Origin of the sequence: Luteimonas deserti (genome assembly GCF_013425765.1) — a bacterium.
In the GTDB taxonomy this organism is placed as follows: domain Bacteria; phylum Pseudomonadota; class Gammaproteobacteria; order Xanthomonadales; family Xanthomonadaceae; genus Luteimonas; species Luteimonas deserti.
This window is the reverse complement of sequence record NZ_JACCJZ010000017.1, coordinates 230,687-458,220: the sequence shown is the minus strand read 5'-3', so window position 1 is coordinate 458,220 and position 227,534 is coordinate 230,687. Positions and strand designations below refer to the sequence as shown.

Here is a 227,534-nt window from a genome sequence, read left to right as displayed (position 1 = left end):
CGAAGGACACTTCCACCTGCGGCATGCCACGCGGGGCCGGGTCGATGCCGGTGAGGTCGAAGCGGGCCAGCGACTTGTTGAAGCGGGCCTGCTCGCGCTCACCCTGCAGCACGTGCACGGTCACGGCCGACTGGTTGTCGTCGGCGGTGGAGAACGTCTGCGAGGCCTTGGTCGGAATCGTGGTGTTCTTCTCGATGATCTTGGTGAACACGCCGCCCAGGGTCTCGATGCCGAGGCTCAGCGGGGTCACGTCGAGCAGCAGCACGTCCTTGACGTCACCGGCCAGCACGCCGCCCTGGACCGCCGCGCCGATGGCGACCGCCTCGTCGGGATTCACGTCCTTGCGCGGTTCCTTGCCGAAGAACTCGGCCACTGCCGCCTGCACCTTGGGCATGCGGGTCTGGCCACCGACGAGGATCACCTCGTTGATGTCCGATGCACGCAGGCCGGCGTCGTTGAGTGCGATGCGGCAGGGTTCGATCGACTTCTTGATCAGGTCCTCGACCAGCGCCTCGAGCTTGGCGCGCGTGAGCTTGATGTTGAGGTGCTTCGGGCCCGAGGCGTCGGCGGTGACGTACGGCAGGTTCACCTCGGTCTGCTGCGAAGACGAGAGCTCAATCTTCGCGCGCTCGGCGGCGTCCTTCAGACGCTGCAGCGCCAACGGATCCTTGCGCAGGTCGATGCCCTGGTCCTTGTTGAACTCCTCGACGAGGTAGTCGATGACGCGGGCGTCGAAGTCTTCGCCGCCGAGGAAGGTGTCGCCATTGGTGGCCAGCACCTCGAACTGCTTCTCGCCGTCGACTTCCGCGATCTCGATGATCGACACGTCGAAGGTGCCGCCGCCGAGGTCGTACACCGCGATCTTGCGGTCGCCGCCGGACTTGTCGAGACCGTAGGCCAGCGCGGCCGCGGTCGGCTCGTTGATGATGCGCTTCACATCCAGACCCGCGATGCGGCCGGCGTCCTTGGTCGCCTGGCGCTGGGAATCGTTGAAGTACGCAGGCACCGTGATCACGGCTTCGGTGACCTTCTCGCCCAGGTAGTCCTCGGCGGTCTTCTTCATCTTCTCGAGGATGCGCGCCGAGACTTCCTGCGCCGAGAGCTTCCTGCCGTCACTGGTGGACACCCAGGCGTCGCCGTTGTCGTGCTCGAGGATCTTGTACGGCACCAGGCCGATGTCCTTCTGGACCTCGCCATCCTTGAACTTGCGGCCGATCAGGCGCTTGACCGCGAAGAAGGTGTTGTGCGGATTGGTCACGGCCTGGCGCTTGGCCGACGCGCCCACCAGCACCTCGCCGTCCTTGGTGTAGGCGACGACCGACGGCGTGGTGCGATCGCCCTCGCTGTTCTCGATGACCTTGGCCTTGCCGCCGTCCATGATCGCCACGCACGAATTGGTCGTGCCCAGATCGATGCCGATGATCTTTGCCATTGCAGTGTTTCCTCTGGAATGTTGTTCAGGGGACGGCGTGGGCCGTCGATGTCCGTGATCTGGGGACACGCAACACAGCGTTCAAGCGGCGTCGCGCATCGGAACGGGTGGGCCCGTCGCCGCTCAGTCGGCTTTGGCCACGGCCACCATCGCCGGGCGCAGCAGGCGTTCGTTGAGCAGGTAGCCCTTCTGGAACACCTGGGCCACCGCACCCGGCGGCACGCCCGGCACCTCGACGATGCTCATCGCCTGGTGATGCTCGGGGTTGAACGGGTCGCCGGGCGCGGGCGCCAGCGTCGACAGGCCGTTGGCCTCGGTGGCGCGCGCCAGCTCGCGCAGGGTGAGCTCCATGCCCGCGCGCAGCGGGTCGGCATCGGAGGCGTTGGCGAGTCCCGCTTCCAACGCATCGAACACCGGCACCAGCGCCGACAGCAGCCGCTCGTTGGCGAAGCGTCGCGCGGATTCGATCTCGCGCGCGAGACGCTTGCGCTGGTTCTCGAGATCGGCGCGTTCGAGCAGGCCCTGGGCGCGCGCCTGCTCGACTTCCGCTTTCAGCAGCTCGATCTGCTCGGCCAGCTGCGCCTCGACGCTGTCGCTGGCCGCATCCGGCGCGCCCTCGGCCGGGTCGGGGTTGGAGGGCGTGGACTCGTGCTGTTCCTGGGTCATATCGGGTTCCGGGGCGGGCGTCTGGCCGCCGACCCAACCCGCTATGGGGCCGCGGAATCCGGATTCAAGGCGGCACCGAGCAGGCTGGCGGTCGCCTGGACCACGGGAATCACCCGGTCGTAGGCCATCCGGGTCGGGCCGATCACCCCGAGCACGCCGAGCGTGCGTCCACCCGCCGTGTACGGCGCGGTGACCAGTGACATCCCCTCGAGCGGCGCCAGGCCGGTCTCTTCGCCGATGAAGATCCGCACCCCTGGAGCGTGGATCGTCCGCTCGAGCAGTTGCAGGATTTCGCGCTTGCGCGCGAACGCCTCGAACAGTTCGCGCAGGCGGTCGAGATCCGACAGGTCCTGCACGCCGATCAGGCGGTTCTGCCCGGCCAGCACCACGTCGTCGTCGCCGGGAACGAGCGCCTGTTCGGCCAGCTCCACCGTCTGCGACAGCAGCGCTTCCATCTCGTCCCGGGCGCTGCGCAGGTCTTCCACCAGGGCCGCACGGATCTCGGCCAGCGGTCGTCCGGCGCAATGCTGGTTGAGATAATTGGCGACGCGTTCGAGTTCGCCGGCGTCGAAACTGCGCCGGGTCTGGAAGATCCGGTTCTGCACCTCGTGGTCTGCGAAGACGATGATCGCCATCACCCGCTGGCCGTCCAGCGGGACGAAGTCGATATGCCGGAACGCGAGCTGCTCGCGCCGCGGCACCGAAACCACGCCGACGAAATGGGTCATCGCCGAGACCAGCTCCGAAGCGCTGCCGAGCAGCGACTGGTGGCCGCCGCCCGCGCTCAGCTCACCACGCAGGCGGATCAGCTCCTGCTCGCGCAGGGGCTTGACCTGGAGCAGCGAGTCCACGAACACCCGGTATCCCTGATTCGTGGGCACACGCCCCGCGGATGTATGCGGGGAGGCCAGCAGACCGGCGTCCTCGAGATCGGCGAGGATGTTGCGGATGGTCGCGGGACTCACGTCCAGCCCGGCATGGCGCGCCAGCGTCTGCGAGCCCACGGGTTCGCCGTCACGGATGTGCCGCGCGATCAGGGTGCGCAGCAACTGGCGGGCCCGGGCGTCGAGCGGGTGGTCGGCATGGGACGGCATGCACGCGGTATACGGCCCCCACCCGGGCGATGCAAGCACGGTCTCGACGCATGAGACGGCGCAGTGGCATCAAGCGCGGCTACACGCGCGCCCACCACCAAGGCACAATCCCGCCGATGCTGACCCACCTCGCCATCCGCAACTTCGCCGTCGCCACCGCCACCGACCTCGAGTTCGGTCCGGGGCTCACCGTCATCTCGGGCGAGACCGGCGCCGGCAAGTCGCTGCTGGTCGACGCGCTCGGCTTCCTGTCGGGCCAGCGTGCCGACAGCGGCATCGTGCGCCATGGCGCCGAGCGGGCCGAGCTGCATGCCGAATTCACGCTCGGCGACGCCGCGCCTGCGCTGCAATGGCTGCGCGACAACGAGTTCGACGAGGACGCCGCCTGCCAGCTGCGGCGCACGTTGCGCGCCGACGGCGGTTCGCGGGCATGGATCAACGGTCGACCCGCGACCATCGCCCAGTTGGGCGAGCTGGCGGGGCGTCTGGTGGAAATCCATGGTCAACACGAACATCAGGCCCTGCTCGCGCGGGCCAGCCAGCTCGCCCTGCTCGATGCCCAGGCCGGCAATGCGGCCCTGCTCTCGGCCGTGCGCGCAGCCGCCAGCCAATGGCGGGCGTTGCACGAGGAGCGCGAAACCCTGGCCGGCATCGGCGACGTGGCCGAGCGCCGCGACTGGCTGCGGCACCAGCTGTCCGAGCTCGACGGCGAGCCGCTGGACCCGGACGCCATCGACGCCCTGTTCGCATCGCATCGCCGGCATGCGAACGCGGCCGGGCTGATCCAGACCTGCGACTCGGCGCTCGAACGCATGCGCGGCGAAGATGCGCTGGGGCTTCCCCAGGCGCTGCACGCCCTGCGCAGCGAGCTGGGGCGCATGCGCGGTCACGAGCCGAAGCTCGGCGAGGTGGACGCCCTGCTCGACGCTGCGGTCATCCAGCTCGACGAGGCCACGCGCGTGCTGGAACAGGTCCGCGACGACCTCGACATCGATCCCGACCAGCTCGCCGCGTTCGAGCACCGCCTGGCGCGCCTGCACGAGCTGGCGCGCAAGCACCGGGTCACGCCGGAGGGTCTGGCCGATGTGCAGACCCGGCTGACGGCCGAGCTCGAGCAGCTGGAAGGTGCGGACGACCGTCTGCGAGCACTGGACGGCGAAATCAACGCGGCCTTCGACCGCTGGCGGCAGGCGGCCGCCCGGCTCGGCGCGGCCCGGCGCAAGGCCGGCAAGGCGCTGGCCAAGGCCACCACCGGGCTGATCCACGAGCTGGGCATGGGCGGCGGCGTGTTCGATGTCGCATTCGAACCGGTGGACCACCCCCGGCCCGACCCGCTGGGCGCGGAGCGGGTGGAATTCATGGTGTCGGCCAATGCCGGCCAGCCGCCCCGCCCGCTGCGCAAGGTCGCCTCCGGTGGCGAGCTCTCACGTATCTCGCTTGCGATCGAAGTGGCCGCACTCGGCCACGACGCGGTCCCGACGATGGTGTTCGACGAGGTGGACTCGGGCATCGGCGGTGCGGTGGCCGACATCGTCGGACGCAAGCTGCGTGCGCTCGGCGAGAACCGGCAGGTGCTGTGCGTGACCCACCTGCCCCAGGTGGCGGCCAAGGGCCATGCGCACTACCGCGTGCACAAGGCCGCCAGTTCGGGCGCGACGGAAAGCCGGGTGAGCCTGCTCGACGAAGCGGCGCGCGCCGAAGAGCTCGCGAGGATGTTGGGCGGCGTCGAGGTGAGCAGCGAGGCGCGCGCTGCAGCGCGCCGGCTGCTGGCCGACACCTGACACCGGGCTGCGACGCGCCGGTGCCCGCGGCGCGTCAGCGCCGCTTGCGCACGTACAGCACCAGCGAATGTTCCTCGAGCTGGTAGCCGTAGCGTTCGGCGATCTGACGCTGCAGCGCCTCGATCTCTTCACTCTCGAATTCGATGATCTTGCCGGTGTCCACGTCCACCATGTGGTCGTGATGGCCGCCACGATCGAGCTCGTAGACCGCGTGCCCGCCCTCGAAATTGTGCTTGAGCACCAGGCCGGCGGCCTCGAACTGGGTCAGGACGCGATACACGGTCGCCAGGCCGATCTCGTCGCCCTGCTCCAGCAGCTGACGGTAGATGTCTTCGGCGGTGAGGTGCTGGCGCGGCGTGCGCTGCTCGAGCAGTTGCAGGATCCGCATGCGCGGATGGGTGACTTTCAGGCCGGCCTTGCGCAGGTCGAGCGATTCCATCGATGTCTCCAGATCCAGGCCGGTGTTCACTGGCGGTTTAGCGCCACCTGCGCGGGCGCCCCGTCGCGGCGTGCATCAGAGTGTATCATCGGCCCGGTCCCGAAGCCCCACGTAGAGCCCACGTCTCCATGCAGAAACTCCTTCTCGTTCCGGTGCTCGCCTTGCTCACCAGCGGCTGCGCCGTGCTCTACAAGCAACCGATCTACCAGGGCAACCTGATCGAGCAATCGGCGGCCGAGCAGTTGCAGGTCGGCATGGGCAAGCCGCAGGTCGAAGCGCTGCTGGGCACGCCCTCGATCGCCGATCCGTTCCATCACCAGCGTTGGGACTACACGGCCAGCGAACGCGTCGGCCGCAGCGGCCGCACGGATGTGCGCAACTTCACCGTGTTCTTCGAGAACGACCAGGTGGTGCGCTGGGAAGGCGACTACTTCCCCAATCGCGACCAGGCGCTCGCCGAAGAAATGCGCAAGTTCGGCAATCTGCCCCGCGAACGCGGCAACCGCCGCCGCTGAGGCGCAGCTAGCGCAGCGGCCGGAGCGCCGCGCGCCGTCGACGTGCCTCTTTCGGGTCGGCCTCGAGTGCGCGCAGCAGCTCGAGGCGGTCCCCGTCGCGAAGCACCGTGCCGGTGTCGGCGCGCACGCCGAATACGGCGTAGCCGGCAACGTCGTCTCCGATGTCCGGCAGCATCGCCAGTGCCGACTCGACCGTACTGCCGTCCGCGAGCTCCAGCGCGCGGACGACATGACGTCGTGGCCACGCCTGGATCACTTCGATGCGCATGCCGCTCAGCCGTCGACCGGTTCGCGCTCGGCGACGCGAACGAAGTCGTCGACCATCCGGTCGGCGAGGCCATGAAAGCCCAGCGTCAGTGCCGGCAGCATCAGCCGACTGCGCGGTTCGAATTCCAGCAGAAGCGAGACCTTGCATGCGGCCTCGTCGAGCGCGCTGAAGGTCCAACGTCCGTGCAGCGACCTGAACGGACCGTCGCGCAACTGCATATCGATAGTGTGCGGCGGCGACAGGGTATTCTCGGTGGTGAACCACGTGCGCAGCGCGCCGAGACCGAGGTCCAGCCGGGCGACCATGCGCGTGGGACCCGCCTCCTCGATCACCGCCTGGTCGCACCAGGCGAATCGGCGCGGATACGCGGCGACATCATTGACGAGCGCGAACATGCGCTCGGCGGGCTGCCCGACCAGGGCACTACGTTCGATCTTGGGCATGACTCGCCTGGGGGACCTGCTTCGGGGACAATGTGCGGATGAGCAAGAAGAGCGGCAAGGACAAGGATAAGGCAAACAGCACGGGCACCATCGCGCTGAACAAGCGCGCGCGCTACGAATACCATCTCGAGGATCGTTACGAGGCCGGGCTCGCCCTGCAGGGCTGGGAGCTCAAGGCCATCCGTGCCGGCCGCGCCAATATCGGCGAAAGCTACGCGATCATCCGCAACGGCGAGCTGTTCCTGTTCGGTGCGCAGATCACGCCCCTGATCCAGGCCTCGACGCACGTCGTGGCGGACGCGCACCGCACACGCAAGCTGCTGCTCCACCGGCGCGAGATCGACGTCCTCGTCGGTCGTGTCCAGCGCGACGGCTACACCGTGGTGCCCACGGCGCTCTACTGGAAGGGCAACAAGATCAAGGCCGAGATCGCCCTGGCCAAGGGCAAGCAGAAACACGACAAGCGCGACACCGAACGCGACCGCGATTGGGCCCGCGACAAGCAGCGCGTGATGCGGCGGCACAACAAGGACGCCTGAGCGACGGGCTGCGGCCGCGACGCGCACGATTCCGACAATCCGTGTGGCGTGATCCCGCATCGATCGCCGCGGTGCCAGTTGGATGGAATATCCACGGCCGGAGCGCCCGAGGCCGCGGCAAAGCAGTCAGTCGGCAGGCCTCGGCGCTGGCGGCATCGCCAGCGTGAAGCGGAACGTGGCGCCCCGCCCCGGCGCACCCTCGGCTTCGATGCTTCCACCGTGACGCTCGACGATGCGCTTCACCGATGCGAGACCGACGCCGTGTCCGGTGTATTCGTCCTCGCGGTGCAGGCGCTGGAACGGCCGGAACAGTTTCCCGGCGTACTCCGCATCGAATCCTGCGCCGTTGTCCCGCACTTCGAACCAGTCTCCCTCGCGGACGAAGGCGATCCGCGCTTCCGGCGTGCCGGCGGTGAACTTCCAGGCGTTGCCGAGCAGGTTCTCGAGAAGGTTGCGCACGAGCACGGCGTCGCCTTCGGCGCCCAGGCCCGGATCGATGCTCACGTCGACGAGACGCGCCGGGTCGGTCTGGCGGAGTTCGGCGATCACCTCGGACGCCATCCTGCTCAGATCGAGCGGCATGCGCCGGAACTCGCCGCGACTGATCCGGGACATCTTGAGCAATGCGTCGATCAGGGCATCCATGCGCGCTGCGGCGTTGCGCACCCGCGCCAGGTAGTCCTGGCCCTGCACGTCCAGCGTCTGGTGATAACGCTCGGACAGGATTCTGCTGAAGCCGTCGATGCTGCGGAGCGGCGCCCGCAGGTCGTGCGAAACGATGTAGGCGAACGACTCGAGCTCGTGGTTGGCCCGTGTGAGCTCACGCGTGCGCTTCTCGACCCTCGATTCGAGGGTCCGATTGAGGGCCCGGACCTCGGCCTCGGCGCGCACGCGCTCGGTGACGTCCTCCACCTGGACAAGGCGCACGACGTCGCTGAGGGTGTCGCCCGGCAGCAGGGTCGAGGCCAGGTGGACCTCGCGCACGTCGCCATCCTGACGACGCAGGCACCGGTCGCTGCGTTGCACGACGTCGGCCACCGCAGGCAGCGTGCCGGTCGCGCCGGGCGATGCAGCGGGCTCGACGAAATAACCCTCGAACAGCGTCCCGCTCAGCGCCGTCTGACTGAGGCCGGCGATATCCGCCATCGCCGGGTTGGACTCGACGATCGCACCGTTGCGGTCCAGCAGCACCATTCCGATGGCCGAGTAATGCATGGCATTGCGGAAGCGCTGCTCGCTGCGCCGGTACGAGTCGCTGAGTCGCGCTGCGAGCGTTTCGGCGCGCGACTGGGTATGCGCAAGGGTCATCACGACCGCGAACAGCAGCAGAGACGCCGCGATGCCGACGCCCAGAGTGATCCGCAGTTCGTTGATCCCGGGCGACGCAAGCGCCGAGGTCGACTGGAAGTCGTAGCGCCAGGTCCGTCCGTACAGCGTCTGGATCACACTGTGGACGCTCGCGCCCTGGCGCTCGCTGTCGAATCGGCTCGATGCCAGCACCGCCTGCTCGCCGCCATCGGTGATGTCGACGATCCGCAACGCGAGCCCGCTGTCGACCCGGATCCCGGAGGCGCCCAGGAACCCTTCGGTGCGCAACGGCGCATGCACCCAGCCTTCGAGCAACTGCTGGCGTGCGGCCTGCGACACCGGCTGACGCGCAGTGCGGTAGACCGGGGCGAACATGAGCACACCCGCGTCGCCGCGGCGCAGCGTGAGCGGCGCCGTGAGGTGCACGTCGCCGCTGTCACGCGCGGCATCCATCGCGGTGCGGCGGACCGGATCGCTGTACTGGTCGTAGCCGATGACGGTCGGCGAGGCCGCATCCTCCGGCTCGTAATACACGATGGCGCCATAGCGTTCGCGCACACCGCGCGGCTCCAGCATGAAGAGCCCGTCGCCTGCGTCACGGCGCTGCATCTGCAATCGGACGAGGCCCGCGGGATCGAGATACGCGACATAGCCGATTCCCTGCAGTCCGGGAAGCTGACGCCCGAGGTCGAGGCCGTCCACATAGCCGCGCCACTGCCGGCGCGTCGGCGTGTCGGCCGCTGCGCTGTGCAGGGCAACGCCCCCGCGCAGGCTGAGCTCGTACTGCAGCAGGCGCTGGCGGATGGTGTCGGCCAGCTGCTCGGCATCGCTCACGAAGCTGGCTTCGGCCAGGAGCCGCTCGCGCTCGCCGGCGCTTCGCGCATAGAGTGTGACCAGCAGCAGGGCCACCGCGAGCACCAGGAACGCGAGCAGGTGGCCGCGGCGCACGCGGCCGGGCGGAGGAGTCGGAACGGATCGAGAAGCTGCCATTGGCGAAGCATAGCCGGGGAACCCGGATCGACTGTGCCGAGCGCGCTCCGTCCGCTGATGGACGGGCAACAAAAAACCGGACCCGATGATCCGGGTCCGGTTCGTTGATTGGTGGAGGTGGCGGGAATCGAACCCGCGTCCGAAGGCACTCCATCCCCGGTACTACATGCTTAGCTCACCGTTGGATCTCGCCCTGAAGCAGCACGGTGCGCGAAGCGCACTCCAGGACCAGCCTGCTTTGGTTAAGCCGTGACTGACAGGCAGCCATCACAGCCGGTTCCGTGATAATGACCCTACATCCACGAGCACGGGCACAAGTGGGTTCGGGGCTTACGCCTTAAGCGGCGAGAGCGTAGTTGTCGTCGTTGGCAACTAGAGTTTTGCCGCTGGATTTACGAGGAAAGCTGCCCCCTCGGCATGCACCAGGCAATTTCGCGACCCCCGTCGAAGCCATGGCACCCCCGGGAAATCAGAACTTGCGCTGACCCGGGCAGTATAGGAGCGGCAGCGCGCGGCGCAAGGCGCCTGCGGTTTGCGGATGGACGGGATTCATCGGTGCAGCGCATGTCCGATGCGCGCGCCGTGGCATGTCATCGGCTATACGTGTGCATCGCGCGGATGCCGCTGCTAGCATGCGCGCTCCCTTGGGGAGTAGCCGGCTTCCGTATCGCGGAAGCGCCTGCGTCAACACACTCGACCCGTTGCGGCCGTGGTGCAGGCATCCAGTCCAGATTGGCGAGACCAGCGGCTTTCCGGCGCCATGCAGGCGTGATGCGCCGGTCGCATGCCGCCTGTCCGCCTGTCTGGAAGCCGCTCCGCATGTCGTTTTTCTCCATCCTGTTGATCGGCTTCGCGATGTCGACCGATGCGTTCGCAGCGGCCATCGGCAAGGGCGCGGCGATGCACCGCCCCCGGCTGGCCGAGGCACTGCGGGCCGGCGCGATCTTCGGTGTCATCGAAGGTCTCACACCCGTCGTCGGGTGGGCTCTCGGACTGGCGGCCGCGGCCTATGTGACCCGCTGGGACCACTGGATCGCCTTCGTCCTGCTGTCGTTGCTCGGGGCCCGCATGATCCGTGCAGGCATGCGACACGACATCGGCCCGCCCCGGCACGAGGGAGGCCACGGTCTGTGGAGTCTGGTGACGACAGGTTTTGCGACGAGCATCGATGCGATGGCGATCGGCGTGAGCCTGGCCTTTATCGACGTCAACATCGCACTGGTGGCCACGGTCATCGGAATCTGCACGTTCGTCATGGTGACGGCGGGCATCCTGCTCGGCCGCGTTCTCGGCACGATCGCGGGACGGCGGGCGGAAGTGGTCGGCGGCCTCGTGCTGATCGCCGTCGGCAGCCTGATCCTCTACGAGCATCTATCCGGGCGCGGGCCCGTCGCCCTGCTGCAATAGCGAATGTCGCATTCACAGGCGCGCAACGCGGGCGGTCCGAAGCTGCCCGAACCCCCCACTCGAGTGCCTCCGATGAAAAGCCGCCGCGTCTACAGCATCGACTCCGTCCCCTCCGCGCAGAAGGCGATCCGGGATGTTCGCGATGCCGGCATCGAGGACGACGACATCTCCCTGATCGCGCGTTCCGACATCGAACTCGAGCGGGTCCCGGAACACCAGAAGGAAGCGTCGACGGACTTCAAGCATGCCGCGTTGCGCGGTGCGGGAATCGGCGGGGCGACGGGTCTACTCGCCGGCCTTGCGGCGGTGGCGTTCCCACCGCTCGGCCTCACCATTGCAGGCGTCGCCCTCACCACGGTCGGTGGCGCCGCCATCGGCACCTGGGCCTCGGCGTTGGTCGGCGCTTCGCTTCCCGACCCCATCCGTCGCCGGTTCGAGAGCGAGATCGACGCCGGCCGCATTCTGATCGTGGTCGATGCCGAGGACGAGGCGCTGGTACGCGCCGAGACCGCCCTGCGCGAGGCCGGTGCGGTGCATCTTCCCTACGACGAGGCGTCGGCGCTGAGCTGATCGTCCACCTGGCGGAGTGGCGGAGAGAGTGGGATTCGAACCCACGGAAGGTTTGACCCTTCGGCGGTTTTCAAGACCGCTGCCTTAAACCACTCGGCCATCTCTCCGATGTGCATGCATCCCGAGCGAACCACCACCATCGCGGTTGGAGGCCCCCTCGCCCCCTGGCCCGAATGCGGGGGGTTGCCGCGCGTCAGGCCATTGTCGCACGCATGGCCGCGCCGGATATCCGCGGCGGAGGCGGAATCTCGCCTGCCGCCGGCTTGCGATCGCAATTCCGGCAGTCCAGCCTGGATGCCTCGATCAGCGGCGGCAGCTTCTCGGCGAGGAAATCGATGAAGACGCGCACGGCAGGCAACAGCCCACGCCGCGACGCGAAGACCGCATGCGCGATACCCTGCGGCAGATGCCAGTCCGGCAACACGACTTCCAGCTCGCCATTGCGCACCGCTTCGGCGCACAGCGTTTCGGGCAACATGGTGATGCCGAGGCCCTGCTTGGCGAGCGCCATCAGCATCGGGAAGTCGAAACCGGCGACGCGGGGCTTGAGTTCGACGCGTCGCGTCGTGCCATCGTTGGCCTGCAGGTCCCAGCGCTGCTTCACTTCGTCCTCGCCCATGCTCATCGTCGTGTGCTGGGCGAGCTCGTCCGGGTCCTTGGGTCGTCCCATGCGCTCGAGATAGCCGGGACTCGCCACCAGCAATTCCTGGATCTGCCCGAAGCTGCGCATCACCAGGCTGCCGTCGTCGTCGAGCTTCGAACGCACGCGCACCGCGACGTCGAAACCCTCGTTGATCACGTCGACGCGGCGATTGCTCACGTGCAATTGCACCCGGACCTGGGGATAGCGAGCGAGAAATTCGGGCAACAGTTGGGGAATCGACTGCTGGGCGATGCTCACCGGCACGCTGACCCGCACCAGACCGCGTGGCTCGGCGCTGAGGCGGTCGACGACCTCGCGCGCGGCGGTTGCCTCGGCGAGCATCGATTGCGCGTGGCGGAACACGCTCTGGCCGACATCGGTGACCGCGAACCGACGAGTCGACCGCTGCAGCAACCGAACGCCGAGCTCGGTCTCAAGCTGGCTGATGCGGCGGCTGAGTCGCGATTTGGGAATCCCGAGGGCGCGTTCGGCGGCCGCGAAACCGCCGTGTTCGACCACCATCGCGAAATAGTAGAGATCGTTGAGGTCCTGCATGGAACACTCACTGTCGGGACAATGGCCGCTATTCCAGCATGCCTATCCCACGAGTGCAACAAACCGCCAGGCGTGCGAGGCGGCGTCAGCCCACCCGGACCGCGCCTCCCATGTACGGGCGCAGCACGTCGGGGACATCGATGCTCCCGTCGGCATTCTGGTAGTTCTCCATGACAGCGATCAGGGCGCGGCCCACCGCGACACCCGAGCCGTTGAGGGTGTGCACGGGCTCCGGCTTGCCGGTCTCCGGATTGCGCCAGCGGGCCTGCATGCGCCGGGCCTGGAAATCGCCGCAATTGGAGCACGAGGAGATCTCGCGGTAGGTCTGCTGCGACGGCAGCCACACCTCCAGATCGTAGGTGCGTCGCGCTGCGAAGCCCATGTCGCCGGTGCATAGCAGCATGCGCCGGTACGGCAGCCCGAGACGTTCGAGCACGGTCTCCGCCGCGCGGGTCATGCGCTCATGCTCGGCATCGCTCTCCGCGGGCGCGGCGATGGTCACCAGCTCCACCTTCTCGAACTGGTGCTGGCGGATCATGCCGCGTGTGTCGCGCCCGTGGCTGCCTGCCTCGGACCGGAAACACAGCGAATGCGCGCTCATGCGCAGCGGCAGCTGCGCCGCCTCGACGATCGCATCGCGCACCGTGTTGGTCAGCGGCACTTCGGCGGTCGGAATGAGATAACGGGTTTCGTCGCCGAACGGCGTCGCGAACAGATCGTCCTCGAACTTCGGCAGTTGCCCGGTGCCGCGCATGGTCTCGGCATTGACGATCAGGGGGACGCTGGTTTCCTCGTAGCCGTGCTCGCCGGTGTGCAGGTCCAGCATGAACTGGGCGAGCGCGCGGTGCATACGGGCGAGCGGCCCGCGGAGCACGGTGAAGCGGGCACCGCTGAGCTTGGCCGCGGTCTCGGCGTCGAGCCAGCGATTGCGCTCGCCCAGCGCGACATGATCCAGAGGCGCGAAATCGAAGGCACGCGGCGTGCCCCACCGCGCCTGTTCGACATTGCCGCTCTCGTCCCGACCTTCCGGCACGCCGTCATCGGGAAGATTGGGCAGGGCCAGCAGGATGGTGTCGAGTTCATTGCGGATGTCGTCGAGTCGGGCCTCGCCGGCCTTGAGTGCGTCACCGAACCCCGCCACCTCGGCAAGCAGCCCGGTGACGTCCTCGCCCCGCGACTTCGCCTGGCCGATGGCCTTGCTCCGTGTATTGCGCTGGTTCTGCAGCTCCTGGGTGTGCATCTGGATCTGCTTGCGCTCCGCTTCCAGCGCTTCCAGCCGGGCCACCGGAAGCTCGATGCCACGCGTGCGCCGAAGCCGTTGAGCGGTGTCGGCGAGATGGTTGCGCAGGAGGCTGGGATCGAGCATGGCGGGCATCGCACGGCGTGGGAAACGGAGATTATCGCCCGGATCCGGCCGCAGGCGGCGTGGCGTCACATGCAAGAATGCCGCGTCGAACACCGGAGTTCCGCATGCCCGCCCTCGTTTCGCGCCTGCAACGCACCGCCCGCGCACTCGCGCCGGGACCGCGCGCCTGGTGGCTTATCGCGGGCGCGGGCGTGACGGGTGTGCTGCTGTGTCTTCTGCTGCTGAGCGGACGCCGCGCAGCCGCGCCCGAGGATTCGATGCAGCCACTCGCACGCACATCGGCCGGGGAAGGCGCGCCGCTGCCGACCCCGTTGCCTGCGGCCGACATGGAAGCCAATGGCATCGCCTTCCCACCCGCGCCACCCGCGCCACCGCCGCGTTCCCCTGCGCCTGCGCCGGCCCCGCGGAGCGCGCCTCCCCTGACCGACGCAGCGACGCCCGCAGCCGCCGGTGCTGACGCGCGTGCGCCCAGACCCGTATCGACGCCTGCGCCGGACTACCCGCGCGCCGCCCTGCGGCGTGGCGAATCAGGTGAAGTGCTGCTGCGGGTGCATGTCGGGGTGGATGGCCGGACGCGCGGTGTGGATGTCGTGCGCAGCAGTGGATCGGCGCGGCTCGACCGCGCCGCTGTGGCCGCCGTGCGGCGGTGGCGTTTCGAGCCTGCGATGCGGAACGGCTCGGCTGTGGAGGGCGAGGTGCAGGTGCCGGTGGAGTTTGCCCCCGCAGGGCCCTCCGGAGCGCCGTGACATGGTGTGAACGCGGACCGTGGGAGCGTCCCTGCACATTCCTGAATCGGAGACGGCAATGAACGACCCCCTGCAGCAGCGCCCCCACGACGTGCCGCCGACCGAGCCGCCGCCTCGCAAGGGATCGAGCCCGCTCATCTGGATCCTGATCCTGGTCGCCCTGGTCGCGCTGGGCTGGTACGTGCTCAACCAGCGCAGCGCGGAGTCACCGGCGACCGTGCCGCCGGCACCGGTCATCGGCGATGGGACAGCGCCGGTTGTCGAACCCGAGCCGACACGCCCGGCCGTCACGCCGACGACGCGGCCCACCGCGCCGGCAGATCGTGAGGCACGGCCCCTCACCCAGCAGCCTCCCGTCTACCCGCCCGCCGCGGTGCGCACCCGCGAAGAGGGCACGGTGACGCTGCTGGTGCAGGTGGATGCCGAGGGACGTCCGGGTGAGATCACGGTGGAAACCCGAAGCCGGTCGCGCGATCTGGACCGCGCCGCCATCGATGCCGTGCGCGGCTGGACCTTCGAGCCCGCGCTCCGCAATGGCGTCGCCGCGGCGAGCGCCGTGCGGGTGCCGGTGGACTTCAAGCTGGACGACGGATCGGGCACGCCTCCGCGCGCCCGGTGACCCTTCCTGCCGAGCCGGCCTAGGTCTCGGGTGGGCCGGCTCGCCGCGATTCACCGATCTGCAGACCGGCGTGGCGCGCCAGGTCGACGAAGCCGGGGAACGACGTCGCCACATTGGCCGTGTCTTCGATCGTGATGGCGCTGCTGCTGCGCTGGCCCGCGACCGCGAACGCCATCGCGATCCGGTGATCCCCATGACTGTCGACGGCGCCGCCACCGACCCCGGCCGGAGTGCCGCCGATGCAGGCCCCGTCCGGCGTTTCTTCGATCCGGCAGCCGATGGCCTTCAAACCGCCGGCCATCACCGCGATGCGGTCGGATTCCTTCACCCGGAGCTCCGCGGCCCCCCTGACCCGGGTGACGCCCTCCGCGCAGGCCGCCGCGACGAACAGCGCCGGGAACTCGTCGATCATGTCGGGCACGTGGGCCTCCGGCACATCGATGCCGCGCAACGGCGCATGGCGGACGCGCAGGTCGGCCACGGGCTCACCGCCCTCGTGCCCCGGCGCGGACTCCACGATGTCCGCCCCCATTCCCCGCAGCACGTGCAGCAGGCCGGTGCGTCGCGGGTTCATCCCGACGCGGCGCAACACCAGGTCCGAGCCCGGCACGATCGACGCGGCGACCAGGAAGAACGCGGCCGACGAGAAATCCGCCGGCACACGCACGTCGGTCGCGCGCAGCCGATGCCCGCCCCTGAGTCGCGCGATACCGGGCGAGTACTCGATCGGCCAACCGAACGCGGCGAGCATGCGCTCGGTGTAATCGCGCGTCGGGCGGGCTTCGTGCACCACGGTTTCGCCATCGGCGTAAAGCCCCGCCAGCAGCAGGCAGGACTTCACCTGTGCGCTGGCGAGCGCATTGTCGAACTCGATGCCGGTCAGCGGCGCGCCGCCGTGCACGCGCAATGGCGGCACGCCGCCCTCACCGGTGTCGATGCGCGCGCCCATCCTGGCCAGTGGTTCGGTGACGCGCCCCATCGGCCGTCTGGACAGCGACGCATCGCCGACCAGCATGCTGTCGAAGGCCTGGCCCGCGAGCAGGCCGGCGATCAGGCGCATGCCGGTGCCGGCGTTGCCGCAATCGAGCGGACCCTCGGCCGCGCGCAGGCCGTCGATGCCGACGCCGTGCACGATCCGGACGCCTGCGCCGGGTGCCTCGATGGCGACGCCGAGGCGACGGAAGATCGCCTCTGTCGCGCGCGCGTCCTCGCCTTCGAGGAAGCCGTCGATGCGCGAGGTGCCGTCTGCGAGTGCAGCCAGCATGATCGCGCGGTGCGAGACCGACTTGTCGCCGGGGACCCGGACTTCACCGCGCAGCGGCGCACCCGGCGCGGCGATCCAGGACGCCGCGCTCATGGCACGGCCACCGGATAGGAGCCGAGCACGCGGACCTCGCCGGCGAACGCGTCGATTTCGCCGAGTGCGTCCTTGAGCGGCGATTCGTCGACGTGCCCATTGACCTCGATGAAGAACGCGTACTGCCACAGTGCGCCGTGCGCCGGCCGCGACTCGATGCGGTTCATGCTGATGTCGCGACGCGCCAACGGCTCGAGAATGCGGTACAGGGCGCCCGGCTGGTCGCGGATGAAGACCATCAGCGAGGTGCGGTCGTTGCCCGACGGAGGGAATGCGCCGCGGCCGATGACGAGAAAGCGCGTGGTGTTGTCGCTGCGGTCCTCGATCGGCCCGGCGATGACTTTCATTCCGTAGACGTGGGCGGCAGTCTCGCCGGCGATGGCGGCGGCATCGTCGGACTTCTTGGCCCGGCGCACAGCCTCCGCATTGCTCACCACCGCATGCTTCTCGGCCGCGGGCAGGTTCTCGCGCAGCCACGCCTTGCATTGCGCGAGCGACAGACCGTGGGAATAGACCCGCTCGATGTCGCCGATCACCCCGGTGCGCGACAGCAGATACTGGTGGACGCGAAGCTCGACCTCGCCGCAGATCTTCAGCGGAGACGTCAGGAACATGTCGAGGGTCGACTGGATCGTCCCCTGTCCGGAATTCTCGACCGGCACCACCCCGAAATCGGCGTTTCCGGCGGCGACCTCGTCGAAGACCTCCTCGATGCTCGCCAGCGGCAGTCCCCCGGCCGAGTGGCCGAACTGCTTGTGCACGGCCTGCTGGGAGAACGTCCCTTCCGGTCCGAGATAGCCGATCTTCAGCGGCTCCTGCTGGGCGAGACATGCGGACATGATCTCGCGGAACAGCCGGACCAGCTCGCTGTCCGACAGGGGGCCGTCATTGCGGTCGACGACCCGGCGCAGCACCTGCGCTTCGCGTTCGGGACGGTAATAATCGACGGCCGCGGCGAGCTTGCCTTTGGCCTTGCCGACCTGGCGCGCGAACTGCGCGCGCTCGGCGATCAGCGTCTGGATCTGATGGTCGATACCGTCGATCTGCGCGCGCACCGCGTCGAGATCGGGTCTGCCGATGCCTGCGGTGCCGACGGCCTTCACCGCGTCCGCCTTCGCCTTCACGGGCTTCCGTTGCGGTGGGACCACCCGGGTCGTCTTCTTCGAATCAGCCATGGCGCTTCTGGAAGTCCTGCATGTACGCCACGAGGGCGCGGACGCCGTCGACCGGCATCGCGTTGTAGATCGAGGCACGCATGCCGCCGAGCACGCGATGCCCCTTGAGACCGATCAGCCCCGCCTCGCGCGCACCGTCGAGAAACACGGCGTTGTGCGCGTCCTCGGCGAGGAAGAACGGGATGTTCATGCGCGAGCGCACAGCGGGATCGACGTCGTTGCGGTAGAAGCCGCCCGAACCGTCGATCGCACCGTAGAGCAGCGCCGCCTTCTCGTCGCTGCGGCGGTCGAATTCCGGCGTTCCGCCTTCGTCGAGCATCCAGCGGAACACGAGGCCGGCCATGTACCAGTTCCAGGTCGGCGGCGTGTTGAGCATCGAGTCGTGGGCGAGCTGCGAGCCGTAATTGAAGATGTCGGCGCGCGGCTGGCCGGTGCGCTCGAGCAGCTCGCGGCGCACGATGACGACCGAGATGCCGACCGGGCCCAGATTCTTCTGCGCGCCGGCGTAGATCACGCCGTACCGGGTGATGTCGATCGGCTCGGAGGCGATGCTGGAGCTGAAGTCGGCGAAGAGCGGGACATCACCGGTTTCGGGTGCGGGCTCGCCCCAGGCCGGCCGGTATTCGACGCCGTGAATGGTCTCGTTGGCGGTGATGTGCACATAGGCCGCGCCGGGCGTGAGACGCCAGGTATCGCGTGCGGGAATGTTGCGGAACCCGTCGGGCTCGCCGCTCGCGGCGATATTGGCCGTGACCGCGGGCGTCAGCTGCCGGAGTGCGGTCTTGCCCCAATGGCCGGTCACCACGTAATCGACGGTGGCGCCAGGCGCCGCGAAGTTCAGCGGCAACAGGGCCTGCGCCGTCGTCGCGCCGCCGGGGAGGAACAGCACCGCATAGTCGGCCGGCACGCCCAGCAGCGTTCGCAGATCGGCTTCGGCGCGGGCCGCCACCTCCATGAACTCCGGCCCCCGATGGCTCATTTCGACGATCGACGCGCCGGCAGTCCCCCATTCCAGCATGTCGGCCTGCGCCTGTTTCAGCACGCTTTCAGGCAAGGCCGCCGGACCGGGTGCAAAGTTGTAGGCACGGGCCATTCGTCGACTCCACGGAATGCGTTCGGGCGGTCCAGTATGCCGCAGCGCAACAGCGTTGACCCGCATCCAATGGTTGCGCGGGCAACGTATCGTGGGCAGTTCCCAAGCAGGCGTGCCGCGCCGAGGAGTTCGTGATGTCGTTGCGCGATGCCCTGCGAATCCGCGAGTCCGAAGTCACCGATGAGACCGTCTATCGCGACCGGCGCCGGCTGCTCGCACTGATGGCGGCTGCGCCGGCCTTCGGCCTGGCGGGCTGCGCCGAAGCGGAGCCTCCGCCCTCGACGGCCCGGCTCACACCCGAGCAGGCGCGTAGCGGCTTCCGCACCGCGGAAGAACTCACGCGCTACGAGGACATCACCACGTACAACAATTTCTACGAATTCGGTACCGGCAAGAGTGATCCATCACGCGCCGCCAGGACGCTGCGCACGTCGCCGTGGACGGTGGAAGTCGGAGGCGAGTGCGCCAAGCCCGGCCGCGTGTCGTTCGAGGACCTGCTGCGCGGCGTCGTCAGCGAGGAGCGGATCTACCGACTGCGCTGCGTCGAGGGCTGGTCGATGGTGATTCCGTGGACCGGCGTGTCGTTGGCCTCGGTGCTGCGGAAGTTCGAGCCGAACTCCAAAGCCAAGTACGTCGCGTTCACCACGCTGGCCGACCGCGAACAGATGCCGGGGCTGCGCTTCCGCTCGATCAACTGGCCCTATCGGGAGGGCCTGCGCATCGACGAGGCCATGAACCCCCTCGCCTTCCTCGCCACCGGACTCTACGGCAAGCCCCTGCCGCAGCAGAACGGCGCGCCACTGCGTCTCGTGGTGCCGTGGAAGTACGGCTTCAAGAGCATCAAGTCGATCGTCGAGATCCGCTTCGTCGAGCGTATGCCGGCCACCGCCTGGAACCAGCTCCAGCCCTCGGAGTACGGGTTCTTCAGCAACGTCAATCCCGCGGTGGATCATCCGCGCTGGAGCCAGAAGACCGAACGGCGCATCGCCGGCACGGGCAACCGTCTGATCGCCAATCGCATCGACACCCGTCCGTTCAACGGTTACGCCGACCAGGTCGCTTCGCTGTATGCGGGCATGGACCTGCGCCGGTGGTATTGAACGCATCGCCTCCGGCGGCGCCCGGACGTCGCCCGGCGGCGCCGCCGACCGCGCCGGGGGTGATCGCCGCGAAAGTGGTGGTGCACGTCCTGGCGCTCGCGCCGCTGGTCTGGCTGGGGTGGCGCGTGTGGCAGGTCCTGGGGGGTGGGGACATCGATGCCCTGGGCGCCGATCCGATCGTGGCGATCGAACACGAGACGGGCATCGGCGCCCTGCGTTTGCTGCTCATCACACTTGCGGTCACCCCACTCCGGCAGCTCACCGGCGCCGTGGTGCTGCTGCGCTTCCGGCGCATGCTCGGCCTCTACGCATTCGCCTATGCCAGTGTGCACTTCACCGCGTGGCTGGCACTCGATCTGGTCGGTGACATCTCACAGGTCGCGATCGAGATCGCGCGCCGCCCCTTCATCACGGTGGGCTTCCTCGCCTGGCTGCTGCTGGTTCCACTGGCGATCACCTCAACCCGCGGCTGGATGCGCCGGCTGGGCCGGAACTGGGGCCGTCTGCACCGTCTGGTCTACCTGATCGCCGCGCTCGGGGTGCTGCACTTCTGGTGGATCGTCAAATCCGACTGGCGCGAGCCCGCCTTGTATGCGGCGCTGCTCGTAGGCCTGCTGGGATGGCGCGGCTGGCGAGCGCTGGCGCGTCGTCGCGTGTCGTCGCCCGGCCGCGGCGCAGCGCGCGACTAGCCGGCGTCGGGGTCTCGACGCCGTGACGGCGGCCCGTCAGGCCTGACCGAACAGAAGCAGCGCGCTCAACAAGGCCGCCAGCAGCAGTGCGGCCAACAGGAGCCACGGAAGCGGCAGTCCGGCCGTGGCGCGCTGTCGTCCGACGTCCAGCGCCGTTTCATCGGGCACGTCTCCGGCGCCCGGCAGGAGCAGCGCACGGGCCGGGGCCTCGACCACGAAGCGGTGGTGCGCATCGAAGACCAGCTGGTCCCCCGCGAGGAGGACGGCGTCGCGCACCTGCTCGCCGTTGACCTGGCTGCCGTCGGCCGATCCGAGATCGGTCAAGCGGATGGCGCCGCCCGCGCGCTCGATCATCGCGTGCCGTTCGGAGAAGCCGGGATCGTCGATCCGGATGTCGGCGTCGGGCAGCCGGCCCACGAGACGGGGACGCTCCAGCGTGAAGCAGCGGCCGTGATAGCGGCCACCGACACCACGCAGCACGGTGCGGATGTCCGGTTCGGAGGCGTCGAACGCATCGCGCGACGACTGGCCGGCCACGCGCGCCGCGATGCGCTCACCGGCAACGAGACGCAGCTCGTGCCCGTCCACGTACACCGCGTCACCGGTGCGGAGCAGGGCCATGCGACGCACGGAGCGACCGTTGACATGCACGCCGCGAATGCCCTCGCTGACCGTCAGCCACACGCCGCGATGATCCACGCAGAAGCGCACGCTCGGCTCGTCCCCATCCGCCACCGGCGCCAGCCCTCCACCCTCGGGATGCGGCGCAATGCCGTGCACGCCGATCTCGAGCGGCAGGTCGGGAGTGTCGGGCGTGGGAAAACGCAGCTTGGGCACGATCATGCGGCGGCAATCTAGCACGTGCCCATGCATGGCCGGCCGTCACTTGGTCGATGCGCTGCGGCATCGCAGAATGGGTCCCCGACTTCTTCCGGAACCGACCCATGGCCGGCATCGACATCTCCCATTCCCACGCCCTGCCGCCGCAGCGCGCGCGCGCCGCGCTCGACGACGTGGCGGCCAAGCTGGCCCAGCGTTTCGACATGCGCACCGCCTGGGACGGCGACCGTCTCACCTTCAGCCGCTCCGGCGTCGACGGCGCGATCGACATGCAGCCCGGCCTGCTGCACGTCACTGCCAAACTCGGCTTCCTCCTGGCCGCGATGCGTGGTCCGATCGAGGCCGAGATCCGCCGCGTGCTCGACGAAAAGTTCTCCTGATCCGGACGTCGCCACGCCTTCGACTGACGACCGCCGAGACGGCCGCGCCGCTGCCTCGTGTCCCGGCGGCGAACTGCCAACGCGACGATCCGCTCGCCAGGCGGCCTGACGACGCGGCGGTGATGCAGGCATCGCGTCCACACACCCGCGGGCGCGCAGCAGGGCCTCCCGCGACCCCGCTGTTGTGCAGGAATTCGCGCCCGCTCGGGTATCCTGCCGGGCCGACACGCCCAGATGTTCCCGAATGATGTCCCAATGGCTTGTCGCGATCGGGGTGGCGCTGGCCATCGGAACCGGCGCGACCCTGTACTTCCATACCATCCAGCGCCGCCGTGACGAAACCGCAGCCGGGATCGTCGCGCTGTCGGCGATCTCGTGGCGCGGCTTCATCGGCATGGTGTTGCAGGCGCTCCAGCAGCGCGGCTTCGTACACACGCTGGGCACCGGCGAAGCGATCGGCGACACCGATTACGTGCTCGAGCATGCGGATGGGCGCTGGCTGCTTTCGTGCAAGCACGGCGCGACCTTCGTACTCGGGCGCAATGCGGTGCAGGCCCTGTCGAGCGACATGCTGCTCAAGGGCGCGACCGGCGGCCTGCTGGTGACCCAGGGACGGATCGACGACGAGGCGCGTCGCCTGGCCGGGCGCCACCGCATCGAGCTGCTCGACGGCGAGGCCTTGTGGCCCGAACTCCGCGATCTGATGCCGGCCGGGGATCTCGCCGAGATCCACAGCCGGACCGGCACGCAGGCCCGCCGACGCATTCTGCTCGGCTGGTTGCTCGCGCTGCTCGCGGGTGTCGCCACCTACCTCGCCATGCCGGCGCCGCGGGACACCGCACCTCGCGTCACCCCGACGACGGCCGCACCCGCCACGCAGGCAGAGCCCGAGCACATCGCCGAGCCGCCCCGTCTGGCCGTGGAGACCCAGCGCGCCGATCTCGCCAGCGCGGTCGGCACCCTTCCCTGGGTGGACCGTGCGATCTGGGTGAGCGCTTCGACCCTGCAGGTGTTCGTGCCGCGGACGGATGACAAGGCAGCGGTCGACGGCATCTGCGCGCTCGTCCTGCGCCAGCCGGATCTCACCGCCTCGCGAATCCAGCTCACTCCGCCGCCGGGCAGCGCCCAGCAGACCCGGTTCCTGCAGTGCAGGAGCTTCTGACCGGCCCGGGTACACGCTGTCTGCGCCTGTCCGCAGCCGAGGGGTCGACTGCACGTGTTCACGGCGCTTGCCGCGCGATGGCTCCGTACGTAGAATGCGCATCCGATCTCGCCGGCCTGGCGAAGTATCCGGGCGGTTAGCTCAGCGGTAGAGCATTGCCTTCACACGGCAAGGGTCACAGGTTCGATCCCTGTACCGCCCACCAGATCACGTACGTTCCGACAGAACCCCGCCTCGGCGGGGTTTTTGCGTTGGGCCCGAACGGGTGGCCTGGTCCGCCTCGGCGCTCCTGGGACGACCCGCGCGTGTGACGCATGCGGGGGCCTGCACCGAAGCGTCGCGAGAAGCGCTTGCCCACCAGTGTCAATGGCATGCGTGCAGCGCGACACTGACCGCTCAACAAGTGCAGCCTGCGAACGCGCGCCCTGCAGACGCTTCACGTCTGCGCGCGCAGGTGCGGACCACGATGCAATTTGAACCGGAGGGGTCGCCGACGAGCTGGCGAGCTCGGGCCCACCCACTGAAGCGCGCGCTTGCGGACGGAGGCGTCCACGTTCCCCGACTTCAGGGGAGAGCCCCGCCGCCCGGGCTCGAGCAATGAAACAGGCTGCGAACCCGCGGCTCTTCCCGTTCTCGCCCCCATCCACCCTGGAGATACCGATGACCGATCCCAAAGCGAACCTCGTCGACTGGCTGCGCAATGCCCATGCGATGGAGCAGCAGGCCGAACAGATGCTCAAGGCCCAGGCGGGCCGGATCGAACACTATCCGGAGCTGCGCCAACGCATCGAACAGCATCTCGAGGAAACCCGTGGCCAGCAGGCGCTGCTCGAGCGCTGCTTCGAGCGCCTCGGCGAATCGCCCTCGGTCATGAAGGACATGATGGGCAAGGTCGCCGCATTCGGCCAGGCCATCGGCGGCGCGGCCAACTCCGACGAGGTGGTCAAGGGCGCCATCGCCAGTTACGTGTTCGAGTCGCTCGAGATCGCGAGCTACACATCGCTGATCGCGGCCGCCGAGGCTGTCGGCGATACCGAGACCGCGAACGTGGCCCGGCAGATCCTGCCGCAGGAAGAGGCGATGGCGCAGTGGCTTCTCGAGCATATTCCGTCGATCACCGTCCAGTTCATGCAGCGCGACGCCGCGGAGAACACCGAAGCGAAGAAGTGAGCGAGGCCGTCGGGGGGCCGCTGACGCGGTCCCTCGACGGTTTCCGTCTTCGGACGACCCACGACCGCGGACCATCCCTCTAGAATGCGCCGTCCCCGTTCGCCGGAGCCGGTGTGCTGCAATCCGATCGTCTTCCCGCCTGGCTGCACGACTGGCTGGACATCGTCGTCCCCACCGCCCAGATCCTCGGCATCCTGCTGGTGGCCTGGATGCTCGCGCTTGTCGCGCGGCGGCTCATCGAGCGGGTCGGGCACCGCTACACGCTTCCCCCGGAAGCCGCGGTCGGGGCCCGACGGGTCGCATCGTTCCTGATCTATGCAGGCGCGTTCCTGCTCGTACTCGAGCGCCTCGGCGTTTCCGGCACCGTGCTCTGGACCGCCTTCACCGGGTTTGCCGCGGTGGCGGCGGTTGCGTTTTTCGCCGCGTGGAGCGTGCTGTCGAACATCTTCTGCACGATGCTCATCCTCACTACGCGCCCGTTCCGTCTCTACGATCACGTCGAGCTGCTCGAAAGCGGCGAGAAGCCCGGCCTGCGCGGCAAGGTCGTGGACATCAATCTGGTCTACACCACCCTGCGCGAGACCGATGACGGCGAGGGCGCAGGCACGGTACTTCAGATTCCGAACAGCCTGTTCTTCCAGCGTGCGCTGCGCAGATGGCGCGGAGGCGCGCTGCCGCCCACGGGCGCTGCCTACGCACGAAAGGCCGATCCACTGGATGTCTGAGGCACCGCATGGCCGGTGTCCAGGCATCCCGACGCCCGGGCGGTTCGACCCTGCGCACGCGACTGCGGATTCGTGCCTGGAGTGGGATCCGCATATCGCGTTCGTGAAACGACGCGACCGCGGGGAGTCGTGACCACGCCGGTCCGAAGACGCGCGCGCACGCCCGGCAGCCAGCGCCGCCGGCACGCCGACATACCATTCAACGCAGTTGACTGTCCTTGCTGCCGCGCCGGTTGTAGCCGGCACTCGCCGCATCCTCGTCCTGCGCGGACTGGCAGTCGACGCACAGACGCACCCCCGGCACAGCCTTGCGTCTGGCCTCGGGAATCGGAGCCTCACACTCTTCGCAATGGCTCAGGCCAGGGCCGGTGCGCAGGCGGGTACGCGCGCGCCGGATCGCATCTTCGACCGTCGCATCGATCTGGTCCTGTACCGCACCGTCGCCAGCCCATCCGGTCGCCATGGCGGAATCCTCGTGGATCATCTGGAGTGGGGACGCTAGCAAGCCGGGCGTCGCCCGGGGATGAGCGTGGCCGCCCGGCATAATGGCGGATGGCCTCCGTGTCCCCCTCCCCTGCCCCCATCACGCCGCGTCTTGCGATCGTCGGCGGAGGCCCGGCCGGGCTCTACGTCGCCGAACGTGTCCGCGCCGCAGGCGTCGACGTGGATCTGTTCGACGCCAAGGGCTCGGTCGGCCGCAAGTTCCTGATCGCCGGCAAGGGCGGCCTCAACCTCACCCACTCCGAGCCGCGACCGGACTTCGACGCACGCTTCGGCGCGCGCCGGGATGCGATGGCGCGCTGGCTCGACACGTTCGATGCACAGGCCCTGCGTGACTGGGCCGCAGCGCGCGGCGTGCCGACCTTCGTCGGAAGCTCCGGGCGCGTCTTCCCGACCGACCTGAAGGCAGCACCGTTGCTGCGCGGCTGGGTCCGCGCGCTGCGCGATGCGGGCGTGCGCATCCACGTCCACCATCGCTGGACCGGCTGGGACGCCGACGGCCGCCTGCGCTTCGACACCCCGCAGGGCGAACGCCTTCACGGCACGGATGCCACGGTGCTGGCCCTCGGCGGTGCGAGCTGGCCGGAACTCGGCTCGGATGGCGCGTGGGTGCCGATCTTGCGCGCGCAGGGTGTGGAGGTCGCCGCGTTGCGGCCGGCGAACTGCGGCTTCGATATCGGATGGAGCGCGCATCTGGCGCAGCGCCATGCCGGCGCGGCGCTCAAGCCGGTCGTGCTGCACTGGCAGGCCCCGTCCGGCGCGGACCGCGCGCTGCAGGGGGAGTGCGTCCTGACCGCCACCGGCATCGAGGGCAGCGCGATCTACGCGGCGTCGGCGGACCTGCGCGACGTCATCGAGCGCGACGGACACGTCGACATCGCGCTCGACCTTGCGCCGGGCCGCGATCTCGCACGGCTGACCCTCGATCTGGCGCGCCCCCGTGGCCGACGAAGCATCGGTGAACACCTCCGCCGCGCGACCGGACTGGACGCGGCGAAGACCGCGCTGCTGTTCGAGGTGCTCGATCGCGATGCATTTGCCGATCCCCTACGCGTGGCGCCCGTGATCAAGCGCCTGCCCTTGCGGTTGCATGCGCCGCGTCCGATCGACGAAGCCATCAGCAGCGCAGGCGGCGTGCGCCTGGAAGCGGTGGATGAGGGCCTCATGGTGCGCACCCTGCCCGGGACCTTCGTGGCGGGGGAGATGCTGGACTGGGAGGCGCCGACCGGCGGCTACCTGCTCACGGGTTGCTTCGCGAGTGCACGGGCCGCCGCCGACGGCGCGCTGGCCTGGCTGGGCGAGCGCCCGGCCTGAGCGCGTTCATCCGCCGAGGCCACGTCCGGACACGAACTGCCGCGGTGTGCCGTCGTGCGGGTCGTCGAACGCCAGCGCCCGCGCGAGCAGCTGCAGCGGCGGCGCATCCGGTCGGGCGTCCTGGAGGGTCGGATACCAGGGGTCGTGCAGGATCGGTGCACCCAGGACGGCCATGTGCAGGCGCAGCTGATGCTTGCGGCCGGTCACCGGCGTCAGGGCGTAGCGCCAGGTCGCGCCCGCGCGTTCGATCACCTCGACCACGGTCTCGCTGTTCGCGGGTCCGTCCGCCTCGCGCATGCGGAAGAACGGCTCGCCGCGTTCGATCCTGCTGCAGCGGCGATGCGGAAAGTCGATTCCCGTCAACGCGGGCGCGAGAGCCTCGTACCGTTTGACGACGCGACGCTCCTGGAACAACGCGTGGTAAGCGGCGCGGGTGGCCGGATCCGCCGAGAACATCACCAGGCCGGCGGTCGCACGATCCAGACGGTGCAGCGGCACGAGGTGCGGCATCCCGAGTTCACGACGCAGCCGGGCCAGCAGCGTCTGGGTCACGAATCTTCCTGCCGGCATCACCGGCAGCCCGTGCGGCTTGTCAGCCACCACGAGCCGGGCGTCCGCGTAGACGATCCGGGCCTCGTCTTCGATCCGGGGCTCGTCGACGACCTCGCGGTAGTAGCCGATCTCGAGGCCCGCACGATGCGCGGCATGGCGGGCGAGCGGCGCGCCGGTCGCGTCGAGGACGCGTCCGCGGTCGAAACGGGACTGCCACACCGCGCGTGGTACGGCCGGGAACCGGGCGCACAGCGCGTCGAGCACCGTCGCCCACGGCCCCGGCGGAAGTTGCAGGCGACTCGCCGGCACCCCGTCGAGTTCGGGCAGCGGGACGCGGGTCACGTCGATGCAGCGGCAGACGTCATTGCGCCGGAAGACCCATTTCCTCGAGCAGCGCCGGCGCGGGATAGACCTTCGCCATCAGCCAGCGCATATAGCGCATGTCGACGTGGATGGCGCGCTTCATGCGGGGGTCGAACCACCAGCTGGCACTCACCGATTCCCAGTTGCTGTCGAAGTTCAGACCGACCAGCTCGCCGCGCGCGTTGAGTACGGGCGAGCCGGAATTGCCACCGGTGGTATCGAGATTGGTGAGGAAGTTCACAGGTTGCGTGCCCAGCGACGCTTCGGCGGTCCCGGCGAAATCGCCGCGGGCGATGGCGTCGAGCAGGGGTTGCGGCGCGTCGAAGGGGGCCGCTCCGGTGTGCTTCTCGACGATCCCGGCCACCGTGGTCACGGGGGCATAGGTCACCGCGTCGCGTGGCGACAGGGGCTCGACGCGTCCGTAGCTGATGCGCAGGGTCCCGTTCGCATCCGGATACACCGCTCTGCCCTGCCCCGCGCGCCACGCGAACAGGGCGCGCATGTAGGCCGGACGCAGGCGCAGCAGCTCGCCTTCGCGGGCCTTGCGCGCGCCCTCGACCTCGAGCTGCGCGGCCACCAGCGGACGGACCAGGGCCAGCAGTGGATCGTCCTCGAGCGCACGGCCGTCGCGGGCCTCGGCGAAGCGCGACAGGCGCGCCGCCTCGTCACCCAGTGCGCTGGCGGCGTACACCGCGTCGAGAGCCCGTGCCAGCGCGTCGGGCGTACGTCCGAACGCGGCATCGAAGGCCGGCAGACGCTGCGCGTCCGGCAGGCGCTGATAGCGTTCGAGCAACGTCCTCAGCACCGCTTGTTCGGCTGAGGGGGAAAAGCGGCGCTGGACCTGGCGCAACACGCCTTCGATGAGGGCGTGGTCACGCGTCTGGTAGCCGGTCTCGCGCTCGGCGTCGGGCTTGGCCGACTCGACACGCAGCCGCTCGAGCAGCAGCGCCGCGCGCATCAGCTGGGTCTGGCTGGCGACCAGCCCCAGCAGCAGGTCACGCTCCGCGACGGCGTCGCCCTCGGCGAGCACGGCGCGCAGGGCCTCGATCCCGCCCAGCTCGTCGGCCCGCGTCCGGGCGAGCATCGCCGTTTCGTCGTCGGAGCGCTGGCGCACCGCATCGCTGCGCAGCAACCCTTCGAGCTCGCCGGCCGCGCGCTTGCGGTTGTTCTTCAACGACTGCAGCTGGGATGCATAGCGGGTGCGCACGTCGGCGTCGTCGCGCCCCGCCGCTTCGACCGCGGCGATGAGCGCGTCGAACACGGCGACGCGCTGCGGCAGCGTGTGCGTCACCTGCCGCGCGAACTCCCCGGCCGTCCGGTGGCGGAACGTGATGCCCGGATAACCCGCGAGCATCGCGTAGTCGCCTGCATGCAGGCCGGTGGTGGCGACGCGCAGGTGCGCGGGCGGCGCGTAGGGCGCGTTGTCCGGGCTGAAGCCGGCGGGCCGGCCATCCGGAGCGACGTAGGCGCGCAGCAGGGTGAAGTCGCCGGTATGCCGCGGCCACATGAAGTTGTCGATCTCGTCGCCGTAGTTGCCGATGGCGCGCGGCGGCGCGTACACGAGGCGCACGTCGCGCAGCTCGAGCTGGCGGATGCGGTAGAAATCGGTGCCGTAATACATGTTGGCGACGCTGCAGCGCACGTCGCCGGACTGCTCGCACTCGGCGACGATGCGCTTGCTCGCCGTGTCCACCGCATCGAAGTAGGCCCGTCCGGTGCGGCCGCGCGCGCCCGCCAGCACGTCGTCGGTCACCCGGTCGAAGCCCACGGTCACCAGCACGCGGAAGTCGGGATTGGCGGCACGCTCGCCGGCGCGGCCGTCGGCGACGAAGCCCGCCTCGATGATGTCCTGCTCGGGGCGGCTGTTGTACTGGATCACGCCGTAGGCGACGTGGTGGTTGGTGAGCAGCAGCCCGTCTTGCGACACGAACGCCCCCGTGCCGCCGCCGACGCGCACGACGGCGCTCAGGGGCGGCCGGGTGACGTCCGCGAGCCGGCGTGCATCTCCACGGAAACCGGCGCTGCGCATCTCCGCAGCGATCTCGGCAAGCTGCCCGGGCATCCACATGCCTTCGTCGGCATGGGCCGTGGGCGCGATCAGGACGGCGGCGAGCGCGAAGAACAGGCGACGTGAGGGCATGACGGACGGCGCGAAGGACGGCCCGCGACCATAGCCACCCGCGCCCCGCGCGGCAAATGCCGCGCGGCGAGGCAGTTCCATGTGCGGTCTCGCCGCGAGGCACGCGGGCATGCCGGTTTCGCCGGTGAAGTGAACAGCGCGTCAAAGAAGCGCTGTCGTATGGTCACACGAGGATCATTCCGGCACTGCGAGCATGCGCGACATGTTCGATACGCCCGATCCACGTCAACCCCATTCCGAAGTCTTCCTCAGCGCCGCCACACCTCCGGCGCTGCGCCTGCGCGAAGAAGCCTGGGACCTCATCGTCTCCGATGGTCCGGTCATCGCCACGGCGATCCATGACGGCCACCTGCTGCGTCCATCGCTGCAGCCGCTGGTCGCCCTGGACGACACCGCGCGCTGGCGCGAGGAGGATCCGCTCACCAGCCTGCTCACCCAGGTGGGCGACGTGCGCCTGCGGGTGCGTCGCTCGCGTTTCGAGGTGGATCTCAACCGGCCGCGTGCGCAGGCGATCTACACCAGTCCGGAGGCCGCCTGGGGCCTCGAGGTCTGGCGTGCGCCCCTTGACGAGACCGAGCGCGAAGCTTCGCTCGCGCTCTACGACCGCTTCTACGCCATGACCGGCGAACTCATCGACCGGACCGTCGAACGCTGGGGCTGTGCACTGTTGATCGACATCCACAGCTACAACCACCGGCGCGACGGACCCGACGCACCGCCTGCAGCGGCCGCCGACAACCCGGACATCGAACTGGGCATCACCACGCTCGATCCCCGCCGCTGGGGCGACACCGCACGGCGGTTCGCCAACGTGCTGCGCCGGCATCCGGTGCGCAACGCGTTGCCGGACGTGCGCTGCAATGTGCGCTTCCCCACCGGCGGTCATTTTCCCGAATGGGTCTACGCGCACTGGGGCGAGCGCGTGTGCACGATCTCGCCCGAGTACAAGAAGATCTTCATGGACGAGTGGAGCGGACAGGTCGACATTCCGGCCCTGTACGCCTTGCGTGACGGACTGCAACATGCCGTCGACGCGGTCCGCCCGGAATTCCTGTCGTGAGCGAGACCGTGACCCGCGGCGCGCGGCCCCGCGCGCGTCCGCTGCCGCCGGTCGCGGCGCACGTTGACGGGGCACTCGCGCGGCTCGATGCCAAGCTGGACTGGCTCGTGGCCCTGTCGCCGCTGGAAGGCGACGCGCTGTGGCGTGCGTTCGAAGCGACCGGGCGCACCCGCGAGCCGGTCATGCGCTATTCCGACCTGGACGTGGACCTCGCCGGCTTGCGCCACGAGCTCGCAGCGCTCCCGGTCGCGGAGATCGCGCCGACCGCACTGCACGACCTGCTCGCCGAGAAGCAGCACGAACTCGGCCGCATGATCGATCTCGTCCAGCAGCGCGACCGGCCCGGCTTCGTCGACGCCAGCGTCGCGCTGTTCGGTGCGGTCGAGCCCGAGCTACTCGCACTCGCCGAAGCCATTCTCGCCGACGTTCCCGACAGCGACCCGCTGGTCGCCGATGCGGGCATCGACGATGTACGTGCGGCGGTCGACGCCGAGATCGACTGGTACCGGGCGCAGGCGCCGGACTTCCGGATCGACGTGGTCGTGGAGGACGAACTCAACTCGATGCTGATGGTCTCCCACGGCCGGTTCTACATCGACGGCAACATCCGCCTGCCGCGGGCGCGGATCGATCCGCTGATCCAGCACGAGATCGGCACGCACGTGGTGACCCGGCACAACGGGCGGCGCCAGGCCCTGCAACAGCTGGAGGTCGGTCTCGCCGGCTACGACCCCATGCAGGAGGGTCTCGGTGTGCTGTCGGAGTTCCTGGCGGGATTCCTGCCGGGCGAACGCCTGCGGGTGCTCGCCGCGCGTGTGGTCGCGGCCGCCATGGCTGCGGAGGGTGCGCAGTTGCCGGCGATCTTCAACTGCCTGCACCACACCCACCGGCTTCCCACCGACGATGCCTTCGACGTCGCGGTCCGTGCACGGCGCGGGGGCGGCCTGACCAAGGACGCGGTGTACCTGCGTGGTCTGCGCGATCTGTTGCGCTATCTCGAGGCCGGCGGAGAGTTCGATGCGCTGTTTCTCGGCAAGTTCGCCCTTACGCACCTCGAGCAGCTGGACACCCTGCTGGACGACGGCTGGATCGTGCCGCCGGACCTGCTGCCCCGGTACGCCGCCGCGGAAGACTTCGCCGAGCGCCTCGCCGACTGCCGGCGCACCCCGGTCGACCGGCTCTTCCAGACCCATTGCCCCAGGACCCATCCACAATGACCGCACCGCCCGCCCCCATGCGCCTCGGCTTCGTCGTCAACGACGTCGCCACCGAGCAGGACAACTACACCACCATCCGCCTCGCCCGGAAGGCCCGCGCACGTGGGCACGCCGTGGCGCTGATCGGGTTGGCCGACTTCACCTATGACGCCTGCGGAACGGTGCGGGCCTGTGCGCGGATGCCGCATGCGGACGAGTACGCCGACGATGCCGCGCTGCTCGCCGAGATCCAGGGCCCGGATGCCACGATCGAACGCATCTCGGTCGACGAGCTCGACGTGCTCATGCTGCGCAGCGATCCCGCCGACGAGATGGTCGAGCGCCCCTGGGCGCCGTCGAGCGGACTCCTCTTCTCGCAGCTGGTGGCGCTGCGCCAGGCCCTGGTGCTCAACGATCCCGCCCACCTGACCGACGCTTCCAACAAGACCTACTTCCAGCATTTCCCCGAGGAGGTGCGTCCCGTCACCTGCATCAGCCGGGACGCCGCCGAGATCAAGGCCTTCATCAACGCGCGCGAAGGCTACGGCGTGATCAAACCCCTGCAGGGTTCGGGCGGCCAGGGGGTCTTCGTGGTTACGCCCGAGAGCGGCGGCAACCTCAACCAGATGATCGATGCCGTGACCCGCGACGGATACGCGATCGCGCAGGAATACCTGCCGCGGGCCAAGGATGGCGACCTGCGCCTGCTGATGCTCAACGGGCGGCCGCTGGAGGTCGACGGCACCTACGCCTGCATCCGCCGTTACAACGACAGCGGCGATGCGCGGAGCAACATCAGCGCCGGCGGCAAATACGAGATGGCGGTGCCGGACGCGGATGCCCTGCGCCTGGCCGAGCTGGTGGCACCCAAGCTCATCCGGGACGGCATGTATTTCGTCGGCCTGGACATCGTCGGCGACAAGCTCATGGAAGTGAACGTCGACACCCCGGGCGGTATCAACATGGTCGAGGAGCTGACCGGCCTCGATTTCAGCGGGCGGATTCTCGACGATCTCGAGCGCAAGCTGCGCCTGCGCACACACTACGGTCGTACCCTCTCCAACGCCGAGCTGGCGATGCTCTGAGGTGGCGGGTCTGGCGGCGCGGCGATTTGCGCTGCGCCGCCAGGGCCCTCAGTCGGGCGACGGGCCCGCCGGCACCGGCGCATCGGTGCGACGCGAGATGCGGACCGGGATGGATTTCGCCGCCGGCACATGGCTGTCGATCGCATGGTGGGCAACCGGCATCAACGGATTGCATTCGGGATAGTAAGCGGCAATGCAGCCGCGCGGAATCAGATACGGGACCACCCGCAGGCCGCCGACCAGGCGCTCGACACCATCGTCGGCATCGCACACCAGCGCGATCTGCTCGCCATCGGTCAGGCCGGCCTCGGCGATATCGTCCTCGTGCATCAGCACGACGCGCCGCGTGCCCTCGATCCCGCGGAAGCGGTCCCGATACCCGTACACGGTGGTGTTGAACTGGTCGTTGCTGCGGATCGTCAGCAGCCGGTAGCGCCCCTCCGCATCCTCGAAGCCCGTCGCCGAGAGCCGTGCCGGCGCGTGGAACTGGGCCTTGCCGCTGGGCGTCTCCCAGCGGCGCTCGCGCGCCGCGACAGGACGCGGGAATCCGCCCGGTGTATGCAGCCTGGCATTGAAGTCGCGGAACTGGTCGGGATAGGTCTCTTCGATCGCGTCCCGGACGAGCCCGTAATCGTCCACCCAGGCCTGCCAGGGCACACGGGCGTCGTCCGGCCAGAGCGCCTGGGCGATTCCGGCGACGATGGCCGGCTCCGAGCGGAGGTGGTCGCTGGCTGGCGCACTGGTTCCGAACGAGGCGTGGATGCAGGTGGTGCTGTCCTCGATGGTCACGCACTGGTCGCCGCTGCGCTGGTTGTCCTTTTCCAGCCGGCCGAGGCAAGGCAGCAGCAGCGCGGTCCGGCCGCAGACGAGATGGCTGCGGTTGAGCTTGGTGGCGACCTGCACCGTCAGTGCCAGGTCGCGCCATGCCGCTTCCAGGCGGACGGTTTCCGGCGCTGCACGCAGGAAGTTGCCGCCGAGGCCGACGAATGCGCGCACCGAACCGTCGAGCACGCCTTCGACCGTGCCCACCGTGTCCACGCCCTTCTCGCGCGGCGCACTGAACCCGTACTGCGCTTCGAGCCGGTCCAGCGGCACCAGCTCGGGTTTTTCGGAAATGCCCACCGTGCGCTGGCCCTGCACGTTGGAGTGGCCCCGCACCGGACAGATGCCCGCGCCGGGGCGTCCCACGTTCCCCAGCATCAGTGCGAGGTTGCAGAGCATCCGCACGTTGTCGACACCGTGCCGGTGCTGGGTCAGGCCCATTCCGTACACCAGGATGCTGGCTTTCGCTGCCGCGTACACCGCCGCGACGCCTTCCATGTCGGCCCGCGACAGGCCGGATTCGCGCTCGATCTCGCTCCATTCGAAATTGCGCACCGACTGCTCGAAGACGTCGAAGCCCTCGGTATGGTCCTCGATGAAGCCCACGTCGAGCACGCGCTCGCGCGCCGGGTCGGAGCGGGCGGCATCGTCCAGTGCGAACAGCGCCTTGGCGATGCCGTGCATCACCGCGAGATCCCCGCCGGCACGCACCGGAAAATACGCATTGCTGATCCGCGTCGACGCGCCGGTGGCCATCGCCAGCGGTTCCTGCGGATTGGTGAAGCGCTCCCATCCGCGTTCGTAGAGGGGATTGAAGGTGATGATCTGCGCACCCCGGCGCGCGGCCTCCTGCAGGGGATGCAGCATGCGCGGGCTGTTGACGCCCACGTTCTGCCCGAACGAAAGGATGCAATCGCAGTGATCGAAGTCCTCCAGCAGCACGGTGCCCACCGGAACGCCGATGCTGCGCGGCAGTCCGACGGACGTGCTCTCGTGGCACATGTTCGAGCTGTCGGGCAGGTTGTTGTTGCCGTAGAGCCGGGCCAGCAGTGCGTACATGTACGAGGTTTCCAGCGACGCGCGACCCGAGGCGTAGAACACGACGCGCTCGGGCGCGTCGGACAGGGCGCCGAGCTCACGCGCGATCGTTGCGAAGGCCTCGTCCCACGAGATCGGCACATAGCGGTCGAGCGCGGCATCGTGGCGCATCGGCTCGGTCAGCCGTCCCTGCGCTTCGAGATCATGGTCCGGCCATGCGCGCAGCTCCTCGAGCGTGTGCGCCGCGAAGAACCCCGCGTCGGCCGTGCCCTCCTCGAGTTCCCACATGGTCGCCTTGGCGCCGTTCTCGCAGAACTCGAAACGGTGCGGCTCGGCCGGCTTGGCCCAGGAACAACTCACGCACGCGAATCCGTCCACCTTGTTCTGCCGGTGCAACTGCACCACGCCCTCGGCGGTCGGGACGTCCTCACCGGTCGCGTGACGCAGCACCGACTGCATCGAACCCCACCCGCCTGCCGGCCCGTCGTACTGCTTGATCCGGGTGCCCGTCATCGAAGTCCTCCGCGCGAAGTAGCCCCATACGCTAGAAGACGAACCCGCATGGACACGTGAACACTGACCCAACCCTCGGCGCGCGCAGTGCACCCAGGCACGCGCACCACCGTGTACCGCGTCATGCTCTGCGCATGTGGACTGCCCTGCCCGTACGCTGCCCATGGTGCGACGAGCGCTTCGAAGCGCTGGTCGATCCGGGCGAGGCTTCGACCGAATACGTCGAGGACTGCCCGGTGTGCTGCCGGCCGATCAGCATGCAGCTCGATGTCGAAGGCGCGGAGGCGCGCCTGCGCGGCACGCGCGAGGACTGACCTCCCCGTCCGGGTCACTCGATCCGCGGCGCGAGATTCCAGAACGTCCGCACCAGCGGTTCGGCGCGGTCCCACTCCACGGCGGGATCCCGTCGCAGACGGTTCCACCCTTCCCGCAGTCGTGGCTCGCTCTGCTCCCACGAGACATCGCCCAGGTATTCCCGCGACATCTGCCCGTACACCCGGCAAAGCTCGATATCGTTCGCGTTCATGCGTCCCTCCATGGGATGGGCACGTGCCACCGGAATGCCACGCGCGGACTCGATGGACCTGCGACCGAGCTGATCACGGTGGCCTCACGCGGGCACGCCGTCTGTGCGTTAACGCACGCCCGATGGCGGACCGTATGCGCGGTCCCGCACATACGACACCGCATTCAGCCGCGAGAATCCAGGATTGTCCCGGGTGCGTAACCGAACGCCGACGCATGAAGAAGAAAGCCCCTTGGGCTCCCAACAACGGACTTCTGCAGGATCTGCCCGAGGAGATCTGCGATCGACTCGGCGGTGAACTCCAGTTGGTCGAGCTGCCGGCCGGCAAGGTCCTGCACGAGTCCGGTGCGCCGCAGTCGCAGATGTTCTTCCCCCGCGAGGGGATCGTCTCGCTGATGTATGCCCTGGAGAGCGGCGACACCAGCGAGATCGCCATGGTCGGCAACGAGGGCGTGGTCGGGATCGGCCTGATCGCCGGGGCGCGCAGTGTGCCGGTCCGTGCCGTGGTGCAGGTCGGCGGCGAAGCCCTGGCACTGCGTGCGGAGAGTGCCGTGCGCGAATTCCAGCGTGGCGGCGCCTTCCAGGCGATCCTCCTGCGCTACATGCAGGCACTCTTCATGCAGACCGCGATGACCGGCGTGTGCAATCGCCATCACACCGTGGACCGGCAGTTGTCGCGGTGGCTGCTCCTGGTCAACGACCGCATCGGTTCGGCCGAGATCAAGATGACCCAGGAGCAGATCGCGCATCTGCTGGGCGTGCGCCGCGAGGGCATCACCGAGGCCGCGCGCCGGCTGCAGGACGACGGCTGTATCCGCTACAGCCGTGGCCTGATCCAGGTGCTGGATCGTGACTGTCTGTTGACGCGCGCCTGCGAGTGCTATGTCGGGGTGCGCGCCGAATACGACCGGCTGTTGCTTCCCGGCCAGGGCTGAGACGGCCGGCCGGTCGGGACGTGTGCGCCGCTCGAACCGCAGCGGTGCGTCTCAGCCGAGCCCCGCCACCGCCTTGATCTGCGCCCAGGCGGACGCCCCCGGCGCGAGCCCCAGGCGTTTCCAGGCGCGTCGGGTGACCTGGGCGAGGAGACGGGTTCCGCCCGCGTCGAGCTGCACCAGGCACATTGCCGGATGGGATGCGTCCACGACCTGCAGGACCGTGACGGGCAGCTGGTTGCCGATGCTGGTGTCTCTGGCCGGCGCCATTGCCAGGCTGACGTCACCCGTTGCGATCCGGCAGCGCATCACCTGCCCCACCGCCTGCCCCGATGCGGGCACCAGGAGCTGGCCGCCGGCGATGTCGAGCAGCAGAAGGTCGTCCTGAAGCTGCCGGACGACGTGGCCCTCGACCACCACGCCGGCGTGTTCGAGGAATGCCGGCGGCAGATCGGTCCGCGCCAGGGTTGCGCGGAGCGGACCGCTGGCGACGACCGCGCCGTGCTCCAGCAGCACAAGGTGGTCGGCGAGCCGCGCCACCTCATCGATGCTGTGGCTCACATACAGCGCGGGAATCGCCAGTTCGTCGCGCAGCCGTTCCAGGTAGGGCAGGATCTCGCGCTTGCGGGCGTCGTCCAGCGAGGCGAGCGGCTCGTCGAGCAACAGCAGCCGCGGACGTGCCAGCAGGGCCCGGGCGATGCCGACCCGCTGCCGCTCGCCGCCCGACAGATGCGAGGGTCGACGTGCCAGCAGCGGACCCAGCCCGAGCAGCGCCACGATCGCGTCGAACGCGAGTGCGGGCCCGTCCCCGCGCGCGCGCCGGGCGCCGTAGTCGAGATTCCCGCGCACGCTCAGGTGGGGGAACAGCGCGGCATCCTGGAATACGTAGCCGAGCGGACGCCGATGCACGGGGACGAAGAAGCCGCGCGCCGAGTCCTGCCACAGCCGGTCGCCGAGCCGCACCTGGCCTGCGGCGCCGGCTTCCAGCCCGGCGATCGCGCGGAGACAGGTCGTCTTCCCGGAGCCCGAAGGCCCGAACAGCGCGGTCACCCCGGCGCCCGGGAGCAGAAGGTCGACGTCGAGCCGGAATCCGAGCAACGCGAGATCCAGCCGGACCGTCAGGCCATCGCCGGGGACTGTGCTCATCGACGCGCCCGCGTCGGCTGGAACGCATATAGCGCGAGCAGCACGACGAACGCGAAAACCAGCAGCACACCCGAGAGCCAGTGGGCCCGGGCGTAGTCGAAGGCCTGCACGTGGTCGTAGATCTGCACCGAGACCACCCGGGTCTCGCCGGGAATGCTGCCGCCGATCATCAGCACCACCCCGAACTCCCCGATCGTGTGCGCGAAACCGAGGATCGCGCCGGTCACGAAGCCGGGCCGGGCCAGCGGCACCGCGACGGTGAAGAATCGGTCCACCGGACCGGCCCCGAGCGTTGCCGCAGCTTCGAGCGGCGGGTCGCCCACCGCTTCGAAGGCCGTGTGCAGGGGCTGGATGACGAACGGCATCGAATAGATCAACGAGGCGACCACCAGCCCCGGAAACGTGAACGGGAGCAGGCCGAGGCCGAGGGTCTCGGTGACGCGGCCGAGCGGGCCGTCCGGCCCCATCGCGACCAGCAGATAGAACCCGATCACCGTCGGCGGCAGTACCAGTGGCAAGGCCACGACGGCCGCCACCGGACGCTTCCACCACGACCGGGTCCGCGCCAGCCACCACGCCAGCGGCGTGCCGAGCAGGATCAGCAGCACGGTCACCACCGTGGCGAGCTTCAGGGTCAGCAGGATCGCGGTGATGTCGCCGGGCGAAAACATTCTGGTCAGCGCAGCCGGTCGGCGCGTGCGGGAAGTTCGAAGCCGTAACGCGCCATGATCGCCCGCGCGCCAGGCGTCTGCATGTGCCCGGCGAAGGCATGCGCGTGCGGGTTGCGCGCAGCGCGTCGGGTGACGATGAAGCCCTGCTCGAGCGGCGCATGCAGCGAATCCGATATCAGCGCGTATCCGCCCTGTGCCCGCAGCTGCGGGCTCAACGCGAGCGAGAGCGCGATGATGCCGATGGAGGCGTTTCCGGACTGCACGAACTGCGCGGTCTGCGCGATGTTCTCGCCGTAGACCAGCCGGGGTTCGACAGCGCTCCACACCCCCGCCGCCCGCAGGGCTTCCTCTGCACGCATGCCATAGGGCGCGTGGACCGTGCTGGCAATTGCGATGCGGTTGAACTCGGTACGTGGCAGGTCGCGGAGGGTGAGCCCGCGTGCATCATGGCGCACGCTCCACAGGACGATCCGCCCGACCGCATACGGCACGACGTCCGATGCGGCGAGGCCCGCGGCGTGCAACTCGCGCGGAAAGGCGATATCGGCCGAGAAGAACAGGTCGTAGGGTGCGCCCTGCTGGATCTGCGTCTTGAACTGGCCGGACGAGCCATAGGCCACATCGATCCGCGCACCGGGACGGCTGCGCCGGAACTCGGAAAGAACATCGTCCATCGCGAACTTCAGGTCCGCTGCCGCGGCGATGCGCAGGCTCGCGAGCGCCGGCGTCGACACCACGAAGAACAGGGCGATAAACGCCAGGATGCGGGCGCAGCGCATGAGCGGAGCTCCGGACGGGGATCCGCAGGACTCTACCGGGCGCGGTGGCGCGGCGGTACGTCGCGGTGGCCCCAGGCCCCGCCGCCCTGCGGGCGGGTGCACCGTTACGGCCCTGGTCCGTCCGCGTCCAGATGCCATGTGCCGACGGTCTGGTACGCGGACTGGCCGCGCACGCTGTGCACGAGCGCGAGCGTGCGCGCCTGCCAACGGAGCGGCGGAATACCGATCGGCGCGGCCAGCATCGGTGTCACCCGGCCGAGCGTCACGTGCGGGGTGAAGCGGGCATGCCCCGCCTCCGGCAGCCCTTCGCGCCTGCAGGCGTCGTGCAGACGCTGCCGGAATGCGGACAGCGCCGACTCGTGACCCGGGTCGACGAGCGCGACGCACGGCGCCGGTGCACCCCGGAACCCGGCCACGCGATCGAGCTCGAACGCGAACGGGGTCACAGGTAAGAGCCGTTCGACGGCGCGCTCCGCGCCTGCGACCCAGTCCGCGCGTGGGCCTTCGCTTTCGCCGATGTAGTACAGCGTGAGATGCAGCCGATGCGCCGGCGTCGCATGCAGCGGATTGGCGACCTCGATCCGCGCTGCCATGTCCGCCAGCGCGTCGCGCAGCTGCGCATCCGGCATCAGGGCGAAGAACAGGCTGTGGACGGGACGCGGTGGACCGAAGAGATCAGCCGGCATCGACGGAGGCCGAGCCTGGGCCGGTCGCTCCGGGACAGCGCACCCGCGACATTCGGGTATTGCCGGGCCCCTCCACGACCAGTGTGCGGCCATCGTCCTCGAGGCGGAGCCGGCGTGTCTCGCTCCATTGCTGGCCCTCTCCATCGAAGGCCAGCGCAAGCTCGAGCGTTTCCTCGTCGACACGCGAGACGCGCTCGGGCGTGGCCGTGCTTTCGTGAAAGCGCAACGCATGCGGCCCGATCTCGAGCCGGACAGCGCCGGCCTCGACGTCGGCGCAGGCGTCGGCATCCGCGTCCCAGCGCCCGGTCCAGGGGCTGGAAATGGCGTCTGCAACCGTCGGCTCACCGGGAGGCGGCATCGATGCTGGACGCGCGCAGCCGCGCACCGGCGGAGCGCCGTCCACCGACAGCAGTCCGGTCATCGGAAAGCGCGCCCCCGACATGTCGTCCTCGCAGCGCATCCGCCGCACGATCAGCACGACGTCGCCCGTGGCATCCCTGGCCTCGATGCGCCGTCCGTCGGCCGTCATCGCATCGCGTGCACCGGTGAAGCGACGCGGCGCCTGTCCGGGCCCTTCGAGGATGAGGACGTCGCCCTCGAGACGCGCTTGCCAGAACGGCTCGTTCGTCGTGAGCACGACGTCTTCGTCGCGTTCGGCTAACGATCCGGACGCGACATCGTCCAGCAGTGGCTCGGGCTCCCCTCCGCTCGGCGGCGCACACGCGGCGAGCAGCAGGACGGCGACGGCGGCAAGACACGCGTTGAACTTCATAGCGACCTCTTCGAGCGGAGTGACGGCTGCACGGTGCGACGAACGGAGACGGGCGGCTGCAGCGGACCGTCATTGTCCGCCATCCGGGATATACGCCGTAGCGCAGCCGATGCCGGCCGTTCACGCACGCCGATCCAGCATGGATCGATCCTCCGCCACCGAGACGCCATCGTGCATTCGTCCGTCGCCCTGGGCCTCGTCCCTGTCCTCCTCGCACTCACCGCATGCGGAAACGCGCCCCCGGCGCCGGCTGCGCCGCTGGCCACGACGCCGGCCGCCAGCGAGGAGCCGCCGGTCACCGGTTCACTCGCGGCCCGCGAGGCGGCTTCCGAGCCCGATGCCACGGTCGAGTACGACTGCGAAGGACTGCGCATCAACGTGGCGACGGACGCGGATGGAGACCGGGTACGCTTCGTGGTCGACGGGGACACGCTGGAACTGGCCCGCGAGGCGGGACCCAGCGGCCGCCTGTACGTCGCCGCCGAAGGCCATCGCTTCTGGGCCCATCGCGACGACGAGGCGCGGCTGACGTTGCCGGGTCAGCACGAGCGCAACTGCCACCGCGTGTACTGACTCCCGGCGCGCGCCCATCACGCGATACCGCGCAGGCCGACGAGGGCGCATGCCCCGGCGCGGGGTTCAAGATCAATCGTTGGCTATCGGGCGTCCATCGACGTCGGGCTTCGCATGCATGGCGACGTTGAGCTGGTCGATGGTGACGATCCAGTCCGCGTCCTCGAGGCGCTCTTCCCGCAGCAGCTGGGCCTGGGCATCGCTCCAGAATGGCGCTTCCTCAAGCCGCATGTCGTCCGGCAGCGGCGCATGCGTGGCGATGAACGCGCGGATCGAGGCCTCGTCGCTCGGAAGGCCCAGCTGGTCGAACAGTTCGGTGAATGGGTGGAAGGTCGATTCCATAATGTCTCCGGCAGCAGGCGCCGGCTCGACGCCGGGCAAAAAAAACCGTCCGCAGACAATGCGGACGGCATGGCGGGTAACGGACTCGCCCCGTGTGCCTAGCGCACGACCTTCTTCGCGACGGTGAGGCCGATGACGAACAGCACCACCGCGATGATAATCGCCGCCCAGAACAGGAACTGGGCGATGCCCATGGCGGCGCCGGCCATTCCGCTGAAGCCGAGCGCGCCCGCGATCAGGCCGATGACGGCGAAGATGATTGCCCACTTGATCATGTTGTTCTCCGGTTTTCGTTCGACCCGCGGCAGCGGCGTCTTCGGGAACCAGTCTGCGCAGGCGACGGTGCGGCCAGCGTGAATGCAGGCTCCGGATCAGCGCAGCGTGCCGCGAACAGCGCGGCGACGCAGCGCCCATGCCGTGCTTGCGAGCCAGCCCACGATCAACGCGATCACCAGCTTCTGCGCAAGGCCGCGCGGCGCATCGCGCCAGACGGCCAGGATCCACACCGATGAAAAACACACCGTCGCCCAGGGCACGGCCCAGCGCGCCGCAGTGCGCCATTCGGGATCGCACCGGAACCGCCACGCCTGCAGCACCATGCCGGTGGTCGAGAACAGGAACGCGCCCTGCGCGGACACGCCGTGCACGAGTCCTTCGAGCGAACGGTCGACGCCGGGCAGATCCATCCAGGCGTAGGCGGTGGTCGCGAGTGCACCGCCGCCCAGCACGAACATCACCAGGGGCGCCGCGCTGCGCGCCTGGGGCGCCAGGCCGACGCGCAGGCCCCATGCGAGCACCAGCATGCCGAGCGCCAGCCCGACGTAAGCCGCCTGCAGCGCCGGTCCCCAGTCGCCGATCAGATACAGGCTCATCTGGCTGCGCACGGCGTCGAGATCGGGTCGGGCCAGGTGCAGTGCGACGGCCGTTGCCGCAAACGCGGCCAGCGCGCACAGCGCCACATTCGAACAGCGCAGCGCTACGAGCATTCGAGCGGAACGAGGGTGCGGATCTTCCGGCATCGGGGGCGGTCCTGGCGGCGGTGCGCATAGGCTACCCACGTCCTCACGCGCTGGGACGCGTAGGCATGCACGATGCGCGCAATGCCTCCCGAGGTGCCGGATCCATGACGCGCGATCCCCGCGACCGTCACGCCGCAACCCGCCTGCCCGGCCTACGCATCGACAGCTGCAACCTGGCGCTGCGCGACCCGGAGGGCGACGGCTTCCTCGGCGATCGTGCCAGCCAGACGGCGTTTCGCGATCTCCTCGACATCCGGCGTCGACAGCATTTCACCGGGCAGCGCGATCCGTTCGGGCGCACCCCCACCCGGGCCATCTCCAAGGACGAGCTCGATCTCGTCCTGGTCGGCGGAAACGCCGACGCCGCGCACCTGGTGCATGCCACGGTCGAGGACCACGCCGCACGGCTGGCGGAAGTGGTGCGCTGTTTCCTGACGCAACCCGCGTGGCAGGGCGTCAAGCGGATCGTCATCGGCGGCGGCTTCGCGGCCAGCCGCGCAGGGGCGCTGTCGGTGAACCGGGCCGCACGTCTGCTCAAGCTGTCCCGCAGCGGCGTCGATCTGTCGTTGCTGCGCCACGACAGCGACGATGCCGGCCTGCTCGGCTGGGTTCCGCTCGCCCCGGCACGCACGCTCCGCAGCCATGCATTCCTGGCCGTCGATATCGGCGGCACCAACATCCGGTGCGGCATCGTCGCGCCTCGTCTGGAGACGCGCGACGACGGCAGCCGCGCCACGGTGCTCGAGCGCAGCCAGTGGCGTCACGCCGGCGATCGTCCGGACCGCGCGACGACGGTGCTGCGCCTCGCCGCGATGCTCAACGGCCTGATCGCGCATGCACGCACCCGCAGACTGCAGCTGGCACCGTTCGTCGGCATCGCGTGTCCGGGCCGCATCTGCAGCAACGGGCGCATCGCGACAGGCGCGCAGAACCTGCCCGGCGACTGGGAGGACGGCGAATTCCGGCTGGCGACGGCGCTTGCTGAGCATCTCGACAGGATCGGCAGCCGCGCGCCCGTGGTACGGCTGCACAATGATGCCGTGGTCCAGGGACTCAGCGAGCGCCCGCGGATGCTGTCGGTCGCCCGCTGGGGCGTGCTGACCGTCGGCACCGGACTCGGCAATGCGAGTTATACGAACCTGGGTTGCTGAACCGCCTTCGCGAGAGCCGACGACCCCGGTGCTATGCTGCGGCCTCGGGCAACGCCCGTATCCGCGTCCCCCGACCTGAGCCGTCGCCGCGTCGCTTCCCTCCATGCGTGACCGTCCGCTTGCGGGCAACGCTCCGAAGGAAGTGTCGTGCCCGGATATTCCACCCGCATTTCGAACGTCCGCATCGGTGACCACGTCTACCGGCTGCGGACGCTCAGCGATCTCCAGCAATACGCGGACCCGGACGGCGACGGTGCACGTCTGGGAATCTCCTCGGCGCAGTGGTCGCTGTTCGGCCAGGTCTGGCCCTCCGGGCAGGCGCTGGCCACGGTGATGGACGGGATCGACCTCGATGGGCGCCGGATTCTCGAGATCGGCTGCGGCATCGGCCTCTCCAGCCTGGTGCTGCAGCGGCGCGGCGCGGATGTCGTGGCCTCGGACATCCATCCGCTGGCCGACGCGTTCCTGGCCTACAACTCGGCGCTCAATGCGCTCGACGCGGTGCATTACCGGCACATGCGCTGGGACGCGCCGCTCGCGTCCCTCGGTACGTTCGACCTGATCATCGCCAGCGATGTGCTGTACGAGCGCGGCCATGCGGCGAGTCTGGCCGGCGTGGTCGAGCGGCATGCCCGGCCCAGCGCCCAGGTCATGCTCACCGACCCCGGACGCGGCCACAGCGGCACCTTCGGCCGGCTGCTCGCCGACCAGGGGTTCAGCGCCAGCGAGCACCGGCTTCCGGCGATCGAAGGACGCGACGCGGTGTCCGGGCGGCTGCTGCATTACCTCCGCACCGCGAGCGTGGCGTGAGCGTGCCGGCGGATCTGTGCGAGGCCTGCGATGCGGTCTGCTGCCGTCTCACCGTGGTGTTGCAGCCCGACGACGATGTGCCGGCGCGATTTACGGATGTCACCGAGGCGGGCCTGCAGGTCATGGCCCGCGACGACGAGGGCTGGTGCGTGGCGGTGGATGCGGCGCGCATGTGCTGTTCGATCTACGCATCGCGTCCCGAGGTCTGCCGGCGCTTCGCGATGGGTGGTCCCTATTGCCGCGAGATCCGCGCCGAGTACACCGACCGCGGCCTGCGCGGCATTCCCCTCACGATGTACTGAAGGAGCAATCCCCCATGAGCGGAACCCGGAGACCGTCGCAGCAGGCCGGCACCCGTCAGCTGTTCGCCGGCGCACGTACCGCCAGCGAGCGCGCCAGCGCCATGACTAGCGAACGGATCGCGGAGGATATGGCCCGGTTCCGCACGTCCGGCGGACAGGTCGAAGTGCTCGGCACCACCCGCACCCTCACCCGCCTGGATGAAACCGCGCCCCGGGCCCCGGCGCCGGCAGGACCGGGGCGCGGCAAGCGCTGACTGCCGAGACGTCTCGACACCGCGTCGATCCACCGGCGCCGACACTGCGCCTCCCCCTGGAGGACTTCCCATGACGCTCACTCCGCCGATCGAAGCGTTCGACGCCACGCCCTTGCAGGACCGGGTGGTGATGATCACCGGCGGGGCGCAGGGCATCGGCCGCGGGATCGCCCAGGCAGTGCTGGGTGCGGGTGGACGGGTCGCGATCGGAGATCTCGACCGCGATGCGGGTGCGGCCTGTCTCGCGGAGTGGCGGGCGGGCGAGCGCGCCTGGTTCGCGCCGCTGGACGTGTCACGGGAGGCCTCCGTGCGTGGTTTCACGCGCCGCGCACTGGCGCGCTTCGGCCGTCTCGACGGCCTGGTGAACAATGGCGGACCGGCGTCGCCCGAGGTGCCGGAGCTCGCGACGCTGCCGCTGTCGGAGTGGCGCAGATTCATCGACGCGCATCTGACCGGTGCATTCCTGTGCTGCAAGCACGCGCTCCCTGCCCTGCGCGACGCCGGCGGCGCGATCGTCAACATCGCCTCAAGCCGCTCGCTGCACTCCGAGCCGCATACCGAACCCTATGCCGCCGCCAAAGGCGGGCTGGTCGCTCTCACCCATGCACTGGCGATCAGCGAGGGCCCACAGGTGCGCGTGAATGCCATCAGCCCCGGATGGATCGTCGTCGACGACTGGCGCAAACCGGTCGCGCGGCGCACGCCGGCGCTGTCGCGGCAGGACCACCGCCAGCATCCGGTGGGGCGCGCCGGTCGCCCGCAGGACGTCGCTGCGCTCGCGGTGCATCTGCTTTCACCCGCATCGGCGTTCATGACCGGCCAGAACCTCGTCGTCGACGGCGGCATGGCGCGGCGGATGCAGTACGCCTAGTCCAGGCGCGGTGGTCACGCAGCGGGCCGGCGCCTGAACCGCAATCCGCGGACCAGGTGGATTTCATCCGGACCTCCCGCGCGGCGCGACACGATGGCCCCACGTCATCCACGAGGGCCTCGCCATGCATCCGATCCGCACAGTTGCTTCCATCGCCGTCCTTGCGACCCTGGGGCTCGCGTCCGCCCATGCACAGACCTACGGTCCGCAGGACGAAGGGCGCCGGTTCAATGACGGCAGTCGTGTGGTCTGCCAGGACGTCGAAGTCAGGCGCGCCGATTCGGACCCCAACCGGGTCGGTGGTACCGCGGCAGGCGCCGTGATCGGAGGTCTGGTCGGCAATCAGATCGGTAGCGGCAGCGGGCGCAGGATCGCGACGGTCGGCGGCGCGGTTGCCGGTGGCGCGATCGGCCGCAATGTCCAGGGCAACAGCCAGGAAGCGCGTGGCGATCGCATTGTCGAAAGCCGCTGCGAGCGCGTCTATCGCTGAGCCGCGCGCAGCGCATGACCATTGACGCCGCCGCGCAGCCTGTGCGGCGGCGTTGTTTCGACGGGGCCCCAGACCCCGACGCTTCCAACAGGCGGCTTCGCCCCTGCAACGATCAGTCCCGATGAGGTCGATCATTGCAACGCTCGCTCGAATGCAGACTAGGCGCCTCGCCGTCTCGGCCTCATACCGGAGCTCCCATGCCCAATGCATTCCTGGCCATCGCCCGCCGCCGCCGCACGCAGTACGCACTCGGCAAGCAGCTTCCGCTGCCGCAATCCGAGGTCACTGCCCTCATCCAGGAGGCCGTGCGCGAGAGTCCATCGTCGTTCAACTCGCAGAGTTCGCGCGCGGTGATCCTGTTCGGCGCGCACAGTGACCGCTTCTGGTCGTTGGTGAACGATGCGCTGCGCCCGGTGGTGCCGGCCGATGCCTTCGCCCAGACGGAAGCCAAACTCGACGGGTTCTCGGCCGGGGCGGGCACCGTACTGTTCTACGAGGACCAGGACGTGGTGGCCGACCTCCAGACCCGCTTTCCGCTGTATGCCGAGAATTTCCCGGTGTGGTCGGAGCATGCGAGTGCGATCGCCCAGTATTCGGTCTGGACCGCGCTCACCGAGGCGGGCATCGGCGCCAGCCTGCAGCATTACAACCCCCTCCCCGATGCGGCCGTCGCGCGCGAATGGGATCTGCCCGCCAGCTGGCGCCTCCGCGCGCAGATGCCTTTCGGTTCGCACGAAGCGTCGATCGGTGAAAAAAGCTATATCGACGACGCGGTCCGCTTCCGCGTTCATGGGTGAGCCCCGGACGCGGCGCGAACGGAGCGATGGAGCAGCATTCGATTGGAGACGTCGGTAGCGATGCGCTTCGGAGCGCGCCGGCAAAGCAGGCGGCGTTGCAGGGCGGCAGCTGATTGAGGGGACGCGTTTCTCGCCATGACGGCGCCGCCGCGCGGGAATCGGTAGACACGTGGCGGGCAGCACCCGCCGGACGTCTGGTTAGAATCGGGACCCGCCTCGCCTTCCGGAGCTCCCGTGTCCCGACGCCGCCGCACTGCCCCGCTCGCACTCGCGCTCACCGCCGCCCTGCTGCTCGGCGCCTGCGCCTCGGCGCCATCGACGCCGCCGCCGGCCGGCCAGGGAGAGGTGCGGCCTGCGGACGGGGTCTCGGCGTTCTTCGCCCGATACACCGACGACTGGATGCGACGGCAGCCCTCCGCATCTACGGCAAGCCGCTACTTCGACGGCGCCCTGCAAACGGAGCTCGATGCACAGCTCACGCCGCAATCGGCCCAATTCCGCCGCGATACCCTCGCGTTGGCGCAGCGCGGCCTCTCCGAACTCGCGGGCTTCGACCGCGCGCGCATGGGCGATGTGGAGCGTGTGTCGGCCGAGCTGATGGACTGGCAGCTACGCAGCCTTCTCGAAGGCGAGCGCTTCTCGCATTACGAGTTTCCGCTGCAGCAGTTCAGCGGCGCCAACGTCAATCTGCCCAACCTGATGACGGTGGTTCATCCGGTGCGCAGCGTCGGCGACGCGCGCACCTACCTCAGCCGGCTCGGCCAGTTCGAGGCCCGGATGGACGAGGCCACCGCGCGGGCGCGCGAGCTCGCTGCCCGCGACATCCTGCCGCCGCGCTTCATCCTGGATGCGACGATCGCGCAGATGCGCCAGTTCGTCGACGGGCCGGCCGCACGCAATCCGCTGGTCGCCACGTTCGCCGAACGCCTGGCATCGGTGGAGTCGCTCGACCCGGGTGCCCGCGAGACGCTGGTCGCCGAGGCCACGCGGACCGTCGCCGAGCGCGTGTATCCCGCCTGGGCGCGCGCGATCGCCGAACTCGAGTCCCAGCGGTCGCGTGCCGGCGACGACGCCGGCCTGTGGCGCTTCGACGACGGAGCCGAAGCCTACGCCTACCACCTGCGCCGCTTCACGTCGACGCAGCTCAGCGCGGCCGAGATCCATGCGATCGGCCTGCGCGAGGTGGCGAGGATCGAGACCGAGATGGACGCGATCCTGCGGTCGATCGGCCGCGCCGAGGGCAGCGTCGAAACGCGGATCGCGCAACTGCGACGTGACCTCGCCTACAGCAACGACGACACGGGCCGGGCGGCGATCATGGCCGACATCGAAATGATGATGCGCGATGCGGAGCGCCGCGCCGATGCGCTCTTCGACATCCGCCCACGCACCCCCGTGATCGCCCAGCCCTACCCCGAATACCGGTGGGCAAGTGCGGCCGCCAGCTACACGGCGCCGCCCCTCGACGGCTCGCGTCCAGGCGTGTACCAGATGCCCCTGCGCCCCGACCGGCTGACCCGCTTCGGCCTGCGCACGCTGGTCTATCACGAGGCCGTGCCGGGCCACCACTTCCAGATCGCCTTGTCGGTCGAGAACGCCGACCTGCCCAAGTTCCGCCAGACACGGGCGTTCGGCGGCATCTCGGCCTTCAGCGAAGGCTGGGCGTTGTATGCCGAGCGCCTCGCCGCCGAGGAAGGCTGGTACGAAGGCGATCCCGAGGGACGCCTGGGTCAGCTCGACGCCGAGCTCTTCCGGGCGCGACGCCTGGTGGTCGACACCGGTCTGCATGCGATGCGCTGGAACCGGCAGCAGGCCATCGATTACGGGATTCCGCCCTCCGAGGTGGACCGCTACGTCGTGATGCCCGGTCAGGCCACCTCGTACATGATCGGTCAGCTCGAGATCATCCGGCTGCGCGACAAGGCCCGCGATGCCCTCGGCGACCGCTTCGATCCGCGCGCGTTCCACAACCGCGTGTTGCTGACCGGCGTGGTGCCGCTGGAACTGCTCGAGCGCGAGGTCGACGATTTCATCGCAAAGGCGTCGGTCGGCTGAGCGGCATGTCCGGCATTCCGGTACGCAGGTGGGCCATGCCGGCTTTGGCGAGTGCGGCGATCGGTCTGGCCGCGCTGTTGGCCTGGCGCTGGCATGCTGCCGCTGAACAGCAAGCCTTGGCGTCCGACACCGGAGGGGTCACCGGTGCCGCGACGCAAGCTGGGGCGGGACCTGTCGCTTCTGTGCCTGAGGGGCCGTTCGATGCCATGCGACCGCAACTCGAGGCAGCCGCCCACGCCGGGGACGCCGATGCCGCATTCCGATTGGGCCGGACACTCGCGCACTGTATCGACTACACGCCGGTGCCAGGCGGTCGCATGACGGCGATGATTGCAGAGATGGTTGCGGGCGCGGGAAACGCGATCAGGATCGACGGGCGACCGATCGGTGACGATCGCAACATCGATCTGCTGTTGTTCGCACATGCCGAGGCGACCCGCCTGTGTGCAGATACCGACGGGCTTCGCGCGGACCCGCCTGCGGACGGCGCGCTGTACTACGTCACCCTGGCCGCCGAGCGGGGACACCCGGAAGCCATGGCGCTCTATCCGGATGTCGCGTTTCGTGAGTTCAAGAGCCTCTCCGCACTGGTCGATGCTGCCGACGAGGTAGAACGACGACGGAACCGAGCGACGCAGATGCTGTCGGTCGCGGTCCGATCGGGCGAGCCTGCTGCACTCCTGGCGATGTCGAGGGCACACGATGCCGACGGCTGGCTGACGCCCGATCCGGCCCGCGCGCTCGGGTTCTGGCTCGCGTTCTCGGAGACACCCATGCATCGACGCTTCCCCGACAGCCTGACCAGCGAACACGTTCGCAAGCTTGAACAGACGGCATCTGCCGAAGAGCGTGCACATGCGCGTGCGCTTGCTCGTGAACTCCAGCAGCCGGCGGTCGACCCGTCAGAGGCTCCCAGGCAATGACTCCATTTCGATATCAATGGCCTGTCTTTCTCGCAGTTGTGCTGGCTGGATGTAGCTCGCCTGATCGATCGCCACACGTTGAGGCCAGCACAAAACCTGTCTCGACGCCTCACGACCAGGTCCGCGCATTGCGCCAGGACCTGCGCGCAGGGCCGGAGGGTTCCGCCGTCATGGGCCCGCGACGTCACGTCCACGTGGGCGATCAGGACTGGCTGCCGATGACGGACTTCATCCGCGCACATGAAGCCCGCGCGGACGCGGGAGACCCGAAGGCGGCGGCCGCGCTGGGATTACGCCTGGGCGCCTGTCACCGCGTCCTGCGTGACTACGCACCCGAACGTCTGCTACAGGAGTACGAGGACGAGATCGCTTATTCGACACGCGGCGACGATCCGTCCATCAATGAAGTGCGCCGCACCAACATCGAGAACCGTTTTCTCCAGCGTGCCGATCATTACGACGATTGCAGCGTCCTGACACCACATCATCTTGCTCGCGCTGCGCATTGGCTCGAGCAGGCGGCGCGAGCCGGCAATCCCGACGCGCAGCTGCGCTTCGCAGATCTTGGATTGGCCGAATTCGACAGTCGCGAACGCATCGTGCGTGATCCCCGGGAGGCACACCGGCGGCGCGCGCTGGCGAGGTCGTGGCTTCAGGAACGAATCCAGGCCGGAGACGAGCACGCACTCCGCGCCAAGGTGCAAGCGTTGGATGGACGAAGCCTGCTGTTCGAACGCAACGACCGCGAGTTGCGGATCCACGAGTACGCGTTGCAGCTCGCGGTCGCCGAACGCATGGCGCGCTCGGCGCAACCCGCAGGTGTCGCTGAACTCGTGGAAGCGCAACGCCCCGGGCGTCGCGCCGGGCAACAGAACGAGTTCGTCAGACTCTGGGAACAGGGGCCCGGCCGCTATCCCTCCGACGCGTTCCAGGCTGCTGAATGGGCCGAGATCGAGGAAGCCGGGCGGCACATTTATACAATCTATTTCGCGGGCGCAGAAGGTCGCTGAGTCGGAATTGCCGTGCGCACACCACTGGGCGACCGCTTGCAAGGCGGGTCGCGGCCAAGGCACGAGAGATGACGGCTGAAGCGGGATTGCTAGACTGCCCGGCCACCCGCACCGGACCGCACGATGACCCGAGGCAAGTCGGCAGCGCCCGCATCCGAGCCGCGCAGCGCGATCACGCGCCTGCTCAACACCGTCGAGTTCCTCGGCAATCTGCTGCCGCATCCGGTGACGCTGTTCGCGCTGCTGGCGTTGCTGATCGTGCTGTTGTCGGGCGTCTTGGCGGCCTACGGCGTCTCGGTGCCCGACCCTCGGCCCGAAGGTGCGTCCGGGCGCGCCGAGGACGGCATCATCCGCGTGATCAGCCTGCTCGATGCCGAGGGCCTGCGCCGGATCGTCATGGGGCTGGTGACCAACTTCACCTCCTTCGTGCCGCTGGGCACGGTGCTGGTGGCGATGCTGGGGGTGGGCATCGCCGAACGTTCGGGCCTGCTGACCGCCGCGATCAAGGCGCTGGTGCTCGGCGCGCCAAAGAACCTGGTGACCGTGGTGATCGTGTTCGCCGCCGTGCTGTCGAACACGGCCTCGGAGATGGGCTACGTGGTGGTGATTCCGCTGGCGGCGGCGATCTTCCATGCGCTCGGGCGCCATCCGCTCGCGGGCCTGGCGGCCGCGTTCGCCGGTGTGTCCGGCGGCTACAGCGCGAACCTGCTGATCGGCACCGTCGATCCGCTGCTCGCCGGCATCACCCAGGAAGCGGCGCGGTTGATCGACCCGACCTACGAGGTGCACGCGGCGGTCAACTGGTACTTCATGATCGCCAGCACCTTCGTGGTCACGTTTCTCGGCTGGTTCGTGACCACCTACATCGTCGAACCCAAGCTCGGCGCCTTCGATCCGAAGCAGCTCGACCCCGACGCCGAACCGGTGAACATGGATCCGCTGGCCGCGCGCGAGCGTCGCGCGCTGCTGTGGTCGGGCCTGGCGGCCTTGCTGGTCGCGGGTGTGATCGCCGCGCTCACGGTGCCCGCGAACGGCGCGCTGCGCCTGCCCGGCGTCGACGACACCCTGGGCAGCCTGCGCCCGTTCCTCACCGGCATCGTGGTGCTGGTCGCGGTGTTCTTCGCGGTGGCCGGCATCGTCTACGGCGCACTGACCGGGACGATCCGCAACGACCGTGACGTGATCGACGCGATGGCGAAATCGATGGCCACGCTGAGCCTGTACATCGTGCTGGTGTTCTTCGCCGCCCAGTTCGTCGCGTTCTTCAACTGGACCCAGCTCGGCCAGGTGATGGCGGTGCTGGGCTCGAACCTGCTGCAGTCGATCGGCCTGACCGGGCCGCTGGTGTTCCTGGCCTTCATCGCGCTGTGCGGGCTGATCAACCTGTCGCTGGGCTCGGCCTCGGCGCAGTGGGCGGTGACCGCGCCGATCTTCGTGCCGATGCTGATGCTGATCGGCTACAGCCCGGAGGTGATCCAGTCGGCCTACCGCATCGGCGATTCGGTGACCAACCTGATCACGCCGATGATGAGCTACTTCGGCCTGATCATGGCCTTCGCGGCGCGGTACCAGCGCAACCTCGGCGTCGGCACGCTGATCGCGATGATGCTGCCCTACTCGATCGTGTTCTTCATCGGCTGGACCGCGGTGTTCTTCCTGTGGGTCTTCGGCCTGGGCCTGCCGGTCGGGCCCGGCGCGCCGACCTACTACACGCCGGGCTGAGGCCCGGCCTGCGCGAGCCGCCGACGCGCTGACGCCCTGCCGCGCGCCGTGGCAGGCTGGCGACACGCGGCCACGCGGGCCGCCCGCACGGAGACCATGACCACGACCACTGCACGCGCCCGCCTGACGGCACGCACGTCCGGCGCAGACTACCGCGTCGATCTGGACGACGGCGGCGGCCACACCTGGCAGGCCGACGAACCGGCATCCCTCGGTGGCGGCGACACCGCGCCGACACCCGACCACCTCCTGCTCTCGGCGCTCGGCGCGTGCACCGCGATCACGCTACGCATGTACGCCGTGCGCAAGCAGTGGCCGCTGGAGTCGGTGGAGGTCGAGCTCGCCCTCGATCCGGACGGCAAGCCCGCGACGGGCACCGACATCGCCCGCACGATCCACCTCCGCGGCCCGCTCGACGCCGACCAGCGCGAGCGTCTGCTGCAGATCGCCAATGCATGTCCGATCCACCGCCTTCTGACCGGCGAGGTGCGCGTGGCGAGCACGCTGGCCGGCTGATCCACCTGCGTGGTCCGCTCGATGCCGACGGGCGCGAACGGCTGCTGCAGATCGCCAACGCCTGCCCGATCCACCGCACGCTGACCGGCGAGGTGCGCGTCGCGAGCACGCTGGCCGGCCGATCCACCTGCATGGCCCGCTCGATGCCGACCGACGCGAGCGGCTGCTGCAGATCGCCAACGCCTCTCCGATCCACCGCCCCCTGACCGGCGAAGTGCGCGGCGAATACGCTGGCCGATCGATCGAGGCGCGTGCGGAAAACCCCTGCCCCCACAACGCGACAGGGCCGGGATATCCCTGCCCTGTCGCGACTCACCGCTGGCGCCGGATCACCAGATCCGCACGCGGTCCTCCGGCGCCACCCACAGCGCGTCCTGCTCGGTCACGCCGAACGCCTCGTACCAGGCGTTGATGTTGCGCAACGGCGCGAACGCGCGGATGTGCCCCGGCGAGTGCGTGCCGTTGACCAGCTGCTGGCGCAGCGCGTCGTCGCGCCACAGGGTGCGCCACACCTGGCCCCAGCCCATGAACAGACGCTGCTCGCCGGTGAATCCGTCGATCACCGGCGCCGGCTTGCCACCCAGCGAGCGGCGGTAGGCCTCGAGGGCGATGGTCAGGCCACCGAGGTCGCCGATGTTCTCGCCCATCGCCACACGGCCGTTGATGTGCATGCCGGGCAGCTGCGGGAACTCGTAGGCCTCGTACTGCGCGCCCAGCTTGGCCGCCTGGGCCTCGAACTTCGCCGCGTCTTCGGCCGTCCACCAGTCGCGCAGCACGCCTGCACCGTCGGACTTGCGGCCCTGGTCGTCGAAGCCGTGGATGATCTCGTGACCGATCACGCCGCCGATGGCGCCGTAGTTCACCGCCGGATCGGCGTCGGGATCGAAGAACGGCGGCTGCAGGATCGCGGCCGGGAACACGATCTCGTTCTTGACCGAGTTGTAGTAGGCATTGACGGTCTGCGGGGTCATGCCCCACTCGGCCTTGTCGACCTGCTGGCCGATACGTGCACGGCGGAAGTCCCACTCGAACGTCATCGCCCGCTCGGCATTGCCGAACACGTCGCCCGGCTGCACGTCGAGGCCGCTGTAGTCGCGCCACTCGTCCGGATGGCCGATCTTCAGCCCGAAGTTCTCGAGCTTGGCGCGGGCCTCCTTCTTGGTTTCTGGCCCCATCCAGTCGAGTTGATCGAGGCGCGCGCCCATCGCCACTTTCACGTTGGCGACCAGCTCGTCCATCTTGGCCTTGGCGTCGGCGGGAAAATACAGCTCGACGTAGTCGCGGCCGATCGCCTCGCCCATCGCGTTCTCGGCGAACGAGACGCCGCGCTTCCAGCGCTCGCGCTGTTCCGGCTGGCCGGACAGGAACTTGTTGCGGAATTCGAAGTTCGCATCCTCGAACGCCTTCGACAGCAGCGGCGCGGCGTTGTCGGCGGTGTGGAAGGCCTGCCAGGCCTGCAACGTGGCGACATCGGTGTCGGCGTAGATCTGCGCCATCTTCGGAATCGCGGTGTCTTGGCGCACGACGGCGCGCGGCGCCGCGGTCACGCGGGCGGCCTCGAAGAACGTCGCCCACGGGAAGCCGGGCGCCGTGGTGGCGAACGCGGCCAGCTCGACCGGGTTGTAGGTCTTGTCGCGGTCGCGGCTCTCGGCGCGGGTCCAGTGCGCCTCGGCGATCTTCGTCTCCAGTGCGAGGATGGCTTCGGCATTGCCCTTCGGGTTGTCCCAGCCGGCGAGTTCGAGCAGCTGCGCGATGTAGGCCTGGTAGCGCTCGCGCTGCGGCGCGAAGTTCTCGCGCAGGTACATCTCGCGGTCGCCGAGGCCGAGGCCCGACTGGCTCATGTACAGCGTGTAGCGGTCGGGATCGCGCTGGTCGTCGGAGACGCCGACGCCGAAGAAGCTGCGGCCAAAACCGCCGTGGCTCTCGCCCATCAGGCGCGCGAGTGCGTCGTGGTCACCGGCGGCGCGGATCGCCGCGAGCTTCGGCGCCAGCGGCTGCGCGCCGGCGGCTTCGATCGCGGCCTGGTCCATGAAGCCCGCATAGAGCGTGGCGACCTTGGCGCGATCGGCATTCGCGGCGTCGTTGGCCTGGTAGCTCTCGACGAGCCGCCGCACGCGCGCCTCGGACAGGTCGCGCAGGATCAGGAATGCGCCGTAGCTGGACTTGTCCGACGGAATCTCGGTCGTGTCGGCCCAGGTGCCGCTGACGTAGCGGAAGAAGTCCTCGCCCGGGCGGACACTGGTGTCCATGCCGGCGGTGTCGATGCCCCAGGTGCCCATGCGCTGGGCGGCGACCGTGTCACCGCCGCCGGCGCTGCGGCTGTCGTTGATCCGGAACAGCGCCTGCAGGTCGCAGGCGGCATCGAGGCAGGCGTGATCGTCGTGCGCAGCGGCGGTGGCCGAGAAGGCGAGCGCGAGCGTAGTGGCGGCCGATAGCAATGTCTTGTTCAAGATCGATCTCCGGATGGAAGCAGTCGCGGGTGGTCGGCCGGCAGTTTCCGGCGAAACCGATTCCCAAGCATACCGGTCCACGCCCGGATGGGCCCTGTGCCGGAAGTCGGAGGACCCGGCGTCGACCCGGCGCCGCCTCGCGCGGCACCAGGGCGGCCGGCCGTGGTGGATGCGGGCGCCTCATGCATCGAACGCCTCGCGCCGGCCAAGCCGGTCCATCCTCGGCTCCACAGGCCCTGCGCCGGCGATCGAAGACATTGCCTCATCCGGCGCCTCGCGTGTCGCAGCACGGCCCGGCAGCAGGGGATGCGGGCGCGGCCGACGACCAGCGCATCCGCGCGCCATCACGCGCCGCAGCAGGCCCGGATCGTCGTCAGGGCAAGGGCAGGCTGCGGATCGTCTGGGTGAGGCGGTGGGTCGCGCCCGGCGCGAGCTCGACCAGCTCGGCACCCGCGTTCGCGGCCTCCAGGCACAGGAAGCCCCGCCACGCCCCGCCGACGTCGTCCATGCGCGCAGCTCCGGCCTCGCCGGGGTTCCAGACCACGAGGGTGCGGCCGCCGTCGACCTGCAGATCGATCATCCGGTCCGCATCGGGATCGCGGAGGCGGTACCGGCCCGGGGCGTCGGTATAGATGCGGTCGCTGCGGCCTGGATCGCGCGGCTCGTCGAGGACCCAGTCGCCGCGCTGCACATGGGCGGCGTAGCCGTCGTTCTTGTCCAGATAGCGCAGGCCCTCGAGTCCCTGGACCTGCACGCGCGAAACGTCGGAGACCCGGAAATAGGTGTGCATCGCTTGCGAGAACGCGATCTCGTGCGTGCCGCGATTGCGGGTGACCAGGGTCTGCTCAAGCGTATCGCCCACCCGCAGCTCCATCGTGAGATCGAGTTCCAGACCGGCTAGCGGCGGCGGGGCCAGCACGAGGCGGATCGCACCGTCGTCCTCACGCGTCGCGCTCACCACGTGCCAGCGCAGCGTGCGTACGAAGCCGTGCGATGGCAGCGTCTCCGGCTGGCCCTGACGGCCGAAGTACGGCCAGATCACGGGGACGCCGCCGCGGATCGCATGGGGTGGCGGCTTCGCGCCTGGAGACAGCCAGAGCACATCGGTCTGCCCCACCGGCACATACGACAGCAGATGGCCGCCATGCAGGGCCACGGCCGCGGTCGCGGCTGGTGTCTCCACCAGCACCGCGGCGTAGCCGGCGTATTCGCCCAGGCGCACGCCGGGCAGCGAAACGTCGGAGGGGACGACCGGCGTTCGTGCGGATTCGGCCATCCGCTGCCCGTAGTCGGCTGGAAGATCGAAAACGGTGCCGCTGCGCAAGGGGGATCGGGTCATGGCGGTCTCGGACGGAATCGCCTCCGGCGCCGCCGGCCTACCCGCGCATCCGGCAAGAAGGACGGACGCCGTGATCATGGACAGAGCGAAGGCGCGCATCGCGGGCGACCGGAGGGCGGGCCAGCTTAAGCCCAAGTGCGTGCGTTCCCAAGGTCGTCCGGTGCTGCCGCGCAACATGAACCGGCACCGCTCCGGCGCGATTTCATGCAGAGCTCACGCTGGAATGTGATCACGCCTCGGAAAACGGCGCCGCGGATCCCGTCGTGGCTGACAGCGTTGTCGGCGGCGCTTAGCGTCGGTCCTGCGGCCCACTGCCCAACGCACGAAGGAGTACGCCATGGAATGCATCCGCGCGTTTGCGCTCCCGTTTGCAGCCTGTCTCGGTGCGGCGCTATCCGCCGCACCCGCCCACGCCCAGACGCCGGTCTGGGAACAGACCTTCGACGGAAGCTCGATCGACGGCACGGTGTGGACGTTCGACGTCGGCACCGGCTGCCAGATCGGCATCTGCGGCTGGGGCAACAGCGAGCTGCAGTACTACACGAGCCGCCCCGAAAACGCGCGCGTTGAGAACGGCAACCTCGTCATCGAGGCACGCCGCGAGAACTTCGAGGGCAGCCCGTTCACCTCGGCCCGGTTGAAGACCGAAGGGCGTGTGCATTTCAAGTACGGCACGCTGGAAGCGCGCATCCGCACGCCGGAGGTCGGCAACGGCCTGTGGCCGGCGTACTGGATGCTCGGTGCGATCGGCGTCTGGCCCGACCGCGGCGAGATCGACATCATGGAAATCGGCCACGTCGACGGCATCGCCGCCGGCATGGCCAACCGGCGTGTCGGCGGCGCGGTGCACTGGAACTACGGCGGTGGCCATGCCAGCCACGGCGACTTCATGGACTTCCCGGCCGATCTGCACGACGACTACCGCATCTACCGCATGACCTGGGATCCGCAGTTCATCCGGGTCAGCATCGATGGCCAGCAGTACTTCGAGATGGCGATCTCCGACATCGAAGGCGCATCGCTGCACGAGTTCCACCAGCCGCATTTCCTGCTGCTCAACCTCGCGGTCGGCGGCACCTACACCGGCATCTCCGACGCCGGCGGCATCACCGCACCGCTTCCGGGCCGGATGCTGGTCGACTGGATCCGGCTCTACCAAGACCACCCCGACAGCGAACTGCACATCGGCGGCGACAGTGCGGTGCCCGCCGGCCGGTTCGGTGTCTATTCCGAGCAGGCCGGCCTCGCCGGCGCGCTGGATTTCGGTCGCGACGCGGACCTGTTCGTCTGGAACAATCTCGCGCCGATCGCCGCCGCGCCGTTCGAGGGCAACGAGACGATGGCCTTCCGCGCACGCGCGGGCGAGTGGTTCGGGCTCGGCATCCTCACCGACTACCGCAACATGAGCGCCTACGCAGGCGGCACCCTGAAATTCCACATGCGCACCACTACCGCGTCGACCTTCAAGATCGGCATCAACACGTCCTTCGGCGACAGCTGGGTGGACTTCGTCGCCGGTGGCCGGAACTACGGTCTGGTGCGCGACGGGCAGTGGCACGAGGTGGCCATTCCGTTCAGTGCGTTCTACGACCTGGACCTGCACGCGGTCAAACAGATGTTCATGGTCGTCGCCGATCCGCCCGCGCAGGACGTCGAGCTGTTCATCGACAACATCCTCTACCAGAGCCCCTAGGCACACGGGCCAGGCATGGTCGCGCCGTGCCCGGCTCAGAACACCGACAGGCCGGTCATCCGCGTGAAGCGGTGCAGCGCATAGCCACCGAGCAGCGAATTGCCTTTTTCGTCGAGTGCGGGCGACCAGACGCACAGGTTCAGCACGTGCGGGACCACGGCGACGATGCCGCCGCCCACCCCGCTCTTGGCGGGCAGGCCCACGTGGAAAGCGAACTCACCGGCGGCGTCGTAGGTGCCGCAGGTCATCATCACCGCGTTGGTCCGCCGCGCGCGTTCGATGCTGGTCACCTGCTCGCCCGAGGACGGGCATTTGCCCCGGCACGCCAGAAACTGCAGGCTGCGCGCGAGATCGATGCAGTTCATCTTCAATGCGCACTGGAAGTAATAGAAGTCCAATACCGCCTGCACGTCGTTCTTGATATTGCCGAAACTGCGGATGAAATTGGCGAGCGCTACATTGCGATATCCACTCTTGCGCTCGGACTCCCAGATCTCGTCGTCGCGGCCGATGTCCGGATTGCCCGAGCGCTCGCGCATGAAGCCCAGCAACGCGCCTTCGGGATCGTCGTAATGCGAGAGGATCACATCGGCCACCACGATCGCGCCGGCATTGATGAACGGGTTGCGCGGAATTCCGTTCTCGTGCTCGAGCTGGACCAGCGAATTGAACGGATCGCCCGAAGGTTCACGGCCCACTCGCTTCCAGAGATCGTCGCCGGCCTTGTCGAGCGCGAGTGTCAGGGTATGCACCTTCGAGATGCTCTGGATCGAGAATGGCGCGTGCGCCTCGCCCACGGTGTAGATGTCGCCGTTGAGCGTGGCGACCGCCATGCCGAACGTGTCCGGCGGGACCGATGCGAGCGCGGGAATGTAGTCGGCCACCTTGCCCTTGCCCGCGTCGAAGCGCTCGCGGACTTCCGCGTGGATCGTCGACAGGATCTCCTGCAGATCGTGCCGGCTGAGGTCGTGCGGGTTCTGCGGAGGCTTGCGCATCGTCGACTCGGATTTCGGGTTCCGCAGTCTGCGCGCCGGTGGATCAAATCCGTTTCACATGGCGCGGATACGGTCGCTTGACGCCGCACGCGGCAGACTGCACGCCCCCCGCAACGCACGGAGACGACATGGGCATGCTGGTCGACGGCCAATGGCGCAGCGACGACGACGCTCTGGTGGACGACGACGGACGCCTGCAACGGCCATCCTCGGTGTTCCGCAACTGGGTGACCGCCGACGGCGCGCCCGGCCCCACCGGTGACGGCGGGTTCCGCGCCGAGCCCGGCCGCTACCACCTGTACATCGCGCGCGCTTGCCCCTGGGCGCACCGCACCGCGATCTTCCGCGAGCTCAAGGGCCTGCAGGACATGATCGGCCTGTCGGTCACCCACTGGCTGATGGCCGACGACGGCTGGACATTCGCCGAGGGTCCGGGTGTGATCCCCGATCCGATCCAGGGCGCGGACACGGTCTGGCAGCTCTACGTGAAATCCGATCGCGATTACACCGGCCGTGTCACCGTGCCCGTGCTCTGGGACACGCACACCTCGCGCGTGGTCAGCAACGAATCGGCCGATATCATCCGCATGTTCAACAGCGCGTTCGACGCGGTGGGCGCCACACCGGGGGATTTCTATCCCGAGGCGCTGCGCGGCGAGATCGACGCCGTCAACGACCGCGTCTACGACGGCCTCAACAATGGCGTCTACAAGGCCGGCTTCGCCAAGCGCCAGGCTGCCTACGACGAGGCCGTGGCGGGCGTGTTCGACACCCTCGACTGGCTGGAAGCGCGTCTGTCGGCGCACGAATACCTCGTCGGCGACACACTGACCGAAGCGGACTGGCGACTGTTCACGACGCTGCTGCGCTTCGATGCCGTCTACCACGGGCACTTCAAGTGCAACCGGCGGCGGATCGTCGACTATCCCGCGCTCTGGGCCTATACCCGCCGGCTGTACGCACATCCCGCGGTCGCGCCGACGGTCGACATGGACCACATCAAGCGTCACTACTACCAGAGCCACCGCCATATCAATCCGACCGGCATCGTCCCGGAGGGGCCGGCGCTCGATTTCGCGCTCGACGACACGGCGTAGATCGACGCGCGTCCAGCGCGCCCCACGAGCGTCCTCAACCGCCGGTCGAGGCCATGGCGGCCGGCGGCACTTCGTAGAGTTCGAGCGGCAGATCGTCGGGATCGGCGAAGAACGTGAAACGCCGGCCGGTGTACGGATCGACGCGGACCGCTTCGACCTCGATCCCGACCGCGGCCAGGCGCCGGCGCCAGGCCTCGACATCGTCGACCGAGAACGCGAGATGCCGCAGCCCGCGCGCCTCCGGCCACGAAGGCCGGGGCGGCGCACCGGGAAACGAAAACAGCTCGAGCTGCCCGCCGTCGGGCAGCGCCAGATCGAGCTTCCACGAGTCACGGTCGTCGCGGTGGTGCTCGGCCACGACCGCGAGCCCGAGCACGCCGGTGTAGAACGCCTTCGAGGCCGCGTAATCGCCGCAGATCACCGCGACGTGGTGGATGCCGCGCAGCACCGTGTCAGCGCGCGGCCAGTGCGAAACCGATCGCCGCGCGCACCGCCGCGACCTGGGCCGCATCGCATTCGGCCGGTGTGGTCCGCGGACTGTCGGGATAGACCTCGGTCGTGGTGACGAAGGGCGCGTCACTGAAGCCGACGCACAGGCCCAGTTCGTGGACGGGATATTCGATCAGGCCCGGCGCGGTCGCCGGCGTGCCGATCAGCGTGCCGTCCGCATCGGACGGTGCGATATGCGCCACCTGCGCGACCGCCTCCAGGATCGCCTGCTGGAACCCGGGTTGCGGTCGCGCCGTGTCGCCCACCAGATAGAAGCCGTCCGGAATGGCGCCCGGCACGAATTCGACGCCGTCCCGGGCCGCGAGCGCCGGCCGGAACTCGGTCTCGTCGCTGTCGGTGGTTTCGTGCAGGTCGATATGCACGCGCACCCGATGACGCACCGGGCCGAGCCAGTCGATCAGCGCTGCCGCCTCGGCCGACGGACTCCCGGGGCGGAAGGACCGGTTGGGATCGACCGCATCGCGGTTCCAGCGCTGCACACGCTCGAAGGCCCACGGGCTCACGCAGGGCACCACGATCCGCTGGATCCGACCGGCATGCTCGCCGGCATGGTGCTCGGCGAACTCGAGAGCGCCGTGCACACCACTGGTCTCGTATCCGTGCACGCCGCCGGTGACCAGGGCGATCGGCAGGGCCGGGTCAGTCTCCCGGCTGCGCAATGCGAACAGCGGGAACGTCTCCCCGTCGTAGGCCACCTCGCCGTAGCGCAGCACGTCCCATGTCGCGCGCAGACGCTCCACGCGCGGCAGCACGGTCTCCGCGTACACGCGACGCCTCTCGAGACGGCTGCGCCATTGCGCCCGCTCCGCGTCGCCCCAGGGCCGGCCGGGCGTGCCGATCGCGGTGAATGCGGGCGTGGCGACTGGTGAAACGGACATGGCGCACTCCTGGATCCGGGTCCGGGACTGTACACGCGGCCTCGCGCGTACCGTGAGCGCCGGCGGTTCGCGTGTCCTGCTGCTGGCGGCGGGCGTGATCTCAGCCGGCGCGCGCGTGCCAGGCGCGCAACAGCGCGGCCTCGCGCTCGCGCGTCATGCCGGCACGCGGCGCGCGCTGCCGGTCTCCGGGCAGGGCGCGGTACCAGGCGAGCAGATCCGCCACCGTCGTCGCCAACGGACGGAAGGTCAGTCCGGCGGCGATCGCGCGCCGGTTGTCGACCTGGCCGTAGCCTCCGAAGGCGTGGTCCTGCGAGAACCAGATCGGCAGATCGGCGCCGAAGGCCACGCCTTCGGCGTGCAGGAACGCGGCAGGCACATGGGTGTACCGGATCGCCCCGCCCGTGACCGCATGCGCGCCGTGGACCAGGGCATCGGTGCCCAGGCGGAAGTCGGGACCCGTCGCATTGAAGGTACCGCGCGTGCGCGTTTCCGCCAGGCGCACCACCCACTCGCCCAGGTCCCGGCCGTCGACGAACTGCACGGGATCACGGCCGTCGCCGGGCACCAGCATCTCGCCCCCATCCGCGACCCGCAGCGGCCAGTAGCTGAAGCGGTCGGTTTCGTCACGCGGCCCCACGATGTAGCCCGGGCGCACGATGCTGACCTGATCGCCGAACTGCCGCCGGGCCTCCGCCTCGCTGGCCGCCTTCAGTGGACCGAACAGGTTCGCGACATCGGCCTGGAGCGTGGCCGAGGTTTCCGCCATCGGGTCGGCGCCCGTGTACTTCGCAACCGCGGCGTCCTCGTCGATGCCCGCCCGGCTGCCGTCGGCATAGACGGAGATCGACGAGATGAAGATGTAGTGCCCCACGCGGCCGGCGAGCACGCCGCCGGCATCGCGCACCCAGGCCGGCAGCGTGGTGGGATTGTCGATGCACACGTCCCACTCGCGGCCGCGCAGCGCATCCAGCTCGCCCGCGTTGCGGTCGCCCTGCAGCTGCTCCACCGCGCCCGGCCACTCGGGCGTGGGACGCCGGCCGCGGTTGAACACGGTGACCTGGTGCCCCCGTGCCAGCGCGTACGCCACCTGGAACGGGCCGGTGAAACCGGTGCCGCCGAGGATCAGGATGCGCAGCGGACGCGTCGCGCGCGCGACCGGAGGCGAAGCGGCCATCCCGATCGACGGCAGAGCGCCGGCAGTGGTGGCGAGGGCGGCGAGTTTCAGCAGGTCACGACGGCGGGTAGGCATGACGGCTCCAGGCAGGGTGCCTCGCCACGCTGGCGACGGCGTGGCGCGAGTCTGGAAGGCGGGCGCCGTGGCGACACCTGCCGGAAGTCGGGAGGCCGACCGTCACCCGGCCGTCGCCCCCGCCCCTCGATGCGTCGCGCGCGCGACGCAGCCCGGCCCCGCGCGCATGCCTCGAACGCGGCGTGGGCGCTCAGCCGGGTTCGCCCAGATGCGTGCGGAACCAGTCGAGCGTGCGCGTCCAGGCCAGCTTCGCGGCAGCCTCGTCGTAACGCGGGGTCGAATCGTTGTGGAACCCGTGGTGGGTGCCCGGGTAGATGTGGGCCTCGTACGGAGTGCCCGCCGCCTTCAGCGCGGCCTCGTAGGCGGGCCAGCCTTCGTTGATGCGCGGGTCGTTCTCGGCCAGATGCACCAGCAGCGGCGCCCGGATGCGCGGCACGTCGTCCGGCCGTCCCTGGCGTCCGTAGAACGGCACCGCCGCGCCCAGCTCCGGGTACGCCGCAGCGGCGGCGTGCGAGACGCCGCCGCCGTAGCAGAAGCCGGTGATGCCGACGCGATCGGTGGTCAGCGGACTGGCGAGCAGGAACTCGATGGCCGCGAAGAAGTCGTTCATGAGCTTCTCCGGGTCGACGGTCTGCTGCAGCTCGCGGCCCTTCTCGTCGTTGCCGGGATAGCCGCCCACCGAGGACAGGCCGTCGGGCGCCAGCGCGACGAAGCCGGCCTTGGCCACGCGCCGGGCGACGTCCTCGATGTAGGGGTTCAGGCCCCGGTTCTCGTGCACCACGACCACCCCCGGCTGCGGCCGTTCGGCCTTCGCCGGTCGCACCAGGTATCCCCGCACCTCTCCGTGCCCGTTCGGCGACGGATAGCGGATGTACTCGGCCACGATGTCCGGATCGGTGAACTGGATCTGCTGCGCCAGCGCATAGTTCGGCGCCAGCGAGGCCAGCAGCGCGGTCGCGGTGAGGCCGCCGACGGCGAACCGCGCGGCGCGGTCGAGGAAATCGCGCCGGCTGATCCGCCCGTGCACGTAGAAGTCGTAGAGCTCGAGCAGGTCGGGATGGAAATCGCGTGCGGTGAGTCGGGACATGGCGGTGCTCCGGGCCGGCAGTGGAGTCCGAGTGTACGGCGCGGGCCGACTGGCGGATCCGCGACCCGCTGTGCGCACAATAGACGGCATGGACCCCGTGCCCGGACTCGACCTCGCACTGCCGCCGTTCGACCTGCTCGACGACGCCGGCCGCGAACGCCTGCAGGCCAGCGTCGACATCGGGTTCCATGCGGCCGGCACCACGCTGATCACCGCAGGCCAGGCTTCGGCCCACGTCCACGTGATCCTCAAGGGCCTCGTGCACGCCTACCAGACCGAGGGCGGCGGCGAGCGCCGCTTCGCCGACTACGGCCCCGGGGACGTGTTCGGCGCATGGGCGGTCATGGCCGGACGCGCGCGCCTGAGCTATCGCGCCGACGGCGACGTGCTGAGCTTCCTGATTCCGGCCGAGGTGTTCCGCAGCCTGGTCGACGATTACCCGCGCTTCGCCGCCTACTTCAACGAGGGCCTGGCGGTGAAGGGCCAGCTGGCAGGCGACGGACGCGATCGGCGCGAAGCGGGCGAGCTGATGGTCACCCAGGTGGGCGAGGCGCAGCTGGCACCTGCCGAGCACGTCACGGCCACGACCTCGATCGCCGATGCCAGCGCCCGGCTGCGCGCGCGGCGGGTGGACTGCCTGCTGGTCGACGACCCCGTCCACGCGGAACCGGGCATCGTCACCCGGACCGATCTGCTCGAAGCCCTCACCGTCGACGGCCATGCCCTGGACGCGCCGGTCGGCCCGCTGGCCAGCCGCCCGCTCGTATGCGTCGGCACCGGCGAGGTCTTGTTCCAGGCCCTGATCAGCATGACCGAGCGGCATATCGACCGTGTGGTCGTGCGCGCCCGGGACGGCGCGATCACGGGCACGCTCGGTATCGCCGAGGTGCTGTCGCATTTCGCCAGCCATTCGCACCTGGTCAGTCTGCGGCTCGCGCGCGCGACCACGCTCGAGGAGGTCGCCGGGGCGGCATCCGGCATGACCGCGCTGGTGCGCAGCCTGGCCGCCCACGGCGCCCGCATGCCCTACCTCATGGAGCTGGTGAGCGCGCTCAACAGCCGGATCATGGGCCGCATCTTCGAGCTGGTGGTGCCGGCGCCGCAGCGCGAGCGTCTGTGTTTGCTGGTGATGGGCAGCGAGGGGCGACGCGAACAGTTGCTCAAGACCGACCAGGACAATGCCCTGGTGGTCGCCGACGAGGGCGACTGGACGGGCCTCGATACGGCCATGGAGCGCTTCAGCGCCGCACTGGCCGACGTCGGCTATCCGCCCTGCCCCGGGCGCGTCATGGTGAACAACCCGCACTGGCGCATGACCGCCGCGGGCTGGCGGGCGCGGATCGACCACTGGCAGCGGCAGCACGGCGGCGAGGCGGCGCTGGATCTCTCGATCGCGATGGACGCCCGGCCGGTCGCCGGAAACACCGCCTTGTTCGTTCCGATCAAGCAGCGGCTGATGGCCCTGGGCGAGGACGAGATCCTGCTGCACCACCTGGCCGGCGCCACGCTGGCCTTCGAGCCGCCGCTGACCTTCTTCGGTCGCGTGCGCAGCGCAGCCGACGGCACCGACGTCAAGAAGGGCGGAATCTTCCCGGTGGTACACGGCGTGCGCTGCCTGGCCCTGCGTCACGGCATCGAGGCGACAGGCACCGTGGAGCGGTGCGAGGCGCTCGCTGCGCGCGGGGAACTGTCGGCGGCACTGGGCCGCGACCTGCCCCAGGCGCTCAACGTGTTCCAGCGCATGCGGCTCGATGCCCAGCTCGCCGCGCTCGACGCGGGCCGCGTACCCGACAACCGCATCGACACCGAGCGCCTGCGCCGACTGGATCGCGAGCTGCTGCGGGACGCCTTCCACGTGGTGAAGGACTTCCGCGAGCACGTGCGCCGCACGTTCCACCTGACGGAGTGACGGTGGGCCCCCTGCACCGCTGGTGGCTGCGTCGGCAGCATGGCGCAGGCGACTGGGCCCGCCTGTTGCAGCCGGTCGCGCGCGACGAATGGGTGAGCCTCGATCTGGAGACCACGGGGCTCGATCCGCGCCGTGACCATGTCCTCAGCCTCGCCGCGGTCCCGGTACGCGCCGGACGGGTGCAGCTGTCCGAGCGCTTCGAGTGCCGCATCCGCCCCGATCGCGCGTTCGGCATCGAATCGATCCGCCACCATCACATCACCCCGGACGAAGCCGCAGGCGGCATGTCGGTCACGCCCGCCGTGCGTGCATTCCTGATGTGGCTGGGCAGCCGTCGCCTGCTCGGCTATCACCTCGCGTTCGACCTCGCGATGCTGGCGCCGCACGTGCGCGCGGTGACCGGATTCCCGCTGCCCCACCCACACGTCGAACTCGCGTCCGCCTATGCCCGGCGCGCACGACGCGCCCGTCCGGACGTGCCGCCGAACCTCGAACTGCCGCGCATCGCCGAGGAGCTGGGCGTGCCGGTGCTGGGGCGACATACCGCGCTCGGGGACGCGACGACCGTCGCCCTGTGCTGGCTGGCACTCGACGAACGCGCGCGTATCGTGCGATGAGTCCGACACCGCGCTTGGCACGGCGTGGCCCTGCGCGCCGACCCGATCCACATTTGGCTGGCGCCCCGCGGATCTTGCTCCTGCTGAGGCGCAGCGAGCAAAGAGCGTGGCGCTGGATGCGCCGCCGACCTGTTTTTCCTGTCACGGAGTCGCGATGCGCCTGATCCTCCTCGGAGCCACCGGTCTCGTCGGCCGCCACGTACTGCAGCGTGCGCTGGACGACCCGCGCGTCACGCGCGTGGTCGCGCCGGCGCGCCGAGCCCTGCCCGGCCATCCGAAACTCGACGCGCCGCAGGTGGATTTCGACCGGCTGCCCGACGCTGCATGGTGGGCAGCCGATGCGGTGATCTGCACCCTGGGCACGACGATGCGCGCGGCGGGCTCGCGTGCGGCGTTCCGCGCGGTGGATCACGACTATCCGCTGGCCGTCGCGCACTGCGCGCGCCGCCACGGCACGCCGGCCTTCGTGCTGAATTCCGCGATGGCGGCAGATGCGCATTCGCGGTTCTTCTACAACCGCGTCAAGGGCGAGATCGAGGACGCACTGCGTGCGGTCGGTTTCCCCTCGCTCACCCTGGTGCGGCCCGGGCTCATCGGCGGTCAGCGGGACCCGCCGCGCCCCGCCGAAGCCATGGCCGCACGTGCGCTCGGCCTGTTGCACCCCCTGCTGCCGCGACGCTGGCGGATCAGTCCCGCGCCGGTCATCGCCGCCTGCATGCTCGAGGCCGCGATCGCCGGTCGGCCCGGCGTCCACATGGTCGAGGCCGACGCACTGTCGACGCCCGACTGAGGCCGTGTCAGTCGGCGGGCAGCCCGTCGCCGGGCTGCAGCAGCGGCGGCGAGGCGATGAAGGTCTCCGGATACTTGATGCCGGCGCCGGTGTTGAGCGCCACCACGCGCTCGCCGGCGCGGATCCAGCCGGTCTCGCGGAGCTGGCGCGCGGCGGCGAACAGCGCCGCGCCTTCCGGACACACGAAGGTGCCTTCGAGGCGCGCGGCGTCGCGCTGCGCAGCCAGCAGATCGTCGTCATCCACGGCCACGGCGCAGCCTCCGGTCGCATAGAGCGCATCGAGCACCAGGAAATCGCCGAGCGCCTTGGGTACGTTGAGCCCGAACGCCACCGTGCGCGACCCCGCCCAGAATTCGGAGTCCGGTGCCCGGCGGGTCCAGGCATCGACGATCGGCGCGCAGCCGCTCGCCTGCACCGCGACCAGGCGCGGCAGCGGGCGCGCAGGATCGAGCCACCCCAGCGCGCGCAGCTCGTCGAAGGCCTTGCGCAGGCCGATCAGTCCGACGCCGCCGCCCGTGGGATACAGGATGACGTCCGGCAGGCACCAGTCGAACTGCTCGGCGAGTTCGAGCCCCATGGTCTTCTTGCCCTCGATCCGGTAGGGCTCCTTCAGCGTCGAGGCATCGTAGAGTCCGCGCTCGGCCACCGCGTGCGCGACGATCTTGCCCGCGTCGCTGATCAAGCCGTCGACCAGGTACAGCGCCGCGCCCGCGATCGCGACCTCGTTGCGGGTGATCGACGGCGCATCTCGGGGCATGACGATGGTCGCGTGGATGCCGGCGCGCGCGGCATACAGCGCCCAGGCCGCGCCCGCGTTGCCGTTGGTCGGCATCGCCAGGGCGGTGACGCCGAGTTCCCGTGCGCGCGACACGCCCACCGTCGCGCCACGCGCCTTGAAGGACCCCGTCGGCACGATGCCCTCGTCCTTCATCGAGAGCGCGTCGATCCCGAGCGCCCGGCCCAGCCGCGGGAGCGGCAGCACCGGGGTGCCACCCTCGCCGAGCGAGACCACATGCCGTGGATCGCGCACCGGCAGCAGTTCGTGCCAGCGCCACAGGGTGGAGGTTCGCCCGGCCAGCGCCGAGCGTGGCACCGCATCGCGCAGCGCGTCGAGGTCGTAGACCGCGAGCAGCGGCGCGCCGACGGCGCTCAGCTGCTGGATGCGGTCGGCGTCGTAGCGCAGGCCGCTGCGCGGGCAGACCAGGTGGGACAGGAAGCTGAAAGCGGTCATGGGCGGTTCCGTCGATGTGCAGGCGGAGCCTAGCGCCATGCGCACGCCGGGCGTCGGTCCGAGCGACCGTATGGGTCCGGCTGCCACCGGCACCGCGACGACAGCCATGCCCTCGGGGTGTGCTCGCCCTGCGGCATCCCGAGGATCGACGAGAGAACGCGCCCTCCTCGGCACGCCTCGCCGGAGCGACGGACCGCACCGCGTCGCAGCCGGCTGCCGCCGGCACCGCGACGACAGCCATGCCCTCGGGGGTGTGCTCGCCCAGCGGCATTCCGAGGGTGGACGAGAGAACGCGCCCTCCTCGGCACGCCTCTCGCCAGACCTCGCCGGAGCGACGGACCGCGCCGCGTCGCAACCGGCTGCCGCCGGCACCGCGACGACAGCGATGCCCTCGGGGTGCGCTCGCCCCCGTGGCATCCGGAGGATGGACGCGAGAACGCGCCCTCCTCGGCACGCCTCTCGCCAGACCTTGCCGGAGCGACGGACCGCGCCGCGTCGCAATACGCGCGCCGCATGCGCACAGGCATGGCCGATGGTCTATTGCCGGCTGCTCCGGCAGGCCTAGACTGCACTGACCGGCCTGACCACTGACGGCCGCGGAGCGGATCGATGCGCGCCTGCTGGCTTGCCGCCGTGTTGATGATCGCCTTGCAGGGCGTCGCATCTGCTGCGCCCGCCACGACCGACACGCCGCCGCCACCGTCCCGGATCCTGGCGATCCCGCCCGAGCTGCGTCAGGCGTTCCGGCAGGCGGTGAACGACCGCAGCACGGCGCCGCAGGTGCGGCTCGACCTGATGATGCGCTTCCTCTTCGAGGGTGAAGGCGGACTGGGCATGACCTACGACCATGCCGCGACCCACACCGTCGAGGAGGCGTACCGGACGCGCAAGGCCAATTGCCTCACATTCACGCTGCTCTCTCTGGCGCTCGCGCGCGAAGCGGGCCTGGACGCCCAGGCCCAGCAGATCGACGAGGTGCTCTCGTGGCGTCAGGAGAACATGCACCTCGTGCGCTCGAATCACGTCAACACGGGGCTTCGCGTCCAGCAGCGCCGTTATACGATCGACGTGGCCTCGAACGAAATCCTGACGCGCGCGCCACCGCGCGCGATCGGCGACGCGGCCTTGCTGGCGCTGTACTACAGCAACCGGGCGATGGAGCTCGCCATCGAAGGCCACTACACCGCCGCAGTGCCATACATGTCGGCATCGCTCGCACTGGATCCCGACTCCGCACACGGGCTCAACAATGCAGGCGTGGTCGCACTGCGCAGTGGCGATGCGGCCACCGCCGAAGCGCACTACCGCGCCGCGCTCGAACGCGAGCCCGAGCACTGGGGTGCGCTCGCCAACCTGTCGCACCTGTACGAGCGGCTCGGCGACGTCGCACGCGCCCGGCCACTGCGTCAGCGCAGCGACCGTGTCCTCGCACGCGATCCCTTCCATCAATTCATCGTCGGCCACCAGGCCGAGAGCGCGGGCGATCCTGCAACGGCGGCTGCGCGCTACCGTCGCGCGATCCGGTTGCATTCCGGCGAGCATCGCTTTCATTCCGCGCTCGCCCGGACGCTCCTGCAGCAGGGCGACACTGCCGGGGCGATCAAGGCATTGACCGCCGCGCGACGGCTCGCCGACGCGGAGGGTGGTGCCCGGTACCAGGCGAAACTCGACCGGCTCAGAACCGCCGGCGCGACACCCCGGCGGTGACGCGCGCGCGCCGGGAGCCGAAGCACAACGTGAGGCGGGCAGACGCCCAGTGTGGCGCCCCAGGGCGGCAGTTCCCCCGTCGTCGGTCCCATCGACGCGGATCTGGGACGTCCAGTCCCTGACGCCGATACGCAGTGCGAATGCCAGCCCTGCCTGGCTTCTCCGCACGCACCCCCGAGCCGCGTTCCACCGTCGTGCCCACTATGCCGCGTGCCCAGGCGCTGTACGGGGCGTGGCCGCAGCACCGTTGAGCGGCCTGCTGTCCTGAAAACGGGCCAGGCTCACAGAACCATGACCCTCGTATTGCGGTCGCATTTCATTCCTGTTAAGCCTGCTGCAGCGCAGCACATGGGCAACACGCTGGCGCGGAACGGGGGGGAACCGATCCGAATCCGAGGACACGCAGCGCATGGAAGACCGCAACTTGCAGTTCGCACCGACCCGGCTGGCCCGGGCCATCAGCTTCTCGCTCGCACTTGCCACGGCCGGGATGGCGATCCCGGCGTCCGCGCAGACGCCTGCGCCATCGCCGCCGCAGCAGGAGGCCACGTCGCTGGACACGGTCTCGGTGCTCGGCACCCGCAGCCAGCCCCGCTCGGCGGCGTCGTCGGCCGCGCCGATCGACATCCTCGGCGGAGACGAGTTCCGTGCGCAGGGCGCGACCGACGCGCTCGACCAGCTTCGGGTGCTGGTGCCGTCCTTCAACGTCAGCACGATTCCGATCGACGACGCGGCGAGCCTCGTGCGCCCGGCCAACCTGCGCGGGCTGCCACCCGACAACACCCTGGTGCTGGTCAACGGCAAGCGCTTCCACCGCTCGGCGGTCATCACCTTCCTCGGTCACGGCCTGTCCGATGGGGCACAAGGGCCCGACCTTTCGGTGTTTCCGTCGCTGGCGCTGGAACAGGTCGAAGTCCTGCGCGACGGCGCCGCCGCGCAATACGGGTCCGACGCGATCGCCGGCGTGATCAATTTCGGCCTCAAGCAACGCCGCGAGGGCGGCGCGGCGGAAGTGTTCGCCGGCCAGTTTTACGAGGGCGACGGCTTCACCACCCAGTACAGCGCACAGGTCGGCCTGCCGTTGACCGAGCGCGGTTTCGCCACGCTGACCGCGGAATGGCGCAGCGCCGATGCCACCTCGCGCAGCGTGCAGCGCGACGACGCCGCCGAAGCCGCCGCGGCCGGCTACCCCGGCGTCCCCGACCCGGCGCAGATCTGGGGCTCGCCGAAGATCAAGGACGATCTCAAGGTCATCGCCAATCTCGGGATTTCGGCCGAATCGGTCGATCTGTACCTGTTCGGCAATTATGCGAGGCGCGAAGTGGACGGCGGTTTCTACTACCGCACGCCGACCTCACGATCGGGCGTCTACTCCAACGATGGCGGACAGACCCTGCTGGTCGGCGACCTCACGGGCGTCGGCGGATGCCCGGTGATCCCGCTTCGCGACGGGGGCGGAGCGCTGCTGCCCTACGCGGGCGTGGGCGCTGCAGTCGCCGCGCTGCCCTCGAACTGCTTCACGTTTCTCTCGGTGTTCCCCGGGGGCTTCACACCCCGCTTCGGCGGTGAGCTCAAGGACAGTTCGGTCGTCGCCGGCGTCAAGGGCACCTGGGGCGACTGGCACTGGGACGCCAGCGGTACCCACGGGCGCAACCAGGTCGACTTCACCATCCGCAATACCGTCAACGCCTCGCTGGGGCCGAACCAGCCGGACGGCTTCTTCTTCTCGCCCGGGGGCAACGTGCAGACGGAGACCGGCTTCAACCTCGATGTGGGCCGTGATTTCGAGACCGCGTTCACCCGGGGGCCCCTGAGCCTGGCGCTGGGTGCGGAGTGGCGCAAGGAGGCGTTCGAGATCCGTGCAGGCGATGCCGCCTCGACCGGCATCGGCCCCCTGACCGAGCAGGGCTTCGCGCTCGGGTCCAACGGCTTCAACGGCTTCAGCCCGCGCACCGCCGGCAGGTTCGACCGCAGCAATTGGGCGGTCTACGTGGATGCGGAAGCGCGTTTCACGGAGCGCCTGTTGCTGGCCGGCGCGCTGCGCTACGAGGACTTCGATGATTTCGGCGACACCACCAACGGCAAGCTGACCGCGCGCTACGACGCAACGGATGCCTTCGCCTTGCGGGGCGCGATCAGCACCGGGTTCCGTGCGCCGACGCCCGGCCAGGCCAACATCAGCCAGATCACCACTGCCTTCGCCGGGACCGGGCTGGTCGACATCGCCACGCTCCCCCCCACCAATCCGATCGCCGCATTGAAGGGCGCGCAGCCGCTGACGCCGGAAGAGTCGATGAACTACTCCGCGGGGCTGGTGTGGAACAGCGGCGACTGGCTGGTGACCATCGACGGCTATCGGATCGAGGTGGACGACCGCATCGCATTGAGTTCGAGCTTCGAACTGAGCGACGCTGAGCGCGCGGCACTGGTGGCTTCGGGCAACCCGGAGGCGGCCTCGCTGACCTCGGTCACCTATTTCGGTAATGCCTTCGACACCACCACGACGGGCCTCGACGTGGTGACCAGCGTGGAGACCGACCACTTCGGCGGCACCACGACCTATTCCCTGGCCGCCAACTGGAACCGCACCCGCGTGAACCGCTTCAATCCGGATTTCGTCGACGAGGCCCGGGTCTACAAGATCGAGGAGTCCCTTCCGCGAACCAAGGGTTATCTGAGCGTCAACCACCGGCGCGACGTGTTCCACGCCAACCTGCGCCTGGCGTACTACGGGTCCTGGTACGAGGACCACGTCGACAGTGCGGTGATCCGGGTCGAGGACGGCGGCCTGCCGATCTACGACGGCAGCGCGGTGATCGTGGACGCCGAGATCGGCTGGACGTTCGCGTCGGGCCTGTACCTCAGCCTCGGCGCGCAGAACCTCCTGGACAAGGTGCCGGTCGACAATCCCTGGGGCGCATCGGTGGCGGGCGCCGCATACCCCGTGCATTCGCCCTACGGCTTCAACGGCGGCTTCTATTACGCGCGCGTCGGCTGGACGTTCTGAGCCTCCCCGGCCTGCGGGTGGCCGCAGGCCGGGTGAGCGTCACCACCGGGACACCGGCCGGAAACGGGCATCGGGCATGCGTGGCTGCCCGTTTGCCGGCCCGGCGCGCGCATCCGGCGGTCATGCGGAGCCACGCTGACGAGTGGCCGGACGCCCCGGTGTCGTCGACGCGGGTGTGCCTGCCGGCACCGGCCGCCCTGGCCGCAAGCCCGCGCTACGGAGGTCTCGGAGCGACAGCCGGTTTGTGGGCGGGCGTTCAGGTCCGTCTGCGTCGCCGCGCGAAAGCGCGTACCATGGTCCGGCACCGGATCCGCCGCGCATGCACCACGCCGCACCGGTCGCCCCGCGCCCGTCGCGCCGCCCGCTTCGCGGATTCCCCGCTACCAGGCCCTGGCCGCCCCGGCCGGACCGCTGATTCCGTACCGCAGGCGGCCCTGTCCGCATCGGCCCGGTCCAACACCTTCGTGCCCGTCCCGGCCCAGCCGGATGCGGGCGCACCGCACCATCCGCAATGGAACGATTGGAGGCTTCATGTCCACCAGCACCAAGCCCGCAGCACCCCAGAAGGCCCCGCTGCCGACCGCCGAACGCAAGTCCAAGCAGGCCCCGACGCTGAGCCATGACCGCATCGCCGCGGACATTGCCGCATTCCGCAAGGCAGGGGGCAAGGTCGAAGTGCTCGGCAACACCCCGATCCAGCGCCGTGTCACGCCCGCCAGCGGCGCGGCGGTGACACCCGCCGTAGCCGCGCCCGCCGCGGCGACCCGCGCGCGTCGCTGATTCCCCACGCCGCAGAAGGAGACGCCCACTTGGCGAAGATCAATTACGGATTCGAAAAGCGTCAGCGCGAGCTGGCCAAGCAGAAGAAGCAGGACGCGAAAGACGCGCGCAAGCGCGAAGCGCGCGCCGCCAAGGCGCCGGAGCAGGAGCAGGACGACGGCATCGCGTCCGCGCCGGACGCGTCCGAGCCTGTCCCGGCCGCCGCAGACGCCCCCGACACCGCTGCGCCGCGAGTGCACCGGCGCACCACGCCCGGCAGCTGACTCCCGTTCCAACCCGGTCCGCGGCGCCGGTCGCCGCGGCTTGCGTGCCGCGTATCGCGGCACGCGCGCTTTCCATGCTCGCAGCATCCTGCCTGTCGCAGAGGTCGTGCAGACGGGCCTAGCCGGACGCGCCGGTGTTTCCGGCGCGCAGGCTCCACGAGGCCAGTCCGACCGCAAGGAGCCCGATCGCTGCGCCAGGCCACGCGCCCAGCGCCAGCGTGGCGCCCAGGCCCGTATACAGGGCCACGCCGCCCAGCACGATGCGAGCGGTCCCGTGCGCAGCCGGCACGTCCCGCGTGCGCCGCAGTTCGAAGCGGACGACGGCGAGGATCACGGGCGCGACCATCGCCAGGCACAGCGCGATCCAGCAGCCACGACCGAGCCAGAACCCGGGCTCGCCCGGCATTCCTGCATCGATCGGAAGCCCGAGCCGCAGCCCGACCCAGGCGGCCGGCAGCTCCGCGAGCTTGTGCCACAGATACAGCGGCATGCCGAGCGCCCCGAGCACGGCGATCGTCCGCGCAGGTGTGTGCCCTGCCAGCCACCGCCGCGCCGGGCGTTCGAGCAGCAGCACCGCGCCCACCTGAAGCCACATCACCCCGACCAGCGCGATCGTGGGCGGCAGCATGTTGTTGCCTGCCAGCGCCACGCCCACCATCGCGGTCGGGTAGCCGCTGGCCAAGGCGAGGATCAGCCAGACGGCGCCCAGCACCACCAGACCCAGGCCGGCCGCGACGCCGCGGAACCGCCCGCGGCGCCACGCGATTCCGAGCTGTTGCGGTATCAACCAGACCACCAGCATGTTGATCCAGCCGACGCCGGCGGGCCGTGCGGTGACCCGTGCCCCGAGGTCGCGCAGCTCGACGGGCGCGGTCACGCCGCCGCGGATGAGATCCAGCACCGCCGCCAGCGCCACCAGTGCGACGACCGCCCGCAAGCCGTGCCGCGCGTCGAGGCGCAGACACCAGGGGAGCAGCGCCTGCACCGTGAGCAGCATCAGCAGGAACCACAGATGGACGGTCAGCGACGTGTTGAACACCCGCAGCAGGCCGCCATGTCCCACGACGGCGGCGAGCGCGAGGCCGACCAGCACGACGAGATAGGTGACCGTCGGGCGCGCGAGCCCGAGCGCCCGGCCGGCCCACCAGTGGGCCTGGCGCCCGTCCTTGAGGCGTCTTTCGACGCCGTCCGCGCTCACGACTGCCGAAACGAACACGAACAAGGGCACCACCTGGACCAGCCAGGTCAGCAGCCCCGCGGGGTTCCACACTGCGAGCAGATGGTCGGTGCCCACCAGCGCATCGGCGGATACCCGGGGCAGCGTGGCGATCCAGTGCCCCAACACCACCACCAGCAGCGCAAGGGCGCGTAACGCGTCCGGATACGGATCTCTCGTGCTTCGCGTCATCGAGGGCAGGCAGGGCGGCGATCGTGGCCCCCAGCCTAACGGCCGGCGCGCAGTCCCCGCGTGCCCGGCGCACTGGACGATGGGCATGCGGTGCGGCACGTCGCCCCCGCCTCCGGTCGGGCGGGCAATCGCTGACCTCGACCCGGTGCGGCTGATGCCGCCAGCGGCCTGACGCGCGCCCTTGCGTCCGGCACGCATGCTCGTCGGAAACCGATCGGCACGGGTCTGCTCGCGCCAGCGCCCGGCATCGTGCCGCAGATCGACTGTGTCATCCGGTGCATCGGCGCGGGCCGCGCACCGTCCGTCGCCGCAGGGGCGTGTCGATGCGCATCCGGCGAGTCCGCCATGCATGGCAAAGGCGGCGCCCCGGTCCGCGCACGTCCATGGGCATTCCCCGCATTGAAGCCGCGTCGATGCGTTTCCGGCGAGCGTGCCGGGCACCGAGACCCGGCTCGCCGGGTCTCGGGCGGCTGCATGGGCGTTCCCGGCGCCGCGGTAGGCGCGCGCCCGCGGATCGCCTTGTGTGAATTCCCTCACCACGGCGGCACGCGCCCGACATGGGCGCCATCCAGGAGCGCTACCCGCTCGGCCCACCGGATACGTGCCGATCGCCCCGGACAGGACTTCGCGCGCCGAAGCGCGCCGCTGCTCGAAGGACGTGCAGCGTGACCGGGCGGCGCTGCAGTCCCGCGCTGCCGTTCCAGACCGCGAAGCACGGCTCGGCTGCGGCGGCCATGAGCGCGTCAGCGACATCCGGGCGTCCGGGTGCCCCGCCCGCACTGCGCTGTCGCCCGGCGGCGGTCGCCGAGGCCGACCCGTCCCGCGCCGCGTCAGGCGATTACCCGTCCACGCTTCCACTGGCCTGCTCTGCAGGCGTTGCGTCACGCACCGCGGCGATCTCCACCGCGAAATGCAGGGTCCGGCCGGCGAGCGGATGGTTGCCGTCGATGCGCACCTCGGCCTCGTCCGCGCTGACCACGGTGACCATCATCGCGCCGCCCGGGCCCTCGGCGGTGAACTGCATACCGGGCTCGATGGTATCGATGCCCTGGAACGCCTCGCGCGGAACCGACTGGACCATCGACTCGTTGCGCAGGCCGTAGGCCTCTTCCGGACGCACGGTGACGTCGAGCGTATCGCCCGCCTTGCGCCCGGCCAGTGCGTTCTCGAGCCCGGGTACGATGTTGCCGGCGCCGTGCAGGTACTGCAGCGGCTGCGCGTCCGGCGACCTGTCGAGCACGGCGCCGGTATCGTCGGTGAGGGTGTAATGGAAGCTGGCGACACGCGCGGCAGCGATCTCCATGGAGCGTCTCCTTGGACTCGGATCAGGAAAGGATCGCAGCGGGATGCACCGGTCGAACCACGGCGCTCGCATCCACTGCAAGGCCACCTTAGCGGCCGGCCGGGGCTGGCGCAAACCTCGCGACGCCGCAGTTCAGGCGCACGCCATGCGACCGGACCGCTCTACAATGCGCCCCCTTTTCGACCCCGGTAGCGCATGGACATCGTCGTACTCGAAGCGCTGAAGGCCTACATCGATCCGCTGACCGAGGACGAGTACGAGGCGCTGGAACGCAGTCTGCTCAGCGAGGGCTGCCGCGATGCGCTGGTGCTGTGGGGTGATGTGCTCGTCGACGGGCACAACCGCTACGGCATCTGCAGGCAATACGGGCTGCCGTTCGAGACGGTGCAGAACGCCCGGTTCCAGACCATGGACGACGTGCATCTGTGGATGATCGAGCAGCACCTGGGACGGCGCAGCGTGTCGGACTACCAGCGCGGCGTACTCGCGCTTCGCAAGCGCAGCATTCTCGCCGCGCGCAAGCAGGCGCGGCAGTCCGCGGCCGAGCCTGCGGATGCCGCAGTGCCCGCGTCGGGAGACGCGGCCCCGCCCTGGGACGATGCACCGGTGCCGGCCAGCCGGGCCGATCTCGCCCGGGAGGCCCGCCTCAGCAGCAACCAGGTCACGCTGATCGAGCGTATCCATGCCCAGGCGACGCCGGAACTCGTCGATGCCCTGAAGGCCGGGGCGATCTCGATCAGTGGCGCCGCCGCCGTCGCCAGCCTGCCGGAGGACGAGCAACGCAGCGCGGCGCAGGCAGGCAAGGCGGAACTCAGGCTCGCGGCGCGGCGCGCGCGCGAGGCGAAGAAACGGATCCAGGCGCCGGCCGGGGACGCGGGCAGCGAACCGCCCGACCCGAAGGCCCTGCAGCGCCGGATCGATACTCTCGAGCGCGAAAACGCCGAGCTTCGCGGCCAGGTCGAGACCCTGCAGGCCCAGCTGCTGCGTTTGCGCGGCTGATCCGGTTCAGCTGTCGCCGGGGCGCGCGGTCACCGGTCCAGCGGGCGCAGCCGATGCGTGGCGTCGTCGCAGACCACCACCGCGCCGGCATGACCGACCCGGCCCACCACCTCCACCTGCTGGCCGGGTGCCAGCGCCGCGACATCCACCGGCGGTGCGGCGCAGAGGTTCCAGCGTGCAGGCAACTCCACCGGCACTTCGCGTCCGGTGTCGGTGGCGATGCGGATCACCGCGCTGCCGTCGTACATCCACGGATCGGTGTCGATCGAGACGATGCGGCCCTGCAGCGTGCCCGGCTCGCCCTCCGCACCCGGACTGCCGCTTCCGCTGGCGCAGCCGGCGGATGCCAGCGTCAGAAGTCCGGCGGTCACGAAGGCGGATAGCGTCGCAAGGTTCGGCATGGGAGCTCGGTGTGGTGGCTGGACGGGCACTCTGGCATCCGTTGCAGACGACGTCCATGGCGCGCGGTCTGGACGCGGGTCCGGATCAGGTGGCCGATGCATCGCAGACGCCCGCAGGGATCCGCACGCCCGATCGACGCGTACAGCACCCGACCGCCCCGTCATGACGCCTCGCCTGCCCCATGCCCGAAGACGCGACCATCCCTCGAACAACGCCAGCCGGCGGCGTCGCCCTGGTGGTCGGCGCCGGTGGCGGTATCGGCCACGCGCTGGAGCATGCGCTGCGCACGCGCGGCGACTTCCACCAGGTGATCGGGACGCGACGCGATGGTGAGCTGCCGCTCGACCTGACCGATGAAGCCAGCATCGCGCAGGCGGTGGCCGTTGCGACCACGCACGGCGAACTGCGTCTGGTCATCGACGCGACCGGCTTCCTGCATGGCGCCGGCTTCCGTCCGGAAAAGAGCCTGCGCGAACTGGACGCCGTCCACATGGCCCATGCCTTCGCGGTCAACGCCATCGGGCCTGCGCTGCTGATGAAACATGTCCTGCCCCGCTTGCCGCGCACCGGCAGGGCCGTGTTCGTCACGTTGTCGGCGCGGGTCGGTTCGATCGGCGACAACCGGTTGGGCGGATGGCATGCCTACCGCGCCTCGAAGGCCGCCCTCAACCAGCTCGTACGCACCGCCGCGGTGGAACTCGCACGCCGCGCGCCTTCGGCGGTCTGCGTCGCCCTCCACCCGGGCACCGTCGACACGGGGCTGTCGGCGCCCTTCTCACGATCCGGACTGGTCGTGCACACGCCCGAGGCCGCCGCGGTCCACCTGCTGCGGGTGATCGACTGCCTGCAGCCCGCGGATTCGGGCGGATTCTTCGACTGGCGCGGTGAGCCCGTCCCGTGGTGAAGGCACCGGTCGCCCATCCGCTCGAGGTCGACCGCCTGTCCGGCCGCGCGACCCTGTGAACCGTCAGCCTTCGGCGGCCGCCCAGATGGCGTCATCGACCGGAGGCAGCTGTTCCAGCGCGGGTCTCCCGAACAGGTAGCCTTGGAACAGCGCGATACCGAGCGCGCGCAGCGCCCGGTATTCCCCGGGTGTTTCCACGCCTTCGGCGAGTACGGTGCAGCCGACACGCGCCGCGATCCCGACCACGCCTTCGACGATGGCGCGACGCACCGGATCACCGTCGATGCCGCGCACGAGCTTCATGTCGAGCTTGAGCAGATCCGGCTGGAACTCGACCAGGCTGGAGAGGCCGGCGTAGCCGGCGCCGAAATCGTCGATCGCGGTCTGGAAGCCGCGCCCGCGGTAATCCCGGAAGATGCGCGAGACGTGGGCCTGATCGCGGACCTCTTCCGATTCCGCCGCCTCGAACACCAGCCGCTCGGTCGGAAACCCGGCGATCTGCGCCGCGCGCAGCGTCAGCCGGATGCAGGTCTCGGGTTGATAGACCGCGTTGGGGAAGAAATTGATGAACAGCCGCTCGCGCAGGCCGAGCTCTGCCGCGGTCGCGATCGCCCGCACCCGGCACGTCTGGTCGAACCGGTAGAGCTGCTCGGGGCGGACCCGGGCGATGACGTCGCCCGCACCCGCACCGTCTTCACCGCGCACCAGCGCCTCGTAGCCGTAGATCGAACGGTCGCGCGCATCGACGATCGGCTGGAAGGCCATACGCACGATGAAGTCGAGCCGCTGATCGCCCTGGCAGTCCTTGCAGGGCCGAGGCTCGGACACGTCGCCGAAAAACTGGTGCAGGTACATGCTGGCTTCCTCAGGCAACGGCCCGTCTCCCGGGCCGCATGATACGGACGCGGCGTGAGGCCGCCGTCGGCTGATGCAAGAACCCTGCCGGTCGCGTCAACGCGACTTCTGCCCCGCCTCGCGCTCGGGCGATGCGACACCGTCGCCCTTGGCGAGGCTGTCACGGCGATCCCGGTACACCTGCCGACCTCCCATACGAGGCCACCGCCATGACCGACCCCAAGGAACTCGAATCGAAACTCTGGAAAGCGCTCGACAAGGACCGCACGGTCATGCTCGGCGCATCGGGCGTGGAGCCCCGGCCGATGACCGCACTGGCAGAGAACGACCGCGTGCCGCTCTGGTTCTTCACATCGAGCGATACCGAACTGGCCGAATCGCTGGCCGGGAGCGGTGGCCATGCCGCCACCGCCACCTTCGCCAGCAAGGACCATGACCTCTTCGCGACGATGACCGGACACGTGGTCATCGACAACGATCGCGCCGTGATCGACCGGCTGTGGAACCCGCATATCGCGGCGTGGTTCGAGGGTGGCAAGGATGATCCGAAGCTCCGGCTGTTGCGCATGGACACGGCCGACGCCCAGGTCTGGCTCAACGAGAGCAGCCTGCTCGCAGGGGTGAAGGTCCTGCTCGGCATCGACCCGAAGAAGGATCACGAGGACAAGGTGGCGCGCGTGGATCTGCGCTGAGACGTCGCCCCCCCGATCGGGAGCGTGTGCCGCCGATGCGGTGCACGCCCCGACCCTGCCCCGTCCCGCCTGCCTGCCGCCCCGGAATCCCGATGACTCACCACGAACCACCGCCCACCGTCCCCGCCGTCGACCTGCAGCGGTACCTCGGCACCTGGTACGAGCTCGCGCGCCTGCCCATGCGGCACGAGCCTGAGGACTACCGCGACATCACCGCGAGCTACTCGCTCAACGACGACGGCACCGTGCGCGTCGCCAACCGCGCCATCGACGGACGGGGAGAGCCGCAGGAGGCCATCGGCGAGGCAACGCCGGTTGAAGGCAGCCACAACAGCAAGCTCGAGGTGAGCTTTCTGCCTGAAGGCCTGCGCTGGATCCCGTTCACGAAGGGCGACTACTGGATCCTGCGCCTCGATGCGGACTACCGGATCGCACTGGTGGGCAGTCCGGACCGCAAGTATCTCTGGTTGATGGCCCGCGAACCGCATCTGCCCGTGGCCCTCCGCGACGACTACCTCGCCACCGCGCGCGCGCTCGGATACGACCTCGCCGATCTGATCCACACCCCGCAGCCGGGCTTGACCACCGGTTCCGCCTCCGACACTCCCCCACTCCGCAGGTAACCTCCATGGCCCTGATCCATTCCGTTCTCATGGGCGCCGTCGCCGGCATGCGTGCGATGACGCCCTTCGCCGCCGTCGCCAACGCGGCCCGTACCCGCAGTCTCCCCAGGGGAAACGGCGCACCGCCGCTTCTGGGCAGCCGCATCGTCGCGTCGCTGGCCGGCACCCTCGCGGCCGGTGAGCTCGCCGGCGACAAGATGAAGACCGCGCCCGATCGCATCGTTCCTGCCGGCATGCTCGCCCGCATCGCCACCGGGGCGCTTGCCGGCGCCGCGCTCGCGCCTGCACGGCAACGGCCCGTCGCCGCCCTGCTCGGGGCCGGCGCCGCGGTGGGGATGGCCTATCTGACCTTCCGCCTGCGCGTCCGGGCGATGGCACGGTACGGACAGACCACGACCGGCGTGGTCGAGGATGCCATCGCAGTCACGAGTGCCGCGCTGATCGCGCATAGCGCCGCGCAGACGACGCCTGCGCGTCGGAGCACGCGACGCCGACGCTGAGTGGCATGCAGGAGATCCGCGGATCGCGCACGCCGTTGCCCGCGGTCAACGGCGGGCATCTGCCTGGAACGCCCCGCAGGCGCATACTGAGCGCGTCGACTGCGCCGCAGTCCCGTGACGATCGCGAGGGGAGCCGAACATGAGCAAGGGTCTGGACAAGAAAAAGGAATCGAAGAAGAAGCCTGCCAAGACGATGAAGGAAAAAAAGCTGGAGAAGCGCGACAAGAAGAGCACCAAGGCGTTCGCACCGGTCTGAGTCGGGCGCCTCCGCGCGACTCCTCGAAAGCCCGGACGCATCCGGGCTTTTTTTGCGGTCGTCACACGGGGGACTGTTCCACAAAACGGGCGGATGGCCGCATGTCCCGAGGCGCGTCGAGATCATGCGGGCGGCTGATGGAAACGATGCTTCAGGTCGACCCATCCTGGCCGCCCATCTGGCGCGCGGCAGACGGACGGCCAATATGCTCGGGCGCCAGCGTTCGACGCGCTGCCGCCGCACCAAGCGATCGCGTCGCGCCGGAGGCTCGGTACGCACCGCGCAGGCAACAGCGTTTTTCGTGATTCGCGCAAGGTCTCAGGCCTCGCGCTGCATCCGTCGCTCGACCCGGTAATCGATCGGCTTGTAGCTGAAGTTGTTGGACTGGCCTGCCGAGCAGGCCGTCATCGCCACCACGAGCGGCATCTCGGCCCGCAACCGGATGTGGTCGCCGGCGCGGCTGAGCGGCGGCAACACAGCCACTGCACCCGTTTCGGCGTCGAACGTCACGTTCATGAAGATGTTGAAGGCCACCGGAATCCGGTCCGCCGTGATCCCGTAAGGCGCCAATGCAGACGCGAGGTTGCCCTCGCAGCCCGGGCGCCCCTCCTGCTCGCCGTACAGAAGCTCGAACATGCGCTTGGAGCACGGCGTCAGGGTGAAGTCGTGCCGACCGCAGGTGTCTTCGAGGATCGTGAACATCACTCGGCTGCGGTTCGAATAGAGCACATCGCCGGTGCTGAGCCAGAGTTTGGCGGCGTAATCGATCGAGCGTCCGGAGGAGAGGTACTCGGCCATGTCGTCCCGGGCGAAGGCCGTCAGGTCACTGACCTGCTGGCCCATCGGGTCGATCACCACGAGTTCGTCACCTGCCTCGAGTTCCACCGCACGGCCCGAGCATGGGGGAATGCGTGTGTCGACGGATTCGGCCACTACTACACTCATGCACTGCTCCGGACGCGAAAGGGACATGTCCATTCCGGCTCGGCCGCGCGACCACTGTACTGCCGTGTTTCGGCCGCTGCGCCGAAATCGGCCAGGTTGGGATTGATCGAACCCTGAAGCGCGATGTCGCGCTCGCGGGTCGCAGCCTGCATCTTCTGGTAGCGGCCGTCGGCACGCAGGCGTTCGAACTGCCGGTGGGAATTGAACACCAGCGCCGGCGCCTCGAAACGGCGCGCGAGCCGGGATGCCCCCGGATGCAGGCCGATCACGAAGAACGGGTGGCCGGCCAGGCTGAGGCTGAAGCGGGGATCGTCCGGGTCCCGACTGACGTCCCTGGCCCAGCGCGTGCCACGCCGCGCATCCAGATCGTGCAGACGCTGCAGCTGTGACCACAGCAGGGCTTCGAAGCGCTGCTCACCGGTATCGAGTGGGCCCTGAAACAGCGCGACGAACGAGTGCACGGTGCGGTCGTCGGGATCGGTCGCGTCGACCTGCCGCGCGAAACCGGTCAGTGCATCGAGCAGGTGCGCATCGTTGTCGCGATCGCCGAGGCGTCCGAATGCATGGGGCTGGATCGCACCGCGCGCCAGCGCCGCTTTCGAGCCGACGCAGGGAAACTCAGGCGCGTCGACAAAGGCGAGGAACCGGGCGGCGAGTGCATCGCCTCCGGACGCGTCCGCCACGTCGGGTGAAAGCGGTTCGGGGGCCTGGCGATGGGGACATGCGGTCATGTGTGGTCCGACGGGCGTGGGCCCGGTGAGGAGATGCAGCGCACGCTAGCCAAGCGGCCGGCACGGGACCGTGTATGCGCGACATCGCGCCTGTCGCGGATGCCTTGGGTTCAGTGACGTCGCGCCGCCGTCTTCCGGAATCCGTAGTGTCTGCAGTTTCTGCACGAGCGCTCTACGGGCCGGCCCGGATGACACGTGGCGCGGCTCCCCACGCGCCACGGTGTGCGTCGTTCGGGCTTCCGCCTTGTCGGGCAGCGAGATGTCGGCCTTATCGATCAGCAGCCGGCGCTCGCACCTCGACTGACTGCATGCCCGCGAGCGTCCCGATATCCCACGCCCTGTCGCCTGCGACTCCACCAGAAACGCGCATGCGGCCCCGCCTTCGTCACTTCTGTGCAGCACGACTGCATGCCTACGCTGGCAATGCGCATCGCCATGCGCCTCGCAGGGCCAGTGGCCATGCGGTCGCGCCCGCTACACTGCCCGGCTCTCCGCGCTGAAGTGGTCCATGAACGTATCCGTCCGATTGGCCAAGCGTGTCGCCGAACTCGTCCGCTGCTCGCGCAGCGAGGCCGAGCGCTACATCGAGGGCGGCTGGGTGACGGTGGACGGGCGCGTGGTGGACGCTCCGCAGCACCCGGTGGCACCCGGGGCGCACGTGGCCGTGGATCCGGACGCCCGGTTGGAGGCGGCGGAACCGGCGACGATCCTGCTGCACAAGCCGGTCGGTTTCGACACCATCAGCGGCTCGCGCCCGGCAGCGCCGCTGGTCCGTCCCGAAACGCGCTGGGCCGACGATGCATCGGGCGTGCGCCTGCTGCCGCGCCATTTCCAGCGCCTGACGCCGCTGGTGCCGCTGGACGCGGAAGCCAGCGGCCTGATGGTGCTGAGCCAGGATGGACGTGTGTGGCGTCGTCTGACCGAAGACCGCGACGAGATCGAGCAGGAATTCGTGGTCGAGGTCAGCGGCGAAATTGCGCCCTACGGACTGCGCAGGCTCAATCACGGCCTGCAGTACGGCGGCCGCGAACTTCCGCCGTGCAAGGTGAGCTGGCAGAACGAAGTGCGACTCCGGTTCGCCATCAAGGGCGTGCAGGGCGGCCAGTTGCAGGCGATGTGCGAGCAGGTCGGTCTGGGCGTCGTCGCCATCCGACGCATCCGCATCGGCAAGGTGCCGCTGGCCAGAATGCCGGTGGGGACCTGGCGTTATCTGCCCGCGCGCGAGCGGTTCTGAGCTGAGGCGCCGTGCGCGCGCCGCGGATCGTCGTCCGCCCCACCGTCGGCAGAGCGCGCTTTGCATCGACCGTGATGGGCTGACACGCCGGGCGATGGGTCTTGCGGGGCTGGAACGGCTGGGCACACCGTTCGGCTCGGCGTTCTTGCGCGGTGCCGACCCTGGTCTCGCCGATGACGGGCAACCGCGCCCGGCAAAAACTCGACGCGAGCACGCTGGTCGTCTCCTGATGCGGTCTCGGCCTTGCGCAGGATCCTGCTCGCGGCCAGTGCCACGTGTTTTCAGGGGCGTCGTCCGTGGCAGCGCTGATCGGCCTGCAACGCGGTGCCTTGGCTGGCAAGCGGTCCGCACCGCTCGCGCAGGACGATCGGCGTGCCGGTGATTGCCGCTCTGCGCCGGACGCCTCCGACATTCTCGCCCACGGCTGGCACGCGGGCGAGTCGGTCCGTTCGACGGTGCACGCGGTCGCGCCGGGGACCGACAGCCCTGCGCCGCCGCCCGCAAACCCCGACATGCCCTATGGAATCGCTCCGCGATGTGCATCGAGCGGAAAAAGAAGATGCCCGGGCGGTAGACGCCGGCGTGCCGTGGCGCTCATCGGGCGCGCGCATGCGCTGGTCGCCGGAAGCGCGCGGCTAGCGCGAATCGATCCGCCGCACGCCGGTGACATCCCCGAGCCAGAACAGGCGCACGGCGATGTCCTCCTGGCCGTGATCGAGACGGAACACGCCATTGGTGCCCTCGCGACCGTCGGGATCGAAGAACGTCTGCAGCGTGGGGCGCTCGGGAATGGTGCCGCTGACCACGCGCCCATCGTGGAAAGTCACCTCGACCACGGACTCACCGTCGAGCGCCAGCTGCAGCCGTTTGAGACGCTCGATATCGGCGGAATCGGTGTAAACCTGCGGTGCGGTTTCGCTCATCGTGAAGTCCTGTCCGAAAAACACGCACGACCATAGCCACCTGCGAGTGAGTCTCCGGTCATCGACCACGCCCGCGCCCGGCGCGCTTCGGGTGAAGTCCGCGCGGGCGATGGCGTGCACCCTGCACGGGTGGCCGCGCGCCGACCGGCACGACATGGACCACCATCACGCAGGTCGACCTGGGCAGACGGAATCCAGCCATCCCACCACGACCAGCGCCACGGCCTGTCTCCATTGCGAGGGCAGCGCCCCGACGCCGCGAACGGCCAGGCCGTTACCTGTCCCGATAGCGCAACACACGCGGTCCATCACGCGCCGGCCGATTGCCCGGCCGGCCGCCAGGGCGATACGCTCACGGTGCAGTTCAGCGCATGCGGCATCGTCTGCCTGGGCCTCGACACGGGCCGCAGTTCCCGCAGAGCGGAGCATTCCCGGTCCAGATCGCCACAGCCGAGAACCGAGAACGCTCCACCTGTGGGGACGCGACGGTCGGCAACGGCGGCCGGGGGAGCGCATGCGACAGGTGCAAGGATCGCTGGGCGTGTTCTGGCAGATCACGCCGCGCGCTTCTGACCGACGCCATCAGTGATCCGGACCGGCCACCGCACAGCGGGCGTTCCTCGCCATCGTAGACATGCGCCGGCGCGAGATCCCTGCCATCGAAGCGACGCGACGCGGCCGGTAGCCAGGCCGCGCGACACCCTCGGTGAGTCGCGACACGGCGATCGCGGTCCACGGCATGCGTGCGCCCCTCAGGCAGATGCGCACACCGGTCCAAGCGCGCCAGACCTGCCCGCCGCGAAGGCCGGGCCGACGCGGCCTTGACGCGGCACGCATGCACGCGCCCGCCATAGTCCGCCCATGCCCGAAGGCCCGTCGATCGTCATTCTGCGCGAGGCTGCCGGGCATCTCGCCGGCCGCAAGGTGCTGGACGTCACCGGCAACAGCACCCAGGACATCCAACGCCTGCGCAACCGCACGCTGCGCGGGGTGCACAGCTGGGGCAAGCATTTTCTGCTCGCGTTCGACGGATTCAGTGTGCGCATCCATTTCCTGCTGTTCGGCAGCTGGCGCATCAACGAGGCCAAGGACCGCCCCGAACGCCTGGGGCTGCACTTCAGCGGCGGCGAGGTGCTCAACGTCTACGCCTGCTCCGTACGCTTCATCAAGGGCGCCCTGGACGACGCCTACGACTGGAGCGCCGACGTGATGGGCACGGCCTGGAATCCCGCCACGGCGCGGCGGCGTCTGCGCGCCCGCCCGGATGCACTGGTCGCCGATGCCCTGCTCGACCAGGACGTCTTCGCCGGCGTCGGCAACATCATCAAGAACGAAGTGCTGCACCGGATCCGCGTCCATCCCGAGAGCCGCATCGGCGCTTTGCCCGCACGCAAGCTGTCGCAGCTCGTGGACGAGGCGCGCACCTACAGCTTCGATTTCTACGAGTGGAAGCAGGCGTATGTGCTCAAGAAGCACTACCAGGTGCACACCAAGCGCGTCTGTCCGCGGGACGGCACGCCGCTGAGCTACCGCAAACAACTCGGCCTGGCGCAGCGGCGTGCTTTCTGGTGCGAGACCTGCCAGCGACGCTATGGCGCGGACACGAGCGCGGTCGCAGAACCGGCGCGGGCACCCCGCCGCCCCTGAGCCGCGGCATGGGCCATGCGGCGGGCGCCATGCCGCGGTTGAGAGGGCGTTGCTTCGATCGCCGGGTTCCGCGACGCGGGCACGCCGGACTCAATGGTCGTCGTCGAGCTGGCACACCAGCGCGTCGGCGCTCATGGGCCGCCCGGTCAGATAGCCCTGCACCTCGTCGCAGTGCCAGGCGCGCAGCACGTCGAGGGTCGCCTGCGTCTCGACGCCCTCGGCGACGACGCGCAACCCCAGGTCGTGGGCGATGCCGATCATCGCGCGGGCGAGTGCGCGAGCCTCGATGTCGGGGCCCAGGTCGCCGACGAAACTCCGGTCCAGTTTCACCGCGCGGGCCGGCAGCTTGCGTAGATATTCGAAGTTGCTGTAACCGGTGCCGAAATCGTCGATCGCGATGGTCACGCCCATGGCGCGCAGGCCCTCGAGCTGGGCCAGGACATGCTCGGCATTGCGGATCAGCGCGGTCTCGGTGAGTTCCAGCTCCAGCCCGTCCGCAGGCAGGCCGCGTCGCGCGAGGTGGTCCGCCAGGCGCGGCATGAAGTCCGCCTCTTCCAGGTTGCGCGCCGACACGTTCACCGAAACCGGGATGATCGCCCCGTGCGCTCGCCACGCTGCCTGCTGGTCGAGTGCCGCGCCGATGACCCATTCGGTCATCGGGCGGGCAAAGGCGGTCTGCTCGACGAGCGGCACGAACTCGGCCGGCGAAATGTCGCCGAGCACCGGATGCCGCCAGCGCAGCAGCGCCTCGGCGCCGGCGCAGCGCCCACTGTGCAGATCGATGCGTGGCTGGTACACCAGCGACAGCGCGTCCCCGCCCGCCAGCGCGGTCGAGAAGTCGGTGAGCAGGGTCAGGCGCCGGCGGTTGGCGGCGTCGCTGGCCGGGCTGTAGACCGCGCAACCAAGGTCGGCTGCACGTGCATCGCTGGCTGCGCTGATCGCCGTGCGCAGCGCGTCATCCGCGCTCGCACCGCCCACCAGCAGCGGCGAGACGCCGAAGACGGGCGCCATCTGCACCGGGATTCCGTTGCTGACGACGGGCGCGGAGAGGGCGGCCGACAGCGCGTCCATCACCGACGTCCACGTGCCGGCCTGGGCCTCGTCCAGCAGCACGGCATAAGACACGACGTCGACGTGATAGGCCGTGCACCCCTGCCCTGAGCGGTCCTTGACGATGCGGCTGCTGGCCTGCACGAGGCTGTCGATGCAGCCCGTGCCCATGACACCGATGAGCTCCTGCAGGCGTGCGGGATCCAGCAGGCTTACCAGAAGCAGGACGCGCTGGGCCCCCGCATGCGCGCGTGCGAGATCGGCGAGGTCGTCGGCGAACTGGTGACGGTTGGGCAGGCCGCTGAGCGGATCGCGGCGGCCGTAGTCGTGTTCGAGCTCGATCTGCGCCATCACCATCGCGGCCAGATCGCGCAGGGACGCCAGCTCGTCCTCGCTCGCCTCGCGCGGGTGCTGGTCGAGCACGCACATGGCGCCGAGCGTGTGGCCATCCCGGGTGACCAGGGGTGCGCCGGCGTAGAAACGAATGCCCGACCGTGCGAGTACGCTGTCGCGGAACCGCGGATCCTGCTGCAGGTCCGACACCATCAGCACGTCGCCGCGTGCGGTCACTTCGGCGCATGGCGCCAGTTCGCGCGGTATCTCGCGGCCGGCCGTGCCGACATGGGATTTGAACCATTGCCGGTGCGCATCGGTCAACGAAACCGCGGCGATCGGCGCGGCGAACAGGCGGCCGGCCATCCGGGTGATGCGATCGAAGCTCTCGCTCTCCGGAGTATCGAGCAGTGCCAGATCACGCAGGGCTGCGAGCCTGCCGGCTTCCGCGGCGTCCGCGTCGACAGGGGTATCGCAATGCGGAAGCCCGGCGGCCGGTAAGGGATCGGCGACGAAGGTCTGGGACACGGGGAACATCCATGAACGGCGCGGCGTCGCCCCTGGGGCGGATCGCGCACGGGGGCGGTGGTCATCCTATCGGCCGCCCGGCTGGGGTCTTGAGGACAGCGCGCGCGATCGTGCGCGCATTCCCGCCGGTCCGCGATGGTGCAGCGGACGGACGACGCGCACCTCACCACGGGACCGAATTGCATCCGGGGTGCGTTCGTGCGCTCGTGGCGCAAGCCCGCGCGGCGTGCGTCCCCCGCGGGCGAGGCGCGCCATCTCGACCGCGGCAAAGCCGTCGAGCGCCCATGGACGCATCATCCTCCGCCCCGCTGCGAGCGCCGGTAGGCCACGAGCGCATTCGCGTGACCATGTCCCAGTCCGTGTTCGCGTTTCAGGACCGCCACCTGCGCCATGTGCGGCAGGTCCTGCATGCCGGAGAGCAGGTCCAGCCAGTGCGATACCGGCAGGCCGTACGTGGCCTCGATCGACGGGAAGTAGGCGGCTGGTCCGGATACGCGCGGCCCGGTCATCGGCCCGGGCCCGCGGTGATCGCCGCCACGGCTTCGGCGATGGTCGGCGGCGCCGTGGGCCGCGCGTACATGCCGTCCAGATACGCCCGGAGACGGGGCGTCTGCCCGAGCAGGCCGGTCTCCTCGGCCCAGTCGAGAGTGTATGCGGCATTGAAATCCGCCACGCTCAGCCGGTCGCCGGCGATGACTTCGCGGCCCGCGAGATGACGCTCCAGGACATCGAGCATCTCCAGGCACTCCTCCCGTGCGAGCGCGATGTCCGCAGGCAGTCGTCGCTCCGGTGGATAGAGTTCGCCATGGCGGACGATCCGCCACAGGGGCTGCTCGATCTCGGTCGCGAGGAAGAACAGCCAGCGGTACATCTGGGCGCGATCGGCCAGCGACGCCGGGATCAGACCGGCTTCGGGGTGCTTCTCCGCCAGATAGAGCGGAATCGCCGAGGACTCGGTGAGCACCACGTCGCCGTCCACCAGCACCGGCACGCGTGCAGCCGGGTTGAGGTCGATGAACGGTGCACGCCGCGCCTCGCCCTGCATCAGGTCGACACTCCGGCATTCATAGGCGAGCCCGAGCTCGTTGAGGAGCCAGATGACCCGCACGGCGCGGGTGGGTGGTGTTCCGTAGAGGATGATCATGCGGACTCCAGCGGGGGGATGTGTGGAGACGACGAGCGACAGGGCCAGGATTCGACATCGACCGTGCGCAGTCGCGGAAACCGCGCGCGCAGCACGCGGACGCGCTTTCCGCCACACTGCACGCCCGCCGCGCGAGCACGCGCGCCATGTTCCCGAGCCTGTGAAGACACCTGCGAGCCTCCTGACGCTGATCGACGAGGGCGTCATCGACGAAGTGATGCGCCCTCTCAAGAGTGGCAAGGAAGCGGCCGTCTACGTCGTGCGCGCGGGCGACGACGTGCGCTGCGCCAAGGTCTACAAGGACATGGCGCAGCGCAGCTTCCAGAAGCGGGTGCAATACCAGGAAGGCCGTAAATCCCGGGGCAGCCGTGAGGCCCGCGCGGTCGCCACCGGCAGCCGTTACGGCCGCCGGCAGCAGGAAGCGGAATGGAAGAACGCCGAGGTGGAGGCGCTCTACCAGTTGCGCGAAGCCGGCGTCCGCGTGCCGGAACCCTACGGCTTCTTCCACGGGGTGCTGGTGATGGAACTGGTCACCGACGCCGACGGGTTCTCCGCGCCGCGCCTGGGCGAAGTGGAGCTGGAGCCGGCGCGCGCGCGTCGGTTCCACCAGGCGCTGGTGCGCGACGTGGTGCGGATGCTGTGCTGCGGCCTGATCCACGGCGATCTGTCCGCCTACAACGTGCTCGTGGATCCGGAGGGTCCGGTGCTGATCGATTTTCCCCAGGTGGTGAGCGCCACCGGCAACAACGCCGCGCGCACCATGCTGCTGCGCGACGTGAACAACCTCACCGCCACCCTGGGCCGCTGGGCGCCGGACCTGCTCGACACCTGGTACGGCGAGGAGATGTGGGCACTGTTCGAGGCCGGCCAGCTCGCGCCCGACACCCCGTTGACCGGCCACTTCACGCCCGACGAGCACGCGGTCGACCTCGACGGCGTGCGCGATGCCATCAACGATGCACGCGAGCTCGCGCTGATCCGCCAGCAGGGCCGCGAGGCGGCCGACGAGGACTGAGCTCGCGTCCGATGCCCGCGTTTCTCCCACGAGCCCGATGACGACACCACCGCCCCGCCCGCTCCGATCACCCGGCCCCGCCGCCCGGCCCGCGCTGCACCCGCGCAACCGGCACCAGGGGCATTACGACTTCGCACGGCTGGTCCAGGCCTGGCCGACGCTGTCCACGCACCTGGTGACCACGCCCCGCGGCGACACCAGCATCGACTTCGGCGACCCGATGGCGGTGCGCGCCCTGAACCGCGCCATCCTGCGCTGCGACTACCGCATCCAGCATTGGGATCTGCCCGACGGCGCGCTGTGTCCGCCCATCCCCGGGCGCGCGGACTACCTGCATGGCGTGGCCGACCTGCTCGCCGGCTCCGCAGGGGACGCGATCCCGCGCGGGGCGGCAGTGCGGGTGCTCGACGTCGGCGTCGGCGCCAGCTGCATCTATCCCCTGCTCGGCCATGCCGAATACGGCTGGCATTTCGTCGGCAGCGATATCCAGCCCACCTCGCTGCAGGTGGCGGCCGCCATCGTGACCGCCAATGGCCTCGACCGTGCGATCACCCTGCGTCGGCAGCCACACCGCAGCGACATCTTCCGCGGCGTGCTCCTTCCCGATGAGCGTTTCGACGCCACCGTCTGCAACCCGCCGTTCCATGCATCCGCCGACGAGGCGCGGGGCGTGCACCAGCGCAAGCGCCGCCAGCTGGCCGGGCGAAGGCCGGCGCAGGCCGGCCCCGTGGTCGCCGCATCCGCGACGAACTTCGGCGGACATGCGCACGAACTGTGGTGCGCCGGCGGCGAGGCGGAGTTTCTCCGGCGCATGGTGCGCGACAGTGTCGAAGTGCAGGCCCAGGTGCTCTGGTTCACCAGCCTCGTGGCGCGCGCTGAGCACCTCTCCGGCCTGCGTCGGCAGCTGCGCCTGGCAGGCGCCGTCGACGTGCGCGAGGTGGCCATGGCCCAGGGCAGCAAGCAGAGCCGGTTCGTGGCCTGGACGTTTCTGGACGCCGATCGACGCGCGGCGTGGCGGTCGGGTGCACGCTAGCGGCATCGGCACATCCGAGGCCGATGCCGGCAGTGAAGCGAGGGCACGCAGCGCGGCGCGGGCGTCGGCGCTTCATCCAGCTCCCCCCGGGGATAGTCCAAGGGTTCGACACCGGCGATCGATGGGCCGACGCAACGTGACGCGCGGGCTTGCGGGCCACGCGTCCACGTGCCCGGCGGCCGACGTCGATGCACGGGTGGATCGGCCGAACGCCGCCACCGGCACGTCGCAGCAGACGGGCCTCGCCGCACTGCCGCGGGCGTCTCGATGCATCGCAGGCGCATCGGCTACATGTTCCGAGGCCGCGTCGACGATTCCAGCGTCCGGGTCACTGACGCCGAATCGGCGGCCGCCGTGTGCGATGCGCGGGCCGGATCGATGCCGCGGTCCGGTCCGGCGGCGTGGCGCGCGGCGCGTTGGACGATGGCTCAGGCAGGACGCACGCGGAGCGTCAGCCCCTTGAGGAAGTTGCGCAGCACCTGGTCGCCGCAGGGGCGGTAGTTGCGGTGGCCGGCCTGCCGGAACAGGGCGGACAGCTCGGGCTTGGCGATTGGAAAGCCCGCCGCGGCGAACACCGACTGCATGTCGACATCGGTGAGCTCGAACGCGACCCGCAACTTCTTCAACACCGCGTTGTTGGTGATGCGCGGCTCCACCGGTCGCACCGGCCGGTCGCCGTCGCGTCCGCGCCGGTGCACGATCAGCCCGTCGAGCACGTGCGCGAGCATGGCATCGCTGCACGGCAGATACTCCGGATCGTCGTCCTTGAGCAGCATGGCGCGCACGTCGGCCCTGTCCACGATGAAGGCCGGATCGGCCAGGGCCGCAATGTCGGCCAGCTTCTGGTCGCTGAGGTCGAGCATGTAGCGGATGCTGCGCAGAACATCGTTGTTGATCATCGATCCGGGATGCGTACGGGAAGGCGGCAGTCTACCGGGGCGGCTGCGGGACCGGGACCCGTGGACCCCGCGCGCGGACCTGCTTGGCCCGACTGCACGTCGGACCACGCGCCACGCCGCGTCCGCCGATCGCACTGCCCGGAACCGACCGACGCGGGCGGGCACAGGCCCGGCGGATGCACGTTCCTGCCGCCTCTGCGCGACGTCGTCCACCGCGTGGCAGACCGGCCGGCCTGCCGATGGTGGGGTGGCTCGCCGCATGGCCTGGCACGACCGGATGTCGCGAAATGGCAGGCGCTCCCACGTGGTGATCCTGCCTCGCCCGCCCGCTCCGCTGTCGGGCTGTTTCGAGCTTTGATCGGGCGGGCTGCCCCGCGCCGCAGCTTGCTACGTTGCCTTCGAGGCTCTAGCGGCTGTTGCAGATCGCGCGGCACGCGATGGCTTGCATCCAACGCGCGGTCGCACTGTCGCAGCGGGTTCAGCCGACTTTGCAAACGGATGAGGCGACCACGACCCACCGACGATCCTCACGGACGTCGACGTGCACTGTCCGCCCGGAAGTTCTCGCCGAACGGCTTGCGCAGGCGACCCGGCGCTAGGATGCGGCCTGCCGTTCGCCACCCGCAGCGACAACGCAAACTGATCCCGGACATGCGACTGCGGGCACACCCTGGAGGCGTGCCCGCATCGGCCCGGCATCAGTCCTCGCCGGGCGCCGCGAACGTGCCGACCACACGTGCACGGCCGATGACGTGCCCCTGCATCGCCTTGAGCACGCTGTCGCGATCGGCCCCGGGCAGCACGTCGAGCGTGGTGTCCAGCGCGAACAACTGGAAATGGTAATGGTGCACGCCCGTGCCCGGCGGCGGCTTGGGGCCGAAGTATCCGGTGGAGCCGCGACTGTTGCGGCCCTGGCGCAGGCCGTCGGGTTCGGTCAGGCGTGGATGCGTATGCATGGCTTCGGGCAACGAGGTGATCGTGCCGGGAATATTCCAGGCCACCCAGTGCACGAACGGCTTGGGCTGGTCGGCATCGGGATCCTCCATGATCAGCGCGTACGAGCGCGCGCCTTCGACGGCCTGCCAGCTCAGCGGCGGCGAAACCCCCTCGCCGTAATCACTGTAGCGCTCGGGAATCGGCTGTCCATCGGCGAAGGCTGCGGATTGCAGCGACCCCGGTGTACTCGAGCGTGCCCGCGTCTCACGTCGATCCAGGGCCAGCGGCACCCCGTGCCCCTTCAACGCTTGCTGCTCCATCGGGCCGGCCGGAACGGCCGGAGTCCGCGACGCGGCGCGCGGTGACCGCGAGCCGCCGCTGTAGGCGATGCGGTAGATCACGCCGTTGCCGTCGTCGCTGAGCAGCAGCGCGCCGTCGGGCAACACTGCGAGCCCGACCGGACGGGCGAGATGCGCGGTCCCGTCATCGACTAGAAACCCGCTGACGAAGGGCTCGATGCCGGTGGGGCGGCCGCGGTCGAACCGCACGCGCACGATTTCGTAGCCCACGGCCGGCTTCGCGTTCCACGAGCCCCGCATCGCCACGAAGGCATCTCCGCGGTATTCGGCCGGGAAGGAGGCGCCCTGGTAGAACGCCATCTGCATCGGCGCTGCATGGGCGGTGTAGCCCATGACCATCGGCTCGCTCATTTCCCGCCACTGCGCCTTGCTGATGCCGCCGGGCGGCGTGGTCTGCGGATGCAGGCCGCCGTCTGCGAATACGTGCGGCCAACCGTATTGCTTGCCCAGCTCGATCCGGTTGAGTTCTTCCGGGTGCTGGTCGTCACCGAGACTGTCGATGTTGTGGTCCATCCCCCACAGCTCGCCGGTGGTCGGCTGCCAGCCGAAGCCGACGGTATTGCGCAGCCCGCTGGCGAAGATGGTGCGCGAGCTGCCGTCGGGCTCCATGCGCAGCAGGGTCGCGTGTTCCGGATTGGTCTCGTTGCAGGCGTTGCAGGTCGACCCGATGCTCAGATAGAGCTTGCCGTCCGGGCCGAAGGCCATGGTGCGGTTGGGGTGCTGGCCACCGTCGGGCAAGTCGTCGACGAGCAGTTCGGGTTCGCCGAGGCGGCCATCGGCCTGGATCGGCGCGCGCAGCAGTTCCTTCACGGTGACGACATAGAGATGGTCGCCGTGGACGGCGAGTCCGTGCGCCGCAGGCCGATGCAGCACGGGGACCGGCGCACCGTCCGCACGTCCATCGCCATCGGTGTCGTGCAGCAGCAGGACATCGCCCTGCTCGCGCCGCGAGACGTAGACGTGGCCATCGGGATGCATGGCGAGGATCCGCGGGTTCTGCAACCCGGAAGCGAACACCCCGATTTCGAAGCCGTCGGGCATGGTGAGCTCTGCGAGGCGCTCGGGCGTCGGCTCCGCGGGCGCCGGCTTGAACACGGTATTGCGGCTGGCGGTGTCGGTGCCGTCGCCCTGCTGGGCAAGCACGGGACCCGCGGCGACGAGCAGCGCCGAGACTGCGAGGGAGAGCAAGCGGGGTGCGGGTCTGGCAGTCATGGCGTCTGTCCGTGGCTTCGGGCGAAGCCTCGGACGCTAGGTGTCAAGGTGTCGTGCCAACGAGAATCCGCGCCCCACCAGGGCGTTACCCGCGACGTTTTTTCACCGCCGCGCAACGAATGCTCACCCGGCCGCCACGGACTGCGTCGCACAGGCGTCAACGCCTGCGGCGTGCCCGGGCATGATCCCGGCTATTCGCGGACGAAGGTGATGATGCTCCGCGTGTCACCCTTTTCCGCCCAGTTCGGCATCACCCGCCAGGGCGTCAGCACCTCGAGCCGGTCGTCGGCGAGCCTGAACTGCCGGCGCTGTTCGGTACCCACCCAGGCAGGGTTCCAGGCCACGTCCACCGCGGTGATCCAGTCATCCCCTTCGATGCGATACCGGCCGGTGTAGGCGATGAGGGTCTCGAGCAGTCGCGCGAGTTCGCGATCGGTGTCGCCCGGCTCGCGGCCCTCGGCCGTGAGCATGAACCACACGCGCCCCTGCGCGCTGAAGATCACGTAGCCTGACGGACGCTCGCCCATCGGGGGAAAGCGCTCACCCGAGCCCGCTATCTCCACGTCGTAGGCGACCAGTCGCCACGTGCCCACCACCTCGTCGCAGGTCGCGCCCGCGGGTCGGTGCGAATCATCCGGAATGTGCATAGGCGACGCGGTCCCCTCTCGAACGTGACGTGCCACAGCCGCGTCATCCGCGCGATGAGCAGGCCGGCACGTCCATCCTCCGTGCATCGCGGTGAATCCACCGTCGTGCACGGCCACCCTCACGCCGGGACGCGCGGCGCGCATGCACGTCCGGCTCGCGCTCGCCTGCGATCCACGCGGATCCGCTGTCGACCTCCACACGGCTTCCCGGGACAATAGCCGCCCGGCCAAGAGGGCAGCACCGACGGTGAATCACATGCGCACGTTCGTACTGAGGGCACGGGCCGCTCCGACCGACAGCCGGGCGCTGCTGGCTTCGGTGGGCCGGGACGCGCACACGGAGATTCTGGCGCACACGCTGATGAACGCGATCTTCGTCGCGCAATCGCACCGCGACGACGTAGTGGTCTACCTGGTGCTCGAGAGCACGCGTGACTTCTCGCGGACCATCCGGTTCGAGGCGGCCGCGATGCAGGATATCGGCGGATTCGACGAACGCACGTTGCTGGCCGGAATCGCCCGGGCGCTCGACGTCTCCGTCGGCATGGGCAAGGACGAAATCCGGCCTGTAGCTGCGGGTGTCACGGTGCAGACCTCGAGCTTCGAGCGGGTGGTGCAGCACCTCGCCTCGGATCACCAGCTGTTCGTCATGGACCGCAAGGGCGCGCCGATCGGCGAACAGTCCTTCGCGGACGCGCCCTGCTTTCTCCTGACCGACCACATCCCGATGCCGAAGAAAAGCCTGCAAGGACTGGAGCGCCTGGGCGCGCGCAAACTCGCGCTCGGTCCGCGGATGCTGTTCGCATCGCAGTGCGTGGTATTGATCCACCACGCGCTCGACACCGCGGGCTGAGACGTCGAGCGCACACTTGTGCGTTCGATCGGGGGCGCTTCGACGCCGCGCCTAACCACCCCGCTCAGGCGGGCGCGTCGATCCGGCGATACACCGCTTTCGCCAGCTGGTAGATGCCGTAGGCCACGAGTCCCGCGGCGACGGCCATCAGCAGCCAGCCGTGCCCGAGCATCCGCAAGACCTCGGCGGTGTCGGCCGCGTTCTCGGCACGGTATTCGCGTCCGGCGCCGAAGACGAACCAGCCGATGGGAAGAAACACGATGCCGCGTGCCGCCGTGCCGATGCGCCCGACCAGGCGCACCCCCCGCGAGACGTGGGCATGCGCGCTGCCGGTCATGCGCTTGTCGAGGTTCCCGGTCCAGGCGGCATGGATCTGCTGCAGACCATAGAGCATCACACCGATGCCGACCGCCATCACCAGCCAGGTCCCGAATGGCTGTTCCAGCAGCCTGCGGACCCACAGGGTCTGGCCCTCGCCGGAGCCGTCCGGCCGGCCCTGACTGAGGCGCCATGCGGTCAAGGCCAGCGATGTGTAGATCACGCCGCTGAGTGCGTAGAACGCCCGCATGGCCACACGGCGCGCATCGATGCCACCCGGATGTTCGGGATCGATCAGCGCCTGCACCGCGCGCCAGGCGACGTGGCACAGCAGCCCTGCTGCGATCATCAACAACGCGACCCGTCCACCACGCTCGTCGGTCAGGGAGGCGAGCGCGCCCGCCGATCCCTGGGGACTGCCGGCATCCATCGCGGCCTGCAGTGCGATCCAGCCGACGAGCATGAACACGATGCCCTTGGCCGCGTACCCGAGCCTCGCCAGGGGCGGCACCCAGCCGCCAGCCCTGCGCACCATGTGCCCACCTGCATCCGCTCGCTGCATCGCCGCCCCCTGCCTGGTCGGGCGAGTCTCGACACGCGCATGTTGCGCCGGCGTGAACCGGGGGAAAGCCTCCACGGCACCGGAATCTCCGCGGGAACCGCCGTACCTCCACGGTCCGACCCGCACGCGTCCGGGGACGCTGCCTGTTCGATCACGCCCGTCCTGCTAGACCGGTGTCCCACCCGATGGAGTATCTGCATGGCGTATCACCTTCTGCGCGAGGACCCCGACATGCAGGCGGCGGTACGCCGGATCGCATGCGAGCAGGTACGCAAGGCGGTCGACCGGATCGACAGCCGGGACGCGCCGGATACGGTGATCCACGATGTGCGCAAGCGCTGCAAGAAGGTACGTGGACTGCTGCGTCTCGTGCGGCCATCGTTCTCCGGCTACAAGGACGAGAACGCCAGGTTCCGCGACATCGCGGGTCCGCTCGGGCCGCTGCGCGATGCCACGGTCCAGCTCGACACCTTCGAGCAGCTGATCCGGTCCGACGCTCCTGCCGCCATGACGGCGGTGCGCGATGCGCTGCGCATGCGCCGCGACGCCACCGCGCGGCTGGAGGCGCCCGATGCGTTGCTCGCTGCTGCTCGCAGCGCACTGCAGGACGCCCTGCTCCGCATCGACACATGGCGGATCGACGCCCGGGGCTTCGATGCGGTCGCCGACGGCCTGGAAGACAGTTATCGCCGCGGCCGCAAGGCGATGCGCACCGCCGACGAGCAGGGTGATGACGATGCCTTCCACACCTGGCGCAAGCGCGCCAAGGATCACGCCATGCACCTGCGCATCCTGCAGCCGATCTGGCCAGGCCCCATGCGGGCCCAGCGCAACTGCGCGGATGCCCTCGGCGCATTGCTGGGCGACCACCACGATCTCGCCGTCCTCGCCGAGCGAGTGCCGACGCGACCCGACATCGGCCCGGAAGCGGTCGCAGCGCTGGACACCCGCATCCGCGCGCGTCAGCACGCACTCGCCCGGCAGGCGGGCGCGCTCGGCGCCCGCCTCTACGCCGAGCCACCGACCGGGCTGGTCAAGGCCTGGCGCCGTCGCTTCAAGGCCTGGCGACGGGAGTGCGCAACAGACTGAAAGCTCTCGCGAGCGGCGCAGCGAACGCTCGATTCGAGTCTTGCTCCATGGCGTGACGACACGGCTCGAAGCAGGTGATCACAAACGAACGCGCGTTCGATCGACCGCTCCGCGTCCGGTGCACATTGTCCGGCGCACTCGCCCCACCCCCCAGCACCCGCGCACGTCACCTCGAGACGCGACGGATATCGGGCTGGAGGTGCCGAGGCACCGAGGGGCGCACACCCCTACGCTGCAGCGTCATGAACGCAAGAAGCCCGGCACCGTGTCGAACGTCGGAACGTGCGGAGATCGGGGGCTGCGGACGACCCCCCAGCGTAGCGCTCGCTTTCACCCGCCGCCGGGTGACCGACGTAGCGGCGGTGGACATAGGTCTGTTGAGTGCAGCCGGTCGAGACGCGCACCGCGTATCGGGGTGCGTAGCCGCAGCGTTCGAGCACCCTGAGGCCGCCCCCCGATCGGCGCACCGCCTGCTGGGCCGGACAGATCACACGTGGGAATCGGCGGCTCGATGCGCCCGCACCCGTCGACGCGGCGAGACGCAGATCTTCCTGCTCGTCGGGCGGCACAGGCCGGGCGACAGACGTGCCGGGCACGGGCCCGTGGCGCCCTGCGCCGAGGCTGCTCGCCGCACCTGGCGTCCGGACTCACGCGAAGCTGCGTCCGTCGCCCATGCCCGCTAGCATGGGCCGGTTTGCGGCCCCGGCCCGCCGGCTCGCCCGGCGACCCGGCCGCGCGTCACTTGCTCCGGAGCTCCCATGCGCGACACCAGTGTGACCGAACACCACGGCCTGCGCGGCCGCCTGCATACCGTCATCGCCCATCCCCGGGTGCAGACCGGCATCCTCGTACTGATCATCGTCAATGCGATCCTGCTGGGCATGGAGACCTCGCCGCGCATCGTCGCGGCCTACGGCGACCTGATCCGCCTGGCCGACACGGCGATCCTCGCGGTCTTCGTGACCGAGATCGCGATCCGCCTGTTCGTGCACCGCGCCCGGTTCTTCACCGATCCCTGGAGCCTGTTCGATTTCGCGGTGGTCACCATCGCGCTGGTGCCCGCGTCCGGCCCGTTCTCGGTACTGCGTGCGTTGCGGGTGCTGCGCGTGTTGCGCGTGCTGACCATCGTGCCGTCGATGCGCCGCGTGGTGGGCGCCCTGCTCGGCGCGGTGCCGGGCCTGCTGTCGATCGGCATGGTGCTCGTGCTGATCTATTACGTCTGTGCGGTGATCGCCACCAACCTGTTCGGGGCCGCGTTTCCGGACTGGTTCGGCAACATCGGCCGCTCGTTCTACTCGCTGTTCCAGATCATGACTCTGGAGAGCTGGTCGATGGGCATTTCGCGACCGGTGATGCAGGAGTTCCCGTATGCCTGGGCATTCTTCATTCCCTTCATCCTCATCGCCACATTCACCATGCTCAACCTGTTCATCGGCGTCATCGTGGACGCGATGCAGACGGTGTCCGAAGCCGAGCACGCCGACACGCTGGATGCGCTGGACCGCACCCAGGAGCACATCGAAGCTGACGTCCATGCGGAAGTGCGTGCATTGCGCGACGAGATCCGCAGCCTGCGCACCCTGCTTGAAGCGCGCGCCGCACCCTAGGCCATGCCGGGTTGCGCCGCGCCGGGGCTTCACGGTGACTCAAGTGCGTCGTCGTTACGCTGACTCCATCCGTAGATGCAGGAGCGCTTCTTGAATATCCAGTTCAACACCGACAACCACATCGATGGCAACGACGCACTCGAAGCGCGGGTCAACGCGATGCTCGAGCAGCATCTGGGCCGTTTCTACCCGCGTCTGAGCCGGATCGAGGTGTTCCTGTCCGACAGCAACTCCAGCAAGGGCGGGCCGAACGACAAGCGCTGCGCGCTCGAGGCGCGCATGCAGAACGACGATCCGATCGGCGCGAGCCACGACGACCAGGATGTGGAGCGTGCGATCCGCGGTGCCTGCGACAAGCTCAAGAGCCTCCTGGATTCGCGGATCGAGAAGCAACGCGGGTATTGAGGCCTGCACGGCTGCGGGCATGTTCCGTCGCCGACTGCCAGCACGGGCATCGATGAGGCGGTCCGTCCTGACGGACAGGGTTTCCACGCCAGCAGCGACCGTGGCCGGAACAACCCCGGCCCCGGCCACGTCCCTCCCGTGGCGAGCAGTGATGCGTCGGTTTCGGCCATGGGTGCTCGCTGGGCGCTTTTCTCCGCCGCGATACCGGCGCGCCGGCCTGCAGGATGGCCGTCCGGGTTCATCACCACGCCGATGTCATCACCACGCATCGGCCAGGGCGGGCCGACGCATACGGAGCGCTGACCCTTGATCAAGTGGCGGGGTTCAGGCTGCGCGGCATGCGACTGCGGTGGGCGCGGCACGCCGTCGCATTCGTGGCGCCGCACGTGCGCAGCCATGGCGAACGCGGTGGCACTCCATCGCGTGCGCGGCTAGCCTTGCGGTTCACCCGCACGGACGCCATGCCATGAATCTCATCTGCGCAACCACCGCAGGCCTGCTCGCGCTGCTTCTCGCCACCTCTGCAGGTGCAAGCGAGCCCGGACCTGCCGCCATCGACTTCGATGCCGGCCGACCCATCGCGGGCGCACTGAGCTTGAACGGGTCGGAGAGCGGACGCGATGCGCGCAGGACGCCCATCTTCAGCAAATACAGGCCGACGCTCGTGTTCGGTGGGCGCGAGGTGATCTGCACGATCCATCTTGCGCAAGGGGTGCGCACGATCGCCCCGGGCGAAACCGGCGACGTCACCCTGGACTGCCGCAACGCCGTTTCGGTGGCGCCCGGAACGCGTGTGACGGTGCGCGAAGGCGGCAAGAACGTGGGGCATGTCCTGGTACGCGCGCCGGAAACCCCGACGTCCGCTCGCCCCTGAGCCTCCTTCGACGGCGCCGTCGACGTGATACCTGCGATGCGCACGCGGCTGCCCACTGCCGCCGGCGACCCGACGACGCCCGACATCCGCGGTTCCGGCACCGAGTCCCGTGTCCTGCACTGGCGGATGTCCCGTTGCCACCGCGCGACCGTAGCGGGGCTGATGGCGGCGCTGCTCGCCCTCGGGTGCACAGGCGGCGCAGGCGACCGCCTGCGCAATCCCGGCCGCGTCGATCCGGCCCCGCAGGCGTGGGCGGACGCCCTGCGTGCGGTGGTGCAGGTGCGCCGTGGGCATCCGCACGTATCTGCGCGCCCGGCCCCGCCGCCGTTCGAGTACGTCTACCGCCCCCCGCGTTCGCACGATCTGCAGGCGATCCACGAGCGCGTCCTGGAAGCCGATCTGCTGCAGCGCTTGCCGGAGGTGCAGGCGATCGACGGCATGTTCGCGCTGCCGCGCCGCCTGCGCTATGTCACCCAGGAGTGTGGCGAATTCGGCGCGTTCTACCGCCCGGCCGATGCCGAAGTCGTGCTGTGCTACGAGACGCTGCGCACGCTGTACGAGCGCGGCCAGGACCAGCAGCGCGCGAGCCGCCTGGCGGAGGACCATCCCCTGCGTTACACGCGGGCCAATATCCGCTTCATCGTGCTGCACGAAACCGGACATGCGCTCGTGCACCTGCTGGATCTCCCGGTGACCGGACGCCAGGAAGACGCGGTCGACCAGCTCGCGGCAATCCTGATGCTGCGCTTCGCCGGGGTGGAGGAGACGCCCGCCGAGGTGATCGCCAACCTGCGCATGGCCGCCAACTGGATGCTCTCCGACAGCACTGGCGCCTACGATCTGGAGGCGTACGCAGCGGAACACGCGCTGGGCGAGCAGCGGTACTTCAATCTGCAATGCCTGATCTACGGGACCGATCCGGACAGTTTCGCCGGCATGGTGGATACCGGCGACCTCACCGCCCAGCGTGCCCGCGGCTGCGCGCGCGAAACACGACTGATCAGCCGTGCATGGCTGCGGCTGCTGCTGCCGCATCTCGCGCCCGGCTACGAGATCTACGAGGACGAAGCCGCACGCTATCTCGAGCAGTGAGCAGCGCGGTGCGCGGATTCGGCCCTGGCGCCCGGCTCAGTCGTCGCGGGCGAAGCGGATGACCAGGCCCGCGCGATCGTCGGTGGCCCAGATGGCGCCGTCATCGGCGACCGCCAGGCCGACCGGCGACCCCTGGGGCCGCACGCCGCGCTCCAGACCCCAGCCGGGGGTCAGCTCCACCGGCGTGGCGGCGGGACCGGCGCCGTAGGCACGCATGCCCTGGCCATGGACCGGAAAGCGCGGGTGCGCATCGACCGTCGGCACACCCCGGTCATCGACCGCGAAACTCGCGATGCGTCCACCCACCGAGCGATGGCCGTGCCAGCTCATCAGCAGCCGACCCTGCAATGCGGGGAACATGGCCCCCTCGTACCAGAGCATGTCCAACGGTGCGGCATGGGGCGGCAGCAGCAGGGCGGGCGCGGTATGCGTCGCCGCCCGGCACCATCCGGCACGCTCCGGCCAGGCGGGGGTCGCCCGGTCCCGATCGAAACAGTAGGGCCAGCCATAGTGGTGTCCGGCCTCGACGATGTTGAGTTCCTCGAACGGTGACCACCGGGTAGCGAAGTCGTAACTGTTCTCGCCCTGCAGCACCGTGCCCGATGCATGCACCGCGAGGGCCACCGAATTGCGCAGGCCACGCGCGAAGACTTCGTGGTCGGACGACCATCGCCCGCCTCCGGCGTACCGGTACAGCCGAAGACTGGCCGCATCCTCGTCGCCTTCGCTCTGTGCGCAGCGGCCTTCGTCGGTACGCAGCGCCGGCCCCGCGCACTGGTCGCTCGGTGCGCCGACGTTGACCAGCAGATCGCCGCCCGGAAGAAAGACGAACTTGGACAAGGGATGCCGGTGGGCATGCAGGCGGTTGTCGGGAAGTCCGTCGATCACCGTCTGCACGGTCGCGGCCGGCTCCACGGCGCCGGGATCGAATCGCAGGATCCGGCTCATCTCGCCGACGTAGATCGCGCCGTCGGGGCCGCGGGCGATGGCATGCGGCAGGTGCAGGCCATCCAGCACGCGGTCCAGCCGAGCCTTGGTGCCCACGCCCGTCCGGATCCGCCAGACCGCGCCACGCGCGCCTTCCCAGGCGCCGAGGTCGGTCACCAGCCAGGTGTCGGCATCGAGTTGCAGCAGTGACCGCGGCAGGCGCAGCGGCCGCGTCGGGTCCTGCGTCGTGGGGCCGAGCACCAGGCCTGCGCACATGCCGCGCATCGTGCCGATGGCCAGACGCGGGTAGCCGTCGCAAGCGTCTCCAGCCACACGGTGCGGCTCACGCGCGCCGGCGGCGAGCAACGGGACCAGGCAGAGCACGAGCAGGGCTGCAGGGCGCAGGCGAGGCATCCAGCGGTTCCAGGGTTCGGGGCGAGCATGGTGGCCGCATGCGGTGGATCCGTCACCTTGTTTCGCGCCCGACGAGCAGGCCCGTCGCGGCGCGCGACAGGTCAGCTCCGCGAGAGCGAGCGCGCGTCGCATGCCGAGGTGCCGGTCCGTGCCGGCGCGCCAAGGCGCGTCCACGCAGCCTCCGGTCAGGCTGCGGGTGCGCGCGAGCCCCAGACAGCCGCAGGCGACTTGCAGTAGTGCTCGATGAAGGCCTGCTGGGATGGCATCCCGTCCACCGTGCGCCGGATCGGATCGCGGATCGATGCCAGCAGCCGCTGCAGGTCGTCGTCCCCCAGGGCGCGCGCCAGCGGATGATGCTGCCTCGGCTCGATTCCCTGGCCCAGCAGCACATGGGTCCAGGAGTCGACGCGGAACAGTTCGTCCGCGCCTTGCCAGGCGTGGCCGCGCTCGCGCCAGGCGCGCAGTCGCAGCTCGAGCGAAGGCGGCAATGGCATCTCGCGGCATGCGGTCCACATCGGCTCCTCGCGCCGGGTGGCGTGGTAGTGCAGCACGATGAAGTCGCGCACGTGCTCGGCTTCGGCGCGGGCGGCATCGTTGAACAGATCCACGAGCGACGATGCGATGCCTTCGAACGGGAACAGCTGGATCAGACGCACCACCGCACTGATCGCCAGGTGCAGGCTGGTCGATTCCAGCGGCTCGATGAAGCCGCTGGCCAGCCCCAGCGCGATCACGTTCCGGTTCCAGGTCTTGAGCCGGCGGCCGGTGCGGAACGGCACCACCCTCGGCTCCGCCAAAGGCGGGCCCTCGATGTCGCGCAGCAGTTTCGCGTGGGCCTCGTCGTCGGACATGTAGCGGCTGGAATACACCAGTCCATTCCCCACCCGGTGCTGCAGCGGGATCTGCCAGCGCCAACCGGCCTTGTGCGCGATCGCCCGCGTATACGGCACCGGTGAGCCCGACAGCGCGGTCTGCACTGCGACGGCCCGGTCGCTCGGCAGCCAGTGGCTCCAGTCCTCGTAGCCGGTCTGCAACGCCTGCTCGATCAACAGTCCGCGAAAACCGGTGCAGTCGATGAACAGGTCGCCCTCGATGCGTCGGCCATCGTCGAGCACCAGGGCGTCGACATCACCGCTGGTCGCATGCCGGCTCACGGCGCCGATGCGGCCCTCGATACGGACCAGTCCGTGCCGTTCGGCGATACCGCGCAGGAATTGGGCGTAGAGACCGGCGTCGAGGTGGTAGGCATAGTTCACCTGGGGCCGGGTCTGCAGCGAGAAGCGAGCCGCGCGCGAGGCCACCGACTCCAGGCAGAAGTCGCCCAGCTCGGAGGACATGCCGCGGCGCAGGCTGTCGAGCCAGAAATGATGGAAGCCGGCGGCCAGGGTGCCCTGCCCCGTCATTCCGAACGGGTGGATGTAGTGGTGCCCCGGGCGTCGCCAGCCCTCGAACGAGATCGAGAGTTTGAAAGTGCCGGCCACCGCGCGCAGGAAGGCCTGCTCGTCGATCTGCAGGAAGCGGTGGAAGCTGCGAATGGGCGGCACGGTGGACTCGCCCACTCCGATGGTGCCGATCTGGTCCGACTCCACCAGGGTGATGTCGAGGCGATCACGGAACTGGTGCGCGAGCGCGCAGCCCGCGAGCCAGCCTGCAGTTCCGCCGCCTGCGATCACCACCTTGCGAACGGGGCCGCCGGCCCCGGGTGCTGCCTCATTCATCCAGGCGTGCTCCTGATGCGGTTCAGCGGTTGAGACGCGCGATCAGCATGGCGCGCATGCGGCGCGCCAGCGTCTCGTCGATGGGGCCGAGCACGTCGCGTGCCGCTGCAGGAAGATGCGCGCCTGCACGGTCGGCCGGGCCGAAGACGTAGTAGTCGAAGATCCGGGCCCAGGCCTGCTTTTCGCGCTCGGGGAGGTCCCGCACCGTCCACAGCGCATGCTGCAGCGCGAGCAGCGGCGACGCGAGGTAGGCCGGCGACCGACGCCACCAGTAGTTCACCAGCACATTGAACGGTGCGAGTCCCTGCACCTGGTGCCACCACATGCTGGGGATGAAGATCGCGTCGCCCGGTTCCAGCACGGCGGTCTGCGCAGACGCCATCGCATCTCGGAAGCGTGGAAACCTAGACTCGTCCGGGTTCGTGAAATCGACCAGGCTCACGACCTGGCCCCCCGGCGTGGGCTCCAGCGGGCCCGGATAGAGGTTGTCGATCTGCTCGGGCGGAAACAGCGTGAACCTGCGACGGCCGACCGCGCAGACCGCGAGGTTGTCGGGCGCGTCGAAGTGGCACGACGCCACGACGCGGTTGCCGATCCAGATACTGGGCGGTGCGTCGATGCCGAGTCCCGCGAGCGGCAGCGCATTGTGTTCGGAAAAGCCGGGCAGCGCGCCGGCCACCGGCAGTGAGGCGACGTAGTATGTCGGTGGCTGCGGATCGTCGAGATGGTTCGAGATCGCGTCGAGCACCTCGCCGAGCCCGCCGCGGCGCACCTCGAAGTTCAATGCGGTGCAGTCGGCGTTGTAGAACGGGCGCCCTTCGATCTCCGGTGGGCCGAAGGAATACGGCACCGCACGGCCCCCGTCGAAGCCGCGCAGATATGCCATGGCATCGGCGACGGACGCCCCCCCGGCACGCACCAGACCCCAGTCGCGGGCGACCCCCTTGAGCACCGCAGGCTGGCCCTCGGCCGTCAATGCATCCAGCGGGAGTGCACCCGGATCGCAGTCGTCCAGCGTGCGCATGGCGGCGGGCGTCACGTCTCAGCGTCCTCGGGTCGCCACCGGCATGTCCTGCTCGCGCAAACGCCGCTGCTTCTCGGCCATCAGGCGGCGCATGTTGTGCAGCGACGCCAGCACCAGATAGGCCCCTTCCAGATATCCCGCGCGGCTGAGACCTTCGAGCGCCGCGCCGTCCAGCGCGACCAGACGGTCACGGTCGATGCCGTGCAGGCCGGCGACATCGACGCGGTGCCGGTCGTCGAGCTCGACCGCCAGCGACACCGGCTGGATCAGTCCCAGCGCATCGAAAGCGTCGAACATCTGTGCGCCAAAATCGGTCCCGTCACGGATGCCGCGCAGCACGCCGGCGATATGTTCGAGGTAGGGACTGTTGCCGCCCTGAGGAAGAAACACCGGTTCACCCGTCTCTTCAACCACGCGCGGATGCTCGAGGTCGACGTGGATCACCGGCTCCTGCCGCAGCTCGCCGTCGATATGCTGCGTCTGGAAGCCGATGAGGAACGGTCCCTTGGCGACCGCACCCGGCAGATAGCTGGCATTCCAGCGCCCGTCGCGCAGGAACAGGTTCTCCCTCTGCTCGAAACCGAGCAGTGCCACCGACGTCCAAGCCCCCTCCGCGTCCTTCCGGAAGAAGATCGGATACTCGCGCTGGAGCTCCGCGTACTCGCTCGGAAACGCAGGCACCATGCCCACGTCGTCGCCGTATTGCGGCCCGAAGCCCGTGGCCACGCGAAGCGCGGCGTGGGCCACGTTGTTGAGCAGTTCGTAACGGGCCATCGCCCCTCCCTACCGGACGTCGCGGATGCGGCTGCGACCGGCACGATGTTACCGGGTGCGGCGCGTGGACCGGGCACCCGGATGCACCACCGAACCCGAAAGCGCCGATCCCGCTGCACGCCGCAGCGGGATCGCCTTCGCGTCGGACCGGGTACCGGTCGCGATCAGAACCGGTACCGCACACCCAGCATGTAGCGCGGGCTCTGGTCGGCCAGCTTGACGATCTGCTGGTCGGTGCGGGCGTGCCAGCGGACGTCCTCGCCGGTCAGGTTGATCGCCTCGAACCCGAACGACCAGTTCCGGTTCAGCGCGTAGTTCACGCTGAGGTCCCACTGGTCGTAAGCCTCGACGTAGTACGGATTCTTGCTGTTGCCCTGGTTGGCGAGGATCAGATATTCATCACGCCAGTTCCAGGCCAGGCGCACCGTCCAGCCGTACTTCTCGTACATGAAGACCGCGTTGGCGGTGTCGCTGAGGCCGGTGAGCGCGAACTGGTCGACGTTCGGATCGCCCGCGTTGTCGTAGCCGACGTCGCCGTTGACGATCGTGTAGTTGGCGAGGATGCCGAACCCGCTGTCGCCGAAGAAGTACTGGCCGCCCAGCTCCCAGCCGCGCAGCGTGGCCGCGCTCTGGTTGATCGGCTGGCTGACGTTGAACTGGTACAGCGGGTCGTTGGCGTTGCCGTAGACGTCGTAAGCCGCTTCCAGCGCGAGCGCCTGGGCGCCCGTGCCGTCGAACGCGCCGAGACCGGCCGGGTCGTTGCGCAGCAAGGCCAGCGCACTGAACAGCGATGTGTCGTTGCCGGAACACGCCGACGCATTGGCAGCGCCCACCTGCGCCGCGCATGCCGGGCTGAGCAGGAAGGCGAGCGCGGCCTGGGCATCCGGGCCCGAGGTCGGGTCGCGCAGTCCGTAGAGCGGCTCCTGGGTGATGGTGTTGCCGATGAAGTTGTTCACCGACTTGGTCCAGTACGTCACCGACAGGTAACTCGCGTTGGCGAAATACCATTCGAGCGCCAGATCGAGGTTGTCCGACTCCAGCGGCTTGAGGCTCGGGTTCTGCGAGTTGCCCTGAGCGCGGACCGAGGAATCCAGCAGGACCGAGCCGGTCGGCTGCTGGGCCCCCGGGCCTGCATAGAGGTTTCCGTAAGGCGCACGCGCGATGCTCTTGCCGAACGACGCGCGCCCCTTCAACTGGTCGGTGAAATCGAGACTGAAATCGAGATTCGGCAGGATGTAGCTGTAGCTCGAGCGTTCGCTGAAGGGCTGCTTCTCGTCCGACAGCAGGATGCGGAAGTCGTTGTTGGACTGCCACTCGATCGCCTCGGGAATGGCGATGATCGAGGTCGAGGTGATGTCGGTGGTTTCGTAGCGCACGCCGATACGGGTGTTGGTGCGCATGCCGCCGAGCTCACCCTCGAGCGAGAGCTGCATGTACGCCGAATTGGTCTTCTCTTCGACCCGGTTGTCGGCCGAGTTCTGCGGGCTTACGCCCAGGCCCACACCGTACTGACCGGCCGCCCACTGCGCGAGCGCACCGGCGTCGCCGCGCCACGCCGGCCAGCTGCTGAAGGAGTAGTCGTCGAACAGACCCACGATGTTGACCGGCTGCAGGAAGTTCATCAGGCCGCCGGCCACGTCGGAATCGACGTTCGCCACGCTCCAGTCGCCGAGGGCCGAATAGGCCTCGGCCGCCTGCAGACGATGTGTCGTGACCTTGTTGCTGTCGACGCCGAACTGGAAGCGGCCCTGGTCGAAGCTCCACTCGCCGTCGACCCGTCCCTGCTTGATCTCGCTGACCTGGGTCTGCGCATTGACGCGGAGCACCTGACTGCCGATCTCGCCAGCCACGAAGCCCGGGTTGACGACACCGTTGGTGCGCGCGATCGCATCCGCGGTCGAGGGATACCAGGTCTGCGTGCCGACCGGCATGCCGTTGTTGAAGGCGAGTTCCTGCACCCACGAGCCGCCGCAATGCGGGCCCGTGGTGCAGTTGTTGGTGCCCGCGATGCTCATGAAGATCGAGCCGCCGCCGGTGAGCGGATCGTTCGGCCGGCTCTCGGTCTTCGAGTTGTGAGCGTCGAAGCTCAGCCGGAAATCGGTGCTGACGTCCCAGACCGCGTTCAAGCCCAGCGAACCGAGCTTGTACTCCTGCATGCTGCGCTGCTGCTCGAGGCCGAAATCCTTGGTGCCGGCGATCTCGCGGATGTAGGTCGGCGTCGCCACCGCGCCGGACGTGTCGAACTCGATGTTGGTGTAGTCGCTGTTCTGCAACCACATCCCCTGCTCGCCGCGGTTCTCGGTGATCTCGTTCGTCGAGTAGGTGTAGTCCAACGTCAGCGTGACGCTGTCGGTCGGCGCGAACTGCACGACGGCCTGGCCATTGATGCGCTCGCGTTCGAATTCGGAAAACGCGTAACGCAGGTCATTGGGGCGCGCGTACAGCTCGCCGATGGCCGGCGCGTTGACCACCGCCGGATTGCCCGGCATCGAGCCCGTCCACGGCTGGATGTTCCAGTAGTTGTTGGTGGCCTGCACCGAGCCGCCCTGGCGCTTCTGGTAACTGGTGCTCAGTCCCACGCCGAAGGTCTTGTCGGGATTGGTGTAGCTGAAGATGCCGGACAGTTCGGGCGTCAGATCGTTCTCGAACGGCTGGCTGCGGTCGGAAACGACCTTGGCACCCGCACTGGCGACGACGCCCGAATGGTTGAACGGTCGGTCGGTGAGGATGTTGATCGTCGCGCCGATACCGCCGCTGGGCACGTGGGCCTGGCTGGTCTTGTAGACCTCGATCCCGCTGATGGACTCGGCCGCGAGCTGCGCGAAATTGAAAGCGCGCGTGCCGCCATCCACACCACCGATCGCCACCTGGCCGGCGGCACCGAAGGCGTCGGCGCCGGGCACCTGACGTCCATTGAGCGTGACCATGTTGAACTGAGGACCGAAACCGCGCGCCGTGACCTGCGCGCCCTCGCCATCGCGTCGCTCGATCGAGATGCCGGTAATGCGCTGCAGGGATTCGGCGAGATTGGTATCCGGGAACTTGCCGATGTCCTCGGCGCTGATCGCATCGACCACGCCCGCGGCTTCGCGCTTCGTCTCCATCGACTGGTTGAGGCTGCTGCGCAACGCGGTGACGGTGACCGTATCGAGATTGGTCGCCGCCTGGCTCGACGACGGGGCAGACTCGGACGCAGGCCGGGCAGTCTGCTGCGGCTCCTGCGCGAATGCGGGATTGAGAATCAGCACCCCCCCGACGAAGGTGAACATCGCACGCGATTTCAAACGCTTCAACTTACGATTCATGTGGCCTTTCCCTCAGCACCAGGATTGCAACGACCGTGAGCACGTCGCCCCCGGCACCCTTTTTTCACGCATGTCCGCTCGCGAACCGATGACACGATCCGAGTCGCTATCGACCTCTCACATCCGCAGGATCGTCTGCGCCGCATATGCAAATACTCGATGCGGCCTTTGCTTCCCCTCGCGTCGCACTTCATGTCACAAGGTGCGCCGCCCCTTCCGGCACTCCTTATCGAGCGTTGTCGCATCTCTAGTAGAGCCAGCAGCCGCATCCACCGTGATAGCGCTAACACATCGTTGACGCAGATTTATTACGCGCTGAGGATTTTGTCACCGTGCAGCGCAACAAAGTGATCGGACATTCGCAGCTGCTGCTCACGCGCTCAACTGGTGACACCGGTGACATGCGCTGAGTTACATGCCTTACTGCTCAATTTGCAATCTCGAGCCCCCGCCCGCCAACTGCCTCCTCCTGGTCGTACGGTACGTCTCCCCGCGCGGGATGAGATCACCCAACCACTAGGACCGGCATCGCATGGGTACATCAAAGCGGCCTGCGTAGCCCTGTTCGCAGGCACCCGGCCGAGTAAACATGAGGAGTCAGCGCCGACGGTGAATGAAGAGCGGACACGAGCGACGCGATCGTCCGACGGAACCAACCAGATTGACGACATCTTTGCCGGAATACCGCCGTGTTGCGCAGCATGCAGGCAGCGACGTACTCGTGCACACGCTGCGCAGTGCCCGACGCGCGGCGCTCACGCCGTCGCACCTCAGGCTCCGTACGCAGCAAGGACTGGGAGAGCTCTTCGAGAGGCAGTTTTTTTGCGCCGGCGCACCACAAAACGCAGCGTTCGTGATGCACACGGTCTCTCGACGAAGTCGGGCTCCCGGATTTTGACGTCCCGTTCGCAGCACGGAACCCGTCGGCTTACGTAAGTCGTGCCCCATGCCGCGGCGGAAGTTTCACCACGATCGCGGCGCTCAGCTATCGAAATCGACGCCGATGATCCGGCAGACCTCTTCCTGGTTGTAGCCGTGAAAGCGGCGGCCCCGCGTGGTGTGGGTGCGGGCGAACAGGGCGCCGTTCGCCTGGGTGCGCTCGCGCTTTTCCTGCAGCAGCCACTTCGCGTAGTCGTGGCTGAGATTGCGTTCCCGGGTCGGGTCGCGTTGCATCCGGGCCATCAGTCGCATCCTCGGTATCGAAGTGCTGCGCGTGCGCAGCGACGGCACAGGATACGTGGCCATCGAAGAGCGGCGTCCTGGCGGGGCACACGCTCCTCCGGACGGCGTCGCCTCCGGCCGCACCGTTCTTGCGGTCTCCGTCGGTGGACGTGTCGAGTGCTTGACGAAAGCGCCGTAGACGCCGGTTCGATTCCGAAGTCGGCTGCTCGCAGCGTCGCCCGGTATTGCCCCGTTGCCTCAGGCAGACATTTGTCGGCGGAGTACGGAGCGTCGCGCCCGCGACGGCGGATGGGGTCCTGCAAGCTTTCTGAACCCCCTGCTGGAAATGGGCCTCGCCGGACATGGTCTTCCACACGGTTCGGGGGGCTCAGAACACAAGTCCTCTCGCCCTGGATTTCCGCGGCCGGCGTGTCCGATAACAGACAAGATGAATACGAATCGAGAGTCATGTTATAACTTAACGTCACCTTCACCTTATTGAGCTTCAGATGAACCTCGTCTCGCCCGCTGTCCTCCGATCGCCTCGCCGTGGCACACGCGCCCTCGTGGTCGCGCCCCTGTTCGCCGCGATGCTGCCTGCCCTGGCACAGACTTCGCCGGCCAGTGATCTGGACACCATCCGGGTCACGGGTGCACGTGGAAGCTACGCCGCGGAATCGGTGAGCATCGGCGGCAAGGAGCCGGTGTCCATCCTCGATGTGCCCAATACGGTCAGCGTGATCACGCAACAGCGGATCCTCGACCAGAACCTGGTCACGATGACCGATGCCCTTGCCCAGGTGCCGGGTGTCTACGTCACCACCTGGGACGGACTGATCGGGCAGATCCGCTCGCGCGGCTATCTGCTCGATGTGTCGTACGACGGCATTCCGGCCTGGAACAGCGGCCAGGCACAGGAATTCGATCTCGTCGTCTACGAGCAGGTGGAAGTCCTGCGCGGTCCAGCCGGCATCTTCAAGGGCTCGGGCCAGCCGAGCGGCACGGCGAACTTCATCCGCAAGCGTGCGCCGGGCGTCTTCGGCGCGACCGGCGCGGTCTCGGCGGGCTCCTGGAACAATTACCGCGTCGAGGCCGATGTCGGCGCGCCTCTGGGGTTCGACGGCCGCCTGCGTGGTCGCTTCGCCGGCTCCTACCAGGAGCGCGACTTCTTCGTCGACCGCTCGCACCAGGAGAAGGTGGTCGCCTACGGCGTGCTGGATTTCGACATCAGCGACCGGACGCTCGCCTCGGCGATGGTCACCTACCAGGATGACCGCGGCGACGCGATGAGCATGGGACTGGCCAACTACAACCTGCCCGGCCATCCGCTGCACAACCGGTTCCTCGACGTGCCGCGCTCCACCAACCAGTACCCGGACTGGAACCTCAATGTCTACGAGACCATCGAGTACGCCGCCGACCTGCGTCACCAGTTCGCCAACCGCTGGGTCGTGCGGGCCAAGGTCACCTACCGCGACCAGCAGAAGGTCTTCACCGACGGCTACCCGACGCCTGGCGTTGGGCTGAATCCGGTCACCGGGCGCTTCCCGAGCTACAACCGGCGCACCAACGACGGCACTACCGAGCGCACCGGCACCGACCTCTACGCGTCCGGTCCGCTCGCACTCTTCGGGCGCGAGCACACGCTGACGGTGGGCCACAGCTACGAGCTGTACGAGAACGTCAACACCGGCATTTCCAATGTCCCCTACACCGGCACGCCGCCGGGATCTGGCGTTGTACTGGAGGACGCCGCGTCGGTGCCACGCCCGAACTTCGTGGCCAACAACGGCGGGCACACGCGCACCATCCAGCGGGGCGTGTACGGGCAGGGCCGCTTCGAGATCGTCGACGGCCTCACCGCCGTACTCGGTGCGCGGGTCAGCGATTTCAATTCCAAGTTCCGCACGATCGCGCCCAACCCCAATCCCACGGCATTCGCCAACCGCGGGCGCGAGTCCGGGGTGGTCACGCCGTACGGCGGCCTCGTCTATTACGTGCAGCCGAACGTCAGCCTCTACGGCAGCTACTCGGACATCTTCATTCCGCAGACCTCGCTGCAGTACGACGGTGGCGCCGGAACGGCGCTCGACCCGCGCGTGGGCAAGCAGTTCGAGGTCGGGGTCAAGGGCACCTTCTTCGATTCCGGCCTCAATGCCTCGCTGGCGGCGTTCCGCACCCGCGACGTGAACCGTCCGTTCGCCGACCCCGCCCATCCCGGCTTCTTCATTCCTCTGGGCGAAGTGGAAGTGCGCGGTGTCGATCTCGAGATCAACGGCAGTCCGACGCAGGGCATCGATCTCTCGTTCGGCTACACGTTCCTGGAAACGGAGCACATCCAGAACCAGAACGCGAACCTGATCGGCCAGCCGATCGACACCTGGGAGCCGGAACACACCGTCAAGGCCTTCGCCAAGTACACGCCGGGCGCTCCCGGCTGGGACCGCGGGTGGATCGCCGCGGGCCTGCAGGCGCAGAGCCTGTTCGTGGGCGGAGGTGTCAAAGGCGTGCGCGAGCAGCCGTCCTATGCGCTGCTGAGCCTGCATGGCGGCTATGCACTCTCGCCGACGCTGGCGATCTCCGCCTCCTTCAACAACCTGCTGGACAAGGTGTACTACGCGCGGGTGGGCGGGCCGAACACGTACAACACCTTCGGCGAGCCGCGGAACGTCACCCTCACCCTGCGGGCGCGCTACTGATGTCGACCCGTCACCTGCTGGCCATCGCCGGCACCCAGACCCGGCTGCACTGGCGCGACCGCCGCCTGGTCTGGGTCAGTGCCCTGGTGGTGCTGGTGATGCTGACCAGTCTGCTGACCGGGCATGGGCGCTTCAGCCGGCTCGGGCTCGAGCGCAGCGCCGCCGAGCTCGAAGCGGCGCGGATCTGGAACGACCAGGGTCCCACCAATCCACACGGGGCCGCGCATTTCGGACGTGACGTCTACGCACCGGTTTCACCACTGGCCGCGCTCGATCCCGGACTGACCGACCAACTGGGCGTGTCGGTCCGGCTCGAGGGACACTCGCAGAATCCGGCGCGGGACCGGCCGACCGAGTCCGGAGCCGCGGCCTCGCGCTTCGGCGGCTTCAGTGCGGCGTGGGCGCTCAAGGTGCTCGCACCGCTGGTGATCATCCTGGCCGGGTTCTCCACGTTCGCAGGCGAGCGTTCGCGCGAGCTGCTGATGCAGGAGCTGGCCGCCGGCGTGCCGGCGCGCACCCTCATGACGGGGCAGCTGCTCGCGCTCGGCGGCTGGGCGCTCGCCCTCGTCGCGGTGTTCACCGGCGCCGGCCTCGTGCTGCTCGCCCGGGGCAACGCCGACATGCAGGACTACCTCTCGGCCGTGAGCATCGGTGCCGGATTTCTCGCCTATCTGCTGTTGTTCGTCGGCCTGACCCTGGCAGCCTCCGCACATTTCCGCACCGCGCGCGGAGCGCTGGTGGCCCTGCTCTGCTTCTGGGCGTTCTCAACCCTGATCGCGCCGCGGCTGGTGCCGGCGCTGGCCGAGCACCGGCATCCGACGCCCAGCGCACCCGCGTTCGAGAAGGCGGTCACCGATGAAGCCCGCAACGGCATCAGCGGCCACGACCCGGCCGACCAGCGTCTGGATGCCTTCCGCGAAGCGACACTTCTCCGCTACGGGGTGAGTCGCGTGGAAGATCTGCCGGTGAACTTCGCAGGTCTGGCGCTGGAGTTCGGCGAGCGCAACTCCACCGAGACCTACAACCGCCATTACGCCGACCTGTTCGACCGTTACGCGGGCCAGGCACGCGTGCAGCGTGTCGCCGCCGTGCTCGCCCCGGAGCTGGCGATCGCCCCGCTGTCGATGGCGTTCGCCGGCACGGACACCGACGCGCACCTGGCCTTCCTGCGCCAGGCCGAGGACTACCGCTACCGGCTGATCCAGACCCTCAATGCCGATGTCGCCCGGCATCTTCCCCAGGGCGATGGTCCATACCTGACCGATGTCGGCGCCCTCACCGCGAGCCTGGTCTTCGCGCCGGAACGGCGGGCGCTCGGCGCGATCTGGCGCAGCCAGGCGGTCAATGCGGCGATCCTGCTGGCCTGGGCCCTGGCCGCACTGGCGCTGGCCAGCTACGCCGGCGCGCGACTGGGGCGACCTCGATGAGCGGCATCCTGCCGATCCTGGGCCAGGAACTGCGGCTGGCCGCGCGCGACCGCGCCTTGCCCTGGCTGCTGCTCGCCTTCGCGCTGACCGCCTTCTACGGCGCCTGGACCGGCGCCCAATGGCGCGCCGAGCGCGCGGCCACGGTGGCCGGTGTCGTGGCCGAGATCGACGAGATCATGGAGACGCGGCGCGAGCAGTTCGCCAAGGCCGCGCCGGGCGAGCAGCCGTTCGCCGCCCAGCCGCAGGGCGTGCCGTTCCGGCCGGTGCTCGAACCCGGGCCGCTGGGCGCGCTGTCGATCGGCCAGGCGGAGGCCTATCCCTATGCCGGCCGCATGCTGCCGCTCAGCGACGACACCATCTTCGATGCGTTCCGGGTGCACGTGGACAACCCGGCGATGAAGGCCGCCGGCCGTTTCGATCTGGCCTTCGTCATCGTCGCGCTGATGCCCTTGCTGCTCCTCGCCGCGACCTACGACGTCTGGGTGCGGGAGCGCGAACGCGGCCCCGGTGCGATGGCGCTGTCGCAGCCTCTGCTGCCGCGCACGCTGCTGCTCGCCAAGCTGCTGGCGCGCGGCCTGCTGGTGCTCGCGCCGATGGCCCTGCTTGCTTGCGCGGCGCTGGCCTGGGTCTCGGGTCCGCATCCCACCGGCCTGGCGATGACCCTGCTGACGATCGTGGGTTATGGCCTCTTCTGGCTCGCACTGGCGCTGATGGTGAACGTGCTGGTGCGGCGCACCGCCGCAGCCGCGGTCGCCTGCGGTGTGCTGTGGCTGCTCGTGGTCGCCCTTGGGCCGGCGCTGGCATTGGCCGTGGTGGACATCGTCCGTCCCGCCCCCTCGGCGATCGCACAGGGCAATGCGCTGCGCGCGGTCTATCTCGAACATCGCGCGGAGGTACGGGGCCGTCCCCCCCTGGTCGAACCGGTTCCGCCGCCGCGCCTGCCGCAGCGGCTGCGTGTGTTCGTGGACGACGCGCTGCGGCTGGAAGCGCGCAAGGCGCCGATCCGCGCACCGTACGAAGCCGCACTTGCCGATCGCCGCGCCCATATCGACGCGATCCGCTTCGTGCTGCCCTCGGTGGCCGCCCAGGACGCACTGGACCGCATCGCCGGATCCGACGCCGATCGCGCGGTGGATTTCCGGGCGCAGGTGCTGGCCTTCCGCGGCGAGACCCGCGCATGGCTGGCCGGGCGACTCGACGCCGACGCCCCGATCACGCTCGACGACTATGCCCGCGTGCCGCAGTTCGCATTCCGCGAACCGGACCAGCGCACGCCGTTGCTGTGGGACTGGGCCGTTCTTCTGGCCGGCACGCTGCTGATCGCCGGCGCCACCCTGTGGCGGCTCGGCCGCCGCCATCCGCTCGAGACATGAGGTCCCCATGCTGAAGTCAGACGCACTCACCAAACGCTTCGGCGACCGTACCGCGCTGGACGGCCTGGACCTCGAAATCCAGGCCGGCGAGGTCTACTGCCTGCTCGGTGCCAACGGCGCCGGCAAGAGCACGACCATCAAGCTGTTTCTCGGCTTCCTGAAGCCGACGTCGGGACGCGCCCTCGTGGATGGCATCGACGTGGTGCTCGACCCGCTCGGCGCACGCCGGCGCCTGCTCTACATTCCCGAACTGGTCGCGCTGCACGACGAGCTGACCGGCTTCGAGAACCTGCGCTACTTCGCAACGCTCGCCGGTATCGAAGACGCTTCACCTTCGCGTCTCAGGGCGTGCCTGGCAGACGCCGGCCTGCAGGCCGCAGCGGTCGACCGCCGGGCCGCGACCTACTCCAAGGGCATGCGTCAGAAAGTCGGCGTGGCGCTCGCGATCGCCAAGGAGGCGCGCGTACTGCTGCTGGACGAACCGACCTCGGGCCTCGATCCACAGGCGTCGGCCGAGTTCCACGATCTGGTCGCGCGTCGCCGCGACGCCGGTGCTGCGGTGCTCATGGCCACCCACGACCTGTTCCGCGCGCGGCAGGTCGCCGACCGGATCGGCATCATGCGCGCCGGCCGGCTCGTGCGCAGCCTCGAGGCGGGCGTGCTCAGCGCCCAGCAGCTCGAGTCGGCGTACCTGGAGGCGATGGCCGCCGAGACCGCGCAGGTCGCCTGACGCGAACGCTCTCGCGCGGTACGGGGCGGCCCGGCCGCGCGCTACCCCGGGCCGGTGCCGCCGGATCGACCGTCGATGCCTGCGTCCATTCACCTTCGGCGCCGCACGCGGCGCGGCTTCGCGCCCGGCCTTGCGGCAGGTCGGAGGTCCGGAGCCGCGCCCGGAGCCCGTCAGGCGTACAGGGCCTCGTATCCGGTGCGATCGACCTGGCTCAGCCCGAGTGCTTCGAACTGCTGCCACATGCCCTGCCAGCGCGCCGCATCGCGCCGCACCGGGCCGACGAGTCGCGGGCAGGTATCGGCCACAATCGCATCCATCAGCGCCGTCGGTTCGGTGCGGCTGTAGCGGTACCACAGGGCGGCCGCCTCCGCGGGATCGTCGCGGCACAGGCGCGCGCCCTGCCCGACCAGTCGCGTCACGGTGTCCACCACATCCGGATGCTCGGCCATGAAGCGCTGCGAGGTGAAGAGTTCCAGCGCCGAGAAGTTGTGCATGCCGACGTCGTGCGTGGCGATGAACCGGGTATCCATTCCTGCCAGTCGCGCTTCCACGCCTTCGAAATTGGCGAAGCACAGCCATGCCCCGTCGTACCCGGCGCGCAGGTTGGCCAGATGTTCGAAGCCGGCGCTCTCGATGCGCACCTGTGTGGCGCCGAATGACGCTCCCTGGGCCGTGCACCAGCGCGAAAGGATCTCGACGGCGATCGCATCGGTGACGCCGCCGGCCACCGGCGACGCAAGGCGCACCGCGCCGCCCGCGAGCAGACGTGCGCCGGCCTCGCGTTTCAGCAGGATTCCGCCCTCGGTCTCGAAGAAACAGCCCAATGCGCGCAAGCCGGGCCGGTGCGCATCGATCATGTGCAGCGGCTCGTTGCAGGCGAAGGCGATCTCGCCCTCGACCACCGCGGCCAGCCCGTCGTAGTGATCGTCCGGCACCAGCAGTTCGAGTTCGATTCCGGCGTCGCGATACCAGCCGCGCTCGATGCCGGCGATCAGCGGCAGGTGGTCGGGATTGAGGAACCACTCGAGGGAGAGCTGCAGCTTCATCGGGACGGCTCGGCACTGCGACGGCCGGACAGACTAGTCGACGGGCGGCACACGGTACAGCCGCACGGTCGCTACAGGTGTGCCCACACCACGCCGGGGCGCATGCCCAGCGCAACCGCCACTTCGCACCCACGCTCCGTTGCGTCGACGCCGCGCTCAGCGCGCGGGCAACGCATCCGCGCTCGGCCCGATATCCGCCGACGCGCCGGGCCGGGCGTCGCCGGGCAATGGCGCGCCTGCCTGCGGACCGACGGCCGCCACCGCATCGTTCACTTCGGCCGCACTGCGCTCGGCCGCGTTGTTGAGCACCACGATACTGATGCGCCGGTTGATCGGATTGCCTTCGTCGGTCTTGTCGAACGGCACCGAGGATGCCAGGCCCACGACCCGCGAGAGTTTGCCGTCCTGCAGGCCGCCGGTCACGAGCGCCCGCCGCGCCGCGTTGGCACGCTGGGTGGAGAGCTCCCAGTTGCTGAGACCGCTGACGCCTGTATAGGGCGTGTTGTCGGTGTGCCCGGAGATCGCGATGCGGTTCTCGACCTGGTTGAAGTAGGTCGCCAGCTCGACGAGGATCTGGGTGGTGTAATCCTTGAGGTTCGGCGAGCCGAGGTCGAACATCGGCCGGTTGTGTGTGTCGACGATCTGGATGCGCAGGCCTTCGGGGGTGATGTCGATCAGCAGCTGGTCCTTGAACGGCGCCAGCGCCTGACTGCTGGCCACCGCCTTCTCCAGTGCGCGCTGCAGGGCCTCGAGCCGCTCGCGGTCGGCCAGGTCGCGCGCCGCCTGCGCGACTTCGTCCGCGCCCTGGGCAGGGCCGGCGCCGGGCGGGTTGCGGATGTGGTCGAACATCTTGATCGGCACGTCGCCGGCGCCGCCCGGCCCGTTCGAACCGGCCGCCATCGACGAAGCCGTTCCGGCAACGGCGCTCGGATTCTTGAAGTAGTCCGCGATCCCGCCCAGCTGTTCCTGCGGCATGGTCGCCACCAGCCACATGACCATGAAGAACGCCATCATCGCGGTCACGAAGTCCGCATAGGCCACTTTCCAGGCGCCGCCGTGATGGCCGCCGCCGTGCTTCTTCTTGCGGACGACGATGATGGGTTGCAGGACGTCACTCATGGCGCACCCGGATCAGCCCTTGGCGGCCTTGAGGTCGGCCTCGAGGTCCTGGAAGCTCGGGCGCACGTCGGAGAACAGCAGCTTGCGCGCGAACTCGATGGCCACCGAGGGGGCATAGCCGCGCAGCGACGCCACCAGCGCCATCTTGACCACTTCGAAGGCCTTGCCCTCCTCGTGCGCCCGGCTCTCCATCGCACTGGCGATCGGGCCGACAAAGCCGTAGGCGATGAAGATGCCGAGGAAGGTGCCGACCAGTGCCGACGCCACCTTGGCGCCGATCTCGGCAGGCGGCGCGCTGCCGACGATGGACATCGTCAGGATGATGCCCAGCACCGCCGCGACGATACCGAAGCCCGGCAGCGCATCGGCCACCTTCTGCACGGAGTGCGAGGGCTCGAGCGCCTCCTGGTGATGGGTCTCCAGCTCGTATTCCAGCAACGATTCCAGCTCGTGCGGGTTCATGTTGCCGCCCACCATCAGCCGCAGGCAGTCGGTAATGAAGGTGAGCATGTGGTGATCGCCCGACACCTTGGGATACTTCTGGAAGATCGGGCTCTTGTCGGGGTTCTCGATGTGGTCCTCGATCGACATGGTGCCGTCGCGTCGCATCTTCACCAGCATCTCGTAGATCAGCTTGAGCAGATCCACGTAGTCGGCGCGCCGGTACTTCGGCCCCTTGAGCAGCGCGATCATGCTCTGCATCGCGCTCTTCATCACCTTGACCGGTGTGGCGATCACGTAGGCGCCCAGCGCGCAGCCGCAGATCACAATGATCTCGTTCACGTGCCACAGCGACAGCAGATTGCCGCCCACCATCGTGAAGCCGCCCACCATGCTGGCGATGACGACGACGGCGCCGATGATCAGATACATGTGCCTTGGATCCGGAATGCTGGACGGTCAAGCCTGTATCGGCGGCCCGGCCCGGCGCTTGAGGCCGGACCCGTCACTCGCACTCCCTTTGTTGGACCCCGGGTGCAGCGCCGCGGGTGACAAGGGGGGCTTGCCTACGGCACGGACCGCCAGATCTCCTCTGGGGAGGCGGTGCGCCAAGGACGGCGATGCAGTCGGAAAGGGGCGCGGACAGCACTGCATGAACCAGCACAAAAATACCGCCAGACGCATGCTCGCGGCCGGCCGGTCGAAGTGCGCATGTGTCGCAGTGCCGCCTGCGTCCGGACGTGACGCCCTGGCAGCCCGACTGCCGTCGACGCCCCCCCGCCGCCGGATCAAACGGGTGTGCAGGTTCGAGGTCGCGACCAGCCGCCGGACGTCGATCGCGACGATCGACGCAACGAGCGCGACCACGCGCCACCTCGGCCGGATGCGTGACCGCGGCGTACGTCGGACGAACGCGATCGCTGGTCGACACGAAGACCGACGAGCAGCGGGATGCGGACCCAAGGAATCCGCCCTGTGCACGCGAAAGCAGTCCGTCGTCGATGCGGTTGGCGATACCCGGCGTGGTCGACGCCGAAGGCCCGAGGGCCCACTGGCGACAAGGCACACCTCGGTCCGCGCGACGCGGGCGTGGATACGGGCTGCGAGGCATGGGCGGCAAGCCCGCGGTCAAGTGCCCGCTCGGACCGGACGCGATGTCGCGTGCCGGCATGACGGTGCCCGGCGCAGTCGACCCAACGTCATGTGTGGCCTGCCGGCGGATCACGCGCCGGACAGCGAGGGACTCAGGCGATGGAACCAGTCCTGCTCACGAGGATCCATCCACCCGTTTCAAGGCATCGGCCCTGTGCGCCGCCTTGGCGCCGGTCTTGTCGCTGACCACCAGATACTGCGGCGACTCGGGGGACGCGGCGACGTGATGCCCTTTGATGGTGGTGTCGGACGTCAGCTTCCGCTCCACCTTGCCCCGGGTCTTGCCTTGCGACGTCTCCCACTCCACGTGGCTGCCTTTCCTCAGACGTGTGGCCATTGCGCTTCTCGCTGCGATCGGGTTGAAAACACAGCCTGAGGGCGCCCGGATCGAAGGATGGTGAACACGTGCGGAACCGGCCGGATCGTGCGCACGACGCATCCAGTGCCCGAAGCGCTCGGACATCCGCGTCCGGCAGCCGGCTTGGAACATGGAACACGATGCTGGCGACGCGCGGGCATCGCGTCGCCGAGGAGTGGACGTCCCAGGCACGACCGGAAACGCGTTCCGACCTCGGGCGCCACCCATTCTCTCGTCGCACTGGGCGACGCAGAGCCCACTCGCCGCTCACCATGCTCAGCGATCCCTCAGCCAGCCCGTGATCGCGTAGCGGCCGACGGGTGCATACGGTGGAACATGCGTCACCATGTGCCAGCGCGGGACAGCGAACAGGTTGAGGGTGTTGAACTGCGGCATCAGACCCAAGGTGGTATTGCCCGCATCGTCGAGGAACTGCAGGGCACCGCCGAAGTCCGGGCGCCAATCGCGCGTCATGCCGAGTACGTAGGCGATCCGCCAGCCCTCGCTGCTCTTGGCATCGCTATGGCGATGCAGGAAACAGTCGGGCGCGTAGAGCGAGGCCTGCGCATCGCACTTGACCAGTTCCGGCATTCCCGAGACCGCCCGGATCAACGACAGCCACTGCGGTCCGTTGATGTACTCGAGAAACGCATGCAGCAGCGGTACTTCGTTGGGCCATTGCTGCAGGTAGGCGTCGAGGATCGGATAATTGAGATACCGATACTGGAACCCCTGACCGGCCTCGCTGCGGATCTGCCGCTCGATGTCAGCCATCGCCCCGGGTTGGATCCTGGCGAGGTGAGCGCTATCGAGATATTGGGGACTGCCATCGAGCTCATAGGCGAGGCCCCAGGGCACTTCGGTCTCCAGGCAGGCATGCAGTCTTTGCGCAGTGCCGGCGTCGAAGACGTCCGGGATCTGCACGATGCGCTGCTGCGCGAAACGACGGGCCGCTTGGCCGATGTCGAGTTGCCGGTTGAGGATGAACGCTGGACTGGCAGGCTGCATATGCGTGTGGGCAGGAATCGACGGAGTCCGACATCGCATTCTACGTAACGATGCCGGTTGTCGATGACACTTCGGCCGAGCCGGCCATCGATCGCCGCGTGCGGCAGTGCGGCCTCGGGATCCGACGGTCGACGCCGGTACTCGCACAGCTGGCCCAGGACGTGGCACGTATCAGGCTGCCGCAGCTGGCACGATCGACGCGTCGGGCGGATCGCCGGCATCCTGCGGCTTCGATCCCGCCTGCGCGGGAGTCGCTTGCGCGCTGCTTCGGAACAGGCCCTTGCAAGCGCTGCGGTCAGGCGTCACGTCGGCCATCCGTGCCGAGGCATGGATGCATGCTGCGATCCCACGCCAGGCACCAGTTCACGCTGACATCGAAGTTTCATCGCCCCATGTCAGGCTGGCCTGCCGGAGCGACGCATCCGTTTTCCACATGTGCCGATGACCCAGCGCAAGTTCGACCCCGCACGCGACGGGCTTGACGAGGATCCCCCGCGCAGCCCGATCCCGCGATCCGACTTCCATTCCGTGATGCGTCAAGCCTTCTCGCGCCGCGCGCTCCTCAAGGGCGGGCTGGGCGCGGCGGTGATCGGACTCTTCGGCCTGCCGCTGAGCGGAGGCGCCGTGCGGGCGGCGCGTCCGGCGGCGTCGCCGAGCACGCTGCTGGGCTTCGAGTGCGTTCCCACCAGCGCGGCGGATGCGGTCTCGGTGCCGCCTGGCTATCGCGTGCAGGTGTTCCTGCCCTGGGGTGAACCGATCTGCGGCACCTACCCTGACTTCGACCGGCACGGTGGCAACAGTGCCTCGGAGCAGGCCGAGCAGATGGGCATGCACCACGACGGCATGCATTTCTTCCCCGCCGAGGACGCCACGGGCCGCCCGCGTTCAGACGCGGGCTTGCTGGTGATGAATCACGAGTACGTCGACTGGCTGTTCCTGCATCCGCGCGGACCGACGCTGACCGCGCCGCGCCCGGCCGACGAGGTGCTGAAGGAAATGAACGCGCACGGCGTGAGCGTGTGCAGCGTACGCCGCGGCGAAGACGGGGAGTGGACACTGGTCCGTGACGTACGCAACCGGCGCATCACCGCCTGCACGCCGATGACGGTCACCGGGCCGGCGCGCGGGCACAGGCTGATGCGCACCGCCTACAGCCCCGAAGGTACGCGCGCACGCGGCACCATGAACAACTGTTCGCACGGCGTGACCCCGTGGGGCACCTATCTCACCTGCGAGGAAAACTGGAACCATTATTTCGGTTATCGCGATGCCGCGGCGCGCCCCGCGCTGGACCGCTACAGCGTCAGCCATGCGCCGGGACGCTTCGGCTGGTACAGCACGCGCGGCTGGGAGACCGTGCCCTCCGAAGCGGATCCGGACGCGCTCTTCGCCCGTTTCGACGCCACCGCGCAGGGCCCGCGGGCGGAGACCGACTACCGCAACGAACCCCACACCTTCGGCTGGATCGTCGAGATCGATCCCAACGACCCGCACAGCACCCCGGTCAAGCGCACCGCGCTCGGACGCTTCGCGCACGAGGGCATCGTGTTCCAGCCGCCCGTGGAGGGCCGGCCGCTGGTGGCGTATTCCGGCGACGATGCCACCTTCGAGTACATCTACAAGTACGTCAGCCGTCATCCCTACCGCGCAGTGGACGCGGGCGGGCATCTGCTCGACGACGGCACGCTGTACGTGGCGCGGTTCGAGCCCGACGGACGTGGACGCTGGCTCGCGCTGCGCCATGGCGAGAACGGACTCACTGCTGAGAACGGGTTTGCCGACCAGGGCGAGGTGCTGATCCACGCGCGGCTGGCGGCGGATCATGTCGGCGCGACGGCGATGGACCGCCCCGAATGGGGCGCGGTGCACCCGCAATCGCGCGAGGTCTACTTCACCCTCACCAACAACACGTCGCGCACGGCCGGACAGGGCGATCCCGCCAATCCGCGCGGGCCGAACCCGTTCGGGCACATCGTGCGCTGGCGCGAGGATGCCGCGCTGCCGGCGTCGGCCGACGATCCGGCGGTCGAAGGCTTCGCCTGGGACATCTTCGCCTTCGCGGGCGACGAGCGCAGCGGTTCGGTCGCCGGGAAACCGCTCGACGCGGGCAACATCTTCGCTGCGCCCGACGGGCTCTGGTTCGACGGCGACGGCCGGCTGTGGATCCAGTGCGACGTGTCGGCCGAGGTCGTCAACCAAGGGCCTCACGCGCGCTTCGGCAACAACCAGATGCTCTGCGCCGACCCGGCGACAGGCGATCTGCGCCGGTTCCTCGTTGGGCCGGTGGGCCAGGAAATCACCGGCGTGGTCGGCACGCCCGATGGCCGCACGCTGTTCGTCAACGTGCAGCATCCGGGCGAGACGACGTCACTCGACGCGTTCAGGCAGGGGCGCTACACCTCGCACTGGCCCGACGGTGCGCCGCATCGTCCACGCTCCGCGTGCCTGGTCATCACCCGGGAAGACGGCGGTGTGATCGGCGGCGGGACGCCGCCCGACCCTGCTGCGTAGACCTACAGGACAAGCAGGGCCACGCCAAGCGTGGCCATCACCAGACCGGCGACCTGCAGCGCAACCCCGCGCGGTGTCAGATAACGATGCGAGCGCCACACCGGTGCGGCCAGCGGAATCGCTGTGCCGGGCAGGCGGAAGCGTGTCCAGGCCACGGTGACCAGGATCAGACCGTTGAAGATCAGCGCGGCCTGCACAAGCCGGGTTTCGAGCAACAGGTCCATCACGGTCTCCGGGCGGGGCGCGGTTCAATCGTACGCGCGGTCGAACGATCCGGGCGCGGAGACCCTCTCCACGCACCGGCCCGGAGACGATAACCGAATGCGAAACGTGGCCTCGCGGGTCATCCAGTTCACGGGTGCGGCGCGACGCGGCGGGCGTGTCCGCAGGGGCGGCCTGATCGGGACAAGCGGGAGCTTGCCGCCAAGCGGGGCCAAGCACCGGCGCAGGGCGGTCCGGACGTGGCGGCGGTGGCACACTATGCACGACGCCGCACCTCCGGACCACCGGTCGCTAACCGGCCACGCGCACCCGCTCATTGCCCTGCCGCACCGACGCGAACACCGCATCGAGCACCCGCATGTCCCGCAGCCCCTCCTCGCCCGGAGCACGCGGCGACCGGCCCTCGAGAATGGCGAGCGCGTCCTGGTCCATCTGCTCGGCCTGCATGCGCGGACGCTCTCCGAGTTGTGCGGGAAAACGCGTCCCGTCGCTGGCGCGGCCCACGTTGCCGTCGTAGGACTGGAACGGCGACAACTCGTACCAGCCGCGTTCGCAGTCGACGTGCAGCGTGTTGAGGTTGCGACCGAAACTGGTGACGCATCGGGCGATGACGTCGTCGGGAAACTCCAGCGTGAAGCGCATGGTCTCGTCGACGCCTGCGAAGATGTCGCGGCGCGCGGTCTCGTCCCAGGCACGCACCGCCACCGGCTCGAGGCCGGTGCTGTAACGCGCGGCGTTCACGCAGTACACGCCCATGTCGTACATCGCGCCGCCGCCGCACGCCGGGTCGAGGCGCCAGGCATCGTCCGCGCCCTGGCGCCAGCCGAACCAGCCCGCGTCGGCCCGCAGCTGCACGATGCGCCCGAACGGACGCTCCTGCGCCATCGCCATGAAGCGCCGCGTATTGGGCTCGTGCTGCATGCGGTAGCCGATGGCGAGCTGCACCTTGTTGTCGCGGCAAGCGCGGACCATCGACTCGGCCTCGCCTGCATCCATCGCCATCGGCTTCTCGCACCAGACGTGCTTGCCCGCGTTCGCCGCGGCCAGGGTCAGCGGCTTGTGCAGATGGTTGGGTGTGACGATGTAGACCACGTCGATGTCGGGATTGTCGGCGATGCGGTGCATGTCGTCGTAGCTGTAGACGCCGCTATCCGGAATGCCGTACTCCGCCTGCCACGCGGGCACCTTGTCCGGCGAGCCGGTCACGATGCCGGCCAGCCGGCAGTGCCGGGTCAGCTGCAGTGCGGGCGCCAGGAGGTCCCGGCTGTAGCCGCCCAGGCCGACGAGCGCGACGCCGAGCCGGCGAGCCTGCGGGCTCACCGCGAAGCCCTTGGGAAGCGCGGTGGCCGCGCCGGCGAGCACCAACGCCTGCAGTGCGCGGCGACGTGAAAAACCGTCCGGTCGGCGGGTGTGCATGTCGTCTCCATGGCGGAGGGGGAGCGCCCGATGCTAGCAGCGCGCGTGTGGGCCGCGAGACGGGGAATGCGGCTACGCCCTTGCCCACGACGCGCCGCCCGTGTCCTGTCTCGCATCACGTGACAGCAAAGCGGATCCGGTCTAGGGCGTCACGCCTCCGCGCCGTCCGCGGCGGGGCGCCCGCCGCCGCAGACCGCGCCCGGCCGGACGGCGCCATGCGCACGGACGGTGCAGCCGGCCTGCGCCGTGACCGGATACCGCAACGGCTATGCTGCGGCTCCGCTTCCCGACGAAGTCCCCATGACCCGACGCCCGCTGCGCCACGTCGCCCTGCTGCTCGCCGCCCTGCTGTTGGGCGCCTGCGGGAGTCCGCCGCCCTACACCGGCGGCGATGTCGCGGAGTTGCAGCGTATCGACGTGACGCGCGGCGAGGGTCCCGCCGCCCGCAGCGGGGATGACGTCGCCGTGCACTACACCGGCTGGCTCTACGACGAGAACGCCCCCGACAAGCGCGGCACGCAGTTCGACAGCTCGCTGGAGCGCGGACAGCCGTTCGTATTCCGGCTCGGCGCCGGCCGCGTCATCCGCGGCTGGGACGAAGGCGTGGCCGGCATGCAGGCAGGAGGTACGCGCATCCTGCACATCCCGGCGTGGCTCGGTTACGGCGCGGGCGGAGCGGGTCAGGTGATCCCGCCCGGTGCGTCGCTGGTGTTCGAAGTCGAGCTGGTCGAAATCCAGAAGTAGGCGCGCGCGGACGCCGTTGGAGGTCGCCCCGATCCGCAGTCGCGTGACCCGGCAACGCGCGTCCGCCGGACACGGGCTCCGGGACGTGGCCGGGACGATCCGCGACGGATCGTCCCGGGGCGCGCAGCGTCACTCCGGACCGTAGAGCGCGGCGGCCGCCTCGCGCATGAAGATGGCCAGCGTGACCGGTCCGACTCCCGGAAATGCGAGCAGGCGCCGCTCGAAGCCGGCGCGACCGGACGCGGCGTCGGCGATCCCGGTGATGCGTCCGTCGTAGTCGTCGATCAAGGTCCGGCACACCTGCGCGAGTCGTGGCGCGGTGGATTCGTCATAGCGCCGGTAGCCGCCTTCACCGAGCATCCGCACCAGCCTGGCGTGACTGCACGCGCCGAGCTTGCGCGGCGTGTCGCAGCCGTGGACGACCACGATGATCCGCCAGGTCTTCGCCGCGATGGCCTGCGAGATGCGCTTGCCGAACAGGAAGCTCGCGAGGAACCACTTGAACAGCGAGAGTTCGTCGCCGGGGTGGACCTCGAAGCCGAGATCACGTGGCGACAACGGGCGACGCATGCGGGTTCTCCTGGGTTCGCATCGGAGCGTGCGGTGGCAGGGGCCGGCCACTCTGCGCCTCGCCCGGTGACCACCTTGCCAACGGCACGACGCGCGCGGGATCAGCCCACGTATGCGGCGAGTTCCTCCGGCGTGCCGGATGGAAACGCGTGCCTGCAGAATTCGAGAAACGCGGCGACCCGTGCGCTCAGCAGGCGCCGCGACGGGTAGAGCATCCACAGTTCGATGTCGGGACCGGCCACCTCGCCCCACAGGACCAGCCGTCCGACCGCGAGATCGCGGGTGACCAGCGACACCGGCAGCCTGGCCACGCCGGCGCCGGCGCGGACCGCGTCACGCACCATGATCATCGAGGACAGGCCGAGGACCGGTTCCACCGCGAGCGCCGTCGCCTCCGGGCCGGACCCCAAGGTCCACGTTCCCGCCGGGCCCGCGGCACCGCGCGTGACCGCAGGCACCGTCCGCCCGTCCGCGGGACGCGGCAGGTCGGGCCCGGCGACCACGACCAGGCGATCGCGGAGCAGGATGCGTCCGATCAGGCTCTCGTCGGGATCGGGATTGATGCGGATCACGAGGTCGTAGCCCTCCTCGACCATGTCGACCGCGCGATCCTCGGTAGTGACCTCCAGCTGCACTTCGGGGTGACGCATCGCGAAGCGCGCCGCCAATGCGCCCATCGCGACCTGCGAGAACAGCAGCGGCACGCTGATGCGCAGGCGCCCGCGCGGCACGCTGCCCCCCGAGGCGATCTCGGCGGCGGTCTCCTCGAGCTCGGTGAGCAAGACCGCCGTGCGCGCGTGCAGCGCGCGGCCCTCCTCGGTGAGCTTGAGGACATGGGCGCCGCGCTCGAACAGCCGCAGGCCGAGGCCCGCCTCCAGTTCCGCGACCCGGCGCGACAGCGTGGCCTTCGGGCGCTCCGCCGCCCGCGCCGCCCGGCCGAAGCCGCCATGACGCGCCACGAGATTGAAGTCGGCCAGGGCGAGCAGGTCCATGTGTTCCACCAGAGAGACGGGAGGTCCAGATATTAGGGCTATCGGGTCGCGAGCGGATCACCAATCATCGCTCCACCCCAACCGCAAGGAGCTTTCCCATGACCATTCTCGTCACCGGTGCCACCGGCAATGTCGGCCGCCAGGTCGTCGACCAGCTGGCGCGTCGCGGCGCCGATGTCCGCGCCCTCGTCCGCGATTCCGCCAAGGCGACGTTCCCCGACGGCGTCACCGTCGTGCAGGGCGACCTGCTCGACGTGGACGCGCTGCGCTCGGCCTTCGACGGCGTCTCCACCCTCTTCCTGCTCAACGCCGTGGTGCCCGACGAGTTCACCCAGGCCCTCGTCGCACTGAACCTGGCGCGGGCCGCAGGCGTCGAACGCGTCGTCTACCTGTCGGTGATCCACAGCGACGTGTACGTCAACGTGCCGCATTTCGCCGGCAAATTCGCTGTGGAGCGGATGCTCGACCAGATGGGCTTCGGCGCCACCGTGCTGCGCCCGGCCTACTACATGGACAACGACGTCAGCATCCGCGACGTGGTGGTGCAGCACGGCGTGTACCCGATGCCGATCGGCGACCGGGGGCTGGCGATGGTCCACACCCGCGACATCGCCGAGGTCGCGGCACTGGAACTGCTCCGGCGCGCGTCGGCCGGGCCGCTTCCCTTCGAGGTGATCAACCTCGTCGGCCCCGACATCCTCACCGGCGCGGACGTGGCGGCGATCTGGAGCGAGGTGCTCGGACGTGCCGTCGCCTACGGCGGCGACGACACCGCGGCCTTCGAGCAGACCATGCGCCACGTCATGCCCGGCTGGATGGCCTACGACATGCGCCTGATGAGCGAACGCTTCCTCACCGACGGCATGCGCCCCGAGGCGGGCGACGTGGCGCGGTTGACCTCGCTGCTGGGGCGCCCGCTGTCCTCCTACCGCGCGTTCGCGTCCGAGCTGGCCGGACGGTCCGCGTGATCGCGGGCCGCCCCATCCGAAGGAGACCGACATGATCCATTCCACCGCCACCGCCGCCGTCAACCCGCCCGGCGACGTGCAGCTCAGCCGCGACCAGCTCTGGCAGGCGCTCGTCCTCAAAGCCCGCGACGCCCGCCTGTTCCTGCCGCCCGGCCTGTGCACACGCTGCGACGTGGTCGAGGAGAGCGCCACCCACATCGTCCGCGAAGCCACGATCGCAGGCCAGGACCTGCGCGAGCTCATCAGCTTCGAACCCGGGCACAAGGTGACGTTCTTCCAGGCCGCCGGGCCCCGCGAGGGCGCCATCATCAACGAGCTGTTCGAGGACGAGGCCGGCGCCCTGCACTTGCGCTACACCGGCTACCTCGGCCTTCGCGGCAAACGGCCCGGTGGGCCCGAACAGGCCGCGATGGACGGCGAACAGGGCTTCCGCGCGGCGCTGCACTCGACGCTGGCGCGCACACGGGAACTGCTCGCGACCGGGCGGCTCTGACCCGGCTCGCCCCGAGCGTCAAACGCGGCCTGACCGACTTCGGCAGGCCGCCACGCCGGTCCTGCCGATGCCTGCCGCGCAGCGTCGCCCGTTCGTCTCCCTGGAGTCCCCGTCATGACCCGTCCCGATTTCCGCTCCGTCACATCTGATCGCGCGACCGCTCCGCTCGGTGATCGCCGCGTGAAACGCATCGGTTACGGCGCCATGCAACACGCCGGCCCCGGCGTGATGGGCCCGCCCGAGGATCCGGCCGCCGCCATGGCCCTGCTGCGCGAAGCGGTCGAGCTGGGCGTGGACCACATCGACACCAGCGATGCCTACGGCCCCCACGCGAACAACCGTCTCGTCCGCGAGGCGCTGCATCCCGATGCGGAGTCCCTGGCCATCGTGACCAAGGTCGGCGCGATCCGCGGCGTCGACGGTGCCTGGCTGACGGCGCAATCATCCGAGGACATCCGCCAGGTGCACGACAACCTGCGCCTGGAGGTGCTGGATGTCGTCAATCTGCGCAGCATGTTCGATGTCGCACGCCGGTCGACGGTGCGCTGGAGGCGCCGCTGACGGCGCTTGCCGAGCTGCAGCAGCGGGGCCTCGTCCGCCACGTCGGGCTGAGCAACGTCACGCGGCGCCAGGTGGAGGACGCCGCGCGAATCTGCGACATCGTCTGTGTCCAGAATCTCTACAACCTCGTGCCTCGCGAAGACGACGCGCTCATCGACCAGACGGCCCGGCGCGGCATCACCTACGTGCCGTTCTCCCCGCTCGTGGATTCACGCCTTTGCAGTCGAAGACGCTGGGTGCGCTGGGCCACGCACTGGGCGTGGCGCCGATGCAGCTTGCCCTCGCCTGGCTGCTGCATCGCTCACCGAACATCCTGGCCATCCCCGGCACCGCGTCGGTCGCGCATCTGAGCCGCCTCCCTCGCACTCCCCGACGCTGTGTCTGCGCAGCTCGACGCCGTCGATCCGGGCGATGTCTGAGCCGGCGCCGCCCGCCGAGCACTATGCGCGCGGCGTCCGCCCGGTCCGCTCGGCCTGCGCATCGGCCTCCCGCGCTTCGGGCGTCTCCGCCTCGGGCGTCGTGGCCGGCGCATCCGACGACACGCCGAACGCGCGCGCCCATACGCTGACGTCCTGCTGCCGATCGGCTTCGGTCTGATCCGAGTCCGCGACGGGCCTCGCCTGCTTCTCGTCCTGCATGCTCATATGTGTCTCCCACTCCACCGACGGTTGCTCGGTGTATCCGGTCTGGACGTTCTAGCGAGGCGGGCGTGGCGCGAACGTGAGCCCCGGTGATCGCACGGCAGTCGATCCGGAGCGTGCACCGTCCGGGGCGGATGTGCGGACCCGTGTCGCCGCGGGTGGCGATGCGGACTCGCCCGGGCCGCACGCGCCCGAACGACGGCCGGCGGTCCCGCATGAGGCCTGCAGCCGGTGGTCTGCGAGCGCGCCGCAGTCCTGCTCATGCCCTGCGCGGGCCGCCGCGCTGCCGCCGGCGAACCGTCACCCGCTGGAGTCCCCGTGTGCCCGCGTCCACACCGGCATGACTAGAATACGGGCGGATGTCGGCACTGCATGCCCGCGCCGTTGCGCATGAGAGCGAAGAGATGAAGCTGGTGTTTCCCAACGGCGAGCATGGCCAGGTCCTGCTGAGCGCAGGCGTCAACCGGATCGGCACGGCTGCCGAGGGCGCGGTGGTGCTTTCGGGGCATGCGCTCAATCCGCTCCACTGCGAAATCCACGTGACCGGCACCGGCGCCAACCTGCAGGTGCCCCAGGGCGGCGGTCCCGTGGCGGTCAACGGCAAGCCGGTGGAACACATCATGGCGCTGCGCAGCGGTGACCAGATCGACATCGGTGCGGTCGTGGCGACGTTCGCGCCGCTCGAACCCGAGCGCGGCACGGCGGCGCCGGACGTCGCACGACATGCCGACGAGGACACCGGTGCCACCCGGGTGCGGGCCGCGTTGCCGAGATTCGTGCTGCGGGGCATCTCCGGGGCCGTGGCCGACAGGGCGTTTCCCGTCGGAGGGCCCGTCGTGATCGGGCGCGCGCCGGAATGCGACATCACGCTCCCGGACGACGAGATCTCGCGCCGGCACGCCCTGGTGAAGCCGGTCGGCGACGGCCTGTCGGTCGAGGATCTCGACTCCTCCAACGGCACCTACATCAACGACAGACGTGTGCAGCACGGCTTCCTGAGCCCGGGTGACGCGCTGCGGCTCGATGCCGTGAGCTTCCTGCTGGTCGCCCCGGAACTGGACATCCCACCCGATGCCGCGCGCGGTACGCGTATCGACGCCGCGCCCGTCGCCCGGGGCGCGGCGCGGCGATGGGTGCCGATCATGCTGGTCGCCGCGGTGGCGCTGGCGATCGCCCTGTTCGCACTGCTGCCTGGCTGATCGCGCCCGCAGGCACGCATGGCGGGCCTGTGCGATCCACTGCGGAAGACTCCGTGACCGCGTGGGGCCGCCCCACGGTCGGCTCGGCGTCGCCGACGGGTTCCGGTCACCGGACCGGGTGAACGCCCTGTCGGCAGTCGACGGGCGCTTGCACGCCAACTTCGCCGCGGCGGACCGGGCGATCCCGGGCATCGCCTAGACGCGCGCAGAGGGCACGGCGATGCCGGACACGCCGCCACATCCACGCGGTATGACCGCACATGTCGCGCGGAGCGGATCACAGCCTGCGCTGCAGCACGTCGAGCGCCTCCTGCAGGCGCGTCCGCGCCTCCGGATCCTGGACCCGCCGGTCGACACAGTCCCGGATGCGCCCCGCATGCCGCCGCATCGCCTGACGGTGCGGGAATTCGGGCGTCGCGTCGGCAAGGGCGGCAAGCGCCCAGCGCAACCGGTCGAGCACGACGACGTTGTCGCCTGCCGCATGCCGGATCTGGTCGAAGGCCTCGTCGAGCAGTTCCGCGAACACCGGATGGCGCGTCTCGACCCAGGCCACCCCCTCACGCTCGCAGCCGTCGAACTGCAGGCGCCGTGTCGCGGCGTGACGCAGCACGGCGGTGCATGCATCGATGCACATCACCGCCGTCGTCGTGTCGTTGATGCCGGGCGACAGTGCCCGCAAGGCCACGTCCACGAGCTGGCGAATGCCGAAGCCGACGTCCTGTTCCAGTGTGCGCTGCGGTCCGATCGACCAGCAGCCGCGGACGGCGTCGCCGAGGCCCGCAGGCGCGGCGGGGGATGCCGACAGCAGCAGATCGTCCTCGAGCAGGTAATCGCCGACCCGCGGGTGCACCTCGAGCCGGACGCCATGCAGGACCGCCAACTCGCCCAGTCGCACGTGGTCGACGAACTGCAGATAGCCGCCCTTCTTCGCCCGGCATGCCGCCTGCCAGCTCGCACCGGCCGGCGAACGCGGCGTGTCGGGAGCGCATGCGAAGCGGTGGGGAAACAGACGGTCGATGGCCTCGAAGGTATCGGCGCGCACCGCATCGATGATCCGCGAGGCCTGGATCGACTGCGCGATGTGGTGGATGAAGAACACCAGCACCCCGATTCCGCCGAATCCGAGCAGCAGGCCGACGAGCACGGCCACCGAGGGAATGAACGCGTCGTCGCCCTCGCCGTGGATGGAGCGCAGCACCACCAGGCAGTAGGCGAAGATGCCGACGAAGATGCCGAGGACGGACTGGTTGGCCCGGTCGGCCATGAAGTTTCGCAGCACCCGTGAGCTGTACTGACTCGAGGCCAGCGAGAGTGCGACCAGGGTGATCGAGAACACCGTGCCGGCCACGGTGATCATCGAGCCGGCGACCGCGTCGAGCATGCTGCGCGAGGCACTCGCCCCGGCGCCGAAGATCCGTGGCCAGCGCTCCAGCGCGCCCGACGCGACAAAGCGCGAGTCCGCCTCGATCGCCATGAACGCCAGCATCACCGCTGCGGTCACGATGAGGGTCGGCAGGAACCAGAAGGTCGCGTGCACGCGGTACCAGAGGCGGAACAGGCGGTCCATGGGCGTGCCGGGCTGCGGGAGACGTGAAGACTAGGCGCGCGCAGGTGAGACGCATGTGTGCCGGGCCCCGCGACGATCGCGGACGGACACGCCGCTGCGGCGGGCACGACGCCGGCAGATTGCGCGGGACGTCAGGCGGCCCGGTTCGTCGCCGGCGCCACGCGCCCGGTCATGCCGGCGGGTCCACCCGGAGCCCCGGCAGTCGGACCCTCCCCTCTTCGCGCGCTGTCGCCACCACGCTGATGGTGCCGTCGGTCTCGAGGACCACCGCATCGATTTCCGTCAGGGCGCCGGAGCCGGCCTGTCGCGCCGCGGCCCGGATTTCCTCCTCCGTGACACGTGCTCGACGCATCGCGTCACCGAGCAGGCGGCCGCGATGCAGCAGCAGGGTGGGCTCCCCGGTGACCGCACGCTTCAGCCACGGCCAGCGCACGCTGGTCCAGGTCACGACGAACTGCAGCGCGACCAGCAGTGCCAGCGCGGTGACGCCTTCGACCAGGCTCACGCCGCTGTCGAGCAGGATCGTCGCGAGCGTCGAGCCGAGCGCGACGGTCACGACGAAGTCGAATGCATTCATCTTGGACAGCGTGCGCTTGCCCGAGAGACGCAGCAATGCGACGAGTGCAAGATAGGCCAGGACACCGATCACGAGCGTGCGTCGCACGTGGTCCCAGCCGTCGAAGATGAGGCCGTCCATCCGAATCTCCTGCGTGGGCATGGCCTGCAGCCTGCACTGCCGCCCGCCTGCGCGGCATGAGCATCGCGCGGGCCCGGCCCGCTGGATGCGCTCGGTGGAGACGAGGCGCCGCGGACGCGGACGTGTCCGGAGGCGTCGGCGCACGCTGCCCCCGTCGGGTCGGCCGGCATCCGCCGGTGACGGGCCACACCGACATTGCACGGAGGCCCGCGGCGTTCCCGCCCCGTGTACGTGCTCAGTCCGACGGGCGTCCGCGTTCACCGCGCGTGGCGGCCGTGAATGCCGGATCGTCCCAGTAGCGTTCGAAATCACGATCGCCGAGGAACTGCGCCGCCGGTTTGCCGAGCCGCGCTGCAGCGGCGACGTGCCGCAACATCCGCGACCGGTCGTCGGTCAGTGCGTAATAGCAGGCCAGGTTGTAGAGCAGCGTGGCATTGGTGTGGGTATCGGGATCGAAGCGGGAGCCGACGAGCCGGGCCAGTACCGTATCCACCAGCGCGGCATCCTGCGGCCGGTGCACCGCGACGGCGAGCGTCTGGCTGGCGATGACGCTGGTGTTGTAGGCGGTGGCCGGGTCGGTCGCGTGCTTCGACGTATGGGGATGCACCTCGGCGAGATAGTGCCGGGCCAGGGTCACCGAGGCGTCGGCGCGTCCACCGGCATTGAGTTCGCCCAACAGGCGCGCATACGCGGCGGTGATGAAGGGTGTCGCCCGCGCGACCATGTCGGGCGCGTGGGCCAGGGCCTCGGCCTGCGCCCGGAAGCGCGCGAGCACCTCCGCACCACCGGCCGGCACGACGTCGGCGGTGCGCTGGAGCTGCTCGATGCGCGTGGGCGGCGCGGGCTGGCCGTCGCGTGGCCGCCAAGGCCGGAACGGCGGACGTCGGCTGTAGGCGAGCCGGACCCGATCGAGCGGGACGACGCTGCCGCCGCGGCGCAGGGACAGCCGCATGTCGTCCACCTCGCCGAACAGGTCCGGCACTTCGAGCAGCAACGTGGCCGGCCCGTCCGCGCGCGGCAGCGCCGCGAACGCGGAACGGGTCGCGGCCGGATCGAGCTCGACCTCCAGCACCGCGTGCGTGTCCCGGCTCCAGGGTGAGCCCCACTCCACCTGCAGCGAGACCGGCAAGGCATGCAGCGCGGGACTGTCGGCGTCGAGCGCGACGGTCGGCCCCACGATCCGGGGCCCAGCGGGTTTGGCACGCCACCAGCGGTGCACCCGATCGCCGGTGTCCAGCACCACGATGCCGGTGACCGCGTCGCGTGGCGTCATCGGCCCTTCGAACGCCGGCCGCCATGCCGGCACCGGATGGGCGGATGGTGCGGATGCTTGCACGGGCGTGCGCGGACGTACCGCATACAGGCCGAAATCGGGCCCGTACAGCGTCCACAGCGCGTCTTCGCCGGGGTGGTTCATGTACCCGCGCATGCGCACCCGCAGCCATGGGCTCGCACCGGGTATGACGATCGACGGATCCCACCAGTCCACCATGTGTTCGAACTCGTAATCGTCCGCATCCCGGCCCACGAACACCTTGAACTGGAGCGCCTCGTCGTCGACGCGCAGACGCACCGACGCATCGCCGAACCAGTAACGCCGCGGCAATGCGCCCGGCAGGTGGGGCGCGACGGCCTTGATCGCACCGCCGACGACGGTTTCCGAGACGTACCCGGCCACGCCGCCCTCGAGGTGGTAATGGCGCCGGTCGAAGGCGACCACGTCCACGCGCGACGGGATGCCTGCGCCACCGCCGTCGAAGGCGCCGGGCCGGACCTCCACCATCAGCGGCGCCGGGGACTCGAATCCATCCAGACACGTATCGGACCATGCGACCGTCTCGTCGGTCGACGAGCGCAGGGTGCAACTGGTATCCACCTGCGCGCGGTGGCGGGTGATATCCATCTTCCAGGCCGCATCGCCCGTCCACAGCCAGGCCCACGCGCGCTCGTCCCGCTTGCCGAAGGCGACCGCTCGCGCCGCGGAAAGTGCCGCGTGCAGTTGCGCGGTGGTGAACGCATTGCCGTCGACCTCGGGACCGTAAGCCTGTCGCGTGCGCTTGCCGGTGTGCACCCAGTCGACGAACCCGTCATCGCCGAAGGCGATCCCGTTGCGATGCATGTCGCCCGGTGCGTCCAGGGTGTCGAGCAGCCTGCCGTCCGCGCTGAACCGCCAGAGGTAGCCGTCGGCGGCGACGATGACCTCGCGTCGCTGCGGCAGGGCGAACATCGCCCGGACCGGGCCGCGGATCTGGCGGCGGATCTCGAAGCTGTCCGAGGTCGCGAGGTTCTCGGACAGCCGCGGAAAGGCCGCGCCCCGGGGCGCGGCGAACAGGGAGGTAAAAAAGGGCATGAGGGCTGCGGACAGAAGGACGGCGGCGAGTGGGCGGGCGGTTCGGCAGGTGGCCGGGAACGGACGTTGCATGGGGCCGAAGCGTCGCAGGTGATCGGGCCGAGCACGGTACACAAAGCCGCGACCGAAGGGGCCGTGCCGGCTCCGCCCCGGACTGGATCCGACGGGGCACGCAATCGCCGGCGTCACCCGGCAGCGTCCATTTCAGCGCAGCGCGGTGTAGAAGAACCAGCCACCCACGGCGACCATGCCCAGCGCCAGCACGCGCCGCACCGGCCGCACCCGATCCGGCCTGGTGACGATGCGCCGCAAGCGCGCCGCACCCAACACCAGGCCGAGATGCACCAGCGTCGCCACGCCTACGCTGATCGCGCCGAGCGCGATGATTTCGCGGAACGGCGCATCCGGCCCCGAGAGGAACCGCGGCACCACCGTCAGGAAAAAAACGGCGGCCTTCGCGTTGAGCAGGTTGAGCACGATCCCCGCGCCGGTCAGCTGGAGCAGGGTGCGACCCTGGGCCGCCTCCATCGCTCCGCCGGCGTCCCGCCACCCCCGCCACGCGAGCCACAGCATCATCAGCCCCGCGCCGATACCGATCCAGGCACCGACGACCGGGACCTTGACCAGCAAGGCGCTGAGCCCGATTCCGGACAGTGCGGCATTGAGTGCCAGGCCGATCGCGATGCCCGCGGTCGCCATCAGGCCGGCTCGCCTGCCCTCGGCCAGCGTCAGCGACACCAGCCAGGCCATGTTGGGCCCGGGCGTGATCTCCACGAGCAACACCGCCAGTGCAAAGCCCCATCCGTCCACCGCGCGCCCCGCGTCCGTCGATACCGCCGGACCAAGCCTAACGGGCGCGAGGGCGGCCCGCGCCTGCGGATTACGGACTGCGGCCTGGATCCGCCCGGGCGTGACTTGCGCGGTGCCGTCCGCGCACGACCGGGCGACGGCCGTTCGAGCCCGTCGCCACCTGTCCGGTCCGGGCAGGCCGCTGCAGCGGCCGACGAGCCGCGTTCAGCGCTTGCGGAAGATCACCACGTGCTGCCAGGGCAAGGTGTCGGCCGTGCGCTCCCAATCGAGCGGATGCAGGGCCGCTTCGCGGCGGATCTGGGCTTCGCTCATCTTGTGCAGCGGCTTGATCGGCACACGGTCGTCCTCGGCGCGGTATTCGACGAAGACCAGTCGCCCGCCGGGTCGCAGGGCGCGCACCAGCGCACCGAGCACTTCGTGCGGATACTCCAGCTCGTGGTAGACGTCGACCATCAGTGCGAGATCCACCGACGCTGGCGCCAGGCCGGGGTCGGACGCGCTCGCCTGCACCGGGACGATGTTCTCCAGACCCGGCTGCGCCGCCAGCCGCGCGAGCATCGCCACCATCTGCGGCTGCACGTCCACCGCGTAGACGCGACCAGCGGGGGCGACGCGCGGCGCGATCCGCCGAGCGTGATAGCCGGTTCCCGCGCCCACGTCCGCGACATCCAGACCCGGCCGGAGCGCCAGCTCCTTCAACAGGAGGCTGCCCCGCTCCTCGCGCTCGCGCTCCTCGCGCTCCAGCCAGGCCGCGCCCTGCCACCCCATCACCGCGGAGATCTCACGCCCCTGATAGGTCTTGCCGATGCCGTCGGCGCTCGGGCGCACGGCCCCGTAGACCGGGGCGACTTCGACGCCGGAGCTGGACAGGGCTTGCGACGGCGGGGCCGGCGGGCCGGAACAGGCCGCGCCTGCGCACAGCAACAGCACGGTGGCGGCCAACGTTGTGATCCGATCCACGGCGCATCTTCCCGGCAGCGGCGGAGTGCTGCGATACGGCGAGCCTAATCGCGCAACCTGCGGCGCAGGGTGAGCGGCCGCCCGATGCCCCTATCGCCGGGTACGCCGGGGGTACGCGGCGTGCGGTGGGGGCACGTGACGTGCGGCCGGCCTCGATGGAGCTGCCCACCCGCAAGTCGCCCGCTCGCCGGCGAGCGCCATGCACGGCCCGGGCATGCGGTGGGCCAAGGGGGCACGCCGGTGGCGGTCGAACGACACGGCGCCGGGCGATGGCGTACAGCCAGGCCCACGCCGCTGTGCGGTCAGTAAGGCAGCGCCCTGCGTCCCGTCTGCACGCGCGCCGCCTCCGCCCACCAGAGAAGGTCGTCGGCGAAGCGCGCGAAGCGTCCTTCCAGCGAGGTGCCGGCCTCGCCCAGCAGCCGGCCCTGCGCATCGAGCGTACTGGCGAGCGGCCCCACTTCGACCGTACTCGGGATCACCACCATCCCCATCTCGGACAATGTGCCGTGCCAGGCCAGGTTCGCGCGCGCACCGCCGAGGCGACCGGCCGAATAACTGACGATGCCGGCGGGCCGCCAGAACCACTCCTCGAGAAAGTGATCGGTCAGGTTCTTCAGGCCGGGCTGCACGCCCCAGTTGTACTCGCCGGCGACGAATACGAAGCCGTCCGCTTCGCGGATCCTGCGAGCCAGCGCCGTCATGGCATGGGGCGCCTCGCCTTCGGGATACTCCTTGTACATGCGGTCCAGGATCGGCAGGTCCACCGCTTGCGCATCAATCAGCGCGGCATCGACGCCGCGCGCCCGCAGGCTGCGCACGCAGTAGTCGGCGAGGCGGATGCCCATGCGGTCAGTGCGATAGGACCCGTAGAACACCAGGATGCGCTCGGACATGGTTTCACCTCGGGAAGTCGCGGGACGATCTCGAGGATCATCGCACTGCCGGGCGAAGCTGACGGGGATCCACTCGCGGCGGCGCGCGCGGTAAACGCGTGCGCGTCGCGGACGGCCCGCATGGCCTGCGCCGCGATGTCTCTCGGCCGATGCAGTGCAGCTGCGCGCGCACACCGGCGTGGACGCGGCCACAGGCGATGCGGAGTGGATGGCGGCGCGCGCGTTGCGGCCGCCTGGGCGACAGCTGCACGGTCGTCGCCCCGTCTGCTGTCCGGCTCGCGTCGAACACGAGGAGCCGGTCCGCGGCGATCAGGACGCGCCCCGGTCTCCGTCCGTTTCCGGCTCCAGCCGCAGGCCGAGATGGCGGATCAGGGCCCGGCGCGCGGCCTGCGCATCTGCCCGGGTGGCAAAGCCGTGGCTGCGATAGGTGGCACGTCGACGCGCTTGCCGCCCGGGCCCGGTCATCGCCGAGCGCGGCACCACGACGACCCGCCAGACATCGGGCCCCTCGGAATTGACGACGTGCTCCACGGCGACGTCGGCGACATCGTCCGCCGCCAGTCGGGTTTCCCAGCTGCGCCCCCAGAGCCTGCGTTCGATCACGAGCGCGCGGGCCGGATACGCCCAGGTCCGGGCCTCGCCCAACACGCCGGCAAGCACGAGCAACGTTCCGATGCCGCCTGCGACGACGATGATCGACCCTGCAGGCAGCGACGCCCATCCGAGCGGCCACGCTGCGGGCCCGAGCTCGTGGAGCGGCAGCAGCGCGAGGCTCGCACCCGATGCGATGAACAGAAAACGGGCACCCCAGGGAAGTGCATGGCGCACGGCAGGCAGCGGGGCGCCGGAGACGGGCGCGTCCATCAGCGAGGGCTCATCGCGCAGGTATCCACCCGTGCAGCACCTGCACGTGCGCGGGGCACGCGCGATGCCCCCATCGCATGGCGCTTCGCGGAACGGCCGGCGTTCGCGCGCGCCGCCGCGATGCGCACCCCACGGAGTCGCAGCGCCTCGCCGGATTGCTGCGAGCCTGCAATGCGGTCTGGATGGATCCCGGATCCGCGAGGACCGCACGACCGGGTGCGTGGCGTTTCCACACGCTCGACTGCGCCACCCGGGCCTCCTGTCCGGTCGATCTGCAGGGTGATCGAGGAGGGCCAGGTGGCGCTCGGGGACACCCTGTCGACCCGGCGCACAAGCTGCACGCCAAGTCGAAGCAGCGCTGTCGCACTGGGTCCGCACGCCGGCCTGCGGCCCGTCGACACGCTGACCCAGGATGCGCGAAACGGTCCATCAGCGAAGCCCGGGCGTGCCGCGCCATGTCCGGCGCCGTCGCAAGCGCCCGAGCGAAACGCGAGACACGGAAGCGCCGACCGGTCTCCGCTGCGCGCATCCGGGATCCTCGCGACGCACGCGCGGACGACTGCATCGCCCGATACCCCTGCAGGCGCATCGATGGAATCGCTGCCACGGCGCCGTCTTCCCCCGCAGGATTCAGTCACGGCGAAGACGGCGCGCTGCTCCGGCTGCTTCCTGCAGCACGCGCACGTAATCCTCCTTGGCCTTGGGTGCCTGCGCCGCGACGTTCTCCAGGCCTTCGACGTATGCCGCCACCAGCGCCGGCGCGTTGAACTGGTCGGACAGGTCGGCCATCGACCTGGCGACGGCGTCGTTCAGATGCCAATGCACGTTGACGCCCTTCTGGGCCTCGTTGGCGAGGTCGACCACACGCAGCAGATGCGGCGTCACGAGCCCCACGACAGTCGCTCTCATTCCTTGCACCCTCCATCGGACGTCCGGAAGGCTAACCAAACTCGGGCGGAATTGCCTCTCGGATGCCGGATGTCCCGTGTCCCGCCAACCGCCGCCATGGCGGGCCACGTGGGTGGAAGACAGGTGATGATCGGCCCACCGCCCGAGAGCCGCCCGGCCGGCCGCGCCCTGGCCGGCTGGCACTCCGGACTGCGTTGCACACTCCGACCTGGAGAGCACTGACGATGAAGCGACTTGCTGGCTGGTTGGGACTGGTGGGCGCGGTGCTGCTGGGCGTGGCAGCGGGTGCAGGTGCGATGTATGGCGTCGCTGCACATGCGCCGTACCTGTGGGTGCTCGTGCTGGCCGGCGTTGCAGTGGCGGCCCTGCTCGCCGCTGCCCTGGCACGCTGGCCGGCCCGCTGGGCCCGGCTGCGGCCCCGGCGCGCAGCCGTCTGCGCAGGCCTCGCGGCCATGTTGCCGTTCTTCGGCCTGGTGGCCGCGGTTGCAATGACACCGGAGCGCACACCGATCAAAGGCCTGCAGGATCCGCGGGGGCCTCATGCGCAGCTCCGGGTGGACACCGGCTCGACGCTGGCCACCTGGCGGATCGCGCCCGATGGCGCACGACGCGGAACGCCTGTGGTCTTCCTGCATGGCGGCCCGGGCAGCTATGTGCGCACGCGGGATTTCGAGGTCGGCGCAGGCCTGCGCGACGCCGGTTTCGAAACCGTCTACTTCGACCAGGCCGGCAGCGGCGCCTCGGCCGACCTGCCCATCTTCGACTACTCGATCGCACGCGCGGTGGCCGATGTCGAAGCCCTGCGCAAGGCGCTGCAGGCGGATCGGATGGTGCTGTGGGGCCAGAGTTGGGGCGCATCGCTGGCGGCTGCCTATGTGCTGACGCATCCGGATCGCGTCGCCGGCGTCGTCTTCGAATCCCCCGGTGATTTCCCCGGCGCACCCGCACGTCTCGACTACACCGCGACCGACCAGGCCGTCCCCTTCTCACCCACCCCGCGCGACGCCGTGCTCTACCTGCTGATCAATTACGCCCCACAACTCGCCGACGCCTGGATGCCGCAGGCCGAGCACCACGCCTACAACGATGCGATCGGCGCGGGTCGCGATTTCCGTGGCTATCAGTGCAAGGGCGCGGGTCCGATCGAGCGCCCGGCCTCCAGTGGCGGCAGCAGCCTCTATGCGCACCAGCGTCTGCTCGGAGACCTCGCGGCGCAACCGCTCGTCGCTGCCTCGGCACTGCGCGCACCGGCCCTGGTGATCCGCGGCGAATGCGATTTCATCGATGGGCCCACTGCCCGGCGTTACGTGCAGGCCTTCGGCGCCACCCTCGTGGAACCGCCAGGCGTGGGCCACGGCCTGTTCGGACACGACGGAACACTGTCCGCTCTGCTGGGGACGTTCGCCCGCGAATCACTTGCCGGCGTCCAGTGATCGCGGCTGCACGGCCTCGAACGTCGATGCGTTCGAAGGCATCCGATGGCTGCGCACCGGATCCGCAGCCCGTGACCCGCGCCGATCGTGCACGCCCGCGGAGGCGCATCGTTTCCCGTCGCGAAACGCCGATCTTCCGAGCTTCTGGCACCGGCTTGCGCCGTGTCCGCGAGCTGCCAACCGCCGCGGCGCCACTTCGGGGCCGGCGCGCCCCGCCGCTCACCGCATCCCGATCTCGCCCAGCCAGCGCATCGCATCCTGAGTCCATCGATCGCTGTCCGTCCCCTGCCGGTGCACGCCGAAGGCGTGGCCGCCGGTCTCGTAACGGATCAGCGACACGTCGACACCGACCTCGCGCAGCGCCTGTTCGTAGACGACCGAATAGTCGACCGGATCGACGGGGTCGTCGTTCGCGTGGATCAGCAGGGTGGGCGGCACGGCCGACGAGACCACGATGTCCGAATTGAGCTGCCGCGCGGCCTCCGAGTCGCGGGGGCGCAGGTTCTTGTGCTCCATGGTCATATGGCCGGGATACACCGGAATCGCAAAATCAGGCCGGATGCTCACTGCATCCGCGGCGTCGAAGGCACTGTACGCGCGCGTCGCGAATCCTGTGCTGGTCAGCACCGCCAGATTGCCACCAGCGGAAAACCCCATGACGCCGATGCGGTTCGGCTCGATGCCCCAGGCCTCGGCGTTGTAGCGGACCAACGCCATCGCTCGCTGTGCGTCCTGGAGCGCCATGGGGATGGTCGGCGCCTCGTGTCGCCTCGTGACGGGATTCCAGTTGCAGCCCGTATTGGGCACGCGGTATTTGACGAGAACGCAGGTGATGCCCGCATCGGCCAACCAGCTGCACACGTCCGATCCGTAGAGGCCCAGAGTACTCCTGGGACCAATCGCCAGCGTCTTGTATCCACCGCCCGGGAACACCAGGACTGCCGTGCGCGTCGAAGGGACGGTCGGGCGATAGACCAGAAGGCTCGGGTGGGTCAGCGCCCACGCTTCGTGCGCCAGCGCATCGATCCCCGCCTGAAGTACGGGCGACCGCTCCGGCCACAAGGGAATGTCCCGCCAGTAAGGCATGGAGGGGACGCCCGCGACCGCGTTCACCACCGGCGCACCGCGGACCGGCTCGACGCCGCTTGCGTGCGCGCGTTCCCGCGACCAGACGGCCGACGCCATCAGCGCCAGAAGTCCCAGGACGAGGTATCCGCTACGTTTCATCGATTGCTCTGCCTGTAATCCCGCTGTGAATCCCGAAGGGCCACACCGCCCCCCCCCGCAGAGATCGACGTCGGGCGAGCGAGGACCGCTTTCGATGCGCTGCAATGGACGCACGTTCGCCGCGCCTGGGTTCCGGCCGATGCGCGTCTTTCGGCAATCTTATGCCCGCCGTCGTCCGACGCAGGCGCGGCAGTGGTCCATGGCCGAGGCACATGTCGGCGCGGGCCACGCTCGCATCCCGACTCCCGCCGGCCGCTCCCAGCTTTCGGCACGTGCGGGCGGGGCCTGTGCCGACTAGGGTGCGGGTTCGTCAGGGGGGATCACCGGGTGAGAGCAGGCATCGAACGAGGACATTCTCTGCCCGACGTGACGCTCATGGTGCTCCGCGTGGTCACCGGCGCATTCCTGGTCCACGGCACGCAGGACAACGTGTTGAGCGCCGAGCGCATGCAGGAGTTCATCGGTTTCCTGGCACTCCACGGCTTCCCATGGCCCCAGCTTGCGGCTCCGTTGTCGGTCTACGCGCAATTCGTCTGCGGCGTCCTGCTCGTGCTGGGACTGTTCACCCGGCTGGCCGGTGCAGTCGTTGCAGTCAACTTCGTGGTCGCACTCGCCATGGTGCATTGGCAGCAGGACTTCCGGGGCTGGTGGCCGGCACTCGTCCTGGTGTTGCTTGGACTGCATTTCAGCGCGCTCGGCGCGGGACGTTACGGCATGGATGCCCTGCTCGCGCGGCGTCGTGGCCCACGTTGGAAGCGTGGTTGAGCGCACCGAGGAGGCCCGATCCGGCTCCGTGTGCCACAGGGCGTGTTCTACAGCGGGCGTTGCCTATGTCCGCACCGTACGGCGCCCCGCGTCGAGCGGACAATCCGCTGTGCGTAAACGCCCGGCGTCTGCGGGGCACCGGGGTCGCCGACAAGCGAGGGGGCGCCCACCCTGAAAGGGGGAGACGATGGCGCAAGAACGCTGTCGGTTTTCGGCAATTTTCCGTGTGCATCGAGCGCACGGCCCGCCCCTCGCAGGCATCGTCACGCCCGGTGGACACGGCACCGATGCTGCTCGACACGATCGTGCCGCCCGAGCTATCGCGTCGAGTTCGCAGACGCGTTGATCCGGGGGATGGGCGCGATCGTACCTGTGGACATCGCACCGGGCCTCGTTGCCGCTACACGCTCAGACCATTCTTTACTCTGCTCCGCCCGGACGGACGGTCAAGGCGATCAACCGCGCACCCGCCGCGCGGCGTCATGCTCTCGTCGCTGCGCAGTATCGGACCAGCGCATCGTCCAGACCGGGCATCGCGAACGTGCGCAAGCTGCCGAGGACGCTGTAACGCGGGCGCTGCGCAGGCAGTCTGCGGATCTGATCGTGGCAGGTGTGCAACCCACGGCGTTCCACACCGGCAGCCAGCGCGGCGCGTGCAGCGAATTCGGCCCAGGTGACCGCATCGCCGTTGGTCAGGTGCCAGATGCCGCTCTCGCGATCGATCAGAAGGTCCAGCGATGCGCCGACCAGGTCCGGGACGTAGGTCGGGGACACCGTCATGTCCCCGGCGGCCGTGAACCTCTCGCCGGCACGAAGCGCGCGCAGCGCCAGGGTGACGAAGTTGTACTCGTCCCAGGGACCGAAGAACGCGCTCGTCCTGATCATCAGTGCGTCCGGGTTCTGCTCGAGCACCATCGCCTCGGACCGCGCCTTGCTTCTTCCATAGACGCTCAACGGCGCGACGGGGGTGTCCTCCAGATAGGGCGCCTCCTGCAGACCGTCGAACACCAGGTCGCTCGAGAACGTCACCAGCGCGACGCCGTGCAGGGCGCACAGGCGCGCGAGCGTCGCTGGGCCGAGCGCGTTCTCGCGGAAACACCGCGCTTCGTCCTGCTCCGCCTCGTCGACCCGCACGTAACCGGCGGCGTTGATCACCGCCCACGGGCGGTACAGATCCAGCACGCGACTGACCGAATCCGCGTCCGCGATATCCATCTCGGCGCGGCACAGCAGGTGATGATGGAGATCGCGCTGGGTGCAGGCGCGGGCGAAGGCCTGCCCCAGGGTGCCGGTGGCGCCGACGATCAGGATCGGCGCCGGGGTGTCGGGGGACGTCATGCGATCCTCCGGGGTAGGCACCGTCACACCGGCCGGCTTGCGTGCCAGCCGTTGCGGACGGCGCCACCACCCGTCCCCCGACAGCGCCGGGGTGTCCGGCGTCGCACCCGTGGCGAGGGTCTGTACGAGCGCAGCGATGGCCGTCGGGCGCCGGCGCCCCCCGCGCACATCGAAGGCACCGGATTCGTAGTACCCGCGGCATTCCGTGAGCAGGCAGTTCCAGTCGTAGAAGCCGAGCAGTCCCCAGACGGTCACCGCCCGCACATCGGCGCCCGCGCGTCGGGCCCGCTGCGCGCCCTCCCACACCTCGTTCAACCAACGCAGCTGGTCCTCGCGGGTGGCGTCGATGTGCGCCTCGCTGATGACCAGCGGCAGTCCGTAACGCTCCCACGCTTGGACCAGGAGCGGCGCCACACCCTCGATCGGCGCAGCGAGCGCACGGGCGGCCTCGACATCGACATACCGGTCGCGGCCGTTGCCACCGCAGTGGTCCGCCGGATACCGGTCGATGGCGTCGTCCAGAAAGCGGTCGCTCGTGACGTAGTGGTTGATGCCGATGACATCCGGGCGACGGACGTTGTCGGCGAACCAGGCGATCTCCGCTTCCCCGGCCCCGCACCACTCCCGCAACCAGCACCAGAGTGGATGCTCGCGGTCCACACGACCGCACACGAGATCCCAGGCCAGCCAGCGCAGATGGTTGTTGAAATCGGCCTGGTACCGCAGTGAGGGATTGGCGTAGGTCGTTCCCAGATCGTCGGTCTGCACCAGCCGTGCACGCGGATTGACCGCTTCGATGGCGCGCATCGCGAGCACCACGCCACGGCACTGGTTGAACAGTGCGGTCTTAAAGGTCGCTTCGTCTCGCCCGTGCGGATACCACAGGCCGTACAAGCCGCTGAAGCGCGCGGTGGTGAGCGGCTCGTTGATCGGCGTGTAGTCCTCCACCCATGGATAGCGACGCGCGACCTCGCCCGCATACCGGGCGAGCTTCTCGGGAAACTGGGGATCGATCAGGCTGGTGTCGCGGGGGCCGCTGCCATGGTGGACGAGGCCGACGATCGGACGCAGCCCGAGTTCGCGAAGCCGTGCGAGGTGGGTGTCGGCATCGTCCCACCTGGCGGTTTCGAGTCCGTCGGGCGCGACGCGTTCCCACAGCACCGGGTAGCGGAGCGCTTTCAGACCGAGCGTGGCGAAGCGCTCCAGGTCGTGCACGCCCAGGGTGTCGGGCCGGTCGTCGAGCTGGCTGAAATAGCGCTCGCCGACACGGTTGACGGTGCACTCCACCCCGCCCCACACGTCCATCCGGTCAGTGGCCATGGAGCACTGCCGACGGACGCCGGCTCACCCTTTTGCAATCACGGGGCGCGTCAGCGTCGTGGCACCGGCATCGTCCTCGTCCTGCCCGACGTCGAGCGGAAGGCCCAGCTTCTCCAGCACGTACTGCGACGCCTTGAGTGCGGCGCCGACGCACTGGTCCATGTTGTAGTAGCGGTACTGCGCGAGGCGCCCGACGAACGTCACGCCTGTTTCCTGGAGGGCCAGTGCCTCGTAGCGTTTGAACAGCGCCTCGTTCTCCGGACGCGGGACCGGATAGTAGGGATCGCCTTCGGCCTCCGGAAATTCCCGCACGATCGATGTGCCGGCATGGGCCTGGCCGGTCAGGTGCTTGAACTCGCTGACCCGGGTGTAGTCGTAGTCGTTGGGGAAGTTGACCGTGCCGACCTCCTGGTACTGCGTGGTGTCCGCCAGGTGCTCGTGTTCGAAACGCAGGGAGCGGTAAGGCAAGGCGCCGTAGCAGTTGGCGTAGTACGCGTCGATCGGCCCGGTGTAGACGACGTGGGTCGCCTGCACGCGATCGCGGAACTCGAAGAAGTCGACGTCCAGCTGGACTTCGATACGGGGATGCTCCAGCAGGCGCGAGAACATGGCGGTGTAACCGTCGCGCGGCATCACCTGGTAGGTATCGGTGAAATACCGGTCATCGTGATTGGTGCGGGTCGGGATCCGCGCCGCCACCGACGATGCCAGTTCGGACGGGTCCAATCCCCACTGCTTGCGCGTGTACCCGCGGAAGAACTTCTCATAGAGATCGCGGCCCACGGCATTGACGACCACGTCCTCGCTGGTGCGGATCGGGTCGCGCGGCTCCCGCACGCCATCGAAGAATGCCTGGATCGTCGTCTCGTCCAGTTCCAGGCCATACAGCTGGTTGACGGTGTCGATGTTGATCGGGATCGGCACCAGACGTTCGCCCACCTTGGCCAGCACCCGGTGTTCGTACGCGCGCCACTCGGTGAAGCGGGACAGGTACTGCACGATCCTCTGGCTGTTGGTGTGGAAAATGTGGGGACCATAGGGGTGGATCAGGATGCCGTGCGCATCCAGGCGGTCGTGTGCGTTGCCGCCGATGTGGTCGCGCTTGTCGATGACCAGCACATCCAGTCCGCGGTTGGCGAGCTGCTCCGCGACGACGGCGCCGGAAATGCCGGCGCCGACGATCAGGACATCCGTTTTCATCGCAGGGCGCCCTCGTCCGCGGTCGCCGCTGGGCCGCGCAGGCCGGCGCGCGGCAACCGGGTTGAATACGGTCGGACATCGACGAACCGCCCAGGGCGCCGATGCGACCCGATGAACGGCGAGAGCGCGCGGAACGCACCCGGGAAACCCGCGGGAAACGCCGGAGATGCGGCGGTCCGGCCGGCATCGTCTGGCAAATTGATCGCATCCATCTCGGCGCATCCGGGTCGCAGGGGAACGGCAGGCTGGTGCAAGCCCGGCGAACGTGGCGTGATTCTCCGCGGACGGGACAGGGTGGACCGGGACAGAGCTGCCATCGACCTGCACGCAATACGGGGACAGCCGGCCTGCCCTTGGCCGACCGGGGACATGGCGAGAGCCGGACATCGTAGTCAGGCCGGTTCAGATCGAATCCTGTCGCTTCAGGGGCGGAGTCGTGCATGTCTGTGCCGGAGCAGGCTCGCTTGGTCCAGATCGGCGATGCTCGAGCGGCCCGCAGATCGTCCCGGCCAGCGTGGATGCACGTCGGGGCGGCATATGGAACCGACCACGGACACTGCACCGCTCGCCCACTGCACTGGTTGGGCCGGGCACGCCCGGCATGCCGCGCGCACGGGGTGAAGGCTTGGCGCGAACGGACGAACCCGGCCATGTGCGCAGTTGCACGGTGTCGGGACAGGCAGTGGGTGATCCCGCTACGGCAGACGATCCTTAACGAGCCGGGCCGGCCCGTCATGGCTTCGCCGCAAGGGATCGTCCGAGGTCCGCGCGAGGCCGGAAAAACCCGTCGACCTCTTCCTTCAACTTTCTCCGCCGTTCCGCGCCAGCACCGTGCGCCAGCGCCCGCCGCGTCCGTCGATGGTGTCGTCCCATGCGATCGAGCACCCCGCCTGCGCGAGATGCGCATCCAGCGCAGCCGGTGGCCATCGCACCACCGTGTAGGCACCGACAGCGCCCTGCTCGTGTTCTTCGCCGTCGCCTTCGGGATACATCAGCAGCAGCGGACCGCCGGGGTCCACGGCGGCCGCCAGGGTACGCAGCGCACCGCCCAGTTGCGCGCGCTCGAAATGCTGCAGGACGCAGAGCATCATCGCGCTGCCGTAGCGCACCGTGATCGGGTCGGACAGCAGGTCGAGGCGATCGCAGCGCTTGCCGCGCTCCGCCTGCAGCGCGCAGAACGCCTCGGCCACGTCCGTGCGATGCACCGGGATGCCCAGCGCCTCGAGCGCATCGGCATCCCACCCGGGTCCCGAACCGATCTCCAGCACACGCGCACCCGGCGCAACCTCCGCAGCCAGTCGCCGCAGCGCCTCGGCGCTGGCCGATGGCCTGCCGGCCACCGTGGCCATGTACTCACGTGCGGAACGTTCGTATTCCGCGACCGCGCGCCGATTGTTGATGCGGGACTCTTCGGACATCGAATGTTCTCCAGTGAACCTTGGCAAGCGCCAAGAACGAGGCGGGTCAAGCCCGTATCCGCAGCACACGGCCGTGTACGACCGTCAGACTCGGGCAGGCAGGCCCGGCATCTTCAGCTACCGAAAAATCCAGCTTGACCCTCAATAGCGATGACACCGTCAGCGGCATGCGATCGATCGGGCCCGACGTCCTGCACATTGAAACGCAGGGCGGTGCCCCTCCGGACTTCGCAGGCTAGGATCGACGGCGCGCAGCAGATGCGGCGCGACACCACCGACGCCGGCGGCCCGCGTGCGCACGGCGCCTGGCGACGACGCACAGGCCGCGCCAGCCGAATCGCGCAGGGCGACCCGCATATGTGCCGCGTGTCTATGCGCGCAGCCGTGCTCTTGACTCCCTCTTCGGCGGCGCCCCTCTAGAGTGTCGGAAGTCCCCGGCCATTCGCTGCAGTGCCGAGCGGGTCGACCGGCAGGCCCCGATGTGGCGCGACCGTCGACGCGATGCCCGGCCCGGCGCGCCGGGCGCCCTCGTCCCACCTGAAAGGAGACCTCCGATGCCACATCCCACGCTGGCCGCACCCGGTCACCGCGCATGGCGTTGGCTGCTGCTGAGTCTCGTGACGGTGGCGGCCCTGCTCGGCCTGACGATGCTGGTGCTCGGCATCCGCCTGGTGCTGCTCGGCGGCACGGCGTACTACGCGATCGCCGGCGTGCTGCTGCTCGCCGGAGGCGTGCTGGCCTGGGGCCGGCGCGAAGGCGCGGCGGTGTGGGCGATGGCCGCGGCGGTCGTGCTGACGCTCGGCTGGTCGCTGTGGGAGATCCACGGCAAGGGCTGGCTGCCTGCATGGGGCTTCGACCTCGCGGCGCGCATGGGCGTGGTGGCCGTGCTGGCCGTGGGCGCCGGCGTGGCGCTGCTGTTCTGGCGCACGCCTCCGGGCCACGCATGGCGCAAGGCGTGCATGGCGGGCATCGGCGTGGCCGTGCTGGCCGCGTCGCTGGTCGTCGCGCTGCTCTGGGAACGCACGCAGGACCCGGCGGGCCATGTCCCGACGGCCGGATCCGTACCGCCCGCCACGCAGGACGGCGTGACCACCAGCGAGTGGAGCGCATTCGGCGGCACCAATCTCGGCCTGCGCCATTCGGCCCTCGCGCAGATCCACCTCGGCAACGTGGGCGACCTGCAGGAAGCCTGGACCTTCCGCAGCGGCGACCACGCACCGGCCGGGGAACGCGTGTTCTATTCCTCGCAGAACACCCCGCTGAAAGTGGGCGGTTATCTCTACACCTGCACGCCCAGCAGCCAGGTCTTCGCGCTCGACCCGGCCACCGGCGAGGCGCTGTGGCACTTCGACCCGCAAGTGCCCGCCAAGACGATGGAATCGCTGTTCAGTGCCGCCTGCCGCGCCGTGGCCTACTTCGACACCGGCGAGGCGGGCGCACAGGCCGAGCAGTTCCCGCGCACGCCCGGCGCCGCGGGCCTGGTGAACGCACTGCCGCGCGGCGGCAGCCAGTGCAGTCGCCGCATCTACGTCGCCACACCCGACGGCCGGCTCATCGCACTCGATGCCGCCGGCGGCTTCCCGTGCCCGGGCTTCGGCACCGACGGCGTGGTGGACCTCAACGCCGGCATGGGCCTGCGCGAAGCGGGCTTCTCCTCGAACACCTCGGGCGCGACGGTCGCCGGTGGGCTGCTGCTCGTCGGCCAGCAGGTCAGCGACAACCAGCGCCGCGACGCGCCCTCGGGCGTGGTGCGCGCCTTCGATGCACGCACCGGCGAGCTGCGCTGGGCGTGGGATGCGCTGCGCCCCGACGCCACTGCGCCGCTGGCACCGGGCGAGATCTACCCGCGCGGCACGCCCAACGTGTGGAACGTCATCTCCGCCGACGAATCGCTCGGCCTCGCCTTCCTCGGCACCGGCAACCCCGGCGCCGACCACTGGGGCGGCAACCGCACCGCCGAAGAGGACCGCTTCACCGCGGCGGTCGTCGCCGTCGACCTGCAGACCGGCGCCACCCGCTGGTCGTTCACCACCGTCCTGCACGACCTGTGGGACTACGACATCGGTGCCCAGCCCATGCTGGTGGATGTGCCTATCGACGGCGCCATGCGCCGCGCGGTGCTGCAGGGCACGAAGTCCGGCGACCTGTTCCTGCTCGACGCGGCCACGGGCGAACCGCTGCGCCCGGTGACCCTGCAGCCGGTCCCGCAGACCGCCCCACTGCCCGGCGAGCGGCTCTCGCCGCACCAGCCGCGCTCGACGTTCTATCCCAACCTCGGTGGCCTGCCGGGGCCGGAATCGGAGCGCATCGACGGCCGCCACATCTGGGGCATGACGCCCATCGACGCCGCGCTGTGCCGCATCGGTTTCCACGAGCGGCAGTACGAGGGCATCTTCACCCCGCCCACGATCGACAAGAAGGGCATGGTGCTGCTGCCCGGCACGATCGGCGGCATGAACTGGGGCGGGCTCGGCTTCGACCCGGTGCGGCGCATCGTCATCGCCAACTATTCGCGCCTGCCCAACATCGTCGACATGACGCCGCGGGAGGACGTGATCGACCGCCCGGTCGGCTCGGGCGGCGCGCGGCCCGACCAGGCGCTCGCACCGCAGACCGGCACGCCGTTCGCCGTCAACCGGCCGATGTGGCTCTCCGCGCTCAACGTGCCCTGCCTCGCGCCACCGTGGGGGTTCATCGCCGCGGTCGATATCGACACGGGCGAACTGGTGTGGTCGAAGCCGCTCGGCACCGGCTTCGACGCCGGCCCGCTGAACATCCCCACGCGCCTCCGCATCCCCATGGGCACGCCGAACATCGGCGGGCCGCTCACCACCGCCGGCGGGCTCACCTTCATCGCCGCCGCGCAGGACAACTTCCTGCGCGCCTTCGAAACCGCCACCGGCCGCCTGGTCTGGCAGGCCCGCCTGCCGGCCGGCGGACAGGCCGGCCCGATGACCTACGAGCACGACGGCGTGCAGTACATCGCGATCTCCGCCACCGGCCATGCGCGGCTGGAAACCGGACTGGGCGACTACCTCAAGGTGTTCGCGCTCGACCCGCGCAGCGCGGATCTCACCGGCCTGCCACCGGGCGCGGCGACCCGGGCGCATGGCACGGACCCGGAGGACGAAGGCCCGTAGGGCCGGATCGGGCGCGACTCGCGCGCAGGGGACGGGCCGTCCCCGCCCCGCCTGTCCGCACGTGGCATGCCGGAAGTCGTACTGACGCCCGGCGCATGCCGCGCGCTTCACCCCGCGGCATGCTGCGCGTCCCGCCCCTCAGCGATCGCTCATGCGCACTCGATCCGTCGTCCCCGTCCTGTTGCTGAGCTGCATGGCAGCCGGGGCCGCGCCCGCGTCATACCGGCTGGAGCCCGCGCAGGCCGGCACCGCAACCCGCCTCGGCAGCGGCTGGCTGTCGAGCGAAGCGAACGACTACAACCTGTCGACCGACGCGCGCGAGCGCCTGCTGGTGTTCGGACGTTCCACGACGGCGGACTTCAGCGACGCCCGCATCTGGATCTCCCGCCGCACCCGCGACGGCTGGGCCGACCCGGCCCCCGCGGCATTCAGCGATCCGCGCTGGCGCGACTCCGATCCATGGCTCACGCCCGACGGACGCTGGCTCTACTTCGTCTCCAACCGCCCCGCGCCCGGCCGCGATTCCGCGCGTGACGACCTCGATCTCTGGCGCGCGCGGGTGACGCGCGCCGGTTTCGGTCCGCTCGAACACCTCGCCGCACCGTCGAGCGCCGGCGAGGAACTCGGCCCCGAAGTGCACGGCGGCGCACTCACCTTCAACAGCACGCGCAGCGGCGGCCCGGCGCAGCTGGCGCTCTATCGCGCCCGCCTCGTCAACGGCCAACCCGCCGCGGCCGAAGCCCTGCCCGCCCCCTTCAACGACGGCATCGCCCAGGGCGACCTCACGTTCTCGCCCGATGGCCGCATCGCGCTGTTCTGGAGCATCCGCGGCGACACCCGGGAGCCCGATCTGTTCGCGGTCCATCGCACGGGCACAGGCTGGTCTGCAGCCATCCGCCTGCCCGCGCCGTTCAATGCCCCGGGTATGGATTTCACACCTGCCTTCAGCGCAGACGGCCGCGCGCTGCGCTGGGCCAGCCAGCGCGCCGCCGACGGTGCATCGCCAGGCAACCAGGGACGCGCCGACATCCATGTGATCGACGCGCGGTCACTGCCTCCCCCACCGGCCCCGTGACGCGGCCGGAATGCGCGCTGCCCATGTCTGCGGCCTTCCGCATCACGTGTTGCCAGGCAGCTGACGGGACGGCACCGGTCTCCACGATGGCGGGGGGAAAACGCGACCCGACTTCGCCCACCCCCGCAGCGCACGCCGTTCGCGCCGTCAGAAGAGGCGCATCGCCGGCCGCCCGCGCGTCATCGCATGCCCTTGCACACCAGCGACACCCCGTCGCCGTAATCGAGATCAGCCGGAAGGGCATTGTCCGGCTGCACGTCGATCAACACGCCATGTCCGGGCGGCCAGCCGACGAAGACCGCCTCGATGTCCCCCCGCGCGTCGAACAGGATGCGTTGCTGCAGCGGCCGCGACGTGAGAGCGACGAACTCGGGCGCGAGCGCGACGGCGTACGTGCCGGGCATATCGCCCGGCCCGCCGAAGCCGTGGATCGCGCCGAGCTCGCCGGCGTCGAACTGGCGCTGGACCGCGGCTTTCAACGTCGTGCGATAGGCGGCGTCCGACAACGCGAGCGCGGCGGCCTCGCAGTCGGGGTCTTTCACGCGACCGCATGCGGCCAGCACCATCAGCATGATCACGCACGTCGCTGTCGCGCATGCGTCGCGCGCAGGGGGCTTCGTGGGGACGCGCGACATCAGTCGAGCACCCAGCGGCCCGCGGTGTCCCAGCGGATGAAGATCCGCTCGCCCTTCGACGACGGCGTCCCCTGCGACGGATCGCAGTCGCCATTGCACACGGCCAGCTGCAGCTCTGCAGAGCATTCCCAGCGCCCCGGCGCCGTCTGTGGAAGCCGCCGACAGGATTCCTTGCGCGCGTCGAAGAGCTTTGCCCGGATCAACACCGGCGCGCCCGTCGGGGTGAACGTCGCAGGCAGCCCGCCGGCGTCTTCCAGGCGCTGATACGTTTCGAACGCGAGGCGACGCACGTCCGCGGCCGAAGGCTCGCCGTCGGGCACGGGCACGCCGGGGGTCGAGTTGGCCGGCACGGCAGGCGATACCGCCGGGGTGGGCGAGAACTTCGAGTCGGTCGTCGCGGACACATTGGCTGGATTCGTCATCGAGAACGCGGATGCCCATTGCCTCTCGTAGCCCTCCGGTACCTTAACCAGCAGCCACCCTTGGGTGCTTCGCCCCTCGAGCGTGAGGCCATAGCGCTCCACCCAGGCCAGCGCCATCGCTTCGGACCCGGGCACGCGATGGGGTTGCACCAGCACCCGCCCGGGCAGAAGCGGATAGATCTTGTCTTCGGGGTTCGGCTCGCGGGGGTAGTCCTGCCCGTCCACGCGCAGTACGCCACCGTCATATTCGACCGCATCGTTGCCCGGCGGATCCGCGCCGCCACAACCCGCGAGCAGCGAGAGGCCCAGTGTGAGCGCAGCGAGGCGCCGTACGATCGTCCATCCTATCATTCGTCACCCCGTCGCGCGTTGGCGCCCCCTGTTCAGCATTGTAGGGGAGACGGATGACGTTATGTCGAGGATAGCGCCGGGCCGGGCGAGCCGAGCCGGCTGATTGGCCTCGCAGGGGGGTCGGCCGGACGACGGGTAATCAACCCCGTCGACTGCTGACGACAGCCATGCATTGCCGCCGTTGTCGGACGATGCAAGGGCTCGAGCGTCGTGCACTCGAGCGAATCTGGATTCTAGGGCGCGTTGCCCATCGGCCTCGGGCGCGCCGGAACATACTGAGCCGCCTCCTCCAGACGCGGCCCATCCGGATCGATGTTCACGCACACCCGGTCGCCGCACACCACGGCATCCGAGGCGTAGAACGCCTGCAGCACAGGAACCGCATCCTCGTAACGTTGCACTTCCTCACGCATCGTGCCGAGTTCACGCCGGAAATAGCCCAGTACCAGTGAGGCCACGACGACCACCATGATCAGCGTGGCCAGCGATGCGATCGTCCACGTGCGTGCCGACCGCCCCATCGCGCCGACCTGAGCGCTCAGCGCGGTCACCGCATCGCGAAACTGCTGCAGCTGGGGTTGCAGCGCGCCGTTCGCCTCTCTCGCGATCCGCTCGGCGGCGTCCCCGGTAATCCGCACGACGTCCTGGCGGACCTGATCGCCCGACGCTCGCGATGCATCGGCGTCCTGCTTCAGCGCGTTAAGGATCGCTTCCACATGAGCGGAAATCTCGGCTCGAAGTGCGAGCAGCAGCTTGGTGACCTCGGTGTTGGCTTCGATCGATCTGCGCAGTTCGGCGTGGGCGGCTGCGAGATCGTTGCCCGACGGAGTGGTCATCCCCGACATCCCTCTTCTAACCACCCCGCACGAGCGCGGGCTCCTGATGATGCTCACGCTGCAGGACGATCTGCTGATCGCTCATCGGCTGTGCACTCCGCTCGGCGAGCCGGAGGCCTTCTTCAGACCGGTTGAACTGTTGTCCAAGCCGGTCCAGCGCCTTCGAGTCGCCCGCCTGCAGCGCGGCGTACAGTTGATCGAGCACCGGGTCATCGAACCGCGTCCGGTGTGCCGCCGCGGGCATTGCGGCCTGGCGAGCGGGGTCGACGAACCCCTCAGCCGGCGCTGCGTTGTCGCTGATCACGCGCTGCCACCACTCCCGCTTGGGCAGTGGATGGTGCTGCTCGAGGTTGTGCGGACTGTCCGGCATCGGATCGGGTATGCGCTGCAATTCCCTGATGTTGTCCAAGGGCTTGAGCGCGCCGTCGAAGTTCTTCTGCTGCCACTGACGGCCGAACGGCAACTGGCGCTCCCAGTGCAGACCCGCGTGGTTCAGCGCGCCCCATGTGAAATCGATGCAGCTGTTGGTGGCGCCGTTGTACTGCAGGTCGAAGTAACGCTCATCACCCTTGAGCCCCGCCTCACCGAAGGCCCGCAGCGCTTCGTACTGCGACTTGCTGATTTCCATCGTGCGGCTGTAAGCCGGATTCCGGTAAGCAAGAAATTCATCGCCAACAATCTGACCCGGGCCACGGGTGCCGCTGTTGACAGGTGAAAAGCCGTAGCCGGACTCGTTCTGTCCATCACCGAGGCTGTAATACACATGCCCTGCCGTCGAGCGATGGATCTCGTTGCTCCCCGGATGCTGGATAGGCGTACCCGGAGCGGCTACATAGACGGTGACGGTGTAAATTTTTCCGGGCGATCCGGAGGGAGCTCTCGCATCATTCATGGCATGCATCCTTGCGTGCACTTGGCACGACACGCTCGGTGACTAATCGATCCCGCGATGATGATAATGGGACACAAGCAACTCGTACCGAAGCACGGACAGATATTCTTTCTGTGCCAGCAGCACAGAATGCGCATCCAGATTTTCTACTTCGAGGTGATAGCGGCCTGGGGTCGGCGGAACGATTCTCGCAAAGGCGTGGACATAATAAACCTTGCCGAAGTCGTAATGACCCGAAGCGATCAACGGTCCATTGTCCGTACTGGCTGAAAAATGATGCCTAAACACATCGTCAGGATGAAGGCCCCACGATGCTCGCTTGTCCTTCATGTCCCAGTGTCCATCGCTGAGCACGACCGGACGCCATTCCGTGCCCTCGATGCGCCAGAGCCTGACCCTGACTGGTATCGCCTCGTTGCGTAGATAGTCCCTGACCGTCTGCGCGGCCAGCATCTCCTCATCGGGGCCCCTGCCCTTTCGATCCACTGCCTGAAAGCCCACGAACACGGGCCGAAGGATGCCGTTGTCGCGTGCGTCGGGCAGTTCGAAAGTGACACTCACGCTGCTGCCGGCCTGGTCGAGTGGAAATGGTTCGACCACCGGGAAATTGCCCGGGCGAGGTGCTGGCGTCGATGCCGCGCTCCGGCCCGTGTCTGCACATGAAGTCATGAAGATTGATCCAGTGATCGTGGCAAAGCCGATGAGCACGCGAGCGAGGCCGCCGGGGCGTGCGCGCCGCCTGTCGGGTTGGAGAACGGAGACGTCACCACCTCGTCGATCCACGGGCAAACTCCATCATGCTGTTCTGCGCACACGCTTCCTGCATGAATCGACGCTACTCCGGCCAGGTTACGGAAACAAGCTCTCTGCAAATCTCTGCGTCGGACACGTCCACCCCCTGTGGCTCCGTGAGCCTGCAGAGCCCTCGACCAAGGCAAATGACAATGCCGTCCTGCCGAACGATGCCGACTCTTCAGAGAAAAACCACGTCTGCGTGCAGATCGAGTCAGCACGCTGACGCCATCGTCGGTTCGAATGACTGGTCGCGAGAGGCCGCAATCAGTGCCATCGTCTGGGAGACGGCAACCGAATCACATTGTCTCCCAGGAGAGACCCGCGGAGATCAGCCGTGCCCGAAACCGAAGCACGCCGTCGAAGCTGACCCCCCGCGCGACGACCGATCATCGACCAGCGGTTCATCGGCATCCATGCGTGCCTTCGATCCGGTCGGGAGCAGTCACCTCACATTGTCGAAGTCTCTTTTGTGACGCTCGAATACGCAGGTATCCGACAATGCGGTCTACGGCGAGTGCTGCTTCACCTGCGTTGCGGCGCGTGAACTGCAACTCGTCGTCGACTTCTTCAGCAACATCGCGGCGCCCGGAAAACGGCTCGCACTCACCGCACCGACTCCGACTGCAGCCCGATCGAGGCTGCACTTTCCTCGGATCGCCGTCAGTCGTCTCGTCGCCGCGCGCTCCCGTCCCTTGCTGGGGTAGTGCTTTTCGAGCTCCCCGTAGCTGTGCATCGTTCGACGCGATTTCCGACGCTCGCGGTGATGGAGTACCACGGCATGGCCTGTCTCCTGCGCCCTGCGTAGAGTGGAAATCCAAGACGGCTACGGCGCCGGCGGCTCCGGATCAGCGACCAGCCGCCAGCAGCCCTCATGTGCTTCGAAGGCGTACGAGTTGCCCTCGGACATCCCGTAGTGATACCGCACCTCATACGTTTCGTCGGCACGCTTCACGTCCAGCGGCAAAGGCGCCGGATCGACCTTGCCCCAGGCATCCACATGGTGGAACGCGCCATTCCCGTGGCGCACGTTGAAACCTGCATACACGTCGCCGGGTATCAGCACCGCGCGAGGAACGTCGCCCTCATCGGTCGAGTTCAACTCGGCCACGCGCACCAGCGGGGCGGTGAATGCCACACGGGTGGCCTCGTCAGCGGCGAATGCCGCCAGGAACCCTTCGAATGTGGACGCCGGACATGCGAGCGACGGCGTAGCCGCCACGGGCGACTCCTGCGATGACTTGACCTCCAGCCCCTCGGCGCGCGCCAGGTCGGGTGCGGCCCAGTCACCATAGATGGTCACCCGCAAGAGCTTCGCCTGGCCGATGTGTCCGAAGTGCACGACGCAGTGCCCGTCGCTGCTGCAGGCCTCCGTCTCGGGAAGCACGTTGCACACCTCCGCCCTGCCGCCGACCTTGGTCCAGCACTCGGGGTCGCGGAGAGGAAGCCATCCTGCACCCAGCAGGGCTGCACGCGCGGAGGCATAACCCGCAGGCAACGCGATTTCTGCGGCACGTTCCCGACTTCGTTCGGAATCAGCCGACTCGCTGGCTGCGCGTTGCGCATCGACCGGCAGCGCCACTGTGGAACGCTGCGCACCAGACTCCAGCGCCGGCTGGCATGCCGACAACGCGGGAAGGACCAATAGAAAGATGGATCTGAACTGCAGCATCCGGGCTCACTTGAGGAGGACAGCACTGGCTCATGCTGTGTCTACACAGATTCAAACTCGTTCTGGCCAGCCTGCCGGTAGGACAGCAGTCGCGCAAGTCTGGTTCGGAGCCGGTTTCAGGACTCGACCGGCTGTTCTTGCGTAGGATTTCACCGCGATGCAAACCTGCCGCTCGCCTCCCCGTGCCCGATTCCCGGCAGATTGCTGGCAGCAGGCTGGCCTCGGCTTGGGGAAGCATGTCCTCAGCGGTGTCGAACTGGGTCTGCTCCCACAGATGGGGTCAACTTTACATTCCAAGCCATCCACGGGAATTACCGGCAGAACAGGAAAAGTGACCCTGGCGTCACTATTTTCCAACGCTATTCGCCTTGGCCGCCCGAACAGCAGCTTGGACCGCGCTCAGCGTCTTCTTGCCCGCCGGGTACTCGAACACCTTGCTCTCGGCCAGTGTGCAGACGCGCTCGCCGTTGCTCAATGTGACCTCCATAAAGGCCAGGTGATCCTTCCATGAGCGATAGCGGCGCACCATAAATACGCTGTGCCTGGAGGTGACCGAGCGAATGTGGGTCAAGGGGATCCGCCGGTTGCCCCTGGCGGAGGAAATCACCAGCTCATCGTCATGGATGGATGCAGGACCACATCGCTTGACCCGAGAGTACTCGACGGCGAAGCGCCCCCACAGGGTCAGGATCACTGGAAGCAGCACGGCCATTTCAGCACGTGTCATCCCGGGCAGTGCAAACAGCAGGAGAACACCGCTTGTCACAAAGATGGCCAAGGTGATGAAGCGGTAGAAATAGACGCTTTCGAATTCCATGAAGCTTAGAAACCGTGAGTCCATGCGTGTTCAGTTCCGAAGCTATCGTGTCTATATTTAATGACAGGGTCGTGAGCATGTCACTCCCTGAGTGGCATGCATCGCCGCTGGCGCGGCGGCAACCCGGATGAGGGAACCTGACGCTGTTATTCGAGAACCCTGCCGTTCGCGGGCACGCCTCCCGCGCATGGTCCATCGAAACGAGAGAAGGGAACCTGCCTCCCTTGCTCACGTTCGTTCACTCACGTCGCGTGTCGTCCGACCGGAGCCGCGGGGGCGTCAGGGTGTCAGGTACGGACGGACGTCCAACGCCTGACGCTGCCGATCGGTCGCAAGCAGCTCTTTTAGAATCGCGGTGTGCCCCTGCCCGGCCAACACCAGCACCCGCTGGCCGGGTGTCGCGACACGCTGTACGTTCGCATACATGCGGAAATTGCGGTGCCACCAACTTGCCGAAGCATCAGCGCCGGCGAATCCGCTACCTGCGCCGATATCGTTGGTGATCAGGTAGAGATCGCGATTCTCGCGATCGCGCGTGGGATCGTTCGTCAGCTGCAGCAACTCGGCCAGAGACAACGCGGAATGTTCGCGGTTCTCGCGCGCAGAGAGATCTGCGTAGATCGCATCGAGCGCGCGCTTGCGCTCCGGTGCACGCGCGCCGATGTAGTCGAACATCGGCCCCGAATTCCAATGCACCTCGCCTTCATCGAAGCAGGTCACCTGCTGCAGACCCGCGGCCTGCGCCACGCGGAAGCCGATCTGCTGCGTCTCGTTGACATCCAGCGGAGCCTGCCCAGTGCGCCAGGCGCCATAGGCGCTGTCGTAGTGCCCTTGCCTCGACGGCAGGCATTCCACCAGAACGTGCGTCGGACCGAACGCCGCCAGTCGCAATGCGAGCTGCTCCAGATACGCCTGATTCTCGGACGTCGTCACGTCGACGACGTCCGACTTCACCATGTCGAGGCCTGGATTGGCGAAATGGAACGTCCCCAGCATCATCACCTGCGCCGGCGGCACAGGCTCGGCTGCAGCTCCATGGGCGGTCAGGCACAACATCAGCAAGCCAGCGGCAAGGCGAACGGATCTCATGAGAGGCGGCTCCCGGGATGTCTGCCTGCGACCCAGTATCGCGGCTTCGACCGGCTGACTGTATGTGCTTCCAGAAGATGCGCGCACGTGCCGGAAGTGAGGACGTCTGAAAGCGTCGAGCAGCGTCGCATCGATGTAAAACCGGGGCACGCCAACCCGCTCCCGCTCCCCTGACGCTGTTGAAGCAGAAGTGCGACCGGCCGGGCCGCCGCGAGCGTGGAAAAATGGATCCGGCCCCTGATCCCGTCAGCTCGGCGCGCCCTCCAACAGCGAGTGCCTGAGGCCTCGACGATGTCCGGTCCACGTCCAGGCTAGAGCAAGGCGCTTCGCAGGGAGCCGCGAGGCACATGGACGAGAAAAGTGGCTCAGTGAACCGACCCGGGATTGCCATCGGGAACTCCGCAGGTCACCCGCCATCGTCCGCGGCCAGCACGCGACAATGCGCGGCGGTGGCATCGTCCATGGGGAAACAGCACTCGATATGCAGCTCGTCCAGCGTGATGTCGCGGGGCATGGCGAAGGTGGTGATGGTCGAGAAGAAGCTCAGCTCGATGCCGTCACGGCTCATCACAGTGGTCAGCAGTGGCGACGGCGTCGCGCTCAAGTCACGCAACCGCCAGCGTGCGGGTACGCCGGGATAGGCCAGCATCTCGTGCAGCAGGTCGCGCGCGACCGCGTCCCCGGGCGCGGCGGCGACCTGTTCGTGCAGGTGCCCGATCAGTTCGCCGGCCACTTCCTCCCAGTTTGCAATCGAGGCGCGCAAGTCGGCCGGATCGAAAAACTGCCGCATGATGTTGGCGTGCGCGCTGGCACGCCCGCCGAGCATCAACCGGTTCACACGTTCGGCAGCAGCATTGGCGCGCAACACGTCCCAGCGGCGGTTGATGAGGAATGCCGGATATGGCGACTGCTGGGCGAGGATCGCGTCGATGGCCCGGTCGATGCGCGCGAGCACTGGCGCGTCCAGCGGGCTCTCCGGGAAGTGCGGCGCAAATCCCGCAGCCAGCAGCAGCGCATTGCGCTCGCGCAGCGGCATGTCCAGCGCATCGGCCAGCCGCGCGAGCAGCTCGCGGCCGGGCTTCGACTTCCCGGTCTCGATGCAGCTCAGGTGCCGGGTCGAGGTCTCTGCTGCAAGCGCCAGCTGCAGCTGGCTCAGGTGCCGTGCACGCCGCCACGCCCGCAGCCGCGTGCCTACCGGCCCCGCCGGGGTGTCCGGGTTCCGCTGCGGGTGCGTGCCATCCATGGCGGCAGGATACGGCGCCGGGCGGCCCGGGTTCCATGACCTCGCAGATCATGTCGGCATGACCCGCGCGTCATTGCGACACGGAAGGCACGGACGCAACCTGCGCCATCCCGACGCCAGGAGCCGCACCATGCATTCCCGAGCCGAACTCGCCCGCCGCCTCCACGCCCTGCACCACGGGCCGGCACCGCTGCTGCTCTTCAACGCCTGGGATGCAGGCAGCGCGAAGACCATCGCGAGCTGCGGCGCCGACGCGCTGGCCACCAGCAGCTGGGCGGTGGCCGCCGCACACGGGATGGATGACGGCGAACAGCTGCCGCTGGGCGTGAGCCTCGACGTGATCGCGCGGATCGCCGCGGTCAGCGACCTGCCGCTGACCGTCGACCTGGAACGCGGCTACGGCGACCCGGCGGCGACGGTCACGCGCGCAATCGACGCTGGCGCCGTTGGCTGCAACCTCGAAGACGGCCTGGCATCGGGACTGCGCCCGACGTCGGAGCAAGCCGGGCTGATCGGGCAGGCGCGTGCCGCCGCCGACGCCGCCGACTTGCCCTTTTTCATCAATGCCCGTACCGACCAGTTCCTGCAGCAACCGGCCGATACGCACAACGCAGACATGATCGAAGCGGTAGTGGCCCGCGCGCAGGCCTATGCCGCCGCCGGCGCCGACGGCCTGTTCGTACCCGGACTGGTCCAGCCCGCGCTGATCGAGATGCTCGTCGAGCGCTCCCCACTGCCTGTCAACATCATGGTGATGCCCGGATGCCCGCCGCTGGCGGAGCTCGCACGGCTCGGGGTCGCCCGCGTGAGCCATGGACCCGGGCCCTATCTCGGCGCCATGCGGGCCCTGTCGGCCGCGTTCGAGCAAGCGTGCGCGGCCGGGTCGGAATAGGTCGAAATCGGGTCAGGTTGGACTGCCCGGCGAACGGTGCCAAATTCACTTCTCTCCGAAGCGCAAGTGGCAAAACCAGACAAGTAAACCTGGCATCGTTAGAGTCCACGACTTCCACGACTTCCACGACTTCCACGACTTCCACGACTTCCGCGCGATGGCGGAAACCAAAGCACTGCGCTTCGCAGGCGCGCGACCCGCGCATCGTCCATCAGGACGGGATAAGTAAACCTGGTACCGTCAACTACGCTCCGGTTCGCCTTCAATGATCCGCAAAAATACCACTCTGATCTCTGCTCTTGTTCCTGACTGGCCTACGTATCCGCCTGCGCAGCGTCATCCTAGATAAGTGACCCTGGCACAGTTAGCTTTAGATAAGTGACTCTGGCACAGTTAGCTTTCGCTAGGGTCGCGACCACGTCCCCGCTGGCCTTAGCCGAGACCCATCGTTTCGCGGCAACCGCACCGCGTCTCACCCATCAGGACCAGTGAGCTCAGCACCCTTGTAGCGCTCTCTTTCTACGTCGCTCGCTCAACCTCTCTCAAAGCCACTTTGCTCGGACGCTTGAGGTTGGAGAGTCTGTCCTTCCGCCTGCCGGTTTGCCGTAAGCTCCGCGCCGCGCTGCGCGAACGCCATGCCCTCGTTCGAACGTGCGAATGCGTCCATCGCCCGACGGGTTCCTGCTCCGTCTCCCGCAATCGCAGCAGCCAGCATGTCGTTGAGAAACGGGTTTTCAAAGGTTGCAGCTTTTACGACCACCCGACGTTCTTCCGCAAACGTCGCCTCTCGGGTTCCGGCCTGAGTAGACGCATCTGCGCGCAGCGAGGGCATTCGCGGATCCACGCGCAGTAGCGTCGATCGCTGTCCATTCTCATTAATGGCCAGCTCTGTCGTGCCGTCTGTATTGCGCACGCGAGTGAGGTCCTGTGCGTGGAGGCTGCGCCATTGCCCGCCGATAAAGGCTTGACCCTCACCACTGCGGTTCCAGTGCACGAAATCGTTACCAGACACATAGAAGCCCGGCTGGCGACTACCGCCAGCTTGCCGCTCTGGATTGCCCTCCGCCAATGAAGCGCCCCGGTCGAGCGCCGTGATGAATCGAAGAGACTGCTCGGGTGTGAGGAACAGCGAGCGCACAGTGTCGTACTCAAAGCCCAGATTCGAGTTCGCCGCATTCAACCCACGCGCGGCGATCGGTCCTACCAAGGGATTCTCCAACACATTGGTCCATGCCGTCGCCAGCGGATTGTCAGGACCGGCGCTGCGCAGCGCGTTGAGCACGCTGATACCACGAAGGGTATTGTCCGCACCGCTCTCCAGGTAGTCCGGATTGCCGTTGCGCTGATTGGGCAGAAAGCCGTCGATCGCGGTTTTGACCTCGGCAGGTGACGTCAGCGTGCCCATCTCGATACGATCGAGCAGCCCAGGCCATCGCCCTTGCCCGGCTTGGTTCTGCAGCTTCATGAACATGCCAGCAAGTTTGGCTTGATCATGACCTGTGGCTTCCCGGTACAGATCCGTGCGCTGAAGCCGCTCCAATGCGGAGTCGCGGTTGCCAACGACCGCGTCAATTGCGGTCACCCGGTTGACGTGCTCGGTATCCAGGCCATGCACAAACGCGCGGCCGTCATCGGAGGCCAGGAAGCGGTTGATCGACGTGCGGTCGATGTCAATCGCATTCGTCGCGCGCATTTCCCGCCCGGTGCGCTGCAGGGATACAAGCGTCGCGTCGTACTGATTCGGGGCAAGCTCAAGTGCGGCCCGATCGGGCTGCATTGCTGCCCACCTCTGATAGCCATTCAGCAAGTCACGCGCGACCTCCGGATGCTGCCCCAGATCGATCTGTAATGTGCCGAACGAGTAGCCGCTATTCGCAACCGGCTCCATGCGCCCGCCGGCCCCGACGTTGCCGGCGAAGCTGAGACGATAGGCAACGTCGCGCCCACCGATGCTGCCCTCCGATGTAACGCCCACCGCAAAATAAGCAGCCGCTCGCAGCTCGTTTTCGGTAAGCGGGTTGGAATTCGTCACGACCACCTCCTTGTGAATGTCACGGGTCCGTCGCGAGGCACGTCTGCAACCACGGCTGGGCTTCCAACCTCGCAATATCTGCTCGAGCCGCAGTTGAAGCTACATAGTCGGCGAAACAGCTACCGCTCGCGCTTGCGATGTCGCTGAGCCTGCCATTGCAGAGTTCCAGCGGCCGATCAGTCGTCTGCCAGCCCTCTCCGCATTCGGTGTCGGTCTCCGAGCCCGGTCGACCGCAAACGCGAGTGCGCCGTGCCCGAGTTGCCGAGATGACGCGTGCGGCCAACCTGCCCTCGTATGCTTGGCCGGACGCCCAATACGACCATGTGCCGCAGATACGTTCGCCGCGCTGCACCAGCACATAGCGGCTGCACTCGTCGGGCGACGCCGCGCCCTCACAGGACGCCCAGGCGCCCCCGAACAATCCGTCGTCCGATGAAGGCGAAGTACCCGGCACAGACGACAGCCCTGTGTGCGCGCTGTCCACGCCGGTGCGTGCCACGTTCTCGCCGTGTCCGGCGCCTGGCCCAGCACACGCTGCGAGGCCAAAGAAGGCCACCAACACATACGCGCGCATCCACATGCTCCATCCGGTGGAATGCAGACACTACGCCGTGGTCTCTGCGGCGACAACCGGGGAAACGGGAGGAAGCAGGTCAGGGTTGCTCCCTTCAAGCGGGCTGCATTCCGTTTCCGCAGAAACTGAGAGCCTGGGGACGGAACGCCTTTCGCGCGGCGGTCGAAGCCAAAACGCAGCGCTTCGCGGGAACCTGCCCGGCGAATCGCCCCGCCAGCGGCAAACGGTGCCAGGTTCACTTCTCCGAAGGCCAAGCGGGGCTACGCGGACGCGGCCGCTCGCCAAACACTGATCGCTGCCAGCCTGAGGCCAGTCGATGCCTGTCGCCATGGGTCGCACGCCGAGATTCGATCTGCCAGGTATCCCGCAGCACATCGTGCAGCGCGGGAACAACCGCCTGCCATGCTACCTGGATGACCATGACCGGCTGGAGTATCTGCATCTGCTGCGGGAAGCATTGACCGCGACGGGCGTGCGGCTGCACGCCTACTTGCTGACGGACAACCACGTGCATCTGCTGGCGACGCCCACTGCCCCGGGCGATCTGAGCCGGATGATGCAGAAATTCGGCCGGCAGTACGCAGGCCTGTTCAACGCGCGGCACCGGCGCACCGGCACACTGTGGGAAGGCCGTTACAAAGCCTGTCTGGTCGGCGACGAGCGCTATCTGCTCACCTGCCAGCGCTACATCGAACTCAACCCCGTGCGCGCCCGCATCACCGACGATCCCCTGGCCTGGCGCTGGTCCAGCTGCGCCGCACATCTGGGACAGCGCGGCGGTTCGATGCTGACGCCCCACCCTGCCTGGCTCGCGCTCGATGCCGATCCTGTCAGGCGATCCCACATCTGGCGCGGCCTGCTGGACGAAGCAATGACCGAGGAACAGCTCGACGAGATCCGGACGTATCTGCAACAACAACGTGCCTGGGGCCGCGACGACTTCCGCGCGATGGTCGAAGCCAGAACCCGACGCTTCGCGGGCACACGCCAGCGCATCGACCGTTAAAGCGGGATAAGCGACCTGGAACCGTTAGCTTTACCCGGGGCAGTCCAATCTGCCCCCGTTTGCTCCGCACGCCGCGCCCGCCCCGCCGTCCTTCCGGTCGATCGCGTGACCATGCGAGGTGGGCGCGTGGGAAGAGGGCGAAATGAGGACTGTATAGACCGTATACACTGCGGCATTCGCCGCCGGGGCCCTCCGCCATGTCCGTGATCTTCCCGTCCCAGTTCGAGGCGAGTAACGAGCCCGCTGTCGGCCTTCGCGCGCTGTCGGAGGCCGACCAGGCGGTGCTCGACGCGATTCCCGCTGCGGTCTATGTCTGCGACGCCGATGGTGCGCTCGTGCGCTTCAACCGCGAGGCTGTCCGGCTGTGGGGGCGCGAGCCAAGGCTGGGCGACACCTGCGAGCGCTACTGCGGGGCGCAGCGCCTGTACCTGGTCGACGGTACTTCGCTACCGCACGACCGCACGCCGATGGCGCGGGCGGTGCACACGGGCGAGTCGTGCCATGGCGCCGAAGTGGTGGTCGAGCGCCCGGACGGTTCGCGCAGGACCCTCATGGTCGACATCGAGGCATTGCGCGACGGGAGCGGGCGCATTTCGGGCGCGGTCAACTGCTTCCGGGACATCACCGATTACAAGCGCGCGCACGAAGACAAGCAGCGCTATCAGCACGACCTGGAGGATTTCTTCGAGAACAGCGCGGTCGGCCTTCACCTGGTGGCGGGCGATGGCACCATCCTGCGCGCCAACCAGGCCGAGCTGGACATGCTCGGCTACACGCCAGAGGAATACATCGGCCGTCAGATCATCGATTTCCACGTCGACCGCGACGTGATCGACCAGATCCTGGAAGACCTGTTGGCCGGACGCAGCATCGAAAAACGCTTCGCGCGCCTCCGCGCCCGTGACGGCTCCATCCGGTACGTCCAGATCACCTCCAACGCGCGATACGCAGATGGCGATTTCGTCAACACCCGCTGCTTCACCGTCGACGTGACCGAGCAGCACGCCGCGCACGAGGCGCTGCGGCAGCGCGAACACCAGCTGCGGCAGATCCTCAATGCGCTGCCGGCGGCGATCTACATGACCGACAACGAAGGCAGGATCACCTTCTACAACGATGCGGCGGTGGAATTTTCCGGCCGCGAACCGACGCTGGGCAGCGACGAATGGTGCGTGAGCTGGCGCCTGTACACGGCCGATGGCGCGCCGTTGCCGCACGACGAGTGCCCGATGGCGGTGGCGGTTCGCGAGCAGCGCGAGATCCGCGGGATGGAAGCCATTGCAGAGCGGCCGGACGGCTCGCGCTTCCCGTTCATCCCGTACCCGACGCCGCTACGCGACGAACATGGCGCGATGGTGGGCGCGATCAATATGCTGGTCGACATCACCGACCGCAAACGCGCGGAGGAAGATCAGCAGACGTTGATCCACGAACTGAACCACAGGGTGAAGAACACCCTGGCCCTGGTACAGGCGCTCGCGCTGCAGACCTATCGCGGCTCGCCCGAACCGCACGAGTTCATCGACAAGTTCCAGGGCCGGATGCTTGCGCTGAGCAAGGCGCACGACCTGCTGACCCGCCGCAACTGGACCGGTCTGCCGATCAGCGAGCTGTGCGGGATCGAACTCGATGTGTACCAGGTGGCCGGGCGGGAACGGATCCGCCATGGCGGTCCCCAGGTCACGTTGTCTCCGCGGGTCGCGCTGGTCCTGTGCATGGTGCTGCACGAACTCGCGACCAATGCGATCAAGTACGGCGCCCTGTCGTGCGAGAACGGGCATGTCGCCCTGCAATGGTCAGTGGATAACGACGCGCCTGAAGCCCGGTTGCGCCTGTCCTGGCAGGAAACCGGTGGCAGCCCAGTGGTGAAGCCGACCACGGCCGGCTTTGGCACCCGTTTCATCGAACGCAGCGTCGCCAAAGACCTTGGCGGCCAGGTGGAATTGGCATTCGAGCCGGCCGGACTCCATTGCGCCATGCAGTTCCCACTCAGCTGAGGATTTCCGATGCCCTCGAACCAGGCCTTGCGCGTACTGATCGTCGAAGACGAAAGCCTGCTGGCGATGACGGTCGAAGACGCGCTGATCAGAGTCGGCTGGAGCGTCCCCGCCGCCGCAGCTTCGGTGCCTGAGGCACTGAGCGCCGTGGAGCGAGGCGGCTTCGACATCGCCCTGCTCGACATCAACCTCGGCGGACAGAAAGTGTTTCCGGTGGCCGACGCGCTGCTTGCGCGCGGCGTACCGCTGGTATTTGCAAGTGCCTATGGGGGCGAGGGCCTGCGCGAAGACCTGCGCCACCTTCCGATAATCGCGAAACCGTTCTCGCACAGCGAACTGGTGACAACGCTGCGCGAGGCGATGGAACGCGGCGCATTGCCCAGCCCGGAAGACGCAGAGGTAAGTTGACGCACCCCGGGCAGGGTGCTGCAGGCGCTGTCGACCATCGTTACGACTTCGGGACCACCGGCAATTTGGTTGACGCCGGCCGCGATCAGCGCCCGGGCTGCCGGGACGGCCTGGCCGCGTGACTTCGACGGCGACCGGAATGCGCCGCCGGCGGATTGCGGAGGCATGGCCGGCCTCGATCACCTCCTCGACGCCCTGGCCGACCCCGCCGACCCAAGCCCTCGGACATGTTCGAATGGGTGCACGACTACGTGCAGAAGGGTGCCAGGTTCACTTTTCTGACACACCCGTCCAGCAAACCGTCCCTCAAAGCGGGATAAGGGAATCTGGCACCGTTATTCCCGGGAGAAGTGAATTTGGCACCGTTATTCCGCAAGGCGAAAACAAACGCTTCGCAGGAACTCGCGAAGCCCAACGGCCGAGGAAGGGATAACTGAACCTGACCTGGTATTTGCCACCGTCACCCGCCATCACTGCGCCACGCTCACCACCTCGCGGATCGCCGCGACGACCGCCTCCGGGTCCTCGCGGTGCAGGTTGTGCCCCGTGGCGAAGTAGCGATGCGTGCCCTGCGAGAAGCCCGCGAACAGCGCCGCATGCTGCACCTTCCACAGCGCCTTGCCCCTGGCGGTCTCCTCGAACACGAACGGCTCGGCGGCGACCTGGGTCGTGGTCAGCAGCGCGACCGGCACGTCCGGCATGGCATGCGGCGCCGCCGCGGCGGGCGCATCGAGCTGTGCGACGAGCGTGCGGTACTCCGCACCGAGCGCGGGCGGCAGCATCGCGAGCAGCGCCGTGTCGTCGGCCTGCACGCGGGCGGCATCGGCCTGCCGAAATGCATGCCGCTGGCCCATGGTTGCCGGGTCGACCAGCACCAGGCCCTGCACGCGCTCGGGATAGCGGCGTGCGAACTCGGTGACGAGCAGGCCTCCATAGGAATGGCCGACCACAACGATCTTCGTGTCAGGTGCCAGCGTGTCGACAACAGCCACCAGGTCGGCCACATGGGCGGCGATGCTCTTCTCGGTGCCATCGGCGCCCGAGGGCCCGATGCCAGCGCGTGAATAGGCGATGCAGCGGCAGTCGGCGCCTAGGCCCTCGATCACGGGCTTCCAGACGCCCGCGCCCTGGCCAAAGCCGGACTCGAAGACCACCGTCACCGGCCCTTGACCCTGCTGCTGCGCCTGCAGGACATATGACCCGCGGCTCACCGGCACGTCCACCGCATGTGCCGCCCCACCAGCCCACATCGCCGCCGCCAAGGCCCATGCCCCCATCACCCGCCATCCACTCGCCATGCTCTGCTCCCCGTTTGATTTCCGCGGCCCGATGCGGGCCGCAGCTGGAACCCCGTGACCGGCCTGGGGCCGCCACCCGCCGCCGCCCGACTCGGAGGTCGTGTGGGTAGTGTAGTGAAGTAGGACACCCAGCCTCCGTGCCAAAGGTCATGAGTGAAGGCTGGAGGAGAGCAATGCCGGCGGACGGTGCCGGCCAACGTTGCCAGGTTCACTTCTCCGAAGCTCAGGCGGGGCAACGCGGACGTAGCTGCTCGCCAAAGACTGATCGCTGCCAGCCCAACGCCAGTCGATCCTTGTCGGCATGGGTCGCATGCCGAGATTCGATTTGCCGGGTATCCCGCAGCACATCGTGCAGCGCGGGAACAACCGCCTGCCGTGATTTCTCGATGACCGCCACAGACTGGACTATCTCCATCTGCTGCGGGAAGCATTGACCACAACAGGCGTGCAGTTGCACGCCTGCGTTCTGATGGACAATCACGTGCATCTGCTGGCGACGCCTGCCGCGTGCGGCGACCTGAGCCGGATGATGCAGAAGTTGGGCCGGCAGTACGCAGGTCTGTTCAACGCACGGCATCAGCGCACCGGCACGCTGTGGGAAGGCCGATACAAAGCCTGCCTGATCGGCGACGAGCGCTACCTGCTGGCCTGCCAGCGCTATATCGAGCTCAACCCGGTGCGTGCCCGTATCACCGAGGATCCGCTGGCATACCGCTGGTCCAGCTGCGCTGCACATCTGGGACAGCGCAGCGGCTCGATGCTGGCGCCCCACCCCGCGTGGCTCGCGCTCGACGCTGATCCTGGGGAGCGATCCAGGATATGGCGCGACCTGTTGGACGAGGCACTCACGGAGGAACAACTCTCCGAGATCCGGGCGTACCTCCAACAACAACGCGCCTGGGGCCGGGACGCTTTCCGCGCGATGGTCGAAGCCAAGATCCGCTGCTTTGCGGGGACGCGACCTGCGCATCGCCCATCAAAGCGGGGTGAGTGAACCTGGCACCCTTACTTCCGTTATTCGCACTCACCCGATATCGGACAAGGTGGGCACGGACACCAGCGCGCCCAGCCGGTACGCTCAGGCAGCGACCACGTTCATGCCATCGTAGTCGGCGATCTCGAACTGCTCGGCGATGGCGTAAAGCGCTTCAACCCTCGCCTGCAGCGATTCCGGGGTGTGCTGCTCCAGCTTGTCCACCTGCAGGTAGAAGAACGGATCCTCTTCGTCGACCGGCTCGGTGACGCCGACCACCGTATAGCCCAGCGACTCCATGTGCTGCGCCACCGGAAGCAGCGCATCGCCATCTTCGTCGACGAAGAAGAACGACCAGCGGCAGAACTCGTCGATGCTCCAGTTCTTGCCCGCCTCGATGTTCTTCTGCCGCGTGTCGGAGAAGAACGCCTGTATCATTTCCACTGTAATCATGAAACAGGGCACCGCATGCTGGCGCCTGGATCTGGCGCAGGGCGAGTATCGGGCATCGGCTGCCGCCTGCCTACCGGGGACGTAACGGGTAACGGGGTCCACTTACGGGCTCGTAACCGGTTCAGGCTCACCGCCCCTGCAAGCCCGGCAAACGAGGCTGACTCGCGACCGCGCGGGTAAGTGAACCTGACCCCGTTAGCCCCTAGTTAAATGAACCTGACACCGATACTCCCGTGGGGCAGCGACCGCTTCAGAAAGGAGATCGAGGCGCTTACAGGACGCGCTCTTGAAGTGCGATCTGCAAGGCGACCGCGAGCGTCGCGGTCGTCAGTTGGAAATGGAACCTGACCCCTTTTTTCCTCACTATTCGCTTTTGTCAGCCGTTGCAACCGATAGAGTCAGGATCAATGGTGATATTCAGCTCATCTGGGCGGGGGGACGTCAGGTGGGCACCGACCAGGCTGGCAAGTGTTGCCAGTGCGTTGCCATCCTTATCGCACCACGTTGCGTCGGTTGTTCCTGTGATCATCTGCACCATTGTCCAACCAGTCCGATCTGAAACCGAGACGATCTCCTGGTGACTGTCACCATCCAACATCAGTTTTGCTCTTTCAGCAGGACCATAGTCGACAAGGAAGCGCTCGGTGTAGATGGATCTGGTCGTTCTTGTAGTCCCTACCGGAATGGATTCACTACCTCGATCGTCACAATCAATCGCACCAGGCACGTAGGACGGCTTGCATCGCACCCCGGTCGGACGTGTCCCGTATATGGTGCGATCGCTTTCGTACGATCTGGAGTCAGAGTTGCTATCGACCACAAACACATAGTCGAACTGCTCTCTGATCGAATCTATCAACGGCTCGACGCGACCGTGACCCGCAACTCGAAACTGCGCTAGCGGATACTTTCTCTGCATCGCGATATGAATTGCCTCAGCAATCGCATAGGTCCGAGGGTCTGGCGAGGATTCGCGGGTTGTTACAAGCATTCGCATAACTGCAGGATCGCTGGACGCGAGAATTTGAGCTTGATCGTAGTGCGCAATATTTCGCCGTCGAGTGATGCTCGCACCGAACTCACTCTCTTCCATGCTAGCCAGTGCATCGTAGTTCGGGTTGCTCCGAACGTCACCGGTCGTGCCGCATGATGCCAAGCTCACAGCAGCAAGCAGAGCCAAAATAGGGAAACGTGTCATATCAAGTGCTTTTAATGACGCCGCGAGACGTCGGGCAAGTAAACTGCAGATCTCGCATATATGAACGCGAGAAGGAGATCACAGCTGCGGCCAAGCCAGTCATTCAACTGGAGCGAGATGCTCGTGCCCCAAAGGGGTCTACTGTTCAACTAGGCCGCGGATATCGTGTATCCAAATACGCGCCCGCCCAACAGGGAGCCTCAGCAGTGCTGGCCTTCTCCCAGAAAAGTGAACCTGCACCGCTATGGTGCCGTTTGAGCTACGTCATCCTACATAAGTGAACCTGACCCCGTTATTCAACCTGACCCCGTTATTCCGCAGTTAGCAGCAGAAAGCCAGCTAACGCCGCGACCCAAAGAATTAGCATCCACCACCTTGAATGCAGGGTATAAAGCACGACCACCGCAACAGCAGCGATAGCGCTCATGTCAGGCCGTCCACCCATAGAGAACTCAGGACTTTTTCGATGCTGGGCCTTAAAGCGCAACAAATCAATTGGCTCGTGATTAATAGCGCAAGACTGCTTTAAGGCCTCGTACTCTCTTTGCAAATCCAAAATGTTCACAGCCCCGATATCACCCTTAATTAAAATCCCAACTTTCCTGCTAAAAGAGTTAAGGTCTTCGGCGTTCTTGTAGAGAACGTATGACTTTTTTCCGAAGTCTGCCGCACCGTCTATAAGGCTCACCACCAGAACGATAATCGCCAAAAACGCAGAGAATATTGCGAGCCCCCCTTCAGTCGAGGACAATGCATGACTCGTTGAGATAAGAGGAACGACCACACCCACGCCTGAAAGAAGCGCAACAGTGATCACAGAAAACTGAGATCGAGCGGAAATTCTGCGAACAGCGTTGTAACGCGCACCTGCAGTAATCCATGCTTGTGTTTGCATAGTTGAAAGCGCATCACCAGGCATAACGACCTCCAAAGACGTGTGGGCTGGCTCAGCATTTCCGTCGTAATCCTTTCCGCAAGGGACTGCCGAAAAGGTCCAAAAGGATGCCAAAAATCAGCACATATAATCACAACCGCTCGCAAGTGCGCGAGGTACGTAACGTAAGCCAGCCCACACCAAACCAAGCTTAGTATATTGTCTCTTCATCAGCAAGCATTTGCCCAATCTGATTATCTCGATAGGCCTCATACCTCCTGATTATTTCTTCCTCGGACAATTTTTCACCGGGCCCGACCCTTCCCCGGAAAGAAAGAAATCTGATCATCTCCGCGGGAGTTATTATCAAATCGTAGTTCCTTACGTAGCCGCCGTAAGGCCTGTGCCGCATCTCGAAGTAAGCCCTGCTGAATCTCTTAAGCTTCAATTCCGGAAACATATCGCCGAACGCCACGGAGACCATGCCTTTAACAGCGTGATCGATTCTATGCAGCGCGCTCAAATCATTAATCTCCGAAAAATATGCGACCCAGCCGTACTTGCGATCTCCGCTTATCGCCCCAGAAATTCTTTCGTTCAACTCCGCCATGAACACATCTCGATAAGACTCCCGAGTCAGATATGGTCGCCTCTCGAGCACACGACTTGAATTGTGCCTGTAATCTGACAGCTTTGCTGCGATGGAATGTAGCAGCCGCTCGATAGTAGACGACCTGACCGTTATTGACGGAAGTTGGAATATGTAACCGAGATATGAGAAAGAGCTTACAAGCGGCAAGTGATGACTTTTCTTGTCTCCCAACTTGTGGACAGAAAGAGAGCGAGCTCGAACGCGCGCTGCAAATGAGCGTTGTGCTTTTGCGGCGTCTTCCTTGGATCCGACAATCAATACGTCATCTACAAACCGATAGTATTTGACAGGCATCGCCTGCATTGCTTCGTCAACTTCGGCGAGATAGATCGAAGCCAGCGCGTTTGATATCGCCAGACCCTGAGCGACCCCGCTTGCGTCCAAGTACTTTTTCTTGTCCGCCGATCGATAGGTCAACGGAACTGTAGGCGTTTGAATGGCTCGATCTATCAGCCCCGCCGCCGGCGTGCCGCCAAGGCGTGAGTCAATAATCTTCTTAAGCCTAACTCTATTAATTGAATCGTAAAATTTCTTAATATCGCAACCAGCAGTCCAAGTTTCATTAAGCGAAACTGTTGCCAGATCGGAAACTATCTTTCTAACGTAAGGGCCAGCAAGTGGGCTACGGGATTCTCTTGGAAAAGCGATCCTTATTATTTTATTGAGTTGCGAGAGCACTATTCGATCGCGTATCGACGGTATAGAGATTCGTCTCGGAACACTCTTCGAATCTTTAATTTTCAATTTCTCTAGATACGGGGGTAAATCGATATCGACCAGATAAGCACTTCTCAGAAATATTGATTACTTCATCTTCAATCCGATCGACCATCGACCGACCATTTCGACGGTCAAGCCCTCTCGTTACCGAATCACGATGGCGGCGATTATATTCTTCCAGTAACTGGTCTGAACCAAAGAGAATTTCAAAGGCAACGTCAAGTTCCACTTTTGCAGAAATCATTATTTCTTCCTGAAATTATGACGCCCTACATATTCCTTCTGTACTCCCCACCCACGTCATACAACGCATGGCTGATCTGCCCCAGGCTATGCGTCTTCACCGCCTCCATCAGCGCTTCGAACACATTGCGCCGCTCCCGCGCCGCGTTCTGAAGATACGCTAGACCATGCCCGTCGTGGACCATCGGCGCCTGTTCGTCGGCATCGGCCTGATGCGCATGTGAGGTCTCGCCTTTCGGAGCCAGGGCATTGCGCCCCTGCTGCCAGGCGAGCACGTTCTCGATCTGCTGGCCCTTCTCTTCGTCGGTGCTGCGGATCAGTTCGATCTCGGTGGCGATCTCGCCGGCGTGTTCCTTGGGCAGGAACATGTTCACGCCCACCAGGGGCAACGAGCCGTCGTGCTTCTTGTGCTCGTAGTACATCGACTCTTCCTGGATCTTGCCGCGCTGGTACATGGTGTCCATGGCGCCCAGCACGCCGCCGCGCTCGCTGATGGCTTCGAACTCCTTGTAGACGGCCTCTTCCACGATATCGGTGAGGTAGTCGACGGCGAAGCTGCCCTGCCAGGGGTTCTCGATGAAGTTGAGCCCCATTTCCTTGTTGATGATCATCTGGATGGCGACGGCGCGGCGCACGCTTTCTTCCGTGGGCGTGGTGATGGCTTCGTCGTAGGCGTTGGTGTGCAGGCTGTTGCAGTTGTCGAACAGGGCGTAGAGCGCCTGCAAGGTGGTGCGGATGTCGTTGAACTGGATCTCCTGCGCGTGCAGGGACCGGCCGCTGGTCTGGATGTGGTACTTCATCATCTGGCTGCGTTCGTTGGCGCCGTAGCGCTCGCGCATGGCGCGGGCCCAGATGCGGCGGGCGACGCGGCCGATGACGGTGTACTCCGGGTCCATGCCGTTGGAGAAGAAGAACGACAGATTGGGCGCGAAATCGTCCACGCGCATGCCGCGCGCGAGGTAGTACTCGACGATGGTGAAACCGTTGCTCAGGGTGAAGGCGAGCTGGCTGATCGGGTTCGCGCCGGCTTCGGCGATGTGATAGCCGGAGATGCTGACCGAGTAGAAATTGCGGACCTTGCGGTCCACGAAGTACTGCTGGATGTCGCCCATCATCCGCAGCGCGAACTCGGTGCTGAAGATGCAGGTGTTCTGGGCCTGGTCTTCTTTGAGGATGTCGGCCTGCACGGTGCCGCGCACGGTGGCGAGGGTGCGTGCCTTGATCTCGGCGTAGGTGTCGGCGTCCACCATCTGGTCGCCGGAGACGCCCAGCAGGCCGAGGCCCAGTCCGTCGTTGGTCGGCGGCAGTTCGCCGTGGTAGCGCGGGCGCTCGCGCCCTTCGAAGAGTTTGGCGAGCTTGGCTTCGGCCTCGTTCCAGCGCGCGGCGTCTGCCTTGAGGTACTTCTCCACCTGCTGGTCGATGGCGCAGTTCATGAACATCGCCAGGATCATCGGCGCGGGGCCGTTAATCGTCATGGAGACGGACGTGGTGGGCGCACACAGGTCGAAGCCGGAATAGAGCTTCTTCATGTCGTCGAGCGTGGGGATGTTGACGCCCGAGTTGCCGATCTTGCCGTAGATGTCCGGGCGCGGCGCCGGGTCTTCGCCGTACAGGGTGACGCTGTCGAAGGCGGTGGACAGGCGCGCGGCCGGCTGGCCGACGGACAGGTAATGGAAGCGGCGGTTGGTGCGCTCGGGCGTGCCCTCGCCCGCGAACATGCGGATCGGGTCTTCGCCGGTGCGGCGGTACGGGTACACGCCGCCGGTGTAGGGATAGCTGCCCGGCAGGTTTTCCTTGCCGAGGAAGGTCAGCAGCTCGCCCCAGCTTTTGTAGGTGGGCGCGGCGATCTTGGGGATCTTCTGGTGGCTCAGCGAGTCGCGGTAGTTGTCGACCTTGATCGACTTGTCGCGCACCTGGTACTCGGTGAATTCGTCGGTGATGGATTTCAGGCGCTGCGGCCATTCGCGCAGGAGCTTGAGCGATTCGCTGCTGAGGGCCTGGATGGCGTCGTTGTAGCGCTGGCGCAGGGTGAGGAGGGAGCGGTCGACATTCGAAGGTGCTGAGACGCCGGCCTGTACGGGTTCGGCCGGCACGGCTGGGGACGGACTGTCGACCACGCTGGCAGGCGCGACGTCGCCTGCCCCGTTCACGGGCGCAGGACCGGACGCACGCTCGGGCGCGACGTCGTCGGAGTGATAGAGGTCCAGCGCCTTGGGCAGCCTGTCGTCGCCCAGTTCCTGCAGCGCCTGCCACATGGCCTGGGCGCGGTCGGCGGCTTCGGCCTGGCGCTCGATGTCGCTGTTGATGCGGCGGCCCTGCTCGGCGATCTCGGCCAGATAACGCACGCGCGCGCCGGGGATCAGCACGGTGGCGCGCGGTTCCTTGAGGGAGGTGTCGAGGTCGGGCTCGAAGCTGCACTTCCCCGCACTGCCGGCGCCGGTTTTCTCCCGCAGCAGGCGGCACAGGTTGGCGAACATCCAGCTCACGCCGGGGTCGTTGAACTGGCTGGCGATTGTCGGGTAGACCGGCACGTCTTCGTCCGCGGTCTGGAACGCGACGCGGTTGCGCTTCCACTGCTTGCGGATGTCGCGCAGCGCGTCCTCGGCGCCGCGCTTGTCGTACTTGTTGAGCACGATGAGCTCGGCGTAATCGATCATGTCGATCTTCTCGAGCTGGCTGGCCGCGCCGTAGTCGCTGGTCATCACATACATCGGAAAATCAACCAGATCGACGATCTCCGAATCCGACTGGCCGATACCTGCGGTCTCGACGATCACCAGGTCGTAGGCGAGGCTCTTGAGGAAGCCGATGCAGTCCTTGAGCACCGCATTGGTGGCGACGTTCTGGCGGCGCGTGGCCATCGAGCGCATATAGACGCGGTGGCTGCGCAGCGAGTTCATGCGGATGCGGTCGCCCAGCAGTGCGCCACCGCTGCGGCGACGCGTGGGATCCACCGAGATCACCGCGATGCGCATCTGCGGGAAGCTGGCGAGAAAGCGGTTGAGCAGTTCGTCGGTGACCGAGGACTTGCCCGCGCCGCCGGTGCCGGTGATGCCGATGACGGGCGTCTTGCCGCCGGCCAGCTGCCAGGTCTCGCGCAGCTTGGCGAGTTCGCTTTCGCCGATGCTGCCGTCTTCGAGCGCGGAGAGCACCCGGCCCAGGCCGATCTCGTCGTCGATGTCGGGCGCGTTGGCGGTCTCGTCGCGGACGGCGGCATCGCGCCCGGCCGCGGCGCGGGCGACGACGTCCTCGATCATCTCGACCAGGCCCATCTTCATGCCGTCGTTCGGGTGGTAGATGCGCTCCACGCCGTAGGCCTGCAGCTCGCGGATTTCCTCGGGCGTGATCGTGCCGCCGCCGCCGCCGAACACGCGGATGTGGCCGGCGCCGCGCTCTTTGAGCATGTCGACCATGTACTTGAAGTACTCGACATGGCCGCCCTGATAGCTCGACAGCGCGATGCCGTCGGCGTCTTCCTGCAGCGCCGCGCGCACCACGTCCTCGACGCTGCGGTTGTGGCCGAGGTGGATGACCTCGGCGCCCTGCGACTGGATGAGCCTGCGCATGATGTTGATGGCGGCGTCGTGCCCGTCGAACAGGCTGGCAGCGGTGACGAAGCGCAGCGGCGAGGCTTCGGGCCGGGCGGCAGTGGCGGGGGAATCGATGTGGCTGGCCGGCGTGCTCATGGCGCGCTCCTGCGGGGGAAAAAAGATGCGCCGATTGTAGCGGTCGGGCCCGGGCGGTTTCGGCTGAAAGTATGTTGCGGTGCGGCATCGACGCGGTCGCAGTGCTGGTGCGGTGCGGCCGTCGATCGATCGCCAGGCCGTCGGGCGTTGGTCCTTGTCGAGTGCACCGATGGGGACATGGGCCCTGCGCGACGCCAGCACGCGCGGGCACTCACATGGATCGGCCCGGCAGGACCCGCCGGGTGAGAGCGACCGGGTCGCGAGCCCTGCCCTGCGGCATACGGAGCCACGGCGCGGCGTCAACGTGCGGGCCTGTGCGTCGCCGGAAACGACCGAGTGCCTGGCCGCCCACCCGCCATGCCGATCCCTGCACGCGGTCCGGCGCAGCATCCGGTTCCCTCTCCACCACACGCCGTGCCATGACCCCGCTCGACAAGGCGCTCAAACGCGAAGTGCAGATCGACGATGCGCCGTATGTGCTCACCATCGATCCGGACGGCCTCAAGCTCGTACCCAAGGGCAAGCGCAAGGGGCTGGAGTTGCGCTGGCGCGAGCTGGTGAGCGGCGATGCGGCGCTGGCCACGGCATTGCAGGCGTCCCTGGAAGCGCGCTGATCGAGGCGGCCCGTTCGCTCCCCGCGGCACCCGCGATGGACGGGCCAAGCGCCAGCACCGCCGAGGCGCCGCCGCGCATCACGATCGCAAACGACCTGCCCGCCGTACCAGCGTGGACCAACCGGCCCGGACGGGCGGCCCGCCCGATCCAGGTGGCCTCACCACGCGAGCGAGAGGACGCGCGACCGGTGTCCGTCGTGGATCGATGGCCCGGCCGCTCGTGCGGGTATCGCTTCGGGCGCCCGCGGCTCGGTGCGCCACCCCGCTTGCCGCATGCGGAGGTGGCAAGCGCGATCGCCCGGACGAGGCTCCGTCAGAACAGGGCGCTCTGCGCCGGCGGGTAGACCAGGCGATCGCCCTCGATGCGGGCGTCGGGGTGCAACACGTGGGCCTGGACGTGCTTCGCATCGAGGATGTGGCAGACGGTGAGACCGCGGGCGGTGAGCAGGTCGGAAATCAGGCGGCGGTGGCAGCGCCACCACACCGCTTCGGCGCACATCAGTGCGGTGCGCCTGCCGGCGGCGAGGCCGAGTGCGGCGTCGAGGCCCTGGGCGAATTCGGCGCTGGCCATGTGGTCGGCGTAGCCCTGGAAGGCGGCATTGCGCCAGGCCCCGTTGGGCGAGCCCGCCTGTGCGCGGCGACGGCCGCCGAGCTGCGGCAACCACAGATAGTCCACGCCGGCTGCGGGCAGGTGTTCGGCCAGGGCCTCGCCGGCGAACCACGGATACCGCCGCGAGCCCGGGAACCGGCGCACGTCGGCGACGGCCTCGATGCGCTCGGCAGCGAGCAGTGCGAGGAAGTCGTCCCAGCTGCGCGTGGAGTGGCCGATGGTCCAGAGGGTGGTGACGTCGCGGGGCGGGCCCGGGTGTGGCATGCAGGTCGGGCCCGGCGGAGCGTCCGATTGGAGCGGAGGCGCCGTCGAAGCCGCGTCAGCTGACCTGTCGAGGCGCACGCATCGAGATGATGCGGCATCGCTGGCCCAGGCCCTGCCCGCCCGCGTCAGCAGACGCCGAAGGGCAGGTCCGGCGTGGACACGACGCGTTGCCCGACCGGGCGGCCCTGCAGGAAGGCGATCGCATCGGCGATCACGCCGGGATCGTTGGCGATGCGGTGATGGCCGAGGCCGGTGGTACTGAGCAGGGTCGCCCGCGGCCAGTAGCGGGCATACCGCTCGCCCTCGGCCCAGGGCACCTCGCGGTCCTCGAGGTCGTGCACCACCAGGGCCGGGCGCGCGATGCGCGGGGCGGTGACCTGCGCCTGGAAAGCCTCCACCGAGACGGCGTTGCGCGCCTGGAATTCATCGAAGATGCGCCGGCACAGATGCTGGGCCAGGCCGATGACGCCGCCGAACCGCCAGGCCGCCGCGACAGGATCGGCCGCGGGTGCGAGCAGGACGGCGCGGTCGGCCGGCAGGCCGCGGCTCAATGCCACCGCCGTGGCCGCGCCGCCGAGCGAATGCCCCACCACGCCGGCCAATGCGCCGAACTGCCCGGCCACGCAGGCCACGCCGTCCGCGAACATCGGCAGATGCGCGCGGCGCCCGGTGCTGCGTCCGTGCGCGGGCTGGTCGAACGCGATGACCGCGAAACCCGCCCGACGCAGTGGCGCCACCCAGGGCAGCAGCCACAGGCCGAAGCTGGACCAGCCGTGTGCCAGCAGCACGCGGGGCTGGGTGTCGGTGTCGCCCCAGCTGTAGACGGTCAGGCGCTCGTCGCCGAACGGAAGCTCGAAGCTGCGGGCGCCGGCCGCGTCCAGCGCGTGGGCCTTGGCACGTGGCCTGGCCATCGGCGTGCCGAACAAGTCGAAGGCGCTGCGCAGGGTGCTCGCCGGCGCCAGCCAGCTGCCCAGCCGGAAACGCGCGCGCAACAGGGCGAGGCCGAGCTGTTTTCGAACGGTCGTGCTTTTCAGTGGCGTGCGGATGGCGGCCATGGGGGCTCCGGAATCGGGATCAGGCGGTTGCGGTGGGAGTCGCGGAGGCGCCCGCGGGCGCCGCGGCATAGGACGCGAGCAGGCGATCGAGCGTGCGCAAGGCCAGCGGTTTGGCCTGCGCCGGGTCGTACAGGCGCGCGGTGTGCAGGCCTTCGGTGACGGCGAACAGCTCGAAGGCGAGCAGCGCCGGATCGGTGGAGGGCGCGAGCTCGCCGCTCTCCACGCACATGGCGATGGCGCGGGTGAGCTGCAGCCGCCAGTGCTGGAGCCAGCCGACGACGCGATCGCGCAGCAGGCCGGGGCGGGCGTCGTACTCGTTGGCCGCGCCGAGCATCACGCACCCGTCGGGATTGTCCACCACCCACTGGAACCAGCCCTCGGCGATCGCGCGCAGCCGTGGCAGGCCGCGCGGGCGGGCCAGCGCCGGGGTCACCACCGCGCGCGTGAACCGCTCGGCGGTCCAGTCGAGCACGCTCAGCTGCAGCTCCTCGCGCGAGCCGAAATGGGCGAACACCCCGCTCTTGGACATGCCGGCCGCGGCTGCCAGCTCCCCGATCGACAGACCCTCCAGTCCATGGCGCGCCGCGATGTCGAAGGCACGCTCGACGATCATCTCGCGCGTCGCGCTGCCCTTGCTGGTGGCGGGGTTGGGACTCATGGCGGTCAAAATAGAACGACCGTTCGTATTATTCAAGCCCCCCATGAGCGGGATACGCGTTCGTCGTCAGTCAGAAGCGGTACGCCTCGAGCGTTTTGCGGAGCGGCGGGCACGCCTGCCCTCATCGCACGGATCCGGGCGCCCTGTTGACACCGCGTCCGTCGCCGTCCCGGGCACTGTCAGGCGTCGCGGTGTCTCGCTGGGCCGCGATAAAAGGGAGCCCAGGGTATGGAAGCGGCCTGCGCGGCCCCGACCTCAGCCGCGCGTCGCCTGCCCGTCGAGTGCCTCGCACAGCTGCTGGCGACAGGCTTCAAGCCCGGCCTCGCTGCGATGGATGCGCACGCCGCCCTGCACCGCATCGCGCTGCCCGACGATGCGTGCCACCGTGGCCTGCAGCGTGGCGGGGTCGTCGTCGAAGCCGCCGTGGGTGGTGGCCGCGCTGCGGTCGGCGATGGGCACGGGGCCGGACGGCACCGGCGCCTGGATCCAGTCCAGCCGCCGCGTGGCCAGCAGGTCACGGATGCCGTCGTGGAGCTCGATGAACCGAGCCATGCCGAGCAACGGCGTGCCGTGGCGGTGCTCGCGGCGCACCCAGCTGCGCGCCCGCGCCTCGAAGGCGTGGGCCACCAGGTACAGAAGCGACTTGTTGTAGACCCGTGCGCAATGGTCGTCCTGCTCGGCCTGGTCGGACAGGGTGAACAGCGCGCCGTGGCCGATGCGGCCGTCGGCCAGCGCGGGCGCGAAACTCTCTTCGAACAGGCCCATGGTCATCGCCGGCGCCCACAGCGAGACGCTGGCCACCGGCAGCCCGAGCCCCTGCATACCCGCCGCCGGACCGCTCGTCACCAGTCCCCTGGTGGTGAGCAGCTGGGCCAGCGGCGCGAGCAGGATCGACCCGGCGCTGTGCCCGACCAGATGCAGCTCGACATCCGGATCGGCCTGCATCCACTCGCCCAGCAGGCGCGCCACCTGGGCCGCGCCGCCGGCCTCGGTGAGGGTGTCGCCGTCGCGCACGACGGCGGTGGTCGCCAGCCGCGCGTTCTCCTTCATCTCGTCCCACAGGGCCTTGCCGCCGAGGGTGCGGGCGAGCGGTTCGATGGTGTCGTCGATGCGGTCGAGTAGCAGGCCCTTGGCGCGGTCCATCAGGCCCTCGCTGCGCGGGCGTACGGCGTCGCGCAGGATGTTGCCGAGCGTGCTCCACAGGTCGCTCTTCCATACGAAGCACAGCGGATACACCTGCTGCGGCAGCATCAGCTCGCGCAGATCGGCGACGCGCTGGATGGCGGCCTGCTCGGGCACGAGGCCGCCGTGGGCGTAGAGCACGACGCGCTTCTTCGGCCAGTCGCGGGTGATGCGTGGCAGATCCTCGCGCACCAGGTTGCGGACCGCCTCCTGGGTGGTCCCGAAGCGCCCGCCGGTGCGCAGCCGGCCGTCGTTGCCGAGGCTGACCACGTGCGGACGCAGATCGGCCTGGGCATAGCCGTTGGACTGGCGGGCGAGGATCGAATTGCTGGCCGCGGTGGCCTGGGCGCGCTGCAGGCGCACCGGCACCGCCAGCCGCGCCACCCAGACATCGGTGCCGCGTTGCAGCCACTCGTCGTAGCTCACCCAGCCGAACCCGCGCCTGCCCCAGCGCGTGCCCCAAGAGTTCTGGATCCAGAAGCCGCCCTGGTCGTAGCCGACGATGGCGAAGGCGTGATAGCCGTCGATGCGCTGCTGCGCCCACTCGATCACGCCCGACGCGGGCGGCGACAGCCAGCCGGCATGCACCGCGGACGAGGCGTAGAGCACGCCCACCTCGGCGAACGCGGCATGCATGGCGACGAGGTCCTTGTGGTTGACGCGGTAATAGGCGCCGAGCGGATGCGCCTGGGCGGCACGGGCGCGGTCCTCGGTGTAGACCTCGTCGAGCGGTCCGGCGGTGTCGGGCCAGGCGTCCTCGGCACAGACCCCGTGCCGGTGCCAGCCCTTCATCGCGCCGCGGCAGCTCGAGCCCTCGTAGTCCTCGCCTTCCCACTCGTCGTAGCGGCGGGCCATGTCGTAGAGCATGCGGGTGCTCACGCGCAGGGTCACCGGCTCGGGACGGCGGCGGCGCAGCAGGGCATGGGCCACGGTGGCCAGGCCGTACGCGGTGCAGGCGCCCTCCCCGCCCTGGTCCAGCACGGGCACGCGCAGCGCCGTGAAGCCGGCCAGCGGCATTTCGCTGGGCACGTCGACCAGGGTGGGCTCGAACATGCGGTCACGGAAATCGGCGGTATCGGGACGGGCATCGAATCGCCGCGCCGGCGGCGTGCGCGGCGCGCGGCGCCGGGTCGGGGTCTGGGTGGCCATGCATCCTCCTGCGTGTCCAGGTGCAACGCGGCGCGCGCGGCGCAGCGGCCGCACGCGGTGGATCCCCCTGGAGGAAGTGTGCCTGCGTCCGATCTCACCGCGTGCGTCCTCGAGGCCCGTCGCTCCGCCGCGGCCGGTCGACGATGCGCGGGCCGCGGCGCGATGGCCGGACACGGCATGACCGTCAGGGGGCGCGCAGGCCCGATGCGCTGCCGTCCGGCCGAATCTGCGATGCTTGCGCGCATTCGGGGGGCACGGGTCGCAATGAAGAAGCGCGTCAAGAAAATCGTCGGCTGGGGGCTGTTCACCCTCGTGGTGATGGCGGTCAGCAGCATCTTCGTCGCCGACCATCTGCTGCCGCCGGCCAGCGGCCGGCCGAGCACCGCCCTGCCGCTGGCCGACGACGCCACCGCGCTGGACCGCGAACTCGTGCCGCTGCTGGCCGAGCGGCCCGGCCGCACCGGCGCCATCCTGCTGCCCGACGGCATCGACGCCTACGCCGCGCGGGCGATCTCCGCGCGCCAGGCCGGGCGCAGCCTCGACCTGCAGTACTACATCTGGCACGACGACCTGACCGGCCGGATGCTCGCCAACGAGGCCTGGAAGGCGGCCGAGCGCGGCGTGCGCGTACGCATCCTGCTCGACGACATCGGCATCGGCGACATGGACGAGACCCTGCTGGCGATGGACTCGCACGAGAACATCGAGCTGCGCGTCTACAACCCGTTCCGCAACCGTGCCGGCCTGCTGCGCCTGCTCGAGATGGTGCAGCGCGCTTGGGGCGTGAACCATCGCATGCACAACAAGGCCTGGATCGCCGACGGCCGGGTGGCGGTGGTCGGCGGGCGCAACATCGGCGTGGAGTACTTCAGCGCCGCCGAGGAGTTCAACTTCCACGATCTCGACATCGTGCTGTTCGGGCCGGCCGTGGCCGACACCAGCGCGATCTTCGACGACTTCTGGAACAGCGAAGCCGCGATTCCGATCGCCGCACTCAACCGCAAGCCGCCGGCCACGATCCGCGAGGTGCTCGCGCGGATCCACGACGAGTCGAGCAGCGACGAGGCGCGGCGCTTCCTCGATGCGATGGACGTCTCGCCGAGCGTGCGCCGGTACTTCTCGCGCGAGCTCACGCCGGTCTGGACCGAGGGCGTGCGCGTGCTGTCCGATCCGCCGATCAAGGTCCGGGGCGAAGGCCGGGAGAACTGGCTGGTGGACCATCTGCTCGACGAGATCACCTCGGCGAGGACCGCGGCCCTGCTGATCTCGCCCTACTTCGTTCCCGGCCAGCAGAGCGCCGAGGATCTGGTGGCGCTGGCCGGCCGCGGCGTGCACGTCTCGGTGGTGACCAATTCGCTGGCCGCCAACGACGTGGTGGCCGTGCACGGCGGATACGCGCGCTATCGCAAGGCGCTGCTGGAAGGCGGCGTGCGCCTGTTCGAAACCCGCAGCCAGGCGGAGGCCCAGGCCGCGAGCAGCGTGTTCGGCAGCAGCGGCGCCAGCCTGCACACCAAGGCGGTGCTGATCGACGGCAGTCGCGGCTTCGTCGGCTCGTTCAATCTCGATCCGCGCTCGGCCAACCTCAACACCGAGATGGGCGTGTTGTTCGACGATCCCGCGCTGGGCGCGGAACTGCTGGCCGAGTATCTGCATCTGGTGGGCCCGGACATGAGCTACTGGGTCTACCTGGACGCGGAGGGCAGCCTGCGCTGGCTCGACCGCGCGGCGTCGCCGCCGATCGCGTTGAGCCGGGAGCCGGACAGCACCCGACGCCAGCGCGCGACGGCGCAGGTGGTGCGCTGGCTGCCGATCGAATCGCAGCTCTGAGACGGCGCCTACGCCGTCGATCCGGTCGAGCTTCGACCGGGTTCGGGCGCGCGAGGCGTGCGGGCGCGGTCGGTGCACCACCGGCACTCGCATCCCGCCTGGAATGACGCGCCGGCCGGGTGGTCCGGCCAGGCCGCGGTGGGCGGAAGGCAGGCGCTCCGCGGCCCGCGCTGACGGCCATTCGAATGGTGCCGCGATTGGTGCGTTGCACCACCGCCTGCCCCCTCAATCGAGGCGCAAGCCGTTGATTCCATTGGGAAGGAAGCGGAATAGTTGCGTCTTCAACCAATTCCACATCGACCCGCGTAAAATGCCGCGCTCATCGCCACTACCGCGGCCCCGTCCGATCCTCCGGCCCCTCTGGCCGGTCGCTCCAGCCCCCTCGCCGCCCCAGCCACCACACGTGCCGGGCCTTTCGCCCGCGACGGAGTTTTGAATGATTTTCGAGCACCTCGACACCTACGGCCACGAGCAGGTCGTGTTCTGCCACAACAAGGACGTGGGCCTGAAGGCGATCATCGCGATCCACAACACCGTGCTGGGCCCCGCGCTGGGCGGCACGCGCATGTGGCCGTACGAGTCGGAACAGGACGCGCTCAACGACGTGCTGCGCCTGTCGCGCGGCATGACCTACAAGAACGCGGTGGCCGGCCTGAACATCGGTGGCGGCAAGGCGGTGATCATCGGCGATCCGGCGGTCGATAAGTCCGAGGCGCTGTTCCGTGCGTTCGGCCAGTTCGTGGAATCGCTGGGTGGCCGCTACATCACCGCCGAGGACGTCGGCATCGACGTCAACGACATGGAATACGTCTACCGCGAAACCCAGTTCGTCACCGGCGTGCACCAGGTGCACGGCGGCTCGGGCGATCCCTCGCCGTTCACCGCCTACGGCACGCTGCAGGGCCTGCTGGCCGCGCTGAACCGCAAGTTCGGCAACGAGGACGTCGGCAACTACAGCTACGCCGTCCAGGGCCTGGGCCATGTCGGCATCGAGTTCGTGAAGCTGCTCAAGGAACGCGGCGCGAAGATCTTCGTCACCGACATCAACAAGGACCGCGTCGAGCGCGCCGTCAGCGAATACGGCGCCGAAGCCGTGGGCCTGGACGAGATCTACGACGTCGACGCCGACGTGTATTCGCCCTGCGCACTGGGCGGCACCGTCAACGAGAAGACCCTGCCGCGCCTGAAGGCCAAGATCATCTGCGGCGCGGCCAACAACCAGCTGGCCAACAACGCGATCGGCGACGAGGTGGAGAAGCGCGGCATCCTCTACGCGCCCGACTACGCGGTCAACGCCGGCGGCGTGATGAACGTGTCGCTCGAGATCGACGGCTACAACCGCGAGCGCGCGATGCGGATGATGCGCACGATCTACCACAACCTCACCCGCATCTTCGAGATCGCCGAGCGCGAGGGCATCCCGACCTACCGCGCGGCCGATCGCCTGGCCGAGGAGCGGATCGAGGTCATCGGCAAGCTCAAGCTCCCGCTCGGACGCGCGCAGCCGCGCTTCCAGGGCCGGATCCGCGGCGGCAGCTGATCCGTACAGACGATGGGGCCTTGTGCCCCATCGTCGTCTGCGGCGCCCGGCATATCCGCCGGACACCCGTTTTCCGCGCGTGCGACGCGCAGTGGCCGTGCCAGACGGCCCGACCGCAACAGGAGATTCCATGCGTACTTTTCCGCTTGGCGAGGAACTCGACGCGCTGCGCGACGCCGTGCGCCGCTTCGCCGAGGCCGAGATCGCCCCGCGCGCCGCAGCCATCGACCACGACAATGCATTCCCGCAGGAGCTGTGGCCCAAGCTCGGCGAGATGGGCCTGCTCGGCCTCACCGTGCCGGGCGAGTACGGCGGCAGCGACATGGGTTACCTCGCGCACCTGGTCGCGATGGAGGAGATCTCGCGCGCGTCCGGTTCGGTGGGCCTGAGCTACGGCGCGCATTCGAACCTGTGCGTGTCCAACCTGTACGCGAACGGCAACGATGCGCAGCGCAGCCGCTATCTGCCGAAGCTGTGCACCGGCGAGTGGAAGGGCGCGCTGGCGATGAGCGAGCCCGGCGCGGGATCGGACGTGGTCGGCTCGATGAGCTGCCGCGCGGAGCTGCGCGGTGACGTCTGGGTGGCCAACGGCAACAAGATGTGGATCACCAACGGCCCCGAGGCCGACGTGCTGATCGTCTACATGCGCACCGCCGGCAAGGACGCGGGCAGCAAGTGCATGACCGCGTTCCTGGTCGAGAAGGGCATGCCAGGCTTCCGCACCGCGCAGAAGCTCGACAAGCTCGGCATGCGCGGCTCCAACACCTGCGAGCTGGTGTTCGAGGACTGCGAAATCCCGGCGGCGAACGTGCTTGGCGAGGTCCATGGCGGGGTCAAGGTGCTGATGCGCGGCCTCAACACCGAACGCCTGGTGCTGACCGGCGGCCCGCTGGGCCTGATGCAGGCGGCGATGGACCTGGCCCTGCCCTACGTGCGCGAGCGCCGGCAGTTCGACGCGGCCATCGGCACCTTCGGCATCATGCAGGCGAAGATCGCCGACATGTACACGGCGCTGCAGTCGGCGCGCGCGTTCGCCTACCAGGTGGGGCGCGACTACGATGCCGGGCACGCGAGCCGCGTCGACGCCGCGAGCTGCCTGCTGCACGCCTCCGAGGCCGCCGTGCAGGTCGCCCTGGAAGCCATCCAGACCTTGGGCGGCAACGGCTACATCAACGAGTACCCGGCGGGCCGCATCTTGCGTGATGCCAAGCTCTACGCCATCGGCGCGGGCACCAACGAGATCCGTCGCATGCTGATCGGGCGCGAGCTGTTCGACGGCAGGAACTGATCGGCCGGCCGCATGCGTCGCCGGCGCGTGCCGCGGTGTGGTGGCGGATCGCGATACCGCGGTCCACCCCCACTATGCACGGCGTGCCGCGCGAGCGGGCGCCGTCCACGACGAGAACGGCCGCCGGAGGGCGGCCGTTCCTGCTCGCCGGCGTGACGCGTCAGAAACCGTAGGCGAAGCGCAGCGACGCCATCCGGTCCGTCCCGCGCGGACCGAAGCGCTGGTCGACACCGAACGCCATCCGCGCCCGGGGCGACAGCCACGATTCGATTCCGAGACCGGCGATCCCGCCCGACCGCGCAGGCGACAGGCCCGCGATCGGCGCCCAGGCCTCGATCCCGGTGAAGCTGGCCTGCAGGTCGAAACCGCTGGCCGCAAGCGTGTGCTGCCACTCGCCGTAGCCGTGCAGCGCGAACCCCGGCGCCCCCCAGCGCGCGCGCAGGCCGGCGATCGCCTGGGTACGCGAGACATCCCATCCCGCGCTGCGCAGGCCGAAGCCGTCGCCGCCGAGCTCGTCGAAACCGTCGCTGCGCAGGCGGACCTGTTCGGCGCCGAGGTAGGGCCCGAACTCGGCACCGCCCACGTGCCAGCGACGCCCCGCCTCGACCGCGGCCTGCGTGTAACGGCCCGAGTAGCGCGCCGAGACACCCTGCCAGTCCGCGCCGGCGAAAAGCTGACGCTGCATGTCGCGCTCGAACCGGCCACTGCCCAGCTGCCCCGCGATGTAACCGGTGCCGAAGGCGTGCGCCAGGTAGACCTGGGCCTGGGTCTGCCGATCCCGGTTCCGGTCCCCGAGCGTCGTGAATCCATCGCCGTGCAGTTCGCCGAAGGCGAGGCCGGTGACGAGCCCATTGGCCAGCAGATGGTCGCGCCCGATGCTCCAGCCATCGACGCTGAAGCCGTCGCGCGCGAAACCGCCGACCCCGCCCTGCCCCATGGCCTCGCGCCAGACACCGGCGCGGCTGTCCGATGCGGCCAGGGCGCCGATCCGCGACGCGACCGTACGACGGCCCATGTCGATGGTGTCGAAGGTGGCGCCGAGTGCCCGCGCATGCTGTGCACCGGACAGGCTGTCGAGCGCAGTCAATGCCGCCGCCTCGCCCTGGATGCTCTGGAAGACGCCTGCAGTGCGGACGAAGCCGTCCGATGTTGCGCCTTCGAGTGCCGACGGCTCGCGATCGATGCGACCGAACGCACCTTCCACGCGCTGCGCCGAACCGAGGGACTGCGCCGTGGCGCCCGCGATCGACGTCGCCGCCGAGGTCACATTGAGGCGGATGACGTCGATCCAGGCGAGATTGGTGTCGTAGCGGAGATTGCCTTCCAGGAAGACCCCTGGCCCCTGCGTCAGCGTAGCGAAGCGCCCCGTGATGCCGCCCGCCGCCTCCACGACGTTTTCGCGTCGCTGATGGGTATAGCCGCCGATGATGCCGGTGACCTGCAGGTCGCCCGCGAGACTCGCGGTGCCGCTGACCTGCAGGGGCGCACCGATCTGCCACGCGAGGCGGCCCGTCTCCGCCTGCTGGAAACTTCCGCTGATCGTCCGTGCCGGCGTGTTTCCCGTGACGGCGAATGTTCCGCGATTGACGAGATTGCCGCCGATCCGCTCGCCGCCGAGCTGCAAGGTCGCACCCGGCTCCACCGTTGCCGCGCCTGGAATGGACGACGACACGAAGGCCAGGGTCCCGCCCTCGGCACGCGTCGCGCCGCCGAACTCCGCGACGCCGGTCAATCGCAAGATGCCGCCGCCCCGCTTGACCAGTCCGCCGGCGCCACTGATGTCGTTCGCCCAGGTCGAGGTACCGCTGCTGAAATTCGCGGTGACCGTGCCCCAGTCGAACTTCGCCGGACCGCGCACCGCACGGCCCACGTCGAGCGCGCCGTAGCCGAACACCGGGTCCACGCCCGCCGCGCCGATGTCGGTCGCGGTACCGAGGATGGTCTGGCGCACGAGATCGTTGTCGAAATACGGGAATGCCTCCCACACCAGCGCAGCCGCGCCGGAGACCAGCGGGGCCGCCAGCGAAGTGCCGTTGTACTTCCAGTAGTCCGGCGCATCGGGCGCGTTGTTGGTGCCGGTCACGACCACGGTGCCGGGCGCGACGAGGCAGTAGCGCATCGCAACGCCGCAGGCATTGGAATAGGACGCGAGCTGGCTGGTGCTGTTTTCGGCCAGGGCCGATACGGTGAGCCAGCCGCGCTCGAGATCGGCACCCGGCCGCTGGCCGTTGGCCGCCGCCTGGCTCGGCAGCGCGGCGAGATCAGAGGGATTGGCACGCGATGCATTGCCCGAGGCGAAGACCACGAGTCCCCCGTGCTGGACCACGAACGGCCGGTACTCGGCGGCGATCGGCGCGATCGTCGCCGGGTTCGGGATGTACAGCCCGCCCCACGAGTTGTTCATGATCCGCACGTTGCGGTTCATGAGGTCGCGGTGGATCGGCTCCAGGCCCAGCGGACCGTCGACCGGGTTGCCGTTGCCCGAGCCATCGTCCACCGGCGGCTTGTCGGAAATGATGCGCGCCGAGACCACGGTCGCGCCCGGGGCCACGCCGCCGGGCCAGGCCCCGAAGGGGCGTCCGGCCGCGGTCTGCGCCACGGCGGTGCCATGACCCGCCACGTCGTCCACGTCGACGTTGTTGGTGGTGCGATTGACGTAGATCAGGTTGTCGGTCACGCGGCCGCGCAGCGCCGGGTGGTTGCGGTTGATGCCGCTGTCGAGGAAGCCGATGCGCACGCCGACGCCGGTGAGGCCGGCTTCGTGCGCGGCATACGTGTTGGTATCGGCGAGATGGCGGCTGTAGGCGGGGTTGGGCGGCTGGACCACCGCGGGTGGCGGCGTCGTCGGTGGCGGCGGGGCCGGTGGCGGAGCCGCAGGCGGCGGCGATGGCTGCACCAGGCCGCCTCCCGACCCGCCACCGCCGCACGCGGCGACGACGCTGGCCAGCGCACACGCGAGCAACGCCCGCCGGGGGGCGCGACCGCGCGCCTGAGTCCGATCACCCTTCATTGCTGTCTCCCGCGCACACCGGCGCACCGTCCGAGTCCCTGTGCGCGTATCTATACGCGGAAACCTGCGCGCCTTCCATCGGGGGTTCACCCATCGCGGCGACTTTGCCGCGCTGCGGATGCGATAATCCGCGCCCTGTGCTGTTCACTACCGGAGTCCGTCCGTCATGAGCGAGATCGTCATCGTCGGTGCCAAGCGCACCCCCATCGGCTCGATGCTGGGCCAGTTCACCGGCGTGCCCGCCACGACGCTCGGCGCGACCGCCATCCGCGCGGCGCTGGCGCACGCGGGCGTCGCCCCCGAGCTGGTCGACGAGGCCATCATGGGCTGCGTCCTGCCCGCCGGCCTCGGCCAGGCGCCGGCGCGCCAGGCCTCGCGCGCTGCGGGCATCCCCGACGCTGCGGGTTGCGTCACCATCAACAAGGTCTGCGGCTCGGGCATGCAGGCGGTGATGTTCGGCCACGACCTCATCAAGGCCGGCACTGCGAAGTTCGTCGTCGCCGGCGGCATGGAATCGATGACCAATGCACCGCACCTGCTCAACGGCTCGCGCACGGGCATCCGCTACGGCAGCACCGAGATGCTCGACCACATGGCATGGGACGGCCTGACCAATCCCTACGACGGCAAGTCGATGGGCGTGTTCGGCGACATCGCCTGCACCAAGTACGAATTCAGCCGCGAGGATCTGGACGCCTACGCGACCGAAAGCGCGCGGCGTGCGAATCACGCGATCCAGTCGGGCGCGTTCAAGGACGAGATCGCGCCGGTCACCGTCGCCTCGCGCAAGGGCGACGTCGAGCACGACACCGACGAGCAGCCCGGGCGCATCCAGCCCGACAAGATCCCGGGCCTGCGCGCCGCGTTCGGCAAGGAAGGCCGGCTCACCGCTGCCAGTTCATCGAGCATTTCCGATGGTGCAGCGGCGCTCGTGTTGACCTCGGCCGACGAGGCGAGGACCCAGGGCCTGACTCCGCTGGCGCGCATCGTCGCCCACGCCCGCCACTCGCAGGAGCCGGAATGGTTCACCACCGCGCCGCTCGGAGCGATCCGCAACGTGCTGGACAAGGCCGGCTGGAGTGTCGGCGACGTGGATCTGTTCGAAATCAACGAGGCGTTCGCGAACGTCGCGATGACGCCGATGAAGGAGTTGGGCATCCCGCACGACCGCTTGAATGTGAATGGGGGCGCACTGGCCCTCGGGCATCCGATCGGCGCAAGCGGCGCCCGACTCGTCGTGACGCTGGTCCACGCACTCAAGGCGCGCGGCCTCAAGCGCGGCGTTGCCTCGCTGTGCATTGGTGGCGGTGAAGCGACGGCAATTGCCGTGGAAATGGCGTGAACTTCGGATAACGTGTTTTTTACGAAAAAACCACGCGCCGCCGCTTGACACCCGTTCACGGCTTGTCATCATGTTGCCGGCGCGCATTAAGCGCGTTGCCCACACTTTCAGACGAGGAAGACACCATGACGATCAACAAGGCACTGCTTGCCCTGGCCCTGGGCCTGGCCCTGGCCGCCTGCAGCAACGCTGACCAGGCCCAGAGCTCGGCCGAAGGCGCTGCCGAAGCCGCTGCCGACGCGCAGACGGCTGCCAACGAGGCTGATCCGGCCCTGGCCGGCACCGCCCAGGCCGCTGCCGACGACGCCGCTGCCGCTGCCGACGCTGCTGCCGACGCCGCTGCGAACGCTGCCGGCGCCGGCACCGACGCTGCTGCCGAGCACGCTGCCGACGCGGCCGACCACGCCGAGCAGAAGGCTGAAGACGCGGCCGACGCCGCGGAAGAAACCACGCCGTAATTCGCTCCGGTGGCCATCGGCCACCGACGGTGAATCTGGAAAGCCGCCGGTCTCCGGCGGCTTTTCTTTTGCGCGTCTCCCCGCCTCGCAGGCGCGCTCGCGCGGGGATCGTCTGCGGCACGCCTCTTCCATTCAGCCGACGCCGCGGCGAGGTGCCGGATTCGCGTCGTCCTCACGCAGGCCGATCGACCATCCGCGCCACCCCACGAGGGCCTACAGGAGACCTGCCATGCGTTTCACCCTGATGACCGCGGCCGCCGCCACCGTGCTTGCACTGGCCGCCTGCACCAACACCTCGCCGGATGCCCAGCGCGAGCGCGCCGAAGCCGAAGCGGCCACCGACAATGCCGGCCGCGCCATCTCCGACGCGGCATCCGCGACCGGCCAGGCGGCGCGCGAAAGCGCAGACGCCGCGGCCGCCGCGAGCGCCGATGCGGCCCGTGAAGCACGCATTGCCGGCGACGAGGCGGCTGCGCGCACCGAGGCCGCCGCGCGCGACGCCGCCGCTGCCACCGGACGCGCGACCCAGCGCGCCGGCGAGGCGATCGAGGACACCGGCGAGCGCATCGAGGAGCGCGCAGACCGCTGATCGAGGCGCGCAGCTGCATGTCCCACGAGGCCCGCCGACGCGGGCCTCGTGCGTTGGATGCCGCCCTGTTTCGCCCGATGCATCCCGCCGGCGGCGGCGACGGCCTGCGCGCGCGCGGTCGCTTCCGTATCCTTGCGGTTTTCACCAGGCGACTTTCCGGATGCCGGCACTGACCTCGCAACTCGATCCGCGCTCGGCGGACTTCACCGCCAACGCCGACTATCACCGCGCTCTGGCTGCCGAGCTGCGCACGCGTCTCGAACGCGCGGCCGCGGGCGGCGGCGAGCAGGCCCAGGCGCGGCACACGGGGCGTGGCAAGCTCCTGGCGCGCGACCGGGTCACCACCCTGCTCGACCCGGGGTCGCCGTTTCTCGAGATCGCACCGCTCGCCGCCGAGGACATGTACGACGGCGCTGCCCCCGCGGCCGGCGTGGTCGCCGGCATCGGGCGCGTCCAGGGGCAGGAAGTGGTCGTCGTCGCCAACGATGCCACCGTCAAGGGCGGCACCTACTTCCCGATGACGGTGAAGAAGCATCTGCGCGCGCAGGAGATCGCGCGCGAGAACCGGCTGCCCTGCGTGTACCTGGTCGATTCGGGCGGTGCCTTCCTGCCGCTGCAGGACGAGGTGTTCCCGGACAGGGAGCATTTCGGCCGGATCTTCTACAACCAGGCGCGGATGAGTGCGGAGAACATCCCGCAGATCGCCGTCGTCATGGGCAGCTGCACCGCGGGCGGCGCCTACGTGCCGGCGATGTGCGACGAGTCGATCATCGTCAAGGACCAGGGCACGATCTTTCTCGGCGGCCCACCGCTGGTGAAGGCCGCGACCGGCGAAGTGGTGGACGCCGAAGCGCTCGGTGGCGCCGACGTGCACACCAGCCTGTCCGGCGTGGCCGACCACTTCGCCGAGGACGACGCCCATGCGCTGCAGATCGCCCGCGACATCGTCGGTCATCGCAACCGGCGCCGCAGCGTGCCGGTGGCGTTGCGCGAACCACGCGAGCCGCTGTACGCCGCCGACGAGCTCTACGGCATCGTGCCCAGGGACACCCGGCGCCCGTTCGACATCCGCGAGGTCATCGCGCGCATCGTCGACGGCAGTGCGTTCGACGAGTTCAAGGCGCGCTACGGCAAGACCCTGGTGACCGGTTTCGCCCACATCCACGGCGTGCCGGTCGGCATCGTGGCCAACAACGGCATCCTCTTCTCCGAGAGCGCGCTCAAGGGCGCGCACTTCATCGAGCTGTGCAACCAGCGCGGCATCCCGCTGGTCTTCCTGCAGAACATCACCGGCTTCATGGTCGGCCGCAAGTACGAGAACGCGGGCATCGCCAAGGACGGGGCGAAGATGGTCACCGCGGTCGCGTGTTCGAGTGTGCCCAAGTTCACCGTGGTCATCGGCGGCAGCTTCGGCGCCGGCAACTACGCGATGTGCGGCCGCGCCTACGGCGGCCGGTTCCTGTGGATGTGGCCCAACGCGCGCATCAGCGTGATGGGCGGCGAGCAGGCGGCCAGCGTGCTGGCCACCGTGCGCCGCGACGGGATCGAAGGCAAGGGCGGCAGCTGGAGCGCCGAGGACGAGGACGCCTTCAAGGCACCGGTGCGCCAGCAGTACGAGGACCAGGGCAGCCCGTGGTACGCGACCGCGCGGCTGTGGGACGACGGCATCATCGATCCCGCCGACACGCGACGCGTGCTGGGCCTCGGCTTGACCGCATCGCTCAATGCGCCGATCGAGCCGGCGCGCTTCGGCGTGTTCCGGATGTAGACCGCGGTGCACCTGCAGTCGCGCCTGCGCAATGTGTCGCAAGTCCCTGCCGGTTCTCGATTCCGCTGCACGGGTCACAGTCGGGGTCGTTCGCCCGCGTGCTAGGCTCGACCTCCGCGTCCGCCGGTCGACTGCGGCGGCGCGATTCCCCCGTTCGAACCCAGTTCGGGCCGTTCCAGCCGTCCACCCGTCCAATCGAGGTCACGCGCGACATGGCTATTTTTCCGCAGTCCGGCAACGCCAAGACGTCTTCCCCTTCCTTCGCCTCCGATCCCCCGCCGCCGCCCGCGACGCAGCGTGAGCCCGCGCCGGCGATCGCGGACTTCTCGCCTGCCGCGCCACCCCAGACCCAGCGCCCGGCGCCCGCCGCCGCGCCGGCGTCCAAGGAATCGGTGATCGCCGCCGATCTGACCATCGAAGGCAAGATCGAGGGCTCGGGCGACGTCCGCATCGCCGGCCGGTTCAAGGGCGACGTCAACGTGCAGGGCAACCTCACCATCGAGCACGGCGCCAAGCTCAACGGCGGCGTGCGCGCCAAGCAGGTGTTCGTGTCGGGCGAGCTGGAAGGCAACATCGAATCCGCATCGCTGGTCGAACTGCGCGACTCGGCCGTGCTCACCGGCGATCTCAAGGCCGGTTCGCTCACCGTGGCCTCGGGCTCCAAGATCCGCGGCCATATCGAATGCGGCTGGGGCGAAGTGAAATCGGCACCGGTCGGCACCGGCAAGGACAAGGCCGCCAACGACAAGTCCAGCGACGCCGCCTGACCGTGAGCAGCCGTCCCGGCGCGGCGGGTGCGACCCGCACCTGCCCGCACTGCAAGGCCACCATTCTTGAGCGCGCCGCGCGGTGTCCGGAGTGCCAGCACTACCTGCGTTTCGACGCAGCGCCTGCCGCCGTGGTGCCGGGACGCAGCAACGCGATCGTACCGACGGGTGACACCACGACCGCCCTCCAGGTCGAGGGCCGGATCCGGCACCCGGCCGAGGGCGGCGCGTGGGAGTACTCGGTGGTGCTGGTGATCCAGGACGGCGACGGCAAGGAACTCAAGCGCCAGGTGGTGAATGTCGGTGCGCTGCTGGTAGGCGACGAGCGCACCTTCAACCTGAGCGTCGAAGTGACGCCCACCAACGATCTCAGGCGTCCGACCCGGTCGCCGCTCAGTCGCGGCCGGCACTGAGCCGGGCGAGGCGCCGGGGACACCCTGTCCATGGCGTCGCACGTCACCTGCCCGACCGGTCGCGCCCCGCAGTCCCAGGCGCAGCAATGTGGATCCGTCCGGCGTTCCATCGCGCACGAAGGCCGGCCCGGCGGACCGGTCGGGCGACCCCGGGTTGCGGCGCGGCATGGGCCCGCGGCCACGAGTCGTTATGATTCCGGCCTGTTTCCGCAGAAGTTCGCCGATGTCCGATGTCCTGATTCTCGAACGCCACGGTGCCGTCGCGCGCCTGCGCCTCGACCGCCCCGAGCTGCACAACGCCTTCGACGCCGACCTGATCCAGCGTCTGACCTCGGCGCTCGAGGAACTGGCGCACGACGCCGCGATCCGCGTGGTGGTGCTCGAAGGCGGCGGCGCATCGTTTTCGGCTGGCGCCGATCTCAACTGGATGCGCGGCATGGCTTCGGCGAGCGAGGCCGCCAACCGTGACGATGCTCTGGCACTGGCGCGCCTGATGCGCACGCTGGACGAGCTGCCCAAGCCGACCATCGCCCGCGTCCACGGCGCCGCGTTCGGTGGCGGCGTGGGCCTCGTGGCCTGTTGCGACATCGCCATCGGCGTGCCGGCTGCGAAGTTCGGCCTCACCGAGAGCCGCCTGGGCCTGCTGCCTGCGGTGATCTCGCCCTACGTGATCGCCGCCATCGGCGCGCGCCAGGCCCGGCGCTGGTTCGCCAGCGCCGAGGTCTTCGACGCCGACGAAGCGCTGCGCATCGGCCTGCTGCATGCCGTGGTCGAGGCCGACCGGCTCGACGAGGCGGTGCAGCGACAGGTCGCCCTGTTGCTCAAGGCCGGGCCGCATGCCGCCGCCGACGCCAAACGCCTGGTGAGGACGGTCGCCTCGACGTCCGAGCGCGACCGGCTCGACCACGACAATGCCGCCCTGATCGCCGCGCTGCGGGTGTCGGCCGAAGGCCAGGAGGGCCTGGCCGCGTTTCTCGACAAACGGCCCCCCGCGTGGGCCGCGCAGTGAGCCGTGCCCGCCACGCGTCCACACCTGATCCCGGCGTCGCCACGGCCGCGCGCCCTTTACCGGATGTCCCGATGTTCTCAAGCGTCCTGATCGCCAATCGCGGCGAAATCGCCTGCCGCGTCATCCGCACCTGCCGCCGCCTCGGCATCCGCACCATCGCGGTGTATTCGGAGGCCGATGCCGACGCCCAGCACGTGCGCCAGGCGGACGAGGCCTGGCCGATCGGCGGCCCGCAACCGGCCGACAGCTACCTGCGCGGGGAGATGATCCTCGAGGTCGCCCGTGCCTGCGGCGCCGAGGCGATCCACCCGGGGTACGGCTTCCTCAGCGAGAACGCGGACTTCGCCGACGCGGTGGAGCGCGCCGGGCTGCGCTTCATCGGCCCGTCGGCGGCGTCGATGCGCAAGATGGGCAGCAAGGCCGGGGCCAAGGACCTGATGGCCGCGGCCGGCGTACCGGTGGTGCCCGGCTACACCGGCGAGGACCAGGACCCGGGCACGCTTGCGCGCGAGGCAGCGCGGATCGGGTTTCCGCTGATGATCAAGGCCGCGCATGGCGGCGGTGGCAAGGGCATGCGCATCGTGCATGCGCTCGAGGGCTTCATCCCCGCGCTCGAGAGCTGCCAGCGCGAGGCCAGGAATGCGTTCGGCCGCGACCGTGTGCTGCTCGAGCGCTACATCGAATCGCCCCGGCACATCGAGATCCAGGTCTTCGGCGACGCGCACGGGGGTGCCATCCACCTGGGCGAGCGCGAGTGCTCGGCGCAGCGCCGCTACCAGAAGGTGTTCGAGGAGGCGCCGTCGCCGTTTCTCACGCCCGAGCTGCGCGCGGCCATGGGCGCGGCCGCGGTGCAGGCGGCGCGCGCGATCGACTACGCCAACGCCGGGACCGTGGAGTTCATCGTCGCGCCCACGGGCGAGTTCTATTTCATGGAGATCAACACCCGGCTGCAGGTGGAGCACCCGGTGACCGAGCTGGTGACGGGTCTGGACCTGGTGGAATGGCAATTGCGCGTCGCGGCCGGCCAGGCGCTCCCGCTCGAGCAGGATGCCGTGCCGCGCGAGGGCCACGCCATCGAGGTGCGGCTCTACGCCGAGGATCCGGATGCGGGCTTCCTGCCCGGTTCGGGACGGCTGCGCACGCTGCGCCTGCCGGCGCCGTCCGCGCACGTGCGGGTGGATTCCGGCGTGGTCGAGGGCGACACCGTGACCATCTTCTACGACCCGATGATCGCCAAGCTGATCGTCCACGACGCGGACCGGCCGCGTGCCCTCGCCCGCCTGCGCGAAGCGCTCGCCCTGTGCGCCATCGAAGGCCCGAAATCCAATATCGCCTTTCTCGAGCGGCTGGTGCGGCATCCGGCGATCGTCGGCGCGAGCATCGATACCGGCTACCTCGACCGCCATCTCGACGAGTTCATCGCTGGCGACGACGCGGCCGCGCCGGACCCGGCCCTGCTCGCGGCCGCCGCCGTCGCCACCCTGCTCGCCGAGGGCGCGGCCGACGCCCTGGACGCCTCACCCTGGGCGACGGCCGATGGCTGGCGGCTGGGTGCGCCGGCGCCGCGCCGGCTCGCATTCGAGCACCGCGGGCAGCCGCGACTGCTCGGCATCACCGGACGGGCCGGCGACTACGACGTCGAGGTCGACGGGCAGCAGGTGGCGGTCCGCGGCGCGCGGCGCGACGGAGACGGCCTGACCGCGCGTTTCGACGGGCATGCGCGCCGGCTCGCACTGATCGAGGGATCCGACACGCTGGTCGTACACGACGGCCACGCCCGCCTCGAGCTTCGCCTGCTCGCCGACGACCGCCACGGGGCGGTGGGCAGTGCGTCCACCGACGACCGCGTACGCGCGCCGATGCCCGGGCGCGTGGTCGCGACGCGGGTACGGGCCGGGGACACGGTGACCGCCGGCCAGGAACTGCTGGTGATGGAAGCCATGAAGATGGAACTCGCCCTCAAAGCCCCGCGCGACGGCACCGTGGCCGAGCTCCGCGCCGCGGCCGGCGAATTCGTCGATGCCGACGCCACGCTGGTGGTGCTGGCGTGAGCGCGCTGCCGCCGGAGGTGCGGATCGTCGAGGTCGGCCCGCGCGACGGCCTGCAGAACGAGGCCACCCTGATGCCGACGGCCGACAAGATCGTGCTGATCGACCGGCTGTCGGCCACCGGCCTGCGCAGCATCGAGGCGACCAGTTTCGTCAGCCCGAAGTGGGTGCCGCAGCTTGCCGACGCGGCCGAGGTCTACGCCGGCATCGACCGGCAGCCCGGCATCGCCTACCCGGTGCTGGTGCCCAACGAGACCGGCTACGACCGCGCGCGATCGGTCGGGGTCGAGGAGATCGCCGTGTTCACGGCGGCGTCGGAGGCCTTCAACCGGCGCAACATCAATGCCGGCATCGAGGAATCGCTGCAGCGGTTCGCCCCGGTGATGGCGCGCGCCCGGGCCGACGGCGTGCGGGTGCGCGGCTACGTGTCGACGGTGCTCGGTTGCCCTTACCAGGGCGCGGTTCCGGTGGCCGATGTGGTCCGGGTTGCGCGTTCCCTCCACGACATGGGCTGCTATGAAGTCTCGCTGGGCGACACCATCGGCGTCGGCACGCCGGCCGCCGCGCGGGCGATGCTGCGCGCGGTCGCGTCCGAGGTGCCGATGCCGGCCCTCGCAGTGCATTTCCACGACACCTACGGCCAGGCCCTGGCCAACCTGCTGGCCTGCCTCGAGGACGGCGTTTCGGTGATCGATGCGGCGGTATCGGGCGCGGGCGGTTGCCCCTACGCCCGGGGCGCCAGCGGCAACGTGGCGACCGAGGACGTGGTGTACATGCTGCACGGGATGGGCGTGCGCACCGGAGTGGATCTCGACCGGCTCGCCGCAACCGGCAACTGGCTCGCCGGGCGCCTCGGGCGCCGCACGCAGAGCAAGGTCGGCGAGGCGCTGGCCGCACGCGGATGACCGCGCTGCCGGGCATGGACGACCCCGCGCTCCTGACCGAAGGGGACCCGGACGCGTCACTGCCCGATGCGCTGGCCGCCGCCGCGGCCGACCCCGCCCTGCCCGCGCACGCACGCGCGCTGCTGCGCCGCGCCCACGCGGCGCTGCTTGCGGCCCGGGCGGACGCGGACGCTGCCCACCTGCGCTACCACGCATTGTTCGACGCGGTGCCCGACCCGGTCAGCATCCTGGACGCGGACGGTGTCGTGCTGGACCTCAACCGCGCCGGCCTGCGGGCCTACCAGCGCCCGCGCGACGCGATCGTCGGCCAGCCGATCGAGGTGCTCAATCCCGACCTGCCGCGCGACCATCTGGCGCCGGTCTGGGATGCGGTGCACCGCGGACGGACCTACGTCATCGAGGTCACCAACATGCGCGGCGACGGCTCGCGCTTCCCGGTCGAAGTGCACACGGCCGGTTTTGAGCACGAGGGGCGGCCGTGCCTGGTGGCGGTCGCGCGCGACCTCAGCGAGCGCCGCGAGGCGGAGGTGCGCTACCGCGAACTGATGGACGTGATGGACCGGGGCATCGCGATCCACGACGTGTCGGGCCGCTTCGTCTACGGCAACCCGGCCGCGCTGCGCCTGCTCGGGATCCGCCAGGGCACCTCGCTCGGCGATACCGCCAACCTGGGCGACTGGATCCCGATCGCGCCGGATGGCGCCGAACTCGCCTGGGAGGACCTTCCGCCGGTGCGCGCGCTGCGCGACGGCCGCCTGGTCGAGAGCACCCTGATGGGGCTCTACCACCGCGCGCGGCGCCAGCTGTACTGGCTGATGGTGACCGCGGTGCCGCAATACCCCCCCGGCGGCGACCGCCCGCACCAGGTGCTCTCGCTCTTCAGCGACGTGACCACCCTGAAGCGCGACAGCAGCATGTTCGACCGGGTGCAGGCGCTGGCCCACATCGGCGGCTGGGAGCTCGACTGCAGCACCGATCGCCTGCACCTCACCGCCGAGGCGGCGCGCATTCTCGAGGCGGACGCGCCGCCGGCCACGATGGAAGCATTCGCCGCGATGCTCGCCACCGACGACCGCGCGCGCCTGCGCGACGCGCTGGGCGCGGCGATGCTGCAGGGGGAGGGTTTCGACCTCGAACTGCAGGGCCTGCGTCGGGACGGCAGTGGCTTCTGGGTGCGCGCGATCGGCGGGCCGCGCCACGGCGACCCCGCCACCTCGCGCCTGACCGGCACGCTGCAGGACATCGCCCGCAGCAAGCGCGACGAGGAGGTGCTGCGCCTGCAGGCACGCACCGATCCGCTGACCGGCCTGCTCAACCGCGATGCGATCCTCGGCGAGCTTGAGCGGCGCATGCGCCTGCCCGGCGCCGCCGCGGTCGCGGTGCTGTACATCGACCTGGACCGCTTCAAGTTCGTCAACGACGCGCTGGGCCACGCTGCCGGCGACGAGCTGCTGGTGTCGGCCGCGCACCGGATCGGTCACGCGGTAGGCGATCGCGGCAACATCGCGCGTTTCGGCGGCGACGAGTTCCTGGTGGTGTGCGAGGCCGGGCCCGACGCGACCCGCGCCGAACGCGTGGCCGACGCGATCCTCGACGCGTTCGGCGACGGCTTCCGGTTCGACAGCGAGGAGTTCACGATCACCGCCAGCATCGGCATCGCCCGCGCCCCCGAGGACGGCGATCGACCGCAGACGCTGATCCAGAACGCGGACGCGGCGATGTACGAGAGCAAGCGCCGGGTCCGCAACGGCTGGCAGCGCTTCACGCCGGCCCTGGCCGAAGGTCAGCAGGAACGCCTGCGCGTGGAGACCCATCTGCGCCGGGCGATCGACAATGCGGAATTCCATCTCGTCTACCAGCCGCAGGTCGACCTTCTCCAGGGCCGCATCGTCGCGGCCGAAGCCCTGATCCGCTGGCACAACCGGCAGCTGGGCGAGATGCGTCCGGATCACTTCATCGACCATGCCGAAACCACCGGCGACATCGTCCGCATCGGCGCCTGGGTGCTGCGCGAAGCCTGCCGGCAATCGGCGGCCTGGCGCGACGCCGGGCTCGGCGTGATCCGGGTGGCGGTCAACGTCTCGTTCCGGCAGCTGGTGGGCGACGATCTCGCCGCGCACGTGGGCCGCGTGCTCGCGGAATTCGAGCTGCCCGGCGATGCGCTGGAACTGGAGTTCACCGAACGCGTGCTGATCGAGGACGCGCCGGCCACCCTGGCCACGTTCGCCGCGCTGCGTGCGATGGGCGTGGTGCTGACGATCGACGACTTCGGCGAAGGCTACAGCGCGCTGAACTACCTGCGCCGTCTGCCGATCCACGGGCTCAAGCTCAGCCAGCTCTTCGTATCGGGCGTGCCGGACGACCGCTCGGACGTCGCGGTCTGCGAAGCGGTCGCCGGCATCGCCCGCGGTCTCGGTCTCGGTCTTGTGGCCGAGGGCGTCGAATCGGAAGCGCAGCGGCGTTTCCTGATCGATCTGGGCGTGCCCGTCGGCCAGGGCTTTCTGTTCGCACCCGGGCTGTCGCCCGACGAGTTCGCGCGCCGGGTGCGCGACGGCGGCGGCCGGTTCGGCTGAACGCGGCATGCCGGGTGCCGCCGGCACAGCGGTTAAACTGCGCGCTTTCCGACCCGAGAAACCGCGTATGCGTCCCGATTCCATCCGCGCCATCGTCACCGGCGGCGTGTCCGGCCTCGGCCTCGCCGTGGCCCGCCAACTGATCGCGGCCGGCGGCAAGGCGGTGCTGTTCGACGTCAACGACGACAAGGGTGCGGAGGCCGTCGCGGCACTGGGCGAAGACCAGGTGCGGTACCTGCGCACCGACGTCACCGACGAAGCGGGCGTTGCCGCGAACGTGGACGCCGCGTGCGACTTCCTCGGCGGCCTCAATGCGGCGATCAACTGCGCCGGCATTCTGGGCGCCGGTCGGGTCCTGGGACGCGAAGCCCCGATGCCGCTGGAGACCTTCAGCCGCACGGTGATGGTGAACCTGGTGGGCAGCTTCAATGTCGCCAAGGCCGCGGCCGCGGTGATGCAGCGCAACGCGCCCGGTGAGGACGGCGAGCGCGGAGTGATCGTCAATACCGCATCGGTCGCCGCGTACGAAGGCCAGATCGGCCAGGCCGCGTATTCGGCCTCCAAGGGCGGCGTGGTCGGCATGACCCTGCCGATGGCGCGCGAACTCGCGCGCTTCGGCATCCGCGTCAACACGATCGCGCCGGGCATCTTCTGGACGCCGATAGTCGACGGCATGCCCGACGACGTGCAGCAGTCGCTGTCGGCCTCGATTCCGTTCCCGTCGCGTCTCGGCCGGCCGGAGGAATTCGCCGATCTCGTCGCCTACATCCTCGGCAACCGCTACCTCAACGGCGAGACCATCCGCCTCGACGGCGCGGTGCGGCTCGCGCCGAAGTAAATGCCGGCACGCCTGCCTGTGCGGACACTGTGGACCGGCGCCCTGGCGGCGGCGCTCGCCTGCACGCCCGTCGCCGCGCAGAACGCGGTGCCGGCCGGCGTGGCCACGGCGCTCGAAGCCGGCGGCTACGCGTCGGTGCCGATGCGCCGGCACGGTGACGCGCATCTGACCGTCGAGATGCGGGTCAATGACGTGCCGGGCGTCTTCATCCTCGACACCGGTGCAGGCCGCACCGTGATCGACCGCGCCGCGCAGTCGCGTTTCGACGAAGGCCGTGCGGCCGTGGCCGGCGGCGTCGCCACCGGTGCCGGCGGCGCGGGCGTCGCGATCGAGGCATTGCCCGACAGCCGCCTGCGCATCGGCGACTACCGCGACGAGGCGTTCACCGTGCACGTGATGCCGCTCGACCACGTCAATGCGGCGTTTGTGCGCCGCGGCGAGGCTGCGGTCGACGGCGTGCTCGGCGCCGACGTGCTCGAGCGCGGCGGCGCGGTCATCGACTATCCCAATCTGCGGCTCTACCTCCGCAACCCCGACGCCGGTCGCGGCGCGGCATCCTCTTCACCCTCTATCAGCGAACAGCGATGAAAGCCTACGACGTCAAGAAAGGAAACGTGGTCGAACACAACAACGGCGTGTACCAGGTGCGCGACATCGAGCGCAGCTCGCCGCAGGGCCGCGGCGGCAACGTGCGCTTCCGCTTCACGATGTACAGCGTGCCGGGCGGCACCAAGACCGACGCCAGCTTCGACGGCGACGACGAACTGCGCGAGGTCGATCTCGCCCGCCGCCAGGCCAGCTTCTCGTACAAGGACGGCGATGCGTTCGTGTTCATGGACGACGAGGACTTCACCCAGTACACGCTGGACGCGAACGTCGTCGGCGACGGCGCGGGCTACATCACCGACGGCCTGACCGGCTGCTTCGTGCAGGTGATCGACGATGCCCCCGTCGGCCTGCAACTGCCGCAGAGCGTGGTGCTCGAAGTCGTCGACACGCCGCCGGAACTCAAGGGCGGCACCGCGACCAAGCGCCCGAAGCCGGCCGTGCTCAATACCGGCATCGAGATCCAGGTGCCCGAGTACATCACCAACGGCGAACGCGTCTGGGTCAACACCACGACCGGCGAATTCGGCGGCCGCGCGGACTGAAACGCCCGGACCGGGTACCTGAAGCCGCCTGACGCCGCACGCGTGTGCGGCCTGGGGCACCTTACGCGCGTCGGAATGCGTAGTGACTCGCGGTCGTCCGTACGCCACGATCCGGGCGCGATCAGTGTCTCGCGAGCCAGCGCGCCTTCTCGCCGAAGCGGAATCCAGCCGCCTGCGGGACGTCGCCTCGTCCCGGGGCACCTGCACCCCGCACCACGCTGGAACCTGCAGCAGCGCCCGCGCGCGCCACTGGCGGCTGCACATTGAACGCATCGCGCGCCTGAAGCACGAAACCGAACGCCGAACCTACGGTGTGCGGTCCGCGCACTGCGGGACCCGGCCGGCCCACGGCGTGGGCCGCTCCAGGCCAGCCGCACGCTGCCTCTGCAGGCGCGCGCTCGCACGCGAACACGCGTCCTGTGGACTGCATCGTGCGCCGGCGCGCGGTTGGAGGATGAACTTGAATGCCCGCCGTGCGGCTCACGGTCCACAGGGCACGGCCGATCCCCGGCGCGGACCGTCCGGGACAAGGGGCCACTCTGCACCGGTAGGCGCGTGCTTGCCCACGAACGGGCGTGCTGCACACGGCATCGCGCGCACGCGCGCTTCTGCAGCGCGAAACCGAACGCGCGGCGTTCGGTTTGCGGTATGCGGGCCACGACGGTTCCCGGCGCGGACCGTTGCGGACCGGGCACGCGCCTCACCTGCAGGAGCGCGGTCGTGCGCGAATGCGCGTCCTGCGGAATGCGTCACGCGTCAGCGCGTGAGTTCAGCGTCGCGCGTCGCGATCCACGCCGTCATTCCAACTGCAGTCCGCCCGCCGCGCGATGCAGGTCGCGCAGCCGCGACCCCAGCGTCTCGAGATTCTGGTCAAGCGACGCGATCCGCGCCTGCGCGTCGGGCGACAGGGCGGAACGCGCCAGCTCCTCGAGCCGTCCGCGCAATCCGCGCAGCCTCACGGCGCCCGCCCGGACCTCGTGACGCAATACCACCCGTTCCGCCGCGTGCGGCAGTCCGTAGCCGGCATCGAGCAACCGGGCCGGGCGGCTGAAGCCATCGCCCGCAGCCAACAGGGCCCGCAGGGCCGCGACCGCCGGCGCGGCGTCCGCGGTCTGCCGCGCATCGAGCAGGTGGCGTTTGAGCACGTCACGCAGCCGCAACTCCTCGCGCCGCCGCGCGGCCTGTTCGAGCACGAGCAGCGCCGCGGCGTCGCGCAACTCCGCGGTCGCGAGCCAGGGCGCGCGGACGTCCGGCGCGAGGTCGAGCCAGTCCTCGGCGCGCACGGCCGGCAGCGGCTGGGCGTTGCGCGCGATGTCGAGCAAGGCCTGGTATTCGGCGTCGGCCGACGGGAAATGGAAGCCGGCATGCACCGCGTCCTCGCGGTCGAGGACGGACGGATCCGCAGCCCCGCTGCGCACGAGGTTCCGCAGCAGCCCGTTCGGCGTGATGCTCCGCAGGCGTGCATCGGCCAGGCGCGGCACACCGGTCTGCAGCAGCTTCCAGGTCTCGACCGCGCAGTTGTTGCCGACGAAGTAATACCGGCCGTCGTAGCTCCAGTGAAGCGTCGCCGCGTGGTTCAGCAGCGCCGCGATCTCGTCGGGCGACAAACCCAGCGGGATCGATTGCAGGCCACGCAGTTCCAGCTTGGTGTACTCCTCGACGACCTGGTCGAGCGGCAGCTCGAACAACCGGGAGGGATAGCGCCCGGTCAGGCCGCGCAGGCTGGAGATCTGCACGTCGTCCACGAATGCACGGAACGACAGCACACGATGGTGGGTGAGGTCGTAGCGGCAGTCCGGCCCCGGTGCGCGTCCCGGGGCGCAGACCACCAGCCGCAACATGCTGTGGCCCCAGCGGCTCATCGGCCGGGCGTTGCCTTCGGCGAGCAGGTAATCGACGGCGTACACGCGTGCCGGGTCCAGGCCCGGCAGCGGCGACGAGGCGGCCTCCGTGTCGTCGACGGACTCGGCCTCGACGAACGGCAACACCGGATCGCAGGCCGCCGCGTCGGGCGCCCACGCGAAGTGGGCGGCGAAATAGGCGTGCAGCGCCGGACGCCGGCACGCGTACTCCGGATCGAGCAGGAAATGCTCGAGGTTGACCGCGACGAACTCGGCCGGCGATGTCAGCTCGTAGCGATCCGGGCTGCGGTCGGACATCGCGTTGTCGCGCGTGCGCAGGCCGAAGCGCAGCGGTCGGACCGGCCAGCCGGCCAGATCACGTAGCCGGCCATCGCGCGACAGGCCGCCGTGCGGCGAGCGGTCGTAGCGGTGGGCGAGTTCGTGCACGACGGCGGCGAGCGCCGCGCGCCGCGGCGGCGACGCCGTTGCGGCCTCCGGGCCTGCGGCGATCCATGCGTCGAGCAGCGCACGGCGCAGCAGGACCCGATCACCCCGGGCGTGCCCGTGCACGCCGTCGCGCAGATCGTCGCGCCACTGCACGCGGACATCGAGGCCATCGGCGGCGCGCCACGCGGGCGGCAACGTCGCGAACGCGGTCTCGAAGATCTGCGCGGACGCGGCTTGCTGCGCCGCATCGAGCGGCGCCCGGCCCTCGGCGTCGAACTGCCAGCGCCACGATGCGCCGGCGTCGCTGCCGGCAGCGCACGCCAGCAGAACGACGATCACGCGCACCAGCATGCCGACCACGGAGCCCGATGCCGTCATTCCGGTCGCGCACCGAAGAGAACGCACGCCGACGCCGGCACGCGGCCACCACGAAACGCCGCGTCGACACGCATCGCCCCGGATCCCGCCACGTGCACGACGACCCGCCGGAACACGCCGGAGCGGACGCCCGCCCGCCTAGTGCGCGAGGATCGCCTGCGCAAGTTCGAGATCGCTGGCGGCGCGCGCCGCGTCGCTCGTCGCACGCAGGTGGCGCAGGGCCGCTTCCAGCTGCACGCCGCGTATCCGGCCGTCGCTGGCGACGAAGCCCGCCGCGTCCTCGCGCGCCTGCACCACGACCTTGTCGTTGCCCGACGTGCTGCCGCTCGACGCCGACGATCCCGCCGCGGACGCACCGCCGGTGGTGCCGGCGAAACTGCCGGCGAACGCGGGCGACGACAGGGCGATCAGGGCGCAGGCGAGCAGCGGACGGGACATCGGGGCATCTCCGGGCAGGGGCGCCCGACTTTACACGAGGCCCACGGCGCGCCTGCGCATCGCACGCGCGGCGCTCAGGGATCGAACAGCTTGCCCGGATTCAGGATGCCGGCCGGATCGAGCGCGGCCTTGATGCCGCGCATCACCGCGATCTCCGCGTCGCTGCGGGTCGAACGCAGGTACGGCTTCTTGACCAGGCCGATGCCGTGCTCGGCCGAAATGCTGCCGCCGTGCCGCTCGAGCGTCGCCGCGAGCAGCTTGGTCACGCGCTCGCATTCGATCACGAAGTCCGGGTTCGCCATCGCCTCGGGCTTGAGCACGTTGATGTGCAGGTTGCCGTCGCCGATGTGCCCGAACCAGACCACGTCGAACTGCGGATACTCCGCCGCCAGCAGCGCCTGGGTCTCGGCCAGGAAGGCCGGCATCGCCGACACCCGCACCGACACGTCGTTCTTGTAGGGCACGTAGGGCGCCAGGCTCTCGGTGATGCCCTCGCGCAGCCGCCACAGCTGCGCGGCCTGGGTGTCGCCGTGGCTGATCACGCCGTCCTCGACCCAGCCCTGCTCCACGCAATGCTCGAACGCCGACAGCAGCGCGACCTCGCCGGCCTCGCCCTCGCTGGCGAACTCGGCCACCACGTAGAACGGATACGCGGTGTCGAACGGCGGCTGCGCGCCGTGGGCGACCACGTGATGCAGCGCGCGGTCGGTGAAGAACTCGAAAGCCTCCAGCCCGAGCCGCTCGCGCAGCGCCTGGAACACCTGCATCAGCACGTCGAACGACGGCAGCGCGAGCAGCATCACCCGCGTGGCGGGCGCCGGCTCGGCCAGCCGCAACGTGGCTTCGACGATCACGCCGAGCGTGCCCTCCGACGCGACCGCGAGATGGCGCAGGTCGTAGCCGCTGGAGTTCTTGACCAGGCCGCGGTTGAGGTCCAGCAGCTCGCCGGTGCCGGTGACCAGCTTGACCCCGGCCACCCACTCGCGCGTGTTGCCGTAGCGCACCACCCGGATGCCGCCGGCGTTGGTGGCGATGTTGCCGCCGATCGTGCAAGACCCACGCGCGGCGAAGTCCACCGGATACTGCAGCCCGTGCGTGCGCGCGGCCTCGTGCACGGTTTCCAGCGCGGCGCCGGCCTGTACGGTCAGCAGCCGGTCGACGGCATCGAAGCCGAGCACCTTGTTCATGCGCTGCAGGCTGAGCACCAGTTCACCGTTCGCGGCGACCGCCCCGCCCGACAGCCCGGTGCGCCCGCCCGAGGGCACCACGGCCACGCCCTGCGCATGCGCCCAGCGCATCACCGCCTGGACCTGAGCGACATCGGCCGGCAGCGCGATCGCCAGCGGCGCCGGCGTCCAGCGCCGGGTCCAGTCGACGCCGTAGTGCGCCAGATCGGTCGGATCGGTCAGCACCTGCAGTGCGGGCACCGCGGCCTGCAGGCTGGAAATGCGCGCGTCGTACATGCAGGGGCGCCGGAATCGAGGGGGAGGCCAGCCTGCCAGCCGGTCCTGCCCGCGTCCAGCGCGCCGCCGCGTGCGGGCGGCGCTTCTGGCACCATGTGGCGCCCCGTCGAAGGCGCCGTGCACCGATGAAGACTTCGTTCCCCAAGGCCGACATCCGCGTGCTGCTGCTCGAAGGCGTGAGCCAGAGCGCGATCGAGGTCTTCCAGGCCGCCGGGTACACCCAGATCGACGTGCACCCGAAGTCGCTGCCCGAAGACCAGCTGCGCGCGCGCATCGCGGAAGCGCACATCGTCGGCATCCGCTCGCGCACCGAGCTGACGGCCGAGGTGCTGGCCGAGGCCCGTCGGCTGATGGCGATCGGCTGCTTCTGCATCGGCACCAACCAGGTGGATCTCGAGGCCGCGGAACTGGCCGGCATCCCCGTGTTCAATGCGCCCTATTCCAACACCCGCAGCGTCGCCGAGCTGGTGGTGGCCGAGGCGATCATGCTGCTCCGCGGCATCCCGCAGAAGAACGCGCAGTGCCACCGCGGCGGCTGGAGCAAGTCCGCGCTCGGCAGCCACGAGGCACGCGGCAAGACGCTGGGCATCGTCGGCTACGGCCACATCGGCACCCAGGTCGGCGTGCTGGCCGAATCGCTGGGCATGCAGGTGCTGTTCCACGACATCGAGACCAAGCTGTCGCTCGGCAATGCGCGCAGCGCCGGGAGCCTCGACGATCTGCTCGCGCGCAGCGACGTGGTGACGCTGCACGTCCCGGAAACACCCGCGACCCGACTGATGTTCGGCGCCGCCGAACTCGCGGCCATGAAGCCCGGCGCCCACCTGATCAACGCCTCGCGCGGCACCGTGGTCGACATCGACGCGCTCGATGCCGCGCTGCGCAGCGGCCAGGTCGGCGGCGCGGCGATCGACGTGTTCCCGGTGGAGCCCAAGGGCAACGACGACGCCTTCGAATCGCCGCTCCTCGGCCACGACAATGTCCTGCTCACCCCGCACGTCGGCGGCAGCACACTGGAGGCGCAGGACAACATCGGGGTCGAGGTGGCGGCCAAGCTCGTGCGCTACAGCGACAACGGCAGCACCTTGTCGGCGGTGAACTTTCCCGAGGTCACCCTGCCGGAGCACGATGGAAGTCATCGGCTGCTGCATCTGCACCGAAACGTGCCGGGCGTGTTGTCGAAGATCAACGAGGTGTTCTCGCGCGAGTCGATCAACATCGACGGCCAGTACCTGCGCACGACCGCCAACGTCGGCTACGTGGTCATCGACGTCTCGGCGAGCGGCGACCAGGCCGCGCACCTGCGCAGCGAGCTGTCGAAGATCGACGGCACGCTGCGCACGCGGGTCCTGTATTGAACGAGGCCGCTCGCGTCAGTAGTTGCGCCACAGGCCGGGCGTGGCGAGTTCCAGCACGTGGCCGTCCGGATCCTCGAAATAGAGGCTGCGCCCGCCCGCAGGCCACGTCATTTCGCCGCGGATCGGCACGGCGTGCGCGTTGAGGCGGGCTTTCCAGTCGGCGTAGGCATCGGCGTCGATGCGCAGGGCCATGTGCAGCGGCCCGGACCCGTCGTGGCCGGGCACCGTACCGCGCTCGCCGCAGACGTCGTCGACTGATCCGCCACGCGCGAAGACCAGCAGCACGCTGCGCGCGCCGGCATCGAAGGCGGTGAGCCGTTCGGTTCGAAGCATCACCGCAAGTCCGAGCACGTTCGCGAAGAAGTCGACCGATCGCGCCATGTCGTCGACGTAGAGGGCGGTTTCGAGTACGCCCACGATCGGCGGCGCTGGATCCGGTGGCATGTGCATGCGTGCGATGGTGGTTGCTTCGCCCAGCGGCCGCAACGTGTCACGGGCGCACGCGCCTCCGGCGTGCGCGGGGCGCTCAGCAGGCCTGCCGCGACCCTTCGATCCAGCGCCGCGCCATGCGTCGCAGGGAGACGTCGTAGGTTGGATCCGCGGCCACGTCCGCGATCGCCACCCAGGCCAGCGCGTGCGACTCGTCGCTGACCACGAACCGCTCGTCGGCGCCGGCATGCACCACGTAGCGCACGTCGTAGTGCCAGTGGGCGGGCACGTCCCCGTATCCGGGGATGCGATGCCGGTCGAGATCGAAGATCACCGGCACCACCCGGACATCGCGCAGGCCGGTTTCCTCCTGTGTTTCGCGCAACGCCACGCGGGACAGGTCGCGGTCCCCGTCGGCGTGCCCGCCCGGCTGTAGCCAGAGACCGAGCTTGCGGTGATGGGTGAGCAGGGTGCGCCCGCCGTCCCGGGCGACCACGAAGGCGGACGCGGTGAAATGGCCTTCCCGCCGTTCGCGCACGAAGGCATCGAAGGGGTCTTCCAGCAATTCGAGGAACTGCGCGACCGTGGCCGCCTCGTCGGGATGGTGGGCGCCGTACCGGTGCAGTGCGCGTTCGAGGGCGGCGGTGTCGGTGGGCAAGGACATGACGTGCGCTGGTGGGCGTGGGTCGCCATTATCCCCGTCCATGCTGCACCTGCGCTTGTGGTCCACGGCGCGCTTTGGCAAGGTACGGCGGCGTTTCCATCGTCCGACAGGGGGCCCTTTGAGCCGTTGCGATCGTCTCCACCGCCGCGCTCGCGCGTGCGGGTCGTGCCGTCTGCGTCCGTGTTCCGCGCGGAGCGCCGCGTGATCCGCCGCGCCCTGGCGGCCCTGTCTTCCTTTCTCCTGCTCGCGGCGCTGCCCGCGTCGGCGCTCGCGGCCCCCGCGCCCAGCGGACTCGACCAGGCGATCAACAACGCCTTCGCACCGGTCGCCGACATCGTGTCGTGGCTGGTGTTCCACCCGGTGCCGATCGGTTTCGGCGCGAGCATGCCGTTCGTCGTGCTGTGGCTGGTGATCGCCGCGGTGTTCTGCACGGTCTACTTCGGCTTCATCAACATCCGCGGCTTCGGCCAGGGCTTCCGGCTGATCCGCGGCGATTTCTCCCGCCCCGGCGACACCGGCGAAGTCAGCCACTTCCAGGCGCTGGCGACCGCGCTGTCGGGCACGGTGGGCCTCGGCAACATCGCCGGCGTCGCCATCGCGATCAGTATCGGTGGCCCTGGCGCCACGTTCTGGATGATCGTCGCCGGCCTGCTGGGCATGAGCTCGAAGTTCGCCGAGTGCACGCTGGGCGTGAAGTTCCGGCGCATCAATCCCGACGGCACGATCTCCGGCGGACCGATGTACTACCTCAGCCAGGGCATCGCCGAGCAGCGTCCCCGCCTGGCCGGGCTCGGCAAGGTGTTGGCGGTGGTGTTCGCGCTGTGCTGCATCGGCGGCTCGCTCGGCGCCGGCAACATGTTCCAGGTCAACCAGACCTTCCAGCAGATGCAGCTGGTCAGCGGTGGCGCCAACAGCGTGCTGGCCGGCAACGGCTGGATCTTCGGCCTGGGCATGGCGGTGCTGGTGGCTGTGGTCATCATCGGCGGCCTGAAGAGCATCGCGCGGGTCACCGGCAAGCTGGTGCCGTTGATGGCGCTGCTCTACTTCGCCTGCGGCGCTTTCATCATCGTCGCGGATTTCGCCAACGTGGTGCCCGCGCTGCAGGCCATCGTCTCTGGCGCGTTCACCCCCGAGGCCGGCTACGGCGGCTTCATCGGCGTGCTGATCCAGGGCTTCCGCCGCGCGGCGTTCTCCAACGAGGCCGGCGTGGGCTCGGCGGCGATCGCGCATTCGGCCTCGCGCACCCGCGAGCCGGTGTCCGAGGGCCTGGTCGCGCTGTGGGAGCCCTTCATCGACACCGTGGTGATCTGCACCATGACCGCACTGGTGATCGTGATCACCGGCATGTACCAGGTGGAAGGCGTCGGCGACGGCGTGCAGCTGACTTCCATGGCCTATGCGTCGGTGCTGTCGTGGTTTCCCTACCTGCTGGCGGTCTCGGTGTTCCTGTTCGCGTTCTCGACCATGCTCACCTGGTCGTACTACGGCGAGAAGGCCACCTGCTATCTGTTCGGCGAGTCGCGTCCGGTCAGCCTGGCCTACAAGTTCGTGTTCTGCGCGTTCGTGGTCATCGGTGCGTCGGCGAACCTGGGCGTCGTGATCGACTTCTCAGACGCGATGATCCTGGCGATGTCGGTGCCCAACCTGATCGGCGTCTACCTGCTCGCACCACTCATCCGCCGCGAACTGCGCAGCTACATGGCGCGGCTGCGCAGCGGCGAGATCCGTGACTACCGCAAGACCCCCGAGACGGCATGAACGCCACCGCCGAGCGCCAGCCGACCCTCCTGCAGGCACTGACGCCGCTGCTGTTCCTGGCGGTGGCGCTGGGCGCGGCGGTCTATCTGTACGCCGATGATTCGTCGTACGGCGCGAACCAGATCTCGCTGCTGCTGGCGGCGGGCATCGCGGCGATCATCGGGCTGCGCAACGGGCTGGCCTGGGACGAGATCCAGCAGGCACTGGTGCAGGGCGTGTCGCTCGCGATCGTGCCGATCTTCATCCTGCTGGCGGTCGGCGCGCTGATCGGTACGTGGATCCTCAGCGGCACGGTGCCGACGATGATCGTGCTGGGCATGAAGCTGCTCCACCCGGCGTACTTCTATCCGGCGACCTGCCTGATCTGTGCGATCGTCGCGCTGACCATCGGCAGTTCGTGGACCGTGGCCGGCACGCTCGGCGTGGCGCTCATCGGCGTGGCCCAGGGCCTGGACATGTCGCTTCCGATCACCGCGGGCGCGGTGATCTCGGGGGCGTACTTCGGCGACAAGATGTCGCCGCTGTCGGACACCACCAACATCGCGCCGGCCGCGGCCGGCAGCGAGCTGTTCGCGCACATCCGGCACATGATCTGGACGACCGGACCGAGCATCCTGATCGCCCTGGTGCTCTTCACGATCATCGGGCTCGGCGCGCGCGGCGACGGCGCGGGCGCCGCCTTCGGCGACCTGCCCGCGTTGCTCGACGCGCGGTTCACCCTCGGCTGGTATCTGCTGCTGCCGATGCTGGTGGTGTTCGCGCTGGCCATGCTGCGCTTCCCGGCCTTTCCCACGATCATGGTCGGCGCCCTGCTCGGCGGCCTGTTCGCGGTCGTGTTCCAGCCGGAGGTCGTGGTCGCACTGGCGGACAACGAGGGCCTGTCCCGGCCGATGGCCCTGCTTTCGGGGGCATGGACGGCGCTGTTCGACGGCTACAGCGTCGACACCGGCAACGCGGCGCTGGACGAGCTGCTGCAGCGCGGCGGCATGTCGAGCATGCTCAACACCGTGTGGCTGGTGATCTGCGCGATGGGCTTCGGCGCGGTGATGGAGCGCACCGGCCTGCTCGAACGGATGATCCGCAGCGTGCTCAAGGCGGCGCGCTCGACCGGTGCCCTGGTCGCCTCGACCCTCGCCACCGCGTTCGGCGCCAACGTGGTCACCGCGGACCAGTACATGTCGATCGTGCTGACCGGGCGGTTGTTCCAGCCGGAGTACCGCCGGCGCGGACTGGATCCGGTGAACCTGTCGCGCGCGCTCGAGGATGCCGGCACGATGACCTCGCCGTTGATCCCCTGGAACACCTGTGGCGCCTACATGGCCGCGACACTCGGCGTCGCCACGCTCGACTACCTGCCCTACGCCTTCTTCAACCTGGTCAGCCCGATGGTGGCCGTGGTGCTGGCGTGTGCCGGCTTCAAGATCCTGCGGCTGCCGGACGCGGCCGCTGTTCCATCCGATGCACCGGCGACGGATACGCCCGCCTCACGCGGCTGACCGCACCGCGCCGCCCGCTGCCCACTCCTTTCCGGATCCGCCATGAGCACGACAACCTCCATCCACGGCATGTGGTCCTCGCGCCTGATGTTCATCCTGGCCGCCACCGGTTCGGCGGTGGGCCTGGGCAACATCTGGCGGTTCCCGTACATGACGTCCGACAACGGGGGCGGCGCGTTCGTGCTGGTGTACCTGGCCTGCATCGCGCTGGTCGGCCTGCCGATCCTGATGGCCGAGGTGCTGATCGGCCGGCACGGCCGCATGAGCCCGATCAACACCCTGCGCAATCTCGCACGCGACAGCGGCACCGGACGGGCATGGGTGGGCATCGGCTGGATCGGCATCGTCGCCGGCATCCTGATCCTGAGTTTCTACAGCGTGGTCGCCGGCTGGACCCTGCATTACGCCTGGCGCTACCTCAAGCAGCTCTTCGGCGGCGCCGGCATCACCGACCCGGGCGCGACGTTCTCGGCGCTGCTCGCGGATCCGCTGGAGCTGACCTTCTGGCACGCGCTCTTCATGCTGTTGACGGTCGCGGTGGTCGCGATGGGCGTGGAAAAGGGACTCGAGCGCGCCGTGCGCTTCCTGATGCCGGCCCTGTTCCTGCTGCTGCTGGCGCTGGTGGGCTACGGCCTGAGCACCGGCTACATGGGCCAGGCGATCAGCTTCCTGTTCCGGCCGGACTGGTCGGAGATCGACGGCAACGTGTTCCTGCGCGCGATGGGCCAGGCGTTCTTCTCGCTGAGCCTCGGCATGTGCACGATGATGACCTACGGTGCCTACCTGCCGCGCGAGGGCGTATCGATCCCGCGCGTGGGCATCGCGGTCGCGTTGACCGACACCGCGGTCGCCCTGCTCGCCGGCATGGCGATCTTTCCGATCGTGCTGTCGTTCGGCCTCGATCCCGCCGGCGGCGGCCCGGGGCTGATCTTCACCTCCCTGCCGCTGGCCTTCGCCGCGATGTCGATCGGCGCCCTCTACGGCCTGCTGTTCTTCGGCCTGCTGTCGGTCGCGGCATGGACTTCGTCGATCTCGCTGCTCGAACCCGCCACCGCGTTCCTGGTGGAAAAGTTCGGCGTGAAGCGGCGCAAGGTGGCGGCCCTCTCGATGGCCGGCCTGTGCTGGTTGCTGGGCCTGCTGTCGGTGCTGTCGCTCAATGTCTGGTCGCACGTGCGGATCTTCGGTCGCGACATCATGGGCTTCATCGAACTCGTCGCCAACGACATCATGCTGCCGCTCGGCGGACTGATGATCGCGCTGTTCACCGGCTGGGTGCTCAATCGCACGCTGCTCCGCGAGCAGCTCTCCGACATGCCGGAAGCGCTGTTCACGACGTGGCGCTGGCTGCTGCGCGTGGTGGCGCCCCTGCTGGTGCTGGTGGTGCTGGTGCGCGCGCTCGCCTGACGCCCGCGTGCATGCCGCGCGGGAGGCCCGCCCGGGTCGGCTAGAATCGGTGGCATGAGCACTTCCACCCCGCCCTATGACGGACACCGCCTGCGGGAACTCGCGGGCGAGCTGATCGTCAACATCCGCGAGCTGGCCCAGGCCGGCTGGACACCCGCGACCAGCAGCAACTTCTCGCGTCGCCTCGACGACCGCCACGCCGCGATCACCGTTTCCGGGCGCGACAAGGGCCGGCTGAAGGAGGACGACATCATGGTGGTCGACTTCGACGGAGCCGCCGTCGGCAGCGACCACCGTCCCTCGGCCGAGACCCTCCTGCACACCCAGCTCTACCGGCGCTTCGCCGAGGTCGGTTGCATCCTGCACACGCATTCGCCCAACCAGACGGTCGCCTCGCGGCTGTTCGCGGGCGCGGGCCGGATCCGCATCGAGGGCTACGAGTTGCTCAAGGCCTTCGCCGGCAATGCGACCCACGAGGCTGCGATCGACATCCCGGTGCTGCCCAACAGCCAGCACATGCCGACGCTGGCGGCGCAGGTGGACGCCCTGCTCGATGCGCAGCCGATGTGGGGCTACCTCATCGACGGCCACGGACTGTACGCCTGGGGCCGGGACATGGCCGAGGCGCGGCGCCATCTCGAAGCCTTCGATTTCCTGCTGCACTGCGAACTCGAGCTGCGACGGCTGGGCGCGCGCGCCGGCATGTGACCCGCTGGGCCGCGCCCGGTTTGCGGCGTCGCATGGAACACCCGCGTTCCGCTGCGGTCAACGTTCGCGCCGGAGGGCTTTGCTAGGCTGGACCGCCCCCGCCGCGCCGAGCCAGACCGCCATGAGCCGCCTCCGCATCTTCGACGACACCGCCCCGGACACGCCGCTGTTCGACAGCCGCGACGGCGACGCCATCGCGCGCGAGCTGCAGACCATCGGCGTGACCTTCGAGCGCTGGCAGGCTGCGCAGCCGGTGGCCGCGGGCGCCAGCCAGGACGAGGTGATCGCGGCTTACAAGTCCGATATCGACCGCATCAGCGCCGAGCGCGGCTTCAATACCGTGGACGTGATCAGCATCGCGCCGGACAACCCCAAGCGCGACGAACTGCGCGCGAAGTTTCTCGAGGAGCATTTCCACAACGAGGACGAGGTGCGGTTCTTCGTCGACGGCTCGGGACTCTTCACGCTTCACGTCGAGGGCAAGGTCTACGAGATCGAATGCGTCAAGGACGACCTGATCGGCGTGCCCGACGGCGTGACCCACTGGTTCGACATGGGTCCGGAACCGCGATTCGTCGCGATCCGCTTCTTCGAGCAGCCGGACGGCTGGATCGGCCATTTCACCGGCTCCGACATCGCGCAGAAGTTTCCGCGCTACGACGCCGCGCTGCGCGACTGAGCGACGCCGATGCCCGGGCGTGGCCGCGTGCGTGCGGCCGTGACGCCCGGCACCGTCCCATCCGGTCACGCCAGACGTGCGCCGACCATCCTCGTGGCGCCCGCCGCGCCGGCCACCGGCACGGCGCGGCCCGAGCCGTCCTGATCGCGACCGGACGTGCGCCGGCACCACTGTCCCCGTACACGATCGCGCCCGCGTCTGCACGGGCTGCCATACGCATCCCGCAGCGCGATGGCATCATTCCGCACCCGGTCCGCGAGCAGTAGCGATGATCCTGACTGATATCGAAGGCACCACCAGCAGTATCTCCTTCGTCAAGGATGTGCTCTTCCCCTATGCCCGGCGTGCCCTGCCGGGCTTCGTCGCAGCGCGCGGCCGCGAACCCGGCGTGCGTCGCTGGCTGGATGCCGTCGCCACCGAGCTCGGCGCGGCCTGCGACGACGGGGTGATCGTCGAGACCCTGCAGGGCTGGATCGACACCGATCGCAAGCACACCGCGCTCAAGGCACTGCAGGGAATGATCTGGGAAGCGGGGTACCACGAGGCCGATTTCACCGCGCACATCTATCCGGACGCGGCCGTCGCGCTGCAGCGCTGGCATGCCGACGGGCACCGCCTGGCCGTATATTCGTCCGGCTCCGTGCCCGCGCAGCGGCTGTTCTTCGGACACAGCGACGCCGGTGATCTCACGCCGCTCGTCTCGGCCTGGTTCGACACCGAGATCGGCGGCAAACGCGACGCCGCCAGCTACACGCGCATTGCCGATGCCCTGGCAGTGGCCCCGGCCGACATCCTGTTCCTGTCGGACGTGGTCGCCGAACTCGACGCCGCGCGCGAAGCGGGCCTGCGCACGATGCTGGTGGACCGCCTGGACGATTATCCCGAGCCGCGCGACGCGGCGGCGGCCAACGGCCACCGTCGGGTGACCTCGTTCGCCGCCGTCGACGTGGCGCGCTGAGGGGCCAGGCGCATGCACTGGTTGCCCGGGAGCGGTTCGGGAAGTGTGCGCGCCGCGCGCGCGCTCGCCCTCGTCCTGCTGGCCTTCGCCTGCGCGCCCTGGCCGATCGCCGCGCATGCGGCCGACGTGGTCCGCGACCGTGCCCTGATCGATGCCGCGGTCGCGGCGATGCCGGACGCCGATGACGAGGCGCCCGTGCTGTATGTCGTCGGCGTCGCCGGCGACGGCACCGAGGACGTCTTCCGCAACGAAGTGCGGTTCCTCGAGACCGGCGTCGCGCCCAGGCTGGGCGCGAGCGCGCGCACGCTGTCGCTGGTGAACCACGTCGAGAGCCTGACCGTGGTGCCGCGCCCCCTGGCCACCGGCGATGCCCTGCGCCACGCCCTCGAGGCGCTGGGCCGTCGCATGCGCCCGCAGGACCTCCTGCTGCTCTATCTCACCATGCACGGCGCGCCCGACCATCGCCTCGGGCTGACCTGGCCGCCGCATGTCGACGAGAGCCTGGCGCCGAAGCAACTGCGCGCGATGCTGGATGCAGTGCATACGGGCACCCGTGTCGTGGTGGTGTCGGCGTGTTACTCCGGGGGGTTCGTGCCCGCCCTGCGTTCGCCCGACACCTTGCTGATCACCGCGGCCCGGGCCGACAGACCGTCCTTCGGGTGCGGCAGCGAATCGTCGATCACGTTCTTCGGCCATGCCTGGCTGCTGGACGGGCTCAATGCCGATCGGGACTTCGCAGCGGCGTTCCAGGCCGCGTCACGGGCCGTCGCGGCGCGCGAGTCGGCGCTCGGCTTCACGCCCTCGCGCCCGCAGATCGACGTCGGCAAGCGCGTCCGGCCGCAGCTCGCGCGGTGGCTGGCGACCCTCGCGCCGGTGCCGGCGGCGGACTATCCCTACCCGATCGACTGAAGGGCGCGCCGCGCGACGCTGCCCGTGCGTGCAGGCAGCGTCCGGCGACGGTCGTGTCATTCGCCGTCCCAGGCGTCCAGGCGGTACGACGTGCTCGCACCGCGCACCCCGTGCCAGGAATCGAAGGCGCGCACGTCGATGCGGTGCACGCCGACGTCGAGCCCGGTCGGCAACGCACCACGCCACAGATGGGGCGACAGCTCGGCCTCGGGAGACCGGTCGAGCCCGCGCAGCGCGGGAGCGGCATCGTCGCGGACGTTCTCCATCACGAGCCGGGGATCCGCCCGATCGACGCGGCGCATGGGCTGCCACGCGCCGCCATCGACGCGGTACTCGACCCGCGTCTCGGAGTGACCCATGTACACGTTGGCGTAGACGCCCCAGGCCGGGTACGCCCCCCGGCGCAACACCTGCGGCGCATGCAGGGCCATCGCCGGCGTGCTCGACGGATCGCCCTCCGGCACCCGGGCCGGATGCCAGTCCAGGCCGTAGGCGCCCGTCGCCGTCACCTGCAGTGTGGCGAATCCGTTGGGCGTGCCATCGGCCATCGTCGCGGCCGGAATGCCGTCCGCATCCGGCGCACCGCTCCAGAACGCGCCACTGACCGCGCCGACGTTGTATTCGTGCAGGGGCCGTTCGCCGTGCCAGCCGGTGTCCGCGGTGTGCCAGACATGGCGCTGGGTGTGCCGGTGTCCGCTGAGCAGCAGCACGTTCGGGAAGCGCTGCAGCAGCGCGAACAGGCGCGCGCGGTCGGCGCTGCGCACGGTCTCGGCCGCACCGGTCGCCGCAGTGTCGAACCAGGGAATGTGGGCACCGACCACCAGCAGGCGATCCCGGCGGGCGGTCGCGAGATAGGCCTCGACGAAGGCGAACTGGTCCTCGCGCAGGCCACCGATGTAGGCCGGTCGTGCACCGGGCTGGTAGACGACGTTGTCGAGCATCAGCACGCTCGCCCCGGCCTCTTCCCAGGCGTAGGTCTCCGGACCGTAGACCGCGCGGTAGGAGGCCGTCGATGCGGGATCGTCGCCGGCCTCGAAATCCAGATCATGGTTGCCGGGCAGATGCAGCCACGGCACGTCCAGCTGCGCGGTAGCGGCATTGATCGCGGGATACAGGGCCGGCACGTCGTTGCCGATGTCGCCGAGGGTCAGACCCAGGGCCGCGGGCACGCGGCGCGCGGCGGGGATGACCGATCGCGCGTAATAGTCCACTTCCGCCGCTCGCCCCGCCTGCGGGTCGGCGAACACCAGCACGTCGAGCGCCGCCGCGTCGCGGGCCGCCCGCAGCGCGAACGCACAGGCGTCGTCGCCTGCCGCAGCGGGGCGCCAGAACCGCGGCAGGGCCCCGTCACGCGCCACCGTGTAGCCGGGCGGCTTGATCACGAAGACCAGCGGCCGCCCCGCGTCGAGGCCGGTGTAGCGGCCCGTCGCGTCGGTCCGGACGATGCGCACCCCGTCCGAAACACGCACACCGGCCAGGCCCGGCTCGCCGCGGCCTTGCACACCGTCGCCGTTGCGATCCTCGTAGACGACGCCGCGTTCGCAGGCCACAGCGGACCCCGCCGAAAGACAGATCGAGGCGAGCAGCGCGCTCGCGCGCAGGAGAAGACGCATGGACGCCTCGACGGACTGGCGGGCCGCCGATTATGCCCGCTGGGTGATTTCAGCTGGCCGCTCCCGTACGCTGGCCCCGTTCGCCTTCACCGATGGAACGGGCACGGGGCCGCGGCGCATCCGCGCGGGACAGGGATACTCCAGAGGACACCACATGGTCGCGACCCGTGCAGGGCGACACCGTCTGGCAGCATGGCTGCTGATGACATGGCTGCTGATGCCGTCGCTCGCGCTGG

The 227,534-nt window shown here is 69.0% G+C and carries 208 protein-coding genes, 2 tRNA genes, 1 other RNA gene and 1 riboswitch (2 of these 212 running past the window's edge); of the genes, 104 read left to right on the top strand and 107 right to left on the bottom strand.

All coding sequences use genetic code 11. The features are described 5' to 3' along the window. The 3 genes from dnaK to hrcA form a co-directional block, all read right to left on the bottom strand. Positions 1–1,432 carry the 5' portion of a molecular chaperone DnaK gene (gene dnaK / locus H0E82_RS11250; protein ID WP_180545532.1) on the bottom strand. The gene continues 488 nt to the left of window position 1, outside the view, so the window shows 1,432 of its 1,920 coding nt (coding positions 1–1,432); it begins with the start codon at positions 1,430–1,432; the stop codon falls past the left edge of the window. A 123-nt stretch (positions 1,433–1,555) separates the two neighbouring features. After that, positions 1,556–2,098: a nucleotide exchange factor GrpE gene (gene grpE / locus H0E82_RS11245; RefSeq protein ID WP_180545531.1), complete on the bottom strand. Its 543-nt coding sequence runs from the start codon at positions 2,096–2,098 to the stop codon at positions 1,556–1,558. Positions 2,099–2,139: 41 nt separating this feature from the next. Continuing rightward, positions 2,140–3,192, bottom strand: a complete 1,053-nt coding sequence (gene hrcA, locus H0E82_RS11240; RefSeq protein WP_180545530.1) for a heat-inducible transcriptional repressor HrcA — start codon at positions 3,190–3,192, stop codon at positions 2,140–2,142. Positions 3,193–3,308: 116 nt separating this feature from the next. Here hrcA and recN point away from each other — a divergent pair, with 116 nt between their 5' ends. Next, the gene (recN, locus tag H0E82_RS11235) at positions 3,309–4,973 is read left to right on the top strand and encodes a DNA repair protein RecN (protein ID WP_180545594.1); all 1,665 of its coding nucleotides are present in this window, start codon (positions 3,309–3,311) and stop codon (positions 4,971–4,973) included. A gap of 34 nt (positions 4,974–5,007) precedes the next feature. Here the strand turns inward: recN and fur are convergent, their stop codons facing one another. Next, on the bottom strand, positions 5,008–5,412 hold the full coding sequence (fur, locus tag H0E82_RS11230) for a ferric iron uptake transcriptional regulator (RefSeq protein WP_180545529.1): 405 nt from the start codon (positions 5,410–5,412) through the stop codon (positions 5,008–5,010). Positions 5,413–5,540: 128 nt separating this feature from the next. Between fur and H0E82_RS11225 the strand changes: the two genes are divergently transcribed. Further along, on the top strand, positions 5,541–5,927 hold the full coding sequence (locus H0E82_RS11225) for an outer membrane protein assembly factor BamE (RefSeq protein ID WP_180545528.1): 387 nt from the start codon (positions 5,541–5,543) through the stop codon (positions 5,925–5,927). Between the two features lie 7 nt (positions 5,928–5,934). Here the strand turns inward: H0E82_RS11225 and H0E82_RS11220 are convergent, their stop codons facing one another. Both H0E82_RS11220 and H0E82_RS11215 read right to left on the bottom strand, forming a co-directional pair. Continuing rightward, positions 5,935–6,195 (bottom strand): RnfH family protein, encoded by a 261-nt coding sequence (locus H0E82_RS11220; RefSeq protein WP_180545527.1) that lies wholly within the window; start codon positions 6,193–6,195, stop codon positions 5,935–5,937. A 5-nt stretch (positions 6,196–6,200) separates the two neighbouring features. After that, on the bottom strand, positions 6,201–6,638 hold the full coding sequence (locus H0E82_RS11215) for a type II toxin-antitoxin system RatA family toxin (protein WP_180545526.1): 438 nt from the start codon (positions 6,636–6,638) through the stop codon (positions 6,201–6,203). A gap of 38 nt (positions 6,639–6,676) precedes the next feature. Between H0E82_RS11215 and smpB the strand changes: the two genes are divergently transcribed. Further along, positions 6,677–7,177, top strand: a complete 501-nt coding sequence (gene smpB, locus H0E82_RS11210; RefSeq protein WP_180545525.1) for an SsrA-binding protein SmpB — start codon at positions 6,677–6,679, stop codon at positions 7,175–7,177. Between the two features lie 126 nt (positions 7,178–7,303). On the opposite strand, the gene H0E82_RS11205 is transcribed toward smpB, so the two are convergent. Next, positions 7,304–9,433 (bottom strand): CHASE domain-containing protein, encoded by a 2,130-nt coding sequence (locus H0E82_RS11205; RefSeq protein WP_180545524.1) that lies wholly within the window; start codon positions 9,431–9,433, stop codon positions 7,304–7,306. Between the two features lie 151 nt (positions 9,434–9,584). Continuing rightward, positions 9,585–9,938, bottom strand: a transfer-messenger RNA (tmRNA) gene (gene ssrA, locus H0E82_RS11200). Between the two features lie 181 nt (positions 9,939–10,119). Continuing rightward, a riboswitch (yybP-ykoY riboswitch) is annotated at positions 10,120–10,283 on the top strand. 11 nt (positions 10,284–10,294) lie between these two features. On the opposite strand from ssrA, the gene H0E82_RS11195 reads away from it, so the two are divergent. Both H0E82_RS11195 and H0E82_RS11190 read left to right on the top strand, forming a co-directional pair. Further along, positions 10,295–10,882 (top strand): manganese efflux pump MntP, encoded by a 588-nt coding sequence (locus H0E82_RS11195; protein ID WP_180545593.1) that lies wholly within the window; start codon positions 10,295–10,297, stop codon positions 10,880–10,882. Between the two features lie 72 nt (positions 10,883–10,954). Then, complete coding sequence (locus H0E82_RS11190) at positions 10,955–11,452, top strand: hypothetical protein (RefSeq protein ID WP_180545523.1); 498 nt, start codon at positions 10,955–10,957, stop codon at positions 11,450–11,452. Positions 11,453–11,469: 17 nt separating this feature from the next. Here the strand turns inward: H0E82_RS11190 and H0E82_RS11185 are convergent. The 3 genes from H0E82_RS11185 to serS form a co-directional block, all read right to left on the bottom strand. Continuing rightward, positions 11,470–11,559: transfer RNA gene (locus H0E82_RS11185), tRNA-Ser, on the bottom strand. A gap of 86 nt (positions 11,560–11,645) precedes the next feature. Then, positions 11,646–12,650 (bottom strand): LysR family transcriptional regulator, encoded by a 1,005-nt coding sequence (locus tag H0E82_RS11180; protein WP_180545522.1) that lies wholly within the window; start codon positions 12,648–12,650, stop codon positions 11,646–11,648. A gap of 85 nt (positions 12,651–12,735) precedes the next feature. Next, positions 12,736–14,016, bottom strand: coding sequence for a serine--tRNA ligase (gene serS / locus H0E82_RS11175; protein ID WP_180545521.1), 1,281 nt, complete (start codon positions 14,014–14,016; stop codon positions 12,736–12,738). A gap of 104 nt (positions 14,017–14,120) precedes the next feature. On the opposite strand from serS, the gene H0E82_RS11170 reads away from it, so the two are divergent. Together H0E82_RS11170 and H0E82_RS11165 are read left to right on the top strand one after the other, a co-directional pair. Next, positions 14,121–14,762, top strand: a complete 642-nt coding sequence (locus H0E82_RS11170; protein ID WP_180545520.1) for an energy transducer TonB — start codon at positions 14,121–14,123, stop codon at positions 14,760–14,762. Positions 14,763–14,820: 58 nt separating this feature from the next. Further along, on the top strand, positions 14,821–15,381 hold the full coding sequence (locus H0E82_RS11165) for a TonB family protein (protein WP_180545519.1): 561 nt from the start codon (positions 14,821–14,823) through the stop codon (positions 15,379–15,381). 19 nt (positions 15,382–15,400) lie between these two features. Here the strand turns inward: H0E82_RS11165 and aroA are convergent, their stop codons facing one another. The 3 genes from aroA to serC are packed head-to-tail and all read right to left on the bottom strand — an operon-like array spanning position 15,401 to position 19,006. After that, entirely contained in the window at positions 15,401–16,738 is a 1,338-nt protein-coding gene (aroA, locus tag H0E82_RS11160; RefSeq protein ID WP_180545518.1) for a 3-phosphoshikimate 1-carboxyvinyltransferase, read from the bottom strand. Further along, positions 16,735–17,913 carry a prephenate dehydratase gene (gene pheA / locus H0E82_RS11155; RefSeq protein WP_180545517.1) on the bottom strand — a complete coding sequence of 393 codons (1,179 nt, stop codon included), beginning with the start codon at positions 17,911–17,913 and terminating at the stop codon, positions 16,735–16,737. Before pheA ends, aroA begins: the two co-directional genes overlap by 4 nt. After that, on the bottom strand, positions 17,906–19,006 hold the full coding sequence (gene serC, locus H0E82_RS11150) for a 3-phosphoserine/phosphohydroxythreonine transaminase (protein ID WP_180545516.1): 1,101 nt from the start codon (positions 19,004–19,006) through the stop codon (positions 17,906–17,908). The genes pheA and serC overlap by 8 nt, the downstream gene beginning before the upstream one ends. A gap of 134 nt (positions 19,007–19,140) precedes the next feature. Between serC and msrP the strand changes: the two genes are divergently transcribed. Together msrP and H0E82_RS11140 are read left to right on the top strand one after the other, a co-directional pair. Continuing rightward, positions 19,141–20,106 carry a protein-methionine-sulfoxide reductase catalytic subunit MsrP gene (gene msrP, locus H0E82_RS11145; protein WP_180545515.1) on the top strand — a complete coding sequence of 322 codons (966 nt, stop codon included), beginning with the start codon at positions 19,141–19,143 and terminating at the stop codon, positions 20,104–20,106. Between the two features lie 59 nt (positions 20,107–20,165). Next, positions 20,166–20,795 carry a protein-methionine-sulfoxide reductase heme-binding subunit MsrQ gene (locus tag H0E82_RS11140; RefSeq protein WP_180545592.1) on the top strand — a complete coding sequence of 210 codons (630 nt, stop codon included), beginning with the start codon at positions 20,166–20,168 and terminating at the stop codon, positions 20,793–20,795. A gap of 36 nt (positions 20,796–20,831) precedes the next feature. On the opposite strand, the gene H0E82_RS11135 is transcribed toward H0E82_RS11140, so the two are convergent. Then, positions 20,832–21,638: an FHA domain-containing protein gene (locus H0E82_RS11135; protein ID WP_180545514.1), complete on the bottom strand. Its 807-nt coding sequence runs from the start codon at positions 21,636–21,638 to the stop codon at positions 20,832–20,834. Between the two features lie 101 nt (positions 21,639–21,739). On the opposite strand from H0E82_RS11135, the gene H0E82_RS11130 reads away from it, so the two are divergent. The 5 genes from H0E82_RS11130 (at position 21,740) to H0E82_RS11110 (ending at position 25,072) form a co-directional block, all read left to right on the top strand. Further along, a complete protein-coding gene (locus H0E82_RS11130; RefSeq protein ID WP_180545513.1) occupies positions 21,740–22,015 on the top strand; it encodes a polyhydroxyalkanoic acid system family protein in 276 nt (91 codons plus the stop codon). A 247-nt stretch (positions 22,016–22,262) separates the two neighbouring features. After that, positions 22,263–23,177 carry a restriction endonuclease gene (locus H0E82_RS11125; RefSeq protein WP_180545512.1) on the top strand — a complete coding sequence of 305 codons (915 nt, stop codon included), beginning with the start codon at positions 22,263–22,265 and terminating at the stop codon, positions 23,175–23,177. Positions 23,178–23,307: 130 nt separating this feature from the next. Further along, positions 23,308–23,382 (top strand) — tRNA-Val (locus tag H0E82_RS11120). A gap of 455 nt (positions 23,383–23,837) precedes the next feature. Beyond that, complete coding sequence (locus H0E82_RS11115; protein ID WP_180545511.1) at positions 23,838–24,347, top strand: ferritin-like domain-containing protein; 510 nt, start codon at positions 23,838–23,840, stop codon at positions 24,345–24,347. A gap of 113 nt (positions 24,348–24,460) precedes the next feature. Continuing rightward, positions 24,461–25,072 carry a mechanosensitive ion channel family protein gene (locus tag H0E82_RS11110; protein WP_328797013.1) on the top strand — a complete coding sequence of 204 codons (612 nt, stop codon included), beginning with the start codon at positions 24,461–24,463 and terminating at the stop codon, positions 25,070–25,072. A 199-nt stretch (positions 25,073–25,271) separates the two neighbouring features. On the opposite strand, the gene H0E82_RS11105 is transcribed toward H0E82_RS11110, so the two are convergent. Further along, complete coding sequence (locus H0E82_RS11105) at positions 25,272–25,535, bottom strand: DksA/TraR family C4-type zinc finger protein (RefSeq protein WP_180545590.1); 264 nt, start codon at positions 25,533–25,535, stop codon at positions 25,272–25,274. A 98-nt stretch (positions 25,536–25,633) separates the two neighbouring features. Between H0E82_RS11105 and H0E82_RS11100 the strand changes: the two genes are divergently transcribed. Further along, positions 25,634–26,887: a TIGR03862 family flavoprotein gene (locus tag H0E82_RS11100; RefSeq protein ID WP_328797012.1), complete on the top strand. Its 1,254-nt coding sequence runs from the start codon at positions 25,634–25,636 to the stop codon at positions 26,885–26,887. Positions 26,888–26,893: 6 nt separating this feature from the next. On the opposite strand, the gene H0E82_RS11095 is transcribed toward H0E82_RS11100, so the two are convergent. Both H0E82_RS11095 and H0E82_RS11090 read right to left on the bottom strand, forming a co-directional pair. Continuing rightward, positions 26,894–27,781: a pseudouridine synthase gene (locus tag H0E82_RS11095; RefSeq protein ID WP_180545509.1), complete on the bottom strand. Its 888-nt coding sequence runs from the start codon at positions 27,779–27,781 to the stop codon at positions 26,894–26,896. A 19-nt stretch (positions 27,782–27,800) separates the two neighbouring features. After that, entirely contained in the window at positions 27,801–29,942 is a 2,142-nt protein-coding gene (locus H0E82_RS11090; protein WP_180545508.1) for a S46 family peptidase, read from the bottom strand. A 193-nt stretch (positions 29,943–30,135) separates the two neighbouring features. Here H0E82_RS11090 and H0E82_RS11085 point away from each other — a divergent pair, with 193 nt between their 5' ends. The 3 genes from H0E82_RS11085 to H0E82_RS11075 are packed head-to-tail and all read left to right on the top strand — an operon-like array spanning position 30,136 to position 33,283. Beyond that, positions 30,136–31,002: an N-formylglutamate amidohydrolase gene (locus H0E82_RS11085; RefSeq protein WP_180545507.1), complete on the top strand. Its 867-nt coding sequence runs from the start codon at positions 30,136–30,138 to the stop codon at positions 31,000–31,002. After that, the gene (locus tag H0E82_RS11080; protein WP_180545506.1) at positions 30,999–32,219 is read left to right on the top strand and encodes a tyrosine/phenylalanine carboxypeptidase domain-containing protein; all 1,221 of its coding nucleotides are present in this window, start codon (positions 30,999–31,001) and stop codon (positions 32,217–32,219) included. The genes H0E82_RS11085 and H0E82_RS11080 overlap by 4 nt, the downstream gene beginning before the upstream one ends. After that, positions 32,216–33,283 carry an ATP-grasp domain-containing protein gene (locus tag H0E82_RS11075; RefSeq protein WP_219338506.1) on the top strand — a complete coding sequence of 356 codons (1,068 nt, stop codon included), beginning with the start codon at positions 32,216–32,218 and terminating at the stop codon, positions 33,281–33,283. The genes H0E82_RS11080 and H0E82_RS11075 overlap by 4 nt, the downstream gene beginning before the upstream one ends. Before the next feature lie 48 nt (positions 33,284–33,331). Here the strand turns inward: H0E82_RS11075 and H0E82_RS11070 are convergent, their stop codons facing one another. After that, positions 33,332–35,656: an FdhF/YdeP family oxidoreductase gene (locus H0E82_RS11070; RefSeq protein ID WP_180545505.1), complete on the bottom strand. Its 2,325-nt coding sequence runs from the start codon at positions 35,654–35,656 to the stop codon at positions 33,332–33,334. A gap of 134 nt (positions 35,657–35,790) precedes the next feature. On the opposite strand from H0E82_RS11070, the gene H0E82_RS11065 reads away from it, so the two are divergent. Further along, on the top strand, positions 35,791–35,970 hold the full coding sequence (locus H0E82_RS11065; protein ID WP_180545504.1) for a CPXCG motif-containing cysteine-rich protein: 180 nt from the start codon (positions 35,791–35,793) through the stop codon (positions 35,968–35,970). Positions 35,971–35,984: 14 nt separating this feature from the next. On the opposite strand, the gene H0E82_RS11060 is transcribed toward H0E82_RS11065, so the two are convergent. Next, positions 35,985–36,182 carry a hypothetical protein gene (locus H0E82_RS11060; RefSeq protein WP_180545503.1) on the bottom strand — a complete coding sequence of 66 codons (198 nt, stop codon included), beginning with the start codon at positions 36,180–36,182 and terminating at the stop codon, positions 35,985–35,987. A 215-nt stretch (positions 36,183–36,397) separates the two neighbouring features. Between H0E82_RS11060 and H0E82_RS11055 the strand changes: the two genes are divergently transcribed. Beyond that, positions 36,398–37,117 carry a Crp/Fnr family transcriptional regulator gene (locus H0E82_RS11055; RefSeq protein ID WP_180545502.1) on the top strand — a complete coding sequence of 240 codons (720 nt, stop codon included), beginning with the start codon at positions 36,398–36,400 and terminating at the stop codon, positions 37,115–37,117. 51 nt (positions 37,118–37,168) lie between these two features. On the opposite strand, the gene modC is transcribed toward H0E82_RS11055, so the two are convergent. The 5 genes from modC to H0E82_RS11030 form a co-directional block, all read right to left on the bottom strand. Continuing rightward, positions 37,169–38,260, bottom strand: a complete 1,092-nt coding sequence (gene modC / locus H0E82_RS11050) for a molybdenum ABC transporter ATP-binding protein (protein ID WP_180545501.1) — start codon at positions 38,258–38,260, stop codon at positions 37,169–37,171. Beyond that, entirely contained in the window at positions 38,257–38,931 is a 675-nt protein-coding gene (gene modB, locus H0E82_RS11045; protein ID WP_180545500.1) for a molybdate ABC transporter permease subunit, read from the bottom strand. The genes modC and modB overlap by 4 nt, the downstream gene beginning before the upstream one ends. Positions 38,932–38,936: 5 nt before the next feature. Further along, positions 38,937–39,710, bottom strand: coding sequence for a molybdate ABC transporter substrate-binding protein (modA, locus tag H0E82_RS11040; protein ID WP_180545499.1), 774 nt, complete (start codon positions 39,708–39,710; stop codon positions 38,937–38,939). 104 nt (positions 39,711–39,814) lie between these two features. Beyond that, positions 39,815–40,396, bottom strand: a complete 582-nt coding sequence (locus H0E82_RS11035) for a 2'-5' RNA ligase family protein (RefSeq protein ID WP_180545498.1) — start codon at positions 40,394–40,396, stop codon at positions 39,815–39,817. Continuing rightward, the gene (locus H0E82_RS11030; RefSeq protein ID WP_180545497.1) at positions 40,386–41,168 is read right to left on the bottom strand and encodes a hypothetical protein; all 783 of its coding nucleotides are present in this window, start codon (positions 41,166–41,168) and stop codon (positions 40,386–40,388) included. The genes H0E82_RS11035 and H0E82_RS11030 overlap by 11 nt, the downstream gene beginning before the upstream one ends. Positions 41,169–41,339: 171 nt before the next feature. On the opposite strand from H0E82_RS11030, the gene H0E82_RS11025 reads away from it, so the two are divergent. Beyond that, positions 41,340–41,741 carry an MliC family protein gene (locus tag H0E82_RS11025; protein WP_180545496.1) on the top strand — a complete coding sequence of 134 codons (402 nt, stop codon included), beginning with the start codon at positions 41,340–41,342 and terminating at the stop codon, positions 41,739–41,741. Positions 41,742–41,813: 72 nt separating this feature from the next. Here the strand turns inward: H0E82_RS11025 and H0E82_RS11020 are convergent, their stop codons facing one another. The 3 genes from H0E82_RS11020 to H0E82_RS11010 form a co-directional block, all read right to left on the bottom strand. Further along, a complete protein-coding gene (locus H0E82_RS11020; RefSeq protein WP_180545495.1) occupies positions 41,814–42,083 on the bottom strand; it encodes a DUF2789 domain-containing protein in 270 nt (89 codons plus the stop codon). Positions 42,084–42,181: 98 nt separating this feature from the next. Further along, complete coding sequence (locus H0E82_RS11015) at positions 42,182–42,358, bottom strand: DUF1328 domain-containing protein (protein ID WP_180545494.1); 177 nt, start codon at positions 42,356–42,358, stop codon at positions 42,182–42,184. A 96-nt stretch (positions 42,359–42,454) separates the two neighbouring features. Beyond that, positions 42,455–43,069 (bottom strand): DUF998 domain-containing protein, encoded by a 615-nt coding sequence (locus H0E82_RS11010; RefSeq protein ID WP_180545493.1) that lies wholly within the window; start codon positions 43,067–43,069, stop codon positions 42,455–42,457. Positions 43,070–43,206: 137 nt separating this feature from the next. Here H0E82_RS11010 and H0E82_RS11005 point away from each other — a divergent pair, with 137 nt between their 5' ends. From H0E82_RS11005 to H0E82_RS10950, 12 genes are all read left to right on the top strand, one after another. Beyond that, positions 43,207–44,253: an ROK family protein gene (locus H0E82_RS11005; RefSeq protein ID WP_180545492.1), complete on the top strand. Its 1,047-nt coding sequence runs from the start codon at positions 43,207–43,209 to the stop codon at positions 44,251–44,253. Positions 44,254–44,400: 147 nt separating this feature from the next. After that, the gene (locus tag H0E82_RS11000; protein ID WP_180545491.1) at positions 44,401–45,063 is read left to right on the top strand and encodes a class I SAM-dependent methyltransferase; all 663 of its coding nucleotides are present in this window, start codon (positions 44,401–44,403) and stop codon (positions 45,061–45,063) included. Beyond that, complete coding sequence (locus H0E82_RS10995) at positions 45,060–45,365, top strand: YkgJ family cysteine cluster protein (RefSeq protein ID WP_180545490.1); 306 nt, start codon at positions 45,060–45,062, stop codon at positions 45,363–45,365. Before H0E82_RS11000 ends, H0E82_RS10995 begins: the two co-directional genes overlap by 4 nt. A 14-nt stretch (positions 45,366–45,379) precedes the next feature. Continuing rightward, complete coding sequence (locus tag H0E82_RS10990; RefSeq protein ID WP_180545489.1) at positions 45,380–45,619, top strand: hypothetical protein; 240 nt, start codon at positions 45,380–45,382, stop codon at positions 45,617–45,619. 70 nt (positions 45,620–45,689) lie between these two features. Then, positions 45,690–46,490: an SDR family oxidoreductase gene (locus H0E82_RS10985; RefSeq protein WP_180545488.1), complete on the top strand. Its 801-nt coding sequence runs from the start codon at positions 45,690–45,692 to the stop codon at positions 46,488–46,490. Positions 46,491–46,614: 124 nt separating this feature from the next. After that, positions 46,615–46,980: a glycine zipper 2TM domain-containing protein gene (locus H0E82_RS10980; protein ID WP_180545487.1), complete on the top strand. Its 366-nt coding sequence runs from the start codon at positions 46,615–46,617 to the stop codon at positions 46,978–46,980. A 197-nt stretch (positions 46,981–47,177) separates the two neighbouring features. Further along, complete coding sequence (locus H0E82_RS10975; RefSeq protein ID WP_180545486.1) at positions 47,178–47,777, top strand: nitroreductase family protein; 600 nt, start codon at positions 47,178–47,180, stop codon at positions 47,775–47,777. Positions 47,778–48,011: 234 nt separating this feature from the next. Further along, positions 48,012–49,832, top strand: coding sequence for a DUF885 domain-containing protein (locus H0E82_RS10970; protein ID WP_180545485.1), 1,821 nt, complete (start codon positions 48,012–48,014; stop codon positions 49,830–49,832). 5 nt (positions 49,833–49,837) lie between these two features. Next, entirely contained in the window at positions 49,838–50,755 is a 918-nt protein-coding gene (locus H0E82_RS10965; protein WP_180545484.1) for a hypothetical protein, read from the top strand. Positions 50,756–50,973: 218 nt separating this feature from the next. Further along, on the top strand, positions 50,974–51,765 hold the full coding sequence (locus H0E82_RS10960) for a hypothetical protein (RefSeq protein ID WP_180545483.1): 792 nt from the start codon (positions 50,974–50,976) through the stop codon (positions 51,763–51,765). Between the two features lie 123 nt (positions 51,766–51,888). Beyond that, complete coding sequence (locus H0E82_RS10955; RefSeq protein WP_180545482.1) at positions 51,889–53,487, top strand: AbgT family transporter; 1,599 nt, start codon at positions 51,889–51,891, stop codon at positions 53,485–53,487. Positions 53,488–53,583: 96 nt separating this feature from the next. Beyond that, positions 53,584–54,003: an OsmC family protein gene (locus tag H0E82_RS10950; RefSeq protein WP_180545481.1), complete on the top strand. Its 420-nt coding sequence runs from the start codon at positions 53,584–53,586 to the stop codon at positions 54,001–54,003. Between the two features lie 329 nt (positions 54,004–54,332). Here H0E82_RS10950 and H0E82_RS10945 read toward each other — a convergent pair whose 3' ends face one another. Together H0E82_RS10945 and H0E82_RS10940 are read right to left on the bottom strand one after the other, a co-directional pair. Next, entirely contained in the window at positions 54,333–56,453 is a 2,121-nt protein-coding gene (locus tag H0E82_RS10945; RefSeq protein WP_219338505.1) for a M13 family metallopeptidase, read from the bottom strand. Between the two features lie 373 nt (positions 56,454–56,826). After that, on the bottom strand, positions 56,827–57,792 hold the full coding sequence (locus H0E82_RS10940) for a D-hexose-6-phosphate mutarotase (RefSeq protein ID WP_235974273.1): 966 nt from the start codon (positions 57,790–57,792) through the stop codon (positions 56,827–56,829). 337 nt (positions 57,793–58,129) lie between these two features. Between H0E82_RS10940 and H0E82_RS10935 the strand changes: the two genes are divergently transcribed. Next, on the top strand, positions 58,130–59,485 hold the full coding sequence (locus tag H0E82_RS10935; protein WP_180545480.1) for a glycoside hydrolase family 16 protein: 1,356 nt from the start codon (positions 58,130–58,132) through the stop codon (positions 59,483–59,485). Between the two features lie 35 nt (positions 59,486–59,520). On the opposite strand, the gene H0E82_RS10930 is transcribed toward H0E82_RS10935, so the two are convergent. Further along, positions 59,521–60,480, bottom strand: a complete 960-nt coding sequence (locus H0E82_RS10930) for a glutaminase (protein ID WP_180545479.1) — start codon at positions 60,478–60,480, stop codon at positions 59,521–59,523. Positions 60,481–60,608: 128 nt separating this feature from the next. Here H0E82_RS10930 and H0E82_RS10925 point away from each other — a divergent pair, with 128 nt between their 5' ends. Further along, a complete protein-coding gene (locus tag H0E82_RS10925) occupies positions 60,609–61,577 on the top strand; it encodes a glutathione S-transferase family protein (protein WP_180545478.1) in 969 nt (322 codons plus the stop codon). Between the two features lie 34 nt (positions 61,578–61,611). Here H0E82_RS10925 and gloA2 read toward each other — a convergent pair whose 3' ends face one another. The 4 genes from gloA2 to yghX form a co-directional block, all read right to left on the bottom strand. After that, positions 61,612–62,088, bottom strand: a complete 477-nt coding sequence (gene gloA2, locus H0E82_RS10920; RefSeq protein ID WP_180545477.1) for an SMU1112c/YaeR family gloxylase I-like metalloprotein — start codon at positions 62,086–62,088, stop codon at positions 61,612–61,614. Beyond that, positions 62,030–62,965: a M14 family metallopeptidase gene (locus H0E82_RS10915; protein ID WP_180545476.1), complete on the bottom strand. Its 936-nt coding sequence runs from the start codon at positions 62,963–62,965 to the stop codon at positions 62,030–62,032. The genes gloA2 and H0E82_RS10915 overlap by 59 nt, the downstream gene beginning before the upstream one ends. A gap of 100 nt (positions 62,966–63,065) precedes the next feature. Then, on the bottom strand, positions 63,066–64,214 hold the full coding sequence (locus H0E82_RS10910) for a Rossmann-fold NAD(P)-binding domain-containing protein (protein WP_180545475.1): 1,149 nt from the start codon (positions 64,212–64,214) through the stop codon (positions 63,066–63,068). Positions 64,215–64,404: 190 nt separating this feature from the next. After that, positions 64,405–65,301, bottom strand: coding sequence for a YghX family hydrolase (gene yghX, locus H0E82_RS10905; protein ID WP_180545474.1), 897 nt, complete (start codon positions 65,299–65,301; stop codon positions 64,405–64,407). A gap of 88 nt (positions 65,302–65,389) precedes the next feature. On the opposite strand from yghX, the gene H0E82_RS10900 reads away from it, so the two are divergent. The 3 genes from H0E82_RS10900 to H0E82_RS10890 all read left to right on the top strand — a co-directional run bounded on the left by H0E82_RS10900 (position 65,390) and on the right by H0E82_RS10890 (position 68,617). Beyond that, positions 65,390–67,210: a putative nucleotidyltransferase substrate binding domain-containing protein gene (locus H0E82_RS10900; RefSeq protein ID WP_180545473.1), complete on the top strand. Its 1,821-nt coding sequence runs from the start codon at positions 65,390–65,392 to the stop codon at positions 67,208–67,210. A 2-nt stretch (positions 67,211–67,212) separates the two neighbouring features. Then, the gene (locus H0E82_RS10895; protein ID WP_180545472.1) at positions 67,213–67,827 is read left to right on the top strand and encodes an exonuclease domain-containing protein; all 615 of its coding nucleotides are present in this window, start codon (positions 67,213–67,215) and stop codon (positions 67,825–67,827) included. Positions 67,828–67,981: 154 nt separating this feature from the next. Further along, on the top strand, positions 67,982–68,617 hold the full coding sequence (locus H0E82_RS10890) for an NAD(P)H-binding protein (protein ID WP_180545471.1): 636 nt from the start codon (positions 67,982–67,984) through the stop codon (positions 68,615–68,617). 7 nt (positions 68,618–68,624) lie between these two features. Here H0E82_RS10890 and H0E82_RS10885 read toward each other — a convergent pair whose 3' ends face one another. Then, a complete protein-coding gene (locus H0E82_RS10885; RefSeq protein ID WP_180545470.1) occupies positions 68,625–69,848 on the bottom strand; it encodes a threonine synthase in 1,224 nt (407 codons plus the stop codon). 609 nt (positions 69,849–70,457) lie between these two features. On the opposite strand from H0E82_RS10885, the gene H0E82_RS10880 reads away from it, so the two are divergent. From H0E82_RS10880 to H0E82_RS10865, 4 genes are all read left to right on the top strand, one after another. Then, a complete protein-coding gene (locus tag H0E82_RS10880; protein ID WP_180545469.1) occupies positions 70,458–71,555 on the top strand; it encodes a tetratricopeptide repeat protein in 1,098 nt (365 codons plus the stop codon). Between the two features lie 409 nt (positions 71,556–71,964). After that, positions 71,965–74,562 carry a TonB-dependent receptor plug domain-containing protein gene (locus tag H0E82_RS10875; RefSeq protein ID WP_180545468.1) on the top strand — a complete coding sequence of 866 codons (2,598 nt, stop codon included), beginning with the start codon at positions 71,965–71,967 and terminating at the stop codon, positions 74,560–74,562. Positions 74,563–75,093: 531 nt separating this feature from the next. Next, positions 75,094–75,342, top strand: a complete 249-nt coding sequence (locus H0E82_RS10870; RefSeq protein ID WP_235974272.1) for a hypothetical protein — start codon at positions 75,094–75,096, stop codon at positions 75,340–75,342. A gap of 29 nt (positions 75,343–75,371) precedes the next feature. Next, complete coding sequence (locus tag H0E82_RS10865) at positions 75,372–75,605, top strand: hypothetical protein (protein ID WP_180545467.1); 234 nt, start codon at positions 75,372–75,374, stop codon at positions 75,603–75,605. 118 nt (positions 75,606–75,723) lie between these two features. Here the strand turns inward: H0E82_RS10865 and H0E82_RS10860 are convergent, their stop codons facing one another. Together H0E82_RS10860 and H0E82_RS10855 are read right to left on the bottom strand one after the other, a co-directional pair. Beyond that, complete coding sequence (locus H0E82_RS10860) at positions 75,724–77,013, bottom strand: acyltransferase family protein (RefSeq protein WP_180545466.1); 1,290 nt, start codon at positions 77,011–77,013, stop codon at positions 75,724–75,726. A gap of 838 nt (positions 77,014–77,851) precedes the next feature. After that, positions 77,852–78,316, bottom strand: coding sequence for an FKBP-type peptidyl-prolyl cis-trans isomerase (locus tag H0E82_RS10855; RefSeq protein ID WP_180545465.1), 465 nt, complete (start codon positions 78,314–78,316; stop codon positions 77,852–77,854). Positions 78,317–78,511: 195 nt separating this feature from the next. On the opposite strand from H0E82_RS10855, the gene H0E82_RS10850 reads away from it, so the two are divergent. After that, positions 78,512–79,315 carry a plasmid replication/partition related protein gene (locus tag H0E82_RS10850; RefSeq protein WP_180545464.1) on the top strand — a complete coding sequence of 268 codons (804 nt, stop codon included), beginning with the start codon at positions 78,512–78,514 and terminating at the stop codon, positions 79,313–79,315. A gap of 29 nt (positions 79,316–79,344) precedes the next feature. Here H0E82_RS10850 and H0E82_RS10845 read toward each other — a convergent pair whose 3' ends face one another. Next, positions 79,345–79,716, bottom strand: a complete 372-nt coding sequence (locus tag H0E82_RS10845; RefSeq protein WP_180545463.1) for a hypothetical protein — start codon at positions 79,714–79,716, stop codon at positions 79,345–79,347. Positions 79,717–79,898: 182 nt separating this feature from the next. Between H0E82_RS10845 and H0E82_RS10840 the strand changes: the two genes are divergently transcribed. After that, entirely contained in the window at positions 79,899–80,621 is a 723-nt protein-coding gene (locus H0E82_RS10840) for an SDR family NAD(P)-dependent oxidoreductase (RefSeq protein WP_180545462.1), read from the top strand. A gap of 63 nt (positions 80,622–80,684) precedes the next feature. Here H0E82_RS10840 and H0E82_RS10835 read toward each other — a convergent pair whose 3' ends face one another. Next, positions 80,685–81,476 carry an EAL domain-containing protein gene (locus tag H0E82_RS10835; RefSeq protein WP_180545461.1) on the bottom strand — a complete coding sequence of 264 codons (792 nt, stop codon included), beginning with the start codon at positions 81,474–81,476 and terminating at the stop codon, positions 80,685–80,687. A gap of 209 nt (positions 81,477–81,685) precedes the next feature. On the opposite strand from H0E82_RS10835, the gene H0E82_RS10830 reads away from it, so the two are divergent. From H0E82_RS10830 to H0E82_RS10820, 3 genes are all read left to right on the top strand, one after another. Continuing rightward, positions 81,686–82,168, top strand: coding sequence for a pyridoxamine 5'-phosphate oxidase family protein (locus tag H0E82_RS10830; RefSeq protein ID WP_180545460.1), 483 nt, complete (start codon positions 81,686–81,688; stop codon positions 82,166–82,168). Positions 82,169–82,260: 92 nt separating this feature from the next. Next, positions 82,261–82,791 carry a lipocalin family protein gene (locus H0E82_RS10825; RefSeq protein WP_180545459.1) on the top strand — a complete coding sequence of 177 codons (531 nt, stop codon included), beginning with the start codon at positions 82,261–82,263 and terminating at the stop codon, positions 82,789–82,791. Positions 82,792–82,796: 5 nt separating this feature from the next. Beyond that, entirely contained in the window at positions 82,797–83,291 is a 495-nt protein-coding gene (locus H0E82_RS10820) for a DUF4126 family protein (RefSeq protein WP_180545458.1), read from the top strand. Positions 83,292–83,865: 574 nt separating this feature from the next. Here the strand turns inward: H0E82_RS10820 and H0E82_RS10815 are convergent. Then, positions 83,866–84,492 (bottom strand): DUF1989 domain-containing protein, encoded by a 627-nt coding sequence (locus H0E82_RS10815; RefSeq protein WP_180545457.1) that lies wholly within the window; start codon positions 84,490–84,492, stop codon positions 83,866–83,868. Then, entirely contained in the window at positions 84,489–85,223 is a 735-nt protein-coding gene (gene gntA, locus H0E82_RS10810) for a guanitoxin biosynthesis heme-dependent pre-guanitoxin N-hydroxylase GntA (RefSeq protein WP_180545456.1), read from the bottom strand. The genes H0E82_RS10815 and gntA overlap by 4 nt, the downstream gene beginning before the upstream one ends. 508 nt (positions 85,224–85,731) lie before the next feature. Here gntA and H0E82_RS10805 point away from each other — a divergent pair. Next, on the top strand, positions 85,732–86,457 hold the full coding sequence (locus H0E82_RS10805) for an rRNA pseudouridine synthase (RefSeq protein ID WP_180545455.1): 726 nt from the start codon (positions 85,732–85,734) through the stop codon (positions 86,455–86,457). A gap of 635 nt (positions 86,458–87,092) precedes the next feature. Here H0E82_RS10805 and H0E82_RS10800 read toward each other — a convergent pair. Further along, positions 87,093–87,380, bottom strand: coding sequence for a DUF3247 family protein (locus tag H0E82_RS10800; protein ID WP_180545454.1), 288 nt, complete (start codon positions 87,378–87,380; stop codon positions 87,093–87,095). Between the two features lie 861 nt (positions 87,381–88,241). Here H0E82_RS10800 and H0E82_RS10795 point away from each other — a divergent pair. Further along, the gene (locus H0E82_RS10795) at positions 88,242–89,027 is read left to right on the top strand and encodes a DNA-formamidopyrimidine glycosylase family protein (RefSeq protein ID WP_180545453.1); all 786 of its coding nucleotides are present in this window, start codon (positions 88,242–88,244) and stop codon (positions 89,025–89,027) included. A gap of 90 nt (positions 89,028–89,117) precedes the next feature. Here H0E82_RS10795 and H0E82_RS10790 read toward each other — a convergent pair whose 3' ends face one another. From H0E82_RS10790 to H0E82_RS10780, 3 genes are all read right to left on the bottom strand, one after another. Next, a complete protein-coding gene (locus H0E82_RS10790; RefSeq protein ID WP_219338504.1) occupies positions 89,118–90,938 on the bottom strand; it encodes a putative bifunctional diguanylate cyclase/phosphodiesterase in 1,821 nt (606 codons plus the stop codon). Positions 90,939–91,231: 293 nt separating this feature from the next. Continuing rightward, entirely contained in the window at positions 91,232–91,447 is a 216-nt protein-coding gene (locus H0E82_RS10785) for a DUF4287 domain-containing protein (RefSeq protein WP_180545451.1), read from the bottom strand. Next, a complete protein-coding gene (locus H0E82_RS10780) occupies positions 91,444–92,082 on the bottom strand; it encodes a glutathione S-transferase family protein (protein ID WP_180545450.1) in 639 nt (212 codons plus the stop codon). Before H0E82_RS10780 ends, H0E82_RS10785 begins: the two co-directional genes overlap by 4 nt. Before the next feature lie 160 nt (positions 92,083–92,242). Here H0E82_RS10780 and H0E82_RS10775 point away from each other — a divergent pair, with 160 nt between their 5' ends. Next, positions 92,243–93,097 carry a PA4780 family RIO1-like protein kinase gene (locus tag H0E82_RS10775; protein WP_180545449.1) on the top strand — a complete coding sequence of 285 codons (855 nt, stop codon included), beginning with the start codon at positions 92,243–92,245 and terminating at the stop codon, positions 93,095–93,097. A 37-nt stretch (positions 93,098–93,134) separates the two neighbouring features. Then, positions 93,135–94,130, top strand: a complete 996-nt coding sequence (gene rlmF, locus H0E82_RS10770) for a 23S rRNA (adenine(1618)-N(6))-methyltransferase RlmF (RefSeq protein WP_180545448.1) — start codon at positions 93,135–93,137, stop codon at positions 94,128–94,130. Between the two features lie 428 nt (positions 94,131–94,558). On the opposite strand, the gene H0E82_RS10765 is transcribed toward rlmF, so the two are convergent. The 3 genes from H0E82_RS10765 to H0E82_RS10755 form a co-directional block, all read right to left on the bottom strand. Next, the gene (locus tag H0E82_RS10765) at positions 94,559–95,029 is read right to left on the bottom strand and encodes a YehS family protein (protein ID WP_180545447.1); all 471 of its coding nucleotides are present in this window, start codon (positions 95,027–95,029) and stop codon (positions 94,559–94,561) included. Between the two features lie 698 nt (positions 95,030–95,727). Continuing rightward, positions 95,728–97,512: a YbhB/YbcL family Raf kinase inhibitor-like protein gene (locus tag H0E82_RS10760; protein ID WP_219338503.1), complete on the bottom strand. Its 1,785-nt coding sequence runs from the start codon at positions 97,510–97,512 to the stop codon at positions 95,728–95,730. Positions 97,513–97,727: 215 nt separating this feature from the next. After that, positions 97,728–98,183 carry a lipocalin-like domain-containing protein gene (locus H0E82_RS10755; protein WP_180545445.1) on the bottom strand — a complete coding sequence of 152 codons (456 nt, stop codon included), beginning with the start codon at positions 98,181–98,183 and terminating at the stop codon, positions 97,728–97,730. A gap of 142 nt (positions 98,184–98,325) precedes the next feature. Between H0E82_RS10755 and trmY the strand changes: the two genes are divergently transcribed. Further along, the gene (gene trmY / locus H0E82_RS10750; protein WP_235974271.1) at positions 98,326–99,036 is read left to right on the top strand and encodes a tRNA (pseudouridine(54)-N(1))-methyltransferase TrmY; all 711 of its coding nucleotides are present in this window, start codon (positions 98,326–98,328) and stop codon (positions 99,034–99,036) included. A 64-nt stretch (positions 99,037–99,100) separates the two neighbouring features. On the opposite strand, the gene H0E82_RS10745 is transcribed toward trmY, so the two are convergent. Next, complete coding sequence (locus tag H0E82_RS10745) at positions 99,101–99,889, bottom strand: DUF1206 domain-containing protein (RefSeq protein WP_180545444.1); 789 nt, start codon at positions 99,887–99,889, stop codon at positions 99,101–99,103. A 225-nt stretch (positions 99,890–100,114) separates the two neighbouring features. On the opposite strand from H0E82_RS10745, the gene H0E82_RS10740 reads away from it, so the two are divergent. The 5 genes from H0E82_RS10740 to H0E82_RS10720 all read left to right on the top strand — a co-directional run bounded on the left by H0E82_RS10740 (position 100,115) and on the right by H0E82_RS10720 (position 104,983). Continuing rightward, entirely contained in the window at positions 100,115–101,005 is an 891-nt protein-coding gene (locus H0E82_RS10740; RefSeq protein WP_180545443.1) for a CHAD domain-containing protein, read from the top strand. A 758-nt stretch (positions 101,006–101,763) separates the two neighbouring features. After that, the gene (locus H0E82_RS10735) at positions 101,764–102,612 is read left to right on the top strand and encodes an ion transporter (protein WP_180545442.1); all 849 of its coding nucleotides are present in this window, start codon (positions 101,764–101,766) and stop codon (positions 102,610–102,612) included. A gap of 75 nt (positions 102,613–102,687) precedes the next feature. Continuing rightward, positions 102,688–103,017: an HPF/RaiA family ribosome-associated protein gene (locus H0E82_RS10730; protein ID WP_219338502.1), complete on the top strand. Its 330-nt coding sequence runs from the start codon at positions 102,688–102,690 to the stop codon at positions 103,015–103,017. A 466-nt stretch (positions 103,018–103,483) separates the two neighbouring features. Then, positions 103,484–103,891, top strand: a complete 408-nt coding sequence (locus tag H0E82_RS10725; protein WP_180545441.1) for an EF-Tu C-terminal domain-related protein — start codon at positions 103,484–103,486, stop codon at positions 103,889–103,891. A 36-nt stretch (positions 103,892–103,927) separates the two neighbouring features. Next, positions 103,928–104,983: a DUF4344 domain-containing metallopeptidase gene (locus tag H0E82_RS10720; protein WP_235974270.1), complete on the top strand. Its 1,056-nt coding sequence runs from the start codon at positions 103,928–103,930 to the stop codon at positions 104,981–104,983. A gap of 36 nt (positions 104,984–105,019) precedes the next feature. Here the strand turns inward: H0E82_RS10720 and H0E82_RS10715 are convergent, their stop codons facing one another. The 6 genes from H0E82_RS10715 to H0E82_RS10690 form a co-directional block, all read right to left on the bottom strand. Further along, positions 105,020–106,324 carry a PQQ-dependent sugar dehydrogenase gene (locus H0E82_RS10715; protein WP_180545440.1) on the bottom strand — a complete coding sequence of 435 codons (1,305 nt, stop codon included), beginning with the start codon at positions 106,322–106,324 and terminating at the stop codon, positions 105,020–105,022. Between the two features lie 185 nt (positions 106,325–106,509). Beyond that, positions 106,510–108,042, bottom strand: a complete 1,533-nt coding sequence (locus H0E82_RS10710; protein WP_180545439.1) for a tryptophan halogenase family protein — start codon at positions 108,040–108,042, stop codon at positions 106,510–106,512. Between the two features lie 22 nt (positions 108,043–108,064). Continuing rightward, positions 108,065–109,066: a cupin-like domain-containing protein gene (locus H0E82_RS10705; RefSeq protein ID WP_180545582.1), complete on the bottom strand. Its 1,002-nt coding sequence runs from the start codon at positions 109,064–109,066 to the stop codon at positions 108,065–108,067. Between the two features lie 18 nt (positions 109,067–109,084). Then, on the bottom strand, positions 109,085–109,840 hold the full coding sequence (locus tag H0E82_RS10700; RefSeq protein WP_180545438.1) for a SapC family protein: 756 nt from the start codon (positions 109,838–109,840) through the stop codon (positions 109,085–109,087). Between the two features lie 164 nt (positions 109,841–110,004). Next, on the bottom strand, positions 110,005–113,145 hold the full coding sequence (locus tag H0E82_RS10695; protein ID WP_180545437.1) for a TonB-dependent receptor: 3,141 nt from the start codon (positions 113,143–113,145) through the stop codon (positions 110,005–110,007). A 981-nt stretch (positions 113,146–114,126) separates the two neighbouring features. After that, on the bottom strand, positions 114,127–114,327 hold the full coding sequence (locus H0E82_RS10690) for a hypothetical protein (RefSeq protein WP_180545436.1): 201 nt from the start codon (positions 114,325–114,327) through the stop codon (positions 114,127–114,129). A gap of 545 nt (positions 114,328–114,872) precedes the next feature. Here H0E82_RS10690 and H0E82_RS10685 point away from each other — a divergent pair. The 4 genes from H0E82_RS10685 to H0E82_RS10670 are packed head-to-tail and all read left to right on the top strand — an operon-like array spanning position 114,873 to position 120,535. Beyond that, on the top strand, positions 114,873–117,005 hold the full coding sequence (locus H0E82_RS10685) for a TonB-dependent siderophore receptor (RefSeq protein WP_180545435.1): 2,133 nt from the start codon (positions 114,873–114,875) through the stop codon (positions 117,003–117,005). Beyond that, a complete protein-coding gene (locus H0E82_RS10680) occupies positions 117,005–118,432 on the top strand; it encodes a DUF3526 domain-containing protein (RefSeq protein ID WP_180545434.1) in 1,428 nt (475 codons plus the stop codon). Before H0E82_RS10685 ends, H0E82_RS10680 begins: the two co-directional genes overlap by 1 nt. After that, positions 118,429–119,805 carry a DUF3526 domain-containing protein gene (locus H0E82_RS10675; RefSeq protein ID WP_180545433.1) on the top strand — a complete coding sequence of 459 codons (1,377 nt, stop codon included), beginning with the start codon at positions 118,429–118,431 and terminating at the stop codon, positions 119,803–119,805. The genes H0E82_RS10680 and H0E82_RS10675 overlap by 4 nt, the downstream gene beginning before the upstream one ends. Positions 119,806–119,812: 7 nt before the next feature. Then, positions 119,813–120,535 carry an ABC transporter ATP-binding protein gene (locus tag H0E82_RS10670; RefSeq protein ID WP_180545432.1) on the top strand — a complete coding sequence of 241 codons (723 nt, stop codon included), beginning with the start codon at positions 119,813–119,815 and terminating at the stop codon, positions 120,533–120,535. A 170-nt stretch (positions 120,536–120,705) separates the two neighbouring features. Here the strand turns inward: H0E82_RS10670 and H0E82_RS10665 are convergent, their stop codons facing one another. The 5 genes from H0E82_RS10665 to H0E82_RS10645 form a co-directional block, all read right to left on the bottom strand. Further along, the gene (locus tag H0E82_RS10665; RefSeq protein ID WP_180545431.1) at positions 120,706–121,581 is read right to left on the bottom strand and encodes an ABC transporter substrate-binding protein; all 876 of its coding nucleotides are present in this window, start codon (positions 121,579–121,581) and stop codon (positions 120,706–120,708) included. A 156-nt stretch (positions 121,582–121,737) separates the two neighbouring features. Further along, the gene (motB, locus tag H0E82_RS10660; protein ID WP_180545430.1) at positions 121,738–122,700 is read right to left on the bottom strand and encodes a flagellar motor protein MotB; all 963 of its coding nucleotides are present in this window, start codon (positions 122,698–122,700) and stop codon (positions 121,738–121,740) included. A 12-nt stretch (positions 122,701–122,712) separates the two neighbouring features. Further along, entirely contained in the window at positions 122,713–123,573 is an 861-nt protein-coding gene (gene motA / locus H0E82_RS10655; RefSeq protein WP_180545429.1) for a flagellar motor stator protein MotA, read from the bottom strand. Positions 123,574–124,408: 835 nt separating this feature from the next. Continuing rightward, on the bottom strand, positions 124,409–124,630 hold the full coding sequence (locus H0E82_RS10650) for a hypervirulence associated TUDOR domain-containing protein (protein WP_180545428.1): 222 nt from the start codon (positions 124,628–124,630) through the stop codon (positions 124,409–124,411). Positions 124,631–124,927: 297 nt separating this feature from the next. After that, positions 124,928–125,659 carry a 2OG-Fe(II) oxygenase gene (locus H0E82_RS10645; protein ID WP_180545427.1) on the bottom strand — a complete coding sequence of 244 codons (732 nt, stop codon included), beginning with the start codon at positions 125,657–125,659 and terminating at the stop codon, positions 124,928–124,930. Between the two features lie 441 nt (positions 125,660–126,100). Between H0E82_RS10645 and H0E82_RS10640 the strand changes: the two genes are divergently transcribed. Further along, positions 126,101–128,170 carry a PhoX family protein gene (locus H0E82_RS10640; RefSeq protein ID WP_180545426.1) on the top strand — a complete coding sequence of 690 codons (2,070 nt, stop codon included), beginning with the start codon at positions 126,101–126,103 and terminating at the stop codon, positions 128,168–128,170. Between the two features lie 2 nt (positions 128,171–128,172). Here H0E82_RS10640 and H0E82_RS10635 read toward each other — a convergent pair whose 3' ends face one another. Together H0E82_RS10635 and H0E82_RS10630 are read right to left on the bottom strand one after the other, a co-directional pair. Beyond that, the gene (locus H0E82_RS10635; RefSeq protein WP_180545425.1) at positions 128,173–128,394 is read right to left on the bottom strand and encodes a hypothetical protein; all 222 of its coding nucleotides are present in this window, start codon (positions 128,392–128,394) and stop codon (positions 128,173–128,175) included. Positions 128,395–128,683: 289 nt separating this feature from the next. Continuing rightward, positions 128,684–129,808, bottom strand: a complete 1,125-nt coding sequence (locus H0E82_RS10630; RefSeq protein WP_180545424.1) for a Gfo/Idh/MocA family protein — start codon at positions 129,806–129,808, stop codon at positions 128,684–128,686. A 315-nt stretch (positions 129,809–130,123) separates the two neighbouring features. Here H0E82_RS10630 and H0E82_RS10625 point away from each other — a divergent pair, with 315 nt between their 5' ends. Next, positions 130,124–130,552 (top strand): FKBP-type peptidyl-prolyl cis-trans isomerase, encoded by a 429-nt coding sequence (locus H0E82_RS10625; protein WP_425600340.1) that lies wholly within the window; start codon positions 130,124–130,126, stop codon positions 130,550–130,552. Positions 130,553–130,681: 129 nt separating this feature from the next. On the opposite strand, the gene H0E82_RS10620 is transcribed toward H0E82_RS10625, so the two are convergent. Beyond that, a complete protein-coding gene (locus tag H0E82_RS10620) occupies positions 130,682–131,122 on the bottom strand; it encodes an HhH-GDP family DNA glycosylase (RefSeq protein ID WP_180545422.1) in 441 nt (146 codons plus the stop codon). Positions 131,123–131,223: 101 nt separating this feature from the next. Continuing rightward, a complete protein-coding gene (locus H0E82_RS10615) occupies positions 131,224–132,114 on the bottom strand; it encodes a LysR family transcriptional regulator (protein WP_180545421.1) in 891 nt (296 codons plus the stop codon). 98 nt (positions 132,115–132,212) lie between these two features. Here H0E82_RS10615 and H0E82_RS10610 point away from each other — a divergent pair, with 98 nt between their 5' ends. From H0E82_RS10610 to H0E82_RS17005, 4 genes are all read left to right on the top strand, one after another. Beyond that, positions 132,213–133,082, top strand: coding sequence for an SDR family oxidoreductase (locus H0E82_RS10610; protein WP_180545420.1), 870 nt, complete (start codon positions 132,213–132,215; stop codon positions 133,080–133,082). A 31-nt stretch (positions 133,083–133,113) separates the two neighbouring features. Next, positions 133,114–133,575: an AtaL-like protein gene (locus tag H0E82_RS10605; protein WP_180545419.1), complete on the top strand. Its 462-nt coding sequence runs from the start codon at positions 133,114–133,116 to the stop codon at positions 133,573–133,575. Between the two features lie 114 nt (positions 133,576–133,689). Continuing rightward, complete coding sequence (locus tag H0E82_RS17010) at positions 133,690–134,136, top strand: aldo/keto reductase (protein ID WP_328797009.1); 447 nt, start codon at positions 133,690–133,692, stop codon at positions 134,134–134,136. Continuing rightward, positions 134,019–134,486, top strand: coding sequence for an aldo/keto reductase (locus H0E82_RS17005; RefSeq protein ID WP_328797019.1), 468 nt, complete (start codon positions 134,019–134,021; stop codon positions 134,484–134,486). The genes H0E82_RS17010 and H0E82_RS17005 overlap by 118 nt, the downstream gene beginning before the upstream one ends. 90 nt (positions 134,487–134,576) lie before the next feature. On the opposite strand, the gene H0E82_RS16830 is transcribed toward H0E82_RS17005, so the two are convergent. Beyond that, entirely contained in the window at positions 134,577–134,780 is a 204-nt protein-coding gene (locus tag H0E82_RS16830) for a hypothetical protein (RefSeq protein ID WP_235974292.1), read from the bottom strand. A 356-nt stretch (positions 134,781–135,136) separates the two neighbouring features. Here H0E82_RS16830 and H0E82_RS10595 point away from each other — a divergent pair, with 356 nt between their 5' ends. After that, on the top strand, positions 135,137–135,976 hold the full coding sequence (locus H0E82_RS10595; protein WP_180545418.1) for an FHA domain-containing protein: 840 nt from the start codon (positions 135,137–135,139) through the stop codon (positions 135,974–135,976). 277 nt (positions 135,977–136,253) lie between these two features. On the opposite strand, the gene H0E82_RS10590 is transcribed toward H0E82_RS10595, so the two are convergent. The 8 genes from H0E82_RS10590 to H0E82_RS10555 all read right to left on the bottom strand — a co-directional run bounded on the left by H0E82_RS10590 (position 136,254) and on the right by H0E82_RS10555 (position 145,026). Continuing rightward, entirely contained in the window at positions 136,254–137,543 is a 1,290-nt protein-coding gene (locus tag H0E82_RS10590) for a DUF2254 domain-containing protein (protein WP_180545417.1), read from the bottom strand. Between the two features lie 169 nt (positions 137,544–137,712). Further along, positions 137,713–138,240, bottom strand: coding sequence for a DUF421 domain-containing protein (locus H0E82_RS10585; protein WP_180545416.1), 528 nt, complete (start codon positions 138,238–138,240; stop codon positions 137,713–137,715). Positions 138,241–138,475: 235 nt separating this feature from the next. Continuing rightward, on the bottom strand, positions 138,476–140,590 hold the full coding sequence (locus H0E82_RS10580; protein WP_180545415.1) for a TPR end-of-group domain-containing protein: 2,115 nt from the start codon (positions 140,588–140,590) through the stop codon (positions 138,476–138,478). A 204-nt stretch (positions 140,591–140,794) separates the two neighbouring features. Continuing rightward, positions 140,795–141,400 carry a LysE family translocator gene (locus H0E82_RS10575; protein ID WP_219338501.1) on the bottom strand — a complete coding sequence of 202 codons (606 nt, stop codon included), beginning with the start codon at positions 141,398–141,400 and terminating at the stop codon, positions 140,795–140,797. A 204-nt stretch (positions 141,401–141,604) separates the two neighbouring features. Then, a complete protein-coding gene (locus H0E82_RS10570; protein WP_219338500.1) occupies positions 141,605–142,360 on the bottom strand; it encodes a class I SAM-dependent methyltransferase in 756 nt (251 codons plus the stop codon). Between the two features lie 302 nt (positions 142,361–142,662). Beyond that, entirely contained in the window at positions 142,663–143,253 is a 591-nt protein-coding gene (locus H0E82_RS10565; protein ID WP_180545414.1) for an NADPH-dependent FMN reductase, read from the bottom strand. A 309-nt stretch (positions 143,254–143,562) separates the two neighbouring features. Next, entirely contained in the window at positions 143,563–144,117 is a 555-nt protein-coding gene (locus tag H0E82_RS10560; protein WP_180545413.1) for a hypothetical protein, read from the bottom strand. A 630-nt stretch (positions 144,118–144,747) separates the two neighbouring features. Continuing rightward, positions 144,748–145,026: a hypothetical protein gene (locus H0E82_RS10555; RefSeq protein WP_180545412.1), complete on the bottom strand. Its 279-nt coding sequence runs from the start codon at positions 145,024–145,026 to the stop codon at positions 144,748–144,750. Between the two features lie 224 nt (positions 145,027–145,250). Between H0E82_RS10555 and H0E82_RS10550 the strand changes: the two genes are divergently transcribed. Then, positions 145,251–146,459 (top strand): alpha/beta hydrolase family protein, encoded by a 1,209-nt coding sequence (locus H0E82_RS10550; RefSeq protein ID WP_180545411.1) that lies wholly within the window; start codon positions 145,251–145,253, stop codon positions 146,457–146,459. Positions 146,460–146,678: 219 nt separating this feature from the next. Here H0E82_RS10550 and H0E82_RS10545 read toward each other — a convergent pair whose 3' ends face one another. Then, positions 146,679–147,686, bottom strand: coding sequence for an alpha/beta hydrolase (locus tag H0E82_RS10545; RefSeq protein ID WP_180545410.1), 1,008 nt, complete (start codon positions 147,684–147,686; stop codon positions 146,679–146,681). A gap of 375 nt (positions 147,687–148,061) precedes the next feature. Between H0E82_RS10545 and H0E82_RS10540 the strand changes: the two genes are divergently transcribed. After that, the gene (locus H0E82_RS10540) at positions 148,062–148,451 is read left to right on the top strand and encodes a DoxX family protein (protein WP_235974283.1); all 390 of its coding nucleotides are present in this window, start codon (positions 148,062–148,064) and stop codon (positions 148,449–148,451) included. A 480-nt stretch (positions 148,452–148,931) separates the two neighbouring features. Here the strand turns inward: H0E82_RS10540 and H0E82_RS10535 are convergent, their stop codons facing one another. From H0E82_RS10535 to H0E82_RS10525, 3 genes are all read right to left on the bottom strand, one after another. Beyond that, complete coding sequence (locus H0E82_RS10535) at positions 148,932–151,109, bottom strand: sugar nucleotide-binding protein (RefSeq protein WP_180545408.1); 2,178 nt, start codon at positions 151,107–151,109, stop codon at positions 148,932–148,934. A 24-nt stretch (positions 151,110–151,133) separates the two neighbouring features. Continuing rightward, positions 151,134–152,309, bottom strand: a complete 1,176-nt coding sequence (glf, locus tag H0E82_RS10530; protein WP_180545407.1) for a UDP-galactopyranose mutase — start codon at positions 152,307–152,309, stop codon at positions 151,134–151,136. Positions 152,310–153,109: 800 nt separating this feature from the next. Next, positions 153,110–153,727: a class I SAM-dependent methyltransferase gene (locus H0E82_RS10525; RefSeq protein ID WP_180545406.1), complete on the bottom strand. Its 618-nt coding sequence runs from the start codon at positions 153,725–153,727 to the stop codon at positions 153,110–153,112. A 554-nt stretch (positions 153,728–154,281) separates the two neighbouring features. Between H0E82_RS10525 and H0E82_RS10520 the strand changes: the two genes are divergently transcribed. After that, positions 154,282–156,867, top strand: a complete 2,586-nt coding sequence (locus tag H0E82_RS10520; RefSeq protein ID WP_180545405.1) for an outer membrane protein assembly factor BamB family protein — start codon at positions 154,282–154,284, stop codon at positions 156,865–156,867. Between the two features lie 151 nt (positions 156,868–157,018). Continuing rightward, positions 157,019–157,942, top strand: a complete 924-nt coding sequence (locus H0E82_RS10515) for a TolB-like translocation protein (RefSeq protein WP_180545404.1) — start codon at positions 157,019–157,021, stop codon at positions 157,940–157,942. Positions 157,943–158,121: 179 nt separating this feature from the next. On the opposite strand, the gene H0E82_RS10510 is transcribed toward H0E82_RS10515, so the two are convergent. The 9 genes from H0E82_RS10510 to H0E82_RS10470 all read right to left on the bottom strand — a co-directional run bounded on the left by H0E82_RS10510 (position 158,122) and on the right by H0E82_RS10470 (position 166,691). Next, positions 158,122–158,514, bottom strand: coding sequence for a hypothetical protein (locus H0E82_RS10510; RefSeq protein WP_180545403.1), 393 nt, complete (start codon positions 158,512–158,514; stop codon positions 158,122–158,124). A 62-nt stretch (positions 158,515–158,576) separates the two neighbouring features. Next, positions 158,577–159,350 carry a hypothetical protein gene (locus H0E82_RS10505; RefSeq protein WP_180545402.1) on the bottom strand — a complete coding sequence of 258 codons (774 nt, stop codon included), beginning with the start codon at positions 159,348–159,350 and terminating at the stop codon, positions 158,577–158,579. A 233-nt stretch (positions 159,351–159,583) separates the two neighbouring features. Further along, positions 159,584–160,195, bottom strand: a complete 612-nt coding sequence (locus tag H0E82_RS16825) for a hypothetical protein (RefSeq protein ID WP_235974269.1) — start codon at positions 160,193–160,195, stop codon at positions 159,584–159,586. 7 nt (positions 160,196–160,202) lie between these two features. Next, positions 160,203–161,078 (bottom strand): hypothetical protein, encoded by an 876-nt coding sequence (locus tag H0E82_RS10495; RefSeq protein ID WP_180545401.1) that lies wholly within the window; start codon positions 161,076–161,078, stop codon positions 160,203–160,205. Between the two features lie 42 nt (positions 161,079–161,120). Continuing rightward, a complete protein-coding gene (locus tag H0E82_RS10490) occupies positions 161,121–161,678 on the bottom strand; it encodes a hypothetical protein (RefSeq protein WP_180545400.1) in 558 nt (185 codons plus the stop codon). 1,018 nt (positions 161,679–162,696) lie between these two features. Next, a complete protein-coding gene (locus H0E82_RS10485; RefSeq protein ID WP_180545399.1) occupies positions 162,697–163,542 on the bottom strand; it encodes a hypothetical protein in 846 nt (281 codons plus the stop codon). A gap of 346 nt (positions 163,543–163,888) precedes the next feature. Next, a complete protein-coding gene (locus H0E82_RS10480) occupies positions 163,889–164,359 on the bottom strand; it encodes a hypothetical protein (RefSeq protein WP_219338499.1) in 471 nt (156 codons plus the stop codon). A 279-nt stretch (positions 164,360–164,638) separates the two neighbouring features. Then, positions 164,639–165,448: a DUF5694 domain-containing protein gene (locus tag H0E82_RS10475; RefSeq protein ID WP_180545397.1), complete on the bottom strand. Its 810-nt coding sequence runs from the start codon at positions 165,446–165,448 to the stop codon at positions 164,639–164,641. A 406-nt stretch (positions 165,449–165,854) separates the two neighbouring features. Next, positions 165,855–166,691 (bottom strand): helix-turn-helix domain-containing protein, encoded by an 837-nt coding sequence (locus H0E82_RS10470; protein WP_180545396.1) that lies wholly within the window; start codon positions 166,689–166,691, stop codon positions 165,855–165,857. Positions 166,692–166,821: 130 nt separating this feature from the next. On the opposite strand from H0E82_RS10470, the gene H0E82_RS10465 reads away from it, so the two are divergent. After that, the gene (locus H0E82_RS10465; RefSeq protein WP_180545578.1) at positions 166,822–167,583 is read left to right on the top strand and encodes an isocitrate lyase/PEP mutase family protein; all 762 of its coding nucleotides are present in this window, start codon (positions 166,822–166,824) and stop codon (positions 167,581–167,583) included. 532 nt (positions 167,584–168,115) lie between these two features. Here the strand turns inward: H0E82_RS10465 and H0E82_RS10460 are convergent. Continuing rightward, a complete protein-coding gene (locus H0E82_RS10460) occupies positions 168,116–169,615 on the bottom strand; it encodes a hypothetical protein (RefSeq protein ID WP_180545395.1) in 1,500 nt (499 codons plus the stop codon). A 902-nt stretch (positions 169,616–170,517) separates the two neighbouring features. Here H0E82_RS10460 and H0E82_RS10455 point away from each other — a divergent pair. The 4 genes from H0E82_RS10455 (at position 170,518) to H0E82_RS17090 (ending at position 173,882) form a co-directional block, all read left to right on the top strand. Continuing rightward, positions 170,518–171,195 carry a transposase gene (locus H0E82_RS10455; RefSeq protein WP_180545577.1) on the top strand — a complete coding sequence of 226 codons (678 nt, stop codon included), beginning with the start codon at positions 170,518–170,520 and terminating at the stop codon, positions 171,193–171,195. A 197-nt stretch (positions 171,196–171,392) separates the two neighbouring features. Beyond that, positions 171,393–173,192 carry a sensor histidine kinase gene (locus tag H0E82_RS10450; RefSeq protein ID WP_180545394.1) on the top strand — a complete coding sequence of 600 codons (1,800 nt, stop codon included), beginning with the start codon at positions 171,393–171,395 and terminating at the stop codon, positions 173,190–173,192. A 9-nt stretch (positions 173,193–173,201) separates the two neighbouring features. Beyond that, positions 173,202–173,600 (top strand): response regulator, encoded by a 399-nt coding sequence (locus H0E82_RS10445; protein WP_180545393.1) that lies wholly within the window; start codon positions 173,202–173,204, stop codon positions 173,598–173,600. Positions 173,601–173,615: 15 nt separating this feature from the next. Beyond that, positions 173,616–173,882, top strand: a complete 267-nt coding sequence (locus tag H0E82_RS17090) for an IS1096 element passenger TnpR family protein (RefSeq protein ID WP_180545392.1) — start codon at positions 173,616–173,618, stop codon at positions 173,880–173,882. 188 nt (positions 173,883–174,070) lie between these two features. Here the strand turns inward: H0E82_RS17090 and H0E82_RS10435 are convergent, their stop codons facing one another. Both H0E82_RS10435 and H0E82_RS16820 read right to left on the bottom strand, forming a co-directional pair. Continuing rightward, complete coding sequence (locus H0E82_RS10435) at positions 174,071–174,877, bottom strand: alpha/beta fold hydrolase (protein WP_180545576.1); 807 nt, start codon at positions 174,875–174,877, stop codon at positions 174,071–174,073. 244 nt (positions 174,878–175,121) lie between these two features. Next, on the bottom strand, positions 175,122–175,379 hold the full coding sequence (locus tag H0E82_RS16820) for a hypothetical protein (RefSeq protein WP_235974268.1): 258 nt from the start codon (positions 175,377–175,379) through the stop codon (positions 175,122–175,124). Between H0E82_RS16820 and H0E82_RS10430 the strand changes: the two genes are divergently transcribed. Continuing rightward, positions 175,344–175,892, top strand: a complete 549-nt coding sequence (locus tag H0E82_RS10430) for a transposase (protein WP_328797008.1) — start codon at positions 175,344–175,346, stop codon at positions 175,890–175,892. The two genes, H0E82_RS16820 and H0E82_RS10430, sit on opposite strands and share 36 nt — an antisense overlap. Positions 175,893–175,976: 84 nt before the next feature. Here the strand turns inward: H0E82_RS10430 and H0E82_RS10425 are convergent, their stop codons facing one another. The 6 genes from H0E82_RS10425 to H0E82_RS10400 form a co-directional block, all read right to left on the bottom strand. Beyond that, positions 175,977–176,309, bottom strand: coding sequence for a ribonuclease E inhibitor RraB (locus H0E82_RS10425; protein WP_180545391.1), 333 nt, complete (start codon positions 176,307–176,309; stop codon positions 175,977–175,979). Between the two features lie 391 nt (positions 176,310–176,700). Beyond that, a complete protein-coding gene (locus H0E82_RS10420) occupies positions 176,701–177,522 on the bottom strand; it encodes a hypothetical protein (RefSeq protein WP_180545390.1) in 822 nt (273 codons plus the stop codon). A 310-nt stretch (positions 177,523–177,832) separates the two neighbouring features. After that, complete coding sequence (locus tag H0E82_RS10415) at positions 177,833–178,441, bottom strand: SLATT domain-containing protein (protein ID WP_180545389.1); 609 nt, start codon at positions 178,439–178,441, stop codon at positions 177,833–177,835. Between the two features lie 166 nt (positions 178,442–178,607). Then, positions 178,608–179,792 carry an RNA-directed DNA polymerase gene (locus H0E82_RS10410; RefSeq protein ID WP_180545388.1) on the bottom strand — a complete coding sequence of 395 codons (1,185 nt, stop codon included), beginning with the start codon at positions 179,790–179,792 and terminating at the stop codon, positions 178,608–178,610. Continuing rightward, complete coding sequence (locus H0E82_RS10405; RefSeq protein WP_180545387.1) at positions 179,782–180,012, bottom strand: hypothetical protein; 231 nt, start codon at positions 180,010–180,012, stop codon at positions 179,782–179,784. The genes H0E82_RS10410 and H0E82_RS10405 overlap by 11 nt, the downstream gene beginning before the upstream one ends. Positions 180,013–180,037: 25 nt before the next feature. After that, positions 180,038–183,697: a methylmalonyl-CoA mutase family protein gene (locus tag H0E82_RS10400; protein ID WP_180545386.1), complete on the bottom strand. Its 3,660-nt coding sequence runs from the start codon at positions 183,695–183,697 to the stop codon at positions 180,038–180,040. Positions 183,698–184,116: 419 nt separating this feature from the next. On the opposite strand from H0E82_RS10400, the gene H0E82_RS10395 reads away from it, so the two are divergent. Further along, positions 184,117–184,311 carry a hypothetical protein gene (locus H0E82_RS10395; RefSeq protein ID WP_180545385.1) on the top strand — a complete coding sequence of 65 codons (195 nt, stop codon included), beginning with the start codon at positions 184,117–184,119 and terminating at the stop codon, positions 184,309–184,311. Between the two features lie 313 nt (positions 184,312–184,624). On the opposite strand, the gene H0E82_RS10390 is transcribed toward H0E82_RS10395, so the two are convergent. The 4 genes from H0E82_RS10390 to H0E82_RS10375 form a co-directional block, all read right to left on the bottom strand. Next, the gene (locus H0E82_RS10390) at positions 184,625–185,185 is read right to left on the bottom strand and encodes a DUF488 domain-containing protein (protein WP_180545384.1); all 561 of its coding nucleotides are present in this window, start codon (positions 185,183–185,185) and stop codon (positions 184,625–184,627) included. Positions 185,186–185,310: 125 nt separating this feature from the next. Continuing rightward, positions 185,311–186,240 carry an alpha/beta hydrolase gene (locus H0E82_RS10385; protein ID WP_180545383.1) on the bottom strand — a complete coding sequence of 310 codons (930 nt, stop codon included), beginning with the start codon at positions 186,238–186,240 and terminating at the stop codon, positions 185,311–185,313. A 19-nt stretch (positions 186,241–186,259) separates the two neighbouring features. After that, positions 186,260–186,898 carry a TetR/AcrR family transcriptional regulator gene (locus H0E82_RS10380; protein WP_180545382.1) on the bottom strand — a complete coding sequence of 213 codons (639 nt, stop codon included), beginning with the start codon at positions 186,896–186,898 and terminating at the stop codon, positions 186,260–186,262. A gap of 255 nt (positions 186,899–187,153) precedes the next feature. Further along, entirely contained in the window at positions 187,154–189,229 is a 2,076-nt protein-coding gene (locus tag H0E82_RS10375) for a C1 family peptidase (RefSeq protein WP_180545381.1), read from the bottom strand. A 264-nt stretch (positions 189,230–189,493) separates the two neighbouring features. On the opposite strand from H0E82_RS10375, the gene H0E82_RS10370 reads away from it, so the two are divergent. The 3 genes from H0E82_RS10370 (at position 189,494) to H0E82_RS10360 (ending at position 193,884) form a co-directional block, all read left to right on the top strand. After that, positions 189,494–191,056 (top strand): phospholipase D family protein, encoded by a 1,563-nt coding sequence (locus H0E82_RS10370; protein ID WP_180545380.1) that lies wholly within the window; start codon positions 189,494–189,496, stop codon positions 191,054–191,056. Positions 191,057–191,492: 436 nt separating this feature from the next. Further along, complete coding sequence (locus H0E82_RS10365; protein ID WP_180545379.1) at positions 191,493–192,596, top strand: Glu/Leu/Phe/Val dehydrogenase; 1,104 nt, start codon at positions 191,493–191,495, stop codon at positions 192,594–192,596. Between the two features lie 130 nt (positions 192,597–192,726). Continuing rightward, positions 192,727–193,884: an acyl-CoA dehydrogenase family protein gene (locus H0E82_RS10360; protein ID WP_180545378.1), complete on the top strand. Its 1,158-nt coding sequence runs from the start codon at positions 192,727–192,729 to the stop codon at positions 193,882–193,884. A gap of 160 nt (positions 193,885–194,044) precedes the next feature. On the opposite strand, the gene H0E82_RS10355 is transcribed toward H0E82_RS10360, so the two are convergent. Continuing rightward, positions 194,045–196,894 carry a S8 family serine peptidase gene (locus H0E82_RS10355; protein WP_180545377.1) on the bottom strand — a complete coding sequence of 950 codons (2,850 nt, stop codon included), beginning with the start codon at positions 196,892–196,894 and terminating at the stop codon, positions 194,045–194,047. A gap of 166 nt (positions 196,895–197,060) precedes the next feature. Between H0E82_RS10355 and H0E82_RS10350 the strand changes: the two genes are divergently transcribed. The 13 genes from H0E82_RS10350 to yeiP all read left to right on the top strand — a co-directional run bounded on the left by H0E82_RS10350 (position 197,061) and on the right by yeiP (position 210,755). After that, positions 197,061–198,236: a thiolase family protein gene (locus H0E82_RS10350; protein WP_180545376.1), complete on the top strand. Its 1,176-nt coding sequence runs from the start codon at positions 197,061–197,063 to the stop codon at positions 198,234–198,236. Between the two features lie 125 nt (positions 198,237–198,361). Then, a complete protein-coding gene (locus tag H0E82_RS10345; protein WP_180545375.1) occupies positions 198,362–198,694 on the top strand; it encodes a hypothetical protein in 333 nt (110 codons plus the stop codon). A 229-nt stretch (positions 198,695–198,923) separates the two neighbouring features. Next, entirely contained in the window at positions 198,924–199,283 is a 360-nt protein-coding gene (locus H0E82_RS10340) for a hypothetical protein (protein ID WP_180545374.1), read from the top strand. 160 nt (positions 199,284–199,443) lie between these two features. Beyond that, entirely contained in the window at positions 199,444–201,051 is a 1,608-nt protein-coding gene (locus H0E82_RS10335) for a carboxyl transferase domain-containing protein (protein ID WP_180545373.1), read from the top strand. Between the two features lie 212 nt (positions 201,052–201,263). Next, positions 201,264–201,818: a bactofilin family protein gene (locus tag H0E82_RS10330; protein ID WP_180545372.1), complete on the top strand. Its 555-nt coding sequence runs from the start codon at positions 201,264–201,266 to the stop codon at positions 201,816–201,818. A gap of 2 nt (positions 201,819–201,820) precedes the next feature. Next, the gene (locus H0E82_RS10325) at positions 201,821–202,231 is read left to right on the top strand and encodes a hypothetical protein (protein ID WP_425600338.1); all 411 of its coding nucleotides are present in this window, start codon (positions 201,821–201,823) and stop codon (positions 202,229–202,231) included. 223 nt (positions 202,232–202,454) lie between these two features. Next, positions 202,455–203,240, top strand: coding sequence for an enoyl-CoA hydratase-related protein (locus H0E82_RS10320; RefSeq protein WP_180545371.1), 786 nt, complete (start codon positions 202,455–202,457; stop codon positions 203,238–203,240). Positions 203,241–203,311: 71 nt separating this feature from the next. Continuing rightward, a complete protein-coding gene (locus H0E82_RS10315; RefSeq protein WP_180545370.1) occupies positions 203,312–205,291 on the top strand; it encodes an ATP-binding protein in 1,980 nt (659 codons plus the stop codon). Between the two features lie 5 nt (positions 205,292–205,296). Then, positions 205,297–206,193, top strand: coding sequence for a hydroxymethylglutaryl-CoA lyase (locus H0E82_RS10310; RefSeq protein WP_180545574.1), 897 nt, complete (start codon positions 205,297–205,299; stop codon positions 206,191–206,193). Further along, positions 206,190–208,766: a sensor domain-containing protein gene (locus H0E82_RS10305; protein WP_235974267.1), complete on the top strand. Its 2,577-nt coding sequence runs from the start codon at positions 206,190–206,192 to the stop codon at positions 208,764–208,766. The genes H0E82_RS10310 and H0E82_RS10305 overlap by 4 nt, the downstream gene beginning before the upstream one ends. Positions 208,767–208,833: 67 nt before the next feature. Further along, on the top strand, positions 208,834–209,604 hold the full coding sequence (locus H0E82_RS10300; protein ID WP_180545369.1) for an SDR family NAD(P)-dependent oxidoreductase: 771 nt from the start codon (positions 208,834–208,836) through the stop codon (positions 209,602–209,604). Then, entirely contained in the window at positions 209,605–210,192 is a 588-nt protein-coding gene (locus tag H0E82_RS10295; RefSeq protein WP_180545368.1) for a retropepsin-like aspartic protease, read from the top strand. Continuing rightward, entirely contained in the window at positions 210,189–210,755 is a 567-nt protein-coding gene (yeiP, locus tag H0E82_RS10290; protein WP_180545367.1) for an elongation factor P-like protein YeiP, read from the top strand. The genes H0E82_RS10295 and yeiP overlap by 4 nt, the downstream gene beginning before the upstream one ends. A 797-nt stretch (positions 210,756–211,552) precedes the next feature. Here yeiP and H0E82_RS10285 read toward each other — a convergent pair. From H0E82_RS10285 to H0E82_RS10275, 3 genes are all read right to left on the bottom strand, one after another. Continuing rightward, positions 211,553–213,421, bottom strand: a complete 1,869-nt coding sequence (locus tag H0E82_RS10285; RefSeq protein ID WP_235974266.1) for a DUF7844 domain-containing protein — start codon at positions 213,419–213,421, stop codon at positions 211,553–211,555. A gap of 138 nt (positions 213,422–213,559) precedes the next feature. Next, positions 213,560–213,859: a DUF2388 domain-containing protein gene (locus H0E82_RS10280; protein ID WP_180545366.1), complete on the bottom strand. Its 300-nt coding sequence runs from the start codon at positions 213,857–213,859 to the stop codon at positions 213,560–213,562. 74 nt (positions 213,860–213,933) lie between these two features. After that, entirely contained in the window at positions 213,934–215,322 is a 1,389-nt protein-coding gene (locus tag H0E82_RS10275) for an FAD-binding oxidoreductase (RefSeq protein ID WP_180545365.1), read from the bottom strand. A gap of 125 nt (positions 215,323–215,447) precedes the next feature. Between H0E82_RS10275 and serA the strand changes: the two genes are divergently transcribed. Then, entirely contained in the window at positions 215,448–216,680 is a 1,233-nt protein-coding gene (gene serA / locus H0E82_RS10270) for a phosphoglycerate dehydrogenase (RefSeq protein WP_180545364.1), read from the top strand. 15 nt (positions 216,681–216,695) lie between these two features. Here the strand turns inward: serA and H0E82_RS10265 are convergent, their stop codons facing one another. Together H0E82_RS10265 and H0E82_RS10260 are read right to left on the bottom strand one after the other, a co-directional pair. Continuing rightward, the gene (locus H0E82_RS10265) at positions 216,696–217,124 is read right to left on the bottom strand and encodes a VOC family protein (protein WP_235974265.1); all 429 of its coding nucleotides are present in this window, start codon (positions 217,122–217,124) and stop codon (positions 216,696–216,698) included. 82 nt (positions 217,125–217,206) lie between these two features. Beyond that, complete coding sequence (locus H0E82_RS10260) at positions 217,207–217,773, bottom strand: NUDIX hydrolase (RefSeq protein ID WP_180545362.1); 567 nt, start codon at positions 217,771–217,773, stop codon at positions 217,207–217,209. 201 nt (positions 217,774–217,974) lie between these two features. On the opposite strand from H0E82_RS10260, the gene H0E82_RS10255 reads away from it, so the two are divergent. From H0E82_RS10255 to H0E82_RS10225, 7 genes are all read left to right on the top strand, one after another. Beyond that, the gene (locus H0E82_RS10255) at positions 217,975–219,531 is read left to right on the top strand and encodes an alanine/glycine:cation symporter family protein (protein ID WP_219338498.1); all 1,557 of its coding nucleotides are present in this window, start codon (positions 217,975–217,977) and stop codon (positions 219,529–219,531) included. Next, complete coding sequence (gene nhaC, locus H0E82_RS10250; RefSeq protein ID WP_180545360.1) at positions 219,528–221,027, top strand: Na+/H+ antiporter NhaC; 1,500 nt, start codon at positions 219,528–219,530, stop codon at positions 221,025–221,027. Before H0E82_RS10255 ends, nhaC begins: the two co-directional genes overlap by 4 nt. Positions 221,028–221,069: 42 nt before the next feature. Then, the gene (locus H0E82_RS10245; RefSeq protein ID WP_180545359.1) at positions 221,070–222,431 is read left to right on the top strand and encodes a sodium-dependent transporter; all 1,362 of its coding nucleotides are present in this window, start codon (positions 221,070–221,072) and stop codon (positions 222,429–222,431) included. A gap of 54 nt (positions 222,432–222,485) precedes the next feature. Then, positions 222,486–223,139 carry a methylthioribulose 1-phosphate dehydratase gene (locus H0E82_RS10240; protein WP_180545358.1) on the top strand — a complete coding sequence of 218 codons (654 nt, stop codon included), beginning with the start codon at positions 222,486–222,488 and terminating at the stop codon, positions 223,137–223,139. 121 nt (positions 223,140–223,260) lie between these two features. After that, positions 223,261–223,818: a 1,2-dihydroxy-3-keto-5-methylthiopentene dioxygenase gene (locus H0E82_RS10235; protein ID WP_180545357.1), complete on the top strand. Its 558-nt coding sequence runs from the start codon at positions 223,261–223,263 to the stop codon at positions 223,816–223,818. 268 nt (positions 223,819–224,086) lie between these two features. Next, positions 224,087–224,776 carry an acireductone synthase gene (mtnC, locus tag H0E82_RS10230; RefSeq protein WP_180545356.1) on the top strand — a complete coding sequence of 230 codons (690 nt, stop codon included), beginning with the start codon at positions 224,087–224,089 and terminating at the stop codon, positions 224,774–224,776. 12 nt (positions 224,777–224,788) lie between these two features. Next, the gene (locus tag H0E82_RS10225; protein ID WP_180545355.1) at positions 224,789–225,685 is read left to right on the top strand and encodes a C13 family peptidase; all 897 of its coding nucleotides are present in this window, start codon (positions 224,789–224,791) and stop codon (positions 225,683–225,685) included. A 56-nt stretch (positions 225,686–225,741) separates the two neighbouring features. Here H0E82_RS10225 and H0E82_RS10220 read toward each other — a convergent pair whose 3' ends face one another. Further along, entirely contained in the window at positions 225,742–227,298 is a 1,557-nt protein-coding gene (locus H0E82_RS10220; RefSeq protein WP_180545354.1) for a calcineurin-like phosphoesterase C-terminal domain-containing protein, read from the bottom strand. 154 nt (positions 227,299–227,452) lie between these two features. Between H0E82_RS10220 and H0E82_RS10215 the strand changes: the two genes are divergently transcribed. After that, on the top strand, positions 227,453–227,534 hold the start of the coding sequence (locus H0E82_RS10215; RefSeq protein WP_180545353.1) for a sensor domain-containing diguanylate cyclase. It continues 1,739 nt past the right edge of the window; the window shows 82 of its 1,821 coding nt (coding positions 1–82); it begins with the start codon at positions 227,453–227,455; the stop codon falls past the right edge of the window.

Bases quoted from the DNA above. Each gene is read 5' to 3' on its own strand.
- H0E82_RS11020 (WP_180545495.1), bottom strand. From the start codon at position 42,083: ATGGAATCGACCTTCCACCCATTCACCGAACTGTTCGACCAGCTGGGC.
- nhaC (WP_180545360.1), top strand. From the start codon at position 219,528: ATGAACGCCACCGCCGAGCGCCAGCCGACCCTCCTGCAGGCACTGACG.
- H0E82_RS10425 (WP_180545391.1), bottom strand. From the start codon at position 176,309: ATGATACAGGCGTTCTTCTCCGACACGCGGCAGAAGAACATCGAGGCG.
- msrP (WP_180545515.1), top strand. From the start codon at position 19,141: ATGTCGTTGCGCGATGCCCTGCGAATCCGCGAGTCCGAAGTCACCGAT.
- H0E82_RS10445 (WP_180545393.1), top strand. From the start codon at position 173,202: ATGCCCTCGAACCAGGCCTTGCGCGTACTGATCGTCGAAGACGAAAGC.
- H0E82_RS10845 (WP_180545463.1), bottom strand. From the start codon at position 79,716: ATGCCGAACCTTGCGACGCTATCCGCCTTCGTGACCGCCGGACTTCTG.
- H0E82_RS10525 (WP_180545406.1), bottom strand. From the start codon at position 153,727: ATGTCCGAAGAGTCCCGCATCAACAATCGGCGCGCGGTCGCGGAATAC.
- H0E82_RS10960 (WP_180545483.1), top strand. From the start codon at position 50,974: ATGACGGACTTCATCCGCGCACATGAAGCCCGCGCGGACGCGGGAGAC.
- H0E82_RS10800 (WP_180545454.1), bottom strand. From the start codon at position 87,380: ATGAGCGAAACCGCACCGCAGGTTTACACCGATTCCGCCGATATCGAG.
- H0E82_RS10480 (WP_219338499.1), bottom strand. From the start codon at position 164,359: ATGGAATTCGAAAGCGTCTATTTCTACCGCTTCATCACCTTGGCCATC.
- H0E82_RS10370 (WP_180545380.1), top strand. From the start codon at position 189,494: ATGAAGAAGCGCGTCAAGAAAATCGTCGGCTGGGGGCTGTTCACCCTC.
- H0E82_RS11190 (WP_180545523.1), top strand. From the start codon at position 10,955: ATGAAAAGCCGCCGCGTCTACAGCATCGACTCCGTCCCCTCCGCGCAG.
- H0E82_RS10780 (WP_180545450.1), bottom strand. From the start codon at position 92,082: ATGATCATCCTCTACGGAACACCACCCACCCGCGCCGTGCGGGTCATC.
- H0E82_RS11115 (WP_180545511.1), top strand. From the start codon at position 23,838: ATGACCGATCCCAAAGCGAACCTCGTCGACTGGCTGCGCAATGCCCAT.
- H0E82_RS10465 (WP_180545578.1), top strand. From the start codon at position 166,822: ATGCATTCCCGAGCCGAACTCGCCCGCCGCCTCCACGCCCTGCACCAC.
- H0E82_RS10260 (WP_180545362.1), bottom strand. From the start codon at position 217,773: ATGTCCTTGCCCACCGACACCGCCGCCCTCGAACGCGCACTGCACCGG.
- H0E82_RS10225 (WP_180545355.1), top strand. From the start codon at position 224,789: ATGCACTGGTTGCCCGGGAGCGGTTCGGGAAGTGTGCGCGCCGCGCGC.
- H0E82_RS10495 (WP_180545401.1), bottom strand. From the start codon at position 161,078: ATGAATGATGCGAGAGCTCCCTCCGGATCGCCCGGAAAAATTTACACC.
- H0E82_RS10630 (WP_180545424.1), bottom strand. From the start codon at position 129,808: ATGCACACCCGCCGACCGGACGGTTTTTCACGTCGCCGCGCACTGCAG.
- H0E82_RS10985 (WP_180545488.1), top strand. From the start codon at position 45,690: ATGACGCTCACTCCGCCGATCGAAGCGTTCGACGCCACGCCCTTGCAG.
- H0E82_RS10240 (WP_180545358.1), top strand. From the start codon at position 222,486: ATGAGCACTTCCACCCCGCCCTATGACGGACACCGCCTGCGGGAACTC.
- H0E82_RS10355 (WP_180545377.1), bottom strand. From the start codon at position 196,894: ATGAAGGGTGATCGGACTCAGGCGCGCGGTCGCGCCCCCCGGCGGGCG.
- H0E82_RS16825 (WP_235974269.1), bottom strand. From the start codon at position 160,195: ATGTCGGGGATGACCACTCCGTCGGGCAACGATCTCGCAGCCGCCCAC.
- H0E82_RS10870 (WP_235974272.1), top strand. From the start codon at position 75,094: ATGTCCACCAGCACCAAGCCCGCAGCACCCCAGAAGGCCCCGCTGCCG.
- H0E82_RS10860 (WP_180545466.1), bottom strand. From the start codon at position 77,013: ATGACGCGAAGCACGAGAGATCCGTATCCGGACGCGTTACGCGCCCTT.
- yeiP (WP_180545367.1), top strand. From the start codon at position 210,189: ATGAAAGCCTACGACGTCAAGAAAGGAAACGTGGTCGAACACAACAAC.
- H0E82_RS10455 (WP_180545577.1), top strand. From the start codon at position 170,518: ATGGGTCGCACGCCGAGATTCGATCTGCCAGGTATCCCGCAGCACATC.
- H0E82_RS10815 (WP_180545457.1), bottom strand. From the start codon at position 84,492: ATGAGTGTAGTAGTGGCCGAATCCGTCGACACACGCATTCCCCCATGC.
- H0E82_RS10335 (WP_180545373.1), top strand. From the start codon at position 199,444: ATGCCGGCACTGACCTCGCAACTCGATCCGCGCTCGGCGGACTTCACC.
- H0E82_RS10610 (WP_180545420.1), top strand. From the start codon at position 132,213: ATGACCATTCTCGTCACCGGTGCCACCGGCAATGTCGGCCGCCAGGTC.
- H0E82_RS10295 (WP_180545368.1), top strand. From the start codon at position 209,605: ATGCCGGCACGCCTGCCTGTGCGGACACTGTGGACCGGCGCCCTGGCG.
- H0E82_RS10645 (WP_180545427.1), bottom strand. From the start codon at position 125,659: ATGCAGCCTGCCAGTCCAGCGTTCATCCTCAACCGGCAACTCGACATC.
- H0E82_RS10300 (WP_180545369.1), top strand. From the start codon at position 208,834: ATGCGTCCCGATTCCATCCGCGCCATCGTCACCGGCGGCGTGTCCGGC.
- mtnC (WP_180545356.1), top strand. From the start codon at position 224,087: ATGATCCTGACTGATATCGAAGGCACCACCAGCAGTATCTCCTTCGTC.
- H0E82_RS10555 (WP_180545412.1), bottom strand. From the start codon at position 145,026: ATGAGAGCGACTGTCGTGGGGCTCGTGACGCCGCATCTGCTGCGTGTG.
- H0E82_RS10275 (WP_180545365.1), bottom strand. From the start codon at position 215,322: ATGTACGACGCGCGCATTTCCAGCCTGCAGGCCGCGGTGCCCGCACTG.
- H0E82_RS10925 (WP_180545478.1), top strand. From the start codon at position 60,609: ATGGGCATGCTGGTCGACGGCCAATGGCGCAGCGACGACGACGCTCTG.
- H0E82_RS10720 (WP_235974270.1), top strand. From the start codon at position 103,928: ATGCGCACGCGGCTGCCCACTGCCGCCGGCGACCCGACGACGCCCGAC.
- H0E82_RS10315 (WP_180545370.1), top strand. From the start codon at position 203,312: ATGTTCTCAAGCGTCCTGATCGCCAATCGCGGCGAAATCGCCTGCCGC.
- H0E82_RS10725 (WP_180545441.1), top strand. From the start codon at position 103,484: ATGAATCTCATCTGCGCAACCACCGCAGGCCTGCTCGCGCTGCTTCTC.
- rlmF (WP_180545448.1), top strand. From the start codon at position 93,135: ATGACGACACCACCGCCCCGCCCGCTCCGATCACCCGGCCCCGCCGCC.
- gntA (WP_180545456.1), bottom strand. From the start codon at position 85,223: ATGACCGCATGTCCCCATCGCCAGGCCCCCGAACCGCTTTCACCCGAC.
- H0E82_RS10715 (WP_180545440.1), bottom strand. From the start codon at position 106,324: ATGCCTCGCCTGCGCCCTGCAGCCCTGCTCGTGCTCTGCCTGGTCCCG.
- yghX (WP_180545474.1), bottom strand. From the start codon at position 65,301: ATGTCCCGACTCACCGCACGCGATTTCCATCCCGACCTGCTCGAGCTC.
- H0E82_RS11225 (WP_180545528.1), top strand. From the start codon at position 5,541: ATGCAGAAACTCCTTCTCGTTCCGGTGCTCGCCTTGCTCACCAGCGGC.
- H0E82_RS10565 (WP_180545414.1), bottom strand. From the start codon at position 143,253: ATGTCCGAGCGCATCCTGGTGTTCTACGGGTCCTATCGCACTGACCGC.
- H0E82_RS10740 (WP_180545443.1), top strand. From the start codon at position 100,115: ATGGCGTATCACCTTCTGCGCGAGGACCCCGACATGCAGGCGGCGGTA.
- gloA2 (WP_180545477.1), bottom strand. From the start codon at position 62,088: ATGCGGCCCAGGTCGCGGCGGTGCGCGCGGCGATCGGTTTCGCACTGG.
- H0E82_RS10835 (WP_180545461.1), bottom strand. From the start codon at position 81,476: ATGTACCTGCACCAGTTTTTCGGCGACGTGTCCGAGCCTCGGCCCTGC.
- H0E82_RS10470 (WP_180545396.1), bottom strand. From the start codon at position 166,691: ATGGATGGCACGCACCCGCAGCGGAACCCGGACACCCCGGCGGGGCCG.
- H0E82_RS11090 (WP_180545508.1), bottom strand. From the start codon at position 29,942: ATGCCCTCACGTCGCCTGTTCTTCGCGCTCGCCGCCGTCCTGATCGCG.
- H0E82_RS11055 (WP_180545502.1), top strand. From the start codon at position 36,398: ATGAAGAAGAAAGCCCCTTGGGCTCCCAACAACGGACTTCTGCAGGAT.
- H0E82_RS10875 (WP_180545468.1), top strand. From the start codon at position 71,965: ATGGAAGACCGCAACTTGCAGTTCGCACCGACCCGGCTGGCCCGGGCC.
- H0E82_RS11165 (WP_180545519.1), top strand. From the start codon at position 14,821: ATGAACGACCCCCTGCAGCAGCGCCCCCACGACGTGCCGCCGACCGAG.
- serC (WP_180545516.1), bottom strand. From the start codon at position 19,006: ATGGCCCGTGCCTACAACTTTGCACCCGGTCCGGCGGCCTTGCCTGAA.
- H0E82_RS11010 (WP_180545493.1), bottom strand. From the start codon at position 43,069: ATGCTCGTAGCGCTGCGCTGTTCGAATGTGGCGCTGTGCGCGCTGGCC.
- H0E82_RS10340 (WP_180545374.1), top strand. From the start codon at position 198,924: ATGCGTTTCACCCTGATGACCGCGGCCGCCGCCACCGTGCTTGCACTG.
- H0E82_RS16830 (WP_235974292.1), bottom strand. From the start codon at position 134,780: ATGAGCATGCAGGACGAGAAGCAGGCGAGGCCCGTCGCGGACTCGGAT.
- H0E82_RS10350 (WP_180545376.1), top strand. From the start codon at position 197,061: ATGAGCGAGATCGTCATCGTCGGTGCCAAGCGCACCCCCATCGGCTCG.
- H0E82_RS10590 (WP_180545417.1), bottom strand. From the start codon at position 137,543: ATGGACCGCCTGTTCCGCCTCTGGTACCGCGTGCACGCGACCTTCTGG.
- H0E82_RS10235 (WP_180545357.1), top strand. From the start codon at position 223,261: ATGAGCCGCCTCCGCATCTTCGACGACACCGCCCCGGACACGCCGCTG.
- H0E82_RS10620 (WP_180545422.1), bottom strand. From the start codon at position 131,122: ATGCGTCGCCCGTTGTCGCCACGTGATCTCGGCTTCGAGGTCCACCCC.
- H0E82_RS11180 (WP_180545522.1), bottom strand. From the start codon at position 12,650: ATGCAGGACCTCAACGATCTCTACTATTTCGCGATGGTGGTCGAACAC.
- H0E82_RS10545 (WP_180545410.1), bottom strand. From the start codon at position 147,686: ATGAAACGTAGCGGATACCTCGTCCTGGGACTTCTGGCGCTGATGGCG.
- H0E82_RS10415 (WP_180545389.1), bottom strand. From the start codon at position 178,441: ATGCCTGGTGATGCGCTTTCAACTATGCAAACACAAGCATGGATTACT.
- H0E82_RS10765 (WP_180545447.1), bottom strand. From the start codon at position 95,029: ATGATCAACAACGATGTTCTGCGCAGCATCCGCTACATGCTCGACCTC.
- H0E82_RS10640 (WP_180545426.1), top strand. From the start codon at position 126,101: ATGACCCAGCGCAAGTTCGACCCCGCACGCGACGGGCTTGACGAGGAT.
- H0E82_RS10795 (WP_180545453.1), top strand. From the start codon at position 88,242: ATGCCCGAAGGCCCGTCGATCGTCATTCTGCGCGAGGCTGCCGGGCAT.
- aroA (WP_180545518.1), bottom strand. From the start codon at position 16,738: ATGAGCGCGGCGTCCTGGATCGCCGCGCCGGGTGCGCCGCTGCGCGGT.
- H0E82_RS11220 (WP_180545527.1), bottom strand. From the start codon at position 6,195: ATGCGCATCGAAGTGATCCAGGCGTGGCCACGACGTCATGTCGTCCGC.
- H0E82_RS10675 (WP_180545433.1), top strand. From the start codon at position 118,429: ATGAGCGGCATCCTGCCGATCCTGGGCCAGGAACTGCGGCTGGCCGCG.
- H0E82_RS10265 (WP_235974265.1), bottom strand. From the start codon at position 217,124: ATGCCACCGGATCCAGCGCCGCCGATCGTGGGCGTACTCGAAACCGCC.
- H0E82_RS11015 (WP_180545494.1), bottom strand. From the start codon at position 42,358: ATGATCAAGTGGGCAATCATCTTCGCCGTCATCGGCCTGATCGCGGGC.
- H0E82_RS10670 (WP_180545432.1), top strand. From the start codon at position 119,813: ATGCTGAAGTCAGACGCACTCACCAAACGCTTCGGCGACCGTACCGCG.
- modA (WP_180545499.1), bottom strand. From the start codon at position 39,710: ATGCGCTGCGCCCGCATCCTGGCGTTTATCGCCCTGTTCTTCGTGGTG.
- H0E82_RS11075 (WP_219338506.1), top strand. From the start codon at position 32,216: ATGACCGCACCGCCCGCCCCCATGCGCCTCGGCTTCGTCGTCAACGAC.
- H0E82_RS10510 (WP_180545403.1), bottom strand. From the start codon at position 158,514: ATGCTGATGGTGCTGGCCGCATGCGGTCGCGTGAAAGACCCCGACTGC.
- H0E82_RS10665 (WP_180545431.1), bottom strand. From the start codon at position 121,581: ATGAAGCTGCAGCTCTCCCTCGAGTGGTTCCTCAATCCCGACCACCTG.
- H0E82_RS10735 (WP_180545442.1), top strand. From the start codon at position 101,764: ATGCGCGACACCAGTGTGACCGAACACCACGGCCTGCGCGGCCGCCTG.
- H0E82_RS10690 (WP_180545436.1), bottom strand. From the start codon at position 114,327: ATGGCCCGGATGCAACGCGACCCGACCCGGGAACGCAATCTCAGCCAC.
- H0E82_RS10375 (WP_180545381.1), bottom strand. From the start codon at position 189,229: ATGGCCACCCAGACCCCGACCCGGCGCCGCGCGCCGCGCACGCCGCCG.
- H0E82_RS10965 (WP_180545484.1), top strand. From the start codon at position 49,838: ATGTCCGGCATTCCGGTACGCAGGTGGGCCATGCCGGCTTTGGCGAGT.
- H0E82_RS10990 (WP_180545489.1), top strand. From the start codon at position 45,380: ATGAGCGGAACCCGGAGACCGTCGCAGCAGGCCGGCACCCGTCAGCTG.
- fur (WP_180545529.1), bottom strand. From the start codon at position 5,412: ATGGAATCGCTCGACCTGCGCAAGGCCGGCCTGAAAGTCACCCATCCG.
- H0E82_RS10485 (WP_180545399.1), bottom strand. From the start codon at position 163,542: ATGCTGCAGTTCAGATCCATCTTTCTATTGGTCCTTCCCGCGTTGTCG.
- H0E82_RS10695 (WP_180545437.1), bottom strand. From the start codon at position 113,145: ATGAATCGTAAGTTGAAGCGTTTGAAATCGCGTGCGATGTTCACCTTC.
- H0E82_RS10955 (WP_180545482.1), top strand. From the start codon at position 51,889: ATGACCCGAGGCAAGTCGGCAGCGCCCGCATCCGAGCCGCGCAGCGCG.
- serA (WP_180545364.1), top strand. From the start codon at position 215,448: ATGAAGACTTCGTTCCCCAAGGCCGACATCCGCGTGCTGCTGCTCGAA.
- H0E82_RS10595 (WP_180545418.1), top strand. From the start codon at position 135,137: ATGTCGGCACTGCATGCCCGCGCCGTTGCGCATGAGAGCGAAGAGATG.
- H0E82_RS11065 (WP_180545504.1), top strand. From the start codon at position 35,791: ATGTGGACTGCCCTGCCCGTACGCTGCCCATGGTGCGACGAGCGCTTC.
- hrcA (WP_180545530.1), bottom strand. From the start codon at position 3,192: ATGCCGTCCCATGCCGACCACCCGCTCGACGCCCGGGCCCGCCAGTTG.
- H0E82_RS10435 (WP_180545576.1), bottom strand. From the start codon at position 174,877: ATGGGGGCATGGGCCTTGGCGGCGGCGATGTGGGCTGGTGGGGCGGCA.
- serS (WP_180545521.1), bottom strand. From the start codon at position 14,016: ATGCTCGATCCCAGCCTCCTGCGCAACCATCTCGCCGACACCGCTCAA.
- H0E82_RS10320 (WP_180545371.1), top strand. From the start codon at position 202,455: ATGTCCGATGTCCTGATTCTCGAACGCCACGGTGCCGTCGCGCGCCTG.
- H0E82_RS10755 (WP_180545445.1), bottom strand. From the start codon at position 98,183: ATGCACATTCCGGATGATTCGCACCGACCCGCGGGCGCGACCTGCGAC.
- H0E82_RS10950 (WP_180545481.1), top strand. From the start codon at position 53,584: ATGACCACGACCACTGCACGCGCCCGCCTGACGGCACGCACGTCCGGC.
- H0E82_RS10360 (WP_180545378.1), top strand. From the start codon at position 192,727: ATGCGTACTTTTCCGCTTGGCGAGGAACTCGACGCGCTGCGCGACGCC.
- H0E82_RS10420 (WP_180545390.1), bottom strand. From the start codon at position 177,522: ATGACACGTTTCCCTATTTTGGCTCTGCTTGCTGCTGTGAGCTTGGCA.
- H0E82_RS10380 (WP_180545382.1), bottom strand. From the start codon at position 186,898: ATGAGTCCCAACCCCGCCACCAGCAAGGGCAGCGCGACGCGCGAGATG.
- H0E82_RS11215 (WP_180545526.1), bottom strand. From the start codon at position 6,638: ATGCCCAAGATCGAACGTAGTGCCCTGGTCGGGCAGCCCGCCGAGCGC.
- motB (WP_180545430.1), bottom strand. From the start codon at position 122,700: ATGAGTGACGTCCTGCAACCCATCATCGTCGTCCGCAAGAAGAAGCAC.
- H0E82_RS10515 (WP_180545404.1), top strand. From the start codon at position 157,019: ATGCGCACTCGATCCGTCGTCCCCGTCCTGTTGCTGAGCTGCATGGCA.
- modC (WP_180545501.1), bottom strand. From the start codon at position 38,260: ATGAGCACAGTCCCCGGCGATGGCCTGACGGTCCGGCTGGATCTCGCG.
- H0E82_RS11125 (WP_180545512.1), top strand. From the start codon at position 22,263: ATGTCCCAATGGCTTGTCGCGATCGGGGTGGCGCTGGCCATCGGAACC.
- H0E82_RS10330 (WP_180545372.1), top strand. From the start codon at position 201,264: ATGGCTATTTTTCCGCAGTCCGGCAACGCCAAGACGTCTTCCCCTTCC.
- H0E82_RS10935 (WP_180545480.1), top strand. From the start codon at position 58,130: ATGGAATGCATCCGCGCGTTTGCGCTCCCGTTTGCAGCCTGTCTCGGT.
- H0E82_RS10220 (WP_180545354.1), bottom strand. From the start codon at position 227,298: ATGCGTCTTCTCCTGCGCGCGAGCGCGCTGCTCGCCTCGATCTGTCTT.
- H0E82_RS10890 (WP_180545471.1), top strand. From the start codon at position 67,982: ATGCGCCTGATCCTCCTCGGAGCCACCGGTCTCGTCGGCCGCCACGTA.
- H0E82_RS10900 (WP_180545473.1), top strand. From the start codon at position 65,390: ATGGACCCCGTGCCCGGACTCGACCTCGCACTGCCGCCGTTCGACCTG.
- modB (WP_180545500.1), bottom strand. From the start codon at position 38,931: ATGTTTTCGCCCGGCGACATCACCGCGATCCTGCTGACCCTGAAGCTC.
- H0E82_RS10830 (WP_180545460.1), top strand. From the start codon at position 81,686: ATGACCGACCCCAAGGAACTCGAATCGAAACTCTGGAAAGCGCTCGAC.
- H0E82_RS10280 (WP_180545366.1), bottom strand. From the start codon at position 213,859: ATGTCCCGTCCGCTGCTCGCCTGCGCCCTGATCGCCCTGTCGTCGCCC.
- H0E82_RS11195 (WP_180545593.1), top strand. From the start codon at position 10,295: ATGTCGTTTTTCTCCATCCTGTTGATCGGCTTCGCGATGTCGACCGAT.
- H0E82_RS10345 (WP_180545375.1), top strand. From the start codon at position 198,362: ATGACGATCAACAAGGCACTGCTTGCCCTGGCCCTGGGCCTGGCCCTG.
- H0E82_RS10650 (WP_180545428.1), bottom strand. From the start codon at position 124,630: ATGGCCACACGTCTGAGGAAAGGCAGCCACGTGGAGTGGGAGACGTCG.
- motA (WP_180545429.1), bottom strand. From the start codon at position 123,573: ATGTATCTGATCATCGGCGCCGTCGTCGTCATCGCCAGCATGGTGGGC.
- H0E82_RS11035 (WP_180545498.1), bottom strand. From the start codon at position 40,396: ATGCCGGCTGATCTCTTCGGTCCACCGCGTCCCGTCCACAGCCTGTTC.
- H0E82_RS11105 (WP_180545590.1), bottom strand. From the start codon at position 25,535: ATGGCGACCGGATGGGCTGGCGACGGTGCGGTACAGGACCAGATCGAT.
- H0E82_RS10885 (WP_180545470.1), bottom strand. From the start codon at position 69,848: ATGACCGCTTTCAGCTTCCTGTCCCACCTGGTCTGCCCGCGCAGCGGC.
- smpB (WP_180545525.1), top strand. From the start codon at position 6,677: ATGAGCAAGAAGAGCGGCAAGGACAAGGATAAGGCAAACAGCACGGGC.
- H0E82_RS10285 (WP_235974266.1), bottom strand. From the start codon at position 213,421: ATGACGGCATCGGGCTCCGTGGTCGGCATGCTGGTGCGCGTGATCGTC.
- H0E82_RS10785 (WP_180545451.1), bottom strand. From the start codon at position 91,447: ATGACCGGGCCGCGCGTATCCGGACCAGCCGCCTACTTCCCGTCGATC.
- H0E82_RS10505 (WP_180545402.1), bottom strand. From the start codon at position 159,350: ATGATAGGATGGACGATCGTACGGCGCCTCGCTGCGCTCACACTGGGC.
- H0E82_RS10910 (WP_180545475.1), bottom strand. From the start codon at position 64,214: ATGCCTACCCGCCGTCGTGACCTGCTGAAACTCGCCGCCCTCGCCACC.
- H0E82_RS10520 (WP_180545405.1), top strand. From the start codon at position 154,282: ATGCCACATCCCACGCTGGCCGCACCCGGTCACCGCGCATGGCGTTGG.
- H0E82_RS10580 (WP_180545415.1), bottom strand. From the start codon at position 140,590: ATGCCCTTTTTTACCTCCCTGTTCGCCGCGCCCCGGGGCGCGGCCTTT.
- H0E82_RS11130 (WP_180545513.1), top strand. From the start codon at position 21,740: ATGGCCGGCATCGACATCTCCCATTCCCACGCCCTGCCGCCGCAGCGC.
- H0E82_RS10880 (WP_180545469.1), top strand. From the start codon at position 70,458: ATGCGCGCCTGCTGGCTTGCCGCCGTGTTGATGATCGCCTTGCAGGGC.
- H0E82_RS10450 (WP_180545394.1), top strand. From the start codon at position 171,393: ATGTCCGTGATCTTCCCGTCCCAGTTCGAGGCGAGTAACGAGCCCGCT.
- H0E82_RS17010 (WP_328797009.1), top strand. From the start codon at position 133,690: ATGACCCGTCCCGATTTCCGCTCCGTCACATCTGATCGCGCGACCGCT.
- pheA (WP_180545517.1), bottom strand. From the start codon at position 17,913: ATGGCTGATTCGAAGAAGACGACCCGGGTGGTCCCACCGCAACGGAAG.
- H0E82_RS10560 (WP_180545413.1), bottom strand. From the start codon at position 144,117: ATGGACGCGCCCGTCTCCGGCGCCCCGCTGCCTGCCGTGCGCCATGCA.
- H0E82_RS10820 (WP_180545458.1), top strand. From the start codon at position 82,797: ATGGCCCTGATCCATTCCGTTCTCATGGGCGCCGTCGCCGGCATGCGT.
- H0E82_RS10710 (WP_180545439.1), bottom strand. From the start codon at position 108,042: ATGAATGAGGCAGCACCCGGGGCCGGCGGCCCCGTTCGCAAGGTGGTG.
- H0E82_RS10405 (WP_180545387.1), bottom strand. From the start codon at position 180,012: ATGATTTCTGCAAAAGTGGAACTTGACGTTGCCTTTGAAATTCTCTTT.
- H0E82_RS10395 (WP_180545385.1), top strand. From the start codon at position 184,117: ATGACCCCGCTCGACAAGGCGCTCAAACGCGAAGTGCAGATCGACGAT.
- H0E82_RS10385 (WP_180545383.1), bottom strand. From the start codon at position 186,240: ATGGCCGCCATCCGCACGCCACTGAAAAGCACGACCGTTCGAAAACAG.
- H0E82_RS10705 (WP_180545582.1), bottom strand. From the start codon at position 109,066: ATGCGCACGCTGGACGACTGCGATCCGGGTGCACTCCCGCTGGATGCA.
- H0E82_RS11030 (WP_180545497.1), bottom strand. From the start codon at position 41,168: ATGAAGTTCAACGCGTGTCTTGCCGCCGTCGCCGTCCTGCTGCTCGCC.
- H0E82_RS11135 (WP_180545514.1), bottom strand. From the start codon at position 21,638: ATGATCGTGCCCAAGCTGCGTTTTCCCACGCCCGACACTCCCGACCTG.
- H0E82_RS10745 (WP_180545444.1), bottom strand. From the start codon at position 99,889: ATGGTGCGCAGGGCTGGCGGCTGGGTGCCGCCCCTGGCGAGGCTCGGG.
- H0E82_RS10825 (WP_180545459.1), top strand. From the start codon at position 82,261: ATGACTCACCACGAACCACCGCCCACCGTCCCCGCCGTCGACCTGCAG.
- H0E82_RS10365 (WP_180545379.1), top strand. From the start codon at position 191,493: ATGATTTTCGAGCACCTCGACACCTACGGCCACGAGCAGGTCGTGTTC.
- H0E82_RS10535 (WP_180545408.1), bottom strand. From the start codon at position 151,109: ATGGCCACTGACCGGATGGACGTGTGGGGCGGGGTGGAGTGCACCGTC.
- H0E82_RS10700 (WP_180545438.1), bottom strand. From the start codon at position 109,840: ATGGCCCGTTACGAACTGCTCAACAACGTGGCCCACGCCGCGCTTCGC.
- H0E82_RS10245 (WP_180545359.1), top strand. From the start codon at position 221,070: ATGAGCACGACAACCTCCATCCACGGCATGTGGTCCTCGCGCCTGATG.
- H0E82_RS10850 (WP_180545464.1), top strand. From the start codon at position 78,512: ATGGACATCGTCGTACTCGAAGCGCTGAAGGCCTACATCGATCCGCTG.
- H0E82_RS11070 (WP_180545505.1), bottom strand. From the start codon at position 35,656: ATGACGGGCACCCGGATCAAGCAGTACGACGGGCCGGCAGGCGGGTGG.
- H0E82_RS10680 (WP_180545434.1), top strand. From the start codon at position 117,005: ATGTCGACCCGTCACCTGCTGGCCATCGCCGGCACCCAGACCCGGCTG.
- H0E82_RS10615 (WP_180545421.1), bottom strand. From the start codon at position 132,114: ATGGACCTGCTCGCCCTGGCCGACTTCAATCTCGTGGCGCGTCATGGC.
- trmY (WP_235974271.1), top strand. From the start codon at position 98,326: ATGCACGTCCGGCTCGCGCTCGCCTGCGATCCACGCGGATCCGCTGTC.
- H0E82_RS10840 (WP_180545462.1), top strand. From the start codon at position 79,899: ATGCCCGAAGACGCGACCATCCCTCGAACAACGCCAGCCGGCGGCGTC.
- H0E82_RS10305 (WP_235974267.1), top strand. From the start codon at position 206,190: ATGACCGCGCTGCCGGGCATGGACGACCCCGCGCTCCTGACCGAAGGG.
- H0E82_RS10980 (WP_180545487.1), top strand. From the start codon at position 46,615: ATGCATCCGATCCGCACAGTTGCTTCCATCGCCGTCCTTGCGACCCTG.
- H0E82_RS11060 (WP_180545503.1), bottom strand. From the start codon at position 36,182: ATGAACGCGAACGATATCGAGCTTTGCCGGGTGTACGGGCAGATGTCG.
- grpE (WP_180545531.1), bottom strand. From the start codon at position 2,098: ATGACCCAGGAACAGCACGAGTCCACGCCCTCCAACCCCGACCCGGCC.
- H0E82_RS10855 (WP_180545465.1), bottom strand. From the start codon at position 78,316: ATGGAGATCGCTGCCGCGCGTGTCGCCAGCTTCCATTACACCCTCACC.
- H0E82_RS10540 (WP_235974283.1), top strand. From the start codon at position 148,062: ATGGTGCTCCGCGTGGTCACCGGCGCATTCCTGGTCCACGGCACGCAG.
- H0E82_RS10915 (WP_180545476.1), bottom strand. From the start codon at position 62,965: ATGTCCGTTTCACCAGTCGCCACGCCCGCATTCACCGCGATCGGCACG.
- H0E82_RS10585 (WP_180545416.1), bottom strand. From the start codon at position 138,240: ATGGACGGCCTCATCTTCGACGGCTGGGACCACGTGCGACGCACGCTC.
- H0E82_RS10730 (WP_219338502.1), top strand. From the start codon at position 102,688: ATGCAGGAGCGCTTCTTGAATATCCAGTTCAACACCGACAACCACATC.
- H0E82_RS10475 (WP_180545397.1), bottom strand. From the start codon at position 165,448: ATGAGATCCGTTCGCCTTGCCGCTGGCTTGCTGATGTTGTGCCTGACC.
- H0E82_RS10975 (WP_180545486.1), top strand. From the start codon at position 47,178: ATGCCCAATGCATTCCTGGCCATCGCCCGCCGCCGCCGCACGCAGTAC.
- H0E82_RS11085 (WP_180545507.1), top strand. From the start codon at position 30,136: ATGCGCGACATGTTCGATACGCCCGATCCACGTCAACCCCATTCCGAA.
- H0E82_RS11005 (WP_180545492.1), top strand. From the start codon at position 43,207: ATGACGCGCGATCCCCGCGACCGTCACGCCGCAACCCGCCTGCCCGGC.
- H0E82_RS10930 (WP_180545479.1), bottom strand. From the start codon at position 60,480: ATGCGCAAGCCTCCGCAGAACCCGCACGACCTCAGCCGGCACGATCTG.
- H0E82_RS10605 (WP_180545419.1), top strand. From the start codon at position 133,114: ATGATCCATTCCACCGCCACCGCCGCCGTCAACCCGCCCGGCGACGTG.
- H0E82_RS10400 (WP_180545386.1), bottom strand. From the start codon at position 183,697: ATGAGCACGCCGGCCAGCCACATCGATTCCCCCGCCACTGCCGCCCGG.
- H0E82_RS10635 (WP_180545425.1), bottom strand. From the start codon at position 128,394: ATGGACCTGTTGCTCGAAACCCGGCTTGTGCAGGCCGCGCTGATCTTC.
- H0E82_RS10940 (WP_235974273.1), bottom strand. From the start codon at position 57,792: ATGACCCGATCCCCCTTGCGCAGCGGCACCGTTTTCGATCTTCCAGCC.
- H0E82_RS10390 (WP_180545384.1), bottom strand. From the start codon at position 185,185: ATGCCACACCCGGGCCCGCCCCGCGACGTCACCACCCTCTGGACCATC.
- glf (WP_180545407.1), bottom strand. From the start codon at position 152,309: ATGAAAACGGATGTCCTGATCGTCGGCGCCGGCATTTCCGGCGCCGTC.
- H0E82_RS10550 (WP_180545411.1), top strand. From the start codon at position 145,251: ATGAAGCGACTTGCTGGCTGGTTGGGACTGGTGGGCGCGGTGCTGCTG.
- recN (WP_180545594.1), top strand. From the start codon at position 3,309: ATGCTGACCCACCTCGCCATCCGCAACTTCGCCGTCGCCACCGCCACC.
- H0E82_RS10805 (WP_180545455.1), top strand. From the start codon at position 85,732: ATGAACGTATCCGTCCGATTGGCCAAGCGTGTCGCCGAACTCGTCCGC.
- H0E82_RS11170 (WP_180545520.1), top strand. From the start codon at position 14,121: ATGCCCGCCCTCGTTTCGCGCCTGCAACGCACCGCCCGCGCACTCGCG.